Annotated in this window: 111 protein-coding genes and 1 tRNA gene; 40 read left to right on the top strand and 72 right to left on the bottom strand. The window is 48.4% G+C overall.

Annotation, left to right across the window (positions count from 1 at the left end):
• On the top strand, window positions 1-3,855 hold a 3,855-nt coding region (locus TBC1_RS17330; protein ID WP_172668933.1), incomplete at its 5' end, for a T9SS type B sorting domain-containing protein.
• An 80-nt stretch (window positions 3,856-3,935) separates the two neighbouring features.
• On the opposite strand, the gene TBC1_RS17325 is transcribed toward TBC1_RS17330, so the two are convergent.
• Window positions 3,936-4,646, bottom strand: coding sequence for a YebC/PmpR family DNA-binding transcriptional regulator (locus tag TBC1_RS17325; protein WP_062045519.1), 711 nt, complete (start codon window positions 4,644-4,646; stop codon window positions 3,936-3,938).
• Window positions 4,647-5,046: 400 nt separating this feature from the next.
• Window positions 5,047-5,250 (bottom strand): dodecin family protein, encoded by a 204-nt coding sequence (locus tag TBC1_RS17320; protein WP_062045698.1) that lies wholly within the window; start codon window positions 5,248-5,250, stop codon window positions 5,047-5,049.
• 468 nt (window positions 5,251-5,718) lie between these two features.
• Between TBC1_RS17320 and TBC1_RS17315 the strand changes: the two genes are divergently transcribed.
• On the top strand, window positions 5,719-6,864 hold the full coding sequence (locus TBC1_RS17315) for an amidohydrolase (RefSeq protein ID WP_082189689.1): 1,146 nt from the start codon (window positions 5,719-5,721) through the stop codon (window positions 6,862-6,864).
• 117 nt (window positions 6,865-6,981) lie between these two features.
• Here TBC1_RS17315 and TBC1_RS17310 read toward each other — a convergent pair whose 3' ends face one another.
• Both TBC1_RS17310 and TBC1_RS17305 read right to left on the bottom strand, forming a co-directional pair.
• Entirely contained in the window at window positions 6,982-7,983 is a 1,002-nt protein-coding gene (locus TBC1_RS17310) for an MlaD family protein (RefSeq protein WP_062045515.1), read from the bottom strand.
• A 17-nt stretch (window positions 7,984-8,000) separates the two neighbouring features.
• The gene (locus tag TBC1_RS17305) at window positions 8,001-9,209 is read right to left on the bottom strand and encodes an N-acetylmuramoyl-L-alanine amidase family protein (protein WP_062045513.1); all 1,209 of its coding nucleotides are present in this window, start codon (window positions 9,207-9,209) and stop codon (window positions 8,001-8,003) included.
• A 190-nt stretch (window positions 9,210-9,399) separates the two neighbouring features.
• Here TBC1_RS17305 and TBC1_RS17300 point away from each other — a divergent pair, with 190 nt between their 5' ends.
• From TBC1_RS17300 to TBC1_RS17285, 4 genes are all read left to right on the top strand, one after another.
• The gene (locus TBC1_RS17300) at window positions 9,400-12,042 is read left to right on the top strand and encodes a putative LPS assembly protein LptD (RefSeq protein ID WP_062045512.1); all 2,643 of its coding nucleotides are present in this window, start codon (window positions 9,400-9,402) and stop codon (window positions 12,040-12,042) included.
• Window positions 12,043-12,130: 88 nt separating this feature from the next.
• Complete coding sequence (locus TBC1_RS17295) at window positions 12,131-13,906, top strand: chloride channel protein (protein ID WP_062045510.1); 1,776 nt, start codon at window positions 12,131-12,133, stop codon at window positions 13,904-13,906.
• A gap of 100 nt (window positions 13,907-14,006) precedes the next feature.
• Window positions 14,007-14,732, top strand: a complete 726-nt coding sequence (locus TBC1_RS17290) for a phosphatase PAP2 family protein (protein WP_062045508.1) — start codon at window positions 14,007-14,009, stop codon at window positions 14,730-14,732.
• 41 nt (window positions 14,733-14,773) lie between these two features.
• A complete protein-coding gene (locus tag TBC1_RS17285; protein ID WP_062045506.1) occupies window positions 14,774-15,538 on the top strand; it encodes an exodeoxyribonuclease III in 765 nt (254 codons plus the stop codon).
• A 677-nt stretch (window positions 15,539-16,215) separates the two neighbouring features.
• Here the strand turns inward: TBC1_RS17285 and TBC1_RS17280 are convergent.
• The 8 genes from TBC1_RS17280 to TBC1_RS17230 all read right to left on the bottom strand — a co-directional run bounded on the left by TBC1_RS17280 (window position 16,216) and on the right by TBC1_RS17230 (window position 42,701).
• On the bottom strand, window positions 16,216-17,436 hold the full coding sequence (locus TBC1_RS17280; RefSeq protein WP_062045504.1) for a serpin family protein: 1,221 nt from the start codon (window positions 17,434-17,436) through the stop codon (window positions 16,216-16,218).
• Window positions 17,437-17,906: 470 nt separating this feature from the next.
• Window positions 17,907-27,992 (bottom strand): T9SS type B sorting domain-containing protein, encoded by a 10,086-nt coding sequence (locus TBC1_RS17885; RefSeq protein ID WP_062045502.1) that lies wholly within the window; start codon window positions 27,990-27,992, stop codon window positions 17,907-17,909.
• A 373-nt stretch (window positions 27,993-28,365) separates the two neighbouring features.
• Complete coding sequence (locus tag TBC1_RS17270) at window positions 28,366-29,052, bottom strand: hypothetical protein (protein WP_137305850.1); 687 nt, start codon at window positions 29,050-29,052, stop codon at window positions 28,366-28,368.
• Between the two features lie 1,854 nt (window positions 29,053-30,906).
• Window positions 30,907-31,095 carry a hypothetical protein gene (locus tag TBC1_RS17260; protein WP_062045496.1) on the bottom strand — a complete coding sequence of 63 codons (189 nt, stop codon included), beginning with the start codon at window positions 31,093-31,095 and terminating at the stop codon, window positions 30,907-30,909.
• Between the two features lie 2 nt (window positions 31,096-31,097).
• On the bottom strand, window positions 31,098-31,235 hold the full coding sequence (locus TBC1_RS18205; protein ID WP_236695692.1) for a hypothetical protein: 138 nt from the start codon (window positions 31,233-31,235) through the stop codon (window positions 31,098-31,100).
• 397 nt (window positions 31,236-31,632) lie between these two features.
• Window positions 31,633-32,715 carry a hypothetical protein gene (locus TBC1_RS17255; protein ID WP_062045494.1) on the bottom strand — a complete coding sequence of 361 codons (1,083 nt, stop codon included), beginning with the start codon at window positions 32,713-32,715 and terminating at the stop codon, window positions 31,633-31,635.
• A 335-nt stretch (window positions 32,716-33,050) separates the two neighbouring features.
• The gene (locus TBC1_RS17250) at window positions 33,051-42,293 is read right to left on the bottom strand and encodes an HYR domain-containing protein (RefSeq protein ID WP_082189688.1); all 9,243 of its coding nucleotides are present in this window, start codon (window positions 42,291-42,293) and stop codon (window positions 33,051-33,053) included.
• Between the two features lie 75 nt (window positions 42,294-42,368).
• Entirely contained in the window at window positions 42,369-42,701 is a 333-nt protein-coding gene (locus TBC1_RS17230) for a hypothetical protein (protein WP_062045484.1), read from the bottom strand.
• A gap of 1,303 nt (window positions 42,702-44,004) precedes the next feature.
• On the opposite strand from TBC1_RS17230, the gene TBC1_RS17220 reads away from it, so the two are divergent.
• The gene (locus TBC1_RS17220; RefSeq protein ID WP_062045480.1) at window positions 44,005-44,286 is read left to right on the top strand and encodes a GNAT family N-acetyltransferase; all 282 of its coding nucleotides are present in this window, start codon (window positions 44,005-44,007) and stop codon (window positions 44,284-44,286) included.
• Between the two features lie 487 nt (window positions 44,287-44,773).
• The gene (locus TBC1_RS17215) at window positions 44,774-47,374 is read left to right on the top strand and encodes a hybrid sensor histidine kinase/response regulator (RefSeq protein WP_062045478.1); all 2,601 of its coding nucleotides are present in this window, start codon (window positions 44,774-44,776) and stop codon (window positions 47,372-47,374) included.
• A gap of 492 nt (window positions 47,375-47,866) precedes the next feature.
• Here TBC1_RS17215 and TBC1_RS17210 read toward each other — a convergent pair whose 3' ends face one another.
• The gene (locus tag TBC1_RS17210; protein ID WP_062045476.1) at window positions 47,867-49,234 is read right to left on the bottom strand and encodes a sigma-54-dependent transcriptional regulator; all 1,368 of its coding nucleotides are present in this window, start codon (window positions 49,232-49,234) and stop codon (window positions 47,867-47,869) included.
• Between the two features lie 1,090 nt (window positions 49,235-50,324).
• Window positions 50,325-51,026 carry an SGNH/GDSL hydrolase family protein gene (locus TBC1_RS17205; RefSeq protein WP_062045474.1) on the bottom strand — a complete coding sequence of 234 codons (702 nt, stop codon included), beginning with the start codon at window positions 51,024-51,026 and terminating at the stop codon, window positions 50,325-50,327.
• Window positions 51,027-51,274: 248 nt separating this feature from the next.
• Here TBC1_RS17205 and TBC1_RS17200 point away from each other — a divergent pair, with 248 nt between their 5' ends.
• The gene (locus TBC1_RS17200) at window positions 51,275-53,872 is read left to right on the top strand and encodes a beta-mannosidase (protein WP_062045473.1); all 2,598 of its coding nucleotides are present in this window, start codon (window positions 51,275-51,277) and stop codon (window positions 53,870-53,872) included.
• A 249-nt stretch (window positions 53,873-54,121) separates the two neighbouring features.
• On the opposite strand, the gene TBC1_RS17195 is transcribed toward TBC1_RS17200, so the two are convergent.
• The 4 genes from TBC1_RS17195 to nirK all read right to left on the bottom strand — a co-directional run bounded on the left by TBC1_RS17195 (window position 54,122) and on the right by nirK (window position 58,671).
• A complete protein-coding gene (locus TBC1_RS17195; protein WP_062045471.1) occupies window positions 54,122-55,507 on the bottom strand; it encodes a sensor histidine kinase in 1,386 nt (461 codons plus the stop codon).
• 224 nt (window positions 55,508-55,731) lie between these two features.
• Entirely contained in the window at window positions 55,732-56,346 is a 615-nt protein-coding gene (locus TBC1_RS17190; RefSeq protein ID WP_172668931.1) for an SCO family protein, read from the bottom strand.
• A gap of 87 nt (window positions 56,347-56,433) precedes the next feature.
• Complete coding sequence (locus TBC1_RS17185; RefSeq protein WP_201781710.1) at window positions 56,434-57,222, bottom strand: formylglycine-generating enzyme family protein; 789 nt, start codon at window positions 57,220-57,222, stop codon at window positions 56,434-56,436.
• Entirely contained in the window at window positions 57,223-58,671 is a 1,449-nt protein-coding gene (nirK, locus tag TBC1_RS17180) for a copper-containing nitrite reductase (RefSeq protein ID WP_062045467.1), read from the bottom strand.
• Between the two features lie 205 nt (window positions 58,672-58,876).
• On the opposite strand from nirK, the gene TBC1_RS17175 reads away from it, so the two are divergent.
• The gene (locus tag TBC1_RS17175) at window positions 58,877-59,881 is read left to right on the top strand and encodes a fatty acid desaturase (RefSeq protein ID WP_062045695.1); all 1,005 of its coding nucleotides are present in this window, start codon (window positions 58,877-58,879) and stop codon (window positions 59,879-59,881) included.
• A 45-nt stretch (window positions 59,882-59,926) separates the two neighbouring features.
• On the opposite strand, the gene TBC1_RS17170 is transcribed toward TBC1_RS17175, so the two are convergent.
• The 3 genes from TBC1_RS17170 to TBC1_RS17160 all read right to left on the bottom strand — a co-directional run bounded on the left by TBC1_RS17170 (window position 59,927) and on the right by TBC1_RS17160 (window position 62,354).
• Window positions 59,927-60,766 (bottom strand): CvfB family protein, encoded by an 840-nt coding sequence (locus TBC1_RS17170; RefSeq protein ID WP_062045465.1) that lies wholly within the window; start codon window positions 60,764-60,766, stop codon window positions 59,927-59,929.
• Between the two features lie 68 nt (window positions 60,767-60,834).
• Window positions 60,835-61,728, bottom strand: a complete 894-nt coding sequence (locus TBC1_RS17165) for a hypothetical protein (RefSeq protein WP_062045463.1) — start codon at window positions 61,726-61,728, stop codon at window positions 60,835-60,837.
• Window positions 61,725-62,354 (bottom strand): DUF5034 domain-containing protein, encoded by a 630-nt coding sequence (locus TBC1_RS17160; protein ID WP_137305844.1) that lies wholly within the window; start codon window positions 62,352-62,354, stop codon window positions 61,725-61,727. The genes TBC1_RS17165 and TBC1_RS17160 overlap by 4 nt, the downstream gene beginning before the upstream one ends.
• Window positions 62,355-62,683: 329 nt before the next feature.
• Between TBC1_RS17160 and TBC1_RS17155 the strand changes: the two genes are divergently transcribed.
• Window positions 62,684-63,361: a hypothetical protein gene (locus TBC1_RS17155; protein ID WP_062045459.1), complete on the top strand. Its 678-nt coding sequence runs from the start codon at window positions 62,684-62,686 to the stop codon at window positions 63,359-63,361.
• A gap of 6 nt (window positions 63,362-63,367) precedes the next feature.
• Here the strand turns inward: TBC1_RS17155 and radA are convergent, their stop codons facing one another.
• The 6 genes from radA to TBC1_RS17125 form a co-directional block, all read right to left on the bottom strand.
• Window positions 63,368-64,732 carry a DNA repair protein RadA gene (gene radA / locus TBC1_RS17150; protein ID WP_062045456.1) on the bottom strand — a complete coding sequence of 455 codons (1,365 nt, stop codon included), beginning with the start codon at window positions 64,730-64,732 and terminating at the stop codon, window positions 63,368-63,370.
• Between the two features lie 138 nt (window positions 64,733-64,870).
• Window positions 64,871-65,365, bottom strand: a complete 495-nt coding sequence (gene rfaE2 / locus TBC1_RS17145) for a D-glycero-beta-D-manno-heptose 1-phosphate adenylyltransferase (RefSeq protein WP_062045454.1) — start codon at window positions 65,363-65,365, stop codon at window positions 64,871-64,873.
• Window positions 65,319-66,371, bottom strand: a complete 1,053-nt coding sequence (locus TBC1_RS17140; RefSeq protein ID WP_062045452.1) for a lysylphosphatidylglycerol synthase transmembrane domain-containing protein — start codon at window positions 66,369-66,371, stop codon at window positions 65,319-65,321. The genes rfaE2 and TBC1_RS17140 overlap by 47 nt, the downstream gene beginning before the upstream one ends.
• 6 nt (window positions 66,372-66,377) lie before the next feature.
• A complete protein-coding gene (panD, locus tag TBC1_RS17135) occupies window positions 66,378-66,725 on the bottom strand; it encodes an aspartate 1-decarboxylase (RefSeq protein WP_062045450.1) in 348 nt (115 codons plus the stop codon).
• A gap of 16 nt (window positions 66,726-66,741) precedes the next feature.
• A complete protein-coding gene (gene panC, locus TBC1_RS17130) occupies window positions 66,742-67,581 on the bottom strand; it encodes a pantoate--beta-alanine ligase (protein ID WP_062045448.1) in 840 nt (279 codons plus the stop codon).
• Window positions 67,582-67,605: 24 nt separating this feature from the next.
• A complete protein-coding gene (locus TBC1_RS17125) occupies window positions 67,606-68,133 on the bottom strand; it encodes a thioredoxin family protein (RefSeq protein WP_062045447.1) in 528 nt (175 codons plus the stop codon).
• Between the two features lie 491 nt (window positions 68,134-68,624).
• On the opposite strand from TBC1_RS17125, the gene TBC1_RS17115 reads away from it, so the two are divergent.
• From TBC1_RS17115 to TBC1_RS17105, 3 genes are all read left to right on the top strand, one after another.
• Window positions 68,625-69,137, top strand: a complete 513-nt coding sequence (locus TBC1_RS17115; protein WP_062045443.1) for a flavodoxin — start codon at window positions 68,625-68,627, stop codon at window positions 69,135-69,137.
• A gap of 188 nt (window positions 69,138-69,325) precedes the next feature.
• Complete coding sequence (locus TBC1_RS17110; RefSeq protein WP_062045441.1) at window positions 69,326-71,116, top strand: M20/M25/M40 family metallo-hydrolase; 1,791 nt, start codon at window positions 69,326-69,328, stop codon at window positions 71,114-71,116.
• 36 nt (window positions 71,117-71,152) lie between these two features.
• Complete coding sequence (locus TBC1_RS17105; protein WP_062045439.1) at window positions 71,153-71,551, top strand: GtrA family protein; 399 nt, start codon at window positions 71,153-71,155, stop codon at window positions 71,549-71,551.
• A 3-nt stretch (window positions 71,552-71,554) separates the two neighbouring features.
• Here the strand turns inward: TBC1_RS17105 and TBC1_RS17100 are convergent, their stop codons facing one another.
• The 8 genes from TBC1_RS17100 to TBC1_RS17065 all read right to left on the bottom strand — a co-directional run bounded on the left by TBC1_RS17100 (window position 71,555) and on the right by TBC1_RS17065 (window position 78,920).
• Window positions 71,555-72,421 (bottom strand): ChaN family lipoprotein, encoded by an 867-nt coding sequence (locus TBC1_RS17100; RefSeq protein WP_062045437.1) that lies wholly within the window; start codon window positions 72,419-72,421, stop codon window positions 71,555-71,557.
• A 142-nt stretch (window positions 72,422-72,563) separates the two neighbouring features.
• Window positions 72,564-73,058: a cytidine deaminase gene (gene cdd / locus TBC1_RS17095; protein WP_062045435.1), complete on the bottom strand. Its 495-nt coding sequence runs from the start codon at window positions 73,056-73,058 to the stop codon at window positions 72,564-72,566.
• A gap of 62 nt (window positions 73,059-73,120) precedes the next feature.
• Complete coding sequence (locus TBC1_RS17090; RefSeq protein ID WP_172668930.1) at window positions 73,121-74,770, bottom strand: O-antigen ligase family protein; 1,650 nt, start codon at window positions 74,768-74,770, stop codon at window positions 73,121-73,123.
• A gap of 44 nt (window positions 74,771-74,814) precedes the next feature.
• A complete protein-coding gene (locus TBC1_RS17085; protein ID WP_062045431.1) occupies window positions 74,815-76,494 on the bottom strand; it encodes a S41 family peptidase in 1,680 nt (559 codons plus the stop codon).
• Window positions 76,495-76,517: 23 nt separating this feature from the next.
• The gene (gene yidD / locus TBC1_RS17080; RefSeq protein WP_062045429.1) at window positions 76,518-76,739 is read right to left on the bottom strand and encodes a membrane protein insertion efficiency factor YidD; all 222 of its coding nucleotides are present in this window, start codon (window positions 76,737-76,739) and stop codon (window positions 76,518-76,520) included.
• A complete protein-coding gene (locus TBC1_RS17670; RefSeq protein WP_082189687.1) occupies window positions 76,720-77,115 on the bottom strand; it encodes a ribonuclease P protein component in 396 nt (131 codons plus the stop codon). The genes yidD and TBC1_RS17670 overlap by 20 nt, the downstream gene beginning before the upstream one ends.
• 49 nt (window positions 77,116-77,164) lie before the next feature.
• Window positions 77,165-77,920: a uroporphyrinogen-III synthase gene (locus tag TBC1_RS17070; protein ID WP_062045425.1), complete on the bottom strand. Its 756-nt coding sequence runs from the start codon at window positions 77,918-77,920 to the stop codon at window positions 77,165-77,167.
• A 61-nt stretch (window positions 77,921-77,981) separates the two neighbouring features.
• Window positions 77,982-78,920 carry a DUF4271 domain-containing protein gene (locus TBC1_RS17065; protein ID WP_062045423.1) on the bottom strand — a complete coding sequence of 313 codons (939 nt, stop codon included), beginning with the start codon at window positions 78,918-78,920 and terminating at the stop codon, window positions 77,982-77,984.
• Window positions 78,921-79,292: 372 nt separating this feature from the next.
• On the opposite strand from TBC1_RS17065, the gene pta reads away from it, so the two are divergent.
• From pta to TBC1_RS17050, 3 genes are read left to right on the top strand one after another with little or no spacing between them, the layout of a single operon-like run.
• Window positions 79,293-80,294 carry a phosphate acetyltransferase gene (pta, locus tag TBC1_RS17060; protein WP_062045421.1) on the top strand — a complete coding sequence of 334 codons (1,002 nt, stop codon included), beginning with the start codon at window positions 79,293-79,295 and terminating at the stop codon, window positions 80,292-80,294.
• 41 nt (window positions 80,295-80,335) lie between these two features.
• Window positions 80,336-81,304 (top strand): 3-hydroxyacyl-CoA dehydrogenase family protein, encoded by a 969-nt coding sequence (locus TBC1_RS17055; RefSeq protein WP_062045419.1) that lies wholly within the window; start codon window positions 80,336-80,338, stop codon window positions 81,302-81,304.
• A gap of 40 nt (window positions 81,305-81,344) precedes the next feature.
• On the top strand, window positions 81,345-82,550 hold the full coding sequence (locus TBC1_RS17050) for an acetate/propionate family kinase (protein WP_062045416.1): 1,206 nt from the start codon (window positions 81,345-81,347) through the stop codon (window positions 82,548-82,550).
• A 76-nt stretch (window positions 82,551-82,626) separates the two neighbouring features.
• Here the strand turns inward: TBC1_RS17050 and TBC1_RS17045 are convergent, their stop codons facing one another.
• The 4 genes from TBC1_RS17045 to TBC1_RS17030 all read right to left on the bottom strand — a co-directional run bounded on the left by TBC1_RS17045 (window position 82,627) and on the right by TBC1_RS17030 (window position 86,840).
• A complete protein-coding gene (locus tag TBC1_RS17045) occupies window positions 82,627-83,370 on the bottom strand; it encodes a YebC/PmpR family DNA-binding transcriptional regulator (RefSeq protein WP_062045414.1) in 744 nt (247 codons plus the stop codon).
• Window positions 83,371-83,519: 149 nt separating this feature from the next.
• The gene (locus TBC1_RS17040) at window positions 83,520-85,064 is read right to left on the bottom strand and encodes a GIN domain-containing protein (protein ID WP_062045412.1); all 1,545 of its coding nucleotides are present in this window, start codon (window positions 85,062-85,064) and stop codon (window positions 83,520-83,522) included.
• A 163-nt stretch (window positions 85,065-85,227) separates the two neighbouring features.
• Window positions 85,228-86,337 carry an anti-sigma factor family protein gene (locus TBC1_RS17035; protein WP_062045410.1) on the bottom strand — a complete coding sequence of 370 codons (1,110 nt, stop codon included), beginning with the start codon at window positions 86,335-86,337 and terminating at the stop codon, window positions 85,228-85,230.
• Between the two features lie 17 nt (window positions 86,338-86,354).
• Window positions 86,355-86,840, bottom strand: a complete 486-nt coding sequence (locus TBC1_RS17030; protein ID WP_062045408.1) for an RNA polymerase sigma factor — start codon at window positions 86,838-86,840, stop codon at window positions 86,355-86,357.
• 532 nt (window positions 86,841-87,372) lie between these two features.
• On the opposite strand from TBC1_RS17030, the gene TBC1_RS17025 reads away from it, so the two are divergent.
• Together TBC1_RS17025 and TBC1_RS17020 are read left to right on the top strand one after the other, a co-directional pair.
• Window positions 87,373-88,920, top strand: coding sequence for a sensor histidine kinase (locus tag TBC1_RS17025; RefSeq protein WP_062045406.1), 1,548 nt, complete (start codon window positions 87,373-87,375; stop codon window positions 88,918-88,920).
• A 25-nt stretch (window positions 88,921-88,945) separates the two neighbouring features.
• Window positions 88,946-90,070 (top strand): response regulator, encoded by a 1,125-nt coding sequence (locus tag TBC1_RS17020; RefSeq protein WP_062045404.1) that lies wholly within the window; start codon window positions 88,946-88,948, stop codon window positions 90,068-90,070.
• A 36-nt stretch (window positions 90,071-90,106) separates the two neighbouring features.
• Here the strand turns inward: TBC1_RS17020 and lepA are convergent, their stop codons facing one another.
• Window positions 90,107-91,894, bottom strand: a complete 1,788-nt coding sequence (gene lepA, locus TBC1_RS17015) for a translation elongation factor 4 (protein WP_062045402.1) — start codon at window positions 91,892-91,894, stop codon at window positions 90,107-90,109.
• Between the two features lie 260 nt (window positions 91,895-92,154).
• Between lepA and gap the strand changes: the two genes are divergently transcribed.
• The gene (gene gap / locus TBC1_RS17010; protein WP_201781708.1) at window positions 92,155-93,159 is read left to right on the top strand and encodes a type I glyceraldehyde-3-phosphate dehydrogenase; all 1,005 of its coding nucleotides are present in this window, start codon (window positions 92,155-92,157) and stop codon (window positions 93,157-93,159) included.
• Window positions 93,160-93,426: 267 nt separating this feature from the next.
• Here the strand turns inward: gap and TBC1_RS17005 are convergent, their stop codons facing one another.
• Complete coding sequence (locus TBC1_RS17005) at window positions 93,427-96,111, bottom strand: T9SS type B sorting domain-containing protein (RefSeq protein WP_062045400.1); 2,685 nt, start codon at window positions 96,109-96,111, stop codon at window positions 93,427-93,429.
• Between the two features lie 328 nt (window positions 96,112-96,439).
• Between TBC1_RS17005 and TBC1_RS17000 the strand changes: the two genes are divergently transcribed.
• The 7 genes from TBC1_RS17000 to TBC1_RS16975 all read left to right on the top strand — a co-directional run bounded on the left by TBC1_RS17000 (window position 96,440) and on the right by TBC1_RS16975 (window position 102,853).
• Window positions 96,440-98,674 (top strand): RelA/SpoT family protein, encoded by a 2,235-nt coding sequence (locus TBC1_RS17000; protein WP_062045398.1) that lies wholly within the window; start codon window positions 96,440-96,442, stop codon window positions 98,672-98,674.
• 189 nt (window positions 98,675-98,863) lie between these two features.
• Complete coding sequence (locus TBC1_RS16995) at window positions 98,864-99,349, top strand: Fur family transcriptional regulator (RefSeq protein ID WP_062045391.1); 486 nt, start codon at window positions 98,864-98,866, stop codon at window positions 99,347-99,349.
• Window positions 99,350-99,534: 185 nt separating this feature from the next.
• Window positions 99,535-100,830, top strand: coding sequence for an adenylosuccinate synthase (locus TBC1_RS16990; protein ID WP_062045389.1), 1,296 nt, complete (start codon window positions 99,535-99,537; stop codon window positions 100,828-100,830).
• 18 nt (window positions 100,831-100,848) lie between these two features.
• Entirely contained in the window at window positions 100,849-101,505 is a 657-nt protein-coding gene (locus tag TBC1_RS16985) for a heme exporter protein CcmB (RefSeq protein ID WP_062045387.1), read from the top strand.
• A gap of 18 nt (window positions 101,506-101,523) precedes the next feature.
• Entirely contained in the window at window positions 101,524-102,183 is a 660-nt protein-coding gene (gene ccsA / locus TBC1_RS16980) for a cytochrome c biogenesis protein CcsA (RefSeq protein WP_201781707.1), read from the top strand.
• A gap of 13 nt (window positions 102,184-102,196) precedes the next feature.
• On the top strand, window positions 102,197-102,349 hold the full coding sequence (locus TBC1_RS17870; protein ID WP_137305840.1) for a CcmD family protein: 153 nt from the start codon (window positions 102,197-102,199) through the stop codon (window positions 102,347-102,349).
• Between the two features lie 87 nt (window positions 102,350-102,436).
• Window positions 102,437-102,853, top strand: coding sequence for a cytochrome c maturation protein CcmE domain-containing protein (locus TBC1_RS16975; protein WP_062045386.1), 417 nt, complete (start codon window positions 102,437-102,439; stop codon window positions 102,851-102,853).
• A 6-nt stretch (window positions 102,854-102,859) separates the two neighbouring features.
• On the opposite strand, the gene TBC1_RS16970 is transcribed toward TBC1_RS16975, so the two are convergent.
• Both TBC1_RS16970 and TBC1_RS16965 read right to left on the bottom strand, forming a co-directional pair.
• The gene (locus TBC1_RS16970) at window positions 102,860-103,423 is read right to left on the bottom strand and encodes a hypothetical protein (RefSeq protein ID WP_062045384.1); all 564 of its coding nucleotides are present in this window, start codon (window positions 103,421-103,423) and stop codon (window positions 102,860-102,862) included.
• 168 nt (window positions 103,424-103,591) lie between these two features.
• The gene (locus TBC1_RS16965; RefSeq protein WP_062045380.1) at window positions 103,592-104,647 is read right to left on the bottom strand and encodes a patatin-like phospholipase family protein; all 1,056 of its coding nucleotides are present in this window, start codon (window positions 104,645-104,647) and stop codon (window positions 103,592-103,594) included.
• A 251-nt stretch (window positions 104,648-104,898) separates the two neighbouring features.
• Here TBC1_RS16965 and TBC1_RS16960 point away from each other — a divergent pair, with 251 nt between their 5' ends.
• Together TBC1_RS16960 and rocD are read left to right on the top strand one after the other, a co-directional pair.
• The gene (locus TBC1_RS16960) at window positions 104,899-105,918 is read left to right on the top strand and encodes an IS1595-like element ISLesa1 family transposase (RefSeq protein ID WP_062040413.1); all 1,020 of its coding nucleotides are present in this window, start codon (window positions 104,899-104,901) and stop codon (window positions 105,916-105,918) included.
• Window positions 105,919-106,040: 122 nt separating this feature from the next.
• Complete coding sequence (gene rocD / locus TBC1_RS16955; RefSeq protein ID WP_062045377.1) at window positions 106,041-107,264, top strand: ornithine--oxo-acid transaminase; 1,224 nt, start codon at window positions 106,041-106,043, stop codon at window positions 107,262-107,264.
• Window positions 107,265-107,389: 125 nt separating this feature from the next.
• Here rocD and TBC1_RS16950 read toward each other — a convergent pair whose 3' ends face one another.
• The 18 genes from TBC1_RS16950 to TBC1_RS16865 all read right to left on the bottom strand — a co-directional run bounded on the left by TBC1_RS16950 (window position 107,390) and on the right by TBC1_RS16865 (window position 132,602).
• The gene (locus tag TBC1_RS16950; protein WP_201781706.1) at window positions 107,390-108,841 is read right to left on the bottom strand and encodes an MATE family efflux transporter; all 1,452 of its coding nucleotides are present in this window, start codon (window positions 108,839-108,841) and stop codon (window positions 107,390-107,392) included.
• 422 nt (window positions 108,842-109,263) lie between these two features.
• Window positions 109,264-110,061 carry a hypothetical protein gene (locus TBC1_RS16945; RefSeq protein WP_137305838.1) on the bottom strand — a complete coding sequence of 266 codons (798 nt, stop codon included), beginning with the start codon at window positions 110,059-110,061 and terminating at the stop codon, window positions 109,264-109,266.
• Between the two features lie 29 nt (window positions 110,062-110,090).
• Window positions 110,091-111,533, bottom strand: coding sequence for a SusD/RagB family nutrient-binding outer membrane lipoprotein (locus TBC1_RS16940; protein WP_062045371.1), 1,443 nt, complete (start codon window positions 111,531-111,533; stop codon window positions 110,091-110,093).
• Between the two features lie 18 nt (window positions 111,534-111,551).
• Complete coding sequence (locus tag TBC1_RS16935; RefSeq protein ID WP_062045369.1) at window positions 111,552-114,746, bottom strand: SusC/RagA family TonB-linked outer membrane protein; 3,195 nt, start codon at window positions 114,744-114,746, stop codon at window positions 111,552-111,554.
• A gap of 55 nt (window positions 114,747-114,801) precedes the next feature.
• Window positions 114,802-115,965 (bottom strand): IS4 family transposase, encoded by a 1,164-nt coding sequence (locus TBC1_RS16930; RefSeq protein WP_062045367.1) that lies wholly within the window; start codon window positions 115,963-115,965, stop codon window positions 114,802-114,804.
• 474 nt (window positions 115,966-116,439) lie between these two features.
• Window positions 116,440-116,847 carry a hypothetical protein gene (locus TBC1_RS16925; RefSeq protein ID WP_062045365.1) on the bottom strand — a complete coding sequence of 136 codons (408 nt, stop codon included), beginning with the start codon at window positions 116,845-116,847 and terminating at the stop codon, window positions 116,440-116,442.
• Between the two features lie 133 nt (window positions 116,848-116,980).
• Window positions 116,981-117,427, bottom strand: coding sequence for a hypothetical protein (locus tag TBC1_RS16920; RefSeq protein ID WP_062045363.1), 447 nt, complete (start codon window positions 117,425-117,427; stop codon window positions 116,981-116,983).
• A gap of 225 nt (window positions 117,428-117,652) precedes the next feature.
• Window positions 117,653-119,179 carry an HAL/PAL/TAL family ammonia-lyase gene (locus tag TBC1_RS16915; protein ID WP_062045361.1) on the bottom strand — a complete coding sequence of 509 codons (1,527 nt, stop codon included), beginning with the start codon at window positions 119,177-119,179 and terminating at the stop codon, window positions 117,653-117,655.
• Window positions 119,180-119,292: 113 nt separating this feature from the next.
• Window positions 119,293-120,792, bottom strand: a complete 1,500-nt coding sequence (gene hutH / locus TBC1_RS16910) for a histidine ammonia-lyase (RefSeq protein ID WP_062045360.1) — start codon at window positions 120,790-120,792, stop codon at window positions 119,293-119,295.
• Window positions 120,793-120,925: 133 nt separating this feature from the next.
• Entirely contained in the window at window positions 120,926-122,290 is a 1,365-nt protein-coding gene (gene hisS / locus TBC1_RS16905) for a histidine--tRNA ligase (RefSeq protein WP_062045358.1), read from the bottom strand.
• Window positions 122,291-122,374: 84 nt separating this feature from the next.
• Window positions 122,375-122,848 carry a WbuC family cupin fold metalloprotein gene (locus TBC1_RS16900; protein ID WP_062045356.1) on the bottom strand — a complete coding sequence of 158 codons (474 nt, stop codon included), beginning with the start codon at window positions 122,846-122,848 and terminating at the stop codon, window positions 122,375-122,377.
• Window positions 122,845-123,597: a DUF3307 domain-containing protein gene (locus TBC1_RS16895; RefSeq protein ID WP_062045354.1), complete on the bottom strand. Its 753-nt coding sequence runs from the start codon at window positions 123,595-123,597 to the stop codon at window positions 122,845-122,847. The genes TBC1_RS16900 and TBC1_RS16895 overlap by 4 nt, the downstream gene beginning before the upstream one ends.
• Window positions 123,598-123,751: 154 nt before the next feature.
• Window positions 123,752-124,423 (bottom strand): hypothetical protein, encoded by a 672-nt coding sequence (locus tag TBC1_RS16890; RefSeq protein ID WP_062045352.1) that lies wholly within the window; start codon window positions 124,421-124,423, stop codon window positions 123,752-123,754.
• Window positions 124,424-124,425: 2 nt separating this feature from the next.
• Window positions 124,426-126,102, bottom strand: a complete 1,677-nt coding sequence (gene ettA, locus TBC1_RS16885) for an energy-dependent translational throttle protein EttA (protein WP_062045350.1) — start codon at window positions 126,100-126,102, stop codon at window positions 124,426-124,428.
• 170 nt (window positions 126,103-126,272) lie between these two features.
• On the bottom strand, window positions 126,273-128,438 hold the full coding sequence (locus TBC1_RS16880; RefSeq protein WP_062045348.1) for an ATP-binding protein: 2,166 nt from the start codon (window positions 128,436-128,438) through the stop codon (window positions 126,273-126,275).
• A gap of 145 nt (window positions 128,439-128,583) precedes the next feature.
• Window positions 128,584-129,744 (bottom strand): glycosyltransferase, encoded by a 1,161-nt coding sequence (locus TBC1_RS16875; protein WP_062045346.1) that lies wholly within the window; start codon window positions 129,742-129,744, stop codon window positions 128,584-128,586.
• Window positions 129,745-129,936: 192 nt separating this feature from the next.
• The gene (locus TBC1_RS16870) at window positions 129,937-131,145 is read right to left on the bottom strand and encodes a glycosyltransferase family 4 protein (RefSeq protein ID WP_062045344.1); all 1,209 of its coding nucleotides are present in this window, start codon (window positions 131,143-131,145) and stop codon (window positions 129,937-129,939) included.
• Window positions 131,142-132,602 (bottom strand): LptF/LptG family permease, encoded by a 1,461-nt coding sequence (locus TBC1_RS16865; protein ID WP_062045342.1) that lies wholly within the window; start codon window positions 132,600-132,602, stop codon window positions 131,142-131,144. The genes TBC1_RS16870 and TBC1_RS16865 overlap by 4 nt, the downstream gene beginning before the upstream one ends.
• 489 nt (window positions 132,603-133,091) lie before the next feature.
• Between TBC1_RS16865 and TBC1_RS16860 the strand changes: the two genes are divergently transcribed.
• The 3 genes from TBC1_RS16860 to TBC1_RS16850 all read left to right on the top strand — a co-directional run bounded on the left by TBC1_RS16860 (window position 133,092) and on the right by TBC1_RS16850 (window position 136,435).
• Window positions 133,092-134,276: a GNAT family N-acetyltransferase gene (locus TBC1_RS16860; RefSeq protein ID WP_062045340.1), complete on the top strand. Its 1,185-nt coding sequence runs from the start codon at window positions 133,092-133,094 to the stop codon at window positions 134,274-134,276.
• A gap of 131 nt (window positions 134,277-134,407) precedes the next feature.
• On the top strand, window positions 134,408-135,682 hold the full coding sequence (locus TBC1_RS16855) for a M23 family metallopeptidase (RefSeq protein ID WP_062045337.1): 1,275 nt from the start codon (window positions 134,408-134,410) through the stop codon (window positions 135,680-135,682).
• A gap of 222 nt (window positions 135,683-135,904) precedes the next feature.
• Window positions 135,905-136,435 carry a hypothetical protein gene (locus tag TBC1_RS16850; RefSeq protein WP_062045335.1) on the top strand — a complete coding sequence of 177 codons (531 nt, stop codon included), beginning with the start codon at window positions 135,905-135,907 and terminating at the stop codon, window positions 136,433-136,435.
• Here TBC1_RS16850 and TBC1_RS16845 read toward each other — a convergent pair.
• The 3 genes from TBC1_RS16845 to TBC1_RS16835 all read right to left on the bottom strand — a co-directional run bounded on the left by TBC1_RS16845 (window position 136,428) and on the right by TBC1_RS16835 (window position 140,842).
• Window positions 136,428-138,368, bottom strand: a complete 1,941-nt coding sequence (locus TBC1_RS16845; RefSeq protein ID WP_062045333.1) for a T9SS type A sorting domain-containing protein — start codon at window positions 138,366-138,368, stop codon at window positions 136,428-136,430. The two genes, TBC1_RS16850 and TBC1_RS16845, sit on opposite strands and share 8 nt — an antisense overlap.
• A 252-nt stretch (window positions 138,369-138,620) precedes the next feature.
• Window positions 138,621-139,214 (bottom strand): indolepyruvate oxidoreductase subunit beta, encoded by a 594-nt coding sequence (locus TBC1_RS16840; RefSeq protein WP_062045331.1) that lies wholly within the window; start codon window positions 139,212-139,214, stop codon window positions 138,621-138,623.
• A gap of 2 nt (window positions 139,215-139,216) precedes the next feature.
• Window positions 139,217-140,842, bottom strand: coding sequence for a thiamine pyrophosphate-dependent enzyme (locus tag TBC1_RS16835; protein WP_062045329.1), 1,626 nt, complete (start codon window positions 140,840-140,842; stop codon window positions 139,217-139,219).
• Between the two features lie 933 nt (window positions 140,843-141,775).
• Here TBC1_RS16835 and TBC1_RS16825 point away from each other — a divergent pair.
• A complete protein-coding gene (locus TBC1_RS16825; RefSeq protein ID WP_062045324.1) occupies window positions 141,776-142,387 on the top strand; it encodes an acyl carrier protein phosphodiesterase in 612 nt (203 codons plus the stop codon).
• A 66-nt stretch (window positions 142,388-142,453) separates the two neighbouring features.
• Here TBC1_RS16825 and gdhA read toward each other — a convergent pair whose 3' ends face one another.
• Both gdhA and TBC1_RS16815 read right to left on the bottom strand, forming a co-directional pair.
• Window positions 142,454-143,806, bottom strand: a complete 1,353-nt coding sequence (gene gdhA / locus TBC1_RS16820; RefSeq protein ID WP_062045688.1) for an NADP-specific glutamate dehydrogenase — start codon at window positions 143,804-143,806, stop codon at window positions 142,454-142,456.
• A gap of 253 nt (window positions 143,807-144,059) precedes the next feature.
• Complete coding sequence (locus TBC1_RS16815) at window positions 144,060-144,719, bottom strand: LuxR C-terminal-related transcriptional regulator (protein ID WP_062045323.1); 660 nt, start codon at window positions 144,717-144,719, stop codon at window positions 144,060-144,062.
• A gap of 142 nt (window positions 144,720-144,861) precedes the next feature.
• Here TBC1_RS16815 and TBC1_RS16810 point away from each other — a divergent pair, with 142 nt between their 5' ends.
• The 6 genes from TBC1_RS16810 (at window position 144,862) to TBC1_RS16785 (ending at window position 153,992) form a co-directional block, all read left to right on the top strand.
• Complete coding sequence (locus tag TBC1_RS16810; protein WP_062045321.1) at window positions 144,862-148,317, top strand: PEP/pyruvate-binding domain-containing protein; 3,456 nt, start codon at window positions 144,862-144,864, stop codon at window positions 148,315-148,317.
• Between the two features lie 311 nt (window positions 148,318-148,628).
• A complete protein-coding gene (gene rpmB / locus TBC1_RS16805; RefSeq protein WP_062045686.1) occupies window positions 148,629-148,868 on the top strand; it encodes a 50S ribosomal protein L28 in 240 nt (79 codons plus the stop codon).
• A gap of 129 nt (window positions 148,869-148,997) precedes the next feature.
• Window positions 148,998-149,627 carry a carboxypeptidase-like regulatory domain-containing protein gene (locus tag TBC1_RS16800; protein ID WP_062045319.1) on the top strand — a complete coding sequence of 210 codons (630 nt, stop codon included), beginning with the start codon at window positions 148,998-149,000 and terminating at the stop codon, window positions 149,625-149,627.
• Window positions 149,624-152,203: a TonB-dependent receptor gene (locus tag TBC1_RS16795; RefSeq protein ID WP_082189683.1), complete on the top strand. Its 2,580-nt coding sequence runs from the start codon at window positions 149,624-149,626 to the stop codon at window positions 152,201-152,203. The genes TBC1_RS16800 and TBC1_RS16795 overlap by 4 nt, the downstream gene beginning before the upstream one ends.
• 230 nt (window positions 152,204-152,433) lie before the next feature.
• Entirely contained in the window at window positions 152,434-153,042 is a 609-nt protein-coding gene (locus TBC1_RS16790; protein ID WP_062045314.1) for a superoxide dismutase, read from the top strand.
• Window positions 153,043-153,128: 86 nt separating this feature from the next.
• Window positions 153,129-153,992, top strand: a complete 864-nt coding sequence (locus TBC1_RS16785; protein ID WP_394330764.1) for a superoxide dismutase — start codon at window positions 153,129-153,131, stop codon at window positions 153,990-153,992.
• Between the two features lie 240 nt (window positions 153,993-154,232).
• Here the strand turns inward: TBC1_RS16785 and infB are convergent, their stop codons facing one another.
• The 4 genes from infB to TBC1_RS16765 all read right to left on the bottom strand — a co-directional run bounded on the left by infB (window position 154,233) and on the right by TBC1_RS16765 (window position 159,359).
• Window positions 154,233-157,334, bottom strand: coding sequence for a translation initiation factor IF-2 (gene infB / locus TBC1_RS16780; protein ID WP_062045312.1), 3,102 nt, complete (start codon window positions 157,332-157,334; stop codon window positions 154,233-154,235).
• Between the two features lie 127 nt (window positions 157,335-157,461).
• Window positions 157,462-158,697, bottom strand: a complete 1,236-nt coding sequence (gene nusA / locus TBC1_RS16775; RefSeq protein WP_062045311.1) for a transcription termination factor NusA — start codon at window positions 158,695-158,697, stop codon at window positions 157,462-157,464.
• Between the two features lie 38 nt (window positions 158,698-158,735).
• Window positions 158,736-159,185, bottom strand: a complete 450-nt coding sequence (gene rimP / locus TBC1_RS16770; RefSeq protein WP_062045309.1) for a ribosome assembly cofactor RimP — start codon at window positions 159,183-159,185, stop codon at window positions 158,736-158,738.
• 103 nt (window positions 159,186-159,288) lie between these two features.
• Window positions 159,289-159,359, bottom strand: a tRNA-Gln gene (locus TBC1_RS16765).
• Between the two features lie 396 nt (window positions 159,360-159,755).
• Here TBC1_RS16765 and TBC1_RS16755 point away from each other — a divergent pair.
• Window positions 159,756-162,839, top strand: a complete 3,084-nt coding sequence (locus TBC1_RS16755) for a glycosyltransferase family 117 protein (RefSeq protein WP_062045306.1) — start codon at window positions 159,756-159,758, stop codon at window positions 162,837-162,839.
• A 257-nt stretch (window positions 162,840-163,096) separates the two neighbouring features.
• Here the strand turns inward: TBC1_RS16755 and lgt are convergent, their stop codons facing one another.
• Complete coding sequence (lgt, locus tag TBC1_RS16750) at window positions 163,097-163,885, bottom strand: prolipoprotein diacylglyceryl transferase (protein WP_062045304.1); 789 nt, start codon at window positions 163,883-163,885, stop codon at window positions 163,097-163,099.
• A gap of 57 nt (window positions 163,886-163,942) precedes the next feature.
• Window positions 163,943-165,076, bottom strand: a complete 1,134-nt coding sequence (locus TBC1_RS16745; protein ID WP_062045301.1) for a glycosyltransferase — start codon at window positions 165,074-165,076, stop codon at window positions 163,943-163,945.
• Between the last annotated feature and the right edge of the window lie 442 nt (window positions 165,077-165,518).

Raw genomic sequence — 165,518 nt, 5'->3', positions numbered from 1 at the left:
ATTGTGGTGCGCGATGCCGCCCTTTGCGCGACCTTCTGGCCGGATGAAGTGATCATCAACAATACCGGCGGTGCGGAGATCACGGAAGTCATTTCCACCGACGCCAACTGCGGCAGCAACGACGGAACCATCACCATCACGGCCACCGGCGGCACGGCGCCCCTGGAATACAGCATTGACGGCGGCTTAAGCTGGTCGGCAACAAATGTCTTTACCGGACTGATTCCGGGCAACTACAATATTGTGGTGCGCGATGCCGCCCTTTGCGCAACCCTCTGGCCTGATGAAGTGATTATCAATAATATTGGCGGCGCGGAGATTACGGAAGTAGTTGCCACCGACGCCAGCTGCGGCAACAACGATGGTACAATTACTATTACGGCCACCGGCGGCACAGCTCCCCTGGAATACAGTATTGACGGCGGCTTGAACTGGTCGTTAACGAATGTCTTTACCGGACTTATTCCGGGCACCTACAACATTGTGGTGCGCGATGCCGCCCTTTGCGCGACGATATGGCCGGATGAGGTGATTATCAACAATACCGGCGGCGCGGAGATCACGGAAGTTATTGCCACCAACGCCAACTGCGGCAGCAACGACGGAACCATCACCATTACAGCCAGCGGCGGCACGGCTCCCATGGAATACAGTATTGACGGCGGTTTGAGCTGGTCGGCAGTGAATGTCTTTACCGGACTTATTCCGGGTACCTACAATATTGTGGTGCGCGATGCCGCCCTTTGCGAGACGATATGGCCGGATGAAGTGATTATCAACAATACCGGCGGCGCGGAGATTACTGAAGTCATTGCCACTGACGCTACCTGTGGCAACAACGACGGTACCATCACCATCACAGCCGCCGGCGGTACGGCTCCGCTGGAATACAGTATTGACGGCGGCTTGAGCTGGTCGGCATTGAATGTCTTTACCGGACTGCTTCCGGGCACCTACAGTATTGTGGTGCGCGATGCCGCCCTTTGCGCGACCCTCTGGCCGGATGAGGTGATTATCAACAATACCGGCGGCGCGGAGATCACGGAAGTTATTTCCACCGACGCTACCTGCGGCAACAACGACGGAACCATCACCATTACGGCCACCGGCGGCACGGCTCCGCTGGAATACAGCATTGACGGTGGTTTGAACTTGTCGGCGGTGAATGTCTTTACCGGACTTATTCCGGGCACCTACAATATTGTGGTGCGCGATGCCGCCCTTTGCGCGACCTTCTGGCCGGATGAAGTGATCATCAACAATACCGGCGGTGCGGAGATCACGGAAGTCATTTCCACCGACGCCAACTGCGGCAGCAACGATGGCACGATCACCATTACAGCCACCGGCGGCACGGCTCCCCTGGAATACAGCATCGACGGCGGTTTGAGCTGGTCTTCGGTGAATATCTTTACCGGACTTATTCCGGGCACCTACAACATTGTGGTGCGCGATGCCGCCCTTTGCGCGACCCTCTGGCCGGATGAGGTGATCATCAACAATACCGGCGGCGCGGAGATCACGGAAGTGATTGCCACCAACGCCAACTGCGGCAACAACGACGGAACCATCACCATCACGGCCACCGGCGGCACGGCTCCCCTGGAATACAGCATCGACGGCGGTTTGAGCTGGTCGGCATTGAATGTCTTTACCGGACTTATTCCGGGCACCTACAACATTGTGGTGCGCGATGCCGCCCTTTGCGAGACGATATGGCCGGATGAGGTGATTATCAACAATGCCGGCGGCGCGGAGATCACGGAAGTCATTTCCACCGACGCCAACTGCGGCAGCAACGATGGCACGATCACCATTACAGCCACCGGCGGCACGGCTCCCCTGGAATACAGTATTGACGGCGGCTTGAGCTGGTCGGCATTGAATGTCTTTACCGGACTTATTCCGGGCACCTACAACATTGTGGTGCGCGATGCCGCCCTTTGCGCGACCCTCTGGCCGGATGAGGTGATCATCAACAATACCGGCGGTGCGGAGATCACGGAAGTTATTGCCACCGATGCAAACTGCGGCAGCAACGACGGAACCATCACCATCACGGCCACCGGCGGCACGGCTCCGCTGGAATACAGCATCGACGGCGGTTTGAACTGGTCGGCGGTGAATGTCTTTACCGGCCTGACCCCGGGCACCTACAACATTGTGGTGCGCGATGCCGCCCTCTGCGAAACCCTCTGGCCTGATGAAATCCTTATCAACAATGCCGGCGGCGTTACCATCACCGGTGTGATGGTAACCGATGGCACCTGCGGAGAGGCCAGTGGCTCCATCAGCATTACTGCTGTGGGAAATATGCTGCAGTTCAGCATTACCAATGGTGCAAGCTGGCAGGATGATCCCTTCTTCGGAAACCTTTCAGCCGGAAGTTATACGGTTCAGGTCATGGATGCATTCAATTGTATAGCCGTATGGCCGGATGCGCTTATCATTCAGAGTGAGCCGGGACCGGTAATTGTAAATCTTGAAATCATTGATGCCACTAACGGACAGGCTAACGGGGAAGTGAACATTGTTGCAAACGGAGGCCTTGAGCCATTGGAATATCAGGTGGATAACCTTGGTTGGCAGCCTGTTTCCCAATTCAGTGGTCTGGCTGTAGGTGCACATACTGCCTGGGTCAGGGATGCAAATGGTTGTATTGATTCCCGGATGTTTATTGTGGGCAATGTCCTGGTCAACGAAGTGGAAGTATCTGCAGATACCGTTGAGTATTGTTTGAATTTCCCGGTGGTAATTCCTGTGGATGCGGAGAATTTTGTGGATATTGTGGAATTTACAGTGGTTATCCAGTTTGATCCCGCGGTACTCTCATTTGTGAATCTGATCAACATCCATCCGGGCCTTGCCGGTGGCGTGTTTAGTTATTCTTTATCGCAAACGCTTGATACGCTTAGTATCCGTTATTCCATTGCCAATAACTCGGCAACAGTACCTGCCAATGCTGAGTTGTTCGGGCTGAATTTTGCCGCGCTTGCTCCGGGCAACAGTGAGATCAACTGGATATCAAGCCAGAGTGTGATTTATGCTTCGGCCGGATATGCGGTTCCCAGGCTGTTGATCAACGGACGCGCATTGATTTTCCCTGCACCGGACATCCTGGCTGATGGGGCGGGTACATTCTGCGAGGGCGATTCCATCATGCTGGATATTACATCCAACGATGCGCAGGAGCTTGCATACCTGTGGACCGGACCTTCCGGATTCAGCAGCACGCTTCAGGATCTGGAATTCCCCAGCCTGCGCCTCTCCGATGCAGGCACCTATACGCTGATTGCTACCAACAGCGATGGCTGTCCGCAGACCATCCCGATGACACTTGAAGTGAATCCGAAACCATGGCTGAATCTTGCGGAGGCCGACACCCTGTGTGCCGGTACACCGCATCTGCTGGATGCAGGTCCTGGCTACGAGTCCTATCTGTGGCAGGACGGCAGTGTAATTCAGTCACGCACCGAATCGGATGCAGGGATTTACACGGTGCAGGTGGTGAATTCTTATGGTTGTACCGGAGAATCTACCGTTTGGCTGATCCCCTGCTCGCTGGAGCTGATTATGCCCAATGCCTTCACACCCAACGGTGATGGCCGCAACGATGTTTTCCGTCCGGTGCTGCTGGGAGATGTTACACCTTCGAGGTTCTTTATGCAGATATACAACAGCTGGGGTGAACTGATTTATGAAACCAATGACTATGGCGCAGGTTGGGATGGAACCGTTAAAGGATCACCTGCGCCTTCAAGCGTATATGTTTATGTGATCACCTTTGAAGTTCCCGGTTACATCAATACTACAACCGTAAACCCGGTAAGGGGATCCATCTCATTGATCCGTTAGTCCTGAAACAGGATGATAGCACCATAAAAAATGCCGGACAATTTCCGGCATTTTTTATGGTTCATCGGCATATCATATGATCACCGCATATTGTGGAATACGTTGGTGACGTCGTCGTCGTCTTCCATACGTTCCAGCATTTTATCCACATCGGCCTGCTCTTCCGGGGTAAGCGATTTTGTGTCGTTGGGGATGCGCTCAAAGGCAAAAGTTTTGATTTCGAAATGGTTTTCCTCCAGATATTTCTGAATCGGACCGAATGAGGCAAAATCGGCATATATCAGGATTTCCCCTTCATCCACGAAAATTTCTTCCACACCGTAGTCGATGAGTTCAAGCTCAAGTTCTTCAATTTCGATGCCCTCTTTCATGGCCACCTTAAAGGAGCACTTACGTTCGAAAAGGAAGTCGAGCATGCCCATGGTACCGAGGCTGCCGCCATTGCGGGTAAAGTAGCTGCGCACATTGCCGACGGTACGGGTAGGATTATCGGTGGCAGTTTCAACCACCACGGCGATTCCGTGAGGCCCGTAACCTTCATAAACAACCTCCTTGTAATCTGCAGAATCTTTTGAAACAGCCCGTTTAATGGCCCGTTCAACATTCTCTTTGGGCATATTTTCGCTCTTGGCATTCTGGATCAGCAGCCTGAGCTTTGGGTTCATGGAGGGATCCGGTCCGCCGGCTTTTACGGCCATTTCAATGTCCTTACCCAGCCGGGTGAATACCCTTGCCATATTTCCCCAGCGCTTCATCTTGCGTGCTTTGCGGAATTCAAATGCTCTTCCCATAGGATTGATGTTGAATGGTAAATATTTTGTGGGTGCAAATTTAAAATGATTCGGTGAATTATCGGAAACGAATCATTTAAGATTTCATTTTGGCAGGATCTGGCATAGTCATCACCCTGGCCCGTATTAAAACCGGTTAGCGCGGACGTCCCGTCCGTTCTTCAAACCCTGCTGGTTCGGAACTGGATATCAGCACCAGCTGTAGAATCCACCTGACAGGTTTTCTTCCAACCTGTCAGGTGTAAAAGAGGCGAAAGTATGTGCTAGACCAGATTATACCCTCCTCCAAAAGGTGGGATAATTCCGGGGATAAGGACGTTCGCGCTGACCGGAGTCTATGAAAAGGCCTGACAAGGATGATAATGGTCATCCCTGCCAGGCCCCGCATTTTTGCAGACGCTTAGTCCATTACTTCAAAAGTGATTTTACAATTTACCCTGAATTCGGTAATCTTGTTTGATTTTACCACCGCGCTCATATCCTGGATGTAAACGGATGAGATGCCTTTCAGGGACTTCGATGCAGTATCCACTGCTTTTTTTGCTGCGTCTTCCCAGCTCACTTCCGAGGAGGCCAGGATTTCAATAACTTTTAATACTGCCATGTGATTTGATTTTAGGTTAAACAATAAATGAAAAACCGGTTTGTCCGGTTGATCACTGATCTCCGTTGACCCCAAAGAGTAATTAATTGATTCTGCTGGTATGCTGATTGTCCCGGAATCCAATAAAATTTCAGAGTTTTCAGTTTACCAGACTTTGATTTTCTGTGGCTGAAGAAAAGCCCGATTTCAAAATTCCGGGCCGGATCAGTGATGATGTCGCCGGATAACCTGAAACTCAAATATACAAAAAAAAACGGACAGAATCCAGTGCCGGACTTTGATAAATGTGGGGGACCACATGGAATTTACATTTAAAGCACCAGTTAGCGCGGACATCTTGTCAGCGCTTCGTATACAAAACCAGCTGCCAGTTTGTGTCATATCGTGCCGGGAACGCTTTGTTTATATAGTATCTAAACTGAGCTATTGGTTCATTTGCATGGATAGTGCTTTTATCTTTGCAGTGATATGAAAAAGATGATTGATCCGCTGATTGCCTTACGGCATGAGTTGCATCGTACCCCGGAATTGTCGGGGCAGGAAAAGGAAACGGCACGACGCATACGCGATTTCCTTAGTCCGTTGAAACCTGAGCAGTTGTTAACAATGGTGGGTGGACATGGGGTGGTGGCGATATTCGACAGCGGCACTCCCGGGCCGGAGGTGTGGTTCAGGGCTGATACGGATGCCTTGCCGGTAAATGAAACCACGCAACTGGACTATGCCTCGGGAAATCCGGGTGTTTCACACAAGTGTGGCCACGACGGGCATACGGCCATACTTGCCGGCCTGGCAGAGTATATTGCCTTGCACCGGCCCACGAAAGGGCGGGTACTGCTGTTGTTTCAGCCTGCCGAAGAGACGGGTCAGGGAGCGGCTGCCATGTTAAAGGCGCTTAAGGCTTTGGGTTTCAGTCCGGAGTATGCTTTTGCCCTTCACAACCTGCCAGGCTATCCCCTTAATTCGGTGATTGTCAGAAATGGAACTTTTGCAGCAGCATCGCGCGGGATGGTCATCAGGTTGAAGGGTAGGACTTCGCATGCCTCAGAACCCGAGAAAGGGATGAGCCCGGCGGCTGTAATGGCGCGCCTTATGGTTGACCTGCCCGGTTTGTCAAACAACGGTGACCTGAAAGGATACCGGGATTTTGTGCTGCTGACCCTGATTTATGGTAACCTGGGGTCTCCGGCATTTGGCACATCGCCCGGCGAGGCCGTATTAATGGCCACCTTGCGTGCCTATCAGAACGGGGATATGGAACTGCTCAGCAACACTGCGGCTGAACTCGTCCGCCGGCACTCGGATGCCGCCGCCATGGGCTGCGAAATCAGTTTTACCGAAGAATTCCCGGCAACAATGAACCATCCGGAAGCAGTTCAGTTTGTATCCGATGCCGCCCGCTCACTGGGTTTGCCGCTGATTGAGGCCGGGCTGCCATTCCGCTGGAGCGAGGATTTTGCCCATTTTGCCATGGAAAGCAAGGCCGCTTTGTTCGGCATCGGGTCCGGAACGGATCACCCCGCCCTGCATCATCCCGATTACGATTTTCCCGATAAACTGATCCCGACTGCACTTAAACTCTGGAAAGACATTTATCAGCGGTTGCAGGAATAGAATTCAGCCATACAATCACCTGTCATAGCTGATCCCGGAACCGGATTTCAGAAAAAGTGGTCTGAGTCCGGGTGTCGAATATCAATATGCTTTTTCCGTAAATGGAGAAAAAATAAATTATTCAGCAGGTGGCTGATAGGGATTCTTCCTGGGATTGCGGCCAAAAACGGAGACATGCACATAGCGTTCGGGATGGAGTCGCATATCTTCGAGCAGTAATTTTAACTCCCTCGATGAAGCTTCCAGCTCGTTATACATCTTGTCGTTGTTGATAAGCTGACCGACTGTCCCTTCTCCTTTTTCGATTCCGGCAACTATTTTTTCCAGGTTTTCAATGGAATTTGTAAGTTTCGAAAGGGTTGCCGAAATATTTGAGCGGGCGATGGTGTCGCTGATGCTGGCGGTATTGGAAAGTATCCTGTTGAAATTATCCCCGTTCTGCTTCAGGTTGGCACTGATGGATTCAATGTTGTCGATAATCCGGGCCAGTTTAATCTTCTGGCTTTCAACCAGCGTATCCACGGAGAGCGTGGCATTTTCAAGACTGGCCATGGTATTCCTTAAACTTTCTACTGTTCCGGTCAGGTTGTCGCGTGTCTGTTTGTTGAAAATCTCACTCAGTACATTCAGCACAGTATCAAAGGAAGTGATCAGGTTTTCGGTTTTACGCATAATGGGCTCTACCATATCATTTACCTCATCCTGAAGGCTTTGCTGCATCTGCCCGATCAGGGTATCCCCTGATTCGGCAAATTCAGGTGAATCGCCGGGAATAATCTGTATCCTTCTGGTGCCCAACAGGTCGGAACTGTAGATGCGGGCTGCTGAGTTGCGCGGAATCGGAATATCGTTCGACATAAATAACTCAACAACCACCCTGCCCGGCTGTTGCGGATGAAAATACATCCGGCTCACCTGGCCGACTTCTAGCCCGTTGATGGTAATGGCATTGGCAGTCATCATTCCGGCAACATTGTCATAAACGGCGTAAAAAGTGCGTTGCCTTTTGAACACATCCCTGCCTTTCAGGAAGTTGTAGCTCCAGATGAATGCTGCAAGCGTTACGAGCGTAAGCAGGCCGACCCGTATTTCTCTTGAAAATTTAAAATGTTTCATCATTATCAGTGCAAAGATAGTCAGTTTTTCAGTTGTTTCCTGGCTTCATCAATGCTAATTCGCTCCCCGTTGATGAAAGCGATGACAAATGAATCCCTGTAGCCTTTTTTATCAAGTTCCTTTTTTATTTTCATCGCATCTTCCGGGGTTCGTTCGTTGCCTGCCGTGTATTTGTACATCCCCTGGTGATAATAGCAGCCCACTTCTTTAATTCCGTTAAATTCGGGTGAAGTGAGGCGTTTCTCGGTTTTGGTGATCATGAACTGTACTTTAAATACCGGCAGCCCTGTTGCGGTGGTCTGATCCGTTGCCTGGCCTGTTGTTGAAGATGATGCACCGCCGTCGGAACTGCCACCACTGCTATTGGCAGGTTCAGCGGAACCTTCTGCCGAAGCTGTTTCATCATAACGGGCAGGCGGGATTTTCCCCACAGCATGTTTATAATCCTTAACAGCCCTGAAAATCGCCTGTGCAATCTTGTTTTGTCCGCTTTCGGAGGCAAGCAGTTTTTCTTCATTCGCGTTGCTGATAAAGCCTGCTTCAATCAGTACCGAAGGCATGGTCGTTTTATAAAGTACCAGGAATCCTGCCTGTTTTACGCCCCGGTCGTAGAGCTTCACATGATCCCTGAAATGGCCCTGAACGCGTGAAGCAAGGTCGAGTCCCTGATCCAGAAAGGCGTTCTGCAGCATTGAGAAGAAGATATATCCTTCCGGTGATCTGGGGTCAAAGCCTTCATACTGAACATGATAGTCATCCTCGAGCAGGATGGAGGCATTTTCAAGCTGGGCTACTGCCAGGTTGGCATCGCTGCGGTGAAGGCCCATGACGTAAGTTTCGGAACCGTAGGGGGTTGTTGATTTGTTCGCATTGCAGTGAATGGAGATAAAGAGGTCGGCCTTGGCTTCATTGGCAATGCGGGCCCGACGGTGCAATTCCACAAAGACATCGGTTTTGCGGGTATAAATTACCTCCACATCTTTCAGGTGTTCTTTGATGAGATTGCCTGTTTTAAGGGCTATGGACAAGGTGATATCCTTTTCTTTCGAGTACTTGCCGACAGCCCCGGGGTCGTGCCCCCCATGTCCGGCATCAATCACAACCCGCTGCACCTTCTGGGCCCAAAGAGAAGGTGTAGAAACGAAAACGCCTGTAAACAGAATAAAAATTAGAATAATACGTTTAAACACCATCACAATTTTCGTTAGTTTTGACCCCCGGTTCTCCATGTGGTATTACAAGCTTTGCCGCAGCGTAAGTGGTTTATTATTAACTGGTAATAAAAGAAGCATTTCGCAGCGTTTTACAATAGAAACAAAATTGCAGCCGGTTTATTGCGGGTAAAAGCCCTGATTTAACACACAAATTTAGCATTAATTGAGATACACAGCATATAAAATATGGCCAGATTTACCGGTTATGCTGCTGCTCATACCTGCTATAGTCTGTGTTTTTCTGCTGAAACCTCTTAATGCCGGCGCTCAGGAAGTTGAAGCCGGCCTGCCGGCGAACGACTCGGTAAGGATCGTGCTTGACTCAATCAACTGGCGCACAGGGCAGCCTCCCGACACCCTTCAGGATATCACCGGCAAGCCTCAAAAGAAAAGTTCCATCAGCAGCAAGGTTGAATACAGCGCCACAGACTCCATCAGTCTGGACCTTGAATCACAAAAGGTTTACCTTTATCGCGATGCCGATATCAAATATGAAAAAATTCACCAGAAGGCCGCTTTTATCGAGATTGACTTCAATACAAATATGCTGAGGGCGCGGCCTTTAAAAGACTCGCTGGGAAAGGATTACGGGAAGCCGGAATTCATTGAAGGAGACCAATCGTTTGTTTCGGAAGAGATCAATTACAATTTTAAGTCAACCAAGGGGCTGATTAAAAATGTGATTACCAGGGAAGGAGAAGGGTACCTGCACGGGGAGGTGGTGAAAAAACTGGAGGCCAACGTGAGCAATATGCGGCATGGAGCCTATACCACCTGCAACCTCGATCATCCTCATTTCAGTATTCAGTTTACAAAGGCCAAAGTAATTCCGAATAACAAAATTGTGACAGGGCCGGCTTTTCTTACCATTGAAGATGTGCCCCTTCCGCTGGTGCTGCCGTTCGGACTTTTTCCCAACAAGCGGGGGCAGACGTCGGGTGTCAGGATTCCCACTTACGGTGAGTCGGCCAACCGCGGATTTTACCTCGAAAACGGCGGCTATTATTTTGGCATCAACGATTATATGGAACTTTACCTGTTGGGTGATATCTATTCACGGGGAAGCTGGGCGCTCAAACCGCAGTTTAATTACCGCAAACGCTACAAATTCAACGGTTCTTTCAATTTCAGCTATGCCATCAACACCGAAGGCATCAGGGAGACCAGCAGTTTCAAGCGCAACCGCGACTTCAGGGTGGCATGGAACCACAGCCAGGACCCCAGGGCAAGACCCAAATCTAGGTTCAGCGCCAATGTTAACTTTGTTTCAAGTCAGTACAATAAATACAATCCTACCACCACCCAGGATTTGCTGACCAATACTTTCCAGTCGAGCATTAGTTACCAGACAGCCCTTTTCAGGGATAAAATTTCCTTCACGTCGGCCCTCAGTCATAGTCAGAACACCTCCAACAAAATGGTGAACCTTACTTTGCCAAGCATTTCGGTATCGGCAAACCGTTTTTACCCGCTGCGGAAGCCGGGTAAAACGACCAACCTGAAGTGGTATGACAACATCAGCGTCAACTACTCGATGTCGGCCCGCAATGAGGTAAATGTTCCGGATACCATGTTGTTCAAGCCTCAGATGTACGATGCTTTCCGCAACGGTATGCAACATAAAATCCCTGTCAGTTCAAGTGTAAAGATCCTGAAATACTTTACCCTGAGCAATACGTTCGACTTTACGGAGCGCTGGTACAGCAGGAGTATCGCCAAATCATGGGTAAACGACACACTGTGGAGCGGCGAAAACTATAAGGTCGGTTACATTCAGACCGACACCCTTGATGGATTTAAGGCCGGGCGCGACTTCAGCTTTACTTCCTCGCTGAATACCACCCTTTACGGGATGCTGCAGTTTAAAAAAGGACCCTTAAGGGCCATCAGGCATGTGGCCAGGCCTTCCGTTTCCATGTCGATGCGGCCCGATTTCGGAAAGTCATCATTCGGATATTACCGGGAGGTTCAGTCCGATACACTGGGTAATGTACAGCGGTATTCTGTCTTTGGCAGCGGATCCGATTATGCGCCGCTGTATGGTTCACCGCCCGACGGGCGATCCGGGAGGGTGAGTTTCAGCATCGGTAACAACCTGGAGATGAAGGTGCGTTCGAAGAGTGATACGGTTACCGGGATGAAGAAGGTGATGCTGATAGAGAGTTTTAATATCGGCACATCCTACGATCTTGCCAGGGATTCGCTGCAGTGGTCGGTGGTGAATATCAGCGCAAGAACAACCCTTTTCAAGAAACTGCAGATTCAGTATTCCAGTATATGGGATCCTTATGTGATCAGCGAAACCGGCCGCAGGCTGAACCAGTTTGAATGGGATAAAAACCGCCGTCTGCTGAGGCGCGACAATACTGCCTGGAACTTCTCATTGCGGTATGATTTTGCTTCAGGCAAGAAAAAAAGTCAGGCGCCGCGGACAGCCGGCACCGAAGAAGCTCAGAGCGAACTCGAGCAATTTCAGCAGAACCCGCAGAACTATATCGACTGGAACAATCCCTGGAACCTGGGCCTTACCTATAACCTGAACTATACCGGCCGGAACCTGCCGGCCACCGGGACGGTCAAGAGTGAAGTGGTGCAAACGCTGGGTTTCAACGGGGATGTCAGCATCACGTCCAAATGGAAATTTTCCATGCAATCGGGATGGGATTTTAAACTGAACAAGCTTGCCCATACGTCCGTAAATGTTTATCGTGATCTTCATTGCTGGGAGATGCGTTTTAACTGGATTCCCATCGGATACTACAAGAGCTGGAACTTTTATATCAAGGTAAAGGCCAGTGTGTTGCAGGACCTGAAGCTGAACCGCAAGAAGGACTTCAGGGATAATTAGAAGCCAGTGTAATTTCCCGGACCTTTTGTCCGGCTATTTTTACCCGGTACGTTTTCTGCACAGCCTAATTTTCCTATATTTGCCTCCTATGATCATAACCGGATTATTGATAAGGGTAAGCAAGTGGAGGGTAAAGCATATCAGCCACCGCAACTTCGTGCTTATCCTCAGTCTGGTAATCGGACTGGTGAGCGGGCTGGCTGCCATTCTGCTCAAGAACACTGTTTATTACACACATTATTTTCTGACACGCGGATTTGATGCGGAGAGCGGCAACCTGTTATACCTGGCTTATCCGTTGTTTGGTATTGCATTAACAGTTCTTTTCGTGCGTTATGTCGTCAGAGATGATATATCCCATGGGGTGAGTCGCATCCTTTATGCCATTTCGAAAAACAACAGTCATTTAAAAGTACATAACAATTATTCTTCTCTGATTTCCAGTACTATAACGGTCGGTTTTGGCGGATCGGTGGGATTGGAGGCGCCCATTGTGCTGACCGGGGCTTCTATAGGCTCAAACCTTGCCCGGGTGATGCGCATGGATTACCGCACCATCACCCTGATGATCGGCTGTGGTGCCGCCGGCGCCATCGCAGGTATTTTCAAAGCTCCCATTGCCGCGGTGATCTTTGCACTGGAAGTGCTGATGCTCGACCTGACCATGGCCTCCCTGATCCCTTTGCTGATTTCAGCAGTCACCGGTGCCACCATCTCTTCTTTCCTTATGGGAAGCGCAGTCATCTTTTCCTTTTCCGTTAATGATCCCTTCAGCCTTGGGAATATTCCTTTTTACATTATCCTGGGCATGGTCACCGGCCTGGTTTCGCTTTACTTCAATCGTGCAAATTCTTTTATCGAGTCGCGCATCGAGGCCATCAAACGGCCGGTTATCCGCATGCTTGCAGGTGGCCTGGCGCTGAGCCTGCTGATTTTCCTGTTACCCCCGCTTTATGGAGAAGGATATGAGGTGCTTACTGATATTCTGAACGGAAGGGGCGATGAAATTGTGAACAACTCGTTTTTCTATCCTTTTCGTGAGAATCATTGGCTTTTCCTGGGATTTCTGCTGCTGGTCATGTTCTTTAAGGTTATTGCCATGGCCTGTACCACAGGCGGAGGCGGCATAGGGGGTGTTTTTGCACCTTCCCTGTTTATGGGCGGAGTTACCGGTTTCTTTACCGCACGGTTTATCAATCAGCTGGGCTTCGGACATTTGCCCGAAAGCAATTTCGCCCTTGCCGGGATGGCCGGCGTGATGGCTGCAGTGATGCATGCCCCCCTTACTGCAATATTCCTGATAGCGGAAATTACCGGAGGGTACGGGTTTTTTATCCCATTGATCATTACTTCAACCATTTCTTACCTGACCATCAATCTTTACGAACCGCATGGCATCTATACCAAACAACTGGCTGCAAGGGGAGAACTGATTACACATGATAAGGATAAAGCAGTACTCTCCCGGCTCAGCATTCACAAGCTTATAGAAACCAATTTCCTGACCATAGGCCCGGATGCCAGTCTCGGCGACCTGGTAAAGGTGATCGCCCGTTCCGAAAGAAATGTATTCCCGGTGATTGATCAGGAAAATAACTTCCTGGGCGTGGTTTTTATCAATGAAATCAGGGATATCATGTTCAACCATGAGTTATACAATACGACTTTTGTCCGCAACCTGATGTATATGCCTGAACCGCTGATAAGTATCAATGAAACAATGGAAGAAGTGGCAGGGAAATTCAGCGAGAGTGCGCATTATAACCTGCCGGTGCTTAACGATGGCAAATACGTGGGTTTTGTTTCGAGGGCGAATGTTTTTTCGGCTTATCGAAAGCTGGTAAAGGAATATTCACAGGATTAGCGGACAAGGCGGTACAAGGAAGCGTTTTTCTTTGATGGCCGGTAAGCCCTGTATCTGATTATTACAACCTGTTTATTGTTTTTAAACGAGAGAATCACGCATGATAAAAGTACTCAGACATGATCAGTGGTTGTTTTTTTTGCTGACGGGGATTTACTGGCTTTTTCTGTCCATATTGCTGTTGCTTGAAGGATACAGGGGAAGTTTCCTGTTGCTGAACGGGCTGCACCGGCCATGGCTCGATTACCCCATGTTCATCCTGACCCACCTGGGCGATGCGCTGATCCTTACCTCCCTGCTGGCATTGCTTCTTACCCGGACGCGGCCTGACCTTGTGCTGCTGTTGATAATCACCGTGGCAATCACCGGCTTGTTCGGGCAACTGCTCAAAAATACCTTTTTTGACGGGTGGGACCGTCCCTTGCGCGTCTTTGCCGAAACCGGAGGTGTTCATACTGTTGCCGGATATAAAATGTACCATAACGCTTTCCCGTCGGGGCACAGCATTGTGGCTGCTGCGGCCATCACTACGCTTGTCCTGAACCTGCCTTATGGCTATGGTTTCCGCTTTTGGATGGGACTGGCTGTGATCATTATCTCTTACACAAGGATTTACACCGGGGTTCATTTTGCGGGGGATGTGCTGGCCGGTACGGTCATTGGTGCAGCCGGAGCCATCATGATTACCGCATGGCTGGCAGAGCCAATGAAGAAAAGAACAGAAGCCCTGACCGTGAACCGCGCCAGGCGGATGCGATGGTGGTTATGGGGCATTGCCCTGTTCAGCTTTGTGGCAGGCGTTGCCCTGGTGGTCGATATGCTTTAACCCGGTTTCCGCCGGCTTTACACGGAAAAGAAGACTTTATTATGAAAATCATCACCTATAATGTAAACGGGGTACGCTCGGCGCTTAACAAAGGGCTGATAACCTGGCTTATGCGTGAGAAGCCCGATGTGCTTTGCCTGCAGGAGACCAAGGCGCAGCCTGATCAGATACCTGTTGAAGAGTTTGAAGCACTGGGATATCATTGCCACTGGTTTTCTGCAGAGAAGAAAGGTTACAGCGGGGTCGGACTCCTCAGCCTGAAGCAACCGGATGCTGTTTTCAGCGGGATCGGCATCGACCGCTATGATGTGGAAGGCCGGCTGATAAGGGCTGATTTCGGTGATGTTACCGTGGTAAGTGTATATCATCCATCCGGTACAACCGGGGATGAACGGCAGGCTTTTAAAATGGAATGGCTGGAGGACTTTTATGATTATGCCCTGGGGTTGTCCGATATCCGTCCGAACCTTGTTTTATCCGGAGATTATAACATCTGTCACCGGCCGATTGATATTCACGATCCCATACGCAATGCCGGCAGTTCAGGTTTTCTGCCCGAAGAACGTGCATGGATGGAGGACTTTCTGAACAGTGGTTTTACCGATACTTTCCGGTTTTTCAATAAACATCCGCATCATTACACCTGGTGGAGCTACCGTGCCGGTGCCCGTAAACGCAACCTGGGATGGCGCATCGATTACAACATGACAAGCATTCCGCTGCGGGAGAAGCTTCTGAACGCCCGTATCCTGCCCGAAGCGGTTCATTCCGATCATTGCCCTGTCATGCTGGAACTTGATTGTTAGGTTAAGTGCCGGGCACAGACAAGGACATCCGTTTCAACTTTGACCTGACCTGACAAGTTTTTTTCCAAATTGTCAGGTCTTCTTTCTACTGATGTTCCAATCAAAGCCTGGTGATGTCAGCACAAACTGTTGACTTTTATCTTTTTATCCGCTCAGGCCGCGGGGCCTCGCTTTCGCAACGCGGCTGCCTAAACTTGACCATTGTTTCATTTCTTAAGCTGTCTCTTCACTTCTTTGAATATAGGCCTTTGAAGGTCAACTTTAGAAGGCCACTTATCCTGTAATAAGCATAAGAAATGCTTATTCGTCTTAGAAAATGTAATTCAGTGATGGAAGAATCACTGAAACATTTTCTAAGACGGGATCACCCCAACTAAATCAGGTAGTTCGCAACTGTTACCAGTCGCTCCTACTGATTAAGTTGGGGTGTTGCGAAAGCTGATAATTTTTCCGCTCTTCTTTACGTTTCTGGGATTACAAAGAATTAAAGAAATCCGTTTCCACAGAACACGGACGAATACGTCCGCGCCAACCGGGAGTTTTCTTCCAACTTGTCAGGTCTTCTGAGACTTGCACCAACAATCAAATAAAACAACGCCCCGGGGTTGTGGTTGGTTGGTTGCGCATGAAATGCGTCCCCCGGGGCGTGTAAAAATTATCAGGGATAAAAATGAATGCTAATAAGCGGGCAATTCAACCTTGCCAATAAACAGCAGGGTGTTGGTCAGGCGTTCGCGGATCGCGAAAATAAAGGGCTTGTCAATCACTACCGGTTCAGGAATACTGGTATACTCTATGCCGATGGTGGTAACGGCGGCAGCCTCGGTGCCTTCTTCATTCACATCGACAAAGGTGTTTTGTTTTACAAAACTGACAAAGATATCCTCGTCAGAAATCCCTGACAGATCTGCCATCGTCGGATTAAAAGCATTGGTCATGCCCATGGCTTTCAACTGGTCGTTCAGCACTTTCTCAAAATCAAACCTGAATTTTGGCATCAACAGTTCCGATGTCTGAGCGGTGGAAGCGTCGAGCCCGGAAGTGATTTCCAGCCATACAGGCCCGTTAAACTCATTCATGAAGGAACCGAGCGGACCGGAAGGCAGAACGAGTACCATGGCAAAGTTTTGCTGTCCGTAAGGCAGCTCGATGGCTTTGTAATTGTTCCCGTAAAATGATTTGAACGGAAATTCAGCTTTCATCATATCCACATCTGCTGCATTTCCGGTTTCCGGATAAAAGGGGAGGGGGGCTGTGGCGGATTTGTCGAATTTGTAAGTCCAGTCTCCCTTGAAATACAGGGCGTTCATCAGAAACATCACGGCATCCGGGCTGATCTCATCAAGCACCTTTTCTATTTTCCCGTTGGTATTGTCTTTTGCCCAGTTGTTGATGGTCGTCAGTGCCTCAGGACTTAAAAAGTCGAGCGATCCGGTTCTGGCTTTAAAGGCGGTATGCATGCGATCAAGAAACAGCGTTTTTACTTCAAAATCCTGGCGGTACCATACTGCATTGGCCAGGGCGAGCTGTATTTTGGGGTCAATGGTAAGCAATTGGCTTACAAGACTGTTGTAATTTTCATTGATTTCATCCAGGGAAAGCGATTCATAACCGAGCATATCCCGGATCTGTGTGTATGTTTCCGCACCGCATCCGTTGAGCAGCATCGAAAGTGCCGTAGAAGCGCTCAGGGGCGACAGCATCAGGTTGCCTTCCTCTGTCAGCGCTGTTTCCCTGAACAGGTCTATGCCGAAGCTGTTGCTCTGGCTGATCATCAGGCCGGCTTTGGCCGGCAGGTTGATGGGCTTCGGACTTTGCGGGATTTTGTCGTCCTCTTTCTTACATCCCGGCGTTAGCAGGGAGACTAAAAGGACTGATATGGCAATGAGAAGTTTCATAACACTGATCTCCGTTAAAAAATATTGACAGTTTTCCGGTTTAGGTCTGATTGAATGCGCAATCCTGAATTTATGACGGAAATTACCGTAAAAGGTTGCATCCGGGGTTAATCTTTTTCCGGGCCCGGCTGGATCGTCTCCTTAGGGTGCTGATATTCAGCGCTTAATGGTCCCATCCATTTCCGGTTTAACAAAAATCACCTTATTACGTTTAAAGATTGTCAGAATCGGAGAAAGCCTGACAACATCCTTTAATTAGCTGTTAGATATTGTTTTTCCCGTTCCGGATGCTGATCCGGTTGTAAAAGTAAAAGCTGTAAATCCCCGGGACAGCAGGGGGGCAACTGACCGTGCCCGGGGAAAACAGCTTTATATTGTACTCAGATGCCTGGTCTGGCATCGTTCCGCTATTATGGGGATTATCATTCAGTTTCTTTACGGACTCTGTTCCATTTCAATATTTTTTAAGTTTATCTGATTACCGTTACACTTCCGGTGACCGGACTGCTGGTGAGCCTGGTTACATAGGAAGGTGCTTCGAAGGCAATCACATAAACGAAGGAGTTGGGTGATACCAATTCCCCGTCAACAGTGCCATCCCAGCCTTCGCCCGGATCGTAGCTTTCATAGATCAGTTGACCCCACTTGGTATAGACATGCATAGAATACCTTGAAGGTTCCCATCCGATAAAGATTGGCCTGAAAACATCATTGAGTCCGTCTCCGTTGGGTGTGATGGCGTTCGGGATTCTTAATTCGATGTTACATGGAACAAGGGCTACCGAATCAGCGCCGCGGCAACCGTTCTCATCTTCAACGTTTACCCAGTAGTCACCGGCTTCGTAGGCAACCATACTTTGCATGGTAGAGCCGTCGTGCCACAGGTACGAAATGTAACCGCTTCCCGGGTCGAGCAATACGGGCTGTCCGTAACAAATGGTATCGGCATAACCAATATGAATTTCAGGAGACGGGTAAACATTCACCTGTATTTCTTCTTCCGAATTACAGAAGTAGCTGTTAGTGGCTACCACGTGGTAGTTGCCTGCATCGTTGGTTCCAAGGGTGCCCAGTTGCCAGGCAGGTCCGGTCTGATGCGTTCCGTTGGGCCCTGTCCAATAGTAATTGAGTAATTCTCCTGTTCCGGTGCCTGATCGCAAGGTCAGCGAATCGCCGGTACAATAATCACCTTCACCGAGTGCAAAAATTTCGGGACTCGGGAGAATTTCTGCCATACCGTTTACATAAATGCCCGGAATAGAGTCGTTGCCGGAAGAATAGATCACACATTGCAGCCAGTTCCATTCCAGGTTGCTGTTGCCGGCAGCCAGTGCATCAAAACTCAGGGAGAAGAGCTGTTGTCCGCTGCCCACCGTTGCTGATCCGTCGAATATTGAATAACGGATTTGCAGCACGTTGCCGATAATGCTGGTGCTGAATGTGCCGTTCGAAAGCGCTCCGTTGATGTTCAGCAGTCCGTTGAATGAAATAATGGAGGGATCAAATTCCAGTTCAAGGACAAAGGATGAAATATCGTTGAAATCCCTGGCATCTACCGGAATAACAACCGGCAGGTTCAGACAGTATGTCACGGTATCGGTCGAAATCAATACCTCACCAAGAACGGTATTCAAAATATTGAACTCCTGCGTTACAGTACAGCCGTCGGCATCCATGACCCAGGCCATATACGGGCCGATTGCCAGACCGGTGAACGAGTTCCCGGTCTGCCAGTTGATGCCGTCGAGCGAATACTGCAATGGGGCTGTGCCGTTGGCAATGATGATAACGCTGCCGTTGGGATCTCCGTTCACGGCATTCTCTACTTCAAGACTGACGATAACCGGAGCGGGAATTGCTGTCACAGTAATATTTGTCAGTGAAATTGTACATCCGGATGCATCTCTTACCGTAACCGTGTATGTGCCGGCAGCCAGGTCTGCAAAAACAGCAGTTGACTGCCATCCGCTGATTCCGTCAAGCATGTACTCCAATGCACCGCTGCCTCCCGTTGCCGCGATGGTAATGGAACCGTTCTCTTCGCCGCAGGTGGTGGAAATGGTTTCAGCGGTAGCCAAAATGGCATCAGGTTCGGTAACGGTAACTTCGCCGATAAATACCTGGCAATCAAGATGACTGGCGTCGCGGATCCATGTCTGGTAGTTACCTGCAGCAAGATTACCGAATGTGGCAATGTTCTGCCAGTTCAGTCCGTTGCTGATGCTATACTGATAATTTCCGCTGCCTCCTGCAGGATTCGTAAAAGTAATGCTTCCGTCGGCCACGCCTGCACAACTTGCCGGGACAACCTCAGGAATTGCAGTCAGCAGCTCCGGTTGTGCGATGGTAAAGGTGCCGAGATTGATCACCAGGCCCGGATCACCGGCATCGCGCATCCAAACGGCGTAGGAGCCTGCCGTCAATCCGCCATAGGTGCCGGCTGTTTGCCAGTTGATATTGTCGATGCTGTATTCGTAGTTGCCCGAGCCGCCCGTGGGGTTGCTGATGGTTATGCTTCCGTCGTTGCCACCGAAGCAGGTGACATCGGTGTGGTCAACCTGTGCGGAAAGCGATCCGGCCGGCAGTATGGTAACGGTTTGCAGCAGGATAAAGCAGTCCGTGGCGTTGGCGTCGCGGATGTAAACATCGTAATTACCCGGAGCAAGACCGTTAAATAAACCGGATGCCTGCCAGTTGACCCCGTCGATGCTGTATTCATAAGCTCCCGAGCCGCCCGAAGGTGTGCTGACGGTTATTGTTCCGTCATTCGCGCCGGGCAGGGTTTCATTGGTCCAGGTAACGGTGGCGGCCAGGATCGCCGGTTGGGTGATTGCCACTACGGCAAGGGTGACAAAGTTGGCCGGATCATCGGCATCGCGCATCCAAACGGTATAGGAACCGGCCGTCAATCCGCCGAAGGTGCCGGCTGTCTGCCAGTTGATATTGTCGATGCTGTATTCGTAGTTGCCCGAGCCGCCCGTGGGGTTGCTGATGGTAATGCTTCCGTCGTTGCCGCCGAAGCAGGTGACATCGGTGTGGTCAACCTGGGCGGAAAGCGATCCGGCCGGCAGTATGGTAACGGTTTGCAGCAGGATAAAGCAGTCTGTGGCGTTGGCATCGCGGATGTAAACATCGTAATTACCAGGAGCAAGACCGTTAAATAAACCGGATGCCTGCCAGTTGACCCCGTCGATGCTGTATTCATAAGCTCCCGAGCCGCCCGAAGGTGCGCTGACGGTTATTGTTCCGTCATTCGCGCCGGGCAGGGTTTCGTTGGTCCAGGTAACGGTGGCGGCAAGGATAGCCGGCTGGGTGATTGCCACCACGGCAAGGGTGACAAAGTTGGCCGGATCATCGGCATCGCGCATCCAAACGGTATAGGAACCGGCCGTCAATCCACCGAAGGTGTTGGTTGTCTGCCAGTTGATATTGTCGATGCTGTATTCGTAATTGCCCGAGCCGCCCGTGGGGTTGCTGATGGTAATGCTTCCGTCGTTGCCGCCGAAGCAGGTGACGTTGGTGCTGGTGACATCCGCGGTAAGCGCCCCGGCTGCCTGAATTTCAACCATCATCAGGTTGATATAGCAATCCGGTGCATTGGCATCGCGGATAAAGACCTGGTAGAATCCTGGAACGAGTCCCGTGAAAACGCCCGAAGCCTGCCAAACCATACCGTTGATGCTGTATTCATATGCACCTGAGCCTCCCGAAGGTGTACTTACGGTAATTGTTCCGTCGTTGGCGCCGGGCAGGGTTTCGTTGGTCCAGGTAACCGTAGCCGAAAGGATGGCCGGTTCCGTTATGGTTATGGTTGTCAGGATAACACTGTTGACAGGCTCAAGGGCATCACGCATCATCACAACATAAACCCCTGCGGGGAGACCGGTGTAAATTCCGCTTCCCTGCCATGTGGCTCCGTTGTCGATGCTGTATTCGTAAGTGCCGGATCCGTTTTGCGGATCGGTAATACTGATGGTGCCGTCCGTTAAGCCGTTGCAGCTGATGTTGGTATAACTGACATTGGCCGTAAGTGCATTGGCGGGCAGAATCTGTATGGTTTGCAGCAGGATATAGCAGTCTGTGGCATTGGCATCGCGGATGTAAACATCATAGTTGCCCGGGGCAAGTCCGGTAAAGTTGCCGGAAGCCTGCCAGTTAATGCCGTCAATGCTGTATTCATAAGCGCCTGAACCTCCTGAAGGCATGGTCACGGTGATCGTTCCGTTATTGCCTCCCGGGAAGGTTTCGTCGGTCCAGGTTACGATGGCTGTAAGTATCGCCGGTTCGGTAATGATCACCGTGTCGAGGGTGACTTCATTCTCATGGGCATTGGCATCGCGGAGCATCACCACGTAGGTGCCGGGCGTTAGTCCGGTATAGAGTCCGCTGTTTTGCCAGGTTACACCGCCATCAATGCTGTACTCATAAACGCCGGAACCGTTCTGGGGATTGGTTATGCTGATGGTTCCGTCATTGCCGCCAAAACAGGTAACATTTGTTGAGGCAACTTCGGCACTAAGTGAGCCACCGGGCAGGATTTCTGCGGTTTTCAGGAAGATAAAGCAATCGGTGGCGTTGGCATCGCGGATGTAAACATCATAAAAACCCGGAGCGAGTCCGTTGAAGACATTTCCAGCCTGCCAGTTGATGCCGTCAATGCTGTATTCATAAGCTCCGGAACCACCCGTGGGGGTGCTGATGGTAATGCTTCCGTCATTGGCGCCGGGGAATGATTCATGGGTCCAGGTGACATTCCCTGCAAGAATGGCCGGTTCTGTGATAATGATGGTGGTCAGCGTTTCGGTATTGGCAGGTATATCGGCATCGCGCAGCATCACAACATAAGACCCCGGAAGTAGACCGGTATAGTTGCCGTCAATCTGCCAGCTGAATCCGCCGTCAATGCTGTACTCATAATTGCCAGTCCCGTTCTGCGGGTTGCTGATGGTTATGCTGCCGTCGCTGCCGCCAAAGCAGGTAACATTGGTAAACACAATGTCTGCCGTAAGGGCATCCGCCGGAAGTATTTCGATAACCTGTAACAGGATAAAGCAGTCGGTGACATTGGCATCCCGGATATACACATTATAGGAACCGGGCGCCAGTGCAGTAAAGTCACCGGAAGCCTGCCAGTTAATGCCGTCGATGCTGTACTCATAGGTACCTGAACCGCCCGCAGGCGCGCTGACGGTAATGCTTCCGTCGATGGCGCCGGTGTAAGTTTCATTGGTCCAGGTTATCGTGGCAGTCAGGATGGCGGGCTCTGTGATGACAACAGTAGTCAGGGTGACTTCATTGGCCGGAACATCGGCATCGCGCAACATGACCTCATAAGTGCCGGCTGTAAGCCCGGTAAAGGCGCCTGTACCATGCCAGGTTGTTCCACCGTCGATGCTGTACTCGTAGTTGCCCGAACCGTTCTGGGGATTGCTGATGGTAATGGATCCGTCGTTACCGCCGAAACAGGTAACGTTGGTAAAGTCCACATCCGCCGCAAGGGCATTGCCGGGAAGAATCTCAATGGTCTGCAACAGGATATAACAGTCTGTAGCATTGGCATCACGGATATAAACATCATAGTTGCCGGGCGCCAGTCCGGTGAAGTTACCGGATGCCTGCCAGGTAGTCCCGTCGATGCTGTACTCATAGGCGCCCGAGCCTCCCGAAGGCGCGCTGACGGTAATGCTTCCGTCATTGGCACCAGGGTAGGTTTCGTCGGTCCGGATTATCGTGGCAGCCAGGATGGCAGGCTCTGTGATGACAACAGTAGTCAGGGTGACCTCATTGGCCGGAACATCGGCGTCACGCATCATCACGGTGTAAGAGCCGGCAATCAGGCCGGTAAAGGCGTTGCCGCTCTGCCAGGTTGTTCCACCGTCGATGCTGTATTCGTAGTTGCCCGAACCGTTCTGGGGATTGCTGATGGTGATGGATCCGTCGTTACCGCCAAAACAGGTAACGTTGGTAAAGTCCACATCCGCTGTAAGGGCATTGCCGGGAAGAATCTCAATGGTCTGCAACAGGATATAACAGTCTGTAGCATTGGCATCGCGGATATAAACATCATAGGTGCCGGGCGCCAGTCCGGTGAAGTTACCGGATGCCTGCCAGTTAGTCCCGTCGATGCTGTACTCATAGGCGCCCGAGCCTCCCGAAGGTGCGCTGACGGCAATGCTTCCGTCATTGGCGCCGGGGTAAGTTTCGTTTGTCCATACAGCCGTGGCGGCCAGGATGGCGGGCTCTGTGATGACAACAGTAGTCAGGGTGACTTCATTGGCCGGAACATCGGCATCACGCATCATCACGGTGTAAGAGCCGGCAATCAGGCCGGTAAAGGTGTTGCCGCTCTGCCAGGTGGCTCCGCCGTCGATGCTGAATTCATAATTGCCTGAGCCGTTCTGGGGATTGCTGATGGTGATGGATCCGTCGTTACCGCCGAAACAGGTAACATTGGTAAAGTCCACATCCGCCGTAAGGGCATTGCCGGGAAGAATCTCAACGGTCTGCAACAGGATATAACAGTCAGTGGCATTGGCATCGCGGATATAAACATCATAGAAGCCGGGTGCAAGTCCGTTGAAGACATTTCCAGCCTGCCAGTTGATGCCGTCAATGCTGTATTCGTAAGCTCCAGAACCTCCCGAAGGAGCACTGATGGTGATGCTTCCGTCATTGGCGCCGGGGAAAGTTTCGTTGGTCCATGCAACCGTGGCAGCCAGGATGGCGGGCTCTGTGATAACAACGGTAGTCAGGGTGACTTCATTGGCCGGAACATCGGCGTCACGCAGCATTACAGTGTATGAACCGGCAATCAGACCATTGAAGGTGCTCGTGCTATGCCAGCTTGCTCCTCCGTCGATGCTGTATTCATAATTGCCCGAGCCGTTCTGGGGATTGCTGATGGTAATTGATCCGTCGTTGCCGCCGAAACAGGTAACGTTGGTAAAATCAACCTCCGCTGTCAGCGGGGCTTCCGGATCTGTAAGTGTGATGGTGCCGCTACCCTCGCAGCCATTGGCGTCAGTAACCAATACATTGTATAATCCGGCTACAAGTCCGGTTGCAGTTTGTGTGGTTTGTGCAAGCGGATCATCCCAGAGGTAAGTGTAAGGCGGGGTGCCTCCGGTAACGGTGGCGGTTGCCGTTCCGTCATTGCCGCCGGGAGTGGTGGGATTGGTGCCGGTAACACTGACAATCAGCTCATCGGTGATCACAATGTCCATGGTGGTGGGTACACCGCACTGCGCGGGATCATCCGGGGTAAAAGTAAAGGTGAAGGTTCCAACCACGGCGGTATTGATGGTTGCCGGGTTCCAGATACCGGTAATGCCTTCGATTGAGGCTGCCGGCAGGGCCGGGGCCACACTGTTCTGGCAGAGCGGACCGATCTGTGCGAACGTCGGGACAATCTCATCGGTGATCACAATGTCCATGGTGGTTGGTGCGCCACACTGCGCCGGATCGTTCGGGGTGAAGGTAAAGGTAAAGGTTCCGGCCACGGCGGTGCTGATGGTTGCCGGATTCCAGGTACCGGTAATGCCTTCGATTGAGGCTGCCGGCAGGGCAGGGGCCACACTGTTCTGGCAGAGCGGACCAATCTGGGCAAACGTCGGGACAATCTCATCGGTGATCACGATATCCATGGTGGTGGGTATGCCGCACTGCGCGGGATCGTTCGGGGTGAAGGTAAAGGTAAAGGTTCCGGCCACGGCGGTGCTGATGGTTGCCGGGTTCCAGGTACCGGTAATGCCTTCGATTGAGGCTACCGGCAGGGCAGGGGCCACACTGTTCTGGCAGAGCGGACCAATCTGGGCAAACGTCGGGACAATCTCATCGGTGATCACGATGTCCATGGTGGTGGGTATGCCGCACTGTGTGGGATCATCCGGGGTGAAGGTAAAGGTAAAGGTTCCGGCCACGGCGGTGCTGATGGTTGCCGGGTTCCAGGTACCGGTAATGCCTTCGATTGAGGCTGCCGGCAGGGCCGGGGCCGCACTGTTCTGGCAGAGGGGACCGATCTGGGCAAAGGTCGGGACAATCTCATCGGTAATCACGATGTCCATGGTGGTGGGTACACCGCACTGCGTGGGATCATCCGGTGTAAAGGTAAAGGTAAAGGATCCGGCCGTGGTGGTTGTGATGGTTGCCGGGTTCCAGATACCGGTAATGCCTTCGATTGAGGTTGCCGGCAGGGCCGGGGCCACACTGTTCTGGCAGAGCGGACCGATCTGGGCAAAGGTTGGGACAATCTCATTGGTGATCACGATGTCCATGGTGGTGGGTACACCGCACTGCGCGGGATCATCCGGGGTAAAAGTAAAGGTAAAGGTTCCGGCCACGGCGGTATTGATGGTTGCCGGGTTCCAGATACCGGTAATGCTTTCGATTGAGGCTGCCGGCAGGGCCGGGGCCGCACTGTTCTGGCAGAGCGGACCGATCTGGGCAAAGGTCGGGACAATCTCATCGGTAATCACGATGTCCATGGTGGTGGGTACACCGCACTGCGCGGGATTATCCGGGGTAAAGGTAAAGGTAAAGGTTCCGGCCACGGCGGTATTGATGGTTGCCGGATTCCAGGAACCGGTAATGCCTTCGATTGAGGCTGCCGGCAGGGCCGGGGCCACACTGTTCTGGCAGAGGGGACCGATCTGGGCAAAAGCGGGCGTAATTTCTTCGTTGATCAATATAACCATGTCAACGGGGATACCGCACTGCGCGGGATTATCCGGGGTAAAGGTAAAGGTAAAGGTTCCGGCCACGGCCGTATTGATGGTTGCCGGGTTCCAGGAACCGGTGATGCCGTTGTCGGAAATCAGCGGCAGGGCGGGTGCTGTGCTGTTCTGGCAGAGCGGACCGATCTGTGCAAAAGCGGGCGTGATTTCTTCGTTGATCAAAATAACCATGTCGACGGGGATACCGCACTGCGCGGGATCATCCGGGGTAAAGGTAAAGGTAAATGTTCCGGCCACGGCGGTATTGATGGTTGCCGGATTCCAGGAACCGGTGATGCCGTTATCGGAGATCAGCGGGAGCGCAGGGGCCGTGCTGTTCTGGCAGAGCGGTCCGATCTGTGCAAAAGCGGGCGTGATTTCTTCGTTGATCAAAATAACCATGTCGACGGGGATACCGCACTGCGCGGGATCATCCGGGGTAAAGGTAAAGGTAAAGGTTCCGGCTGCAGCGGTTGTGATGGTTGCCGGGTTCCAGGTACCGGTGATGCCTTCGAGGGAGGCTGCCGGCAGGGCAGGGGCCACACTGTTCTGGCAGAGGGGGCCGATCTGTGCAAAAGCGGGCGTAACTTCTTCGTCTATGGTGACCTCCAGGGTAACTGTGGTGGCGCACTGTCCGGCATCCGGGGTAAAGGTGAATGTGAATGTTCCTGCTGTCAGGGTGCTGATGCTGGCCGGATTCCAGGTGCCTGTAATTCCATTGACCGAAGTCAGCGGAAGGGCAGGGGCTGTGCTGTTCTGGCAGAGCGGGCCGATGGGATCAAAGGCAGGGATGGTTTCGGGCTCCACCGTAATGATGATTTCCCCGGCGGTTGCTTCACAGCCGTTGGCATCGGTGATGGTGTAGAAAAGCGACCAGGTCCCCGGATCTGGAGAATTAAATTCCGGTGCTTCCAGCGTTGCATCGTTCAGATACACCGCTCCGCTTCCTGTCCAGAGGTGACCGGCAGGAGGTTCGGTTCCGCCGGTATGTGCTCCGGTAAATGTCGCACTTTCGTTGATGCATAGCGTTGCTGTAAGCGGAGTGGCAGACGCGGTCAGCAATTCAGGTTCCGTCAGGCTGACATCGCCCGTGGTTTCGCAACCGGCATCGTCGGTAATAATATATGTATAGGTACCGGCCGTCAGATTTTCGAACAGCCCGGTGCCGTTGGTGTTTCCGTTTAATGTAAAGGTATAGGGCTCAGTGCCGCCTGAAGCGGTAAAAGTTACTGAACCGTCGTTGCCGCCGTGGCAGCTGATATTAACAATGTCGAAAGTGACCTGCAGGTTGTTGATGGTGATGGTCAGCGAGGAGACCGCCGGGGTACAGGCCTCGCTGTAGCCCAGTCCCTGGGCGGTCAATGTAAGGATTACATTTCCGTTTGCAATGTCGTTCGGCCCAAAGGTGTAGGTCGGGTTCAGCAGGGTGGCATCGTCAAAAGTGCCGTCGCCGCTGGTAGTCCATAACAATCCGCTGTAGTCGCTGGCGGTGGCATCGTCGAGCAGCACCGGTTCCGGACTGCAGAGGGTAAAGCTGTTGCCGGCAAAAGCGCCGGGTTGTTCAAATACGGTGATGGTGCCCAGCTGGGTGGTATCGCAGCCATTGGCGCCAAATTGCAGATTGGTAAGGGCATACACCCCCACCGGTACATTCCAGATAATGGTGACGGTGTCCACCTCTTCGGGCAGGGTGGTGATAACGCCCAAAGGATCGGTCAGCAGCCACGAATAGGTCGATCCGGCCTCACCGTCGATGCGGTAGTGCCTTTCGGCGCCCACGCACACCCTGTCGATCTCATACTGCCCCGCCGCACTGAGTGCAGTAAGCGCCAGTAAAGTCAACATCAAGTATCTGAGTCTGTTCCGCATACCAAAAGATTCAAAGATTCAAAAATTCAAAAATTCAAAAATTCAATTCAACTGTCCGCCTCATCCCCCGCATTCACTGCGTTGCTGCGGGGCAAGCCGGCTCCGGCACCCTCTCCTCAAGCGAAAGACCCGCGCAAAGCCGCAAAGCCGCAATGATTTTTTTTTACATCTTCCTTTCACTATCATTCTCTCTCGCTCACCCTTTCACTCCCTCTTCTCGTCTCCAATGTATGGTGGTGTCGGTTGGTCTCGGCTTCGCTCGTCCACCCCCGCTCTTTCCTTACTTACGTCCCTTGTCCCTTCTTCAGGCGTCCCTCGTCCCATCTTCAGGCGTCCCTCGTCCCTCCTTCTAAGGTTCATACTGATAAATCGGCGAGCCATCCGGTCTCGGTTTCACGGTCAGGGTGACGCTGTTCGACGGATCCGGGTTGGTTCCGTTGGCGTCGGTGACCGAAAGCACCGTGTAGGTAGTGGTCCGCGTCGGCGATATCACGATCACAAACGGGTTGTCCGTGATACCGTTATATGTTGTTGTTACCGGCGGATTGATGCCGTCATTGGCCTCGAGTTCGAAGCTCCACGGCGCTTCACCGGTAAAAGTAATCAAAAGGTCGGCTTCATCGCCGCGGCAAACCTCTTCGGGATTCACCACCAGCGAGGCCGTGGGCAGGGCAGGCAATACTTCCACCAGATAGAACTTCATGTTATTGGTGGGACAGTCGTTTACCGCCGTGATCTTGACCATATACATGCCTTCCGCCAGGAATGTGATGGGTACCGATGATCCGGTATTACCCGACGGGAAGAAGGCGCTGGTAACCGGACAGTTGCCCGGTACAACAGCCATGTTGATGCCTGTATAATTGTCATAGATCTCCCAGGTGATATTTTCTTCCTGCGCAAACTGAACATCCACCTCAAAGGTAAAGGTCTGACCGGCATACACAGTGACCGACTGGGCCGATGCGGATGCACCGGTCAGCAGCAGCGCTATCGCTGCAGCCATCAGTCTAAGTATGTGTTTAAATGCGGTCATTTTGGTGTTTAAGTGTTCAGGTGTTCAGGTGTTCAGGTGTTCAGGTGTTCAGGTGTTCGTGTGTTCGTGTGTTTGTGTGTTCTTGTGTTTTAGTGTTTGTGTGTTCTTGTGTTCTTGTTACTACTTCCCACATTCCGCATTCCGCAATCCGCAATCCGCAATCCGCAATTTCTTCTCCTTGTCTTCCCGTCTCCTTGTCTCCTTGTCCTGCATGTGGTGGTCTCGTTCCGATGGTCCCGATAGCGATCGGGATCGGAAACGCTCGACCACCGTGGTCTTCCTTTCTTTTTCCCCTTGTCTCCCCGTCTCCGGGTCTCCTTGTCCAATGCAGGTCTGTCGTGAAAGACCCGCTCAAAGGCGCAAGGCCGCAATGATTGTTTTTACATCTTCCTCTCTCTTTCTCCTTTTCCCTCATTCTCCTTGTCTCCCCGTCTCCTGGTCTCCTTGTCCTGCTTGTGGTGGTCTCGTTCCGATGGTCCCGATAGCGATCGGGATCGGAAACGCTCGACCACCGTGGTCTTCCTTTCTTTTTCCCCTTGTCTCCCCGTCTCCTTGTCTCCTTGTCTTTTTCTATAAAGTTGTACTTCACATCAGGACGTACCTCTCCCATTAAGCTCAAAAATGTCTTTAAATCCCTGGTTTGCAAGTGCCCCCTGGCGGGCAACCTGCTCCGGGCTGCTGGGCCTATGTTGTTGATAATTAATCTTATGGCGTCTCCGGGTGGACCCTCACCCTGATGCCGTGCCAGACAGTCTTTCTCTGGCAGGCATCGTCGTCGCCTTCGTCGTTGCTGAACCATTGTGTTGCCGGGAGGCCACTCCTTTTCGTGAGGCCCTGCCCGCAAGGGTGGAGGAGATCCATCCGCCCTGAGCCCGGCAGCCTGCACCGGCTCCCGCACCGCTTCCGGCCTTAACAGCCAGGCAATACAGGTTCCCGCTTCTGCGCCGGGGCCATGTTTGTTTTGTTGCTTATGCATTCATATCAATTTAATTGGTGAATACTCCGTGAATTGGAAAGCGTTGACTGCCAATGGCTGGCCATGCTTTCTGAAAGGGGACGGGGGACGAGGGACGAGGGACGACAGCTCCGGTTAAGCGCTCTTCCAACATCCATTCGTTTCCATACTTCCGCTCTTTTCTGTGTTTGATCGCAGGTGGTCGAGGGACGCGGGTCGGGGGACGTAAATCCGCCATCAAAAGCACTTCCCCGCGTCCGCCGGACTTCCGGTAAACCTTTCAATCCGAAATCCAAAATCAGAAATCCGAAATCAAAAGCTCCGCTGACCCTACTGCATTCTTGCATGGTTCTTTCCATAGTCAATCAGGTTAAAATTGTTTACAACGTGCTCATTCCCTTAACGTTATATTGCCGGACATAGTGGTGGCCGTAAACCTGCGGTTATACAGGCTTATACACCAGGCAGTCCTTGTCGGGAACTTCAGCTTCATACTAAAACCGTGTTCGCATTGTCATGAATTTTTGTTCGACAACGGGCTCCGTTCAGTTGTAGATTTCCGGAAATGCTCCGGACTGTAAGTTTCAATCCGAAATCTAAAATCCGAAATCCGAAATCCTATAAGGATCAACATCTTCCACGCTCCGGCCACCTCCTGCAACAGCTGCAGAAAATCCGGGCTTCTTCCGGCCATCCCCTGTGCACAGCACCCGGAGATCCCCGCGGAATCCCTTCAGTTTCCTCTGCCTGCCATTTTGCTGCATAGGCGTTCAGATTTGGAATCGTTCAATCCATTCCTTGATGTCCGCCAAAGCGGAACAACTGCGCGAAAACCCTTTCCGGCTTTCTCCCGATCGTGATCGGGCCTATATAGTGCCATCGTAACGGAACCCTGGGGTTCACGCCACAGGCGGGAAGGTCAATCCGTGTAAACGCGGCTTTAAAATGGCGGATATCATGAACCCTTTCGCCGGCTTCCATGCGCCCATTTCCGGGATGCGGTGCAGGCAGACCGCAGGCTCCGCTTCCGCTCCGGTATCAAACAGCACCGGACCGTGCAGCTTCCTCAGCCTTAAGGGTTTATCCATAATTATCCTTTCTGTGGCAAACCGGTTGCAGTGTGCAGTCCTTTGCGTGCAAGCACCCCGTGGCAGGCCATAAACCCTGCACCGGGCTTACCCCGCGCGGTAAAACTGTAACACTTCCAACTCCTTCTGCCTTTATCCATCTTAACTATGCGTTATAAAATCTGTGACAATGCCTCAACTACGCCAATCCACCTGCCCTTTTCCTAAACCCACTGCCTGAATCCTGTCTTACGTTCTATGTCCAATGCTCCAATGCTCCAATATTTCATTATCACATTATCACATTAGCTCATTACCACATTATCACATCACATTTACACTTCATTCTCGCATCGTTTGCCATGTTTCCATGCATCCCGGATTGTCAAATTCTATTAAAACCTGAAATCGCATATCCGAATCTCTCAATCCGAAATCCGAAATCTACAATCCGAAATCCTTTTCTTCCCTTCTTCCCTCCGGCCGGAATCCCGAAACTTCGGAACTCCAACCGGAAAGAATATTGGGTTGAAAAAGCAAATTCAAACTACCTCTCCATTATGGAAGCTTATTTTCAAACGGAGTAGGAGTTACTGCGGTCATAGTAGGTCTTGGTGTAATTGTGTATGTTGCCTCGTCAGTAACATTATTAACACACGGTTGACCAGCTGGGCCTTCATCAAGATCAGGATATAATGTATAACTACCTGCAGTTTCAGGATCTTCCATATTACCATTAATTCCAAGTACAATTGATTCAGTAGCAAGAGTTTCGGTTGCAGCATGACTAACTTCAACACGTACAACTATACAAGCCTCACTAATAAATCCATTATTGACAATTGTAGTATAATGAGATGCGAGTACTGGATCAGTGACTGCATTCCATGCACCAGTATTTGTTGCCTCATCAGCATATGCCCATTCAACAGAAGTGATGGTACTTGCGCCTAAAGTTGAATTAGCTGTTGTCCATGAAGGCATCCATGAAGTCTGCCAGTTGGCTGCTGTAACAATAAAGAATACATAGTTGTCACCATATACTACATTCAGGTCTGTTCCATCATATGATGCGCTCTGAATATTACCAACGCATTCTGTAGTACCCACAACACCAGTTTCATCCAAACCAGCAATATCAAGAGTAAACGAATAAGTAGGAACAATACGAAAAACTTCAATATTATCAGTACATCCGGAAGCATTTACAACATAAGCCACCAATAAGACCTGATTGGCGGTACCATTAAATGACTTCCAGGTTAGATTGACAGTTAGAGAAGTATTAGCTAAAACATTGTATGCGGCATCGGAATCTAAAAGATAATCGCCTGTGCCATCGCCGGGATCGATGTTCGCTGTAAATGTTGATGGAGCAGTCATAATTTGTGTTGGATCATCAGTTACAAACCAATAAACTGTTCCTGCGTCAGGTGCAGTTATGGTATAGGGATATTCAACACCTGGTACCGGGTTTAAACCGGTTCCGGTAGCACAGGTTAGGGGGATAGCAGCAGGACACGTGGGAACTGCATCCAGATAATCATTCTCAGGATTCAAGGGTTGTCCAAAGGACATGTTTGTCGCGGAGAAAAGCAATGCTAAGGTCAGCATCGCGAGAATTAAAATTTGCTTTTTCATTTTTGTAAGTTTTAATTGTTTGTAATCAAATTGTTAGAAAAATTAAAATTGTTTGTTTGTGTTTTGTCCATGATGGACGTTTTTTGTTTTGTTAAAAAAATGTTTTGTTATGGCCGCAAGTAGCGGTCTTTCTCTTTCAGCTTTCCTTTCTCATAGGCGGTGGTTTTTGTTAAACATTGTTTTGTATTGGAGGCAAAAATTCCGGACGGCCCTAAGGCTGTGGGAGAACAGTTGGGAAGGCCGGGCCGGAAATATCGTGTTGTTGGGCAGGTTTTTACCTGTCTTGAATTTATTTGTGCTTATTTTCTGTTTCAGTCTCATTGTCAAAATGTTAATTACTGTTTATCCACTTCGGGCCTTGGCCGGATCAGGATATCTACGGAAACGGTAGCGGCCACATTGCCGTTACAATCGGTAACTGAATATTCAATGGTATGGGTCACATTCACATTGTTCGGTGTGCCCCATAGTTTGATCGGATCAGGCGAACCATTAGTATCCGGATCATAGGTTGAAGGTTGCCCGGTGCCGGTAATTGAAGGTTCTCCGGTGCTGAAGTTAATTATCCAGCTTATTGTAAGTTCGCCGGGATCGCAGCAATTGTCATTAAGAGAAGCAGGATCAATGTCAAGCACGGTACTTCCTGCGTCTATTATGTACCAGTCAGGTCTTGTCCAGCCGGTTGGGAATAAGGGCAAGTAGATATCGTCAGGAACTATGTCTGAATCAGGTCCGATCACTCCGTCATAAACTGCGGAGAAAATACCTGATACGCAGAAATCAAACGGCCCTGGGGCGGTAAAGGTCGGAGGTTCGGTATCCTCGCTGGTAACGGTCCAGCTATCGGTAGCCTCGCAACCATTGGCATCGGTTACCACCACCGTATAGGTGCCGGAAACAAGGCCGGTAAGGTCTTCATCAGTGCTGGTAAAGCCAACGGGGCCTGTCCATACATAGGTATACGGCGGCGTTCCGCCGGTAACGGTGATATCAATTTCGCCTTCTTCCTCGCACTCTGAATCAGTAACTTCCGCAGTAACAACCAGCGGGTTCTCAATAGTGGTAGTTACAGAGGATTCGTCATTGTCCGGATTTGGATCCTTAAATGGCAGGGATACAGCAACCTCAGCTGTGTTGGTGAAATCTAAAGCAGCGCAGTCAACCTCGCCCCTGAGCAACAATGCCTGAGGATCATTCACCGCCAGGTTATTAAATATCATGGTTCCTGTCCATCCAATCCAGGTGCTGCCGCCATCGGTGGAAATCTGTGCATTATTTACACCTGCCGGTATAGCGTCGGTCAGGGTAACCTCAGGAGCCGTTGCCGGACCGAGGTTGGTCACGGTAATGGTCCACTCTATCTGCTCTCCGGCAGTAATGGTTGTGGGGCCGGTTTTCTCAACCGCAATATCTGCTGTGCCATCCACCTGAACATAAAATTCACAGGTAGCTTCATTTCCGCAGGCATCGGTGGCGGTCCAGGTAACGGTGGTCAGGCCCTGGTTGAAGGTGACGCCGTTGAGGGTGGTGTGGGGGCCTGTGGTTGTTACACCAGAAAGCTGAGCCGCTAAAGTTACTGTTCCCGGGCAGTTGTCGGTGGCGGTGGCATCCCAGCCGGTGCCGGAGTGGATATAAACATTGCCGGAGTTGACGGTGACGGTTTGATCTGCTGGGCAGGTGATGTCGGGAGCAGCATTATCCTGTGTCCAGGTGTAAGTAATGCTGACTTCTGTAGCAGGATTTCCGCAGGCATCGGTATATTCGGCTGTCCATGTCTGGGAGTAATCGCAACCGGTATTTGAAGGGCCAGAGGTGGTGACCACCGGGGTGATGTTTCCTTCGCAGTTATCGGAGCCTGAGAATATGGGTTCCACAACGGCCGGGCTGCATCCCAGGTCACCGCTTACCGCTGAGGTTGTGATTTCGGGGCGCTCATTGTCGATGGTCCAGGTGTAGGTAATGCTAACCGGGGAGGCTGCGTTCCCGCAGTCATCGGTATAGGTTGCTGTCCAGGTTTGTGACCACAGGCAGCCGCTGGTGTTCACCGGTCCGTCGGAGGCAACATCCGGGGTAAATGTTCCTTCGCAGTTGTCGGTTCCGGTAAATACGGGAGCTGTAACCGTCGGGTTACAACCCAGGTCACCGTTTGTGGCGGTGGTGGTGATTACGGGGGCTTCATTATCTTCATTCCACTCAAACACCACCTCGCAACTGGCTGAATTACTACCGTCTGTGGCGGTTACTGTCCAGGTTTGGGTGTAGTCGCATCCGGTATTGGTGATGCTGCCTCCGGTGGCACTTACAATGGGACTGGCGTTGCAGTTATCAGTTACATTGCCTGCAATAGTAATGGCCATGGCTTCATTGGGCAGTGTTGACGGGTTACAACCAAGATCTCTGGGCTCTGCCGGGCAGTCTGCGAATACCGGTGCGGTATCGTCAGTTACCGTAAATGTGGTTTGGCAACTGGCCTGATTTCCGTACTGATCTTCCACAATAATGTTAATGTTGGTAACACCTACCCCGACAAGTGAACCGGCCGCCGGACTCTGCGAAATAACAAGGGATGCTGACGGGGTGCAATTGTCGCTGGCAGTAATCAGCCCTTTAACATCAGGTACCGCAGCCTGGCAGTCCTCATCGGCACTGGCAGTCTGAGGGGGCGCGCAAGCGGAGATTACCGGATCCTCACGGTCGGTAACAGTTATAGAAAAATTGCATTGGGTTGAGTTTCCGCCTGCATCGATCAGTACCCAGCGCACCGTGGTTGTGCCTCGCGGGAATGCAGCGCCGGCAAGGGTAGGCCCGCCGGTGAAATCATTGCTAAGGGTATAGGTGGCGCAGTTTTCGTTGATATTGACCGGATCGAATTCATTACCAACGGCTGTGTAGGTACATACGCCCGGATCTGTATCCCTGTTCTGATTGGCCGGGCAGTTCATGGTGGGCGGCTGGTTGTCAATTACCCTTACTTCATATGTGCAGGTTGCGGTTACGGGAGGTGCGCTGTTATCGGCCAGGGTGTAAACCACAATACTGGTCCCGACATTAAAGGTGTATTGTCCGATATTTCCGGTGCCGGATCCGGTAGTGGCTCCTGTGATGGTCCATGTAAGGCCCGATATTCCGCAGTTATCGAAGTATTCCGGATTTTGTGTATTTATTTCCGCATCACAACGGCCAGGTCCGGCATTTACAGAGTACCCGGGAGGGCAGAATGTGAAAGCAGGAGCCTCGTTGTCGGTAACTGTAACGGTAAATGAACAGGTCGCATTATTGCCACCCGGATCTACCGCGGTGTAAGTGATGGTGGTAACACCGGTATTAAATGTCGTAGTCCCCAGGAAGTTGATGCCGGTTGCCGGCGAGTTGCCGGTCGTTGCTCCGGTCATTACCCAGGTAACGGCCAGCAGATCATAGCAATTATCAGTAACTGCCGGGTCGGCCGGGTCAAATGTTGCCGAACAGATACCCTCATCTGTACTTACATTATAGTTTGACGGGCAGGAAGTAAAGGTGGGAGACTGGTTATCGGTAACCGTTACTGTGTAGGAGCAGGTATTCTTGTTTCCGGCGGCATCTTCGGCGGAGTAATTGATGGTGGTAACACCGGGATTAAAGGTTTGGGTGCCGACATAATTGATTCCTGTCATGGGTGAAGTACCTGTGGTTGCACCGCTCATACTCCAGGTAAGTAAGGTAACTCCTGCTGCACCTCCGCAGTTGTCGCTGAATGTGGGATTGGGGGTTGCAATGGATGCTGCACATTGATTCAGGTCGGTATTCCTGGTTATATTTACCGGGCAGGTAATTGCCGGGGCTTCGTTGTCGGTGACCGTTACGGTAAAGGAACAGGTGGTGTTTTGTCCGTTCATAACGGATGAGTAAGTTACCGTTGTAACACCCTGGTTAAATGTTCTTGTATTCATATTTCCCGTTCCGCTTCCTGTTGTTGCCCCGCTCATGGTCCAGGTTACAGTTGAAGTACAGGAATTTGGAACCCACTGTATGTTAGGAATGCTGACTTGTGCAGTACAACTTCCGGGAGAAGTATTGGCGGTGATATCGGAGGGGCAGGCCAGCATAAAAGGTCTGATAGTTACCGGGAATGGTTGCGGACTCAGATTACAATAAACTGTTCCATTGTTGTTATAAACTGTTGGATATATGTTAATAGTGGTTGTAACAGTTTGATTAGTATAGTTAAAGACTGTAAAATCTATCTCTGCCCAATATAAATATATTAAAAAGCCCCAAACATTACCAATCGGACCTCCTGTAGACGGTGAAACGAAATTTGGATCAGCAGACCAGGAATACTTAATTGTTTTCCCACTAAGAGTAATTCCTCCAGACCAGATTTCATAGTTAAATGAGTATCCAGGACAAACTTGATTTGATGGATAGCCGCTGCCAGTAAATGAAAGTGAAAATGAAACAGAAGATGTTATATGAACAGCATTTGAATATACAGTGCCACAAGGGTCAGTAACAACCAATCTGTAATATCTGTCAAAAATCGCAGGAGTATAAGAAGGGAAAATAGCACCAGCTTGATTTGTCCAAGGTTCGGTTCCATTATTACTCCATTGCCATTGGTAAGAATATGTTCCAACTCCACCGGTAGGAGGAGAAGTTATTGTAATTGCATCTGCAGCATATCCATAGCATACAACCTGATCGCAGCAAATCTCCGGTGCTACCAGTTGCGCTCTTACTGTAATGGTAACCACGTTACTAAAATACGGCCCCCCACAACTGGCATCTGTCACAGCAACCCGGTAATAGGTCGTTACGGTCAGTGCCGGGGGCTGATAGGTCGGGCCGGAGGCACCCACATTGGTAAAGTTTACATTATCCGTGCTGCTCTGCCACTGATAGGTAAAAGTGCCCGATCCTCCCGTGGCATTGGTTCTGTTAAGTATTGCCGGAGTCGTGTTGTAGCAAATCGTCTGATTTGCTGTCACCGTCGGGGGAATCACCTGTCCCTGAACGGTTATGACCACATGCGCTGATGCGGCAGAGCAGTTTACCCCGTTTACGGTGCAGGTTGTAATCCGTCTGTACCACGTGGTCTGGGTAAGGGCACCAGGGGCATATCCTGCTCCTGTAGCTCCTGCAATGGGAATCCAGGTAGCACCACCATTGATACTGTATTCCCATGAATAAGCCGGTGAAGAAGATCCGCTGCCCGGTGTAACAGAGGTGAGCGGGGCCGGAGTTGCGCCATAGCAGATGGTCTGGCTGGCGGCAATGCTACCCGGGTTCACAACATCCTGTACCGTTATGATCACGGTATTGGTTGGCACTGATTCGCAGGAAGTTCCGTTTTGTGTGGCTATGGTAATACGCCTGTACCAGGTGGTCTGGGTAAGCGCACCAGGGGCATAGCCTGCCGTGGTTGCCCCTGCGATGGTGGTCCAGTTTACACCCAGGTCGGTGCTTTGTTCCCAGCGGTAGGTGATGGTGGCTCCGGGTGAGGCGCCGGCGGTTACAGAGGTCAGCGCGGCGGGGGTGTCTCCGTTACAGATGGTCTGGCTGGCAGCGATGCTCCCGGCAGTCACCGGACGGATCACGGTAATGGTTACCTGTAGCGTCCAATCGGAATAACATGAATTGCCAGCCAGGGTGGCTACCGTCCTTCTGCGGTAGGATGTGGTGACTGTATGGGGTGTGGAAATATTCAGGGTAGCATTGTTTTCACCCGGTAGAAGTACCCAGGCTCCTGTATTGATCTGCCACTCATAACTTACGGTTGCACCGGCTGTTGCTGTACCGTCAACGACTGAAACCAGGTTATCCGGTGTTCCATTGTAACAGATGGTCTGACTATAACCGATACTTCCGGCCGTAACAGCCACATCCTGGATGGTGATGGTTACTACATTACTTGCTGCTGACTCACATGCAATTCCGTTCAGTGTAGATACGGTGTATCTCCTGAATTGAGTGGTAAACGCCAGGGGGCCGGGATTATATCCGGCAGTGGTGGCACCTGCAATGGTTGTCCAAACTGTAAAAGGTGAAACCGAACGTTCCCAGCGATAGGTAATGTCGCCGTCACCGGTTCCGTTTTGTACACTGGTAATTGGATCAGGCGTACCTCCAAAACAAATATATTGATCTGCAGCGATGGAGCCGGCAGTGGGGACGGATTGAACGGTGATGGTAAAAGTTCCCGGTGTACCTGTACATCCATTTGCTCTTGGTGTGATGGTTATGGTTGCTATACCGGCAATGGTGGTAAATGAAGGTATTGCTGTCACCCCAGTTTGATCAGCCAATCCTATGGAAGTACCGCCGCTTATGTCAAAAACAACACCGGATGGCGTTCCGTTTAAATTTATCGGAGTGGTAGTAACATTGTGGCAATAAACCAGATTCCCAGGCGAAGTTACTGTTGGAGTAGGATGCACGAGAATATCATAGGTTACCGCTGTTCCGGTGCATCCATTGGCCTGAGGAGTAATGGTAACTGTGGCTGAGCCTGTTGTTGCTGTAAAAGATGGTATTTGAGTTACGCCGGTTTGATTGGCAAGTCCGACAGCAGCACCACCCGAAATGTCAAACACAACTCCTGTCGGTGTGCCGGAAAGTGAAATAACAGTAGTCGTTTCTCCATTACAATACATTTGATCGGAGGGAGCAACAGCCGTAGGCAAATCATAAACGGTGATGGTGAAAGTCACCGGGCTGCCTGTACATCCGTTGGCTACGGGGGTTATGGAAATAGTGGCGGTGCCGGTTGTAGGAACAAATGAAGGAATTGCGGTAATACCGTTTTGGTTAGCCAGTCCTATACCTGTTCCGCCGCTTACATTAAATGTAACACCAGAAGGTGTTCCGGTAAGATTGATTACCGGAGTTGCTATGCCATTACAGAAACTTTGATCCCCGGGTGAAACGGCCACAGGTGTTGGATTGACCAAAACCGGAAAAGTTACCGCGTTACCGGTACACCCATTACCATTAGTATAATAAACACTAATAGACTGATTTCCGGGGGTATTCCAGGTTACAGATACTGAAGCCGTGGTATTGCCTGAATTTATCGTTCCTCCCGCAATACTCCAATTATAATTTGTCATTCCCACTTGGGTAGTATATACCTGGCCTGCCTCACCCTGACAAACGGGTGTTGGTCCGGTTATGGTTGCAACGGGAAGAGGGTTAACGATGATTGTACCCGTTGCATAGATTGTCGGCCCGCAACCACCAGTCAAAGGAATTGAATAGTTGAAGGTTCCAGATGCAGTTGGTGTTCCTGAGATGGTGATTGTATTTGCAGCCCATGCAGCAAAAACACCAGCGGGCAAGCCGGTAGCTGCGCCAATTCCGGTAGCCCCGGTTGTGGTGTGGGTAATGGAGGGATTCAAAGCACTATTAATACACAAACTTGGGCTATAACTGGCTGGAGAAACGGTGTTGTCCTCGTTTACAGTAACCGTAGCCGAAGCACACGTTGTTGTATTGCAAGTACCGGAATAACGAACATAATAAGTTGTTGCGACAGTAGGATTTACTGTAATGCTATTTCCTGTTCCTGCTGAAGTTCCACCGCATGAACCTGTAAACCACTGCACTGTAGCGCCTGTTCCTAATGTACCTCCACTAACGGTAAGCGTTGTTGAGGAGCCTGTACAAATCGTTGTCGTTCCGGTTATTGCAGTTGGTGCGACAGACAGAGGGTTTATAGTAATAGTAGCCGAACCATTCATAATTGAAGTGCAACCACCAACCGTGCGTGTAGCGACCACCGTATAAGTTCCAGCCACCGTTTGGTTTCCAAAGGTTATTGCACCTCCAGTTCCATTAATTATTGCAAGTGCTGTTGCTCCCCTGAACAATTGATAGTTAACATCAGCTTCTGAGTTATCAACGCCAACGGGCAAGCCAGCACCACCTGAGCAATATGAACCACCACCAGTAACATTATATATAGTTGGATCAACACAAGCCGGCCAAGAGATGATGACCTGTCCTCTTGCACCTGTACCACCGCTCCCTGAGCTTGTACTACTAACTGATCTTGCTCCACCTCCACCTCCGCTGGGGATGCTTGCATTATTTCCTCCTCCATTACTATTTCTATAAGCTCCTCCATTTCCTCCAACATAAGGTACAACATTTGGATTGCCTGCACCTCCGGCTCCCGTTGCTGTGTTTCCTCCAGCAGTCCCACTGCCGTTATTTCCAGCGCCACCACCGCCGCCAGCGCCGTTCCCAGAAGAATTTCCCCCATTCCCACCGCTAAATGCTCCTGCGCCACCATTACCCCCATTTCCATAATCATTTACATAAATATAAGAAAACGACCCCCAGTCCCAATATCTATATCCTTCACCTCGGATCCCTCCATACCCTCCATTTGCTGTTAAACTTCCGCCGGGGCCGGTTACAGTTGTTGTGCCACCATTTCCCCCATTTTGATTTGACCCGCTTGATCCTCCGCCACCAACTGTTATGTTGTAAACCTGTCCCACACTTACTGCAAAAGTCGCAACCTGATAGGCACCACCTCCACCGCCACCTCCAGCGCCAATATATGCGCCACCACCTCCGCCACCGCCACCCCAGCATTCCACCGTAATTTCATAAACACCTGCTGGAACTGTCCAGTTTTGTGATGTTGTAATTGTAACTGTCCCCAACGGCGCCTTCTCTCCTTCTTTTCCACCTCCCACCAATGTATCCTGTGGAGGCAACACGCCCAAAGCGGCCAATGGTTCGGTGATTTGGGTGGTATCCGATGGGGGAAGTTTGGGAGAATCTTCGGTTGCTGGCAAAGCGGCAAGGGTTTCGGGTGTTACCGGCTCAATTTCGGGTAGTTCAGTTTGGGGTGAAAGGGTGTCGGTTGGGATTTCAGCCAGCAAATCACGGCCAAATACCACGGCATCAAAGCTTACGTTCCGGGTGCAGAAGTCAACGAGGTAATCCACGGTGCTCCAGCCGTAAACGCGGATGCTGAGGGTTTGGGGGTAGGCAACCCGGAGGCTGGTTTTTACGGGCAGGTTGCGGGGCTCATGGGTGGCGATGTAGATGGTGTGACCGATCTGGGTCTTCTGCATGCGGAAACCGTCGTAGGAGTACTGCACCGAGGTGCGCATATTCACGCGGCTCAGGCTTACTTCGAAGTTCAGCCGGTTGATTTCAAGGCTGGTGCCGGGGGCGGGGGTAAGGGTGTACTCGAAGTAAGCTTCAGGGTCCTGGTTGTCGGTGTTCCATCCGTTGGCCATCACGCCGAACGCTTCGCTAAAGCGCAGCGAGTCAACGCCTTTGCCGGCAGAGAAGGAGAGGGTGGCATAGGGAGAGGGGATGGCCGTTTCGTTGGGGGAGGTGAGGGGCCAGGTAAGGACAACAGGTTGTTGTGCCTTGATATTCAGGGAGATAAGTAAAAATGATAATATTAAGTAACAGGCACGCGCGCGTACACATGTGCGTGAAAAGCGGGCGGGGAGCAACTGCAGGGCAGGGGCAGACAAACGCAGCGGCTTGCACCTGACAATTGCGGTGCGTGCTGCAGTCCGGCTCAGGGAGCGGACTGTGGAGATGTGTTCCGGTGATGCGTTTGCCTTCAAGCCTGTTGTGTTGGTTTCAGACAATGCTTGCTGTTCCGGTCGCTGTGATCAGGCAAAGGAGAGGGGTAAAGACAATCATTGCGTGTTTTGGTTAAGGGTGAATACGGTTTGTTTTGCCGCTTTTTTTGAGGTTGCGGCATCCTGGTACTGAATGCTGAATGCTTTGGTAAGTGAAGGGGGGGCGGTATGGAGCACCGGCAGTCCGGTAAACAGCGATTGCCGGTTGGCCAGGTCCGCGGGGCGGATGGTCAACCGGCAAAAAGACGAAGTCTGAACTTCGCGTCTGCAACTGAATGTGCAGCATAACGGCCCGCGCTGAAGCGGTGCTGTTAACGTGGCCGGGTATAAAGCCGGCTTCAGATTGGTTTCGTGAGAAACCCTGAAAAAGTAGGTATATTTTGCCCCCAAAATATACTGTGTTATGGGTTTAACATTCCGCCGCCGGTTTTCAGGCCGTTGGCAGTTAAATTTCCCGGTGTCAGTTTTTCTCTCCCGACTTCAGGTCGTTTATCCGTGCCTGCCTGCTGTTTAGCGCTCTCCCAAACGCCCGTTTCCGGAAAAAACAGCGGGCCTGATGATGCTGCCCGGATGTTGTAGTGTATTTATCTGAATTCAGGATAAAAGTAATACCATTTTTGTAAAAAAACATTAGTAAAAACACGTATTTTGATGCTGAACTGCTTGTCTGGTAATGATTATAAAAATAATGCGGCGATATATATATGATGTAAAAATAATTATAATGGTATGACTCTGTAAAAATATTTTACTATATGTGTCCTGTGTTTTTGCTTGTCGTATCGGTATTTGCTTATTAAAGTATTGTAAAAGAATGAATTAAATATAATTTTTGTGGTTTTCATGATACTGCCGGCTGTTTCTGAAGGAATAGAGTCGTGTAGTAAAAAAAGATTTTACACTTTTTTTTGTTAAGAAAGTGTTAAAGGATTGGCCTCAGGGTAGTCTGCGGAATTTTAAATTTGATGAATTTAATTTATCCGCTATATAGATTGCCCTGACTATAAATTGGTTTTTATGGGTGTTTATAGTAAGCGGTTGGGGTTGAACAGGGAAAAACGGGGCGGTATTTTCCACACCGGGAGCACCGGCAGGTTTGCAGCTCAAACCGGCAAAATGCTTTTTTTTGATAAATAATCCGGATTGCATCCTGGTTTTAACATCCGTGCCGGCAGGTGGGCGGGATTCACCTGACAGGTTTCCTTTTAACCTGTCAGGTGTATAAAAGACGCAATCGGGCAATATTGGTTAATAGCAGATGCAATTCTCCCGCAAAATTGAATCCTTGAATCGAACGCATTGAGTTCAACAGTTTACCCCGCCAACGGCGTTGGGGGCTAATCCTTGAATTCTTAAGCCAAGATCCCGATAGCGATCGGGACACGAATATTTTTTGCTACTAAAGCACAGAAACACTAAGAACCACAAAATATTTTGGAATCCTTGTCCTGCGCACGCGGCCTGGAATCATTTTGAATCATTTGAATTTTTGAATTTTTGAATTTTTGAATCTTTAAATAAAACTTAAACCCCTGAACCCCTGAACACCCAAACCCCTAATCATCTGAACATCTGCATCCTCGAAAGGTAGTATTTATACTTATTTTGCAGTTGCAGGAGTGCAATCTCGCAATATGCGTCGTACTTTTACATGTCAATTTATTAATATCAGTGCCAGAAACAGTTAAAATCTATGAAAAGCACCATCATTGATACCGGTGAAAAGTTTATCTTAAATCATGAAGGAATGGAATCCTACCTTGCTTATCGCCGCCGGGGAGAGGTGCTGGATTTTTACAGTGCCTATGTTCCGGGATCGCTCAGAGGTAAAGGGCTCGCTTCCGATCTGATCCTTCACGGTATGCACTATGCAGTTATGAATGGTTTGCGTGTCAGGCCTTCCCATCCGGCGGTGCTCCGCTTTCTGGAGATCAACCGCGAATGGGAGTATCTTACCGTTTACAGCCTCAATTAACCATATTGACCGCTTTTCTTTGATCAGTCATCCGCCGGATGACTGATTTTTTCGTGTATAGATGTGCTGCTTTAATTGTCGTCCGTTTTTATGAATTGATGAATTGCAGGGCTTTTTGTTGATTCCAGGGCAAGTACCACCGGTGAAGGTTTCCGGTTTATTTACACCTCATTGTCCTCAGGTTTCTCCGGGGTAAAGCCTGCTCGCTTGTCCGGAAACAACCTTACGTAAAAATATCCTCTGCCATACTTCATTCACTGGCTGAAGTTCTGTTTCCCCGTTCCAAACCAATTGGTTGATTGATTGTTAATCTGAAGATAGAACATTTCATGGGTTGCGGGGGGAGGCAGTGCTTTCAGGAGCCTTTTACCCGGCTTTGTGATCCGTGTTTGTAGCAAGGGGGACTTAAACAGTTAAAATATTGTTCTTTTAAGGCATACCCGAAACGGTTGTATGTCTGAATCAGTGGTTTGATTATCTTTGTCTTATGCCGGCGAAAGTAAAAGTGCGTATGCGTCCCCGTGGCCTTCAGCTGAAGGTGGCCCTTGGGTTTACCGTGGCCTTTCTTGCTGTTGCTGCAGCCGGATATCTGGTGAGGGAGAATTCCCGGACCCTTGGTGAAACGGTGGCTTCGCTTTCGCAGCCCGACAGTGAACTGAATAAGCTAAGGGATTTGCTTGGATTTTTGTCGGAAGCCGAAAACAATATCCGGATTTATGCCCTGACCAATGATCCCCAGTCTTTTGATATTTATAATGACCTGATCACTTCGGTTGAAGTGAAGCTGGATTCATTGAAGCTGGAAGCCGGGAATGATTATTCCAGGCTGATCCGCCTCGACAGCGTTTCAAGGCTATTGGAGCAGCGGCGTGCTATGATCGCAGCCTATCTCGATGTAAAAAGCCGGAGGGAGAAGTTTGATTTTGCCGGCGAAGCATATACGCGCATCAGGTCGGTAACGCCCGATACCATTCCCAGGCCGCTCCGTACCTCTACCACCGTGGTTACGGTTTTCGACACCATCCCCGTGGCACCTCCGGTAAGTGCCACCAAAACGGAGGATACCCGCGGCTTTTTCAACAAGGTAAAAAAGCTTTTTGCAAAGAAGCAGCAGGAGGAAATTGTTGAACAACATGCACAGCCGGCCTTGCTTTCAACCACCCGCATGATTACTGATACGGCGGTTTACCGGCACGACGATTCAGCTTTATACAGCAATGTAAGGCAGGTTTTGTCGGCAGTAAAGCGCCGTGAACTTCAGGCTTACAACCAGCTGAAAGAGCAGGAACTGAATATGCTCCGGAACAGTTCCCTGATCATCGACCAGGTGATGACCATATTCAAACAGCTCGAATACCAGCAGTTGCGGCTTGCGGAAAAGCGTAAGAAAGAAGCAGAGGCCGCGGCTTCCCGTTCCATCATGATTATCCGCGGGGTAGCTATTCTGTCGCTGCTGCTGATTCTTGTATTCGTTTACCTTATCTTTCAGGGCATCCACCGGGGCAACAGGTACCGGCGCGACCTGATCAGCGCCAGCCGCCAGTCGCAGGACCTGGCCAGGATCAAGGAGGAATTTTTGGCCAATATGAGCCACGAGATCAGGACCCCGCTCAGCACCATCATCGGTTTCTCGGATCAGCTGATCCATACGCCCCTTAATAAAGTGCAGCAGGAATACCTTGGCGCGGTGAGACGTTCGTCGCGTCACCTGCTCGAAACCGTCAACGATATCCTGGACCTCAGCCGCATAGGCGCGGGTAAACTGCAACTGGAGATAATCCCTTTCCGCCTGAGCGATGTGCTTGAAGATGTGATACAGACATTCAGGATTACGGCCCTGGAGAAAGGACTTGAATTTGAAGCGGTCTGCAACAAAGGCAGCAACATTGTACTAGAAGGTGATCCTCTGCGGCTCAGGCAGATAATGTATAACCTGATGAGCAATGCGGTGAAATTTACCTCAAAGGGGTCGGTAACGGTGTTGTGCAACATCGAATGCGGCGCCGGGGTGTGTGAGGCCATCGTGGAGGTTCATGATACTGGGATTGGAATTCCGGAGGAGGATATTGAAAATATTTTCGGTGATTTCAGACAGGCAGAGTCCTCCCTGGCAAGGCAATATGGCGGCTCCGGCCTCGGCCTTGCCATCAGCCGCCGTCTGGCACGACTGCAGGGTGGGGATATCTCCGTGGTAAGCACACCGAATAAAGGCTCGGTATTTACCGTGCGCATTCCCTATCCGCTTTCCGACCGTGAACCGGAAAAAGCAACGACTGTCTTACTGAATGAAGTTGTGGAACTTACGGACCGGCGGATGTTGCTGGTCGATGATGATGTATTCAATATATTACTGGCCAGGATCATCACAGAAAATCATGGAATGATTGTGGAAGTGGCTTCAAACGGCAGGCAGGCGATGGATATTCTTACCAGCCGTCGTTTCGATATCATCATGACGGATGTCCAGATGCCGGAAGTCAGTGGCATCGAGCTGGTCAGGCATATACGGGCCCACGAAGACCCGGAGGTTTCACTGGTGCCGGTGATCGCCTTTACGGCCGGGAAAGTCGCCCGTTATGATCCGGGGTATATGGAGGCCGGCTTTAACGAGGTGCTTCAAAAGCCGTTCAGCGAGCATGACCTTTTGTCGCGGGTGGCATTTTATCTCTCAAATACCATTCCCAAACCGCAGCCGGGTGAACCGGATGAGCTGGTGTCCGGACGGCTCTATGATCTCCGTCAGGCTGAAACCTTCGCTTCGGGAAAACCTGAACAGCTGGCCAGCATCATCCGCTCTTTTGTGCATACCTCGCATGCCGCTGTGCAGGAATTATGGAACCTCAGTGAAACCGGTAATTTTGAAGGGATCAGGTTGTTGGCGCACAAGCTGCTTACCAGCTACGGGCATATGGGGGTTTCGCAGGCGCTGCAGGTGCTGGAACAACTCGAAAATGCAGGAAACGGGGAAATCAATGAGGAATCGGTGAAAGCCCTGCTCCGGAAAATAACAGCCATCAACAACCGCCTGCATCCCCTGCTCGAATCTGAATTGCTCCGCCTGTCAGGTAGTAAGGTGGAAATTGAATAACCGCAGAACGACATTAAAATAAAAATATCCAATGATGGAGGTGTTGATTATTGCAATAAAATATCAATCAAGCCTAAGCAATCATTTGACCTGAAGGCGATTATAAAATATTAATTTGTTCTTAATAAGCGTGCAACCCCGCAGGGGTCGGGGATTCATCCGGCACTTTTCATTCTATACACATTTGACCCCGCCGGGGTCATAAGTCTCAATCCGGACCCGGATTCTGACTCCGGCGGAGTCACATGTGTTTAGAAAATGATCGGCATTGCGGAATCCGGCCCCGGAGGGGTCGGATATAAATTCCTGGCGTTTTTTTTATCTTCGAAACCGGATTGCTCTGCCTGTCAGGCTGCAAGGCGGAAATTAAATAACCGTGAACCGGCTTAAAAATCTGATTGAAGGATATTGTCTGCTGCTTAACGGGGCTGCTGGTAAAAAAAATATCGTTAACAGGATGGCTTTAAAAAATTAAATCTTAATAATTTGTAATCATCCTTCAATACCGTAAAGCTTCATCTTGTTATAGAGTGTTTTCCTGTCAATATTCAGCAGCCGGGCTGCTTTGGTCTTGTTATAATGCACCTGCTTTAACACGTTGATGATGGTTGATTTTTCCTGGGTCTCGGCCATTGACTTCAGGTCGGTAGTGGGAGGTTGAAAGATTTTGGCCGGAGTGGGCGCATTGCCTGGTAAGGTTATTTCAGGCGGGAGGTCAGCCTTTGTAATCATGCCGGCAGTGGCAAGCAGCACCGCCCGTTTTATCACATTTTTCAGTTCTCGGATGTTCCCTGGCCAGGGATATTTCAGTATGATTTCAATTACATCATTTTCAAATCCGATAATGTTCCTGTTAAGCTCAAGATTGGCGTTTTCAAGAAAGTAGCCGGCAAAATGGATGATATCTTCTCCCCGGTTCCGGAGTGGCGGAATATTGATCTTGAATTCATTGAGCCGGTGAAACAGGTCCTCCCTGAAACTGCCCTTTTGCACCGCGGCAGCAAGGTCGTCGTTTGTGGCAACGATGATCCTTACATCCACTTCTACATCCCTGGTCCCGCCTAACTTCCGCACTTTCCGCTCCTGTGTGGCCCTGAGCAGCTTGATCTGGTTTTCATACGACAGGTTGCCGATCTCATCCAGAAAAAGCGTGCCCCCGTTTGCCTGCTGAAACTGCCCCTCCTTGTCGGCATGGGCATCTGTAAACGATCCCCTGGTATGGCCAAACAGTTCGCTGGCTGCCAGTTCATTGGTCAACGCACCGCAATCCACCGCGATAAACGGTTTACTGCTGCGCTGGCTTTTCATGTGGATCATCCTTGCCACATACTCTTTACCGGTGCCGCTTTCGCCCTGAATAATCACCGACATATCGGTAGGGGCGATCAGTGAAATATACTGTTCCACCAACATCGCCGGCTGACTGGTGCCCCGGAGGTAACTCATGTTGCCGGGCAACGGCTCCGACCTGATGCCTGATTCGTTTTTTTTCTCCTGTTTCTGTTTGCTGATGGCCTTATTTACGGTAAGCAACAGCTCATCGGGATTCACCGGTTTGGTGATGTAATCAAAAGCCCCGGATTTAATGGCGGTAACAGCCGACCGGATATCCCCGTAACGGGTCATCAGTACGACCGGAACGCCATGTTGTATCTTTTTCAGCTCCGCAATCAGCGTGATCCCGTCAATGTCAGGCAGACGGAAATCTGTAAGAACAATATCGAAATGACTTTCCCTTGAGGCCTTTATGGCACTGCCCGCCGTGAAAACCTCCTTTACGTCAAATCCCTTATTCCCAAGATACGACTTGAGCATAAGGCAGAAGGTAGGGTCATCGTCAACGATCAGGACTTTATACATTACAGGTCGGAAATAATCAGACGAAAAACAAATTAAACAGCTAAGATACTAAAAAGTTGGGCAAATTGTCATATAAGCCTGAATTATCGACTGCTAACAGGCCTTGTATTAATACGGTAGTGGTTGAAAGCCGGAAAGCCGGGAGAAGCCAAACCAGGGGGAACTTTCTGACCTGCTGGTTTTATATAATGCCGGGCTACGAATAAATTTATGTTGCCTTTTGGGCTGAAGCCCCTGCGTTTATAAGCAGCTTATTACCCCCGGCTCAAGCCGGGGGTAATAAAATGGAATTGAGTATCTTCAGAAACTGCGGAATATAGATAACCAATACTTGTGTTGGTTGAGCCGAAGTTCTGGTTCAGACGTCGGATAACCGGTGAAAAGCCGGAAAAATATGCTTGCCTGACTCCGGGCTTCAGCCCGGGGAAAAAGCAGAACCCCTGACCAACCGGCTTTAGCCGAAAAGCCGGGAGAAGCCAAACCAGGGGGAACTTTCTGACCAGCCGGTTTTAAATAATGCCGGGCTACGAATAAATTTATGTTGCCTTTTGGGCTGAAGCCCCTGCGTTTATAAGCAGCTTATTACCCCCGCCTCAAGCCGGGGGTAATAAGCTGGAATTGAGTATCTTCAGAAACTGCGGAATATAGATAACCAATACTTGTGTTGGTTGAGCCGAAGTCCTGGTTCAGACGTCGGATTGCCGGTGAAAAGTCAGAAAAATATGCATGCCTTACTCCGGGCTTCAGCCCGGGGAAAAGCAGAACCCCGGACCAACCGGCTTTAGCCGGAAAGCCGGGAGAAGCCAAACCAGGGGGAACTTTCTGACCAGCCGGTTTTAAATAATGCCGGGCTACGAATAAATTTATGTTGCCTTTTGGGCTGAAGCCCCTGCGTTTGTCGGCAGTTTATTACCCCCGGCTCAAGCCGGGGGTAATAAAAAAGTCAGGAAAAATCTGCTTGCCTTACTCCGGGCTTCAGCCCGGGGAAAAAGCAGAACCCCTGACCAGCCGGCTTTAGCCGAAAAGCCGGGAGAAGTCAAAATGCCGCACCCACCAGGCTTGATGAGTGCTTCAGCTGGCCATTGCCTGTTTATTTGGGAAAAATCTCGCTTAAAAATGTATCCGCCACCAAACGGTTGCCTTTATCGTTCAGGTGCACACCGTCGGTGGTCAGGATGCCTTTGTCAAGGTTGTCCGGATTGTTTTTCAGGTTATAATCCAAAAATATCCGGCGCAGGTCAATCAGCTTGCAGTGTTCTTCCGCGGCCAGTTTACGCACTGTCTGTGAATACCTGTTCAGGTCTCCGTCAAGCTGGTTGGTGAAATCGGTATGCTCTCCGATTACTGCGGGGGTGCAAAGTGCAACATCGGCGCCTGCCGCCTTGATTTTCCCGATCAACGCCAGGTAGAAGCGTTCAAATTTGTCGGCATCGGTGCCGGTGCCCCACAATTTGTGCCACACATCGTTCACCCCGATGTATATGAATACCATATCGGGCTTATGCTTCAGCACATCCTCTTCAAGCCGCAGGTATAGATCATAAACTTTGTTACCTCCTATGCCTGCCCCGATCAGTTCGTAACGGTCGTTCAGCCCGTTTTTGCTGATCTCCTGCCGCATCAGGTCAATGTACCCGCCCGGTTCATTGCCCATCTGCGTGATGGAATCGCCGAAAAATACGATGCGGAAAGGTTTCGTGGACTGGAATGTAAATGACATAAGCATCAGAGAGATCAGGAAAAGATAAAATCTGCCGGAACGGCGGAGGATTGATGTAAATCGGGTGCACATATCGGGGCTGCTGTTAATGAAACTGATTTTTTCAGGTAGATTTTTAACAACTGCAAAGCTACCAAATCCGGACGTAGAAAATCTGCCGTCAGCTGATTATTGATCAGCTAAAGATTTTCCATCTGCTGATTATGCTTAAATTGCGCATCTATTTTCCGCTAGCTTCGGACAGGGCATGATCAGAAACCGGAATGATTATGCTTTAATGGGCTACGGAAAGTATCCGTTTACTCAACCAACAACAGGGAATGAAGAAACTGATTGTTATATTTATCTTATTGTCGGGACTGATTCTGAAGGGGTCACTGTCCCTGATGGCCCAAACCTCCGTTGAACTGAATAACGACTGGGAGTTCCGCCAGGCCGGAACACCGCAGTGGTATCCAGCCGTTGTCCCCGGCACGGTCCACACCGACCTGCTGGCAAACGGACAGATAGAGGATCCATACTACAGGCTCAACGAAAAGAATCTGCAGTGGATCGACAAGGTAAACTGGGAGTACCGCACCCGTTTTCAACTGGATGCCGCTCAACTCCGGGCAGGCAGCCTGATGCTGCGGTTTCACGGGTTGGATACTTATGCCACGGTAATGGTAAACGGGGCGCTTTTGTTCAAAGCCGATAATTTTCACCGTACCTGGGAAGCCGAAGCCGGCAAGCACCTGAAAGAAGGCGAAAACGAGATCTTTATCCGTTTTGAATCGCCGGTGATGCAGGGCTTGCTGAAGCAGGAGGCCCTGGGTTATGGATTGCCGGCTGATAACGACCAGTCGGAGAACGGAGGGATGGGTTCGGTAAGGATCAGTATTTTTACGCGCAAGCCGGGATATCACTTCGGCTGGGATTGGGGCCCGCGCCTGGTGACCTCCGGTATCTGGCGGCCTGTGGAGCTGATTATTAACCGGACAGCACGCATCAACGACCTTTTCGTCAGGCAGGAAAGCGTTACGGCAAAGGAAGCACGTGTTAAGGCAGGCGTGGAAGTCAGTGTTCAGCAGGAAGGACTTTATAAACTTGAAATTCTGATGGACGGCCAGCCGGTTGCTGCCCGTGAAATCAGCATGTCACCCGGGATCCGGCATCCGGATATTGATTTTATCATAAAGAATCCCCGGCTATGGTGGCCCAACGGGGCGGGCGGTCAGCCTCTCTATACCGTGAGCGCGGTGCTCAGCCATAAGGGTAAAGAACTGCACACTTTTAACCGTCAGATTGGTTTACGCAGTCTGAAGCATGTGCGCAGGCCTGATGCCAAAGGGGGTGGGGAAAGCTTTCATTTTGAAGTAAACGGACGGCCGGTGTTTGCCAAAGGGGCTAACTATATTCCCAATGATATTTTTCTGCCCAGGGTGGATTCAGCCCGCTATGAGTTTATCGTGAAATCGGCCGCCGAAGCCAACATCAATATGCTCCGGGTGTGGGGAGGGGGCATTTATGAGAACGACTATTTTTATGATTTGTGCGACCGGCACGGCATTATGGTATGGCAGGATTTTATGTTTGCCTGCGCTATGTACCCCGGAGATAAAGATTTTCTGGACAATGTAAGGCTCGAAGCCGTTGACAACATCAAACGCCTGAGGAATCATGCCTGCATTGCACTATGGTGCGGCAACAATGAGATTGAATATGCCTGGGCCGAAGGCGATTTTACGCGCGGATGGGGATGGAAGGAGAAATATGACAAAGCACAGCAACGTGAGATATGGCAAAGCTATGATACCCTTTTTCACCATATACTGCCTGCTGCCGTGAAGCAATATGCGCCGGATTATACCTACTGGCCTTCTTCACCGACGCAGGGCGGGGGAGTGCTGGCCAACTGGAGCGGAAACCGCGGCGATGTGCATTATTGGGGCGTATGGCACGGTCAGGAGCCGATTTCCGCTTTCAGGAATTATAAAGCACGCTTTATGAGCGAATATGGATTTCAATCGTTCCCCGAGTTTAACAGCGTTAAAAAATACACCCTGCCCGAAGACTGGAACATCGAATCGCCCGTAATGACTTCGCACCAGCGCAGCGGTATCGGCAACCTCCGCATCCGGCAGTATATGGAACAGGATTATCAGATTCCTGATAACTTTGAGCACCTGCTTTATGTTGGTCAGTTGCTGCAGGCAGATGCCATCGGAATGGCACTCAGAACCCACCGGTCGGATATGCCGTTTTGCATGGGATCGCTTTACTGGCAATTGAACGATGTATGGCCGGTGGCCTCCTGGTCGGGCATCGATTATTACGGCAAGTGGAAAGCAATGCATTATTTTGTAAAAGATGCGCTGAAAAACCAGATCATACAGGTGGTAGTTGAAAATGGTAAACTACTGGTTTACGGTGTTTCTGACACTGATCAGAAAACTCCGGCCTTACTGCGCCTGAATCTGGCAGATTTCAACGGGCTTTCATTATGGAACAGACCTTACAAAGTGACGCTTCCGGCAAACGGAGCGACGCTCCTTTGCAGCATTGACCTCAAAGAACTGCCGCTCAATTACCAGGAGAATAAAGTTTTTCTGACGGCAACCCTTATGGATGGTTCCCGGGTGATTGATCAGGAATTTGCTTATTTCGCAAAACCAAAAGACCTTTTGCTGCCTGATCCGGGTCTTAAATCGCGGATAAGCGATAAAGGCGACCATTTTGTGATTGAAATCTCAACCCGGAATTTTTGCAAAAACCTGATGCTGGTCAGCGACAATACCGATGTGAATTTTTCGGATAACTTTTTCGATATGCAGCCGGGTGAGACCCGCCTGATTACCTGTTCGGCCACCATGCGCTGGGAAGATTTTGAAAAAGGGTTCAGGATGCTGCACCTGGGGCAGACCATGAGGAAGCAGTAACGGAAAAGCATGCGCTGAATTTCAGACGGGATTGTCCGGGAGAACATGTCTGCAAATTGCCACGAATGCACGAATAAATTGCGCAAAGACGAGTCAATCTGCCTGACCTGACAAGTCTTCTTTCGACTTGTCAGGTCTTCTTAACTTGTTTAAATGAACACTTGAATCGGTGTTGGGTTATCCCTGCCCGGACGAGGACGTCCGCGCCAACGATGAAAGTAAGACAGGGCACAGACGCGCGCATTCGCTTCAGGTTGCGGTTGGCACTGTAAACCAGAACCGGCTCCCTTTTTCAGGCGTGCTCTGTACCCCGATGCGGCCGCCGTTGCGTTCGACAAACTCCTTACAGAGCATCAAACCAAGCCCTGTGCCTTTTTCCCCGGCCGTTCCCTGCGTGCTGAACTGATCGTCACCGAAAAGGGATGGAATCCTTTCAGGTTTAATACCAATGCCGGTGTCCTCCACGGAGATTTCAGTTACCTCTCCGCTTAATTTGCTGTAAACGGTAATTTTGCCGTTCTTTCCCGAGAATTTTATGGCATTTGAAATCAGGTTCCTTAATACGAGCGAAATCATACCGGGATCGGCATAGGCCTTATGTTGCGGATCGGTTTTGTTAAGAATTTCCAACCCCTTCAGGTCGGCCTGGCCTGCGTAAAGCCGGATGATACCGGAAGTTATTTCGTGGATGGCAAATGCCTTTGGGTGACAGGTGATGCCATTGAGGTTATTCTTAGACCAATTGAGCAGGTTATCAAGCAGTTCGCTGGTGAGCAGAGTCTGAGAAGCCAGTTCGGGAAGTAGTTCCTTAAACTCTGGTTCTGTGATATCATCGCTTTGCACCAGCCTCATCAGGCTGCTGAGGTTGGCGAGCGGCCCCCTGAGATCATGCGAAATAATCGAAAACAGCCTGATCCTGCTTTTGTTCACCTCCCTTAATTCATTGGCTATCCTGGATAATTCAAGGTTCTGCTCCTGCAATGCCGTTTGCTGCTGCCGAACCAGGCGGTCGTTCCGGAAACGGTAAACAAAGTTCCTCCAGAGAACCATGGAGAGGAACCAGGCGATGGCTACCGAAGTAAGACCGTTCACATAATTGGAAAGCAGTACATCCTGAAATGGCTGGAAATGGGTAATTACAAAGAAGAACAAAGTATATGCAAATAAATAATACAAGGCGGAGAGAAGCGGAGGGATGATCAGCACCATGGCCGTGAAAAAACACACGATCATAAACGGGGTGATGGCATTGGTGATAAGCTGGTCTATGCCTGTGATAATGGTGCCTAACATCAGGAAAAACAGAAACATGAAATGCGGGATTGCCCTGGCGCAAGGTTTATTGAACAGCCCCCGTTTCCTGATGATGATAACGCTGAAGCCGGTAATAAGAAAAACCAAAAACATGGTCGAGTGTGAGGCAATGATCCCGTTTTTCCATTGTAATTCCGTACCTGAAGCTTCGGTATTAAAAAAATAGAATAGCACAATATGTGCGATGGCAACTGATAACCCTATGGAAATCAGGTAAACCAGACGACCCAGATTGACTTTCAGGGCCTCCTCTCTGCCGGCAGCGCTTTCTTCCCGGTTAAACCGAAAGTCAGCCTTTGAATTTGAGATATAATGCTTCATGAAACCAACCACGCTGAACGTCTTCCCCTTTCCCGTCAAATTAACCGGATGGATTTGCGATCAAATGTAATTCAAAATATTGAATTTTGAAGCGGTCAAAAATTACCTTTGAATTGCATACGTCATTTTATCGATTTGCCGGAAGTTGTTAAATTGTTATTGATTCGAAAGGTAAAGTATTGATTGTCAATATATAAAAGCGGAATAGTTGTTCCCTGATTTTTTTAAAGTAATTGTCTGATCTGTTTCAGACATTCACCCGGATCAATATTCAGCCCCTGCTGCTGAAAAGACAATTCCCCATCCCGGTTTAGTATATGTATGATATTTGAATGGTCAAAGCCTCCGTCATCCAGGGGCTTGATCCTGACCCCCAATACCTGGGCAATCTCCATGGTAGCAGCCTTGTCAGCACGAATCATTTCCCAGGTGTCTTTCAGGCGGTGGTCAGCGGCAAATTGCCGCATCCTTTCCGGAGTGTCCCTTTCAGGATCCATACTGATCAGCAGAAACTGAACCTGTTTCCGCTCTTTTTTGACCAGGGCCGATTCTATGTTTTTCATGTCAGCAACAATGCGCGGACAGGCCGATGGACAATGCGTAAAGATCATTGCTGCCACAGTAACTTTGCCGCCTAAATCAGAGAGGACCATACTGGAATTGTTATATGTTTCCCAGGATGATTCAAGCAGAAAGATGGATTGATCTGAAATTACTGTTTTTGCGCTATTTCCGGATTCAGTAGTTTTACAGCAGCTGCCCGTTTCTGATTTCCGGCTGCAGGCTGGGGTGATGGCAATGATCACTACAAGGGATGCAAGAGGCAAAAGTTTTTTCATGATTCCCGGGGTTTTTTGAAAGTTGATTTTCATCTGAATTTGTGGAATTCATCTATGTAAATAATATGGTTTATGATAAATGCCTGCTTACCTGGCAACATCTTTCGCGCACCTGAAGCCGAGGCTTTGCACCGTGTTACTGGCTTTGAGGCTTGAGCGCATGGCGTACCTCAGAAAGGCGGCATAATTTCCGGTATCGCCCGATTGCAGGGAACCCCCTCCGCAGAAGAGGGTATTGTCGAGACTTGCATTCCCCCTTGATTCTCCTGTAGATAAGGCGCTGTTAAAGTCCCAGGTCCATTCCCAGGTTACCCCGATCAGATCCCATACACCGTAATAATTCTTCAGCGTGGTGCCGGCTTCGGGCAATTGTGCAGGAGATGGTTTTGAAACGAGTTCAAGGATCAGAGCATAAAAACCGGCTTCATTCCTGCCGTCCGGTCTGGTTCTTCCGGCCTCCGCAGCCCTTTCCCATTCGGCGGTGGTCGGCAGCCGCTTCCCCATGCATTCACAGTATTTCCGTGCGGCAAACCAGGAAACATTCACCACGGCACTGCCGGCGATGCCGGGTGCAAAAGTGCCTTCATCTTTCCAGTGCCTGAGGTATCCCGCATCCGCGAAAAGCCGCTTCACATTTTTCTTGCTCCATTGCGGATTGTCTTCGATAAACCGCCTGAAATCTGCATTGGTTACAGGCAGCCGGTCGATCATAAAAGCAGGGACCTTTTTGGTTTTGTTACCGGAATAAAGCGGGAGGTAACTTCCCGCCGGTATCATTGCCATGGTTTGATCCTCCTGAGCCGATGCCGGAGTGTGAAGCAACTGTGTCATCAGCAGCAACGCAGGTACACGCAGACAGAAGATGCTTTTTTTCATTTATCTGCGTGCTTTTTTTACCTGATCCGCGGTTACCCTCACGTCGGAACCATTCATGGTACTGTAAACAAAATTCAGTACTGCCGCTGTTTCTGCATCGGTAAGGGCCTGGCGCGGCATCACGCTGTTGTACTTCACCCCGTTTACGGTGATTTCACCCGATAATCCGTTTACCACCGCTCCGATCGCCTTTTCAGGGCTTTTCGCGATAAAATCACTGCCGGCTACAGGCGGAAACACCCCCGATACCCCTTTGCCATCGGCAAGGTGACAGGCGGCGCAATTCACCTGGTAAAGTTTCTCGCCGAGCGCCAGCTGTTGCTCCGGACTTATTTCAACTGCCTCCGGAGATTTGCGGACCTGCTTTACTGCTTCCGCAGCCGGCTGGTAGATGCCCGGCTCACTTTTGCCTGAATAGATTTGCTTGTTTTCCTCCCCATCAACAGCCAGGATGCCCAGCGCCCCTTTGTTAAAGGCTCTGAAGATGGAATGATCCACCAGAATGAAGTTACCCGGGATTTCAACCTTAAACTCGGTAATGGCAGATCCTCCGGCCGGCACAAGGGTGGTCTGTATGTCATGGTTTTTCAGTGCGCCACCTTCCATATAGACATTGTCAAAAACTTCCCCGATTACATGGAAACTTGAAACCAGGTTGGGCCCGCCATTTCCGACGAACAAACGTACCGTTTCCCCCGCCCTGGCTTTCAGTACATTGTCCCCGGTAAGGGCGCCTACCTTGCCGTTAAAGACCACATAATCAGCCTGCTCTTTAATCGCCTTGTTCATATCGAACGCCTGCAGGCCCGACTCGCCATAACTGCCTTCGGTGTAAAAATCACCCTGCATTACGTAAAACTCTTTGTCTACCTTCGGAAGTCCCTCTTTCGGTTCCACGAGTATCAGGCCGTACATGCCGTTGGCTATGTGCATGCCCACCGGGGCGGTGGCGCAGTGATATACAAACAGGCCTGGATTAAGTGCCGTGAAATTAAAGGTGGCTTCGTATCCCGGGGCAACAAAGGTGGCTTCGGCTCCGCCGCCCTGTCCGGTTACCGCATGTAAATCAATGTTGTGGGGCAGTTTGTTGTCGGGGTGGTTTTTCAGGTGAAATTCTACAAAATCTCCCTCCCTGATACGGATAAACGAACCCGGTACGGTTCCGCCAAAAGTCCAGAACATATAACTTACCCCGTCGGCAATCTCCATCTCCTGTTCGATGATTTCCAGATCTACAATCACCTTGCTTGCGTGGTCGCGTTTAATGGGGGGAGGCACAAACGGAGGCGGCGTCAGCACTGCCCGCTCCTCACCTTTGATCTCCGTAAGATTATACTCCCTTCCGATATGCGCCTCATCGTTTGAGCTGTCAGCATTTTGACAGGCGCTGAGCAGCATAACATGCGTTATAAAACCAATTGCGATAAAGGGCAGGCTGTTTTTTTTCATAGCTCGTCGGTTTTTGAGTCAATAGTAAAACAGTAAATAAGTAAATAAGTTCTCTAATACTTAAATTATTTTATGAATTTAATATTCTTGCAGACAGTAAGGTGTATTCATCAATCTGAAAGGGAGTTGTTTCATCCGATTGTAATGATATTCTGCTGTTTTGTTCATGGGAGCCGGTTTTTTATGTATCTTTAAGAAAAAAAAGATGGCACCAAAATCATCGGTCCCTGGATCGGATAAATCTCTGATAAAGCTGACCGCAGCATACAAAACACCTTCAGTGGGTATGAGTATCTGGCAGTTAATCAATACATTGGTTCCATATATTGGCTTGTGGTTTCTGATGGTATTTCTGATTGACAGATCATGGTGGCTTGTCCTGCCTGTATCAATTCTTGCTGCCGGTTTTACTGTCAGGTTGTTTATTATTTTTCATGATTGCGGGCATGGCGCTTTTTTCAGATCAAAGAAAGCGGCTGACATCACCGGAATCGTGCTGGGCATCCTCACATTTACACCCTACTACCGCTGGCATCATGCACATCTTATTCACCATCGTACGGCAGGGAATCTGGATAAACGGGGTGTGGGGGATGTATGGACGCTGACAGTGGATGAATTCCGGAATCTGTCGCCCCGGAAAAGGATGTTTTACCGGATATACCGGAATCCTTTAATAATGTTTGGCCTCGGAGCGGCTTTGGTGTTTCTGGTTATGAACCGGTTTACAAGGAAGGGTTTCGGCCGGAAAGAAAGGATCAGTGTTTATGTTACTAATCTGGGAATTGCTGTTCTTGCTGCAGGGATCAGCCTGCTGATCGGTTTTGAGAATTACCTGCTGATTCAGTTGCCTGTGATATATTTTGCCTCAACGGCGGGTGTTTTCCTTTTCTATGTGCAGCACCAGTTTTCAGGTGTACACTGGTATCGCGACCAGGACTGGGATTACAGCACGGTGGCCATCTCCGGGGCATCCTATCTGAAGTTTCCTAAAATTCTGCAATGGTTTTCCGGAAATATCGGGTTTCATCATATTCACCACCTCAGCTCGAAAATCCCGAATTATAAGCTGGAGAAATGCCAGCGTGAAAATAAGGAATTCAGTCAGGTTGTCCCCGTTAATTTCAGGGAGAGCATGAAGTCCTTAAGCCTCCGGTTGTGGGATGAAGACAGGCAGAAACTGGTATCTTACAGGCAGGCATTGGTATAGTGATACTTTACAGTCAGGCTGAAAACCTGGTTCAGGTAGAGGAGTTTATTTCTTTCCGGTTAGTTCAATGCCGTTTTCTGTCAGCTTGATTATCTTCTGTTTGTAAAGTGCGCCCACCGATTTTTTGAAATTCTTTTTACTCATTCCGCATACTGAGTATATCTCCTCAGCCGGGCTTTTGTCGTTCAGGTTCAGATATCCGTTGTTTGTCTTCAGCAGCCCGAGGATGCGCTCCGAGAGTTCATCGATTTTTTCATACCCTGGTTTTTGCAGGCAAAGGTCGATCTTGCCGTCATCCCGCACTTTGGTCACATACCCCCTGATTTTCTGGCCGCGCTCCAGTTCTTCAAATACCTCGCTGGCATAGAGCATGCCCTCGTGCCTGTTGTTGATGATGGCCATGTAACCGATCTCGGAGGTACGCCACAACAGCAGATCTACTTCTTCATTCGGGCGATAGGAGGGGGCCTCTTTGCTTAAGAAACGTTCCACCCTGGATGAACCGGCAATGCGGCCGGTCTGAGGATCGGCAAATAAATAAACAATATACGATTTTCCGGCAACCATTTTTACCGATTGTTCCCTGTACGGCACCAGCAGGTCTTTTTCGAGCCCCCAATCGAGGAAGGCACCTACCTCATTTACAGCCTTCGCCCTTAGAAATGCAAATTCACCAACCTGTGCCAGGGGTTTGATGGTCGTCGCGATCAGGCGGTCTTCAGAATCGAAATAAACAAAAACCTCAAGATCGTCGTTGGGTTTGCAGCCCTCGGGCACCCACTTCATCGGCAGGAGTATTTCTCCGGATTCGCCACCGTCGAGGTAAACGCCGAAATCTACAATTCTTGAAATGCTGAGGGTGTTGAATTTTCCGGGAACGGCCATGGGAATGCTTATTTGCAGGTTGGGTAAATACCGTCTGCAAAGGTAGTATTTTATCGGGCCGCACACCTTCAGAATCTGAACACGATGCCCGCGCTCACTTCCGTGACGGTGAACGGCTTGCTGCCGGGTTTGATTTCATCGGTTACCCTGTTGTCGGCGGTCCAGGTAAGGATGCTTCGCTTGTAAGGAATGGTGCGCATCCCGAAGAGCACCTGGGCTGAAGCCTGCAATCCCACCGAAAGCCCCGGTTTGTCGGTAAGCATCAGCGTGGCATGGAGTGCCGAAACGGATGACAGGGCAGGTTTGAACAGGGTTTCATACCTGATTTCGCGGCGGAAATTGCCTCCTTCCTTTTTCTGCATGATCAGCTGGTTGAATGGCAAAAATGTACTGATTCTCAATCCGGTGCCGGCCTTAAGGCTTAATTTGTTTTTTTTGTAATTAAGAAAAGGAATTAATTCAAGTCCGGGGTCGTAGAGGATTTGTTGCCGGTAATTCACATTCAGGTCTGCTATCAGGCCGGTATCCCTCAGCAGGTGGTATTCGTTGAATTCGTTCAGGTAAACGGGATAGGCCGAGATGCCTGCTGACAGTCCCCAGGCGGCGTTGCTGCCGGTTTTCCCGATTATGCGGGATGCGCTGATGTTCATCTGGCTGAACCTCATATCGCTCATCATCCCCAAATCTGCTGAAAATACCCATTTTTCGGATGGTGACAAGGAGAAGCCAACATGCACAACACCGGTACAGCCGGTATCGGTCTTGTAATCCAGATAGTTCAGAAAGTCTATGTTGTCGCCCTGATGTTGTATGCTGCGGTAAGTCTCCCGGCATGCGTAGTGCAGGTAAATTTCCATTTGCTCCCGCCTGGCTGATTGGGCTGAGGCTTGCGATGCTCCATTGGCTATCCATAGCAGAATCAGCAGCAGGGCAGGGGGGATGTTCAGGCCGTGACGGTTCATGGGCGGATGGTGATCAGGGCGGTGGTATCGGTAAGGGTGCTTCCATCGGACAAGGTAAAACGCATGGCAAAGCGGGCATTGGCTGATTGTACTTCAGGCTTCAGGAAAAGTCCGAAGGATTCGATGCCGCTGTCGAGATAGATTTTGTTTTCTGTCTGGCTGCAGAGCATTTCCGGGGTAATGTATACCCCGTCACCGGCGTAATTGCCCCTTAGACTGGCGGCGAACAACCCGCTGACTTCGGTGCCGGCAGCTATCTGGTCAGAAATGGGGAAAAGTGTGGTAATGCTGATATTTGTCAGGTGCGCCCTTGCCTGCAAAGGATAGGCGCAGTCGCAGCTCATGGCTGTTGCACGGTTGAATCCGGCACCGGATTTTGCAGGGAGGGCTGCATAATACCAGTATCCGGTGGAATCATACAACGAAACCTCGAAGGCTACCGCTGCAGCACACATGGTGTCGGAAGTTGAACTTTGCGGAAAAATTCCTGAATTATCAAGGTTTGTAATTCCGGTTTTGTTAAGACTGAAATATGTTACGGGACCGTCGCAGTCGCAGCATCCGGGAATAATTCTGATCAGGTTGAAAATCAACAGAATAAATAAGACTTTACGTATGATTTTCATCGACTTTGCGGGAAAAATCTGATTGAAATATTTTCTGTCAGCACAACCGTGCTGCATCTGCATGCGAATATACACCGGATTATCTTTTCCTGCAATGAATTCAGGATTTAGGCATCAGTAATGTAATATTTTGAATAATAATGATTTATATTAGATTTTGTTTAATAACGATCAGGGTATAAAACATAAACATTGCAGATGTGTTGATATTTTTATTACTTTCGGTCGTGTAGAAAATAATTCTTCTCCGGGCGGTAGTTTTTGTAAATATCAGTCCTTTCCGTCCGGATTGGGTCAGGCCTTTCGTTAATCCTTAAAAGCAAGTTCCTATGAAAAGAATCCGTCTGTTAGCCATGTTACTTCTTTTTGCCGGTTTTTCCGGTCTCTCAGTAGCCCAGGAATTCACCAATTATATTTCCTGCAAGGTGGACGGGAAAGAATACAAAGCGGAAGCCCGTCGCTTGAAGATTCCGGTGAGGGGCTTCGAATATCTTGCCATTGCCTCATTCCAGGTGAGCCCGGATGTGCAGGTGTGGATCAGGTTGTATTATTTTTCCGACAGTCTGAAGCCCGGCACTTATCAGATTTTTGACGAGAATGACCTGGAGTCTGAATCAAAGAAGAAGGCCGATATGGCCAGGGTTTGGGCGTTGGTTGATTATACGGAGGAAACCAAAGGTTTGGGACATGCTTTTCATGACGGAGAATCATTATCAGGCACCGTAACCATTGAAAAGATTACCCCGTCTTCGGTAGAAGGCTCCTTTGAAGCCACATTGCGTGGTGTTTATTACAAGAAACGTGCGGTGGCAACCATGACAGGCTCCGGGATCAAAGCAAACCTCGAGAGAAAGGCGTTCACAAAGGCAGGGGCCGGAATGCTGGTCAATGCCGGACCTCACGATCATGACAATACCAGGAAATCGGACGAAACGGATACCATCGTTCTGAGTGAGGGCCGGTTCTTTGTTGACTGGAGCAAACCGGAAAAAGAGGAGCAGGAATAATTGACCTTAGCCGAAGAGCAACCTGAAAACCTCTTCCACTTTACCTACGGGTTGGATTTTTATTTTTTTTGCCTGGCTCTTGGCCGCTATCAGGTTAAGTTTTGAAATTACAATGGTTTCGAAGCCGAGTTTTCCGGCTTCCGAAACCCTCTGTTCCACGCGGGTCACGGGCCTGATTTCGCCCGAAAGCCCTACTTCGGCAGCGAAGCACGTTTTCGGGCTGACGGGAATGTCAATACTTGACGAAAGAACGGCGCTGACCACTGCCAGGTCTGTCGCCGGGTCATCAACCCTAAGGCCGCCGGCAATATTGAGGAATACATCCTTTGCACCCAGCTTGAACCCGCTTCGTTTTTCAAGCACGGCCAGCAGCATGTTGAGCCTGCGGGTGTCGAAACCCGTGCAGGAACGCTGCGGCGTACCATAAGCTGCCGTGCTCACCAGTGCCTGCGTTTCGATCAGCATAGGGCGCAAACCTTCGATGGTGGCCGCCACGGTTGTACCACTCACGGGTTCCTCGTGCTGCGTTATCAGGATTTCTGAAGGATTTGAAACTTCCCTGAGCCCATCACCCTGCATTTCATAGATTCCCAGCTCCGACGTGCTGCCGAAACGGTTCTTTACAGACCTCAGGATGCGATACCCGTAATTGCGGTCGCCCTCGAACTGCAGGACGGTGTCCACCATGTGCTCCAGCAGTTTAGGCCCCGCCAGGGATCCCTCTTTGGTAATATGTCCGATCAGAAAAACCGGTACGTTCGCGGTTTTTGCAAAGCGCTGAAGTTCCGATGCCGTTTCACGGATCTGTGAAATGCTTCCTGCTGAGGCATCAATACTTTCACTGGTGAGGGTCTGTATAGAGTCTATAATGACCGCTCCCGGATTCAGGCCTGCAATATGATTCAGGATGGCGGTTGTTGAGGTTTCCGTGAGGATATAACAGTCGTTTTTGCCCATACCCAGGCGTTCTGCCCTCATCCTGATCTGCTGCTCACTTTCTTCGCCTGAAACATAGAGCACCCTTGTGCCGGGCATGGTCAACGCCACCTGCAGCATCAGGGTCGATTTTCCTATCCCGGGCTCGCCCCCGACCAATATCACGCTTCCCTGCACCAGGCCGCCGCCGAGAACCCGGTTCAGTTCCTGGTTATGCGTGTCTATCCTGCTTTCGCTGCTGAACTCAATCCCGGTGATCAGGGTGGGTACAGCCGTTTTACGGGATGAGGCCTGAACGGAAGTGCCGGGCTCCAGGCGCTGGATAACCTCCTCGATATAGGTGTTCCACTCACCGCACGAAGGGCATTTGCCAATCCATTTGGGTGACTGGGCACCGCAGTTGCGGCAGAAAAAAGCAGTTCGTGTTTTGGCCATGGGATTTTATCGTTTATTATTATCATTCACTATATCTGCCTGTCCACAATTGAGATTTTGGCGAATAAATGTGTCGGAGAGAATCAGGAGCAGGATAGCCGGCCGTTTTTATTGAATCCGCAAAGGGAACAATTTGCATTATTCCCTTTCCCTGATTCTCTTTTCGATCAGGCTGGTTGAGTAACCGGGCAGGTATTCAAGCGTCACCACGCTCCCGCCCTTTGATTTCACGATGTCATATCCTACGATATCTTCTGCACGGTAATCGGCACCTTTGACCAGGATATCCGGCTGTATGGTTCTGATCAGGTCGTAAGGGGTGTCTTCATCAAACAACACCACGGCATCCACAAAACTGAACGATGCCATTATCATGGCCCTGGCATTTTCATCGTTGATGGGTCGGTGAGGCCCTTTCAGCCTGCGGGTGGAGGCATCGGTGTTCAGGCCGATAATGAGTTTGTTGCCCAATGCTGCTGCCTTTGCCAGGTAGTCAATGTGACCCAGGTGAATGATGTCAAAACAACCGTTGGTGAATACAATCTTCTGGTCCCTGAAACGCCAGTAAGCGAGCATGCGGTCCAGATCAGGTTGTCTCAGTATTTTTTGTTGGATGACTTCCGGTTTTGTCATTCATGCTTTTGTTTAGAACTGGAAGTAAAATTAAAGAAAAAACCCCCGCAATAATAATCATGATGGTTTGTGAGGCCCATATCAGCCATCCCATCGCATAACCCCTGGTTTCAGGAATATTCCATAAAAACAGCGTTTCTGCAACAATGGCCGGGTAAATACCTATACCTCCCTGTACAATCATGATTCCGATGGATCCGAATACCAGTACCGTTAAACCTGCATCAAGCCCCAGCCCGTAAGTTTCCTCCAGGCTGAAAAAAACCACCCAGGCCATCAGCAGATACAGAACCCAAATTGCAATGGTGTAAACAAGAAAAATCAAAGGCTTCCTGATCCTTGTCAATGACCGCATTCCTTCCAGCAGTCCTGAGAAAAGGTTGTATATTTTCTTATAAAAAGCGGTATGCCTGAAGTTTCTGTATATTATGAAGGCTGCGAGCAATCCGGCAAACAAGAAAATAAGGACCATCCAGGTAATGTAACTGCCACCTGAAAAGTCAAAATTAAATTTATCCTGAAGGGGTGAGTAAATTTTTTGCTCAATATATGTATGAATTTTACCCGTCTGGGTGATGATCAATAATAAGAACAGCAGTAAAAAACTGAGCATATCGATCACCCGTTCGGTAATCACTGTACCAAACGATTTATTAAAGGGTATTTTTTCATAACGGGTGAGTATGCCACAGCGGCTCACTTCTCCGAGCCTTGGGAGGGCCAGGTTGGCAAGGTAGCCAATCATAACAGCCATGAACACGTTGCTGGTTTTCGGGTAGTAACCCATGGGCTCCATCAGGATTTTCCATCTCAGGGTTCTGAAAATATGGCTGAAGATGCCCAGCACAAAAGCGAGTATAATCCAGGAATAATTAACCTGCCGGAATGATTCAAAAATTTCCTTTTTCTGATCCGGGCTCAGGTTTCTCATGAAAAGCCAGATAAAGAAAACCCCGATGCTCAGGAAAAACGTGAAACGGAGGATATTTCGGAGGTTTTTTTTCAAGGCGGCTTAAACGAGGCGGTTTTTGCTGTCGGGGAACACGATGGCCGGTTTGAAATGCCTGGCTTCTTCGGGGGTCATCTGGGCGAAGGCGGCTATGATGATCAGGTCGCCGGCGACGGCTTTACGCGCGGCAGCGCCGTTGAGCGAGATCATTCCGCTTCCCCTTTCCCCTTTGATAACATAAGTTTCGAGCCTTTCACCGTTGTTGATGTTCAATACCTGAACCTTTTCAAATTCAACAAGGTTGGCTGCTTCCATAAGGTCCTCGTCGATGCCGATACTTCCGATATAGTGGAGGTTGGCTTCGGTGATGGTAGCCCTGTGGATTTTGGATTTTAAAATCTCTATGGTCATAGCGGTGCAAAAGTACTCAAATTAATCGAATGTTGTCAATCAGCCTTATCTCGCCTGCAAACACAGCGATAAAAGCACGGTCGCCCGGTGCAATTTTCCCGCTCACCGGCTGAAGGCTTTCACCGTTGGCAATCGAGAAATATTCCAGCCTCAGCAGGGGATGGCTTTCAAATTTGTAGTTAACAAATTTTATAATTTCTTCCGCGGTATGATTACCGGCAAGATTTTTCGCTTCTTCCAGTATCAGGTGGATATAAGGTGCAGCTTTCCGCATTTCGGCCGTGAGCCTTTCATTACGCGAACTGCGGGCCAGTCCGTCATTTTCCCGGCTGATGGGGCAGGGGACAATTTCAATTCCGGGATGCTCCATTGCGGCGAGTTCTTTGATGATCTGCAGCTGCTGATAATCTTTTTCCCCGAAATAGGCACGATGAGGTAGGGCGATGTTGAACAGCTTGTCGACAACCACGGCAACACCGTTAAAATGTCCGGGCCTGAAGGCGCCTTCCATTACCAGGGCGAGGGGACCGAAATCAAACTGCTTTTCCTTTTCACCTGTATACATTTCCGACACTTCAGGTGCAAAAACGGCGGTACATCCTTCCGGTTCCAGAAGTCTCAGGTCCTTTTCCAGGTTTCTGGGGTATTTTTTAAGGTCTTCCGGATTGTTGAACTGTATCGGATTTACAAAGATGCTCACCAGCACGGCATCATTTTCTGAGGCGGCTTTTCGCACGAGAGACAGATGCCCTTCATGCAGGGCTCCCATGGTCGGGACAAAGCCGATTTTCAGCCCCTGTTCCCTCAATGATCCGGCGAAATCGCGGGTTTCCCGGATTGTGTTAAAAAGTTTCATCTTAATGTTTAGTAGCGACCTGAATCAATTGCGTGGGGCAGCAGCCCTGCCATTGAGGATGTTCATAAAATCACGCTCAAGCGATTCAACCGGAGTTTCAATGATCCGGCCGATCTCTTCGCCCTCCCTTGTGAAAATAAAGGTTGGAACAAGCCGAATGTCGTAATCGCCTATGCAGAAGTCCTTTGCTTTTTTATCCCTGTCAACTGCAACCATGTAAATTCTGTCGGCAGGATATTCAAGCTGGTCAAGAATCTTTATAAAACGTGGCACCTGCTCCCGGCTGTCGCTGCACCAGGTGCCGAGGGCAATAAATACCCAGGGATAATCCCCGCTGTGAAATTTAAGGTGCGCTACAACCATGGTATCCGGTTGATATTGGTTGTATTCACTGTTAAACCATTCGCCCATCCCGGCAAGGCCATCGCGGGTAACGGTTCCGACAAGGATTTCCCTGCCCGATTTTTCATCGTTTACCCGATGGTTTTCCTGTGCACTAAGGTTGAACACGATAAACAGCAATGCTGAGATTAGGGTTAGCGATTTTCTCATCCTGAATGATTTATACAATTAACAAATTTTCCGGCAATTGGTTGGCTGCAAAAGAAGCACAAAATTAGAAAAGGTTTTGATATGTATCAAAACCTTTTGCGGAAGTTGCTTCTGCTTATGACGAATGTTCAGGGAATCTCCGGGATATCCCGGTTTCATCATGCTGCCGGACCCGGGGATATTGGCAACCTGTTTTCTGAAAATCTGCCGGGCTGCTGATTTTGATATGAAAAAGACTTTTTCTGTTGTTGTTATCAATGTGCCTGATTATAAACTACCTGCAATGATTGAACAAATTTTTGTTTCAGAGGTTTAAAACATGCTAACTATCTGAGCAGGGACTAGTTGTACAATTAACACTAATTCAATGTGCTGGATGTCAAATAGATGCAAAGCAAATGGTTCTTATGCTCAGATTTGCATTAATGATTGTTCACAATTATATTTGCGCCCGCTAATAAGTTTCCTTCTTAACGACAAGGAGTGATCACATGGGAAAAATTGGAATTTTTTACGGGGGAAGCCCCAAAGGGAGTACGCATAAAGCTGCCCAGTATATTGGAAAAAACTTTGGTAAAGGTCAGGTTGAATACCACAATGTGAGTTCAGCTACTCGTGAAGACCTTGAAAAGTATGATTATCTGATCCTGGGAACTTCAGCCTGGGGCATCGGAGAGATGCATCAGGACTGGGAACGTTTCATTGATGTACTGGTGGAAGCGAAAATTGAAGATAAAAAGATTGCAATTTTCGGCCTCGGCGATCAGGTAGAGTACCCTGAAAGTTTTGTGGATGGAATGGGAACCGTCTTTTGCCGTTTGCCGTTCAAGGAAAACGTGGTCGGTTACTGGCCTACCAAGGGATATTCCTATTATTTCTCGACAGCCGAAAAAGATGGCAAATTTGTTGGCCTTGCCCTTGACGAAGACAGTCAGCCTGAACTTACCGAGGAGCGGATATCCAAATGGGTCAGCCAGCTTCGCGAGGAGTTTCAACTCAATTAATCTGAAGAAATAGAGATCCGGGATTGCTTCACAACAGCAATTCTTGCTTCCCGTATTTAAATAGAGAGATAGCCGGGGACTTCCCGGCTTTTCTTCATTTTGATATGTGGTTAAGTTCCTCCGGTAATCCTTGCCGGTTTTTTTTTACTTTTGCATACTTTGCTTTTTAACCTTTGAATTGAATTGGAATGAGATACTTTGCTTCTGTTTATATTACATTATTGCTGCTGACCGGGGGCTTTCGCCTTTCAGCGCAGGAGGCTGCCGGTTCATCCGAAAGGCTGCAGAAACACATTGAATATCTTGCCTCTGAGCAACTTGCCGGTCGTAAAGCCGGAACCCCGGGTGATTCTATGGCTGCAGCATATATCAGGGATCAGTTCAGGGCTGCAGGTGCAACGCTGATGCTGCATGAAGGATACCAGTATTTCAGTCTGGTAGCTGATGTAAAGGCTGGTGAAAAAAACTCCTTTACAGCCGGAGGCAGAATATTCACGTCTGAAAAGGATTTTCAGCCGTTTTCTTTTTCCGCTTCTGCCGGCGCTGTGGCACCCCTGGTTTTTGCCGGGTTTGGGATTGCAGGAGAAAGCGGGGAATTGAAATGGGATGATTTTTCCGGCATCGATGTCCGCGATAAATGGGTAATGGCCCTTAGGGGAGATCCGGAGCCTGATAATCCGAACAGCGCCTTTATTCCCCTTGCTACCGACAGGGCAAAAGCCCTGAGCGCCCGCGATCGTGGCGCAGCCGGTCTCCTGCTGGTTTCTCCTTCATCCATCGAACGTTCGGATCGTACCATTGATATCGCATTCGATAAATCGGTGTCTGATGCCGGGATTCCCGTAGTCAGCATCACCCGCAATCTGGCAGCCTTCCTGCTCGGTTTGCCCGGTTCAGCCGTTGATTCTCTCGAGAAGTCTATGCTTACCGGACGTAAAAGTATCAATTTTGCCGGGAACCTTGAAGTTTCAGTAACTACGGAAGTGATTCGCAGCAAGGTGACAAGCCGTAATGTAGTTGCTGTGATCCCCGGGAGCGACCCTCTGTTGAAAGATGAATTTATCGTCATTGGCGCCCATTATGATCACCTGGGTATGGGTGGCCCTGGATCGGGTTCACGGATGATCGACACCACGGCAGTGCATGCAGGGGCCGACGACAATGCCTCAGGGGTAGCATCCCTGATTGAACTGGCCTGCTGGTTCGGGCAGCAGGGGATCAATCGCGGGAGAAGTATAGTTTTTGTTGCTTTTGGTGCCGAAGAAATGGGGTTGCTTGGTTCCCGCCATTTCGTATCAGATCCGCCTTTCAGCCTGAAATCTGTGAAGGCAATGATCAATATGGATATGGTCGGACGGTTAAAGACCGATGAACCTGTTGTTACTATTGCCGGAACCGGCACATTTACCGTGGCTGATTCATTGCTGAATATAGTTGCATCAGGCAGGCCTTTTGAGGTAAAACGTTCCCCCGACGGCTATGGCCCTTCGGATCATGCCGCTTTTTACGGGGAAGGAATCCCTGTTTTGTTCGTTTCTACCGGTGCGCACGCCGATTATCATACACCCTACGATCTTCCTGAACGCATCAATGCTGCCGGACAGCAGCAGGTGACAGATTTTATCGCTTCCCTGATAAAAGAACTCTCAAGGCTGACCCCGGCACCTGTATTCAGTGAATCCGGCTCGCGCCAGCAGGCCGGACATTATGGCCGTAATCTTAAGGTTACCCTGGGCATTATGCCGGATGTGTCGGGTGCCGAAACCAGCGGCGGTATGAAGGTGGAAAGTGTCAGGAAAGACGGGCCGGCGGCCCTTTCCGGAATGGTTAAGGGAGACATCATCGTAGCCATCAACGGATTGCCGGTGGCCAATGTATATGATTACATGGGCCGTATGGGTAAACTGAATCCCGGTGACAGGGTGAATATTGAAGTCATCAGAAACGGAAACCGCGAAATCCTGATCGTGCAGCTGTGATCCAAATTGAAAGGTTGAAGCAATAGTTGTCTTGTTATGGTTGATATTTTTACACAGGAAGTAGCCTACAAGTTTGTTAAATTCGGTGCTGTTGGTTTTTCCGGTGTTTTCGTCGATTTCGGATTTACATACATCTGTAAAGAATGGCTTAAAATCCAGAAGTATGTTTCCAATGCGATTGGATTTACCATCGCAGCCAGCAGCAATTATTACCTCAACCGTATCTGGACATTTCACAGCAACAACCCGGAAATTGCCGTTGAATACGGCCGGTTTCTGCTGATTTCCCTGATAGGGTTGCTGATAAATACATTGGTGCTTTGGGCCCTGGTATCAAAGGCAAAATTTAATTTCTATTTTGCCAAGCTCCTGGCCATCGGCGTGGTCACCGTCTGGAATTTTGTGGTTAACCTTAATTATACCTTTGTGGCCTGATCATTAATGGGTTTTGGTCATTGTTTCAGGAATCACCAGCGTAAAATCCGCTTTTCCTGAGTTTGCTACTTCGAGACTGTCGACTGAAGCCTGTTCCGCACTTTTTATAGTAAGAATTTTAAGGTCCGGGTTCTGATTTTTCAGGTACCACATAATGCCTTCATAATTGTCGGAATGATAAGTCCCGTGAAAGTGTAAAAACAGCTTTCCTTTTGTGAAATTTTTCAGGATAAAGTGCGCCATGGTGGCATCTTTGATTGCCTGGGCCTTTGGCAGGTTCTCATTGACGTGCCCGCCGGCTCCGCCCATCATTTCAATCATTCCTTTATAGCCTGGTAATTCAGGGTCATAGGCCGGTGGCAAAGGGGCAATATATTGCAGTGCTTCCGGGCTTAAAGCCGATAATCCTTCAAATCCTTCACGGTTTACCAGCGAAGCATAGCGGCGCGGTATATTGGTCGCGATAAACGGAATCCCGTTATCCCTGGCATAAACCAGTAAAGGTTTATAGTCGGTCTTGTAATTTGGCCACAACCTTGCTTCGGACTCAAAATTTCTGTCGTTAACCTTTTTTGAGAGGTATTCATTGATGATCAATGCATTGTCTGCCTCGAACATCTCAGCTCCCAGCATCAGTTTATCCCCGTGCTGTTCGTAAAGGGCCCTGGTCAGCTCAAGTTGCAGCCAATGGCAAACAGGATTGTTGTGCAGTTCTCCGAAAAGCACAATATCGGCATCTGAAGCTGCTTTTACCAATTTGCCGAATTCTACGGATTTCCCTTTTGCATTGTATAATTTATAGGCAGGGAGGTCGCTTCGCATGGCGGAGAGCGTGATAAACAGGGTCAGAATGTAAAGTGTTCTTCTCATGGTCTCATTTATTAATTCAGTGTTGTGATTTGTACATCGCGGCCTGATGGCAGGAAGCAGAGCCGTTAATAATCATTGCCCTGAAATACCGGACGTTTTTAAGTCTTTCGGATGTAGGTGCACCCAGGGATAACAACAGCACTTATTTGCTCTTCTTCAGGTTGTTGGCCGTAAAGGTCATCGGAAGCAGATTATTCAACCCATCTACAGTGACCGTTTTGCCCGTTTCGCCGGAAAATATTACCCGGATCTCTTTTCCCTGTCTGTGCTCATACTCTGCCAGTACCTGCCGGCAGGCTCCGCAAGGGGAAACCGGTTCTATGATTTCATGCGTATCGGTATCAATGGTGACGGCAATTGCTTCAATAACTGATGAGGGAAATTGGGCAGAAGCGGCAAAAAGCGCAACCCTTTCCGCGCACAAACCTGACGGGTAGGCCGCATTTTCCTGATTATTTCCTGTGATGATCTCGCCGTTAGCCATCCGGATGGCTGCTCCCACCCTGAACCTTGAGTATGGGGCATAAGCATTCAGGGCCGCCTGACGTGCTTTCCCCAACAGGACTTTGTCAGCATTTTCAAGATCACCCGCATCATCTGATAATCTGAAGCGCAGGGTAATTTTCTTTTCTTCCATAACAGGGAGGCATTTCAGCTGCTAATTTAAGTATTTTATTTTATTATCATCAGATAACTGAATCAGTCCGACCGGTCATCGATATTCCGGCGACGTCCGAAAAGCAGCAGGGCGTTGAAAAAGGCAAAGAAAGTCGCTCCTGCCTGCGTTTCCAGGGTGTCTTCCGTGAGCATGGACATGAAAATAATGATAAAGAATACCACATAGTAATAGTCACTGAATTTGCCGAGCTTGAAGGCAGGGTAAATCAGGGTGAAAAGAAACCATGCAAGGCCGAAAACGCCGAATGCAATAAAAATTGCAAGAAACTGATTGTGTGATCGCTTTCTGTAATCCTCCTGAAGTTTGGATCCCGTTTCATTATATGCTTTATAAAAGGCATCGTTAAGGTCACCGGTTCCGACTCCTGTAAGCCAGTGCTTTTTCACAATATGGATTGAAGTTTTCCAATATTCGAAACGCTGCATAACCGAGGAAGCATTGGGGTCGCCATGTCTGATATAATTGGAATAACCCATGGCTATCTGCTCAAATCTCGATTTCAGATTGAAGTTTTCAAGGTAATCGGCGTTGGCTACCCCGTTTTCTATATGCCTTATTTCAGCATCGGTGAGTTTCCTGACCCCCCGTGCGTCTTTCCGGTAGCCTTTGGAGTGGAGGAAACGTATCAGGGTGTAATTCAATTCATGACCTTTTTTATCAACTCCGTCATAACTGAGTTTACTGCGCTTGTTCCATTCATGTCTCAATTCGGTGGGGCAGAGGAAAAGCCCGACAAATTGGCCGTTTTCAATTCCATATGTACAGGTGTCATGGATATAGGGTGTACCGAATTCGGTATACTTGTCAAGGGTGGAAAAATCCACCGGGCTGGCGCTGGTAAAATCCTTAACAAAGGATCTGAAATAATAAACGGAAGCCACGGTTAAAATTATACCCGCTACAGCCACAGAAAGCCTCAGGAGTTGTCCTCTCACGGTAAAAATGTAATACCCCAGGAATATAAGTGTCAGTAAACCGGTAATGAATATGCCTGTGATGGATTCCAGGATAAAGAGAAACAGCAGGAACCATAGGATTCCGGCCGCGATAATGAACCTGGATAACTTATGGTTGTATTTTTTGTGAATGAGGAAGTAGATCAGTATGAAAATGGCAAAGCAAATGGTCAGGCTGAACCGGATATGTGAAATAAAAATACTCAGATCCCTGGGGTCGCTCACATTTTTTGTCAGCAGCACGTAAGTACTTGCGAGTGTTCCGGTAAAAACGGCAAGGGTAAAGAAAATCATAAGTTTCCGAAACCTTCCGGCTGAAATCCCGGGAGATGTGGCCAGGATTACAGGTATACTCAGCAGCGGAAGTTTAATCCGGAGGTCCTTCAGGGCGTAATTCAGATCAGAGGAGTACAGGGTGCCGGCAACATGCAGAAGATACAGTGATACCACAACCATGGCAGCCGGATTGTTGAACAACATCCTGAACTTACCCGACAGGCTTATCAGGATATTCCTGATGCTGAAAAGCATCCGCTGCATCTTTCCATTACTACCGTAACACCCTGCGGCATAAGTCCCGCTTCCCTGGAAAATCCATATTCCAAGGAGGATAAACTGCGAAATACTCATGCCGAATTCAGAAAGGGGGATGGAAATGGCAAGCAACACCAATGTATAGAACATCAACGATGATGCATCGGTGTTGATCTTCATGGTGATCTTTGATAAACCAGCCATTTTTCCGGTGCCTCTCCGATTTATGATTTGGATTTGGATGTGATGTCTGTGCCGCTTAAAATGGTTTTGTATGTCTGCTGATTACCAATCACTTCAATGGCCTTCTTGATTTCCGTGTCTTCCGTGACTGCAGCTTCAACCCGCCCTTTCTGGGCATAGTACCTGGATACAATTTCGTTGCGCAGCAATGATTTGATTTCATCCCTGAACTTATCGAGATCGGCCTGCTTATTATGCATCATTTTCGACTGCAGCATTTCAAACTCGTTTTTCAGTTCATCGAAATATTTCTCTGATTCAGCCGTTTTTTTCAGTTCACTCAGCATTTTTTCACTGCGTGTGGTATAATCGTAGTCCTTGTCCTGAAGCCAGCCGACAAAATCAGTGTAGATTTCATCGGTGATGGTAAAATCACCGGCCGGGAGGATGGTGGTATGCTCCCGCCTGAACTTATTGGCGTAATCAAAAATCAGGTACCGGCTGATCAGGCTCATGGAGATATTGCTCAGCATCGGTTGCTCGGTAAGGATATCGGGAATGATGCCACCACCGTCATAAACCAGTCTTCCCGACCTGGTTTTAAAGGTATTGATCAGCGAATCGGGTATTTTTGCCGAGCGGCCTGTGCTGTCTTTATGGCCGTAGTCTATAGCCTGAATGCATCGGCCGCTGGGGATATAATATTTTGCCACTGTTACCTTCATCTGGGTATTATAACTCAGGGGGATGATGTTCTGCACCAACCCTTTTCCGAAAGTCCGTTCTCCGATGATCACGGCCCTGTCGAGGTCCTGAAGCGCGCCGGCAACAATCTCTGAGGCAGAAGCGCTGTATGCGTTTACCAGCACTACCAGAGGCATTTCGGTATCAACGGGCTGAATAAAAGTCTTGTAGGACTTATTCCTGTCGGGTGACTTGCCTTTTGTACTTACTACCAGTTCTCCCTTTTTTACAAAAAGATTGGTAATGTTTACTGCTTCGTTCATCAGCCCGCCTCCATTGTCGCGCAGATCAATGATGAGCCCTTTCATGTTCCCGCCTTCCTTCAGCTTAAGAAAGGCTTCCTTAAATTCTTTACCGGAGTTCTGGGTAAAACCGCTTAACTTGATGTATCCTGTTCCATCGCTGAGCATCATTGAGTGCGTTACATTGGGAATGGACACGTTTTCACGGATAATCTCTTTTTCGAGCGGGGATTTTTCTCCGTCGCGGTCAACAAGAACCTTGAGTTTAGTGCCGGGCTGGCCCTTGAGCACACTGCTGACATCACTCACCGATTTGCCCCTAGTATCTTTATCGTTGACTTTAAGGATGCGGTCGCCGTGTAAAAGTCCGGCCTTCATGGCCGGAGATCCTTCGTATGGTTCCGAAATCACGATGAAATCGCCCTGTTTGTGAATCAGGGCGCCGATGCCGCCATACTGGCCTGTGGTCATGAAATTGAAATCTTCAATTTCTGCTTCTGAAATAAATACGGTATAAGGATCCAGTTTATCCAGGATGGCATCAATCCCGGTCTTGATCAGTTCGCCATGGTTAAGTTCATCAACATAGTTGTTGTTGAGTTCTTTATACATGGTTGCGAAAATGTCAAGATTTTTCGATATCTCGAAGCTCGAAGAAGTTATCTGTGTCTGGGCTGTAAATGCCAGCAACAAGGACAATGTGATGCTGATCAGCGCTTTGTAAATCTGTATCATCTTTATCGGGTTAGAGAACTTTTTCATGGAACAGGATCATAGCCGCTTCCGCCCCACGGATTGCATGAAAGTATTCTTTTCAAAGTCAGCCAGCCGCCTTTCAGCGGTCCGTGTTTACGCAATGCTTCCACTCCGTATTGAGAGCATGTGGGTGTGTAACGGCACGATGGCGGAAGATAGGGTGAAATGGCCCCCTGGTATAACCGGATCATCCCAACCATTATATTAACCAGCAGCTTTTTCATGTTCTTGAATTAAACGCCGAAACAATTGAATTATTATCGGTTCCAGTTTGATGTACTGAGGAATTTCTTTGCCGGAAAATACCAGGCCGAGCGTGCACTTTTGATCACCAAGACCTTCCGACAATATCCATTTATTTTTCCGGTAACACTCCCTGATCATGCGCCTGATCCGGTTACGGGAAACCGCATGCCTGAAGTTGCGTTTTGGGACACTGATGATTACTTTAACGACCGGAGGCCCTTCCCAGGCTGCTGGTAGCCAGATGAGTTTAAGTGGATGCCTGAATAAAGTTTTGCCCTCACGAAAGAGCCTGTCTATTTCTGTTGCACTGCATAAACGCTCGTTTTTCCTAAATGTTTGCATAGCAACGGCCATTGCATGTTTGATGGCAGTAGGGAAGGCCCCGGGCAACAGGAGCTTCTGCTTACTTCGATTTGTTGTTGGCTGCTAAATACTGTTCAATGGCTTTAGCCATTGAGGGAGCCGTTACCGTTGGCGCTTCAATAATCACATTCAGCCCTGCTTCTTTAGCAGCCTCAGCAGTCGTATGCCCGAAAACCCCAATGATTTTTTCGCCCTGTGTGAAGTCGGGGAAGTTCTTCTGAAGTGATTTAATTCCGGCCGGACTGAAAAATACCAGTAAATCGTACTTGTTCAGGTCAAGAAAGGTCATATCATCCGAAACTGTCCGGTACATAACGGCTTTGGAGTAAGCGATCTTCTGAACGTCAAGCAAATCTGATAATTCATTGTTGTGATCTTCGTTACAGGGAAGCAGGTATTTTTCAGATTTGTGCTTCCTGATGATGTCAACAAGGTCCGATGCTTCCTTGTTGCTAAAGAAGATCTTTCTCTTTCTGTACTGGATGTATCTCTGTAAATAGTAAGCCGTTGATTCGGACGAGCAGAAATATTTCATTGTTTCCGGGATCTCTGCGCGTAGTTCACCTGCCAGGCGGAAGAAATGATCTACCGCATGCTTGCTGGTGAAGATTACGGCTGTCTGATCGGCAAGCCTGACCTTGTTTTCTTTCCTGAAATCAATGGAACTCAGGCCCTCAATTTTAAAGAACTTGTAAAAGTCAACACAAAGGTTGTGCTTCTTTATCAGATCGAAATAAGGCGACTTTTCAATTTCAGCAGGCTTTGGCTGCGAAATAAGTACTTGTTTAATCTTCAATTTTTCTGCAATTTACAATTTTACTTAGGATAACTTCTTCCGGTGTTTTTATCGCAATTGCTTACCAGTCTAGTATTGTGAAAAATTTGTACACAAACAGAAACGGTAAAATTTCGAGGGTGCAAAGATACAAAAATAAATACACAACCGAAAACGATTGCACCGACAACCCGATTGAAATATTTCTTAACATCCTCATTGCTGAGGAGATAAGAAAAATAGCCAGAATCAGATACAGCAGCACCTGAAGCTGACTGAAATGCCAGGCGATGATAAAAGGAAATGCCACTAATCCGGCGGTAATATTAAACAACACATTTGTCAGGAGGTATTCGTCGGCTGCCTGTCTGGTCCTGAATAAGTTGCCAAGCCCTTTGATCACCCGGAGCTTGAACAGCCAAAGAAGGCTCAGGGCTGCGGCAATAACCATAAATGTGAAGAATGAGCTTTTGAGCCCAAGCAATTCGTTAAGGTTGCCCCCTGACAATTTCAATATCAGCGTACCCGCTCCGGTAACAAGAATCAGCCAGAGGCCAAAAGTGATCCGCTCACTGCTCAAATTACCGTCCCTCACCAGCTGATTTACATGGTGCCTTGCGTAGACTGCCCTGAATAATTGTTTTAATCTTCTGGTATAATAAAATCTTATCCAGGCCAGGATTGCAACACAAGCCAGCAGGAGGATGGTGAGCCAGTCGTATCCCTGCGCTGTTCTCTGCAGGGGCTCGACCTTTTGCTTTGCATGATGGTGTTGAATCGTTAACAAAGAAGGCATATCATAGACAGGACCGGTGGCGGTACTGTCGGTGGCGGGAGCGGGGAGAATGATCTCGCTGAGCTCGAACCTGAACACGGTGTCCGGCAGGGGGGAATTCAGACTGTCAACCAGAAAACTGTAATAGTCTGGCACAGTATCCACCGCAGGAACTGTATCGGCATGCTGTATCAAAAAGGGAGTACCGCTTCCCTGATGCTGGTTGTAAGAATTCTGAGCTGCCATCCGGGGTGCAAAATTAATCTAAATTTCTCCCACTTTGTGTATACTGAACTTCAGGAGCATTATTTTAGAAACTGATTAGTCAACAAGAAGCCCGGGTGGGCTGAACCATTGATTTTATGCAGGTAACCCGGGTTCAGTGTCTGTTCAGCGTAATGATTATTGTTCTGATTAAAAACACATAACCGTTGAAGCCTTTTCAAATACTTAATCCGGGTTAAACCGGTCAGCCTTCCTGCAGGGAAATTGTAACTTAAAATTCAACCGGTATTATGATAAATTATGATGGAATTGCTTAGGAACACTCCTGATTAAGTTCTAAATTTGCCGCCTGATTTTCACCTTTTAACATTCATACTAACCTGATTTTTTTCCATGACTTTAATGAAAACCATAAGGGAGAATGCACAGAAACTCAGCAAGTGCATTGTTTTACCCGAAGGTACCGAAGAGCGGACACTGAAGGCCGCAGACTATATTCTTAAAGAAAAGCTTGCCAGGATTATATTACTGGGTAACAAGACCGAAATTGAACGGAAAAGTCAGGAGTGGAGCTTGCAGTTTACAACCAACGCCCGGATTATTGATCCCCTTAACAATCCGGATAAAGAAAAGTATGCCGAGTTGCTTTATGAAATCAGAAAAAGCAAGGGTCTTACCTATGAAGAAGCACTTGTTCTTACTGAAGATCCGCTTTATCTTGCCACCCTTTTGATCAAAGCAGGAGAAGCCGACGGGGAGGTGGCCGGAGCGATGAATTCAACGGGAAATGTGTTGCGCCCTGCATTTCAGATTGTTAAAACAATGCCCGGAATCAGTGTGGTTTCCGGTGCATTCCTGATGATTCTGAAGGATAATCCTTATGTGCCGGAGAATATCCTCGTTTTTGCCGATTGTGCCGTGCATCCTGATCCCACTGCCTCAGAGCTGGCCGAAATTGCCATCTCCACTGCACGCACCGCGCAATCTATTGCCGGCCTGGAACCAAGGGTAGCCATGCTTAGTTTTTCCACAAAAGGAAGTGCCAAACACGCCCTGTGTGATAAGGTGATTGAAGCCACGCGCATTGCAAAGGAGAAGGCACCCTGGCTTCAGATCGACGGGGAATTGCAGGCCGATGCGGCCATTGTTGAGTCGGTCGGGATACACAAAGCTCCGGGCAGCCTGATTGCCGGTAAAGCCAATGTATTGGTTTTCCCAAGCCTTGAAACGGGTAATATTGCCTACAAGCTTGTGCAGCGCCTGGCCGGAGCCGAAGCCATCGGCCCTGTACTCCAGGGAATGGCCGCCCCCATCAATGATCTTTCCAGGGGATGTTCGGTGAGCGATATTGTGAACCTCGTTGCCATCACAGCCACGCAGAGCGCCGGAATGTAACCATTAAGTTTTTAATATTTAACATCATAAATCAGATTAAAATGTCAGAAAGATTAGAAGATTTTAGCCTGGGCAAATCAATGCAACCGAAGGGCAGCATCCAGAAGGTCGGTGTTGTCGGGTGTGGCACTATGGGCCAGGAAATTTCGGTGCTCATCAGTCAGTCGGGAATTGAAGTGGCATTTATTGATATTTCGGATGATCGCATCGCGGAAGTTTTCAGGCGCATCGAGCAGCAGCTGGATGACAGAATCAGTAAATGGGGCCTTACAGGTAGTGAGAAAAAACTTATCCTTTCGCGGATCAAGGGGTCTACAGATTATTCAACACTTGCCGACTGCGATATCGTTTTCGAAACGGTGAATTCAAAAAAGAAAGGAACCAGTCTTGATCTTCGCCAGGATATCTTCAGAAAGATCGAGGCAGTGGTATCTCCCGAAGCGGTGATTGCATCCAATACCGCAACACTGATGATTTCGGAAATATCCTCAGTGTTGAAAAATCCGGGCCGCGCCATGGGACTGCATTTCTTCTCGCCGGTTGGAAAAATTAAGATCATCGAAGCGGTACGTTCGGTTTATACTACCGATGAAACCTTCGCCGTGGTCAGTAAGCTGGCGCTCCTTATAGGGAAAAGGCTGATCAGTGTGAATGAATCCGCCGGTAACATCAGCACGCGTATGCTGGTTCCGCTGATCAATGAAGCCTGCGAAATCCTGATGGAAGGGGTGGCTACTGTTTCAGATATTGATGAAACCATGAAAGAGACCTCCGGATTGCAACTCGGCCCTTTTGAAATGGCCGACAAAATAGGTCTTGACAAGGTGCTTAAATGGATGGAAAATCTTTATACCGAGTTCGGGGAGCACAAGTATAAACCTTCCCCGGTTCTCAAACGCCTGGTGAGGGCCAACCTGGTAGGCCGCCGCGTTGGAGAAGGCTTTTACCTTTATCAGGGCAACAAACGCCTCGTTAAAAAAGGTTCCATCACAAGCCTGGGCAGGGGATAGAGCTGCAAATCCGAGTTTTAATTGACAAAATATTGATGCAATGAAGATAATAGTATTGAACTGTGGCAGTTCATCGATAAAATACCAACTTTTTGATCTTCCTTCAAAAGAAGTACTGGCCAAAGGGCTGGTGGACAAAATCGGCCTGAAGGGTTCGCTGATCAAACATTCGCGCAAGGATGGCACTGAAGTTAAACTGGAAGGGGAAATCCTGGACCATCAGATAGGCATTGAATATCTTCTGGGAATCCTGATCAGTGAAAAATACGGCAGCATGAAGAGCCTTGATGAGATTCAGGCTGTTGGTCACCGGGTGGTTCATGCCGGTGAAAAGTTTAACGGCAGCGTCTACATAACGCCTGAGGTGGTTGCAGCGCTCGAAGAGTGTATCGACCTTGCGCCGCTGCACAACCCGCCCAACCTTAAGGGTATCTATTCCATCACCAAACTCTTGCCCGAAATTCCTCAGGTAGGTGTGTTTGATACCGCTTTCCACCAGACTATGCCGGACTATGTATACCTGTATGGCATTCCATATTCGCTTTATGAGAAGTATAAGATCCGCAGGTACGGTTTTCACGGATCGAGCCATCGTTATGTTTCTCAGCGGGCCGCTGAAATGTTCGGGAAGAAACTCGAAGAACTTAAGATCATTACGTGCCATCTGGGTAACGGCGCGTCCATTGCCGCCATTAAAAACGGTAAGTCGCTCGACACATCCATGGGTATGACCCCGATTGAGGGCCTGATGATGGGAACCCGCACCGGCGATCTCGATATCGGAGCCTTTATACAGATTATGAACAAGGAAGAAATTGATATCGCCATTGCCAATACCCTCGTAAATAAACACAGCGGTATGCTTGGTGTCTCAGGGGTGTCTTCCGATATGCGCGATGTTGAGCATGCTGCCGCCGAAGGCAACGCGCGGGCAAAGGTCACGCTGGAAATGTATTATTACCGCATCAGAAAGTATATTGGCGCATATGCTGCCGCAATGGGCGGAGTGGACGTCATCGTATTCACCGGCGGCGTTGGCGAAAATGATTCCATGACCAGGTATCTTACTACAAAAGATATGGAATTTATGGGTCTTGAGTTCGATCAGGCTAAAAATGAAGGCCTGCGCGGAAAAGAAGCCATTCTTACCAAGGATGATTCACGGATTAAGGTGATGGTGATTCCTACCAATGAAGAGTTGGTAATTGCGCTTGATACCTATGAGATTGTCAACAGCCTGAAGTAGTTTAACCGGTTGATTACAAAACAGAGGGTCGCTCTTTTCAGGGCGACCCTCTGTTTTGTATTGGAAAATACAGCGGTTACTCCATTTCCTCCATCAGTTCATCGGTCAGTTCAAGATTATGAAATACGTTCGTGATGTCGTCGTCATCTTCAAACAGATCGATCAGCCTGAGTACCTTTTTTGCCGCCTCATTATCTACCTTTACCGTGTTTTTTGGCAGGCGCTGCAGTTCCGCATTTTCAGGTTCTATACCCAGTTCTTCCAGTTTCTTCATCATTGCCCCGAAATCTTCCATGGCAGTGGTTACCGTGATCATGTCGTCTTCAACCTGAATGTCTTCAGCTCCGGCATCAATGACTTCCATTTCAAATTCATCCAGATTGATACTGCCTTTGGGGATGTTGAAAACACCTTTCCGGTCGAAAAGGAAAGTAAGTGAACCGTTGGTCCCAAGGCTGCCGCCGAATTTGTTAAAATAGGAACGGATGTTGCTGATGGTGCGCTGCTGATTATCTGTGGTGCATTCAAGATAAATCGCTACGCCGTTGGGTGCGTAGCCTTCGTAAGTGATTTCGGTATAATTGGCCGCATCTTTGTCGGAGCCCTTGTTGATTGCCCGGGTAATATTCTCCTTGGGCATACTGGCTCCTTTGGCATTCGAAATGGCCAGGCGTAACCGGGGATTGCCGTCAGGATCAGGTCCTCCCTCCTTAACCGCTACTGTTATTTCTTTAATAATCCTCGAGAAAATCTTTGACCGCTTTGCATCGAGCGCTCCCTTTTTACGTTTGATGGTTGACCATTTATTGTGTCCTGACATAAACCTGAAATTTTGAATGTATTGAAATCATTGTCTGCAAATGCCTTCAGTGAAGGTGTTTTTGGGTCTGTAAAAATAATATTTTTTCCTGAAACGAAAAATGCTGCCTCCGTTCAGGGGGCAGCATCGGGCAGACCACTTCCGGTTTTTTACCAGCTTGCAAGCGCAATGCCTACAGTAAACGGGTAGAGTTCCGGACCGCGGTTATTTTTGAAAAGGGTGTTCAGAGAGTAATTGGCGTGGAGGTTCAGTTTGCCCCATCCGATTCTTACCATAAGGTCATATTTGAATGGGTTGATGTGGTAATCGCCGGGATCCTTGTCCTTTTTCTTTCTGCCATCATCCTGGTAAACCAGCTTGGTGTGGGAACCTATTCTGAGTCCCGTCTGGAGACCGGCACCGATGTGGAAAGAATTTTTCTTAGAAAATCTGTTTGTCTGATATTCAAGGAGTATAGGAAGGTTCAGATAGTTGACCACCAGCTTGCTTTTGGTATAATCACGGGGAGATGATTCAAAATCATCAATAATGTCGTTCCCTTCTTTTTTGAGCACCACCTTATTGTCGAAGCGATAATTGTTCCATTCGAAGCCCAGTCCGGTGGTGAGCCCGAACTTGTTTGAAATAAGATTGAAGTTCTGCTCGAAAAAGTTGAGTTTAACATTCACTGATTTTTCCATCCTGAGGTCCAGGAAATCATATCCCTCAGGCATGTCAAATTGCCCGTCACGATTTACATATCCGTTAACGCCAAGTTCAAATCCACCCCAGTGACCGTCGTAACGGGTTTGTTTTTTGCGTTTAAAATTTACATTGCCATCGTCATCCACCTCAAGTTCTGATCCTCCGATGGTAATCTTTGTCGGATCTCCTTCGCGGACGGAAACCTCAATGTCACCGATTTTTACAATGGTAGAATCGCCGGCATCGGTTGTTTCTAATTTGGCACTGATTTCTTCTGCCGGCCCTGATCCGGGGTCTTGCGGAATAATGGTGTGTGTGCCGGATTTGCTGATTTTAATGAGTTGATCGTTATCGAAATAGGAAAGTGATCCGGCTCCGCTCAGTTCGGCGGTAATTTCATCCCTGGCAAATATAATGGCTTTGCCGGCGCCGCTTACCCGGGCATTGGTTGTAAGAGTCTTAAGGTTCAAGGCATTCAGGTTTGAGGCACCTGAGATTTCAGCCCGGTGTACAGATGCATTGCCATTGAGATCTACCTTGGAAGCCCCGCTGATCTTTGAATTCAGCAGCTCTAAGTTCAGGTCAAATTTGACTTTTGAGGCACCCGATGCTATAACATCAAGCGTTGTGCCGGTAATGCCCCCTTCAGATTCAATTCTTGCAGCCCCGCTGATGTCCAGTAGTTTCAAATCGGGCATTTGAATAAAAACCCTCATTGCAGAAGGGTTTTTCATTCCCATGGAGTTGATGTGCAGGCGGTTGTCTTTTACCACCGTTTCAATCTTGTCCAGATAGTTGTCGTCGGTTTCTACGGTAACATGGATAACATCGCCCTGAGATACTTTGACCGAAAATGCACTTCCGACTTCGATTTCGGTAAATCCCGGAAGATCACGGTCCTGTTTTACCAGTTTCCCGCTTCCGTTTGTCTGGGCAGTCGCCGTAACTGTAGCCATGGCGAGCATTACGGCCGCGAAGACTTTTGTTCTGAGTGTAGTGAGCTTTTTCATGGTAGATTATTTCTGGATTGCGTTTTTCTTTGTGACGGGAAGTATTGGCGAAATGTTACAAGTGGCAGTTAATTTTTCCGTACATCCCTGATCCGCCTTACTTTCCGGCAATTAATTCCTGTAAAGAGAGATACCGGGAAACCGGGGAATTCTTAAATAAAGGTCAGTTGGGATTTCTGCGGAGTGAATAGGCGGTCTCGCCGTTAAGCAGCCTTACGTTTTCCGTTTTGCCTGAAGGGTTGATCTGCCTTTCGAGTTTCAGTTCATTATCGGTGATCATATTGAAGCCGTTAATGCCCAGATCCGCCAGCATCCAGGCGTTCAGCGATTCAGGAACCTGATTGATGACCTGTGCTCCGCTGCGGATCAGGCCGGGTAAATGCCTTCCTGCAGAAAAACCTTTTTTTTCAGTGGGTTCGCTGTTTGTTTCTTCGTAATAAGCGAGCAAAATCTCCTGCGAAAGGCGGATATCATCATACAGGCCGGAATATAAATCCCTGGCATTGCCAATAAATGGTTCGCTTACATTCAGGTTGCCTTCACGTATGGGGATCCTTTCAAGCGGTGGTTGCCTTTGTATTTCAGGCGCAGCCGGCCTGGCAGTGTTTATTTCCGGAACTTTTTTATTTGCCTGTTCTGACGGTGCAGTAACTGTTTCATCATCATGAGCAGAGGGCATGCCGGTGACAGCCGGCTGCTCAATAATAACAGGGGTTTCGTAGCCTCCAAGGGATTCCCTGATGGCATCTTCTCCTTCGGGCTGTATCCTTAAATAAACAGAGATCAGGATCAGAATGGAAGCGGCCAGCACAGCATAATGCATAAAGCCCATGCTGATTATTGGGACAGGTTTTTTGATTTTTTCACGATCGGGGAATTTAATTTCCTGGTTGGCTGCTACCTTGCATCCGGCAAAAAGTTCAAAGCCGGCCCGGAGCGACGGGTGACTGTTTAGGAAGGATTCAACATTGCGTTTGCCTGCTTCTGACAGGTCGTTTTCGTGAAACGCGATAAAATAATAATCTGAGTTCTCTTCAGTGATAAGTTCAGCGTCCTGATCGAAGCCTGCTTTCAATGCCTCCTTGAACGGATATCCGGTTTGAGACTCATTGCTCAGCACAATTTCATTGATTCCTTCAACTTCTTCTTTGATATCCGGATTCTGCTCAAGGAACAGCAACAGTTCGGCAGCCTCAACCGGACCGGCGGTTCCGTCGAGATAATCGGAAATATATTCCTCATAGTTTTGCCTGTTGATCTTTCTGCTTTCCATAGCTTCAGTGCGGTGATTCAGATGACGCGGTCGAGGCTGCCGATGTAATTTTTCAGGGCAACCCTTCCACGGTATATATAGACTTTAACCTGTGATTCGCTTAATCCGGTAATCTCTCCGATCTCATCGTAAGGATAACCCTCGTAATCCCTCAGGGTGATGACAACCCGCTGAATTTCCGGCAGGGTGTTCAGGGCAGCATTAAGCACTTCCTGTAGGTCACTGAACCCGTGATTCACCGTCAATGTATCAAACTGGGCTTCATTCAGCCTGCTGTTGCGCTTCTCCCTTCTGATGTCATCAATCATGTTGTGATAGGCAGTTGTGAAAAGATATGATTTCGCTTTCTCAAATGAAACTTCCCCTGACTTCTCCCACATTCTTGAAAATGACTCCTGTACAATGTCGCGTGCGCGCTCTTCATCCCCTATGTTTTTGAGGATAAACCTGTAAACGCCGTCGGCATGTGCGTCCACGCACCTGTTGTACTCCGCTGTTGTCATCTGCCCTGATTTAATTCAGTCGGTTGAGAGTATGACAATTTAACGTCATAAATGTTACAACTATTCACAATTTTTTTTACAATGATTTTACCCGGCCTGCCGGTAAAGGATTCTTGCAGAAGACCGGTTTCTCCTGCTTTATAAAAATAATGATAGTTTTAATGCGGTCGTCAGATCCTTCCATATTGCCGGAAGATTGCTGCAGCTGTTTTTTGCTCCTCTTTTGACAGGATATAAGCCGGTTACAATTTATGTTTTTACCTATTAATATATTGCCGGTTAATGATTTGTATTGTTGCTGAAATTCAGCTAATTCATGCAGAGTTCAACATGCCGGCCGTACGGCTTTCAGTTAATCCGTCTTCAAAGAGTGCAGCAATTGAAGTTGCATTGTTTTTATAATCGCTCAACTGCAGGTGTTTTTGCCTGTGTTTGTCGGGGAGAATCTGAGAATATCCTGAAAACAGAGCCGATAAATAATTAATTTTGTTGATCTGTCTGAAAAACCTTCAGAAATCATTAAAGTCTGTGAATGAAAACACCTCCGGATATCGAAAACCTGCGGCCACAGTTTACGCCTGAAAACCAACGTGCGCTGATTTCAGAAATTCAGGATTCAGGATTGTTAACCTGTTATACCGGTAAAGACGGATCTCCTCTTGGCTTTTATTTTAACGGAGCGGCGCTTGAAGGCGGGCTTGCAGATTGCCTCAGACAATTGCCGGCACCCTGGCAGGCCGCGATGGATTATCTGATAAATGAGGATTTCTATAAAAGGAATCTTGACGCAATTCGTCAGAAAAGGCTGGAGGAGGCCGTGGAAGTGGTCGCCCGTCAGGAAAACACCAGTCTCTTTCTTGTCAGCAGATTTCCGCTCAGTCCTGGCAGCGAAACCGGTTTACTGGTAACTATCAGGGATATTTCAGGAATTTCCGAATCCCGGTTAAAGCTTTCCGGCAGCGATGTATTGTTCGATCTGGTGGCGGACAACATGTCTGATGTCTTTTGTGTTGTCAGTACTTCGGGTAAAGTCACCTTTTTAAGCCCTTCAATCAGGGCGCTGACCGGATATGCTGTGGAGGAACTTCTGAGCCGGCCCCTGTCAGGGATTGTTTCTCCGGATTCAATAGAAATTGTAAACAGGATATGGGAAGAATACCAGCCTTTGTTTGCAGCCGGGAAAATCAGCAAATCTGAGATCAGACCGGTATGTTTCGAAGTAAAATTTATCAGGAAAGATAATTCGGTCAGATGGGCCGAGGTGTCGTCTTCTCCTTTTATTGATGCAGATAACAACATTCAGGGGGTACACGGAATGATCCGTGACATTACCGACCGCAAAACCAGGCAGGAGGCGATGAGCACATCACTTCAGCATGAGATTGAGCTCAGCCAGGTAAAATCAAGGTATATTTCCACCGTTTCTCATGAATTCCGTACCCCCCTCTCCATTATCTACAGCAATCTGCAGTTGCTTGAGAAGTACCGGTTTGAGCTTGATGAAGAAACCATTCATGATGCTTTTGAGCTGAGCCGGATGGCGGTAAAATCGTTGCTCAGGGTGCTTGACAAAGTGACAATTATTGATGCTTCTGGAAAGGGTAAACTCGATTTCAAGCCTTCACTGTGTAAAGTTCATGAACTCTGCCAGGCTGTCGTTGATGAGATGAATGAAATGGAACTGGTCCCCAACCGCATTGACCTGACAATTGCCGATGGGGTTGACACGGCTTTTATTGATGAAAACCTGTTCCGGCATATTTTTATCAATCTTCTTCAGAATGCCCTGAATTATTCCGATAAGAAACAAAACGTCAGTTTTTCCGTTTACCCTGGCGAAAAGGGATATATCAACTTTAAGGTAGCTGATAAAGGCATAGGTGTCCCCCCCCAGGATATGCAGTTTATCTTCGATCCGTTTTATCGTGCCAGCAACTCGCGGCACGCCAAAGGTTCAGGTCTGGGACTGGCTGTGGTAAAAGCTTGTCTTCAGCTGCACAACGGTGAAATATTTGTTGAAAGTGATCCGGTAAAGGGTAGTATATTTACGGTAGTTATACCTGTCGGAAATACAGAATAGTCGCGTTAAATCAAATTCAGGAATTATGGCAATAAGTGAAAGTCAGAATATCAAGATACTGCTGGTTGAAGATGATAAGGCACTGGCAATTACCATATCCAATCTGTTAAGGGTAAAGGGTTATGAAGTTACCCATGCCGGTGACGGCGCCATGGGGATTCAGAAAGCTTTCGAGATACTGCCGGATCTGATTCTCTGCGACATTTCAATGAATGAAATCAGCGGCTACGATGTCTTTAACGTGCTGAAGGAAAGTTCTGCGACCGCGATGATCCCCTTTGTATTCCTGACTGCAAAGTCCGAAATCAAGGACATCAGGTTCGGGATGCAGCTGGGGGCTGATGATTATATTGTCAAGCCTTTTGAGTATGATGAGTTGCTGACTTCAATCGCCACCCGTTTACATAAGGCTGAGGCCCACCGGAAAGCCAATGAAGAGAAGTTCATTGCCCTGTCGATGATCTCCCCATACGGAATCTATATTTACCAGGGCAACCGTTTCATCGAAACCAACCCCAGCCTGTCTGCCACCCTTGGTTATAGCCGGGAAGAACTGCTCAACATGGGTTTCGAGGATATCATCGCCCGTCAGGACCAGCCCTCAGCCATTGAAAAAATTAACCGTTGCCTGAGGGGTTTCGAAAAAGATATCCATATCCGCTTCAGGGCTGTGCATAAAGATGGACATGAAATCAATACGGAGTTATACGGGATTGAAGGTCTTAAGGTAAAAGGCAGGACAAGCCTGCTGGGCACGCTGATTGTAAGTAAATTTGATATCGTTGAAGATCAGGATATTGAAGGCATTACCATCAATGAAATTGAGGAGTTCGAAAGAGCGGTCGACCTGCTCGCCGGGAAAAGAAGTTACGTTTCAACGGAACTGATCAATAAACTGATTGCTGTTTTCAGGGATAATGAACTGGTAAAGGAAAAGGCTGCCGAAGATGTGATCAGTTTCTCGGAGCGGGAACTTGAAGTGCTGGGGCTTGTTTGTAAGGGGCTCTCAACCAAGGAGATCGCTGACAAGTTGTTTATCAGCAGCCGGACGGTGGAAAAGCACAGGGCCAACCTGATGACCAAGACAGATGCGAAAAATATCATTGAGGTGATTATTTATGCCGTGAAGCATAAACTCATTGACCTCTGAACCGGATGATTGCACTGAAAGCGGGGAAGTTCCTGCCTAATCAAGTTTAAGAACGGCAAGGAATGCCGACTGCGGGACTTCCACATTGCCAACCTGCCGCATTCTCTTCTTTCCCTTTTTCTGTTTTTCGAGCAGCTTGCGCTTTCTGGTGATATCACCACCGTAACATTTTGCGGTAACGTCTTTCCTCACGGCTTTCACCGTTTCGCGGGCAATGATTTTGGCGCCAATGGCTGCCTGTATGGCAATGTCAAATTGCTGCCTGGGTATAAGTTCCTTCAGCTTTGCACACATCCGTCTCCCGAATTCATAGGCGTTGTCCTGATGAATAAGGGTAGAGAGGGCATCAACCGGTTCACCGTTCAGCAGGATATCCAGCCTCACCAGCTTGGCGGCCTTGTAACCGCTGATGTGATAGTCAAAAGAGGCGTAACCTTTTGAAATACTCTTCAGCTTATCATAAAAATCGAATACAATCTCGCCGAGGGGAAGTTCCATGGTGAGTTCCACCCGGTCGCTGGTAAGGTAAATCTGGTTTTTTAACGTACCCCTTTTGCCGATGCACAGGGTCATCACAGCGCCTATGTATTCGGATTTGGATATAATCTGGGCTGAAATATAAGGTTCTTCGATAAAGTCGAGGTAGTTGGGGGCCGGAAGACCGGACGGGTTATGCACATCCAGTATTTCTCCTTTGGTAGTATATGCTTTATAAGAAACGTTGGGGACTGTGGTTATCACATCCATGTCAAATTCCCGGTCGAGCCGCTCCTGGATAATTTCCATATGCAGCAGCCCGAGGAATCCGCAACGGAATCCGAATCCCAGGGCGGCAGATGATTCCGGTTCGAATACCAGGGAGGCGTCGTTGAGCTGGAGTTTTTCCATCGAGGCTCTCAGTTCCTCATAATCATCGGCATCAACAGGATAAATACCTGCATAAACCATGGGTTTAACATTGGTAAATCCTTCAATGGCTTTATCACAGGGACGTTTCACATGGGTGATGGTATCACCCACCTTCACCTCGCGCGAGGTTTTAATGCCTGAAATAATATATCCCACATCCCCTGCACTCAGCACTTCCCGGGGCTGTTGTACCAGCTTGAGTACGCCTATCTCATCGGCATTATACTCTTTGCCGGTAGCAAAGAATTTCACGAAATCCCCTTTTCTGATCTGTCCGTTGATAATTCTGAAATAGGCAATAATTCCCCTGAAAGAATTGAAAACGGAATCGAAGATAAGCGCCTGCAGCGGTGCATCGGGATCACCCGATGGAGCCGGTATCCTTTTGATGATGGCTTCAAGAATTTCATCAACGCCGAGACCGGTTTTTCCGCTGGCCCTGATGATATCCCCGGGTTTGCATCCGATCAGGTCAATGATTTGTTCTTCCACCTCTTCGGGCATGGCATTGTCCATGTCCATTTTATTCATAATCGGGATGATCTCAAGGTCGTGTTCCAGGGCAAGGTAAAGATTCGAGATGGTCTGGGCCTGAATTCCCTGTGTGGCATCCACAATCAGCAATGCCCCTTCGCAGGCGGCAATTGACCTTGAAACCTCGTATGAAAAATCCACATGGCCCGGGGTGTCAATCAGGTTAAGCTTATAGAGCTCTCCATTGAAATCATATGCCATCTGGATGGCATGGCTCTTGATCGTGATTCCCCGCTCGCGCTCCAGGTCCATATCGTCAAGCACCTGATCCTGTTGCTGACGGTCAGTCAGTGTTCCTGTAAATTCAAGCAGGCGGTCGGCCAGGGTGCTCTTCCCATGGTCAATATGAGCTATGATACAAAAGTTGCGCGTATTTTTCATCGGTGCAAATTTACGCTGAAATCATTTATGTTCATCATCTTTGAACCTCATGCTTCAAATATAGTTTTGGTGCAATCGATTGCGCCGGATTCACTTCTTTCAACCTGTTGCCTTTTTATGTTTGCTGGTGGGGTAAATAACGTAAAATCAGTACGATAACAGATATGATAAGTCGTGGTTAAATTTTTTTTTGACGTTACTTTTGCTTACCTTTGCACCGCTTTTACGAAAAGAATTTTATTCACCTAAATCGAGATGATATGTCGAAAATTAAATTAGCAATCAACGGATTCGGAAGAATCGGCAGGAATGTATTCAAACTTGCCCTTGAGCGCGAAAATATTGAAGTGGTCGGAATCAATGACCTCACAAATACCAAAACCCTGGCCTATCTGCTGAAGTATGACTCTACCCAGGGTCGCTTTGAAGGTAAGGTTGATTTTGATGAAACTTCACTGATCGTCAACGGCGTTAAATATCCCGTAACTGCTGAACGCAGTCCGGCCACTATCGCCTGGGCTTCCACGCCTGATGTAGTGGTTGAATCTACCGGTGTTTTCCGTTCGAAGGAAAGCCCCAAGGGCGGTTATGGTGATCACCTGAAAAACGGAGCGAAAAAAGTGATCCTCACCGTTCCTTCAAAAGATACCATCGACCGTACCATCGTGCTGGGCGTGAATGACCATGACCTGAAAGATACCGATCAGTGCATCTCCAATGCATCATGCACCACCAACTGCCTGGCTCCTGTAGCCAAGGTCCTCAATGATAAATTCGGCATCGAGAATGGATTGATGACAACCATTCATTCCTATACCAACGATCAGACCATCCTTGACGCTCCGCACAGCGATCTTCGCCGCGCCCGTTCAGCCGCTGTTTCGCAGATTCCCACCACCACCGGAGCAGCCAAAGCTGTCGGAATCGTGATTCCTGAGCTGAAAGGCAAGTTGGATGGTCTCGCAGTACGCGTACCAACCCCGACCGGTTCCCTGGTTGACCTGGTTGTAAACCTGAAGGTGGAAGTTACCAAAGACCAGATCAATGCCGCGATGAAGGAAGCCGCTGAAGGCCCGATGAAGGGAATTCTCGAGTATACCGAAGATGAAATCGTTTCTGTTGACGTAATCCACAACCCGGCTTCTTCCATTTTCGATGCAAAAAGCACCATGGTAAACGGTAAGACCGTTAAAGTGCTTTCATGGTATGACAATGAGTGGGGCTATTCGGCACGCGTGGTCGACCTGGCCGAAAAACTCTTCTAATACAGATTAATACAGATATGAAAGGCATCCCTTGGGGTGCCTTTTTTTATTCCGGCTTATACCGGAAAACCCGGCAGCGCTGAATTATTGATTTTTATATAGCAATACTTCGTTGGGAATTATTAATAAACTGGTTCACAGTGGATTATGAATACTAATTTAAAGATAGAAAATCATTCATAGTCAAGTCTTTGCAGCCTGCCCCGCTGAGGCGGGGTCCTTGCGCGATTCTTTTATTAACGGACTATTGATATTGGTAATAAGGGTTTATCTCAGCAGGTGCAGGCTGTTGGTAAGCGTCCGCTTTTCAATAATCCTGTCTTCCGGATTTTCAGGGGTTCCCACTACTTCGTAAACATCGCAGACATAATAATAAACCCCTTCACTGCATGGCTTGTTGGTGTTCTTGTCTTTGCCATCCCAGCGTATCGCGGGATCACTGGTTTCGAAAACAACCACTCCCCAGCGGTTGAATATTTTCAGGTCGATTTTTTCAACGGAAGTATATCCCGGGAAGGGAACCAGCAGATCATTGTACCCGTCGCTGTTCGGTGTGAAAACATTAGGCAGGCGGTAGCGCGGGCAGTCATCAATGCTGGTACAGACCGGGCTGTAAACTGTGGTGTCGATATTTCCGTTCAGGTCGCTTGCCGCAACGAAAAAGCAGCCGGCTATGGTTGATGAAGGAATATAGTTGAACGAAGTGACAGAAGGCGGGAATGTGCCTAAAAGTTTATGCGGATTGCCGGTCTGATAAAGATAGTACTGGCTGATATCGGGGGCACATGTCTGCGAAATATCCTCCCACCTGAACCTGAGTTCACGTACATCGCATTCCACTTCCACCAGCAGCAGGGGCGGGCAGGGGGGGACATTGTCGATGGGAATATCACAATGCTCCTGCGAAAAGTTGATCAAAGGATCGATGTAGCCAGGGGTGCCGTAAGTGCCTGTGGATCTTACCCTGTAACAATACTCCTGTTCATTTAACAGGGCGGTGTCGGTATAAGCTATGCGGTTGGTAAGGGCAATGCTGTCAAAAACACCGGTGATGCTGTTCTTTCTGTAAATGGTGTACCACTGGTTAAGCCAGGGCACATTGGCGTTTATACTGATGGTAATTTGTCTGTCGGAAGGTACCGTGCGGATAAATACGGATGATGCCGGAGGGGTTAACCCGATGGTAAAACGGTTGCCGGGCGTATCGTTGATAAACTCTATGGTGTAGGTCCAAGCGGTATCGCGGGTATTTATTCCTGAATCAGTAAAAGTGGTATCATCCAGGCTGGTAAATTCAGCAATCTGCTGTTTTACGGTATTGTTAAACCCGGCTGACCTGAAAAGGCGGTAGATAAACGGTCCGGGTGTTTGCTGCAGGTCCAGCTCTGTGGGTTTTGACCAGGCGATGTAAACCCCGCCGTTCTGTTCTGATGTAACATTGATGCTGACATTGGTGATGACAGGCATATCTTTTTTCAGGCTGGCGCAGCACTCTTCGGAGGCTATGCTTTCGGCGCCATCCTCGAACCATGAAGTGATGATATAGCAGTAAGTCACACCTCTGACCAGTCCAAGTCCTTCATTGTCATCAATATAACTTGTAATGTTGATATCATTGGTCTGCGCAATAAGCCGGTATCCCGTTTCAGGCGGGACTCCGGTCTGGCATGTTCCGGGTATGAATCCTGATGATCCTGTCCGGCGGTAAATCCGGAAACCTTCGGCTTCTTTGCAAGTATACTGCTCCCAGTTAAGTACCATGCTGTTCCCTAATGGTATAGCCTGAGGGTTTAGCACAGGAGGGGCAATTACAAGGATATTTGTTGTTTTCAGGTCGAACAGCTTTACGGGAGTCCCGTTGTCCTGTGCTTTAAAAAAGAGTTGGTAAGGCTGATTTCTTACATGAGCGCATACGGTTGGCCAGACAACGGTTTCACTTACATGTCCGGTTGAGTCTTCAGGTTGGTTGAAAATGGCGGGGCTTACGGGAAGCCTGAACGGGCCTCCGTCGGCGGTGAGGGTAATCCGGTCATTGTCCTGATCGGCAGCCCTGACAAAAAGCCGCAGTGTGTCCCCGGCTATTACACAGGTGTCGGCAAGTACTTCCAGCACCGGAGGGTTATTGTTACAGGCTATAATGTTCACCTGCATATCCCGGGTGACATATCCTATTTTAACGCCATTTCGCCATTCTTCGATCAGGAATGCAAAATTATACTCCCCCTGCCGGGTTGGGCTGTCCCAGATGATATCACCGGTTAGCGGATCAATGTTGAAGGTGCCCGGATTTTGGGTGTCCACTTCGTTGGGTAGTTTAAATCCCGGAATATCAAGCCCGCCGGCTCCTTTGCAGTTTACAAGCCTGTACGAAAGGCTGTCACCATCAGGATCAAAGGCGCCCGGATTGTGCAGGTATGGAATGCCGACACAGCCGTTGTCGATGGGAGGCAGGAGCAATACCGGGGAGTTGTTTCCTCCAAGGAATGGGTTGATTACCAGCAGGGTTTCAATATAGAGTGGAACGTCCACGGAGTTGGGGATATTCTGGATGCCCAGGTTCCGGTTGGGGTCTTCGAGCCAGATACGGTAAGTGGATGGTGCTGCATAGGTATGTACACCGGTATAAATGTTTAATCTTATGTCAAGGGTGATATTTTCTCCGGTATGTTCACAGAAAATTCCTGCGGGAGTCTGCCCTGAAGGCCCGTTTGCTCTTGGAAGGACACTGCTTTGTCCGTCGCCCCAGTTAATGGTCAGTTCACATCGGTCTGCTGCACTGGGTGCGAAGGTATAGGTGGTGATAGTTACTTCATAAGTAAGTCCCGCGATATGCCTGTAGGTAATTTCACCGGCTCGCTGATGAGTGGCATAACCCTCAATGCCGGCAATGGAAATCACCAGCGTAAGTAACAGGTATTTCAGCTTGTACAGGACAGTTTTCTCAGAATTCATTACTTGGCTATATGACGGCGGCTCCGCCGGATGATCATCAAAAGTAACAATTTGCAGTCAGATTCGGTAAATTTCCCGCAAAAACAATACCGCACCGTTTGGAAAGCCGGATATGCCGGGATTTTTTTTTAGCCTTTAAGGAAGTACAGAAGGAGGCGTGCAATATCTCAGCATTGTTTTCAGTTCATTCAATCCGGTAGATCCCTTTCGCCGGGCCATGAAAATATCAGGTCAATTTCAGGAATCATAGGTGTCCTTATAGCACAACAGCCGTTTAATGTGTAACTTTGTGCATCGGCACACACATAATGTAAGCGCACAGGCAGCTATGTATATAATAAATCCGGAAGAGGAACGCAGGGAAATTCTCAAGCGGTACCGTAATTTACTGAATGCCTGGGGGAAGGCTGGTGAGCAGAAGAACAAACGGATGGTGCGCAAGGCTTTCAATCTGGCTGTAACCGCGCACAAGGATATGCGGCGGAAAAGCGGGGAACCATACATATATCACCCGCTTGAGGTAGCCCGCATTGTAGCCGGGGATATAGGATTGGGTGAAACTTCCATTATCTGTGCCCTGTTGCATGATGTGGTTGAGGATACAAATTATACCCTTGAAGATATCCGCCGGATGTTCGGCGATAAAATTGCCCTGATCATTGACGGACTCACCAAAATCAAGGAAATCTTCGACCATTCTTCGGCCTCGGCCCAGGCGGAAAATTTCAGGAAGATACTGCTTACCCTTTCGGATGACGTGAGGGTGATTCTTATAAAACTGGCTGACCGGCTGCACAACATGCGCACGCTGGATTCGATGGCGGCCGAAAAGCAGCTGAAAATCGCATCCGAAACGATATATCTTTTTGCGCCGCTGGCCCACCGGCTGGGGCTTTATGCCATCAAAAGCGAACTCGAGGATCTTGCGCTTAAATATACGGAACCTGAGATCTATCAGACGATAGCCAAGAAGCTTGAAGAAACGGCGGTTTCCAGGTCGAAATTTATCAGCAAGTTTATCTATCCCATCAAAAAGGCGCTGGCTGAACAGGGCCTGGTATTCGAAATCATCGGCCGTGAAAAGTCGATTTATTCCATCTGGCAAAAGATGAAATCCAAACAGATTCCTTTCGAGGAGGTTTACGATCTTTTTGCCATCCGTATTATCATTGACACTGAATATGATAATGAAAAATACCAATGCTGGCAGGCTTATTCAATAGTTACCGATTATTACAGTCCCAAACAAAACAGGTTACGCGACTGGATTTCCAGTCCCAAAGCCAATGGCTATGAGTCGCTGCATACCACGGTTATGAGCCATTCGGGCCAGTGGGTTGAAGTGCAGATCCGCACACGCCGCATGAATGAAATTGCCGAAAAGGGATATGCCGCCCACTGGAAATATAAGGAAAAGGTGAACAACGAGAGCGGTATCGATCGCTGGCTGAACAAGATCAAGGAGCTGCTGCAAACCCCGGATCCCAACGCATTGACATTCCTCGATGAGTTTAAGCTCAATCTTTTTGCCGATGAAATTATTGTCTTCACCCCTAAGGGCGAAGTCAAGACACTGCCGTCAAGGTCCACTGCCCTTGATTTTGCCTATAACATCCATTCCGAAATCGGGAATCAGTGTATCGGCGCTAAAGTCAATCACCGCCTGGTAGCCCTGAACCAGGTGCTGAATAATGGTGATCAGGTAGAGATCATTACATCCAAAAAGCAGCATCCGCGGGATGAATGGGTTGATTTTGTCGTAACAGCCCGTGCCCGTTCATACATTAAAGATGCCCTGAAAGAGCAGAAGAAAAAGTTTGCCGAAGATGGTAAAGCACTCCTCGAAGGATATTTCAGGGAACTGAATATCGAGCCATCCCGCGCCCATACGCTCAGGCTGCAGGAATGCAACAAGATCGGGTCAACCCTTGATCTGTATTATAAGGTCGCCCAGGGCGAAATCGGACTGAAAGAGCTCAAGGAGTGTATTCAGCAGCATGATAAAGGGAAATGGCTCAATATTATTACGCGTCCTTTTGCCCGGAGTAAACCCCAGATACCCCAGCGTCTGTCGGAAGACGTGAGGGAAAAGATGAGGCTGAAACAGGATACGGTAATTGAAGGTGAGGTTTCTTACAGAATATCTGACTGTTGTAACCCGATACCCGGGGATGATATTATCGGTTTCAGGGCAAATGAGGAAAACATCTGGATTCATCGTACCAACTGCCCTGAAGCCATTCAGCTGATGTCGAAATTCGGCAACCGGATTATCCGCACAAACTGGACCAGCCGGGAGGCAGCCACCTATCCTGCCGGAATCAGAATCTCCGGCTTTGACCACCGGGGGCTGATCAACGAAATCACAAAAGTAATTACCGAGCAGATGAATCTTAATATCCGTTCATTTCATATAGATTCTACCGGTGAGGTTTATGAAGCCAGTATTCTGGTGCTGGTGTCCGACATCGAGGTGCTGAATCTTCTTATGTCGGGGCTGCGGAAGGTAAAAGGGATAGACAATGTTTCGAGGATCAATGCCCCGGCTGTCGTCCGGAAGTAAGCCCCGGCCGTGATTTCCTGAGCAGGCAACCCCTGTTTTCAGGCCTCCTTCTGCTACATTATTTTTATTTATACCAAATAGTAATAAGAATTTTTTTACCTTTATCCGGAATTTAATGAGGGCATTCCAAATGCCTTTCATGTTAATCTTTGTAAGGTTAACTTGTTTAGGGACAATAAAATAGACTTTATGAGAGACAACGACCGCCTTAATTTTGATACGGTAAAAAAAATATTTACCGAATATCTTGAAAGTCACGGGCACCGGAAGACACCTGAACGTTTCACCATACTGAAAGAAATTTACTCCACTGAAGGGCATTTCGATATCGAAACCCTTTATCTCCAGATGAAAAATAACAAGTACAGGGTAAGCCGTGCCACTTTGTACAATACCATTGAATTGCTGCAGAACTGTAACCTGGTAACCAAACATCAGTTCGGGAACAACTGTTCTCAGTTTGAGCGTTCCTTCAAATTCAAGCAGCACGACCACTTTATCAACCTTGAAGATGGGTCGGTACTTGAGTTTTGCGATCCCCGTCTCCAGGAAATCCAGACATCGGTTGAAAAACTGCTGGGAGTTACCATCACCAGTCATTCCCTCACCTTCTTCGGATATCTTAAAGCGAAAGAAGACAGACCGGTTAGTCTGACCAGCGCAGAAACGAACTGATCATAACACTTTTTCCTTAATTCCGATGTTGTGGTCCTTTATTTTGTAGCCCGGGAATTTCATTTTTCCGTAATGTTTCAGTATCATTGCACAGCCGTGTCCCAGCCGGGACAGACCCTTTAAACGAGGTGAAGCCCTGATTCATGGTCTTCACCTTCAGTTTGTTACAAAAAATTTACTTTTAAATGAAAATTGATGTTTTGCTAGGCCTCCAGTGGGGCGACGAAGGGAAAGGGAAAATTACGGATGTGCTTACGCCGGACTATGATATCATTGCCCGGTTTCAGGGTGGCCCGAATGCCGGTCATACCCTTGAGTTTAACGGGATAAAGCATGTGCTGCATACCATCCCCAGCGGAATTTTTCACCCTGAAAAGATTAATGTCGTTGGCAATGGGGTGATCCTTGACCCTTATATTCTGGCCAGGGAGCTGAAGAAGTTGCGCGACAGGGGCGCCAGGCCTGAATTGAACATGCTGATATCCAAACGCGCACACCTGATTCTGCCTACCCACCGGCTGATTGACGCGGTTGAAGAAGCCTCAAAAGGTTCCGCCAAAATCGGCTCAACGCTGAAGGGTATCGGACCAACGTATACCGATAAAACCGGCAGGCACGGTCTGAGGATTGGTGATACTCAGTTCCCGGGCCTTCGTGAAAAATATAATGCGCTGAAAACTCAGCACATGCGTATTATAGAGTCATTCAATCCCGATCCTGACATTCTCCGGATTGAGAACATGACGCTTGAAGAATATGAACAGCACTGGTTCGAAAGCCTTGACTATATTTCAGATATCAGGTTGATTGACAGTGAAATATTTATCAATCAGAGTATGCGCGAGGGGAAGAAGATACTGGCTGAAGGTGCGCAGGGAACGATGCTCGATATTGATTTCGGTACTTATCCTTACGTTACCTCTTCAAACACCATCAGCGCCGGGGTTTGCTCGGGGCTGGGCATCTCTCCGCAAAATGTCGGCCGGGTATTCGGGGTATTCAAAGCTTATTGCACCCGCGTGGGTGGCGGGCCGTTCCCTACCGAGCTGCTTGAGGAAACCGGTGAAATGCTGCGCGATAAGGGCCGGGAGTTCGGATCAACTACCGGACGTCCGAGGCGCTGCGGCTGGCTTGACCTGCCTGCCCTCAGGTATTCCGTTATGCTCAACGGCGTAACCGACCTTGTGATGATGAAGGCCGATGTACTCGATGAATTTGAAACAATCAGCGTTTGTACCGGTTATAAGATAGGCGACGAAGTGTTTGAGTTTCCGGGCTACGATACTTTAAACCAGGCCATTGAACCCGTACTCTCGCAGTTTGCAGGCTGGAAGACTCCGATCAGCGACTGCAGAAACTGGGAAGAATTGCCCGGAAATTTCAGAAATTATACAGATGCCCTGGGTCAGATACTCGGCTTGCCGGTTACTGTAATATCCGTTGGCCCCAACAGGGATCAGACAATTATAAGGAAAACCTGACAAATAAAATAAACCGGATTGAGAGAAACTGCGGAACTGATACGTAAAGAGTTTTTGCTGGAAATCAGGCAGCGTTATGCCATCAACGGCATTTTGCTCTATGTTTTCTCCACAATCTTTGTGGTTCAGCTTTGCTTTGGCCGGGTGATCGATGAAAAAACCTGGATTGCCCTTTTCTGGGTTATCCTGCTTTTTGCCGCATTCAATGCCGTATCCAAGAGCTTTATTCAGGAAGCCTCGGCGCGCCGTTTATACTATTTTATGATCGCTTCGCCTTTGTCGGTGGTGATCTCCAAAATGGTTTACAATTCCTTACTGATGCTGGTGCTGGGTGGCCTAAGCCTTGGGTTGTTCACTGTTTTTATGGGCTTTCCGGGACTTTACGCCGGGCTTTTTGTTCCGGCATTTCTGTTGGGCTGCATTGGACTGGCTTCAGCGCTGACCATGGTTTCTGCCATTGCTTCCCGATCCGGCAACAACGCCGCCCTGATGGCAATTCTTGGATTTCCTGTTGTGCTTCCCCTGTTGCTGCTGCTTGTAAAAGCATCTCAGAAAGCCCTTGCCGGCCGGGTTGAAGCAGCGGAATTGCTGCGATTCATGGCCGCTATTACACTTATTGACCTGGTGGTTGTGGTGCTGGCGGTGATACTATTCCCCTATCTGTGGAGAGATTAACTTTTAAACAAATCGTGTATGATAAAAAGCATGTGGTGGAAATTTCTCGGATTAGCTTTGGTGCTCTATTCCATAATCGCCGGATTATTGATTGACGTTCCCGCTTTGCCCGTCATTCACCAGACCATCAGGAACCTGTTTTATCATGTAAGCATGTGGTTTGCCATGTTTTTTATGCTTGGAACTTCACTGGTGTTCAGTATCAGATATCTTTCCGGTTACAGGATGAAGGACGACCTGATGGCCTCGGGCGCTGTTTATACCGGAGTTTTCTTCGGCCTGATGGGGCTGATGACCGGAATGATATGGGCAAAATTTACCTGGGGCGATTTCTGGACCAACGACCCCCAGCTGAACGGAGCTGCGGTCAGCATGATGGCATACCTTGCCTATACGGTGCTGAGAGGCTCCATTGATGAGGTTGCCATGCGCGCAAGAATTTCGGCTGTTTACAATATTTTCGCTTTTATGCTGCTCGTCATTTTTCTGGGCGTGCTTCCAAGACTGGCCGACAGCAGCCTTCACCCCGGCAAAGGGGGGAACACCTCGACGATGGAAGGGCTGGATATGACCATGCGCATGGTTTTTTATCCTGCTGCCCTCGGGTGGATACTGATCGCATTCTGGCTGCTTCAGCTCCATACCCGCAGGCGTGCGCTGATTCAGGGAATTCATTAATACAACATAGCTTATGGAAGGAAGTGATAAATCTTTTGTGGTGGTCATTGTCATGTCCATCATTTTTGCCGGACTGGGAACTTACCTGTTCCTGATAGATCGTAAACTCTCCCGTATGGAGAAAAAGCTGAAGGAATTCAGGGAGTCAAAGAACAAGGATAAATAATTCAGGTATTGATTTACCTGATTAGATTTTAATTATCTTTGTACAGATCATTCTTCAAAATGCAATTTTGAAACGAACTCTTTACAGATGAAAAAGATACACATTCTTGCGCTTATTGTAGTGGTTGCAGCCATCGGTGTGGTGATGAGCCTGTCGATGAATTCATCTACCTATGCTGGTTTTACGGAAGCAGGAGAACATCCTGGCAGGGAATATCATGTGATCGGTACGCTCAGCCCCGACCGGCCACTGGAATATGATGCCATGAAGGATGCCAACAGTTTTTCTTTCTACATGCTTGATAACGAAGGCAAGGAGATGCTGGTAAAATACAGCGACACCAAGCCTCAGGATTTTGAAAAGCTGGATCAGCTGGTTGTAATCGGTAAGATGAAAGACGGGTACTTCGCTGCCCATAAGATGAACCTGAAATGTCCGTCGAAATACAACAGCGACCAGGTTCCGGAAGGGTTCGAAAGTACCAGCTATACCGGACAGGAATAGCCGGCACTACTGCTTTTTTTCAGGGATAAGCTCAAATTGCAGGCTGATGTCATCAACCAGCAACTCAGATTCCCTGTTATTCCAGATGTAAACTTTAATCAGGTCAGCAGGTTCAAGGGAATCAGGCAGTTCGTATGTCGACCTTACCTTTCTCCAGTCACCTCCCCTGGCAAAAAAGTCGGCGATCGGATAACTCTGATAGTATCCCTTGTCGTCAATGGATACTACCATATATCCCCCGGGTGCAGGTTTCTCTGAATATACCTGCGCTTCATAGGTAATCCGCGCGGGCAGCAGGGTTGAAATATAGCCCAGTTTCTGTTCAAATACAAAACTGTATTCATTTTCAGCATCCAGGTGACTGGCGAATTTCCCTGAAAAGGCCATTCCTTCCCTGAGGGTGGATCCGTTTTTCCAGGCCAACGGTTGCGCTGCCAGCAAGGAGTCCGGATTCTCCAGATCTGTAATGATTTCAACTATTTGCGGTTTTTCCGGCTGATTAGCCTCCGGAGGGTTGCCGCAGGCGGACAATAAAACAATTGCCGGAATCATGGATAAAATGCCTCTCATTCGAACAGGGGTTGATCGTTGAACTCAGGTTAGCTGCTGTACAAATGTACAAACAAAAACCAACTTCATTCACTGACCCGGCTAACCCCGGAGAAATTCAAGCCCGGACGAAGCAGATTGAAACAAAATAGAATTTTTAAACGATATCAGACTGAGACGATTATCCTGTCACTTGTTGGCTATAAGCATCTCAACCATCTTGTCGAGTAAGCCCAGATTCCCTTCTACAAACAGTTTACCAGCCTGATGCAGCGCGTAAAGGTTGCTCTCGGAAGCGTCGTCCATGTCGCTGTTCGCTTCATCCAGCCCGGGTTCAAGCCTGATAAAGTTTTCCGGGGTTTCCGTAGTTTCCCATATTTTGCGGAGCTGATAGCTAACCGTTTCCGCATTGCCCGACATCATGATGTCGATGATCGGTTTGATCCATTCAATCATGCCCCAGTCTTTCGCTTTTTCATAGGGATATGGTTTCCGCACTGAACCCGTCCCGAGCGAAATCATAAGCATGTCTTTTGCATGAGGCCTGTCCGGCTTCAGCGGGTCATTCAGCACTTCTGAAAATACAATGCCCCTGGCCTCGGCATAGGCACACATGGCAGGATTATTGGCAAAAACACCCCCGTCGATCAACGGGTAGGCAATTCCATACTCAGAGCTGGCCAGCGCCGTTTCGAAGTAGGTAGGCGCTGCCGAGGTCGCCCTTGCAACCTCTTTTACCGGGTAGTTATGGGTGTTTTTAACCTTTGCATCTACCTGGCTGAAAAAATGCGCGCGACGGGCTTTTATGTCATAGGAAGTGATCAGGCATGGCTTCAGCAGCTCGCTGAGTCTGGTGTTGCCGAAGTATTCATTCAACGCTTTTTCGAGTTCTGCGGCACTGTATTTTTCATCAGTCAGGCCTCCTTTGCTTCTTAATTTTTGCAATAAGCTGATATCAAATATTTTACCCCCTTTTTTGAGATAGATATCAACAGCTTCTCCGGCAGTGAACTTCGGCCGGCCGGTGGGCCGGCCTTCCGCATCTTTCTCGGGGATAAGATAGGTGCAGGCCAGGATGCCGCCCGTACTGGTACCGGCTATAAGATCAAAATAGTCGCTGAGCCTGACATGATCGCCTTCCCGCTTCCTTAGCTGATCTTCAATATAGGTAAGGATCACTCCCGGGAGAATCCCGCGGATACCCCCTCCGTCAATAGAAAGAATACGTACTTTTTTCTTTTCCATCAGGATTGAATTTGGTATTATTCAAAATTAATAGTTAATAAGACTAAATAAAAATAATTAACAAATATTTATGATAAATAAAGTGTTGAGGATTCTGCATTGTTTTCTGACTTGTCGGTTCGGCCGGTTTTACACTATCCTCTTTAGCAGCATGGCAGAATATTGCCTCAGCATTTTCATATGAAAGGCTGTAGTTTAGAATAGCGTTGTATTATGAAAATATTGTTTATCTTTGCTCAAACTACTTGCTAATGGACTATCAAGAAATATTATCAGCCATTCGCGCCTTACCCTCGCACCAACAGGCGAACCTGATTGCAGAATTAACGGGGAACGAAAGTGCCCCCGACTACCTATCATTACGCAGAAACCAACTGATAAACAAGCAGGTTGGCTGTCCTCATTGCGGAAGCCTAAGGTTTTACAGATTTGGCAAGGATAAGGGCAGCCAACGCTTTAAATGCAGAGCTTGCAGTCGAACATTTACGGAGTACACGGGCACATGGCTAGCTGGTCTGCATAAGAAAGAGCTTGTTAATGATTACCTTGAACTGATGCATAAGTCCATGTCATTGGATAAAATAAAGTTTGCTCTGAGCATTAACAAGAAAACAGCCTTTGATTGGCGTCATAAAGTGCTTTCCTCTCTCGAAGAGGTAAGGAAGGATGATTTCAACGGGATTGTTGAGAGTGACGAAACATTCTTTTTGCTGTCAGAAAAAGGGAAAGAACAGCAAACAAGGAAAGGTCGCAAGCGAGGGGGTAGCTCCTCTTCAAGAGGTGTTTCCAAAGACCAGGTGGCTGTAATCGTGACGTCTGACCGTAAGGGGGCGATGGATATGAAGGTGGTCACCCTCGGGCGCATCAGCAAAGCTGACATCGAGAACGCCATTGGGAACCGAATTGAAAAGGACTCCATCCTATGCGCTGATGGGCACGTAAGCTATAAGGGCTTTGCCAAGGATAACCAGCTTTCATTGGTGGTGCTACGCGCAGACCTTAAGCAATATGTTAAGAATGGCATCTATCACATACAAACCGTAAACTCTTTGCATAATCGAGTGAAGAAGTGGATTGACTCAACGTTTTGGGGCGTCTCCACAAAATATCTTCAGAACTATTTAAACTGGTACAGAGTACAGCAAGCAGTCAAGAGCTCGCTTAGACCTACAGAAGAAGTCGTAAAGTACACAACACTTGACCTTTTAAGTCTTACGAGATACCGAACAATTGGAGAGAAATATCAAACGTTAAAAGCAACGCACTTATAAACTACAGCCATATGAAACTATAAATAACAAAATTTCAGGGCTTTTGGGCGGCTGCAAACTTAAAGTCATATCTTTGCCTCAAAATCGGGCAACCAACTTTTTACACTATAAAATCCAATATCATGAATGAAGTTTTGTCATCTGAAAAACTGATGCAACTGGAAGACAAGTACGGTGCACACAATTATCATCCGTTGCCGGTAGTACTGGCTAAAGGACAGGGCGCCCGCGTATGGGATGTTGAAGGAAATGAGTATTATGATTTTCTTTCGGCTTATTCAGCCGTGAATCAGGGACATTGTCATCCCCGGATTATCAAGGCATTGACCGATCAGGCTTCAAAAATGACCCTGACTTCAAGGGCTTTTTTCAATGATTCGCTGGGCGTTTATGAGAAGTTTGTGACTGAATATTTTGGTTACGACAAGGTATTGCCCATGAACACCGGTGCTGAGGCAGACGAGACTGCCCTGAAACTTTGCCGCAAATGGGCTTACAAGAAAAAAGGGATTGCAGAAAACCAGGCAAAGATTGTTGTCTGCGATGGTAATTTCCACGGAAGGACCATTACCATTGTTTCCATGTCAACCGATCCCGACTCGTACGGCGGATTTGGTCCGTTTACCCCGGGTTTCATAAAAATACCCTATAATGACCTGAATGCACTGGCCGAAGTACTGAAAGATGAAAATGTTGCCGGATTCCTGGTTGAACCCATTCAGGGCGAAGCCGGCGTATTTGTACCGGATGAAGGCTACCTGGCAAAAGCTGCAGCCATGTGTAAGGAGAAAAATGTGCTCTTTATCGCTGATGAGGTTCAGACGGGTATTGCCCGCACCGGCAAGCTGCTTGCCTGCGACCACGAGAATGTCCGTCCCGATATCCTTATTCTTGGTAAAGCACTTTCAGGAGGCGTTTATCCGGTTTCTGCGGTGCTGGCCGACGATGAAATTATGCTTTGCATCAAGCCAGGCGAACATGGTTCAACCTTCGGTGGAAACCCCGTAGCCGCACAGGTAGCCATGGAAGCCCTCAAGGTTGTCACCGACGAGAAACTTGCAGAACGTGCCGAGTACCTCGGAAATATTTTCCGCGAAGAACTGAAAGCGGTTAAATCGGAAATGATTGCCCTGGTGCGTGGTAAAGGATTGCTCAATGCTGTAGTTATCAGGCCCAAAAATGGCAAGGAAGCATGGGATGTCTGCGTTAAGATGAAGGAGAACGGTGTACTGGCCAAACCCACCCACGGCGACATCATCCGCTTTGCGCCCCCGCTGGTTATCACCGAGGAAGAACTGCGCGAAGCCATTGAAAGAATCAAAAAGTCAATCTTATTCTTTGAGTAAAACACAGTTTTGGTTAGTAACAAAAATGGGCTTCCGGTTTCGGAGCCCATTTTTTAATCCCGGCGCATTATTTCATGAAATGCCGCTGTCTGCTTATGGCAGGGAAGCGGTTTTCTTGACAAAGTCTACACCTTTTTCAGCTTCCACCTCCCTTTGCTGAAAACATACATCCCCAGCAGGGTCAGCGTACTTTCAGCGATTACAATGGCATAAAACACCCCCTTGCTTTCAAGTCCCATTTTCATGGCCAGATACCATGAAAGCGGAATTTCTATCAGCCAGAAGCAGATAAAGTTAAGCAGGGTAGGGGTGTATGTGTCGCCGGCGCCGTTCAGCGACTGAACCATGACCATCCCCATGGCATAAAAGAGAAAGCCTGCGCTGACAATCCTCAGGCAACTGACGCCCAGATCAATAACAGCAGGATCTTCAATAAACAGCCGGATAAAATGCCCCGGGAAAATAATAAAAACAAGCGACACTATGCCCAGCAGGCCCATATTGGCGAATCCGGTGATCCAGGCTGCCCGGCTTGCCCTGTCGGGGCGGCCGGCGCCGAGATTCTGCCCGACCAGGGTGGCTGCCGCATTGCTCAGTCCCCACGAAGGCAAAAGGGCAAATATGATGATCCTGATGGCGATGGTATAGCCGGCCACTGCCGCGCTTCCGAATGCGGATACGATTCTCACCATTACGATCCAGCTGGCGGTTGCTATAATGTTCTGCAATATGCCGCCGATGGATAATTTTACAAGTGATGCGATAATTCCGAAATCAGGGATAAAATGGGCCGGGCTAAGTTTTATTCTTTTGTTTCCTTTAAAAAGAATATAGAACTGAAACGCGACCGCCAATCCCCTTCCGATATTGGTGGCTATGGCAGCTCCCTCAATACCAAGGGCAGGAACAGGCCCCCAGCCAAAGATCAGTAATGGGTCCAGAACAATATTTATTCCGTTGGCCACGAGCAAAACGCGCATCGAAATGGCGGCATCCCCCGCGCTGCGGAAAGCGGCATTGATGACAAAAAGCAACACGATGACCACGTTGCCGGCAAACATGATTCGGGTATAACCATGATTGGCGGCTGCCAGTTCATGTGTTGCCCCCATCAGGCGGAGCAGTTCATACGAGTAAAAAATGCCCGGAAGCGCCAGGATAACTGCAACAAACACCCCTGCCAGTATGGCCTGTGCTGCCGCGCGCGATGCTTCGCCCGGATGTTTTTCACCGATACGCCTTGAAACGATCGCGGTGGTTCCGGCGCTGAAACCTACGGCAAGCGCGTAAACCAATGTCATCATGGATTCTGTGAGGCCAACGGCCGCCACTGCATCGGCGCCCAGCCTTGACACAAAAAAGATATCGGCAATGGCGAAAACGGATTCCATCACCATTTCGAGCACCATGGGTACGGCCAGTAAAAAAATGGCTTCACCCAACCGCAGACTGGTATAATCCTGTTCGCTGCCGGCAAGCGATTCACGGATCAGCGTGCTGTATTCCCTCAGCTTCTGCCTGAACCGTGAACCTGTTTGTTTTTCCGATTGCATAAGTAAAAGTAGTTGTTTAAGCATATAGTAGTGTTTATTGGATAATAAAAAAGCCCGGTCTCTGACAGAGGCCGGGCCGTATATTGGTAAAGGCTTTGTTTACAAATGTACGCGGGTATCCCGGCCATAAAGGCTCACAGCCACAAATGCGGTGGCAATGGGAGCAATGTATGAACGGGTAATTCTCATGAAACGTTTGATTGGTTTGCGCTGCAAAAATACAAATACTTTAATGCAATGCAAAAAAAAACTGCCGGACGGATTTTGCGCTGTTTATTGAATCTGTAACCGGCTTATTTAAATGGTGATTTTTTCGATCTGTAAAATCCCCGGAAACTGAATAAAAGAATTACCCCAGGAGGCGACAGCCTGCCTGGGGTAACCTGCAATAATGAACAAACAATTATGGTGTTGATATTCAATTGCTAAACGAATGAATATCAGGCCTATTGTTTGGTTAAGGTGAATGCGTATGCACCGAATGAACCCTGATCAACTGTGATGGTATACAACATTTCATAGGTACCATCGCAGGTGTTGAGCAATCCGGATCCCTCATAGGCAATATTTGTATAATCCCAGGCAACCGATGCTAGTACTGTTCTTTCAGCAGTTACAGTAAAGTCCAATGGATTAACAACCATCTTTAGCGGGCCCTGGTCTTCTGTTAATCCATCTAATGCTGCCAAACCGGCTACATAAATGATATACTGATTCTCAGGGTCAACTGTAAGGGTTACCGTACCGTCAACAGCCCAGTCAGCACTGACTGCACGGTATGAACCGGTAACGTTGTCAGGGTTATAGGCGCAAACCACGGCGGCGTTGAATGAAGCACTTGATCTGTAGGTTTTATCACCTTGAATGGTCAGGGCTTCAAACGTAAAGTTGTCACCTGCGCCGACATCGTCAAGTGACATGCCGAGTGCAGTAACCGCTTCGTGCATGAAGATCTTGACGTTTTGCGGGAAAGTATTGACAGTTTTTACTTCTACCCTTTTCATGTCACCGTTGTATGATACAATCAGTTTCACTTCACTTACAACATTCGGGTCAGCATCCAGGTCAAACTGAACGAACGTATTTGACGGATCGTTCACATCAAACACAGCCGGATTTAAGTTAGTAATCGAGGGTACAAAACCTTCACCTCTTGGACCTGCCGGATCTTCAACCTCCGTTTCGCAAGATGTAAAGGCGAAAACCATCGCTACCAGAAATGTTAATATCTTGGTTGTTTTCATATTATAGCTATTTTTTGTTTGTTAAAATGTTAGCGTGAACCACCTGCCCACCATACGTTCTCAGAGTAAATGTATGTTCCGTCGCCGTATGCATTACGAACATTCACGTTCGTGGTAACATCACTGGCGCCGTAGGTGAAGCGAAGAGGAAACTGGCTGTTGTTCAATGGGTTGGCAAGTGTAATCACATTGTCACCCATTGCCTTGAGGCGGCGATAATCGTTGTAAGCTTCAACGGCTTCTTCTTCAAAGAACGCGATATATTTCTGATTCATCACTTCTGCCAGGGGATTCGCGTTGAATTTCGGAAGAACTTCGTCATTATAGTAGGTTTCAGCTTCTTCTGCGGTTAACCCAACATTGACTTTCTGGAAGGCGGCTGTAATCCCGTTGAGGAGCGCTGTTTTGGCAGCATCAAGGTTATTCTGCCTTACATAAGCTTCAGCTTTCAGGAATTCAATCTCATGATAGCTCAGCAGGAAGGTCGGAGCGGTGGGTGTCGAAAGTGCTGAAATTGCATAGTAACCCTGAACCTGATCCGGGCTGCCATTGGGTGCGATTACAAAATCACCTGCTGCAGGATGAGCTTCCCAGAAGATGGCTTCCCTGGGATCGTTTCTGGCAGCGAGCTTATCAGCCAAACTCTGGCTTGCTCCAAAATAGTCACGATCGGTAAAGAAGCGGTAGAAAGGACTGAAGGTTGTAGCAGCATTGTAAGCATATTTACATTCCTCATCAGCCGAGGCGAATGATTGGTTTGCAAAAGTGATTACATCAGCATATGCAGGGCTTCTGAGTGATAAACGCATGGTATAGCGCGCTTTCAGGCCATAGGCAAATTTCAGCCAGCTACCGGCGTCTCCGCCATAAATGAAGTCCTGACCGCCCAATGAAGGGAAAACGGTTTCCTTCTGCAGGTTTTCAATGGCTGCATCCAGCATCTGCATGATTTCGCCGTAAATTGCTTCCTGGCTGTCAAGTTGAGGAGTGAAAACTACTCCGGGCTGAAGTGCTTCGGACCAGGGTACATCGCCCATCACATCAGTGAGTATGGCAAGTGTGTAAGCATTTAACGCCTGAGCAATACCCAGGGTATGGTAATTGCCTTCCTCAGCTCCGCCTTCTGAACATTTTGCAATGATCAGCTTAAGGTCGCCAAGATTTCTGTACATTGCATCCCAGGAGTTGTTGTAGGTGGTGGCACTTACCGGTTCACCCGACCTGATTTCAGCGTTGTAGCTCTGATTCCAGACCCCGACGCTATGCTCAATGTAAACCGCTGCATAAAATGCAAGATCACTTCCGGTAATGTTGAAAGCAGTTCTTGTCATAACATCTGTAATAATCAGATTTGATGCAACATCGGTTGGGTCATTCACATTTTTGTTGATATCATCCATGACATCTTCTGAACAAGAAAATGCTGTAATGATGAGAAGTCCGAGAATCAGGACATTTTTTATCTTTCTCATGGTTTTTCTTTTTTTAGATTAAAACGTTACATCAATCGTAAAGCCATAACTGGTGGTCTGGGGCAGAGAGAACCTTTCAAAGGATCCTCCCATATTGGTGTTACCCTGTGAAGTTTCCGGATCAATGTTGCGAAGGGCAGACCAGATCAGGATGTTTCTTGCGTACAGCGAAATACCAGCAGTTGCGGTTTTGTAGATGTTCTTCGGGAGACGATACCTCAGTGAAACCTCGCGCAGTTTTACAAATGAATTTTCGTGGATGTAATACTCATCTACATTCGATAATACGTTTGCATAGAGATTCTCAACGGCTCTCGGATCATTCGGACCACCCCTTACAATATCGTTGGGCGTACCATCAGGTTTTACACCGGGATAGATAAAAGTTGATTCCCTGTCCTCGGTAACGGCCGACATACCATAGAGATCGAGCAGACCGTTTGAACCTGAATACATTTCACCACCTTGTTTCCATTCGAATACGGTACTCAGTGATAATGATTTATAGCTCAGTGTTGTTGTACCATTCAGGATGAAATCAGGGGATACTTCTCCGATTACATCGGGGTCTCCTGCCTGGGGAAATCCGTGATTCCAGGCGCCGGGGTTATCAACAACAACGATGTTGCCATTATCGTCACGAACAAAAGATGTTCCGTAAATAACCGGGAAGGTATTTCCGATACCTGCACGCACCTGGGGAGTTACAAAACCACCGAGGAAGATGCTTTCTACACCCGGAGCGAGTTCGTCAACCATGTTGGTGAGCTTGGTATAGTTAAGATTGATATCCCAGGTGAAGTCCTTGGTTTTGATAGGAGTGACATAAAGAACGATTTCATGCGCATCGGTAGTTACAGCGCCGCCGTTCATTACGAGTGTACTTGCTCCTGTCGAACCTGCGAGGGGCACCGGGAAGATCTGATCAGTTACATTCTGTTTCGAGAAAGTGTAATCAACGCCAAACCTGTTGTTGAAAAATTTCAGGTCGATACCGAATTCGGTTGATTTGGTGTTCTGGGGTTTCAGGTTCGGGTCGTAACGTTCATCACTGGGAATATAAGCACTGATGCCACCGATCGGATACTGGATGGGAGTGCCAACCCAGAAACCGCCACCATAGGCAGGAATTGTGAAGAAGTTTTCATAATAAGTACCAGCCTGGCCTACTTCTGCATATGAAGCCCTGACTTTAGCATAAGAGAGCCAGTCAATTTCCTGGAGGGCACTCATTTCAGTTGCAACAAATGATGCGCCCACTGACGGGTAGAAGAAAGTCCTGTTGTCTCTCGGCATAGTCGAAACAACGTCGTTTCTGCCTGTTGCATTCAGGAAGATCATTGATTTCCAGGAGAGGGACAAACTTCCGAATACACCGACAGTTCTGTTGGCCCATTGTGACTCGTTGGCCGTTACAACGCTGGCATTTCCGATGTGGTTCCAGCCAGGGAAATTGAAATTCTGGCCGGATTCGGTATAACCTTTGGTATTTTCGTGGTTAATCTCATTACCAAGCACAAAATTGAAATCAAAATCCTCGGTAATATTCCAGTCAAATGCACCGGTAAGCAGGGAGTTGAAAATGGTATTGGTTGTACCATAGTTGTCAATAACCCCTCTTGAGTTACCCCTGCTGCCATAGCCGAAGATGTCCTGCAAGTGGGTTGTATAGGTGTCTGCTCCTGCCTGGTACCGGATATTCAGCGACTTGCTGGCATCGAGTTCAGTCTTGAAGTTGACGAATGCATTACCGAAGAAACGGTTGGTGTTTTCATTGAAGGTGTTGTTGTGTTCAACCCAGTAAGCATTGTCAAAACTTCCGCCACGATAATATATCTGACGGGTTGGTTCGCCTGGCCTGTGGTAAGGATAACCTTTCAGGTTATAGCTTGAAGGTGCTGCAAGCACCCCGGCCAATGAACCGTCATTGGCACCTGATAACTTGTCAATCGTTACTGTTGAATAATTGGCTGAAAATCCTGTAGTGAAATTCTTGTTGAGGTTTCTTTCGGCATTTGCCCTTACATTGTAACGGGTCATGCCGGTATTTAATGCGATACCGGTTTGTTCGGTATTGCTGAAACCGAGAGAAAAGTTACCTTCATTGGTAGCCTGGGAAATACTGATGTTATTGGCCATGGTATAACCTGTCTGGAAGTAATCGTCCCAGTTGTTAAACACCTGAGGAGTAACCCATGGATTAAGGCCTGCCTGATCAAGCTGGGGCACATAGAATTTACCTTCCTGCAATCCCCATTCATTGGTGAGGTCATTAACAACATTTCCTCCGCGAACGGGATCATTCGGCAGATCGTTGATTTTCGGACCCCACGACATAGAAGAGGTCGGAACATAGTTTCCACCGGTACCCTGTGCATAGGTGGTCTGGTAATCAGGTGTTCTTGAAACCTGATCGAAACTGCTGGTATGACTGAAGTTAACTACCGGACGGCCAACCTTATTGTTTTTACCGCTTTTGGTGGTGATAATGATTACACCGTTGGAAGCACGGATGCCATACAAAGCACCTGCAGCCTGTCCTTTGAGGACTTCGATACTCTCGATATCGGCGGGGTTGATGTCAATGGCACGGTTTGAAATGTCTGCGCCGGTAACACTGTTTCCTGTCGAATAAGCAGGGGTTGATGAAATAGGCATTCCATCAACAACATACAAAGGTGTGTTGTTTCCGGTAAATGAACGGGCACCCCTGATCTGAAACTGTGAAGAGGCGCCGGGCATACCGCTCGAAGGCTTGATTTCGACACCGGCTACTTTTCCCTGCAGTGCGCCAAGCAAACTGTTGTTGCCTGTGCGGGTAAGGTCTTCAGCGCCTACATCCTGTACGGCATAACCCAGAGATTTTTTCTCCCGGCTGATACCCAGCGCAGTAACAACAACTCCTTCGATATCCATAATATCCGGATCAAGGACTACATTGATTACTGTCTGATTGCCAATGGTTACCTCTTTGGTTTTCATTCCCACAAACGAAAACTGAAGGATACGTCCGCTGGCGGGAACGTTGATGGAGTACTTCCCACTCATGTCGGTGGTGAGACCAACAGTTGTTCCTTTTACAAGTACAGTAGCTCCGGGAATGCCTTTGCCATCCTCTGAACTGGAAACCGTACCTGTAACGGTGGTTTGTGCCAGAACTACCTGCACTCCGGCGAAAATCAAAAGTGCAAGCATCAATGCAAATTTTCTCATAGTGTGTGTTTTTGATGAGTAAAATCACTAGTGTCCCATTAAAACTGGGACGTTATTAAAAATTAAACAAATTTGGCTCATTAAGCCTAAAACGTTCTTTGTCATTTTGAAATTTAGTTCTATCGAACAGATCCAGAAGATTGGTTTTATCTGTTAATGATATGCCCAAGATCTGCAAGACCTCGTATGTACTTCTGTCGAGTCGCATGTCTTTTTGGACGATCGCTACTAGGCAGTACGTGCACATAGCGACGTAGATTTGGATCCGAACTGCATTTGCTGTAGTTCCCCAAAATTTCTTGATTTTCAGGTGTTGCTTCAGCCATTTGAAGAAAAGCTCGACTTGCCAGCGGTTCTTGTAAAGTTCGGCGACTTGAAGCGCTGAAACGTGCGTGGCGTTGGTCAAGAATACCAGCTCGCGTTTTTGTTCTTCATCCCAATATTTGACCAATCGAAGTTGCTCTGGATAATATTGTTTGGGATAAAACCCCGTCAATTCAACAGTTAAATCTGAAAGCACGTTCTTGGGCAACCTTCTTTTCCATTTGATTGTCTTGTATTGGAGGTTATTCTTTGCCCTGACAACGAAGAAAGCTTCTATCCGATGAATCTTGTACAACATCTTGAAGTGGTTGTACGCACGGTCAAATATGTAATATGATCCTGGTTCATAGGGGATTTCTTTCATCGCGGTAGAGTCGTGCGCCGAAGCTTCGGTGATATGGAAAAACGCCGGTATCTTTGTCTCCACATCATATAATGTATGCACTTTGATCCCGCCTTTTTTCTTGCGAAACTTTGCCCACCAGAACACGGAAAGGCACAAGTCAACCGTCGTTGAATCAAAAGCGTAGACATTGCCCCCAAGTTTGAAGATGTCAGAAGCCCGTTTATGTCTGGCCTCGTTTACCAGATAATAAGCGTCCTCTTCAAAGATGCGGTAGTCCCTGTCTTGATTGGCTCTGGCCAGAGATGATTTTGATACGTTCTTGCCCAAACCCAAATGATAAGCTTTGGAGTGATGGGCGTCAAGCGCGACAACCAAATCCCTGAGACTTTCACGGTTTGACAATTGTCCGAACATCAGGGAAAGAAGTTGGTTCCAACAAGTGAAGTGTTTAACATATCTGTCCCCGTCATATTTGCGGACAATATAGTTGAACTTATTCCTATCCAAGAAAGATGTTAGCTGGGCGAAAACGTATTTATCCTTATGCATTTGCAATTTTTTCTAAGAATTGCAAATGTGCAAATTGAAATCCGTTTAATCGAAAAACGCATGTAACTAACTAAATTTCAAATATTTCAAAGAACTTTTTAATATTTTAATGGGACAGTAATGGAGTAAAATGTTAAACAATAATTGTTTAGGTAAAATTTCGTGACTGGTGTTGGTTGGTTTTAAGGTGTTACTTCTCTCAGAGGACCTCCTTTTTAGGTTAGTTTTTCATTAGTTGGTGCAATTTATAATAAATTCCGGTACCTGATACAACAAAATTAACAAATAATTAATGTTGAATCATTGTTTTTTCTTCCGAAACATCAGCAACAATCAATGCTTTGACCAATTTATAAATTATATTGGTGACCCAAATAATTGATATCTAGATTGGTAACATTGATTTACAAGTATTCCATCAGTTCCGGAGTTGGAATTCCACCAGCACGAAAGTATTTCCGGTTTATTCCGAAACTAATTTTTCATGTATCTCAGGTTTATCCCGAAAAGCAGGATAAAGACAGAGGAAAAGAACAATTCGTTCAAATCAAAATGTTCGGTTCCGAAAACGAGCAGGGGGTAGTTGAAGAGCAGGAATTGAGCAGCGAAATAGAGATAGAAACCGTGCTTCTTTAGTTTCCACATCAGGATAATTCCGGTAAGCGCGAGCAGACTGAAGCCGATCATAGGGAGGGCAGAGAAACCGGAGAACAGGTGAGCGTTGGAGAATTCCTGAGATGATGCAATAAGGTTAAAACCAAGTGAACAGGCAATGTAAATAATGACCCAGAAACCTGTAATAATCAGCGAAAAAATGCATAGCGCCCTTAAAAAGAGGGTGTTATTGTTGGAATGTTTAGGTAGAATATGGTTGTCGCTCAACGTATATTCATTTAAAAACCTGTTTTACCGTTTGAAACGGCATGGCTAATGTAAGGAATATTACTCCGGAATGTCAACAGGTAGTTGAAAAAAAGTTAAAATTGTTTATAAACAGTGGGTTTTAAACAGGTACTTATCTCATAAACCTTAAATTCAGGCCATATCCAAGGATAAAAGTTCCCGTCAGAAGGAATGTTGTAAACGGAATCTGATATCCTGCTATCATCAGCAGCGGAGCGGCAAGCAACAGCAGTTGGGCAATTGTGTAAAAATGAAACCCTGTTTTCCGGAGCTTCCACATCAGGATGGCTCCGGTAAGTGAAAGCAGGTTCAGCAATCCTGTAACCACAAAGAAGTTTTTCCCCGCCGACTGCACGAGCTCAAGCATGGATTCAGCTTCAGGCACGGGCATCTGCTTTAGCGCCAGGGGGATAATGTCGTAAGCCATCACCACAAACAGCGACGAAAGGGCCGTACCCCCTCCCCCGATAAAGGATAGAATGCAAAGCAAGGTGAGTGTTGGCGGGCGTTTCCCGGTATAAAATTGTCGTTTATTGTCTTCAGGCGTTTGTTCCGTCATAGAGATGATGACCTTTTTAGTTTTCAGAAAGATGTTATCTTAGGGACAGTCAAAACTTTCTGACCTTGTTTTACTTTATTTTTTTGTGATTCTTTGACAATGGCAGGGTACACAGATATTAAGCGTCATGAAACTGCAGCGCGCTGCAAAGCGATGTTAAGGCAGCCATTTCCTGATTTATCAAGCAATCCGGATAACCGGTTACATTTAACGGGAAACGCCGGGTCAGCCATCAAGTTTACCGACAACTGCTTCCACCTCGTTGAGGATTTCACAGGATTTCACCAGCTCTTTCATCTTGTTGTGATCGTTATAGAGCGGGCGGTCGATATCGAGAAATTCAACATGACGGCGGATTACTTCTTTGGCTTTGGTAACGCCCCTGCCGAAGGCATATTCCCTGAAATCGAGCGCCTGCGCTGCTGCCATAAATTCAATGCCGAGGATGCCATAGGCATTGTCAAGGATCATGTTGTTCTTAAGGGCAGTGTTCATGCCCATGGATACAAAGTCTTCCTGATCGGCAGCCGCTGGAATGGATTGAATGGAGGCGGGCATACTCAGGATGCGTTGTTCTACGATCTGCATATCGGCGGTATACTGACTGAGCATCAGGCCCGAAAACATGCCTGCGCCTTTGGTGAGGAATGCCGGTAATCCCACGCTGAGCGCCGGGTTATTGAGGCGGTTCATCCTGCGTTCTGACATTACGCTTACCATGGTAATTACCGATCCGGCCATATCCATGGGCACGGCCACCGGGGTTCCCTGGAAGTTGGCGCCGGAGAGTTGCAGGTTCTGGTCGGGGAAAAAGATAGGATTGTCGCCGACGCCGTTCAGTTCAATTTCAACCTGCGATTTCGCCCAGGCGATGGCATCGTGGGCAGCGCCGATCACCTGTGGTGTGGAACGCATGGAGTATGCATCCTGAACCTTGCATTTGATGCGGTTTTCTGCGAGATCGCCGCCTTCAACCAACCGGCGGATGGCGTTTGCACTTCTTACGGCCCCCTTGAATCCCCGGACTTCATGCAGCAGGGCATTGTAGGGTTTCATATTTGCTTTAAGCGCCTCCAATGACAAGGCAGCAGCGATTTCGGCCTGCTTCAGCCAGTTATTGGCATCGTAAAGAAAAATGGCACTCATGGCGGTGAGCACATTGCTCCCGTTGATGGTGGCCAGTCCGTCACGGGCTTTCAGCCCCGGGATGGGGATGCCGGCCTTTTCCATGGCTTCCTTTCCATCCAGCAGTTTTCCTTTGTAAAATGCCTTCCCTTCACCCATCATCAGCAGGGCGATCTGCGACATGGGCGCCAGGTCACCGCTGGCTCCGACCGATCCTTTCTGGCATACATAAGGGGTAACGCCTTTGTTCAGCATTTCCACCAGTGTCATGGTGATTTCGGGCCTTACACCTGAATTTCCGTGGGCATGCACATTGATGCGGCCCAGCATGGCCCCCCGCACATGCTCGGCAGGCATGGCTTCGCCGATGCCCGCGGCATGGTTGTATATCAGGTACTTCTGAAACTCCTTTACCTGGTCATCATTGAGAACTACTTCCGAAAACTCGCCAATACCGGTATTCACGCCGTACATAATTTCACCGGCAACAATTTTTTTCTCCAGCATGGCCCTGCATGCCTGTATGCGCTGAATGGCTTCGGGATGCAGATCAACCTGTTTTCCGTGCCGTGCGACGTCAACCACATCCTCAATGGTCAGTCCGCTGCCTTTGATAATAAGTGTCATGATACCTCCGGGAGTTAGTTTGTTTCATCAAAGGAATGCAAAAGGACGGATTCTGCAAAAAAAAATCCGGAATAATTTTTAATTCCGGATTTTCAGGTTATTTAATTCCGGCATCATGCCGGAAAATCAATGCGCACATTTTTCAGGAAGTCTATTGATTTCTGAATTTCGGTGTACATGATGGTATCGTCTTTAATAAAGGGAACTGCACTTCTGTATTCCGAAATAAATGCATTCAGGAAAGGGGAGGTGGCGGTGGCATCCCTGAATTCGAGGGCCTGCGATGCCGCAAAGAGTTCGATGGCCAGCAACTTTTCGAGGTTATTCACTACCCTCAGGGTTTTGGTGGCGGCATTGGCGCCCATGCTCACATGGTCTTCCTGTTCATTGGATGAAGTGATCGAGTCGACCGAGCATGGCGTTGCCAGTTGCTTGTTCTGACTGACGATGCTGGCAGCGGTGTACTGGGGGATCATAAAGCCGGAGTTCAGGCCGGGCTTTGCCACCAGGAACTCAGGCAACCCGCGTTGACCGGCAATCAGCCGGTAAACCCTTCTTTCGGCGATGTTGCCAAGCTCGGCGAGGGCGATGGAGAGGAAGTCCAGGGCAAAGGCAATGGGTTCACCGTGAAAGTTTCCGCCTGAAAGTACCAGGTCTTCGTCGGGGAAGATGGTGGGATTGTCGGTTACCGCGTTGATCTCGGTAAGGACGACACTTTCAGCATATCTGACGGTGTCTTTAACGGCACCATGCACCTGGGGAATACAGCGGAACGAATACGGGTCCTGTACTTTTTTCCCGGGCTGGCTGATCAGAAGGCTGCCGTTCAGGATATTCCTGAAATTACGGGCTGTTTCAATCTGGCCCTGATGCGGCCGGATGGTGTGCAGCTGCTCCATGAAAGGATCCGGCCGGCCATTATAGGCTTCCAGAGAAATGGCTCCTGTGATATCGGCGAACAAAGAGAGTTTTTTGGCTTTCAGCAGGATATAAATGGCGTGGGCTCCCATAAACTGTGTGCCGTTGAGCAGGGCCAGGCCCTCTTTCGACTGCAGCGGTAAAGGCTCCCAGCCAAATTGTTTCAGGACTTTTTTGGCCGGAAGTACTTTCCCCTTAACCGATACTTCACCCATGCCCAGCAACGGCAGGCAGAGATGAGCCAGCGGGGCCAGATCGCCTGAGGCGCCGAGTGACCCCTGTTCATAGACGACCGGGAGAACATCATTATTGTAAAAATCGAGCAAACGCTCCACTGTTTGCACCTGCACACCCGAGTTGCCCGACGAAAGTGCGTGGGCTTTGAGCATCAGCATCAGCCTGACAATATCATCTGATACTACATTGCCGGTGCCGCAGGCATGCGACATCACCAGGTTTTCCTGTAGTTTGCTGAGGTCCCTGGCTGAAATCTGAATATTGCACAATGATCCGAAACCCGTGGTGATGCCGTAAATAGGATCGCTGTGGTTTTCGAGCTTGCTGTCGAGATAATCTCGGCAGTGCTGAATTTTCGTTTTCGCTTCCTCCGAAAGGATGAGTTTCGTGTTGTTCTGAAGAATCTGTTCAATGGTTTCCAGGTTCAGCTTCTGTGAACTGATGGCAAAAGTATTCATAAGAAAATGGAATAAGTTGTTGACTGATTTTGTTAACTGATGGAATAGTCCGGGGTTTATCCCCTGATTCTCGCCGTCAGACCTGCCCGGTTGATTTTTACCTTGAATTTCAGGTTCCAGTCAATAAACATAATCAGCGGATGTAATTCATCAATTCGCCGGCTTCCACAGATTGCTGTTCGCCGGATGACATGTTTTTCAGAACGGCCTTTCCATTGGCCCTTTCCTCTTCACCGACAATGACCACCCAGGGAATCCGGTGCACATCGGCATAGGAGAATTGTTTTTTCAGCTTGGCCTGGTCGGGATATACTTCGGTGTTGATACCGTTTTTTCTTAATTCAGCAGCCAGACCGATGCAGACTTTTTCTTCTTCCCTGCCGAAATTCACGAACAATACCCTGGTGGTGGCCGATGCCCCTTCCGGGAAAAGGTTGAGTTCGTTCATAACATCATAGATGCGGTCGGCTCCGAATGAAATTCCGACTCCCGAAATCCCCGGGAGTCCGAAAATGCCCGTAAGATTATCATAGCGTCCGCCTCCGCTGATGCTTCCCATGGCCACTCCGGCCGCCTTCACCTCTATAATGGCCCCGGTGTAGTAGTTCAGACCGCGGGCAAGGGTAAGGTCCAGCTCAACGGGCGAATCTATGTGCATGATGCCTGTAAGGTCGAGGATTTCGCTGATTTCTTCAATCCCTTTCGGGCCATCGGCAGTGTCTGAGAGGAGCTCTTTCAGTTTTCCGAGTTTTTCTGTATTAGATCCCTGCAGGTGAAGAACAGGTTGCAGTTTTTCAATTGCCTCCCTGCTGATTCCCCTTCCGGCGAGTTCTTCATTGACTTTTTCAGCTCCGATTTTATCGAGTTTGTCTATGGCAACGGTGATGTCCGTAATCTTATCGGCATATCCGATCAATTCGGCGATGCCTGACAGGATCTTCCGGTTGTTGAGTTTTATATTCACCTTTATCCCCAGCCGGCTGAAAACCTGGTCGGCGATCAGCAGCAACTCGGCTTCATTGATCATGGCATCTGAGCCAACCACATCGGCATCGCACTGGTAAAACTCGCGGTAGCGTCCTTTCTGCGGACGGTCGGCACGCCATACCGGTTGAATCTGGTAACGTTTGAAGGGGAAGGTGATGTCGTTGCGGTGCTGTACCACGTAACGGGCAAAAGGTACGGTGAGGTCGTAGCGCAGCCCTTTTTCACTGATTTTATGCGACAGGTGTCCTGCATTATCTTTTTTTAGTTCGTGCTCATCTACCCCTGAAAGGAAATCACCGGAATTAAGGATACGGAACAATAGTTTGTCCCCTTCTTCCCCGTATTTACCCAGGAGGGTGGAGAGATTCTCCATGGCAGGAGTCTCAATGGGTTGATAGCCATATTGCCCGAATACCGAACGGATGGTATCGAAAATGTAGTTTCTGCGATTCATTTCAAGCGGTGAAAAGTCGCGGGTTCCCTTGGGTATGGCAGGTTTTGTAATACTCATGACAATAACAACTGACTGCTTGCCGTCATTATTTGCAGACATGAAGGCTGATCAGCGGTGCGGCAAAAATAAGGAAAAACAACCTTACTTCAAGCCAAGTTTCCCGATAAGTCCCTGCAGGTAGAGGGCTGCCTCAGGGGAATTTTCGGCCGGCGCCCAGGGGGCGAAATTCTTGTCGTCAATCGGATTGTAGGGGCCGTCCTTGGCTTCATAGGCGATGGATCCCGGTTCCAGTGAAATCACGGTGTGAAATGTTCTTTCAGCGATTTCGGCAGCCACGGCCTGACCGCCGGGACTCAGCACAACGTGGCCGGTAATATTGCCTTCCCCGTCGAATTGCACAAGGCAGAGTTTGCCACGAAGGGCGAAAAATACTTCCCGCTTGTCAGGATCTTCGTGTTTGTGCGGCCGCACATAGGTTCCCGGTTCCATCGCGTTCAGCAACCGTTGCAGGGTGTCCTCCGGCCCCGTGTGGAAGTTGTGGTTCATACGCTTGCGGGGCGATAGCCTGGCTTTGTATGTCAGCTGATCCATCAGTTCTGTGTCGATTTTTTTCATAAATCCGGTAGGTTGATGAGGTAATTGGCAGCAATTCCGGTAAAGATGGCTGCAGCGAAACTGATCATGGTTCCGATAAGGATATATTCAGCCCCTTTCCGGTTGCCGTTTTCGCGGATATCCCCGAACCGAAGGATGGATTTGGCTGCGATCAGGAAACCGATGGCCGGAAACTGGTTCACAAATATAAAGGTGAGTATCAGTAACCTTTCGAGCATCCCTATGTAACGACCCGCATCTTTCAGGCCGCCTGACTGATTGCTTTCGGCCTGCCATTGCTTTGTGAACTGCGCGATGAAAATGCCCATGGGCCATAGGACGGTAAGATAAGCGCCAATGTAAATCCACAGATGATAATTACCGAAAAGGAAACCGCAACAGCTGTACCCGGCGTTCAATACCGGAAGATATAGCGCTGTCGCCACTATTGTGGCCCCGAGGTGCAGGGCCTGATCCGTATAGAAGATGGCGGTCGAGTCCGGAGCATATGACTTCAGCAGATCAGTAAAGGCATGGGCGGCAAAGATCAGCAGCGGAATGGCCCACACCTGGTGGTAACCTGACAAAGCCCAGGAAAGAACGGTTACGATGCCCGCGTTCAGGTAAAGGAAAGGGGATTTCCACCTGCCGGCCCTGCGGTTCTCAATCCATGATTTTTTCTGAAAAACAAAATCTCCTGCCAAATGAGCAATCAATAGTCTGATGAACAGTGAGACAGTATCAGTTTCAAAAAGGTAAACTGCTTCCATTCCTATAGTATTTTGTGCAGGGTAATGGTCAAAATTCAGTTTATCGGGATCGTTGATTGGTTAAGCCCCACATGGCTATAATTGATAATTATAGCCTTACAGCACTATAATTAGCCTTTATAGCCTTACAGGGCTATATTTTGTTTTTATCGCCTTAAGGGTTTGTAAATGAACCGGATTCATTTGATAGCGCGACATAGTAATCCATCCAATGTTCAACTGCGTTCCATCCCATCGCGTTTATTTTTGCAGTTACGGTGGGTTGTCTTGTTTTTGTAACCTTTGCAATTTCGGATTGGTTCAGCGATTGAAGCAGGAGCGGTACAATCCGGCACTGCGAAGTGGTCCATCTGCGGAGGATGTCTTCGGCGAGCATCAGACCTGCATTCAGGTTACGGTTGATTTCCCTGTTTTCGGAGACAAAACCTGTGAGACGCGGCGCTTTGAGCGTTTCAAGCAACCGGCCCGAAAGGTTAAAGACTTCTCCGCTGCTTTCGGTAATATTCCCGGCAACGTGATTTACTTTTCCGACAGCGATGCCGATGCGGGCATCCACTGATCTGCTCAGGGGAGCAGGGTAAGTACTGCGCAATCCTGTTCTGATAATCAGCCAGGCTTTCAGGGCGCATGCCGGTTCGCAGATCAGCTGAAAACTGTCGCCCCTGAAAATACTGAAGCGGGTAGCGAAACCGGCCGGTTTGCAAATGGGATCAATAGATTGGAAAATGGTTGTCAATGCTTCGGGCAGCCGTTTGAGGTCAGCGGGCGACATGCGCGATGATTTCACGATATCGCCGGTAAGCACAGCATAAAGTGAATTGTCCATAGCTAAACCTTAAGTTTTTTATACCGTATACGGTGCGGGGTGTCGTTACCCAGGCGTTTTTTTCGATTTTCCTCATACTCCGTATATCCGCCCTCGAAGAAGGCAACCTGAGAATCGCCCTCGAAAGCGAGGATATGGGTGGCCACACGGTCGAGGAACCAGCGGTCGTGAGAGATAATGACGGCACAACCGGCGAAGTTTTCCAAACCTTCCTCCAGCGCCCGGAGAGTGTTTACATCAATATCGTTGGTGGGTTCGTCGAGCAGCAGCACATTGGCTTCCGATCTCAGGGTGAGCGCCAGGTGCATCCTGTTGCGTTCTCCGCCTGAAAGCACCCCTGCCTTTTTTCCCTGATCGGCTCCGCTGAAGTTGAACCGGGCGACATATGCCCTGGAGTTGAACAAGCGGCCACCGATCTGAAGGTTTTCATTGCCTTCGGAGATCACTTCCCAAACGGATTTCTCCGGATCAATGTCGGTGTGCGCCTGGTCAACATATCCGAGTTTTACGGTTTCCCCGACCGAGAACTCTCCGGAATCCGGTTTCTCAAGCCCCATAATCAGCCTGAAGAGGGTGGTTTTGCCGGCGCCGTTAGGCCCGATAATCCCGACAATGCCGGCGGGGGGGAGGCTGAAATCAAGATTTTCGAAAAGTAGCTTATCGCCGAATGCCTTGGAGATGCCTCTGGCTTCAATCACCTTATTTCCAAGCCTGGGGCCATTCGGAATAAAGATCTCCAGCTTTTCTTCCTTCTGTTTAACATCTTCGCTCATCATACGCTCATAGGCCGCGAGCCTGGCTTTTGACTTGGCATGCCGTGCTTTCGGCGCCATACGCACCCATTCCAGCTCGCGCTCGAGGGTCTTGCGGCGTTTACTCTCGGTTTTTTCTTCCATGGCCAGTCGGTTCGACTTCTGTTCCAGCCATGAGGTATAGTTGCCTTTCCAGGGAATGCCTTCCCCGCGGTCGAGTTCCAGTATCCAGCCGGCAACATTATCGAGGAAGTAACGGTCGTGCGTAACAGCAATCACGGTGCCCTTGTACTGCCTCAGGTATTGCTCAAGCCAGTCAATGCTTTCCGCGTCAAGGTGGTTGGTAGGCTCGTCAAGCAAAAGAATATCAGGCTCCTGCAACAGCAGGCGGCAAAGGGCCACCCGCCGGCGCTCGCCGCCCGAAAGGGTCTTTACCGGCTGATCAGGATCCGGACAACGCAGTGCATCCATGGCGCGCTCAAGTTTGGCATCCAGTTCCCAGGCATCATGCTGGTCAAGCAATTCGGTTAGCCTGCCCTGTTCCTCAATCAGGGCATTCATCTCATCATCGCCCATGGGCTCGGCAAAACGGTTGTTTACTTCTTCATAAGCCTTCAGCAACGACACGGTTTCGGCAACGCCTTCCTCCACGATCTGCTTTACCGTTTTTGTTTCATCCAGTTCGGGTTCCTGCATCAGGATGCCCACAGAGTATCCGGGCGAGAAGACAACCTCCCCGATGTAGCTTTTATCCAGCCCGGCAATGATCTTCAGCAGACTGGATTTTCCTGATCCGTTCAGACCGATGATGCCGATTTTTGCGCCGTAAAAAAACGAGAGGTAAATATCCTTAAGTATCTGACGGTTGGGCGGAATGACTTTTCCCACTCCAACCATGGAGAAAATGATTTTTTTATCGTCTGACATGGGGATGTTGTTGTGTTTTGGCAAACTTATGAAATTTTTTCAAGCGGGTGGAAAAACCGTCTGCGGAACCTGTTGTAATGTACCGATTTGATGGCTGCGTTATTGCAGGTCTGTTTCAGAAATAATATTGCTGTTCCTGCGAGAGCCCTGTCTGATTGATGATGAAACTTTCAGACGGCGTGGTGTTTGGGCTGCATAATGATGGTAAAGGTGCTCCCTTTGCCGGCCTCGCTCTCTACCTTAATGATGCCATGGTTAAGCTCCATAAATTCACGGCACAGAGTCAGGCCAAGGCCTGTGCCCCTTTCGCCCATGGTTCCTGCGCGCTGCACTTTGGGATCAAGGGTAAACAGGTGGGCCATCACATCCGGCGGGATGCCTCCGCCGGAGTCTTTTACCGAAAGTTTTACAGCATCGTGAGTCATGGTGGCACTCAGGTGTATTTCGCCTCCAACCGGAGTAAATTTAATTGCGTTGGAAAGCAGGTTCCTTACCACAGCCATGATCATATCAGGATCAGCCCAGGCATTCAGCAGGGGCGGAAGGTCGTATGTAAGCCGGATTTTTTTGGTTTGTATCTGAGGCTCAAATACCGGCAGGGTATTGACTACAAGTTCCCTTATGTTAAAGATTTTAAAAACAGCATATACGCCGCCGGTTTGGGAGCGTCCCCACTCCAGCAGATTTTCAATCAAACGGAAGGTGTCAGTGGACACTTTGAGGATGTTGCTGGCGGCATCCCGGCGCTGGGCTTCATCCAGATGTTCATATTCAGAGCATAGTAATTCAGAAAATCCAAGAATTGACTGAAAGGGGGATTTCAGGTCGTGTGCTACAATACTGAAAAATTTATTTTTGGTTTCATTCAGTTTGTACTGCTCTTTATAAAGCAGGTTCAGTTCCTCTTTTTGTTTGATGATCTGCTCGTTCCGTTCAGCCAGCAGCGTGTTCTTGCGTTTTTTCGACTGGTTAAGCGAAAACAGGAAAATGGCTGAAACAATCACAATTATTGAAATGATGATCAGCAGGTTACGGATGGTCTGCTGACGCTTCAACGCCAGCTGGCTATAGATATTCTGTTGCCTGAGCAGTTGATTGTCGCGTTCGGTTTGCTCAGATTCAAAGCTGACCCTTAGCCGGTTCAGCCGGTCGTTGCTCTCCGTGTTGTATGCACTATCGGCAATAACTTTGTAGAGGGTCATATAATCATAAGCCCTTTTATAATCGCCTTTCTTCTGCCAGGCATCTGCCAGACCGTTATAAATATCTTCCAGAAGGATCAGTGAACCGGATTTTTCTGCAAAATCAAGGGCTTCTTTATAGAGTGCGATCGCTTCATCAGGTAAATTCTGCTTTGTGCGGAGCCTGGCCAGATTCTGAAGAATGGTTGCATGGGTAAATCCCTGCTTGTTCGAATTTGAAATTCTCAATGCTTCCTGGTAATAAATAAGCGCCTGATCGATGTTGTTTTCGTCGAAATATATATTTCCTGAATTGATCAGGCTGTGGATTACGCCACTCTGATCATTGATTTTTCTTGAAAGTTCGAGGGCAAGCCGGTTGTATTCAATGGCTTCATTTATCTTGTTTAAGCCCTGATATACCAGCCCGATATTGTTGTAGCTGGTTGAAAGACTGTAGAGGTTGTTTCTTTTTTTATTTATGGCCAGTGCTTTGTTGTAAAAATCGAGGGCGATCTGGTAATCTTTCAGACTAAGATAAACATTTCCGATGTTGTTGTATGATTTGGAAAGTCCTGAGCTGTCTTCTGCCTTTTCATTGATGCGCAGGGCCTGGGTCAGGTACTCAAGTGCCCTGTCGAACCGCCCCAGCGTATAATAAACATTCCCGATATTCGTCAGGCTGAGGGCAAGGTATTTGTCTTTCCTGGTTTCCGTAAAAAGTGACGACGCTTCAATATATCTCTTGAGCGCTCCGCTGTAATCACCTTGTATTTCCCTGATCAAACCGATATTGTTCAGCATGCTGCCTATGCCGGTTTTGTCCTCCAGTTCCCTGTATAAGGTCAGGGCCTGCTCATAATACTCCAGGGCCTGACGGTCGTTGCCGAGGTTGTAATGTGAACCACCCAGCGTCTTAAGCACTTTGGCCCGGTTCGGTTTGTCTTCGTTTTTATTCAGCTGTTTAAGCAACTCGGCAGCCAGGGGAATTGCCTGATCCGGTGATTCGTCGGCAAGGGCCGCAACCTGATCTATCCTGGTTTCAATCTTTACCGGTGTTCTGTCCTTTCCGGTTCCGGCCTGGGCATAGATAAACCGGCTTGCAAGAATCAGGAAGAATATTATAAGTAGTCCGGTAAATCCTGGTTTGTTCATTTTTGCCTGTTGGTTTCTGTTAATCAGCCTTTGCCTTGTTTGTAATGCCTGTGGAATGGATAAAATGTAACTTTTACAGTTTGCGATAAGATTTATCAGGTCAGTGATGATGTTGGATGTCCACTTTATTATACAGGCTCCCGGATTATGACCCCAGAATTTGTATCAGTCCCCTGGTTGCCCCCTCCCAACTGTAGTTCCGCTGAACAAAGTTATAACCTTCTTTAGCGATCTGGTATCTGAAATTTTCATCCCGGAGCAGATTAAGCACATGTTCTGCTACTGCTTCCGGGGTGTCGCCGATCAGGATTTCTTTTCCCGGCACAGCATTGAGTGCAAAATTACACAACGAAGAGGTAATACAGGGCAGATGCATCGACATAGCCTCAAGCAACTTATTCTGCAGGCCGGTACCGATCTGCATGGGAGCCAGGAATATGGCGGCTGAAGCGTAACATGCCCTCAGGTCGTCAACCCAGCCTGTAACTGTAACAGATTCAGATGACAACGCTTTTACCCGGCTGTGCGGAGATGCACCGGCAAGCATCATCCTGACACCCGGGGCAGTCTTGTGGATAATGGGCAGCACCTTTTTAGCCAGGTATTCCGCGCAGTTGATGTTGGGCGGGTAGCCCATGTTTCCCGTAAAAATCAGTTCATGTGTCTGCTCACGTTGTTCCGGTCTGAAATATTCATGGTCCACCCCGTTGGGCACAATCAGAATCTGGTCACGGCCCGGATGGGGGATAAAATCGCGGTCGGGCTTTGAGATGATGGTTTTATTGTCGAAACTGTCAAATATCAGTGACTCATATTTTAATAAACGCCTGTACTCCAGTTTTAGCACCGGCTTCATGAAAATGCCGGCCAGGGGGATACGCCTTTCAATGCCTTTTGAAAACACATCCTGAAAATCAATGGTTTTCGGAATGCTTTCTTCCAGGGCATAGGCCGCTGTCCTGAGTAACTGGCAGTAAATGTGATCGGGTTGAACTTTTTTGATCATCTGCCTGATAATACTATGTGCCCTGCCCGAATAATAATAGCCAGCCTGGAAAGGGAGGCCGCTGAATAAAGCCCTGGTAAGGTTCCAGGCAACTGCAAACCACCCCTGACGGATTACCCTGATTTCCTTACAAAAGGGCTTAACCGCTGAAATCTGCGATTCATCTACTTTCTGATGAGTGATCGCACACAGATAAATATTGTGGTGACGCGATAATATCTTCAACTGGTTAAATGCCCTTAGCTTATCACCTTTTTCAGTGGGATAAGGGAAACGCGGAAGAATAACAACTAATTTCATTCCCGGTCAACTGCCTGATAATAAATATCTTAATATATCCGAAAAGGCTGATTTATGTCCAAACACCACCGGTACGGATATCAGGCTGTATTTTTCCGTTACAGCCTGGAAGTACAGCCTGAACAATGAACCGGTAATCTGGTGATTTATTTCCGGCATTTATCAGGCTTTCTGCAAAGGTAATAAATTTGATTACGGGAGGAGGGTGGAATAAAAATCAGTCAGCTTTTCCATCAACAGTCTGTTGTTATGCCTGCTGATGACGAGTTCCCGGGCATTGGCCCCCAGTAGTTTCACGAGGTCCGGATCGGCCTGGCATTGCCTGACTGCATGGATAAATTCTTCTTTGTTATTGGCGATCAGTATGTTCTTCCTGTCAGTATAATCAATGCCCTCTGCACCGACCGTGGTAGTTATGATGGTTTTACCGGCCAGCATGCCTTCGATGATTTTGATGCGTATGCCGCTGCCGGAAAAGAGCGGGACAACCATAATGCCGTGTGATTGCATATAAACGGCAGCATCCTCAACTTCCCCGTCCACAACAAGTCCGGGCATCTTCAGTTTTACCAGCCATTCGGGCATGGCCCTGCCGGCCAGGTGGAGTGTCAGTCCGGGGAAATGGTTATGCAGTTCCGGCCAGACTTTCTTTACAAACCAGCGTATCCCTTCCAGATTTGGCTGCCAGTTCATGGATCCGAGGTGGAAAAGACCGTTCCTGCTGCCGTTACTTATGCTGCTCCCTTCATCCGGCAGCGTGCCCGGGTTTATTCCGAAAGGGATGTCGGTTACAGGTACTCCCGGAGCCTGACTGCGAAACCACAAAGCATCTTTGGCGGTGATGGCCACTATCCCGTGAAGGGTTGGAAGTGTGGAAAGCTCGTATTCCCTGAGTGTCCTGGCCAGGTGACGGAGGTAAAATTTTTTAACCGGATTCAGGCAGTTATCTGCCATACGCTGCCATATAAGGTGCTCGATGTTATGGGCCCTTAGTATCAGCCTCGCATTTGAATAGGAACTTATCAGCGGAATATAGGGCGTGGTGAAAAGCGTCTCAAACTGAATAATGTCGAATTTTTCATTTCTTAAAATGTCTTTCAGTGTTCTGGCAAAAGCCGGCGAAATAAATCTTTCTATATGGTATGATTTTCGCCTGAGGAAGCATTTCAGCGCAGGAAGCCATTGAATGGAAAGATCGAGATAAACGGTTTCGATCCGTGTTTTATCACGGTAATCCCGCGGAATGCGGTCCGGGTCAACACTGTATTTATTGCTGTTAATGGCAAGGACTTTTACCGTATGTCCTGCATCCACGAGCCCTTCTGCCATGGCATTCATTGCGATGGGCCCTCCTTCGAGCGGAGGCCATGGAGATTTGTTGCAGAGCATCAGGATATTCATCGGGTAGTTGAATTGTTTTCAGGCGCTTTTTCCCTGGTTTGTTTACGGGATATATTGAATAACCTTTTCCATGCATCAAGGTCGAGCAGGGGGGAGTCGGTGGTTGCCTTGACGGTCAGAATAATGCCCAACGGAAGAAGCACCACCGAGGATAACCACATACCGGTGAGCGGATCCATGGTTCCGGCTTTGACCGATTTTTCGCCGGTCATGGAAATCACATGGTAGATAACGAAAAAGACTACGGAAATTACCAGTGGAAGTCCCAGCCCGCCTTTCCGGATAATGGCTCCCAGCGGCGCCCCGATAAAAAACAGGACCAGGCAGGCAATGGAGAGGGTGAATTTCCGGTGCCACTCCACCTGATGTTTTCTGATCAGCACCAGCCTTGCCTCGATATCGGTTTTATTGAACTCAATATTGCTCCGGGTATTTCTGGCCGCATTCAGGGCCAGTTCATAAACCTGAAGTGTTTCTGTTTTGTCAAGTCCGATGAGTACCGGTAATCTGTCCGGGGGTTTCAGGGTGTCCGGGATGCGGCTCATGTAGGCTGAGTCAAGCTGGTTGTTGAAAAAATAACTGATTTCAGTCGATCTCAGCAGACCGGATATGCGCAGATCGGTTTCCCTCAGCAGTGAATCCTCTGCCAGCGTGAGTTGTTTCAGGTTGAGCATCTGATAGTGGTTTCTGAACAGCTCCTCGTTTGTCCGCATCATTTTAAAATCCGACAGGTCAAAGCGCCTGTACTGTTCCGCGAAATAAGTGCGCTGAAAAGGCCTGTTTCTTTCATTCCTTCGATCAGTTTTTTCATCGTAATTATACCCGTTGTAAAGTGTCAGGTCGAGGGTGGCCCCGTCAGCACTCTGCTCCATACGTCCCCATTCTGCCCGGGTAACCGTGGTATTGCCCATACGGGATGTATGATCATAAATCATAATATCCCGGATGGTAACCCCGTCTTTCTCCTTTTTTCCTATCCGCATGGTGTAACCTTCTATCCCGTTGTAAAAGATGCCTTCACGGATGTTGAGCGCCAGCTTTTGTTGCCTTACATCATAAAGAATGGATTTGAACTTCAGGTTGGTAACAGGTAAAATGTTGTTGGAGAAAAAGAAGGCAAAAATACTGATCAGTACAGAGAGGACCACCAACGGTTTCATCACCGTCCGCAGACTTATACCCGCCGACTTGATGGCAACCAGTTCATAACGCTCTCCCAAATTACCGAAGGTCATCAGCGAAGATAATAGTATTGCGAGGGGGAGCGCCAGCGGCACAAAAGTAGTGGATGCGTAAAAAAGCAACTCGCCGATCACCTGCCATTGTAATCCTTTCCCCACAAGGTCGTCGATGTATTTCCACAGAAATTGCATGACCAGAATGAACAGGGCAATGAAAAAGGTAAGAATCAGGGGACCCAGGTAGGACCGGAGTATCAGAATATAGAGTTTCTTCACTACAAGCGGCTGTTTCGTGCAAAAGTAAGTAATTGTGTTATTATATCGTAAAAACTCCCGAAATCGTATAGCGTGGGTAATTCGTTATTTGATGTGCCGGAGTTAAGATGTACCTGGTAATTTGTAATGTATTTATAAAATAGTTTCACAGAGATGCACAGAGATGCACAGAGATTCACAGAGAAGGCGCAGAGATTCAAAGAGGGTTGTATTCTTCTCAGTGTTACTCCGTGATACCTCGGTGAGCTCTGTGTAATTGTTTATTTACAAGGATCCAACGAGTCACATTTTAAGGGATAAACCTTTAACCCGTACTGATTATTTTTTCTGATAAAAACTTGGTCTTTAATGACCTGATAGTAATCCCGATGTGAAAAACCAGCACATCATTTAACGAATAATCCTATTGCGCAATTATTATCCGCCGGGGAGTGTGGATTTTCAATTCTCCTTACCTTTGCCTGTTAATAACGATCAAACTTTCCTGCCATGGTTCTGAAAGAAGTTACCGATAAATCAACCGCCCGGGTTTTTCTGGATGTTGCAAGAGATATATACAAGGGTGATAAAAACTGGATTTGTCCGCTTGATAATATGGTTGAAGCGGTGTTTGACCCCGGGGTGAATGTTTTTTTTGCCCATGGCGAAGCCATCCGGTGGATCCTCTATGATGATCACAACAAGGCAATAGGAAGGGTAGCAGCATTCATCAACCGGAAAAAGGCTTTCAATTTTGACCAACCAACCGGTGGAATGGGCTTTTTTGAGTGTATCAACAACAGGGAAGCTGCATACCTTTTATTTGATACCTGTAAGGCCTGGCTGAAGGAAAAGGGCATGGAGGCAATGGACGGACCCATTAACTTCGGAGAGAACGATAACTTCTGGGGGCTACTGGTCGAAGGATTTATGCCGCCAAGTTTCGGCATGAATTATCACCATCCTTATTACAAAGACTTTTTCGAGAGCTATGGGTTCAGACCCTACTTTGAGCAGGTAACCAATCACCTTGATATCACAAAGCCTTTTCCGGAGCGATTCTGGAAAATCGCCGACTGGGTCAGGCAAAAGCCGGGATACAGCTTCCGGCATTTTTCCTGGAAGGATAGTGAACAGTTTATCCGGGATTTTAAAACCATCTACGATGACGGTTGGCAGTTCCATGAAAATTTTACCCCTATCAATCCCGACGATCTCCGCAAAGCCCTGAACGAGATGAAGCCCATTATGGATGAGGAGTTTATCTGGTTTGCCTATGTGGATGATAATCCTGCAGCTTTTCTGGTTATGATTCCCGATGCAAACCAGATTTTCAGGTATCTCAACGGGAAGCTCAACCTTTTTGGTAAGCTGAAATTCTGGTACTACAGTAAAAGGAATGTTTTCACCCGGACCCGTATTACTGTGATGGGTGTGCGGCCAAAGTATCAGAAGTCAGGCATCGAGTCCGCCATTTTCTGGCATATGGAGAAGGTGATGAACAAGCGCCCCGGATATAAAGAGGTCGAGTTGTCATGGGTCGGAGATTTCAATCCTAAGATGAAACAATTGCATGAAGCAGTAGGGTCGCATTTTGCCAAACGGCATATTACTTACCGTTATCTGTTTAATGCACCCGGCCAGAGTCAGAAAGCCACGGTAATTCCAATGGATACAAAGCAGCGTGCTGATTAGTCTGGAACAGGCGGATGCTCCGGTTGTTACGCTGGTTCCATTATGAATTTATCAGGCCCGATCGAAGGAAGATTGCAATAAGTCACGGCCGGCTGCGTTTACACCGGAAATGCCTATTAATATAATAAAAGATGAAGTTTATCACGAGGAAGAGATTAATTGAAGCCGGAGTATTGATTGTTGTTGCAATAGTACTGACTTTTACACTGGATTACTACATGTCGGCACTGCGGAAAGCGCCGGAACCGGAGAATGTCTACGAGCCGGAGCCCAGGATGGAATACGGGATTGTCGTTGATTCTTTTTACATCGTTAAAGATGTAATTAGTCCCGGGGAGAACCTTTCTGCAATCCTGAATAAGTACGGTGTTGGTCCTCTTGCAATTGAGCAACTGGCAAGGAAATCGGCGGGCATTTTTGATGTCAGGCGCATCAGGTCAGGCAATAAGTACACGGTTTTATGTACCAATGACTCCCTTAAGCGGGCTGAATATTTTATTTATGAGCATAGCCCGACGCAATACGTCGTTTTTGAAACCGGAGATTCGCTGCATATTCATACGGGAGAAAAAGAAGTACAGGTTAAATTAAGATCGGCTTCAGGAACCATCACCTCCTCGTTATGGAATGCCATGACTGATGCAGGGGCAAGTCCGAATCTCACCGTATCCCTCTCGGAAATCTATGCCTGGTCAATTGATTTCTATGCCATTCAGCCGGGTGATAATTTTACTGTTTTCTATGAAGAACTCCAGGTCGAAGGTGAACAGATCGGACTGGGCAATATTATATCGGCACGATTTTTTCATGGCGGAAAGGATAATTTTGCCTTCCGTTTTGTTCAGGATGGAACGGCTGACTATTTTGACGATAAAGGTCAGAGCCTGCGGAAAGCATTTCTGAAAGCTCCTCTGAAGTTTTCAAGAATTTCATCACGTTTCTCCAACAGCAGGCTGCATCCCGTGCTCCGCATCCGCCGGCCTCACCATGGGGTAGATTATGCCGCACCCAAAGGAACCCCGGTTCACAGTGTGGGCAGCGGAACGGTTACCGATGTACGTTATGCGGGTGGCGCCGGCCGTATGGTCAAGATCAAACACAATGCCACTTATTCAACGGCATACCTGCATCTGAGCGGATATGGCCCCGGGATTAAATCCGGTGCGAGGGTGCGGCAGGGACAGGTTATCGGATATGTAGGAAGCTCGGGTTTATCCACGGGTCCGCATCTGGATTTCCGATTCTACAAAAACGGAACCCCTGTTGACCCGCTGAAAGTTGAATCCCCCCCGGCACTTCCGGTTAAAAAAGAGTTGATGGACAGCTTTAACCTATACCGGCTCAGCCTTACCCGGCAGCTTGATTCATTGAATATGCCGGTCAAACAAACGGTGATGCCGCTGTAAGTCATTTTATACTGAATCTGTAAATACTTCCTTTCCCCTTAAGCAACTGTTGATAGTGTGGGAGGTGCGCAAACCGCTAGGTTTGGAGCGGCGCAATTGCACGGACGTGGACGTCTGCGCCAACGGGCTCGATCCACCTGACAGGTTTTTTTTAACCTGTCAGGTGTGAAAAAGACCCAAGTAACTGCAACATCAACATCAAAATCTGAGATATCATTCCGCATGCGTGGTTTTGAATGCACGGACGTGGACTTCCGCGCCAACGGGCACGATTCACCTGACAGGTTTTTTTTTAACCTGTCAGGTGTGAAAAAGACCCAAGTAACTGCAACATCAACATCAAAATCTGAGATATCACTTCCCTTGGGCGGGTTTGAATGCACGGACGAGGACTTCCGCGCCAACGGGCTCGATCCACCTGACAGGTTTTTTTTTAACCTGTCAGGTGTGAAAAAGACGCAAGTAACTGCAACATCAACATCAAAATCTGAGATATCACTTCCCTTGGGCGGGTTTGAATGCACGGACGAGGACTTCCGCGCCAACGGGCACGATTCACCTGACAGGTTTTTTTTTAACCTGTCAGGTGTGAAAAAGACGCAAGCAACTGCAACATCAACATCAAAATCTGAGATATCATTCCCCATGCTTGGTTTTGAATGCATGGACATGGACGTCAGCGCCAACATGGGTATAAAAAAAGGCTGCACCGGGGTGCAGCCTTTTAAAGGATTATATGGTAAGCTTACTTAACCATCATTTTGCGGGTGGTGCGCTCGCCGTTGGCAATTACTGAGTAGGTATAGATACCTGACTTCAGGCTGGCAGCATTGATTTCGAAAATATGGCTTCCTTCGCCGAGGTTACGGGCGGGAATTTCATAAACCTTCTGTCCAACGATGTTGTAAACTTCGAGGCTGACATTGGCTGATTTCGCAAGGTTAACTTCAACCTGTGAAACGCCGCTGAAAGGATTCGGGAAGTTCTGTGAAACGCCGGCAACGGTGTTTTCAACTTTGTTTACGCCGATGTTGACGAAATCAGCTTCGTTGAACATAAAGTCCTTGATGTACTTGTACTGTACGGGAAGTCCGGGATCGGTCGGATCCATATCCTGATAAGCAAAAGGAATGATGTAATTTTCGCCATCAACAAATGCGTAGTAGGAAGCGGTTCCCATATAGGCCTGCAGCCATGCGTCGCTGAGGAAGGTTACATTTACAACTTCGGTATAGGTGTTTTCCTGGGGATCCCAGCCAACACAGAAGATATCCGGCTGAAGGTTGTCTACCTGACCTTCGAAGTCGGTATCCAACCATGAGAAGAACACCTTGCTGCCATCATAGGTAACGGTAGCCTGTGAGCGGTTGTCCTCAGAAACATCGCCCCATTCACCACGGAAGGTAAGCAGGTTGGTTCCAAGTTTCTGGGCAAGCCATGTTTCGCCGCCATCCTGTGAGAAGATGTTGTACGAAGCGAAGAATCCGGCAGCCGAAACAATTGAATAAGCTGTAGAAGCAGCAACACCAACAACTACAGAAATTGACGGATTGCCATACATATCAACTACGAGGTCGCTGGTGAAAGCGGTTGTGTAGGCGATTTCATCACGTGCAGGAAGAGGCTCTTCAAAAAGTTCTGCAATCTGGTCGTCGGTAAGCAGGTCGTTTACGATGCCGGGGATGCCGTCAGGTCCACCCAGGGGAACAGTAATGGGATTTTCATCCCAGGTCATTCCACCATCCATAGTTTTGTAAAGAATAGGATAATAAGCAAGGCCGGTGGCAAACGGATCCTGTCCGTTGTCGCTGAGGGTCAGGATATATCCGGTCATTCCGTCGGGTGCAAAAGCAACCCTTGTGTCAGCTATAGCTGTTCCGTAAGCATTAACCGGAGCATAAAACAATGACTGCTCGTATTCAAAAGCACTTGTTTCAGCGTTGAAAACACCCTTGGTAATGAGGAGTGTGTCAATATACTGATTTCCAAGTCCGCCGATGAGAGAAGGCTCAACTACAAAAATTTCATTGGTAACCGGGTTAATGGTCATTGCATCCGGAACATTATGTCTGATCGGAGGTGCTGAAGGCCAGCTGACCTGTGAAGTGACTGAACCGTCAATTTTAGTGGTTGTTCCGCCGTAACCGCCCCAGCTGCCGGCAGTACCGTTACTTCCGTCAAGAAGCGGGAAGAAGCCGGATACATAAGCTTCATCAGGGTTCGTGTTTCCTGCGGGGTTGTAAATTACACCCTGGGGATAACGGGCATTGGCGCCGGGAGCAATGGTCGGATTGTAAATCTGGTTGTTGTTGCTCCAGGTGTTGCCGCCGTCCTTTGAAATATCATAGGCAACATAACCCGATCCGGGGGGAATCAGCATACGGTGGAAGAAAGCTACTGAGTTGGTTATGGGGTCAGCCCAAAGCGCGGTACGGCCACCGTTGTAAAGGCCAAAAGCATTGGCTGAACCTCCGAGATCAACAATGGAGATGTCGGCAGTACCCTTAACAGCAGGTCTGGTAATTGCAGTCACCATTGAAGGAGTTTTTACGATGCTTTCTTCATCAATGTTTTTAACCTGATAAGAAACAGACGGAACGTCTGATTTAACTTTTACCGGGCTTTTCTGGGCAAACAGACCGGCACTGATGCAAACAGCAGTCGCAATAAGTAGCAGTTTTTTCATAAGCATTATTTTTTAAGGTGAAACAAAATTTTCTTCTTTCAATTGCAAAACTAATAATTATTCAACACGAAAAACAATGAAAAACCAAAATTTATTTGGAATTTTCATCATTTGGGGCATGCTTCCCGAAGGTGCCCGCTTCAGGAATGTTGGTTTTCAGGTTAATGGGAGGCGGGCGCACTAAATGATATTTGAGGATTTCAGGTGGTTCTGCCTGCCAGGAGCAACTTCCCTAATCCTGCTGATCGTGTTTCAGGCCCTGTTGTTAAGCTTTTCTGAGGTGAACCTGCGTCCTGCTTCCAGGGCATCGAGGTTGACCTGTATCACATCATCGCCTTTCTTACGGAAGATCGACCGTATCGCATCCTGTAAAGATGTGTATTCAATATCCAGGAATGGGGAGGCTGCCCCGAGTATAACCATATTGGCCGATTTGGGGGATCCCATCTGTCTGGCGATTTCATCGGCATCCAGCGCGATATGGCGGGGTTGGGCTTCAATTTCGGCCATCAGTTTTTCCATTTCCGGGTAATTCCGGATATTGATGTAGGGTTTGGTATTGGTTACCAGCCAGCCTTCGTGCGAAAGCATGGGCAGATAACGCAGCGATTCCATGGGCTCCACGGAAATAATCATATCGGCTTTGCCCTGTGGGATCAGATCGGAAGCGATTTCCCTGTCCGAGATCCGGAGGTTCGACTGCACGTCGCCGCCGCGCTGACTCATCCCATGTACCTCCGCCTGTTTGAGAAACAATCCCGTGCTGAGCGCTGCTGTTCCGATAGTGGCAGCGATCGATAAAATTCCCTGTCCGCCGACGCCGGCGAGTATAATGTCTTTTTTCATGGTTATGCCTCTGCTTTGCTTGTTTCCTGTTTTTTCTTTTCTTCCCTCAGCCTTCTGGCAGCCGTCTGAATACATTCCCTGCGGGGGATTACGACCGAAACGCCCGGATAGGCGATCTCTTCCATCATAATCCTGAGGTTTTCCTCATGGTGTTTTTGTAAAGGGTTTAGGATCCTGATATGCTCTTTCTCCACACCGATGGCCAGGCAGATGTCTTCAATCTTTCCTACGGCGGCTGAGTTTTGACCACCTGTCATAGCTGTAGTAGCGTTGTCGAGGATCATCACGGTGATGGGCGATTTGCTGATCACCGCGTCGAGCAGTCCGGTCATACCCGAATGGGTAAAGGTGGAATCCCCGATAACAGCCACGGCGGGAACGAGGCCGGCGTCAGCGGCACCCTTGGCCATGGTAATGGAAGCGCCCATATCCACACAGGAATTGATGGCATCAAAAGGTTCGAGGGCGCCGAGGGTATAACAGCCTATATCAGAGAATACCCTGCCTTTGCTCAGGCTGGCGAGGGCTTCGTTGAGGGCATTGTAGCTGTATATGTGCGGGCATCCCTTGCAGAGTGACGGCGGCCGGCTGCTTACGATGGCCGGGATATCCCTTCCCCTGGTATCGGCAAGGCCCAGCGCACGGGCCACAATATTGGGGTTGAGTTCCCCGTCGCGTGGCACGGTACCGTCAAGGCGACCCCTTACCGGCTTGCCGTTGTTCAGAAAACCACGGATCAGTTCTTCAACCAGCGGATAACCGTCTTCGAGCACCAGCAGGCTGTCGCAGCTGTCATATAAATCCCTGACCATCTTTTCAGGTAGCGGATACTGGCCGATGCGCAGCACAGGATGCGGGACCTCGTGCCCCGGGAAATTTTCAACCAGATAGTTATAGGCAAGGCCGCAGGCGATGATGCCAATGCTTTTGTCCTTGTGGTCTGTCAGTTTGTTGAAAGGAGATGCTCCGGAAGCTGAAATAAATGCAGCCTGGTTGGTGAGCAGGTGTTTATACTGACGGCGGGCATTGGCCGGCAAAAGAATAAACTGTCTGAGGTTTTCAGGGAGCCGTATTTCATTTTGTACCCTGCTTTCCTTTAATGCAACCCCTGAGCGGGAATGAGCCAGCCTCGTGGTGATGCGCAGCATAACCGGGATGCCGTATTTTTCACTCAGGTCAAAGCCATAATGAACCATATCGTAGGCTTCCTGCTGATTGCCGGGTTCCAGGATGGGAATCAATGCAAACTTGCCGTAAAACCTTGAGTCCTGCTCATTCTGTGATGAATGCATGGAGGGGTCGTCGGCCGCAACAACAACCAATCCGCCGTTGGCGCCCGTGATTGCTGAATTTACAAACGCATCGGCTGCAACATTCAGTCCCACGTGCTTCATGCATACCATGGCGCGTTTCCCGGCGTACGACATGCCCAGGGCCGCTTCCATGGCGGTTTTTTCATTGGCGCCCCACGAAGCAACCACTTTGCCTGATTTTGCTTCCTTCGAGTGCATCACATACTCGGTGATCTCCGTGGAAGGGGTTCCCGGATAGGCATAAATCCCTGACAGGCCGGCATCGATGGCGCCTTGTGCTATGGCCTCGTCTCCCAGTAATAATAACTTCTGCATAATATATTTAAGGTTTTGATTTTTTTCAACTGAAAGAATCAGAGGAATCTCTACGGGGCAAAACTATAAAAATTTGATTACATGCAGTTCAGCTAAAATTATCTGGAATTGTTTTAAATAATAAGAATGATCAGGTATTTTCAGTATCTGATCACCCTTTCCGGCTATCCGTCAGGGGAGATGACATTATTGGCCGGATTCTGATTAAACTGATCATGAAAACTGCTTCCGTCAACGGCAAATGGCGCTTGACATGGCAATTCCTTTTTGATATGCTGACATTAACTTTGCCATTTGATTTAAGATATCTGCCACAAAATCTCAAAAACACAGAAATACACAATTTTTTTTCTCTTTTCATGAGAACCTGAAAAAACCGGATGCTGATTGCGGATGCAGCTATATTTTAAATCACCATTGTCCGGATAAAATGAAGAAAGAATTTGCCACAAAGCTCCCTTCCCCTCAAACCCGTGTAAGTCAAATTCATTCTGAGCGTTAGCGAAGAACCGATCCGCCAGGGGCAGTGTGCTCACAGAAGGTAATCTCATAATTCAACCGGACAATATTGGGGATGAATATCTTCTTATTAAATATTTTTGTGCTATTCCGGGTTTTGGTGTCCCGATGGCGATCGGGATGGCTAATAATCAGCACTTCATTTAATGCAGTAGTCCGTAAAGAACTTTTAATGAATTGACTTACAGTGGATTATAAAACTCGTTTAATGATAACAAGTTATTCATAATCAAGTCGTTGCTGCCTGCCCCGCCACTTTTGCGGGGTCTTTGCGTCCTTGCGTGATTCTTAAATTTAACGGACTATTGTTAATGAATACATATTTGGCATAAAGTGCACAATATCAGTGCAATATAGTGCAGATGCAAAATGTACGGACAAATCGGCTAATTTTGAATCCTGAAATCTGATCACATGAACTTCCTGGCACACCTGTATCTTTCGGGCGATGACCCTGACATCATCATCGGCAATTTTATCGCCGATCATGTGAAAGGCAGGAAGATGGACCGCTACCGGACCGGCATTCAGGACGGGATCAGGCTGCACCGGGCGATTGATGCCTATACCGATACACACGGTGTTGTGAAGGAAACAGTGGAGTACCTCCGGCCGGGTTTCAGGAAGTATGCCGGCGTCGCACTGGATATGTTCTTTGACCATTTTCTGGCTTCCGGATGGCCTGCCTGGTCGGCGGAACCCCTGGAGGCGTTTACCGGCCGGATGTACAGGGTGCTGATGGGTTCTTTTGTAATTCTGCCGGCGAGGACGCGCTATATGCTTCCGTTTATGATGCAGCACAACTGGTTGCTGCATTACCGCGATATCGAAGGACTGAACCATGCACTGAACGGCATGGCCAGACGCACGGTTTTCAGTTCGAACCTGGAGCATGCGGCAGGTGAACTTCAACAACACTATGAATTTTACAGGGAGCGTTTTAACCTGTTTTTCCCTGATTTAAGGCAATATGCCGGGGATTATATGCAAACACTGAAACTAAGCGGAAAAGGGCATAACTACTGAACATGCTGAAAAAAAAGAAGCTCCGGCCTGAGCCGGAGCCTCCGCACTGTTACAAAAAGCTGAGGTTTAAACGAGTCCCTGGGCAAGCATGGCATCGGCAACTTTTACGAACCCGCCGATATTGGCGCCGTTCACATAGTTGATATAACCGTCAGCATCTTTTCCGAATTTTACACAGGTTTCATGAATATCGCACATAATCTGGTGCAGTTTGGCGTCCACCTCTTCGCGCGACCAGGAGAGCCGCATGGAGTTCTGGGTCATTTCGAGGCCTGAAACTGCAACCCCGCCGGCATTCGCGGCTTTGCCGGGGCCATAGAGAATCTTATTCTTCAGAAATACTTCCACTGCTTCCGGAGTCGAAGGCATATTGGCCCCTTCCGAAACAACAAAGCAACCGTTGGCAACCAATGCCATGGCGTCCTCTGCGTTCACTTCATTCTGAGTGGCGCAGGGCAGGGCAACATCACACTTGATACTCCAGGGCCGTTTGCCTTCATAATATTCGCAACCGAATTTATCGGCATATTCCTTGATGCGGCCCCGTTTTACGTTTTTCAGGTTCATCAGGTAAGCAAGCTTTTCGGCATCAATACCTTTGGGATCATGGATGAAACCGGAAGAATCGGAGAGGGTTACTACTTTTCCACCCAGCTGGGTCACTTTCTGTACTGCGAATTGCGCGACATTTCCCGATCCGGAAACGAGCACTGTTTTCCCTTTCAGGCTGTCATTTCTGGTTTTAAGCATCTCTTCGGCAAAATAGGTACAGCCGTACCCCGTGGCTTCGGGCCTGATCAGGCTGCCGCCCCATTCGCGGCCCTTGCCGGTAAGCACACCGGTAAATTCGTTGCGCAACCGCTTGTACTGGCCGAAGAGGAATCCGATTTCGCGTCCTCCCACGCCGATATCGCCGGCGGGTACATCGGTGTCAGGGCCAATGTGGCGGAACAGTTCACTCATAAAACTCTGGGTAAACTTCATGACCTCGTTGTCTGATTTTCCTTTCGGATCAAAATCACTTCCGCCTTTGCCACCGCCCATGGGGAGCGTGGTAAGGCTGTTTTTAAACACCTGCTCGAAAGCAAGAAATTTCAAAATACCCAGATTTACCGTGGGATGGAAACGCAAACCTCCCTTGTAGGGGCCGATGGCACTGTTCATCTCGATCCGGAAGCCACGGTTTACCTGAACCTCGCCTTTGTCATCGAGCCAGGGAACCCTGAAAATAATGACCCTTTCGGGTTCTGCAATCCTTTCGAGGATTTTGGCAACTTTGTACTTGGGATTTTCCTCAATGTAAGGGATTAGTGACTCCGCTACTTCATGCACTGCCTGGTGAAATTCTACTTCGCCGGGGTTTTTGGCAATGACTTTAGCCATAAAATCATTGACCATCTGATCGAATACATTAGCCATAGTAAATAGGTTTTTTGAAAAGTTGAAGTGAATTAACGGGTCAATATTAAAGAAAGTAAATTGAATGAAAGCAAGTATCCGGGCTGATTTCTCGGAGATTATGCCGAAATTCAGTGTTTTACGCAAAGATGGTGGGTGATTTACGGAAGGCAGCGTTTAGCCGGGTTCTGCCGGTAATAAGGCGCACTGAAGGTCACACCGCCCGGTTGTCAAATTGAATGAGACAGAAGCATGGATCTTATACCCGGGATTGTCAGATTTCAATCAGGTTGTTGCGGATGGCGAATTTTACCATATCTACCGTGGTTTTGAGGTTGATCTTGCGCATAATGTTGTTCTTGTGCGACTCAACGGTGCGGATACTGACAAATAGTTTATCGGCGATTTCCTGATTGGTATAGCTTTCGGCGTAAAGTTTCAGTACTTCCATTTCGCGGTCGCTCAACACGCCTGCGGGCTGGTTACGCTGGGCATTGCCGTTGCCTGGTTGGTTCAGATAGCGTTTGAGGATTATTTCAGAAATGGACTTGCTGTAATAATCGTACCCGTTGCGTATGGTAAGAATGGATTCAATCAGTTCATTGCGGTCGGCGTCCTTGCTCAGAAATCCTTTGGCGCCTGCTTTCAGGGTCCTGAGGATAAAACTTTCCTGTGCGGTCATGGCAAGGATGAGGATTTTAATCTGGGGATGTTCCCGCTGTATGATGCGGATCATTTCAATATCATGATCTCCCGGTTCGTAACAACTCAGCAGAATAACGTGTATGGGAAGGATTCTGAGTTTGATCAGCAACTCAGAAAGGTTTCTTACGCATCCCATCACGGTGATTTCGTGCGAATCGCCGAGCATGGATTTCAGCCCTTCACACATGATGCGGTGATCGTCAACAAGTATGACTTCTATTTTATTCACTGCTGTTGCTGCTTTTGTGCCACGAAATTATAATTTTCTGATGAATTTTCAAGTTCCGGGTCAGTTGTGAAGGCCATTTTTGCTAAAACATGACCGGTTTGTATCTGAAATGCTTAATTTAGTGCATCGCAATTTATAGGTTATGACTGACATTCCTGAGAAGAATCCTGATATTCAAAAGCTGATGTATGAGCGCCGCGAGCGTTTAAAAGAACTGGCGGCCATCAATCAGACGACCCAGATACTTAAAGAGGGAAAACCTGTTGAGGAAACGCTTCAGCAACTTGCCATGATTTTTCCCGATGCCTGGCAGTATCCCGCCTATACGGTCGTCAGAATTATCTTTGATGGCAGGGAATACAGATCTGTCGGATTCAGGGAGAGCATCTGGGTGCAGCGGCAGCAGTTTGAGTCCATCAATGGTAAGAAGGGGAGTATCGAGGTTTTTTACACCCGCGAATTTGTTGAGGCCGACGAAGGACCTTTTCTGATTGAAGAGCGGCACCTGATCGGGAACCTGGCAAATATGATTACCGGCTACCTGAACAGTCAGGAAGCAAAAATGCTGCTGCGCCATACCCTGGTCCAGCAGAAAATCTCACAGGCAGAGGATAAGAAAATCCCGCAGGTTACCAGCAGGCAGTTGCTGCAGAAGTTCCTGAATAAAAGCAATTATGACCGGGATGTCTATCATGACCTGATGCCCTTCAAAGTGAAGGAAATCCTGCTGGTGGCCAATCTTTACGACGCTTACAGCATCGAAAAGGAAGGAAGGTTTTCAGAGCATGTGCTGGGTGAATACCATCAGCTGAACCTTACTTCTATGCCCAGGATTACCGGAGTTTCGAGTGAAGAAGAGGTCTTTGTTCAGTTACAGTCGAAGCATTTCGACCTGATCATTTTTATGGTAGGTGTTGAGAAGAAACAACCCCTGATGCTGGCCGAAAAAGTTAAGGAAGAGTTTCCCTACATACCCATTTTCCTGTTGCTTAATAATAACAACGATCTTTCCTATTACACAGAGCAACCGATGATGCGCTTTGTTGACCGCATTTTTGTTTGGAACGGGGAATCCAAGGTGTTTTTCGCCATGATCAAACTGATTGAGGATAAGATCAATGTGGAGAATGATACCAAGGTAGGTCTGGTAAGGGTACTGCTGCTGGTGGAGGACTCTCCTCAGTATTACTCGCGTTATCTGCCCCTGTTGTATAGTATTGTGCTGGAACAAACCAGGCGGATCATTGAAGATGTGAGTACAGACGAACTTTACAAAGTGCTGCGCATGCGGGCGCGTCCCAAACTTCTGCTGGCATCCACTTACGAAGAAGCCAAGGAAGTCATTGACAGATACAAGGATTTTATGCTGTGCCTGATCACAGATGTAAAATACCCGAAAAATGGAAGGGCAGATGAAATGGCCGGTTTCGACCTTGTGAAGTATGCCCGGGGAGTGGTAAAGGAATTGCCTGTAATTATCCAGTCGCACAATATCGAAAATGCAAAGTTTGCCTACGAGTTGAAAACCACTTTTATCGATAAGAATTCCGAAACCCTGGTGCAGGATTTTAAAAGTTTTATCACCCATTATCTCGGATTCGGAAACTTCATTTATCGCGACAAGGAAGGGGCTCAGATCGCCATTGCACGGTCGCTGCGGGAGTTCGAGTCTTACCTAAGAATTATTCCTGAAGAATCGCTGATTTACCACGCGCGCAAGGATCATTTCTCTTTGTGGTTGATGGCCAGGGGCGAAATCCAGGTTGCCAAGATCATTAATCCTGCCAAGGTCAGCGATTTTGAGAGCCCGGCCCAGCTGCGGGCTTACCTGATCAGGGTAATTCAGCAGTTCAGGAATGAGCAGAATAAGGGAAAGGTGATTCCATTTGAAGAATCGGCCCTGCTTGACGAAAGTAATGTGGTGAGCCTCAGTTCCGGTTCCTTAGGGGGAAAAGGCCGGGGTCTGGCGTTTATCAATACCCTGATCTATAATTACGATTTTGAGCAACTGCTACCGAACATTAATATACGCACGCCGAAAACCTCCATCATCGGCACGGATGAGTTTGAGTATTTCATCGATCGTAATAAACTGCATGACAAGGTAATGGATGGTCTGGATTATGAACAGGTAAAAAAGTTGTTTATTGAATCATCGCTCACCGAAACCCTTATCAAGCGCCTGCGCATTCTGCTGAAACATATCACCAATCCGATTGCCATACGTTCGTCGGGCTTGTTTGAAGATTCGCTGATGCAGCCATTCGCGGGCATCTTTGAGACTTACCTGCTGCCCAATAATGATCCGGACTTCAACATCAGGCTGAAGCAGACTATGGATGCCATCAAACTGGTGTATGCCTCTGTGTATTCGAAGATTGCCAGGGGCTACATCGAGGCCATCCGCTACAAACTGGAAGAGGAAAAAATGGCTGTCGTCATTCAGGAAGTTGTCGGCAACCGGTTTGAGGACTGTTATTATCCGCATATCAGCGGGGTCGCACAGTCATACAATTATTATCCGTTTGCCCACATGAAGCCTGAGGAAGGATTTGCCGTGGCTGCGCTCGGGCTTGGAAAACAGGTGGTGGAAGGCGGGAAAGCCTACCGTTTTTCACCAAAGTACCCGACCACTGAAATCAACACTCCGGCTGATCAGTATAAAAATTCGCAGATAGACTTTTATGCAGTGGATCTGGCAAAAAAGGAGATCAATCTGATGGAAGGTGATACAGCCGGATTAACAAAACTTGACCTTGATGATGCTGAACGCCACGGGACACTCCGGCACCTTGCATCGGTTTACGATGTGGATAACCATCGTATTGTTCCCGGTCTGACACAGCCTGGCCCCCGCATCATCAATTTCTCAAATATTCTGAAATATAATTATATCCCCCTTGCCAAAACCATTGAAACCGTGCTCGATGTGGTTAAGGAGGCCATGGGAGCGCCGGTCGAAATTGAATTTGCCGTTGACCTTAACCGCGACAAGGAGCTGAAAGCCTCTTTTTATCTGTTGCAGATAAAACCTTTGATCGGAAGTATGGAGGACTATAGTTTCGAGCCTGGGCAGATTGATCCGGAAAAATTGCTCATGATTTCTGAAAAGGGGATGGGAAACGGGCTGATCAGCGACATTTCCGATGTGATTTATATCGACATAAATGTATTTGACAAGCGCAGGACGGTTGAAATGGCTGAGGAGGTGGAATCCCTCAATCAGGCCTTTCGTGAATCGGGCCGGAAATACCTGCTTATAGGACCCGGTCGATGGGGCACCCGCGACCGCTGGATCGGCATTCCGGTGAACTGGCCTCAGATATCATCGGCAGGGGTGATTGTGGAAACCAGCCTGGAAGGTTACCCGCTTGATGCCTCTTCAGGATCACATTTTTTCCACAATGTCACCTCCATGAATGTCGGTTACTTTTCGATTCAACAGGAGCTTTCAGGCTCGTTCATCAGATGGGAAATTCTTGATCAGCAGGAACTGGTGCAAAGGACCCCCCATTTTAAACATGTCAGGTTCAGGAAACCCATACAGATTAAAATGGATGGAAAGAAACGCATTGCAGCGGTGATCTGGGATAGCTGAAAACTATATTCAGCAAATATTGATACCGGACTAATTTACCTGCCGGATTAATGTAAATTGCTTCACCGCAGGGAGTTTCGGCTGTTTTACCATTGTAAATGCCGGTAAAAATGAACCGGGAGACCGGATTTCCTGATTTGATCATTTTAATAATAAGGGAATCAGGTTCATAACACTTTCTTAGCTGAGTTTTTCATCACGATTTTTAGATTTTTGACGCTGATGATTTTTTTTTAGAAACATGTTGTATAATTTGAAAAAAATTACGTCCTTTGCAGACCGAAATTAAAAACCTTCAGATAAAGTCAGTCATGTCAAGAATTTGTGAAATTACCGGTAAAGGAATGATGGTTGGAAACAAGGTTTCCCACTCCAATATAAAGACCAAACGCAGGTTTTATCCCAATCTGCAGGTGAAGAAGTTTTACATTCCCGAAGAGGATAGCTGGATCACCCTGAAGGTCTCTGCCGACGGCATCCGTCACATCAACAAAAAGGGGATTACTGCCTGCCTGAAAGAGGCGCGCGAAAAGGGTTTCCTTGTTCGCTAAATCCCGGGATTATCTGAACGTATTACAGCTGTGCTGTTGTCTGACCGACAACAGCTTTTTTTTTATCCCATGGCCAGTGCCGCATGACTTCGCAGTGCACACGGAATAATAGTATATTTGCCGGTTACCATGAGAACTCTCCTGACAGCCATTTTCTGCTTTTTCTCTTTGACCGGCCTTCTTGCTCAGGTGCAGGAAACCGATCTGGTTCAGTTCTCCGGGGTGGTGGTTACCGGCGACAGCATCAGGGCGGTACCTTTTGTCAACATCAGGATAAAGGGGACGCACCGGGGTACGACCAGTGATCTTTACGGTTTTTTTTCCCTTGTTGCCCGGAAGGGTGACGTGATTCAGTTCTCGGCCGTTGGTTTTAAAAAGGGTAGTTATCATATTCCTGATACCCTTTCTGCCAGCAGGTATTCGCTCGTGCAAATTTTAACCAATGATACTATTCTGTTAAAGGAGACCGTTATATATCCCTGGCCGACGCCCGGGCAGTTCAAGCAGGCATTTGTCTGGAACAAGATACCGGATGATGACCTTACCATTGCCCAAAAAAACCTGGACAGGATGGAAATGCGTGAGCGGGCCAGGGCAATGCCGATGGATGGCAGCATGAACTACCGCAACTACATGGATAACCAGGTAAGTAAACTGTATTATCGCGGTCAGGCACAGCCGATTCCCCTATTTAATCCCTTTGCCTGGGCCGAATTTATCAAGGCCTGGAAACGGGGAGACTTTAAACGCAAAGAATGAGATGCATTTACACTGCTATGCAATATAAGTTACTCAGAAAATACATGCGGTATTGTCTCGGATTTACTTTACTGCTGCTCAATCTGTCGGCCATGTCGCAGGAATACGCTGAGGTGCATGGGAAGATTACCGATGAAAGAAACCTGCCGCTCGCGCTTGTCAATGTATATATTCAGGGGTTTCCCGGAGGCGCTGTTACCAGGCCCGACGGAACATTCAGCCTGAAGATTCCTGCCAATCGTGATATTACGCTCTTTATATCCTCAATAGGTTATGCTACTTTAACCTTTAAAGTAAAAGCAGAAGCAGGTAAAAAAATTGAACTGAACCGCAAACTGAAAGAGTCAACCACACAACTGCCCGATTTTGTGGTTGAAGACAGGCAGATCAGGGCCACCAGCCTCAGCCCCATCGATCCGAAACTTGCCAATACCATCCCCAGCACAGCGGGGGGGATTGAAGCGCTGATCAAAACCATGCCGGGCGTTTCATCAAACAATGAACTGAGTTCACAATACTCTGTCAGGGGAGGGAATTATGATGAAAACCTGGTTTATGTAAATGATGTGGAGATTTACAAGCCTTTCCTGGTAAGATCTGGACAGCAGGAGGGACTGAGTTTTCTGAACTCCGATCTTGTGGCTTCCATTCTTTTCTCGGCGGGTGGTTTCGAAAGCCGCTACGGCGATAAAATGTCCTCGGTGCTTGATATCCGGTATAAACGCCCTTCCGAAACCTCCGGATCTGTGAGTGCCAGCTTGCTCGGGGCCTCCGTACACCTCGAAGGATCCTCGAAAGACCGTCGCTTAATGTATCTGATGGGTTTCAGGCAAAAGTCAAATGCCTATGTCCTGAAGTCGCTTGAAACAAAAGGCGATTACAAGCCTTCCTTCACCGACCTTCAGGGGATGCTGATGTTCGAGGTAAATCCGAAACTGGAGTTTTCAGTACTCGGAAATTATGCCAGGAATGCCTATAACCTTGAGCCATCTGACCGGACCACGAGTTTCGGAACCATCAACGAAGCGCTTCAGCTCCGCGTTTATTTCGATGGCAAAGAGGCAGACCGTTTTGTCAATTACATGGGCGCTTTCACTACAACCTTCAGGCCTGTGAAAGATCTCTCCCTGAAGTTGATCGTTTCAGCATTTCAAACCATCGAAAGCGAGACATTCGACATTATGGGCCAGTATTGGATTGGTGAACTTGAAACGGATCAGGGCAGCGAAACATTCGGGCAGGCGCTTGAATCCAGGGGAGTGGGCACCTACCTGAATCATGCAAGGAACTATCTGAACGCCACGGTAAGCACCGCGGAACACCGCGGTACCTGGCTGAAACCGCATTCAACCCTTATCTGGGGGCTGAAGGCGCAGCATGAGGCGGTGACTGACCGGCTGAATGAGTGGATTATGAATGATTCGGCGGGATTTACTTTGCCATACAACGGAGGTGTCCCCGGGATGAGCGGGAACCAGGCTGACATCGAACTTCAGGATGTTCTCAGAACGACAATCAATCTTGAATCCAGCCGCTTCTCAGGTTTTTTGCAGCAATCGTGGGAGATTGACAATTCCGGAGGGCAGTGGGGGTTGAATGCAGGCGCCCGTTTCAATTACTGGGACCTGAATAAGCAGTTGCTTTTCAGTCCGAGGGGAGCTGTCTCTTTCAGACCCTACTGGGAGACCGATATCCTTTTCCGTTTCTCATCGGGACTGTATTACCAGCCTCCTTTCTACCGTGAGCTTCGCGATATTAAAGGTAATATCAACCGCGACCTTAAGGCGCAATCCTCCCTGCATTTTGTGGCGGCATCCGACCTGAATTTCAATGCCTGGGGGCGGCCTTTCAAGTTTGTGGCCGAAGCATACTACAAATTCCTTGATAACCTGGTGCCTTATGATGTCGACAATGTCAGGATCAGGTATTTCGCCACCAACAGTGCAAAAGGATATGCCGCCGGTATTGATTTTAAAGTGAACGGTGAGTTCGTGAAAGGGGTGGAGTCGTGGGCCAGTCTTTCGCTGATGCGGACCCGGGAGGATATTGAAGGTGATTTTTATACCGATTACTACAATGCAGCCGGCGAACTTATTATACCCGGATATACCAGCGATGCTACTGTGGCTGACAGCATTACCGCCGAACGTGGTTTTATGCCCCGCCCCACCGATCAGCGCCTGAGTTTCGCACTGTTCTTCCAGGATTACCTGCCCCGCAACCCGACCTACAAGATGCACCTGAACCTGCTGTTCGGCACAGGCCTGCCCTACAGCCCGCCGGGCGTTCCGCGCGCCAGGAATGCCCAGCGCATGCCATCTTTCCGCAGGGTGGATATCGGATTTTCGAAGCAGATCATCGGTGAATCGGGCCGGTTCGGCCCCAATGAAATCAACCGGAAAGGATTGCTCAGGCATATCCGCAATATCTGGATCAGCGCGGAAGTGCTGAACCTGCTGCAGGTAAACAATACCATTTCCTATATCTGGGTAAAGGATGTAAATAACCGGCAGTATGGCGTGCCCAATTATCTGACACCCAGGCAGCTGAATGTGAAACTTTCGGTGGAGTTCTGAACCTTTCATTACACCTTCGCTGGTTATATCATTCCTCTGGAATCTTTCTGTGGTTTAAAGCTTCCGGATTGCGGCACTGTGACTTAAGCTTCGTCAAATTATTAATCCGGAATTATTCAGGATGACGTCAGGCCGGGCTTCTCCGGATGAACAAAATTCCCCTCTTTGCGTTATTTATAATAAATCTAAATAACCAATTTTACTATTTTAAATATTTTGGAGGAACACGAATGAAATTTGAATTTCCGGCACTGCCGTTCGCGTATGATGCACTTGAGCCACATATTGACAGGATGACGATGGAAATCCATCACACCAAACACCACAGGGCTTACTTCGATAAATTTACTGCTGCCATTCAGGGCACTGAACTGGAAAACAAGAGCCTGGAGGAGATTTTTGCTTCCATCAGCAAAGCCCCGGCTGCCGTTCGCAACAATGGCGGCGGTTTCTACAACCACAACCTTTTCTGGGAAATCCTGAGTCCGAAAGGCGGAGGATTGCCCGGGGGTAAACTTGCTGAGGCGATCAATAAGGATTTTGGTTCGTTTGAAGCTTTTAAGACAAAATTCAACGATGCTGCCGCCAACCGTTTTGGCAGCGGCTGGGCCTGGCTGAGCGTGAAAGCTGATAAAAGCCTTTGCGTTTGCTCTTCGCCCAATCAGGACAATCCGCTGATGGATGTGCACGATTGCCCCGGACTACCGATTATGGGCCTGGATGTATGGGAACATGCATATTATCTGAAGTATCAGAACCGCAGACCCGATTATATCAATGCATTCTGGAGCCTGGTGAACTGGGACAAAGTAAGTGAAAACTACGAAAAGGCACTTTAGAAAAAGACTTTTTCGCTGATTAACTGTTAATATGGTGCCGGAAGATTGTACTTCCGGCATTTGTTTTAATCAAAAACCTTTTTATTATGAGAAATTTAATCAGTTCATTCGTCATGATGACTGCTGTTTTGCTGATTACTTCAGGCAGTTTTGCCCAGCAGTCTGACACAAAAAAAGAAGAAGCAAAGAAGGCTCAGACACAGGCAAAACCGGCGGCTGTTCCGCTTAGTTCCACGGTTAAATCGGCAGCCGATGTTGCTGCCCAGCAACCTGAAAAAGCCGGGAAACTATACGGCGGGTGGATGCTGCCGGCCGCCGGACTTACATTCCCGGCACTGCCCTATGATTTGGATGCACTTGAACCTGTTATCGATAAACTGACGGTTGAAATTCATTATGACCGTCATCACCGGGCTTACTACAATAATTTTCTCAAGGCGGTTGGTGGCACTGAAATGGAGACCATGACCATTTTCGAGATTTTCAGCAAGATGTCTGAACTGCCGGTTTCGGTGCGTAACAATGGCGGCGGTTTCTTCAACCACGTATTGTACTGGAACAACCTGTCTCCCAAGGGTGGCGGAGAGCCTGGCGGAGAACTCGGGGAAGCAATCACCAAATATTTCGGCAGTTTTGAGGCATTCAGGGCTAAATTTGATGAAGCAGCCAAAACAAGGTTTGGTTCCGGCTGGGCCTGGCTTTCAGTTGATCCCGAAAAGGGGGAATTGTTTATCAGTTCCACTGCCAATCAGGACAATCCGCTGATGAATACGGAATCCCGCCGGGGGTTCCCGATTCTGGGAATTGATGTCTGGGAGCATGCCTATTACCTCAAATATCAGAACAAAAGGGCCGATTATGTTGAATCTTTCTGGAAAATTGTGAACTGGCAGGATGTTGAAGCCCGCTACAAGCAGTTTCATGAAATGAAGGACAAACTGTTCAGGTAAATCCCCGGGAAGCGGACATAGGTAAGCATTCCGTTTGACCATCGGCCTGTTTGCCTTTCCACACAATAGCCTGAGGATTTACAGGTTATCATTCCTCTTCTGTCTGCGCCCCGCGATTGCGGGGCTTTTTTTATCCGCGAAGTTGAAGCCGGGGGGGCGCTACGCAGCCATTTATCATTGTAAAAAATAAGGCAGCCCCGCAGGACTGCCTTATTTTATGATTAGTATCAATTAACGGGGTCAGAGTTTCCGTTTTACTTCAACTTCCTCATAGCCTTCGATGATATCCCTGACTTTGATGTCGTTAAAGTTCTCGATGTTCAGCCCGCATTCATAGCCGGCGGATACCTCTTTCACATCATCCTTGAAGCGTTTGAGAGAGCCGAGATTACCGGTATATACCACGATACCGTCGCGGATGATTCTGATTTTGGTGTTCCGGTGGATTTTGCCGTCGAGCACCATACATCCTGCCACGGTACCAACCTTGGTGATTTTGAAGGTCTCCCTGACTTCAATGTTGCAGACGATTTTCTCTTCAATATCGGGAGAAAGCATCCCCTCTATGGCCGCCTTGATTTCGTTGATGGCGGTGTAGATAATGGAGTAAGTGCGGATGTCGATCTGCTCCTGTTCGGCCAGCTTACGGGCGCCCAGCGATGGACGCACCTGGAAGCCAACGATTACGGCATTCGATGCGGACGCCAGCAGTACATCACTTTCAGTAATGGCACCCACTGATTTATGGATGATATTGACCTGGACTTCCTGTGTTGAGAGTTTAAGTAATGAATCGGAGAGTGCTTCAACCGATCCGTCTACATCACCTTTGACAATGATGTTAAGTTCCTTAAAGTCACCAATGGCGATCCGGCGGCCGATTTCGTCGAGGGTAATGTGTTTTTGTGTACGGATGCCCTGTTCGCGCTGCAGTTGCTGACGTTTGGCCACAATATTCTTGGCTTCCCTTTCGTCAGTCATTACCTTGAAAGTGTCACCGGCCTGGGGGGCGGCATTAAGTCCGAGCAACAACAAAGGCGTACTTGGTCCGGCCTCTTTGATCGGCAGGTTACGCTCGTTGTACATTGCTTTGACCCTTCCGATCGTAGTTCCGGCCATAACAAGGTCGCCTTGTTTCAAAGTGCCTGTCTGAACCAGGATTTTAGCCACATAACCACGACCTTTATCAAGAGAGGATTCAAGTATGGTGCCGCTGGCCAGTCTTGTCGGATTGGCTTTCAGGTCGAGCATTTCTGCTTCGAGTAATACTTTTTCCAGTAAGAGTTCAACGTTCAGGCCTTTTTTAGCCGATATTTCCTGGCTCTGATACTTGCCTCCCCAATCTTCCACAAGAATGTTGCGCTTCGAAAGTTCTTCCCTGATCTTTTCGGCGTTGGCGTTGGGTTTATCTATTTTGTTGATGGCAAATACAATGGGTACGCCGGCTGCCTGCGCGTGGTTGATGGCCTCAACGGTCTGAGGCATAACGGTATCGTCGGCAGCAATCACAATAATTACGATATCAGTGATTTTTGCTCCCCTGGCACGCATGGCGGTAAATGCTTCGTGGCCGGGTGTGTCGAGGAAAGTGATCTTTTTCCCGCCTTCGAGTTTTACTTCATAAGCACCGATGTGCTGGGTGATTCCACCGGCTTCTCCGGCAATAACGTTTGTATGCCGGATATAGTCAAGCAACGAAGTCTTTCCGTGGTCAACATGTCCCATAACCGTAACAATGGGCGCCCGGGGCAGGAGATCTTCAGGAGCATCTTCTTCTTCCACTGCCGACATAGCTTCAACATCCTCAACACCTACAAATTTTACGGTATAACCAAATTCATCGGCTACCACCACAATGGTTTCTGCATCCAGGCGCTGATTGATCGAAACAAAAAGGCCCAGCGAGAGGCAGGTGGAGATAATCTGGGTCACCGGAACATCCATCAGGTTGGCAAGTTCGTTGGCTGTAACGAATTCTGCCACAGTGATTGTTTTCAGATCTTCTTCGCGTTTCATTGCTTCTTCAGCCATCATCTGGCTGGCAATGCTTCTTTTCTCGCGGCGGTGTTTCGAAGTTTTGGATTTTCCTCCCGAACTGAGTCGCTGAAGGGTTTCTTTAATTTGTTTCTGGATATCTTCGGGTGATAGCTCGGCCTTAGGAATATCACGGCGCACGCCCTTCTTGTCGCGTGAGGGCTTGCCCCTGGGCGCTCCGCCACCGTGTCCTGACTGGGCAGGGGTGCTTCCCGGTGTGCTTTCTGCTCCGGCAGTATCTTCTCCTGTCTTTTTGATGCGCTTTCTTTTTTTCTTTTTCGACTTCATTGAGTCATCCGATGAAGAGGCGACCGGTTTCTTGGGCTCCGGTTTGCGTGGCTCGGGAAGCTTCATCGAGCCAAGGATGGTAGGCCCTTCAAGCTTTCTGACTTCTGTTTTCAGGAAGTTGGATTCACGCTCCACAACGGGAGGAGTTTCGACAACTTCAGGTTTTTCTTCAACTTCAGGGGTTTGCGGAACCTCAGCGGCAGGCTGGGCTGCAGGCGCTTCCGAAGGAGCAGGGGTTTCATCTGCAGTGACTTCGGGTTGTTTTTCTTCCGCAGACGGCTGCGCTGCTTCCGCATGTTTTCCTTTCTTTTTGGGTTCTTTTGGCTTGCGCGATGTTGATTTTTGCAAGGCTTCAAGATCCATTGTTCCGAGTACCTTGAGTCGTCCGGGCTGCTGATCGGCCGGTTCTGAAGGAACTTCTTCAGCCGGAGTTTCCTTTGCTGCTTCCGGTTTACTTAAGGCTTCAGCAGGTTCTGAAGGATGCGCCGCCGGTGTTGCTTCTTTCTTTTTTTCATCAAGGTCAGTATCAGCAACATGCTTCTCTTCCGGTTTTTCAATCTCTGAAACAACAGGTTGGGCAGGAACAACCGGTTCAGGTTCAGTTTTTACTTCAGGAGCAGGCTCCGGAGCAGCTTCTTTTTTCGGTGCAACAGGTTTTTCCTCCTTCACGGGCTGGGGCTTGCTGACTTTTTCAGGCTCCAGTGGCATGTTACGGATGAAAAGCTCTTCGCGGGTAACTTCAGGCTCAAATTCTTCATCGACGGCCTGCCGCTTGTCCGAAATGGAAATGGTCTTGTGCTGGGTGTATTCGAGTTCGATTTTCTTTGAGACTTCCTTAACCGTCTTCTCCGACTGATACTCCTTCACCAGCAATGCGTAAGCTTCGGGCGTGAGTTTGGTGTTGGCATTATTGTCGACTTTGATTCCTTTCTTGTGAAGGAACTCGACAATGGTATTCATGCCCACATTAAACTCCTGCGCTGCCTTACCAAGTCTTGTGCTCTTACTTACTTCTGACATATTGTGATTTGCTGTTAAGCTCCGCTTCCTGCCGCGGATCTGCTGTAAAAATACGCTAATTATGTTATTCAAGTCCTGAGAGTTCCTTAAATTCCCGTGTTTTCCTGATATTAACCGCATTCAGGGCTTATTCAAACTCTGCCCTCAGTATTCTGACCACCTCCCTGATGGTTTCTTCTTCAAGATCGGTGCGGTTTACCAGCTCATCAACGCTGAGGTCGAGTACGCTGCGGGCAGTGTCACAGCCGATGGCTTTCAGCTCATCGATGATCCACTGATCGATTTCATCAGAGAATTCCTGAAGGTCAACATCTTCATTGTCAACATCAGAATCGCGGTAAACATCAATTTCATAACCGGTAAGCCTGCTGGCCAGCTTGATATTGTAGCCGCCTTTTCCGATGGCAAGAGAAACCTGGTCGGGCTTCATATAAACATCGGCGCGTTTCTCTCCTTCGTTGATGCTGATAGAGGAGATCTTGGCCGGGCTGAGGGCGCGGGTAATGTAAAGCGATGGATTGTTGGTAAAGTTGATTACATCGATATTCTCGTTGCGCAACTCCCTGACAATCCCGTGGATACGTGATCCTTTCATCCCAACGCAGGCGCCTACAGGGTCGATGCGGTCGTCGTAACTCTCTACGGCGATTTTGGCACGCTCGCCCGGAACCCTTACAATGTTGCGGATGGTAATCAGCCCGTCATACACCTCAGGCACCTCCGATTCGAACAACCGCTCGAGAAATGCCGGAGATGTGCGTGAAAGGACGATTACCGGGGTGTTGTTCCTCATATCCACTTTCGAAACCACCGCGCGGATGGTGTCGCCCTTGCGGTAAAAGTCCGAAGGGATCTGTTCGGAACGGGGGAGCGTCAGCTCAATGTATTCATCGTCGAGCACCAGGATTTCTTTTTTCCATACCTGATATACCTCTCCGGTAATGATCTCGCCGATCTTCTCCTTGTATTTCTTGAAGATGTTGTCTTTCTCGTATTCCTGGATCTTCGACATCAGGTTCTGACGGATGGTAAGGATTTCCCGCCTGCCGAAATCCATCAGCCTGATCTCTTCCGAAACCTCTTCGCCTACTTCAAAGTCCGGTTCAATTTTGATGGCTTCGGAATAGGCAATCTGTTTGTTTTCATCTTCAATATCCCCGTCTTCAACAATTTCACGGTTGCGCCATATCTCAAGGTCTCCCTTGTCGATATTAACAATCACGTTAAAGTTCTCATCCGAGCCATATTTTTTGATGAGCATATGCCTGAACACATCTTCGATGATGCGCATCATGGTTTCACGGTCGATGTTTTTAAACTCCTTGAATTCGGAGAAGGTTTCGACTAAATTGATATGTTCCATTTTCTTGAATTGTTCTTTAGAACAGGTGATTTACTTGATTATTTGAAAGAGATGATCTCCATTGTCTGTTTGATTTCGCCAAAGGGGATTTCCCTGGTTTCTTCAGTTTCAACTTTTTTGACCTTGGCTTTTCTGTAAACCGTGATTTTGTCTTTATCGGCTGCGGTGAGCTTCCCTTTGAAAACTGATCCGTCAGCCAGGCTGACTTCAACTTCGCGTCCGATGTTTTTGATGTACTGTCTCAGAAGCTTATAAGGCTGATCGATGCCTGCCGAAGAGACAGTAAGGTCATAATCCTCGGTTTCGCGGCTGAATGCCGATTCAATGTGGCGTGTCACAGCCACACAATCATCAATGGTGATATGGGTGTCGCTGTCAAGCAGCACCGTTATGCGGTTGCCGGCTTTCACCTTCACCTCAACCACGAATTTATCACTTTCGCCCAGCGCCTTTTCAACTTCACGCTGTATGTCTGATTTGTCTATCATACTCAGTTATTGTAATAAAAGAGGGGACAATGCAGTCCCCTCAACTTCGTTTCACCATTGAGTACACGCAGCTTGCCACGCGCGGGGTGATTGTTTCCATCCGTTGTCCGACCAGGATTCGAACCTAGACCAAGAGAACCAAAATCTCTTGTGCTGCCTTTACACCATCGGACAGTTTCCCTTCAAAAAGGTGTGCAAAAATAGATATTTTTTTCCAAACGATAAAGAAATCCCTTCAATATTTCATATTTATAGTGGCTTGAGGCCGGAAAATCACCATACTTATCATTTTTGATGCTTCTGTCTGCCGATTTCCGGACAGGAACCGGCTCATAATAACGGTTTGCAGAGATATAATCCGAATGCAACCCGGCAGGAGATTGAATCTGGCGCTCATTAACATTATTTGTAGGCTTCACTGCATAAACATTTATTCCAAATTCACTAACTTCGCACCGCCGGAAATGGCAGGAGTTTGTAAGTGCCGGAGATGGACAACCAGCCCTGGTAGCTTCATTTTCGATTATTTCACAGCGCATATTGCCTTGTTTTAACATATATCTTTTTCGGATGAACAACTACAGGAAATTCAACAACATCATCGGCTGGATCACTTTTGCCATTGCCCTTGTTGTGTACACCCTTACCCTTGAGCCAACCGCAAGCTGGTGGGATTGTGGTGAGTATATCGCTACCGCCTTTAAACTTCAGGTGGGCCATCCTCCCGGAGCACCGCTGTTTCAGATGGCAGGCCGCTTTTTCTCGTTGTTCGCATCCGGCAATAACGAAAATGTGGCCCTGATGGTGAATTTTATGTCGGGACTTGTGAGTGCATTTACCATATTATTTCTCTTTTGGACCATTACCCACCTTGCCAGGAAAGTGATCGTGAAAGACAATGAAATGTCGAAAGCTCAACTGGCCGTTATCCTTGGCAGCGGACTGGTGGGCGCGCTGGCATATACTTTCTCTGACTCGTTCTGGTTTTCGGCTGTCGAAGGCGAGGTTTATGCCATGTCCTCTTTCTTTACTGCCGTGGTATTCTGGGCTATTCTGAAATGGGAGGAAAATGCCGATGAGAAACACAGCATCCGCTGGATTGTGCTGATCGCTTACCTGGTAGGCCTTTCTATCGGGGTTCACCTGCTTAACCTGCTGGCCATCCCGGCAATCGCGTTTGTTTATTATTTCAAGAAGTACAAGCCAACCACCAAGGGAATTTTTCTCACCGGCACTGTTTCCATCTTCCTGCTGGCTGCCATCATGTATATCATTATACCCTGGGTGGTTGACCTTTCAGCCAGATTCGAGCTTTTATTTGTAAATTCTTTTGGATTACCTTTCAATTCGGGGACACTGGTCTATTTTGCACTGATTACGGCAGGGCTGGTTTTTGGTCTCGGATATACGCGCCGCAAAGGAAAACTGATTGCGAACACCGCGTTGCTGGCACTTACCTTTATCCTGATCGGTTATTCATCTTTTCTGATGTTGGTGATCCGGGCCAATACCAACACCCCGATCAACGAAAACAATCCTGACGATGCCATCAGTCTGCTTTCCTATCTCAACCGTGAGCAATATGGCACATGGCCGCTATTCCAGGGGCAATATTACAGCGCTCCGCTTGATCCGCAGGATCCCTACAAGGATGGCTCGCCGGTATATATCCGGGATAAAAAATCGGGAAAATATGTGATCACCGACGCGCGTAAAAATTCAATTCCGAACTACGACCCGAAGTTCACCACGATTTTTCCGCGTATGTGGAGTTCGCAGGATAACCATGTCCGGGCTTATAAAAGCTGGGGAAAGATACAGGGGATTCCCATCGCAGCCACCAATAACAGCGGGGAACCTGAAACCATCATCAGGCCGACTTTCGGAGAAAACATGCGTTTCCTTTTCCGTTATCAGCTCGGCCATATGTACTTCCGTTACTTTATGTGGAATTTTGCCGGCAGGCAGAATGATATAGAAGGGCACGGGGGAATCAGTAACGGCAACTGGATCAGCGGCATTAATTTTATTGATGAAGCCAGGCTGGGCAAGCAAAGCGACCTGCCGCAGAGTATGCAAAGCCCCGCCCGCAATACCTATTACCTGCTGCCTTTGATCCTTGGCGTGGTAGGCATGCTTTACCATTTCAACCGGAATTACAAGGATGGTCTGGTGGTGGCACTGCTGTTCTTTATGACTGGCATCGCCATTGTGCTTTACCTGAACCAGACGCCGTTTCAACCGAGGGAAAGAGATTATGCCTATGCAGGCTCCTTTTATGCTTTCGCGATCTGGATCGGACTTGGAGTGCTCTCACTCTATGAGGCAGTCACCAAAAGGCTGAAAGTAAGTCAGCTTGCGGTCGCCGGCGGAATAACAGCGGTTTGCCTGGTACTGGTGCCCGGAATCATGGCAGTCGAAAACTGGGATGACCATGATCGTTCCGGTAAATATCCGGCCCGCGATTTTGCTGCCAACTATCTGAATTCCTGTGCACCCAACGCTGTACTGATTACCAATGGCGATAATGATACTTTCCCTTTGTGGTACGCCCAGGAGGTGGAGGGCATCCGCACGGATATCCGCGTAGTGAATTATATGCTTTCATCCGGTGACTGGTATGTACATCAGCTGGCGCGTAAGATTTACGACTCAGAACCCCTCAGTTTTACACTGACTCCTGAACAATACAATAAAGGAGTGAATGAGTTTCTTCCTTATTTCAGCAGGGGAGAAGTCACTGATCGGGTGGAATTGAAAGACCTGATCGGTTTTATTGCCGACGAATCGGCCCGCAGTAAAGTGACCCTTCAAAGCGGGGAGCGGATCAATTATTTCCCTACCAAAAAACTGAAATTAACGGTAGATTCAGCCAGGGCGGTCAGCAGCGGAGTAGTTCCTGCCTATATGGCCGACAGCATCGTACCGGTGATTGAATGGGACGTCAGGAGCAACTACCTCTATAAGAACGATCTGATGCTGATGGACTTCCTGGCAACCAGTAACTGGGAGCGGCCCCTGTATTTTGCCAGCCCTGGAAGTGTAAGCAAAGTGCTCGATATCGATAAATACTGTCATCTCACGGGTATTGTGTATAAGTTTATTCCTGTGCTGGCCGAAGATTATGTTCCCGGATTGGGCGGTATTGATGCAGAAGCTTCATACGATATATTGATGAATAATTGCAAATGGGGTAACCTGAACCAGCCGGGAGTTTATGTGGATCGTGAAAGCTACCGCAATTCCATGATGCCAAAGCAGAATTACATGCGCCTGGCCCAGGCACTGCAGCGCAAAGGTAAGCATACTGAGGCCGTGGCTGTTGCGGACCGCTGCCTGGCTGAGTTCCCGAACAACAAGATCACTTTTGACTACTATATGCTGCCACTGGCCGAGGTTTACTATAAAGCCGGTGCCACTGAAAAAGCCAATGATTTTATCCGTACCATCGCCGGTATCTATATTGAGAACCTGAACTATTATAATTCAGTGGAACCTGCATTTGCATCTTACTACCAGGAAGACAGCATGCAGGCCTACGCTGTTATGTCACGAGTGTGGGAATGGGCAGAAGCATACGGACAACAGGCGCTGCTTGAAGAGTTCAAATCAAAGATGATGATTCCCGAAGATCTGAAGGATATTTTTAAATAATCCTTTGCATTTTATTGATAATCAAACGCCGGTTGCATGCACAGCCGGCGTTTGATTTTATATCGGATTCGGATGGTAATGTTCATTCCCTGCTGAAGGCGCATTCAGGATGCCGGTTTTCCCGGGTTTTGCAGAATGAATTACAGCGGTGTTTAAGATATTTCTCAGGTTTTCCGGGTTAACAACGATTCACTGAATCAGGAGGATGCATTGTTTTTAACAACATCCGCTGCCGGCCGGAACCATTAACTGCAGTCTTATTTCTTTTTGTTGGTCCACCAAAGCAGTCCTGCGCCTGCAAGTATGAATGGAATGCTTAACCATTGACCCATATTCAGCGTCATGGTTTGCTCGAAGGCGACCTGGGGTTCCTTTACAAATTCAATCAGGAAACGGACGCCAAACAGCACGATGAGGAAAATACCGAAAATAAAACCTTCTTTCAGCTTTTTGTAGTTGCTGATATAATATTTCAGCAATGCAAAAAACAGGATAAGGTATGAAAGCGCTTCATAAATCTGTGTTGGGTGCCTGGGCTCGGTTTCTCCGTCGCGCAGGAAAACAAATCCCCAGGGCAGAGAGGTATAATGCCCGTATATTTCGCTGTTCATCAGGTTACCCATACGGATAAAGAAGCCTCCAAGCGCGACAACAATCACCAGCCTGTCGAGGGTCCAGAGGTAAGTCTTGCCCGACTTGCGTTTAAAGATCCAGAGGGCAAGTAATATTCCGATGGCAGCCCCGTGGCTGGCCAGCCCACCCTCCCATATTTTCAGTATGCTGAGGGGGTCGCGAAGGTATGAGGCAGGTTCGTAGAAAAATACATGGCCCAGCCTGGCACCTACCACGGTGCCGATTACCACGTAGGTGGCCAGGCGGTCGAGCAGGCCGATGGGCAAACCCTCACGCCTGAATACCTGTTTTTCGAGGATGACATAACCCAGGTAAAAGGATAAGGCAAAGAAAAGGCCGTACCACCTGATATGCAGGCTTCCCAGGCTGAAAATGACCGGACTGACGTCCCAGCTTATCTGATTGAGTAGCATAAAAATGGATTAAATTGCAAATGTAACGATTTAATTGGCAAAGGATGCTGCTTTGATTTACTGAGTTCCGTTCCATTTGCGGCCGGCCGCGGGACCCTGTTCAATGCTTTCCATAAGTGCTTTTATTGCTGATTCAAGCAGTTTATTTTCCTGTTGAATGTTGAGGCCCGGTCGACGGTCCGCCTCTGTAATGGCTGTTTTCAGGTTTAAATTGCCCTGCCTGCACGTCAGATAAATGCCTGATTTATCAAGGGTTTCAGCAAGGTACTCCTGCTCGGTCTGGCCGGGAGTGGGAATCAGAATGGCCTTGTTTCCCATCATTGCAATTTCCATAAGTGTTGAATAACCTGCCCTGCAAATCACCAGGGGGCCGCTTCGGAGCAATCTGCCAAGCATATCTGAAGGCAGGTGATGCGCCACATCCAGGTTTTCCCTGAGAGGTCTGATCTCCTGATCACCCGGAAGCCCTCTAAGTAACAGACATTTTTTTCCGTCTGGCGGCAGCTGGTCAATCAGCATCTCCTCGAAAATGCTTCTTTGTGGTTCAGGCCCCGAAACGATGGCCACCATATCGTATGCCTTAATTTCTTTTTCATTTTCGGGAGACTCGCTGAACCGGCTCAGCAGCCCGATGTAGCTTGTGTTCTCAGGCAGTGACTTCCCATGCGAAAGTTCCCCTGAAAGATTGGGGGTTGCTGCCAGATCAGGCACCCAGCAAAAATGAAAGTGCCGGATAACAGACCGGACAAGTTTATGCAATAACGGAGTGAAAACGCGTAAAGCCGGAGGAGGAAGGATATTCACCTGATGGGAAATTATTACGGAACAGGTATGACGATGCCACAGGCCGTAACGGTTGTCGGAAATCACCGCATCAATATCCAGAGATGTTATCAGTTTTTTGAGTTTCCGGTGTTCGTGGTAAACATTGAAAAGCAGGCGGGGCGTCTGAAACAGGATATGGATGCCTGCAGGAATTCTTTTGCTGTAATTGACCCGGTATCCAGGGAAGTTGATGAACTCGACCCCGGGAAATTCGAGGCGGAGCAATTGAAGCTGGGGTCCATCGGCAGCGATCACCGTTTCGGCGCCGGCTTTCATCAGGCTCCTGATCACCGGGATGCAGCGGGTGGCATGCCCCAGTCCCCAGTCAAGCGGACAAACAAGTATGCGGGGTTTCCTATGGCTCATCTCCGGTTTTTATGCAAAGATAGTAAGCCGGATTTTAATTCCAGGAATCCGGCCGTGTTTCAATGCGAAGAATTGACATACAGGTTCGGGGTTAAGCTATAGCTTTACTCAGGTTCGTCAGCAGGACAATTACCGGAAAATTTCAATGCGAGGCTGTTGAAAATTACTCCGGGCAGAAGTGTCGAAGTAATTTCAGGAATTTTTAAATTCGCTTTACTTATTCTGTTTCACCATTGTCCGGATAAGATAAAGAAAGAATTTGCCGCAAGGTCACGAAGACACTCAGTATCACTAAATGAGAAAAACAGGTTTTGTGCAACCTGGTGCCTTTGTGCCACTTCGGCAGGCTCAGTGCATCGCTTAGAGGCGAAATATTTAAAAGTAAGTTGTATGCTGTTAAAATCTTCTGAAACCACCACCTATAAAGCATTCCGGTCAAATT

It is taken from the genome of Lentimicrobium saccharophilum, from assembly GCF_001192835.1.
Taxonomy (GTDB): domain Bacteria; phylum Bacteroidota; class Bacteroidia; order Bacteroidales; family Lentimicrobiaceae; genus Lentimicrobium; species Lentimicrobium saccharophilum.
Note: the sequence above shows the minus strand (reverse complement) of the source record. Positions and strands in the feature narration are given on the sequence as shown.

Bases quoted from the DNA above. Each gene is read 5' to 3' on its own strand.
- TBC1_RS17325 (WP_062045519.1), bottom strand. From the start codon at position 4,646: ATGGGAAGAGCATTTGAATTCCGCAAAGCACGCAAGATGAAGCGCTGG.
- TBC1_RS17320 (WP_062045698.1), bottom strand. From the start codon at position 5,250: ATGGCAGTATTAAAAGTTATTGAAATCCTGGCCTCCTCGGAAGTGAGC.
- TBC1_RS17315 (WP_082189689.1), top strand. From the start codon at position 5,719: ATGAAAAAGATGATTGATCCGCTGATTGCCTTACGGCATGAGTTGCAT.
- TBC1_RS17310 (WP_062045515.1), bottom strand. From the start codon at position 7,983: ATGATGAAACATTTTAAATTTTCAAGAGAAATACGGGTCGGCCTGCTT.
- TBC1_RS17305 (WP_062045513.1), bottom strand. From the start codon at position 9,209: ATGGAGAACCGGGGGTCAAAACTAACGAAAATTGTGATGGTGTTTAAA.
- TBC1_RS17300 (WP_062045512.1), top strand. From the start codon at position 9,400: ATGCTGCTGCTCATACCTGCTATAGTCTGTGTTTTTCTGCTGAAACCT.
- TBC1_RS17295 (WP_062045510.1), top strand. From the start codon at position 12,131: ATGATCATAACCGGATTATTGATAAGGGTAAGCAAGTGGAGGGTAAAG.
- TBC1_RS17290 (WP_062045508.1), top strand. From the start codon at position 14,007: ATGATAAAAGTACTCAGACATGATCAGTGGTTGTTTTTTTTGCTGACG.
- TBC1_RS17285 (WP_062045506.1), top strand. From the start codon at position 14,774: ATGAAAATCATCACCTATAATGTAAACGGGGTACGCTCGGCGCTTAAC.
- TBC1_RS17280 (WP_062045504.1), bottom strand. From the start codon at position 17,436: ATGAAACTTCTCATTGCCATATCAGTCCTTTTAGTCTCCCTGCTAACG.
- TBC1_RS17885 (WP_062045502.1), bottom strand. From the start codon at position 27,992: ATGTTGACTTTACTGGCGCTTACTGCACTCAGTGCGGCGGGGCAGTAT.
- TBC1_RS17270 (WP_137305850.1), bottom strand. From the start codon at position 29,052: ATGACCGCATTTAAACACATACTTAGACTGATGGCTGCAGCGATAGCG.
- TBC1_RS17260 (WP_062045496.1), bottom strand. From the start codon at position 31,095: ATGGATAAACCCTTAAGGCTGAGGAAGCTGCACGGTCCGGTGCTGTTT.
- TBC1_RS18205 (WP_236695692.1), bottom strand. From the start codon at position 31,235: ATGGATAAAGGCAGAAGGAGTTGGAAGTGTTACAGTTTTACCGCGCGG.
- TBC1_RS17255 (WP_062045494.1), bottom strand. From the start codon at position 32,715: ATGAAAAAGCAAATTTTAATTCTCGCGATGCTGACCTTAGCATTGCTT.
- TBC1_RS17220 (WP_062045480.1), top strand. From the start codon at position 44,005: ATGAAAAGCACCATCATTGATACCGGTGAAAAGTTTATCTTAAATCAT.
- TBC1_RS17215 (WP_062045478.1), top strand. From the start codon at position 44,774: ATGCCGGCGAAAGTAAAAGTGCGTATGCGTCCCCGTGGCCTTCAGCTG.
- TBC1_RS17210 (WP_062045476.1), bottom strand. From the start codon at position 49,234: ATGTATAAAGTCCTGATCGTTGACGATGACCCTACCTTCTGCCTTATG.
- TBC1_RS17205 (WP_062045474.1), bottom strand. From the start codon at position 51,026: ATGTGCACCCGATTTACATCAATCCTCCGCCGTTCCGGCAGATTTTAT.
- TBC1_RS17200 (WP_062045473.1), top strand. From the start codon at position 51,275: ATGAAGAAACTGATTGTTATATTTATCTTATTGTCGGGACTGATTCTG.
- TBC1_RS17195 (WP_062045471.1), bottom strand. From the start codon at position 55,507: ATGAAGCATTATATCTCAAATTCAAAGGCTGACTTTCGGTTTAACCGG.
- TBC1_RS17190 (WP_172668931.1), bottom strand. From the start codon at position 56,346: ATGAAAAAACTTTTGCCTCTTGCATCCCTTGTAGTGATCATTGCCATC.
- TBC1_RS17185 (WP_201781710.1), bottom strand. From the start codon at position 57,222: ATGAAAAAAAGCATCTTCTGTCTGCGTGTACCTGCGTTGCTGCTGATG.
- nirK (WP_062045467.1), bottom strand. From the start codon at position 58,671: ATGAAAAAAAACAGCCTGCCCTTTATCGCAATTGGTTTTATAACGCAT.
- TBC1_RS17175 (WP_062045695.1), top strand. From the start codon at position 58,877: ATGGCACCAAAATCATCGGTCCCTGGATCGGATAAATCTCTGATAAAG.
- TBC1_RS17170 (WP_062045465.1), bottom strand. From the start codon at position 60,766: ATGGCCGTTCCCGGAAAATTCAACACCCTCAGCATTTCAAGAATTGTA.
- TBC1_RS17165 (WP_062045463.1), bottom strand. From the start codon at position 61,728: ATGAACCGTCACGGCCTGAACATCCCCCCTGCCCTGCTGCTGATTCTG.
- TBC1_RS17160 (WP_137305844.1), bottom strand. From the start codon at position 62,354: ATGAAAATCATACGTAAAGTCTTATTTATTCTGTTGATTTTCAACCTG.
- TBC1_RS17155 (WP_062045459.1), top strand. From the start codon at position 62,684: ATGAAAAGAATCCGTCTGTTAGCCATGTTACTTCTTTTTGCCGGTTTT.
- radA (WP_062045456.1), bottom strand. From the start codon at position 64,732: ATGGCCAAAACACGAACTGCTTTTTTCTGCCGCAACTGCGGTGCCCAG.
- rfaE2 (WP_062045454.1), bottom strand. From the start codon at position 65,365: ATGACAAAACCGGAAGTCATCCAACAAAAAATACTGAGACAACCTGAT.
- panD (WP_062045450.1), bottom strand. From the start codon at position 66,725: ATGACCATAGAGATTTTAAAATCCAAAATCCACAGGGCTACCATCACC.
- panC (WP_062045448.1), bottom strand. From the start codon at position 67,581: ATGAAACTTTTTAACACAATCCGGGAAACCCGCGATTTCGCCGGATCA.
- TBC1_RS17125 (WP_062045447.1), bottom strand. From the start codon at position 68,133: ATGAGAAAATCGCTAACCCTAATCTCAGCATTGCTGTTTATCGTGTTC.
- TBC1_RS17115 (WP_062045443.1), top strand. From the start codon at position 68,625: ATGGGAAAAATTGGAATTTTTTACGGGGGAAGCCCCAAAGGGAGTACG.
- TBC1_RS17110 (WP_062045441.1), top strand. From the start codon at position 69,326: ATGAGATACTTTGCTTCTGTTTATATTACATTATTGCTGCTGACCGGG.
- TBC1_RS17105 (WP_062045439.1), top strand. From the start codon at position 71,153: ATGGTTGATATTTTTACACAGGAAGTAGCCTACAAGTTTGTTAAATTC.
- TBC1_RS17100 (WP_062045437.1), bottom strand. From the start codon at position 72,421: ATGAGAAGAACACTTTACATTCTGACCCTGTTTATCACGCTCTCCGCC.
- cdd (WP_062045435.1), bottom strand. From the start codon at position 73,058: ATGGAAGAAAAGAAAATTACCCTGCGCTTCAGATTATCAGATGATGCG.
- TBC1_RS17090 (WP_172668930.1), bottom strand. From the start codon at position 74,770: ATGAAGATCAACACCGATGCATCATCGTTGATGTTCTATACATTGGTG.
- TBC1_RS17085 (WP_062045431.1), bottom strand. From the start codon at position 76,494: ATGATACAGATTTACAAAGCGCTGATCAGCATCACATTGTCCTTGTTG.
- yidD (WP_062045429.1), bottom strand. From the start codon at position 76,739: ATGAAAAAGCTGCTGGTTAATATAATGGTTGGGATGATCCGGTTATAC.
- TBC1_RS17670 (WP_082189687.1), bottom strand. From the start codon at position 77,115: ATGGCCGTTGCTATGCAAACATTTAGGAAAAACGAGCGTTTATGCAGT.
- TBC1_RS17065 (WP_062045423.1), bottom strand. From the start codon at position 78,920: ATGGCAGCTCAGAATTCTTACAACCAGCATCAGGGAAGCGGTACTCCC.
- pta (WP_062045421.1), top strand. From the start codon at position 79,293: ATGACTTTAATGAAAACCATAAGGGAGAATGCACAGAAACTCAGCAAG.
- TBC1_RS17055 (WP_062045419.1), top strand. From the start codon at position 80,336: ATGTCAGAAAGATTAGAAGATTTTAGCCTGGGCAAATCAATGCAACCG.
- TBC1_RS17050 (WP_062045416.1), top strand. From the start codon at position 81,345: ATGAAGATAATAGTATTGAACTGTGGCAGTTCATCGATAAAATACCAA.
- TBC1_RS17045 (WP_062045414.1), bottom strand. From the start codon at position 83,370: ATGTCAGGACACAATAAATGGTCAACCATCAAACGTAAAAAGGGAGCG.
- TBC1_RS17040 (WP_062045412.1), bottom strand. From the start codon at position 85,064: ATGAAAAAGCTCACTACACTCAGAACAAAAGTCTTCGCGGCCGTAATG.
- TBC1_RS17035 (WP_062045410.1), bottom strand. From the start codon at position 86,337: ATGGAAAGCAGAAAGATCAACAGGCAAAACTATGAGGAATATATTTCC.
- TBC1_RS17030 (WP_062045408.1), bottom strand. From the start codon at position 86,840: ATGACAACAGCGGAGTACAACAGGTGCGTGGACGCACATGCCGACGGC.
- TBC1_RS17025 (WP_062045406.1), top strand. From the start codon at position 87,373: ATGAAAACACCTCCGGATATCGAAAACCTGCGGCCACAGTTTACGCCT.
- TBC1_RS17020 (WP_062045404.1), top strand. From the start codon at position 88,946: ATGGCAATAAGTGAAAGTCAGAATATCAAGATACTGCTGGTTGAAGAT.
- lepA (WP_062045402.1), bottom strand. From the start codon at position 91,894: ATGAAAAATACGCGCAACTTTTGTATCATAGCTCATATTGACCATGGG.
- gap (WP_201781708.1), top strand. From the start codon at position 92,155: ATGTCGAAAATTAAATTAGCAATCAACGGATTCGGAAGAATCGGCAGG.
- TBC1_RS17005 (WP_062045400.1), bottom strand. From the start codon at position 96,111: ATGAATTCTGAGAAAACTGTCCTGTACAAGCTGAAATACCTGTTACTT.
- TBC1_RS17000 (WP_062045398.1), top strand. From the start codon at position 96,440: ATGTATATAATAAATCCGGAAGAGGAACGCAGGGAAATTCTCAAGCGG.
- TBC1_RS16995 (WP_062045391.1), top strand. From the start codon at position 98,864: ATGAGAGACAACGACCGCCTTAATTTTGATACGGTAAAAAAAATATTT.
- TBC1_RS16990 (WP_062045389.1), top strand. From the start codon at position 99,535: ATGAAAATTGATGTTTTGCTAGGCCTCCAGTGGGGCGACGAAGGGAAA.
- ccsA (WP_201781707.1), top strand. From the start codon at position 101,524: ATGATAAAAAGCATGTGGTGGAAATTTCTCGGATTAGCTTTGGTGCTC.
- TBC1_RS17870 (WP_137305840.1), top strand. From the start codon at position 102,197: ATGGAAGGAAGTGATAAATCTTTTGTGGTGGTCATTGTCATGTCCATC.
- TBC1_RS16975 (WP_062045386.1), top strand. From the start codon at position 102,437: ATGAAAAAGATACACATTCTTGCGCTTATTGTAGTGGTTGCAGCCATC.
- TBC1_RS16970 (WP_062045384.1), bottom strand. From the start codon at position 103,423: ATGAGAGGCATTTTATCCATGATTCCGGCAATTGTTTTATTGTCCGCC.
- TBC1_RS16965 (WP_062045380.1), bottom strand. From the start codon at position 104,647: ATGGAAAAGAAAAAAGTACGTATTCTTTCTATTGACGGAGGGGGTATC.
- TBC1_RS16960 (WP_062040413.1), top strand. From the start codon at position 104,899: ATGGACTATCAAGAAATATTATCAGCCATTCGCGCCTTACCCTCGCAC.
- rocD (WP_062045377.1), top strand. From the start codon at position 106,041: ATGAATGAAGTTTTGTCATCTGAAAAACTGATGCAACTGGAAGACAAG.
- TBC1_RS16950 (WP_201781706.1), bottom strand. From the start codon at position 108,841: ATGCTTAAACAACTACTTTTACTTATGCAATCGGAAAAACAAACAGGT.
- TBC1_RS16945 (WP_137305838.1), bottom strand. From the start codon at position 110,061: ATGAAAACAACCAAGATATTAACATTTCTGGTAGCGATGGTTTTCGCC.
- TBC1_RS16940 (WP_062045371.1), bottom strand. From the start codon at position 111,533: ATGAGAAAGATAAAAAATGTCCTGATTCTCGGACTTCTCATCATTACA.
- TBC1_RS16935 (WP_062045369.1), bottom strand. From the start codon at position 114,746: ATGAGAAAATTTGCATTGATGCTTGCACTTTTGATTTTCGCCGGAGTG.
- TBC1_RS16930 (WP_062045367.1), bottom strand. From the start codon at position 115,965: ATGCATAAGGATAAATACGTTTTCGCCCAGCTAACATCTTTCTTGGAT.
- TBC1_RS16920 (WP_062045363.1), bottom strand. From the start codon at position 117,427: ATGACGGAACAAACGCCTGAAGACAATAAACGACAATTTTATACCGGG.
- TBC1_RS16915 (WP_062045361.1), bottom strand. From the start codon at position 119,179: ATGACACTTATTATCAAAGGCAGCGGACTGACCATTGAGGATGTGGTT.
- hutH (WP_062045360.1), bottom strand. From the start codon at position 120,792: ATGAATACTTTTGCCATCAGTTCACAGAAGCTGAACCTGGAAACCATT.
- hisS (WP_062045358.1), bottom strand. From the start codon at position 122,290: ATGAGTATTACAAAACCTGCCATACCCAAGGGAACCCGCGACTTTTCA.
- TBC1_RS16900 (WP_062045356.1), bottom strand. From the start codon at position 122,848: ATGAAAAAAATCGACACAGAACTGATGGATCAGCTGACATACAAAGCC.
- TBC1_RS16895 (WP_062045354.1), bottom strand. From the start codon at position 123,597: ATGGAAGCAGTTTACCTTTTTGAAACTGATACTGTCTCACTGTTCATC.
- TBC1_RS16890 (WP_062045352.1), bottom strand. From the start codon at position 124,423: ATGGACAATTCACTTTATGCTGTGCTTACCGGCGATATCGTGAAATCA.
- ettA (WP_062045350.1), bottom strand. From the start codon at position 126,102: ATGTCAGACGATAAAAAAATCATTTTCTCCATGGTTGGAGTGGGAAAA.
- TBC1_RS16880 (WP_062045348.1), bottom strand. From the start codon at position 128,438: ATGAACAAACCAGGATTTACCGGACTACTTATAATATTCTTCCTGATT.
- TBC1_RS16875 (WP_062045346.1), bottom strand. From the start codon at position 129,744: ATGAAATTAGTTGTTATTCTTCCGCGTTTCCCTTATCCCACTGAAAAA.
- TBC1_RS16870 (WP_062045344.1), bottom strand. From the start codon at position 131,145: ATGAATATCCTGATGCTCTGCAACAAATCTCCATGGCCTCCGCTCGAA.
- TBC1_RS16860 (WP_062045340.1), top strand. From the start codon at position 133,092: ATGGTTCTGAAAGAAGTTACCGATAAATCAACCGCCCGGGTTTTTCTG.
- TBC1_RS16855 (WP_062045337.1), top strand. From the start codon at position 134,408: ATGAAGTTTATCACGAGGAAGAGATTAATTGAAGCCGGAGTATTGATT.
- TBC1_RS16850 (WP_062045335.1), top strand. From the start codon at position 135,905: ATGCGTGGTTTTGAATGCACGGACGTGGACTTCCGCGCCAACGGGCAC.
- TBC1_RS16845 (WP_062045333.1), bottom strand. From the start codon at position 138,368: ATGAAAAAACTGCTACTTATTGCGACTGCTGTTTGCATCAGTGCCGGT.
- TBC1_RS16840 (WP_062045331.1), bottom strand. From the start codon at position 139,214: ATGAAAAAAGACATTATACTCGCCGGCGTCGGCGGACAGGGAATTTTA.
- TBC1_RS16835 (WP_062045329.1), bottom strand. From the start codon at position 140,842: ATGCAGAAGTTATTATTACTGGGAGACGAGGCCATAGCACAAGGCGCC.
- TBC1_RS16825 (WP_062045324.1), top strand. From the start codon at position 141,776: ATGAACTTCCTGGCACACCTGTATCTTTCGGGCGATGACCCTGACATC.
- gdhA (WP_062045688.1), bottom strand. From the start codon at position 143,806: ATGGCTAATGTATTCGATCAGATGGTCAATGATTTTATGGCTAAAGTC.
- TBC1_RS16810 (WP_062045321.1), top strand. From the start codon at position 144,862: ATGACTGACATTCCTGAGAAGAATCCTGATATTCAAAAGCTGATGTAT.
- rpmB (WP_062045686.1), top strand. From the start codon at position 148,629: ATGTCAAGAATTTGTGAAATTACCGGTAAAGGAATGATGGTTGGAAAC.
- TBC1_RS16800 (WP_062045319.1), top strand. From the start codon at position 148,998: ATGAGAACTCTCCTGACAGCCATTTTCTGCTTTTTCTCTTTGACCGGC.
- TBC1_RS16795 (WP_082189683.1), top strand. From the start codon at position 149,624: ATGAGATGCATTTACACTGCTATGCAATATAAGTTACTCAGAAAATAC.
- TBC1_RS16790 (WP_062045314.1), top strand. From the start codon at position 152,434: ATGAAATTTGAATTTCCGGCACTGCCGTTCGCGTATGATGCACTTGAG.
- TBC1_RS16785 (WP_394330764.1), top strand. From the start codon at position 153,129: ATGAGAAATTTAATCAGTTCATTCGTCATGATGACTGCTGTTTTGCTG.
- infB (WP_062045312.1), bottom strand. From the start codon at position 157,334: ATGTCAGAAGTAAGTAAGAGCACAAGACTTGGTAAGGCAGCGCAGGAG.
- nusA (WP_062045311.1), bottom strand. From the start codon at position 158,697: ATGGAACATATCAATTTAGTCGAAACCTTCTCCGAATTCAAGGAGTTT.
- rimP (WP_062045309.1), bottom strand. From the start codon at position 159,185: ATGATAGACAAATCAGACATACAGCGTGAAGTTGAAAAGGCGCTGGGC.
- TBC1_RS16755 (WP_062045306.1), top strand. From the start codon at position 159,756: ATGAACAACTACAGGAAATTCAACAACATCATCGGCTGGATCACTTTT.
- lgt (WP_062045304.1), bottom strand. From the start codon at position 163,885: ATGCTACTCAATCAGATAAGCTGGGACGTCAGTCCGGTCATTTTCAGC.
- TBC1_RS16745 (WP_062045301.1), bottom strand. From the start codon at position 165,076: ATGAGCCATAGGAAACCCCGCATACTTGTTTGTCCGCTTGACTGGGGA.